This is a genomic window from Pseudomonas sp. 1176_21, assembly GCF_052850635.1.
This window is the reverse complement of sequence record NZ_VXCV01000003.1, coordinates 170487-401172: the sequence shown is the minus strand read 5'-3', so window position 1 is coordinate 401172 and position 230686 is coordinate 170487. Positions and strand designations below refer to the sequence as shown.

At 64.9% G+C, this 230686-nt stretch carries 201 protein-coding genes, 1 tRNA gene and 4 pseudogenes (2 of these 206 only partly in view); 117 read left to right on the top strand and 89 right to left on the bottom strand.

What is annotated here, in order from left to right:
• The 10 genes from FW760_RS09965 to pdeM form a co-directional block, all read left to right on the top strand.
• Positions 1-1330 carry the 3' portion of a c-type cytochrome gene (locus FW760_RS09965; protein WP_446443765.1) on the top strand. 698 nt of this gene lie to the left of the window's left edge, so 1330 of the gene's 2028 nt are visible here — the last part of the coding sequence; the start codon falls outside the window, past its left edge; its stop codon occupies positions 1328-1330.
• A gap of 108 nt (positions 1331-1438) precedes the next feature.
• Entirely contained in the window at positions 1439-2455 is a 1017-nt protein-coding gene (locus FW760_RS09960) for a ligase-associated DNA damage response exonuclease (protein ID WP_043861951.1), read from the top strand.
• Positions 2452-4089, top strand: a complete 1638-nt coding sequence (locus FW760_RS09955; RefSeq protein ID WP_446443764.1) for an ATP-dependent DNA ligase — start codon at positions 2452-2454, stop codon at positions 4087-4089. Before FW760_RS09960 ends, FW760_RS09955 begins: the two co-directional genes overlap by 4 nt.
• A gap of 111 nt (positions 4090-4200) precedes the next feature.
• A complete protein-coding gene (locus FW760_RS09950; protein ID WP_043861953.1) occupies positions 4201-4983 on the top strand; it encodes a transporter substrate-binding domain-containing protein in 783 nt (260 codons plus the stop codon).
• Positions 4984-5086: 103 nt separating this feature from the next.
• On the top strand, positions 5087-5815 hold the full coding sequence (locus FW760_RS09945) for an ABC transporter permease (protein ID WP_043861954.1): 729 nt from the start codon (positions 5087-5089) through the stop codon (positions 5813-5815).
• Entirely contained in the window at positions 5812-6522 is a 711-nt protein-coding gene (locus FW760_RS09940) for an ABC transporter permease (RefSeq protein ID WP_043861955.1), read from the top strand. Before FW760_RS09945 ends, FW760_RS09940 begins: the two co-directional genes overlap by 4 nt.
• Before the next feature lie 8 nt (positions 6523-6530).
• Positions 6531-7646, top strand: coding sequence for a succinylglutamate desuccinylase/aspartoacylase family protein (locus tag FW760_RS09935; protein WP_054914742.1), 1116 nt, complete (start codon positions 6531-6533; stop codon positions 7644-7646).
• 10 nt (positions 7647-7656) lie between these two features.
• Entirely contained in the window at positions 7657-8421 is a 765-nt protein-coding gene (locus FW760_RS09930; RefSeq protein ID WP_054914743.1) for an ABC transporter ATP-binding protein, read from the top strand.
• Positions 8422-8504: 83 nt separating this feature from the next.
• Positions 8505-10964, top strand: coding sequence for a ligase-associated DNA damage response DEXH box helicase (locus FW760_RS09925; RefSeq protein WP_446443763.1), 2460 nt, complete (start codon positions 8505-8507; stop codon positions 10962-10964).
• On the top strand, positions 10965-11624 hold the full coding sequence (gene pdeM / locus FW760_RS09920) for a ligase-associated DNA damage response endonuclease PdeM (protein ID WP_102063802.1): 660 nt from the start codon (positions 10965-10967) through the stop codon (positions 11622-11624). It begins immediately after the preceding gene.
• A 2-nt stretch (positions 11625-11626) separates the two neighbouring features.
• Here pdeM and FW760_RS09915 read toward each other — a convergent pair whose 3' ends face one another.
• Together FW760_RS09915 and dcd are read right to left on the bottom strand one after the other, a co-directional pair.
• Positions 11627-11854, bottom strand: a complete 228-nt coding sequence (locus FW760_RS09915; RefSeq protein ID WP_043861959.1) for a hypothetical protein — start codon at positions 11852-11854, stop codon at positions 11627-11629.
• A 100-nt stretch (positions 11855-11954) separates the two neighbouring features.
• Positions 11955-12521, bottom strand: coding sequence for a dCTP deaminase (dcd, locus tag FW760_RS09910; RefSeq protein ID WP_028943496.1), 567 nt, complete (start codon positions 12519-12521; stop codon positions 11955-11957).
• 350 nt (positions 12522-12871) lie between these two features.
• On the opposite strand from dcd, the gene FW760_RS09905 reads away from it, so the two are divergent.
• The gene (locus FW760_RS09905; protein WP_008365925.1) at positions 12872-13081 is read left to right on the top strand and encodes a cold-shock protein; all 210 of its coding nucleotides are present in this window, start codon (positions 12872-12874) and stop codon (positions 13079-13081) included.
• A 180-nt stretch (positions 13082-13261) separates the two neighbouring features.
• Here the strand turns inward: FW760_RS09905 and apbC are convergent, their stop codons facing one another.
• On the bottom strand, positions 13262-14356 hold the full coding sequence (gene apbC, locus FW760_RS09900) for an iron-sulfur cluster carrier protein ApbC (protein ID WP_446443762.1): 1095 nt from the start codon (positions 14354-14356) through the stop codon (positions 13262-13264).
• A gap of 151 nt (positions 14357-14507) precedes the next feature.
• Here apbC and metG point away from each other — a divergent pair, with 151 nt between their 5' ends.
• The 8 genes and pseudogenes from metG to FW760_RS09860 all read left to right on the top strand — a co-directional run bounded on the left by metG (position 14508) and on the right by FW760_RS09860 (position 21078).
• Positions 14508-16547: a methionine--tRNA ligase gene (gene metG, locus FW760_RS09895; protein WP_078480568.1), complete on the top strand. Its 2040-nt coding sequence runs from the start codon at positions 14508-14510 to the stop codon at positions 16545-16547.
• A gap of 91 nt (positions 16548-16638) precedes the next feature.
• Positions 16639-17214, top strand: a complete 576-nt coding sequence (locus tag FW760_RS09890) for an Rnf-Nqr domain containing protein (protein ID WP_043861962.1) — start codon at positions 16639-16641, stop codon at positions 17212-17214.
• Positions 17211-18026 (top strand): annotated as a pseudogene (locus FW760_RS09885) (RnfABCDGE type electron transport complex subunit B); the annotation flags it as partial. The gene FW760_RS09890 and the pseudogene FW760_RS09885, both read left to right, overlap by 4 nt.
• Positions 18027-18042: 16 nt before the next feature.
• A complete protein-coding gene (locus FW760_RS09880) occupies positions 18043-19026 on the top strand; it encodes an RnfABCDGE type electron transport complex subunit D (protein WP_446443761.1) in 984 nt (327 codons plus the stop codon).
• Entirely contained in the window at positions 19023-19637 is a 615-nt protein-coding gene (locus FW760_RS09875; RefSeq protein ID WP_116052168.1) for an RnfABCDGE type electron transport complex subunit G, read from the top strand. Before FW760_RS09880 ends, FW760_RS09875 begins: the two co-directional genes overlap by 4 nt.
• A complete protein-coding gene (locus tag FW760_RS09870) occupies positions 19630-20151 on the top strand; it encodes an Rnf-Nqr domain containing protein (RefSeq protein ID WP_236176556.1) in 522 nt (173 codons plus the stop codon). Before FW760_RS09875 ends, FW760_RS09870 begins: the two co-directional genes overlap by 8 nt.
• A 4-nt stretch (positions 20152-20155) precedes the next feature.
• Entirely contained in the window at positions 20156-20794 is a 639-nt protein-coding gene (gene nth, locus FW760_RS09865) for an endonuclease III (RefSeq protein ID WP_043861967.1), read from the top strand.
• Between the two features lie 104 nt (positions 20795-20898).
• Positions 20899-21078: a PA3496 family putative envelope integrity protein gene (locus tag FW760_RS09860; protein WP_043861968.1), complete on the top strand. Its 180-nt coding sequence runs from the start codon at positions 20899-20901 to the stop codon at positions 21076-21078.
• Positions 21079-21153: 75 nt separating this feature from the next.
• On the opposite strand, the gene FW760_RS09855 is transcribed toward FW760_RS09860, so the two are convergent.
• Positions 21154-21780: a response regulator transcription factor gene (locus tag FW760_RS09855; protein WP_043861969.1), complete on the bottom strand. Its 627-nt coding sequence runs from the start codon at positions 21778-21780 to the stop codon at positions 21154-21156.
• Between the two features lie 467 nt (positions 21781-22247).
• Here FW760_RS09855 and FW760_RS09850 point away from each other — a divergent pair, with 467 nt between their 5' ends.
• Complete coding sequence (locus FW760_RS09850; protein WP_275728370.1) at positions 22248-22775, top strand: hypothetical protein; 528 nt, start codon at positions 22248-22250, stop codon at positions 22773-22775.
• A gap of 51 nt (positions 22776-22826) precedes the next feature.
• Here the strand turns inward: FW760_RS09850 and FW760_RS09845 are convergent, their stop codons facing one another.
• Together FW760_RS09845 and FW760_RS09840 are read right to left on the bottom strand one after the other, a co-directional pair.
• The gene (locus FW760_RS09845; protein WP_043861971.1) at positions 22827-24044 is read right to left on the bottom strand and encodes an argininosuccinate synthase; all 1218 of its coding nucleotides are present in this window, start codon (positions 24042-24044) and stop codon (positions 22827-22829) included.
• A gap of 134 nt (positions 24045-24178) precedes the next feature.
• Positions 24179-25147, bottom strand: a complete 969-nt coding sequence (locus FW760_RS09840; protein WP_043861972.1) for a flagellar protein MotY — start codon at positions 25145-25147, stop codon at positions 24179-24181.
• A gap of 131 nt (positions 25148-25278) precedes the next feature.
• Between FW760_RS09840 and pyrC the strand changes: the two genes are divergently transcribed.
• Together pyrC and rnt are read left to right on the top strand one after the other, a co-directional pair.
• A complete protein-coding gene (gene pyrC, locus FW760_RS09835; protein ID WP_043861973.1) occupies positions 25279-26325 on the top strand; it encodes a dihydroorotase in 1047 nt (348 codons plus the stop codon).
• A 53-nt stretch (positions 26326-26378) separates the two neighbouring features.
• Positions 26379-26990 carry a ribonuclease T gene (rnt, locus tag FW760_RS09830; RefSeq protein WP_173925077.1) on the top strand — a complete coding sequence of 204 codons (612 nt, stop codon included), beginning with the start codon at positions 26379-26381 and terminating at the stop codon, positions 26988-26990.
• Between the two features lie 110 nt (positions 26991-27100).
• Here the strand turns inward: rnt and FW760_RS09825 are convergent, their stop codons facing one another.
• Complete coding sequence (locus FW760_RS09825) at positions 27101-27703, bottom strand: peroxiredoxin (RefSeq protein ID WP_043861975.1); 603 nt, start codon at positions 27701-27703, stop codon at positions 27101-27103.
• A gap of 236 nt (positions 27704-27939) precedes the next feature.
• On the opposite strand from FW760_RS09825, the gene FW760_RS09820 reads away from it, so the two are divergent.
• On the top strand, positions 27940-28158 hold the full coding sequence (locus FW760_RS09820; RefSeq protein WP_043861976.1) for a bacterioferritin-associated ferredoxin: 219 nt from the start codon (positions 27940-27942) through the stop codon (positions 28156-28158).
• A gap of 201 nt (positions 28159-28359) precedes the next feature.
• Positions 28360-28830, top strand: coding sequence for a bacterioferritin (gene bfr / locus FW760_RS09815; protein WP_043861977.1), 471 nt, complete (start codon positions 28360-28362; stop codon positions 28828-28830).
• Positions 28831-28970: 140 nt separating this feature from the next.
• On the opposite strand, the gene grxD is transcribed toward bfr, so the two are convergent.
• Positions 28971-29306: a Grx4 family monothiol glutaredoxin gene (gene grxD, locus FW760_RS09810; protein ID WP_038999109.1), complete on the bottom strand. Its 336-nt coding sequence runs from the start codon at positions 29304-29306 to the stop codon at positions 28971-28973.
• A 92-nt stretch (positions 29307-29398) separates the two neighbouring features.
• Positions 29399-31507, bottom strand: a complete 2109-nt coding sequence (locus FW760_RS09805) for a molybdopterin oxidoreductase family protein (protein ID WP_446443760.1) — start codon at positions 31505-31507, stop codon at positions 29399-29401.
• 390 nt (positions 31508-31897) lie between these two features.
• On the opposite strand from FW760_RS09805, the gene argF reads away from it, so the two are divergent.
• Both argF and FW760_RS09795 read left to right on the top strand, forming a co-directional pair.
• Positions 31898-32818, top strand: a complete 921-nt coding sequence (argF, locus tag FW760_RS09800; RefSeq protein WP_043861979.1) for an ornithine carbamoyltransferase — start codon at positions 31898-31900, stop codon at positions 32816-32818.
• Complete coding sequence (locus FW760_RS09795) at positions 32815-33924, top strand: ABC transporter ATP-binding protein (RefSeq protein WP_043861980.1); 1110 nt, start codon at positions 32815-32817, stop codon at positions 33922-33924. The genes argF and FW760_RS09795 overlap by 4 nt, the downstream gene beginning before the upstream one ends.
• Positions 33925-34006: 82 nt before the next feature.
• Here FW760_RS09795 and FW760_RS09790 read toward each other — a convergent pair whose 3' ends face one another.
• Together FW760_RS09790 and ybaK are read right to left on the bottom strand one after the other, a co-directional pair.
• A complete protein-coding gene (locus FW760_RS09790; RefSeq protein WP_446443759.1) occupies positions 34007-34786 on the bottom strand; it encodes a PhzF family phenazine biosynthesis protein in 780 nt (259 codons plus the stop codon).
• Positions 34787-34878: 92 nt separating this feature from the next.
• Positions 34879-35349 (bottom strand): Cys-tRNA(Pro) deacylase, encoded by a 471-nt coding sequence (ybaK, locus tag FW760_RS09785; protein WP_043861982.1) that lies wholly within the window; start codon positions 35347-35349, stop codon positions 34879-34881.
• 302 nt (positions 35350-35651) lie between these two features.
• Here ybaK and FW760_RS09780 point away from each other — a divergent pair, with 302 nt between their 5' ends.
• The 11 genes from FW760_RS09780 to FW760_RS09730 all read left to right on the top strand — a co-directional run bounded on the left by FW760_RS09780 (position 35652) and on the right by FW760_RS09730 (position 47843).
• Positions 35652-36503 carry an MIP/aquaporin family protein gene (locus FW760_RS09780; RefSeq protein WP_043861983.1) on the top strand — a complete coding sequence of 284 codons (852 nt, stop codon included), beginning with the start codon at positions 35652-35654 and terminating at the stop codon, positions 36501-36503.
• 66 nt (positions 36504-36569) lie between these two features.
• A complete protein-coding gene (gene glpK, locus FW760_RS09775; RefSeq protein WP_043861984.1) occupies positions 36570-38069 on the top strand; it encodes a glycerol kinase GlpK in 1500 nt (499 codons plus the stop codon).
• A gap of 162 nt (positions 38070-38231) precedes the next feature.
• Positions 38232-38987, top strand: coding sequence for a DeoR/GlpR family transcriptional regulator (locus FW760_RS09770; protein WP_043861985.1), 756 nt, complete (start codon positions 38232-38234; stop codon positions 38985-38987).
• Positions 38988-39159: 172 nt separating this feature from the next.
• Positions 39160-40698: a glycerol-3-phosphate dehydrogenase gene (gene glpD, locus FW760_RS09765; protein WP_043861986.1), complete on the top strand. Its 1539-nt coding sequence runs from the start codon at positions 39160-39162 to the stop codon at positions 40696-40698.
• Positions 40699-41037: 339 nt separating this feature from the next.
• The gene (locus tag FW760_RS09760) at positions 41038-41952 is read left to right on the top strand and encodes a glutamate/aspartate ABC transporter substrate-binding protein (protein ID WP_043861987.1); all 915 of its coding nucleotides are present in this window, start codon (positions 41038-41040) and stop codon (positions 41950-41952) included.
• A 99-nt stretch (positions 41953-42051) separates the two neighbouring features.
• Positions 42052-42798 (top strand): amino acid ABC transporter permease, encoded by a 747-nt coding sequence (locus tag FW760_RS09755; protein WP_043861988.1) that lies wholly within the window; start codon positions 42052-42054, stop codon positions 42796-42798.
• Positions 42798-43469 (top strand): ABC transporter permease subunit, encoded by a 672-nt coding sequence (locus FW760_RS09750; protein ID WP_043861989.1) that lies wholly within the window; start codon positions 42798-42800, stop codon positions 43467-43469. The genes FW760_RS09755 and FW760_RS09750 overlap by 1 nt, the downstream gene beginning before the upstream one ends.
• The gene (locus tag FW760_RS09745; protein WP_043861990.1) at positions 43466-44200 is read left to right on the top strand and encodes an amino acid ABC transporter ATP-binding protein; all 735 of its coding nucleotides are present in this window, start codon (positions 43466-43468) and stop codon (positions 44198-44200) included. Before FW760_RS09750 ends, FW760_RS09745 begins: the two co-directional genes overlap by 4 nt.
• Before the next feature lie 66 nt (positions 44201-44266).
• The gene (locus tag FW760_RS09740; protein WP_043861991.1) at positions 44267-46174 is read left to right on the top strand and encodes a sensor histidine kinase; all 1908 of its coding nucleotides are present in this window, start codon (positions 44267-44269) and stop codon (positions 46172-46174) included.
• Positions 46171-47496 (top strand): sigma-54-dependent transcriptional regulator, encoded by a 1326-nt coding sequence (locus tag FW760_RS09735; RefSeq protein WP_446443758.1) that lies wholly within the window; start codon positions 46171-46173, stop codon positions 47494-47496. Before FW760_RS09740 ends, FW760_RS09735 begins: the two co-directional genes overlap by 4 nt.
• Positions 47497-47516: 20 nt before the next feature.
• The gene (locus FW760_RS09730; protein ID WP_173925076.1) at positions 47517-47843 is read left to right on the top strand and encodes a GlpM family protein; all 327 of its coding nucleotides are present in this window, start codon (positions 47517-47519) and stop codon (positions 47841-47843) included.
• On the opposite strand, the gene FW760_RS09725 is transcribed toward FW760_RS09730, so the two are convergent.
• Entirely contained in the window at positions 47840-48832 is a 993-nt protein-coding gene (locus tag FW760_RS09725; protein WP_104572022.1) for an alpha/beta fold hydrolase, read from the bottom strand. The two genes, FW760_RS09730 and FW760_RS09725, sit on opposite strands and share 4 nt — an antisense overlap.
• A 180-nt stretch (positions 48833-49012) precedes the next feature.
• Here FW760_RS09725 and metR point away from each other — a divergent pair, with 180 nt between their 5' ends.
• Positions 49013-49930 carry a transcriptional regulator MetR gene (metR, locus tag FW760_RS09720; protein WP_043861995.1) on the top strand — a complete coding sequence of 306 codons (918 nt, stop codon included), beginning with the start codon at positions 49013-49015 and terminating at the stop codon, positions 49928-49930.
• An 18-nt stretch (positions 49931-49948) separates the two neighbouring features.
• Here metR and FW760_RS09715 read toward each other — a convergent pair whose 3' ends face one another.
• Positions 49949-50587: a LysE family translocator gene (locus tag FW760_RS09715; protein WP_054914755.1), complete on the bottom strand. Its 639-nt coding sequence runs from the start codon at positions 50585-50587 to the stop codon at positions 49949-49951.
• Positions 50584-50991 (bottom strand): NUDIX hydrolase, encoded by a 408-nt coding sequence (locus tag FW760_RS09710; RefSeq protein ID WP_116052173.1) that lies wholly within the window; start codon positions 50989-50991, stop codon positions 50584-50586. Before FW760_RS09710 ends, FW760_RS09715 begins: the two co-directional genes overlap by 4 nt.
• Before the next feature lie 202 nt (positions 50992-51193).
• Between FW760_RS09710 and FW760_RS09705 the strand changes: the two genes are divergently transcribed.
• A complete protein-coding gene (locus FW760_RS09705) occupies positions 51194-55462 on the top strand; it encodes a DEAD/DEAH box helicase (protein WP_116052174.1) in 4269 nt (1422 codons plus the stop codon).
• A 130-nt stretch (positions 55463-55592) separates the two neighbouring features.
• Entirely contained in the window at positions 55593-57209 is a 1617-nt protein-coding gene (locus FW760_RS09700) for an FMN-binding glutamate synthase family protein (protein WP_054914757.1), read from the top strand.
• A gap of 96 nt (positions 57210-57305) precedes the next feature.
• Here FW760_RS09700 and FW760_RS09695 read toward each other — a convergent pair whose 3' ends face one another.
• A complete protein-coding gene (locus tag FW760_RS09695) occupies positions 57306-58730 on the bottom strand; it encodes an amino acid permease (RefSeq protein ID WP_043862000.1) in 1425 nt (474 codons plus the stop codon).
• A gap of 439 nt (positions 58731-59169) precedes the next feature.
• Between FW760_RS09695 and FW760_RS09690 the strand changes: the two genes are divergently transcribed.
• From FW760_RS09690 to FW760_RS09680, 3 genes are all read left to right on the top strand, one after another.
• Positions 59170-62316: a transglycosylase domain-containing protein gene (locus FW760_RS09690; protein ID WP_088515478.1), complete on the top strand. Its 3147-nt coding sequence runs from the start codon at positions 59170-59172 to the stop codon at positions 62314-62316.
• 166 nt (positions 62317-62482) lie between these two features.
• The gene (locus FW760_RS09685; RefSeq protein WP_054914759.1) at positions 62483-63055 is read left to right on the top strand and encodes a PadR family transcriptional regulator; all 573 of its coding nucleotides are present in this window, start codon (positions 62483-62485) and stop codon (positions 63053-63055) included.
• Positions 63052-63816 (top strand): siderophore-interacting protein, encoded by a 765-nt coding sequence (locus FW760_RS09680; RefSeq protein WP_116052175.1) that lies wholly within the window; start codon positions 63052-63054, stop codon positions 63814-63816. The genes FW760_RS09685 and FW760_RS09680 overlap by 4 nt, the downstream gene beginning before the upstream one ends.
• A 10-nt stretch (positions 63817-63826) precedes the next feature.
• Here FW760_RS09680 and FW760_RS09675 read toward each other — a convergent pair whose 3' ends face one another.
• Positions 63827-64465: a Pr6Pr family membrane protein gene (locus tag FW760_RS09675; protein WP_371920447.1), complete on the bottom strand. Its 639-nt coding sequence runs from the start codon at positions 64463-64465 to the stop codon at positions 63827-63829.
• A 25-nt stretch (positions 64466-64490) separates the two neighbouring features.
• Entirely contained in the window at positions 64491-64712 is a 222-nt protein-coding gene (locus FW760_RS09670) for a VF530 family protein (protein WP_043862005.1), read from the bottom strand.
• A 197-nt stretch (positions 64713-64909) separates the two neighbouring features.
• Here FW760_RS09670 and FW760_RS09665 point away from each other — a divergent pair, with 197 nt between their 5' ends.
• The 5 genes from FW760_RS09665 (at position 64910) to FW760_RS09645 (ending at position 74067) form a co-directional block, all read left to right on the top strand.
• Positions 64910-66958 (top strand): TonB-dependent receptor, encoded by a 2049-nt coding sequence (locus FW760_RS09665; protein WP_116052176.1) that lies wholly within the window; start codon positions 64910-64912, stop codon positions 66956-66958.
• A 200-nt stretch (positions 66959-67158) separates the two neighbouring features.
• Positions 67159-68511, top strand: a complete 1353-nt coding sequence (locus FW760_RS09660; protein WP_116052177.1) for a carbohydrate porin — start codon at positions 67159-67161, stop codon at positions 68509-68511.
• 46 nt (positions 68512-68557) lie between these two features.
• A complete protein-coding gene (locus FW760_RS09655; RefSeq protein ID WP_446443757.1) occupies positions 68558-70966 on the top strand; it encodes a glucose/quinate/shikimate family membrane-bound PQQ-dependent dehydrogenase in 2409 nt (802 codons plus the stop codon).
• Between the two features lie 146 nt (positions 70967-71112).
• Entirely contained in the window at positions 71113-73533 is a 2421-nt protein-coding gene (lon, locus tag FW760_RS09650; RefSeq protein WP_043862009.1) for an endopeptidase La, read from the top strand.
• A 135-nt stretch (positions 73534-73668) separates the two neighbouring features.
• Complete coding sequence (locus FW760_RS09645) at positions 73669-74067, top strand: protease inhibitor I42 family protein (RefSeq protein ID WP_043862010.1); 399 nt, start codon at positions 73669-73671, stop codon at positions 74065-74067.
• A gap of 18 nt (positions 74068-74085) precedes the next feature.
• Here FW760_RS09645 and FW760_RS09640 read toward each other — a convergent pair whose 3' ends face one another.
• The 3 genes from FW760_RS09640 to FW760_RS09630 form a co-directional block, all read right to left on the bottom strand.
• Positions 74086-75000 (bottom strand): hypothetical protein, encoded by a 915-nt coding sequence (locus FW760_RS09640; RefSeq protein ID WP_054914765.1) that lies wholly within the window; start codon positions 74998-75000, stop codon positions 74086-74088.
• A gap of 79 nt (positions 75001-75079) precedes the next feature.
• Positions 75080-76084, bottom strand: coding sequence for an alpha-xenorhabdolysin family binary toxin subunit B (locus tag FW760_RS09635; RefSeq protein WP_058540954.1), 1005 nt, complete (start codon positions 76082-76084; stop codon positions 75080-75082).
• A gap of 10 nt (positions 76085-76094) precedes the next feature.
• Positions 76095-77270 carry an alpha-xenorhabdolysin family binary toxin subunit A gene (locus FW760_RS09630; protein ID WP_446443756.1) on the bottom strand — a complete coding sequence of 392 codons (1176 nt, stop codon included), beginning with the start codon at positions 77268-77270 and terminating at the stop codon, positions 76095-76097.
• Positions 77271-77432: 162 nt separating this feature from the next.
• On the opposite strand from FW760_RS09630, the gene cmoA reads away from it, so the two are divergent.
• Both cmoA and cmoB read left to right on the top strand, forming a co-directional pair.
• Complete coding sequence (gene cmoA, locus FW760_RS09625; RefSeq protein WP_173925038.1) at positions 77433-78212, top strand: carboxy-S-adenosyl-L-methionine synthase CmoA; 780 nt, start codon at positions 77433-77435, stop codon at positions 78210-78212.
• Positions 78209-79165 (top strand): tRNA 5-methoxyuridine(34)/uridine 5-oxyacetic acid(34) synthase CmoB, encoded by a 957-nt coding sequence (cmoB, locus tag FW760_RS09620; protein ID WP_043862015.1) that lies wholly within the window; start codon positions 78209-78211, stop codon positions 79163-79165. Before cmoA ends, cmoB begins: the two co-directional genes overlap by 4 nt.
• A gap of 71 nt (positions 79166-79236) precedes the next feature.
• Here cmoB and FW760_RS09615 read toward each other — a convergent pair whose 3' ends face one another.
• The 4 genes from FW760_RS09615 to FW760_RS09600 form a co-directional block, all read right to left on the bottom strand.
• The gene (locus tag FW760_RS09615) at positions 79237-79431 is read right to left on the bottom strand and encodes a co-regulatory protein PtrA N-terminal domain-containing protein (protein ID WP_058540951.1); all 195 of its coding nucleotides are present in this window, start codon (positions 79429-79431) and stop codon (positions 79237-79239) included.
• 70 nt (positions 79432-79501) lie between these two features.
• Positions 79502-82654 carry a CusA/CzcA family heavy metal efflux RND transporter gene (locus FW760_RS09610; protein WP_058540950.1) on the bottom strand — a complete coding sequence of 1051 codons (3153 nt, stop codon included), beginning with the start codon at positions 82652-82654 and terminating at the stop codon, positions 79502-79504.
• A gap of 19 nt (positions 82655-82673) precedes the next feature.
• Positions 82674-83894 carry an efflux RND transporter periplasmic adaptor subunit gene (locus FW760_RS09605; RefSeq protein WP_058540949.1) on the bottom strand — a complete coding sequence of 407 codons (1221 nt, stop codon included), beginning with the start codon at positions 83892-83894 and terminating at the stop codon, positions 82674-82676.
• A 27-nt stretch (positions 83895-83921) separates the two neighbouring features.
• A complete protein-coding gene (locus tag FW760_RS09600) occupies positions 83922-85172 on the bottom strand; it encodes a TolC family protein (RefSeq protein WP_058540948.1) in 1251 nt (416 codons plus the stop codon).
• Positions 85173-85363: 191 nt separating this feature from the next.
• Here FW760_RS09600 and FW760_RS09595 point away from each other — a divergent pair, with 191 nt between their 5' ends.
• Together FW760_RS09595 and FW760_RS09590 are read left to right on the top strand one after the other, a co-directional pair.
• Positions 85364-86038 carry a heavy metal response regulator transcription factor gene (locus tag FW760_RS09595; RefSeq protein ID WP_043862020.1) on the top strand — a complete coding sequence of 225 codons (675 nt, stop codon included), beginning with the start codon at positions 85364-85366 and terminating at the stop codon, positions 86036-86038.
• Positions 86035-87414 (top strand): heavy metal sensor histidine kinase, encoded by a 1380-nt coding sequence (locus FW760_RS09590; protein WP_104572013.1) that lies wholly within the window; start codon positions 86035-86037, stop codon positions 87412-87414. Before FW760_RS09595 ends, FW760_RS09590 begins: the two co-directional genes overlap by 4 nt.
• A gap of 82 nt (positions 87415-87496) precedes the next feature.
• On the opposite strand, the gene pdxJ is transcribed toward FW760_RS09590, so the two are convergent.
• The 7 genes from pdxJ to lepA form a co-directional block, all read right to left on the bottom strand.
• On the bottom strand, positions 87497-88240 hold the full coding sequence (pdxJ, locus tag FW760_RS09585; protein WP_054914771.1) for a pyridoxine 5'-phosphate synthase: 744 nt from the start codon (positions 88238-88240) through the stop codon (positions 87497-87499).
• A gap of 44 nt (positions 88241-88284) precedes the next feature.
• Positions 88285-88968 carry a DNA repair protein RecO gene (gene recO / locus FW760_RS09580; protein ID WP_043862023.1) on the bottom strand — a complete coding sequence of 228 codons (684 nt, stop codon included), beginning with the start codon at positions 88966-88968 and terminating at the stop codon, positions 88285-88287.
• A gap of 57 nt (positions 88969-89025) precedes the next feature.
• Positions 89026-89928 carry a GTPase Era gene (gene era, locus FW760_RS09575; RefSeq protein WP_043862024.1) on the bottom strand — a complete coding sequence of 301 codons (903 nt, stop codon included), beginning with the start codon at positions 89926-89928 and terminating at the stop codon, positions 89026-89028.
• The gene (gene rnc / locus FW760_RS09570) at positions 89921-90610 is read right to left on the bottom strand and encodes a ribonuclease III (RefSeq protein WP_043862025.1); all 690 of its coding nucleotides are present in this window, start codon (positions 90608-90610) and stop codon (positions 89921-89923) included. Before rnc ends, era begins: the two co-directional genes overlap by 8 nt.
• Positions 90607-90747 (bottom strand): hypothetical protein, encoded by a 141-nt coding sequence (locus FW760_RS09565; RefSeq protein ID WP_156326207.1) that lies wholly within the window; start codon positions 90745-90747, stop codon positions 90607-90609. The genes rnc and FW760_RS09565 overlap by 4 nt, the downstream gene beginning before the upstream one ends.
• Before the next feature lie 96 nt (positions 90748-90843).
• Positions 90844-91698 (bottom strand): signal peptidase I, encoded by an 855-nt coding sequence (gene lepB / locus FW760_RS09560; RefSeq protein ID WP_446443755.1) that lies wholly within the window; start codon positions 91696-91698, stop codon positions 90844-90846.
• A 5-nt stretch (positions 91699-91703) separates the two neighbouring features.
• A complete protein-coding gene (lepA, locus tag FW760_RS09555) occupies positions 91704-93503 on the bottom strand; it encodes a translation elongation factor 4 (protein WP_043862028.1) in 1800 nt (599 codons plus the stop codon).
• 178 nt (positions 93504-93681) lie between these two features.
• Here lepA and FW760_RS09550 point away from each other — a divergent pair, with 178 nt between their 5' ends.
• Complete coding sequence (locus tag FW760_RS09550) at positions 93682-94965, top strand: hypothetical protein (RefSeq protein ID WP_446443754.1); 1284 nt, start codon at positions 93682-93684, stop codon at positions 94963-94965.
• Between the two features lie 71 nt (positions 94966-95036).
• Here FW760_RS09550 and FW760_RS09545 read toward each other — a convergent pair whose 3' ends face one another.
• From FW760_RS09545 to rpoE, 4 genes are all read right to left on the bottom strand, one after another.
• Positions 95037-96416, bottom strand: a complete 1380-nt coding sequence (locus FW760_RS09545; RefSeq protein WP_370409179.1) for a DegQ family serine endoprotease — start codon at positions 96414-96416, stop codon at positions 95037-95039.
• Between the two features lie 300 nt (positions 96417-96716).
• On the bottom strand, positions 96717-97682 hold the full coding sequence (locus FW760_RS09540) for a MucB/RseB C-terminal domain-containing protein (protein ID WP_043862031.1): 966 nt from the start codon (positions 97680-97682) through the stop codon (positions 96717-96719).
• A gap of 12 nt (positions 97683-97694) precedes the next feature.
• Positions 97695-98288 carry a sigma-E factor negative regulatory protein gene (locus FW760_RS09535; RefSeq protein WP_043862032.1) on the bottom strand — a complete coding sequence of 198 codons (594 nt, stop codon included), beginning with the start codon at positions 98286-98288 and terminating at the stop codon, positions 97695-97697.
• A 31-nt stretch (positions 98289-98319) separates the two neighbouring features.
• Positions 98320-98901: an RNA polymerase sigma factor RpoE gene (gene rpoE, locus FW760_RS09530; protein ID WP_010220971.1), complete on the bottom strand. Its 582-nt coding sequence runs from the start codon at positions 98899-98901 to the stop codon at positions 98320-98322.
• Positions 98902-99350: 449 nt separating this feature from the next.
• Between rpoE and nadB the strand changes: the two genes are divergently transcribed.
• Both nadB and FW760_RS09520 read left to right on the top strand, forming a co-directional pair.
• Positions 99351-100955 (top strand): L-aspartate oxidase, encoded by a 1605-nt coding sequence (gene nadB, locus FW760_RS09525; RefSeq protein ID WP_426427114.1) that lies wholly within the window; start codon positions 99351-99353, stop codon positions 100953-100955.
• A 101-nt stretch (positions 100956-101056) separates the two neighbouring features.
• A complete protein-coding gene (locus tag FW760_RS09520; protein WP_426427113.1) occupies positions 101057-101785 on the top strand; it encodes a hypothetical protein in 729 nt (242 codons plus the stop codon).
• Between the two features lie 19 nt (positions 101786-101804).
• On the opposite strand, the gene FW760_RS09515 is transcribed toward FW760_RS09520, so the two are convergent.
• Together FW760_RS09515 and FW760_RS09510 are read right to left on the bottom strand one after the other, a co-directional pair.
• Positions 101805-102257, bottom strand: coding sequence for a protein YgfX (locus FW760_RS09515; RefSeq protein ID WP_446443753.1), 453 nt, complete (start codon positions 102255-102257; stop codon positions 101805-101807).
• Positions 102241-102498, bottom strand: coding sequence for an FAD assembly factor SdhE (locus FW760_RS09510; RefSeq protein ID WP_043862035.1), 258 nt, complete (start codon positions 102496-102498; stop codon positions 102241-102243). The genes FW760_RS09515 and FW760_RS09510 overlap by 17 nt, the downstream gene beginning before the upstream one ends.
• Before the next feature lie 134 nt (positions 102499-102632).
• Between FW760_RS09510 and ygfZ the strand changes: the two genes are divergently transcribed.
• Both ygfZ and FW760_RS09500 read left to right on the top strand, forming a co-directional pair.
• Positions 102633-103574, top strand: coding sequence for a CAF17-like 4Fe-4S cluster assembly/insertion protein YgfZ (gene ygfZ / locus FW760_RS09505; protein WP_446443752.1), 942 nt, complete (start codon positions 102633-102635; stop codon positions 103572-103574).
• 57 nt (positions 103575-103631) lie between these two features.
• Entirely contained in the window at positions 103632-104438 is an 807-nt protein-coding gene (locus tag FW760_RS09500) for an HDOD domain-containing protein (RefSeq protein ID WP_054914777.1), read from the top strand.
• On the opposite strand, the gene FW760_RS09495 is transcribed toward FW760_RS09500, so the two are convergent.
• Positions 104439-105821 carry a sensor histidine kinase gene (locus FW760_RS09495; protein WP_123752815.1) on the bottom strand — a complete coding sequence of 461 codons (1383 nt, stop codon included), beginning with the start codon at positions 105819-105821 and terminating at the stop codon, positions 104439-104441.
• On the bottom strand, positions 105814-106485 hold the full coding sequence (locus FW760_RS09490) for a response regulator (RefSeq protein WP_446443751.1): 672 nt from the start codon (positions 106483-106485) through the stop codon (positions 105814-105816). Before FW760_RS09490 ends, FW760_RS09495 begins: the two co-directional genes overlap by 8 nt.
• Before the next feature lie 202 nt (positions 106486-106687).
• On the opposite strand from FW760_RS09490, the gene FW760_RS09485 reads away from it, so the two are divergent.
• The 5 genes from FW760_RS09485 (at position 106688) to FW760_RS09465 (ending at position 112131) form a co-directional block, all read left to right on the top strand.
• Complete coding sequence (locus tag FW760_RS09485; protein WP_446443750.1) at positions 106688-107977, top strand: OprD family porin; 1290 nt, start codon at positions 106688-106690, stop codon at positions 107975-107977.
• 35 nt (positions 107978-108012) lie between these two features.
• Positions 108013-108993, top strand: coding sequence for a Bug family tripartite tricarboxylate transporter substrate binding protein (locus tag FW760_RS09480; RefSeq protein WP_446443749.1), 981 nt, complete (start codon positions 108013-108015; stop codon positions 108991-108993).
• A 127-nt stretch (positions 108994-109120) separates the two neighbouring features.
• A complete protein-coding gene (locus FW760_RS09475) occupies positions 109121-109579 on the top strand; it encodes a tripartite tricarboxylate transporter TctB family protein (RefSeq protein WP_043860093.1) in 459 nt (152 codons plus the stop codon).
• Position 109580: 1 nt separating this feature from the next.
• A complete protein-coding gene (locus FW760_RS09470; RefSeq protein ID WP_446443748.1) occupies positions 109581-111095 on the top strand; it encodes a tripartite tricarboxylate transporter permease in 1515 nt (504 codons plus the stop codon).
• A complete protein-coding gene (locus tag FW760_RS09465) occupies positions 111088-112131 on the top strand; it encodes an AbrB family transcriptional regulator (RefSeq protein ID WP_446443747.1) in 1044 nt (347 codons plus the stop codon). Before FW760_RS09470 ends, FW760_RS09465 begins: the two co-directional genes overlap by 8 nt.
• Before the next feature lie 50 nt (positions 112132-112181).
• On the opposite strand, the gene FW760_RS09460 is transcribed toward FW760_RS09465, so the two are convergent.
• From FW760_RS09460 to ung, 4 genes are all read right to left on the bottom strand, one after another.
• Entirely contained in the window at positions 112182-113555 is a 1374-nt protein-coding gene (locus tag FW760_RS09460) for an autotransporter outer membrane beta-barrel domain-containing protein (protein WP_058540937.1), read from the bottom strand.
• Positions 113556-114618: 1063 nt separating this feature from the next.
• The gene (locus tag FW760_RS09455) at positions 114619-116745 is read right to left on the bottom strand and encodes a hypothetical protein (protein ID WP_058540935.1); all 2127 of its coding nucleotides are present in this window, start codon (positions 116743-116745) and stop codon (positions 114619-114621) included.
• Positions 116746-116907: 162 nt separating this feature from the next.
• Complete coding sequence (locus tag FW760_RS09450; RefSeq protein ID WP_446443746.1) at positions 116908-118902, bottom strand: hypothetical protein; 1995 nt, start codon at positions 118900-118902, stop codon at positions 116908-116910.
• Between the two features lie 132 nt (positions 118903-119034).
• Complete coding sequence (ung, locus tag FW760_RS09445; RefSeq protein WP_446443745.1) at positions 119035-119727, bottom strand: uracil-DNA glycosylase; 693 nt, start codon at positions 119725-119727, stop codon at positions 119035-119037.
• Positions 119728-119856: 129 nt separating this feature from the next.
• Between ung and FW760_RS09440 the strand changes: the two genes are divergently transcribed.
• A complete protein-coding gene (locus FW760_RS09440; protein ID WP_043860088.1) occupies positions 119857-120963 on the top strand; it encodes an enoyl-CoA hydratase/isomerase family protein in 1107 nt (368 codons plus the stop codon).
• Between the two features lie 18 nt (positions 120964-120981).
• Here FW760_RS09440 and FW760_RS09435 read toward each other — a convergent pair whose 3' ends face one another.
• Positions 120982-121395 carry a hypothetical protein gene (locus FW760_RS09435; protein WP_054914782.1) on the bottom strand — a complete coding sequence of 138 codons (414 nt, stop codon included), beginning with the start codon at positions 121393-121395 and terminating at the stop codon, positions 120982-120984.
• A gap of 213 nt (positions 121396-121608) precedes the next feature.
• Between FW760_RS09435 and FW760_RS09430 the strand changes: the two genes are divergently transcribed.
• From FW760_RS09430 to FW760_RS09405, 6 genes are all read left to right on the top strand, one after another.
• Positions 121609-123078, top strand: coding sequence for a sensor domain-containing diguanylate cyclase (locus FW760_RS09430; RefSeq protein WP_278929054.1), 1470 nt, complete (start codon positions 121609-121611; stop codon positions 123076-123078).
• Between the two features lie 23 nt (positions 123079-123101).
• Entirely contained in the window at positions 123102-123323 is a 222-nt protein-coding gene (locus FW760_RS09425; RefSeq protein ID WP_078480620.1) for a cysteine-rich CWC family protein, read from the top strand.
• Positions 123324-123355: 32 nt separating this feature from the next.
• Positions 123356-124048, top strand: a complete 693-nt coding sequence (locus FW760_RS09420) for a pseudouridine synthase (RefSeq protein ID WP_043860084.1) — start codon at positions 123356-123358, stop codon at positions 124046-124048.
• Positions 124049-124368: 320 nt separating this feature from the next.
• Positions 124369-125253, top strand: a complete 885-nt coding sequence (locus FW760_RS09415) for an alpha/beta fold hydrolase (protein WP_428599310.1) — start codon at positions 124369-124371, stop codon at positions 125251-125253.
• 117 nt (positions 125254-125370) lie between these two features.
• Positions 125371-125444: transfer RNA gene (locus tag FW760_RS09410), tRNA-Gly, on the top strand.
• 136 nt (positions 125445-125580) lie between these two features.
• Positions 125581-126135, top strand: a complete 555-nt coding sequence (locus tag FW760_RS09405; RefSeq protein WP_353227560.1) for a serine acetyltransferase — start codon at positions 125581-125583, stop codon at positions 126133-126135.
• Positions 126136-126139: 4 nt separating this feature from the next.
• On the opposite strand, the gene FW760_RS09400 is transcribed toward FW760_RS09405, so the two are convergent.
• The gene (locus tag FW760_RS09400) at positions 126140-126943 is read right to left on the bottom strand and encodes a lipopolysaccharide biosynthesis protein (RefSeq protein ID WP_353227562.1); all 804 of its coding nucleotides are present in this window, start codon (positions 126941-126943) and stop codon (positions 126140-126142) included.
• Between the two features lie 135 nt (positions 126944-127078).
• Here FW760_RS09400 and FW760_RS09395 point away from each other — a divergent pair, with 135 nt between their 5' ends.
• The gene (locus FW760_RS09395) at positions 127079-128782 is read left to right on the top strand and encodes a SulP family inorganic anion transporter (RefSeq protein ID WP_043860081.1); all 1704 of its coding nucleotides are present in this window, start codon (positions 127079-127081) and stop codon (positions 128780-128782) included.
• 72 nt (positions 128783-128854) lie between these two features.
• Here the strand turns inward: FW760_RS09395 and FW760_RS09390 are convergent, their stop codons facing one another.
• The 4 genes from FW760_RS09390 to FW760_RS09375 all read right to left on the bottom strand — a co-directional run bounded on the left by FW760_RS09390 (position 128855) and on the right by FW760_RS09375 (position 134432).
• A complete protein-coding gene (locus tag FW760_RS09390; RefSeq protein ID WP_254506001.1) occupies positions 128855-130441 on the bottom strand; it encodes an alpha/beta hydrolase-fold protein in 1587 nt (528 codons plus the stop codon).
• 7 nt (positions 130442-130448) lie between these two features.
• The gene (locus FW760_RS09385; RefSeq protein WP_054914783.1) at positions 130449-132863 is read right to left on the bottom strand and encodes a TonB-dependent receptor; all 2415 of its coding nucleotides are present in this window, start codon (positions 132861-132863) and stop codon (positions 130449-130451) included.
• Between the two features lie 68 nt (positions 132864-132931).
• Positions 132932-133900: a FecR family protein gene (locus tag FW760_RS09380; protein ID WP_043859743.1), complete on the bottom strand. Its 969-nt coding sequence runs from the start codon at positions 133898-133900 to the stop codon at positions 132932-132934.
• On the bottom strand, positions 133893-134432 hold the full coding sequence (locus tag FW760_RS09375) for an RNA polymerase sigma factor (protein ID WP_043859744.1): 540 nt from the start codon (positions 134430-134432) through the stop codon (positions 133893-133895). The genes FW760_RS09380 and FW760_RS09375 overlap by 8 nt, the downstream gene beginning before the upstream one ends.
• A gap of 191 nt (positions 134433-134623) precedes the next feature.
• Between FW760_RS09375 and FW760_RS09370 the strand changes: the two genes are divergently transcribed.
• Both FW760_RS09370 and FW760_RS09365 read left to right on the top strand, forming a co-directional pair.
• The gene (locus FW760_RS09370; protein WP_236176537.1) at positions 134624-135652 is read left to right on the top strand and encodes a DUF4917 family protein; all 1029 of its coding nucleotides are present in this window, start codon (positions 134624-134626) and stop codon (positions 135650-135652) included.
• A gap of 163 nt (positions 135653-135815) precedes the next feature.
• Positions 135816-136703 (top strand): DMT family transporter, encoded by an 888-nt coding sequence (locus FW760_RS09365; RefSeq protein WP_253086613.1) that lies wholly within the window; start codon positions 135816-135818, stop codon positions 136701-136703.
• Positions 136704-136791: 88 nt separating this feature from the next.
• Here FW760_RS09365 and FW760_RS09360 read toward each other — a convergent pair whose 3' ends face one another.
• The 4 genes from FW760_RS09360 to FW760_RS09345 all read right to left on the bottom strand — a co-directional run bounded on the left by FW760_RS09360 (position 136792) and on the right by FW760_RS09345 (position 140095).
• Complete coding sequence (locus FW760_RS09360) at positions 136792-138009, bottom strand: class I SAM-dependent methyltransferase (RefSeq protein WP_446443744.1); 1218 nt, start codon at positions 138007-138009, stop codon at positions 136792-136794.
• 108 nt (positions 138010-138117) lie between these two features.
• Positions 138118-138735: a TPM domain-containing protein gene (locus tag FW760_RS09355; protein ID WP_043859748.1), complete on the bottom strand. Its 618-nt coding sequence runs from the start codon at positions 138733-138735 to the stop codon at positions 138118-138120.
• A 26-nt stretch (positions 138736-138761) separates the two neighbouring features.
• Positions 138762-139499, bottom strand: a complete 738-nt coding sequence (locus FW760_RS09350) for a TPM domain-containing protein (protein ID WP_286901319.1) — start codon at positions 139497-139499, stop codon at positions 138762-138764.
• Positions 139499-140095: a LemA family protein gene (locus tag FW760_RS09345; RefSeq protein ID WP_327781293.1), complete on the bottom strand. Its 597-nt coding sequence runs from the start codon at positions 140093-140095 to the stop codon at positions 139499-139501. The genes FW760_RS09350 and FW760_RS09345 overlap by 1 nt, the downstream gene beginning before the upstream one ends.
• Before the next feature lie 184 nt (positions 140096-140279).
• On the opposite strand from FW760_RS09345, the gene bglX reads away from it, so the two are divergent.
• From bglX to FW760_RS09315, 6 genes and pseudogenes are all read left to right on the top strand, one after another.
• Positions 140280-142574, top strand: a complete 2295-nt coding sequence (gene bglX / locus FW760_RS09340; protein ID WP_315405349.1) for a beta-glucosidase BglX — start codon at positions 140280-140282, stop codon at positions 142572-142574.
• A gap of 63 nt (positions 142575-142637) precedes the next feature.
• The gene (locus tag FW760_RS09335; protein WP_043860785.1) at positions 142638-144395 is read left to right on the top strand and encodes a sensor histidine kinase; all 1758 of its coding nucleotides are present in this window, start codon (positions 142638-142640) and stop codon (positions 144393-144395) included.
• A complete protein-coding gene (locus tag FW760_RS09330) occupies positions 144389-145732 on the top strand; it encodes a sigma-54-dependent transcriptional regulator (protein WP_123752826.1) in 1344 nt (447 codons plus the stop codon). The genes FW760_RS09335 and FW760_RS09330 overlap by 7 nt, the downstream gene beginning before the upstream one ends.
• A gap of 163 nt (positions 145733-145895) precedes the next feature.
• Positions 145896-147212 (top strand): MFS transporter, encoded by a 1317-nt coding sequence (locus tag FW760_RS09325; RefSeq protein ID WP_043860783.1) that lies wholly within the window; start codon positions 145896-145898, stop codon positions 147210-147212.
• 319 nt (positions 147213-147531) lie between these two features.
• Positions 147532-147738 (top strand): annotated as a pseudogene (locus FW760_RS09320) (hypothetical protein); the annotation flags it as partial.
• Positions 147739-147844: 106 nt separating this feature from the next.
• Positions 147845-148450, top strand: a complete 606-nt coding sequence (locus FW760_RS09315; protein WP_043860781.1) for a flavin reductase family protein — start codon at positions 147845-147847, stop codon at positions 148448-148450.
• Here FW760_RS09315 and FW760_RS09310 read toward each other — a convergent pair whose 3' ends face one another.
• Both FW760_RS09310 and FW760_RS09305 read right to left on the bottom strand, forming a co-directional pair.
• Positions 148451-148681 carry a hypothetical protein gene (locus tag FW760_RS09310; RefSeq protein ID WP_043860780.1) on the bottom strand — a complete coding sequence of 77 codons (231 nt, stop codon included), beginning with the start codon at positions 148679-148681 and terminating at the stop codon, positions 148451-148453.
• A 40-nt stretch (positions 148682-148721) separates the two neighbouring features.
• Positions 148722-149030, bottom strand: a complete 309-nt coding sequence (locus FW760_RS09305) for a putative quinol monooxygenase (protein ID WP_043860779.1) — start codon at positions 149028-149030, stop codon at positions 148722-148724.
• A 204-nt stretch (positions 149031-149234) separates the two neighbouring features.
• Between FW760_RS09305 and FW760_RS09300 the strand changes: the two genes are divergently transcribed.
• Entirely contained in the window at positions 149235-150161 is a 927-nt protein-coding gene (locus FW760_RS09300) for an AraC family transcriptional regulator (protein WP_043860778.1), read from the top strand.
• Between the two features lie 78 nt (positions 150162-150239).
• Here the strand turns inward: FW760_RS09300 and FW760_RS09295 are convergent, their stop codons facing one another.
• On the bottom strand, positions 150240-151676 hold the full coding sequence (locus tag FW760_RS09295) for an aldehyde dehydrogenase family protein (protein ID WP_446443743.1): 1437 nt from the start codon (positions 151674-151676) through the stop codon (positions 150240-150242).
• On the bottom strand, positions 151670-153310 hold the full coding sequence (locus FW760_RS09290; protein WP_353227585.1) for a 5-guanidino-2-oxopentanoate decarboxylase: 1641 nt from the start codon (positions 153308-153310) through the stop codon (positions 151670-151672). The genes FW760_RS09295 and FW760_RS09290 overlap by 7 nt, the downstream gene beginning before the upstream one ends.
• 113 nt (positions 153311-153423) lie before the next feature.
• Here FW760_RS09290 and FW760_RS09285 point away from each other — a divergent pair, with 113 nt between their 5' ends.
• Positions 153424-154290, top strand: coding sequence for a LysR substrate-binding domain-containing protein (locus tag FW760_RS09285; protein ID WP_058540916.1), 867 nt, complete (start codon positions 153424-153426; stop codon positions 154288-154290).
• Positions 154291-154495: 205 nt separating this feature from the next.
• On the opposite strand, the gene FW760_RS09280 is transcribed toward FW760_RS09285, so the two are convergent.
• Both FW760_RS09280 and FW760_RS09275 read right to left on the bottom strand, forming a co-directional pair.
• Positions 154496-155110, bottom strand: a complete 615-nt coding sequence (locus tag FW760_RS09280; RefSeq protein WP_043860774.1) for an NAD(P)-dependent oxidoreductase — start codon at positions 155108-155110, stop codon at positions 154496-154498.
• A 29-nt stretch (positions 155111-155139) separates the two neighbouring features.
• A complete protein-coding gene (locus FW760_RS09275) occupies positions 155140-156024 on the bottom strand; it encodes an MBL fold metallo-hydrolase (protein ID WP_446443742.1) in 885 nt (294 codons plus the stop codon).
• 105 nt (positions 156025-156129) lie between these two features.
• Between FW760_RS09275 and FW760_RS09270 the strand changes: the two genes are divergently transcribed.
• On the top strand, positions 156130-157038 hold the full coding sequence (locus FW760_RS09270) for a LysR family transcriptional regulator (protein ID WP_054914797.1): 909 nt from the start codon (positions 156130-156132) through the stop codon (positions 157036-157038).
• Positions 157039-157112: 74 nt separating this feature from the next.
• On the top strand, positions 157113-157286 hold the full coding sequence (locus tag FW760_RS09265; RefSeq protein WP_167400210.1) for a hypothetical protein: 174 nt from the start codon (positions 157113-157115) through the stop codon (positions 157284-157286).
• On the opposite strand, the gene FW760_RS09260 is transcribed toward FW760_RS09265, so the two are convergent.
• Complete coding sequence (locus FW760_RS09260) at positions 157279-158157, bottom strand: helix-turn-helix domain-containing protein (RefSeq protein WP_446443741.1); 879 nt, start codon at positions 158155-158157, stop codon at positions 157279-157281. The two genes, FW760_RS09265 and FW760_RS09260, sit on opposite strands and share 8 nt — an antisense overlap.
• A gap of 139 nt (positions 158158-158296) precedes the next feature.
• Here FW760_RS09260 and pobA point away from each other — a divergent pair, with 139 nt between their 5' ends.
• A complete protein-coding gene (gene pobA / locus FW760_RS09255) occupies positions 158297-159487 on the top strand; it encodes a 4-hydroxybenzoate 3-monooxygenase (RefSeq protein WP_446443740.1) in 1191 nt (396 codons plus the stop codon).
• A gap of 108 nt (positions 159488-159595) precedes the next feature.
• On the top strand, positions 159596-160999 hold the full coding sequence (locus FW760_RS09250; RefSeq protein WP_446443786.1) for an MDR family MFS transporter: 1404 nt from the start codon (positions 159596-159598) through the stop codon (positions 160997-160999).
• Here FW760_RS09250 and FW760_RS09245 read toward each other — a convergent pair whose 3' ends face one another.
• Entirely contained in the window at positions 161000-161884 is an 885-nt protein-coding gene (locus FW760_RS09245) for a DMT family transporter (protein ID WP_043860769.1), read from the bottom strand.
• Positions 161885-162035: 151 nt separating this feature from the next.
• Positions 162036-162668 (bottom strand): TetR family transcriptional regulator, encoded by a 633-nt coding sequence (locus FW760_RS09240; RefSeq protein ID WP_043860768.1) that lies wholly within the window; start codon positions 162666-162668, stop codon positions 162036-162038.
• A 261-nt stretch (positions 162669-162929) separates the two neighbouring features.
• Between FW760_RS09240 and FW760_RS09235 the strand changes: the two genes are divergently transcribed.
• The 4 genes from FW760_RS09235 to FW760_RS09220 all read left to right on the top strand — a co-directional run bounded on the left by FW760_RS09235 (position 162930) and on the right by FW760_RS09220 (position 170145).
• Entirely contained in the window at positions 162930-164081 is a 1152-nt protein-coding gene (locus FW760_RS09235; RefSeq protein WP_054914799.1) for an efflux RND transporter periplasmic adaptor subunit, read from the top strand.
• A gap of 3 nt (positions 164082-164084) precedes the next feature.
• A complete protein-coding gene (gene ttgB / locus FW760_RS09230) occupies positions 164085-167240 on the top strand; it encodes a multidrug efflux RND transporter permease subunit TtgB (RefSeq protein ID WP_043860766.1) in 3156 nt (1051 codons plus the stop codon).
• Complete coding sequence (locus FW760_RS09225; protein WP_446443739.1) at positions 167237-168691, top strand: AdeC/AdeK/OprM family multidrug efflux complex outer membrane factor; 1455 nt, start codon at positions 167237-167239, stop codon at positions 168689-168691. Before ttgB ends, FW760_RS09225 begins: the two co-directional genes overlap by 4 nt.
• 200 nt (positions 168692-168891) lie before the next feature.
• Entirely contained in the window at positions 168892-170145 is a 1254-nt protein-coding gene (locus FW760_RS09220) for an OprD family porin (protein ID WP_088515516.1), read from the top strand.
• 102 nt (positions 170146-170247) lie between these two features.
• Here the strand turns inward: FW760_RS09220 and FW760_RS09215 are convergent, their stop codons facing one another.
• Positions 170248-171162, bottom strand: a complete 915-nt coding sequence (locus tag FW760_RS09215) for a TauD/TfdA dioxygenase family protein (protein WP_043860763.1) — start codon at positions 171160-171162, stop codon at positions 170248-170250.
• Positions 171163-171343: 181 nt separating this feature from the next.
• Between FW760_RS09215 and FW760_RS09210 the strand changes: the two genes are divergently transcribed.
• A complete protein-coding gene (locus FW760_RS09210) occupies positions 171344-172270 on the top strand; it encodes a LysR family transcriptional regulator (RefSeq protein ID WP_043860762.1) in 927 nt (308 codons plus the stop codon).
• On the opposite strand, the gene FW760_RS09205 is transcribed toward FW760_RS09210, so the two are convergent.
• Positions 172227-173273, bottom strand: coding sequence for an ABC transporter substrate-binding protein (locus tag FW760_RS09205; protein ID WP_043860761.1), 1047 nt, complete (start codon positions 173271-173273; stop codon positions 172227-172229). The two genes, FW760_RS09210 and FW760_RS09205, sit on opposite strands and share 44 nt — an antisense overlap.
• 268 nt (positions 173274-173541) lie before the next feature.
• Between FW760_RS09205 and FW760_RS09200 the strand changes: the two genes are divergently transcribed.
• The 3 genes and pseudogenes from FW760_RS09200 to FW760_RS09190 all read left to right on the top strand — a co-directional run bounded on the left by FW760_RS09200 (position 173542) and on the right by FW760_RS09190 (position 177559).
• Positions 173542-175128, top strand: a complete 1587-nt coding sequence (locus tag FW760_RS09200; RefSeq protein ID WP_446443738.1) for an ABC transporter permease — start codon at positions 173542-173544, stop codon at positions 175126-175128.
• On the top strand, positions 175125-175949 hold the full coding sequence (locus tag FW760_RS09195) for an ABC transporter ATP-binding protein (protein WP_253086601.1): 825 nt from the start codon (positions 175125-175127) through the stop codon (positions 175947-175949). Before FW760_RS09200 ends, FW760_RS09195 begins: the two co-directional genes overlap by 4 nt.
• Positions 175950-175958: 9 nt before the next feature.
• A pseudogene (locus FW760_RS09190) lies at positions 175959-177559 on the top strand (arylsulfatase).
• Here the strand turns inward: FW760_RS09190 and FW760_RS09185 are convergent.
• A complete protein-coding gene (locus FW760_RS09185; RefSeq protein WP_054914803.1) occupies positions 177531-178223 on the bottom strand; it encodes a Crp/Fnr family transcriptional regulator in 693 nt (230 codons plus the stop codon). The pseudogene FW760_RS09190 and the gene FW760_RS09185 overlap by 29 nt on opposite strands.
• Before the next feature lie 89 nt (positions 178224-178312).
• Here FW760_RS09185 and FW760_RS09180 point away from each other — a divergent pair, with 89 nt between their 5' ends.
• The gene (locus tag FW760_RS09180; protein WP_054914804.1) at positions 178313-178837 is read left to right on the top strand and encodes an Mpo1 family 2-hydroxy fatty acid dioxygenase; all 525 of its coding nucleotides are present in this window, start codon (positions 178313-178315) and stop codon (positions 178835-178837) included.
• Between the two features lie 85 nt (positions 178838-178922).
• Here the strand turns inward: FW760_RS09180 and pcaC are convergent, their stop codons facing one another.
• The 9 genes from pcaC to pcaR form a co-directional block, all read right to left on the bottom strand.
• Positions 178923-179315 carry a 4-carboxymuconolactone decarboxylase gene (gene pcaC, locus FW760_RS09175; protein WP_043860755.1) on the bottom strand — a complete coding sequence of 131 codons (393 nt, stop codon included), beginning with the start codon at positions 179313-179315 and terminating at the stop codon, positions 178923-178925.
• Between the two features lie 10 nt (positions 179316-179325).
• On the bottom strand, positions 179326-180117 hold the full coding sequence (gene pcaD / locus FW760_RS09170; protein ID WP_054914805.1) for a 3-oxoadipate enol-lactonase: 792 nt from the start codon (positions 180115-180117) through the stop codon (positions 179326-179328).
• Positions 180118-180128: 11 nt separating this feature from the next.
• Positions 180129-181493 carry a 3-carboxy-cis,cis-muconate cycloisomerase gene (locus FW760_RS09165; protein WP_043860753.1) on the bottom strand — a complete coding sequence of 455 codons (1365 nt, stop codon included), beginning with the start codon at positions 181491-181493 and terminating at the stop codon, positions 180129-180131.
• Between the two features lie 12 nt (positions 181494-181505).
• Positions 181506-182795, bottom strand: a complete 1290-nt coding sequence (locus tag FW760_RS09160; RefSeq protein ID WP_054914806.1) for an MFS family transporter — start codon at positions 182793-182795, stop codon at positions 181506-181508.
• A gap of 119 nt (positions 182796-182914) precedes the next feature.
• Complete coding sequence (gene pcaF / locus FW760_RS09155) at positions 182915-184120, bottom strand: 3-oxoadipyl-CoA thiolase (RefSeq protein WP_446443785.1); 1206 nt, start codon at positions 184118-184120, stop codon at positions 182915-182917.
• Positions 184117-184896 (bottom strand): CoA-transferase subunit beta, encoded by a 780-nt coding sequence (locus FW760_RS09150; protein WP_043860750.1) that lies wholly within the window; start codon positions 184894-184896, stop codon positions 184117-184119. The genes pcaF and FW760_RS09150 overlap by 4 nt, the downstream gene beginning before the upstream one ends.
• Positions 184893-185753: a CoA transferase subunit A gene (locus FW760_RS09145; RefSeq protein WP_043860749.1), complete on the bottom strand. Its 861-nt coding sequence runs from the start codon at positions 185751-185753 to the stop codon at positions 184893-184895. Before FW760_RS09145 ends, FW760_RS09150 begins: the two co-directional genes overlap by 4 nt.
• A gap of 238 nt (positions 185754-185991) precedes the next feature.
• Positions 185992-187338, bottom strand: coding sequence for an MFS transporter (locus tag FW760_RS09140; protein ID WP_043860748.1), 1347 nt, complete (start codon positions 187336-187338; stop codon positions 185992-185994).
• Between the two features lie 284 nt (positions 187339-187622).
• Positions 187623-188498 (bottom strand): pca regulon transcriptional regulator PcaR, encoded by an 876-nt coding sequence (pcaR, locus tag FW760_RS09135; protein WP_173925037.1) that lies wholly within the window; start codon positions 188496-188498, stop codon positions 187623-187625.
• A 343-nt stretch (positions 188499-188841) separates the two neighbouring features.
• Here pcaR and FW760_RS09130 point away from each other — a divergent pair, with 343 nt between their 5' ends.
• The 3 genes from FW760_RS09130 to FW760_RS09120 all read left to right on the top strand — a co-directional run bounded on the left by FW760_RS09130 (position 188842) and on the right by FW760_RS09120 (position 192175).
• Positions 188842-189042 (top strand): hypothetical protein, encoded by a 201-nt coding sequence (locus tag FW760_RS09130; protein ID WP_043860747.1) that lies wholly within the window; start codon positions 188842-188844, stop codon positions 189040-189042.
• A gap of 327 nt (positions 189043-189369) precedes the next feature.
• Entirely contained in the window at positions 189370-190842 is a 1473-nt protein-coding gene (locus FW760_RS09125; protein ID WP_043862134.1) for an inorganic phosphate transporter, read from the top strand.
• Positions 190843-190987: 145 nt separating this feature from the next.
• Positions 190988-192175 carry a Kelch repeat-containing protein gene (locus FW760_RS09120; RefSeq protein ID WP_446443737.1) on the top strand — a complete coding sequence of 396 codons (1188 nt, stop codon included), beginning with the start codon at positions 190988-190990 and terminating at the stop codon, positions 192173-192175.
• Here FW760_RS09120 and FW760_RS09115 read toward each other — a convergent pair.
• Complete coding sequence (locus FW760_RS09115; RefSeq protein WP_446443736.1) at positions 192146-193618, bottom strand: helicase HerA-like domain-containing protein; 1473 nt, start codon at positions 193616-193618, stop codon at positions 192146-192148. The two genes, FW760_RS09120 and FW760_RS09115, sit on opposite strands and share 30 nt — an antisense overlap.
• Before the next feature lie 169 nt (positions 193619-193787).
• Here FW760_RS09115 and FW760_RS09110 point away from each other — a divergent pair.
• The 5 genes and pseudogenes from FW760_RS09110 to FW760_RS09090 form a co-directional block, all read left to right on the top strand.
• A pseudogene (locus FW760_RS09110) lies at positions 193788-194804 on the top strand (cache domain-containing protein); the annotation flags it as partial.
• 93 nt (positions 194805-194897) lie between these two features.
• A complete protein-coding gene (locus FW760_RS09105; protein ID WP_370409115.1) occupies positions 194898-195662 on the top strand; it encodes a methyl-accepting chemotaxis protein in 765 nt (254 codons plus the stop codon).
• Between the two features lie 135 nt (positions 195663-195797).
• Positions 195798-196922 carry a glycosyltransferase family 4 protein gene (locus FW760_RS09100; protein ID WP_116052210.1) on the top strand — a complete coding sequence of 375 codons (1125 nt, stop codon included), beginning with the start codon at positions 195798-195800 and terminating at the stop codon, positions 196920-196922.
• Positions 196915-197688, top strand: a complete 774-nt coding sequence (locus tag FW760_RS09095; protein WP_446443735.1) for a DUF2334 domain-containing protein — start codon at positions 196915-196917, stop codon at positions 197686-197688. The genes FW760_RS09100 and FW760_RS09095 overlap by 8 nt, the downstream gene beginning before the upstream one ends.
• Entirely contained in the window at positions 197685-198677 is a 993-nt protein-coding gene (locus tag FW760_RS09090; protein ID WP_116052211.1) for a lysylphosphatidylglycerol synthase transmembrane domain-containing protein, read from the top strand. Before FW760_RS09095 ends, FW760_RS09090 begins: the two co-directional genes overlap by 4 nt.
• 50 nt (positions 198678-198727) lie before the next feature.
• On the opposite strand, the gene purU is transcribed toward FW760_RS09090, so the two are convergent.
• The gene (purU, locus tag FW760_RS09085; RefSeq protein WP_043862127.1) at positions 198728-199576 is read right to left on the bottom strand and encodes a formyltetrahydrofolate deformylase; all 849 of its coding nucleotides are present in this window, start codon (positions 199574-199576) and stop codon (positions 198728-198730) included.
• A 300-nt stretch (positions 199577-199876) separates the two neighbouring features.
• On the opposite strand from purU, the gene mvaT reads away from it, so the two are divergent.
• On the top strand, positions 199877-200254 hold the full coding sequence (gene mvaT / locus FW760_RS09080) for a histone-like nucleoid-structuring protein MvaT (RefSeq protein WP_043862126.1): 378 nt from the start codon (positions 199877-199879) through the stop codon (positions 200252-200254).
• 72 nt (positions 200255-200326) lie between these two features.
• Here the strand turns inward: mvaT and sbcB are convergent, their stop codons facing one another.
• The 3 genes from sbcB to FW760_RS09065 form a co-directional block, all read right to left on the bottom strand.
• Positions 200327-201760 carry an exodeoxyribonuclease I gene (sbcB, locus tag FW760_RS09075; RefSeq protein WP_446443734.1) on the bottom strand — a complete coding sequence of 478 codons (1434 nt, stop codon included), beginning with the start codon at positions 201758-201760 and terminating at the stop codon, positions 200327-200329.
• A gap of 38 nt (positions 201761-201798) precedes the next feature.
• Positions 201799-202158 (bottom strand): PilZ domain-containing protein, encoded by a 360-nt coding sequence (locus FW760_RS09070; protein WP_043862124.1) that lies wholly within the window; start codon positions 202156-202158, stop codon positions 201799-201801.
• A gap of 157 nt (positions 202159-202315) precedes the next feature.
• A complete protein-coding gene (locus FW760_RS09065) occupies positions 202316-202705 on the bottom strand; it encodes a tetratricopeptide repeat protein (protein ID WP_043862123.1) in 390 nt (129 codons plus the stop codon).
• 203 nt (positions 202706-202908) lie between these two features.
• Here FW760_RS09065 and pyk point away from each other — a divergent pair, with 203 nt between their 5' ends.
• A complete protein-coding gene (gene pyk, locus FW760_RS09060; protein WP_043862122.1) occupies positions 202909-204360 on the top strand; it encodes a pyruvate kinase in 1452 nt (483 codons plus the stop codon).
• A 789-nt stretch (positions 204361-205149) separates the two neighbouring features.
• On the opposite strand, the gene FW760_RS09055 is transcribed toward pyk, so the two are convergent.
• Together FW760_RS09055 and FW760_RS09050 are read right to left on the bottom strand one after the other, a co-directional pair.
• Positions 205150-206076, bottom strand: coding sequence for an iron-sulfur-binding ferredoxin reductase (locus tag FW760_RS09055; RefSeq protein ID WP_446443733.1), 927 nt, complete (start codon positions 206074-206076; stop codon positions 205150-205152).
• On the bottom strand, positions 206069-207181 hold the full coding sequence (locus FW760_RS09050) for a GGDEF domain-containing protein (protein WP_054914813.1): 1113 nt from the start codon (positions 207179-207181) through the stop codon (positions 206069-206071). The genes FW760_RS09055 and FW760_RS09050 overlap by 8 nt, the downstream gene beginning before the upstream one ends.
• A gap of 283 nt (positions 207182-207464) precedes the next feature.
• Between FW760_RS09050 and FW760_RS09045 the strand changes: the two genes are divergently transcribed.
• The gene (locus tag FW760_RS09045) at positions 207465-208988 is read left to right on the top strand and encodes a fumarate hydratase (protein WP_043862119.1); all 1524 of its coding nucleotides are present in this window, start codon (positions 207465-207467) and stop codon (positions 208986-208988) included.
• Positions 208989-209099: 111 nt separating this feature from the next.
• Here FW760_RS09045 and FW760_RS09040 read toward each other — a convergent pair whose 3' ends face one another.
• The 4 genes from FW760_RS09040 to FW760_RS09025 all read right to left on the bottom strand — a co-directional run bounded on the left by FW760_RS09040 (position 209100) and on the right by FW760_RS09025 (position 212450).
• Complete coding sequence (locus tag FW760_RS09040) at positions 209100-209681, bottom strand: DJ-1/PfpI family protein (RefSeq protein WP_446443732.1); 582 nt, start codon at positions 209679-209681, stop codon at positions 209100-209102.
• A 41-nt stretch (positions 209682-209722) separates the two neighbouring features.
• A complete protein-coding gene (locus tag FW760_RS09035) occupies positions 209723-210880 on the bottom strand; it encodes a phospholipase D-like domain-containing protein (protein WP_054914815.1) in 1158 nt (385 codons plus the stop codon).
• 1 nt (position 210881) lies between these two features.
• A complete protein-coding gene (locus FW760_RS09030; protein ID WP_446443731.1) occupies positions 210882-211463 on the bottom strand; it encodes a YceI family protein in 582 nt (193 codons plus the stop codon).
• Positions 211464-211556: 93 nt separating this feature from the next.
• Entirely contained in the window at positions 211557-212450 is an 894-nt protein-coding gene (locus tag FW760_RS09025) for an acyl-CoA dehydrogenase family protein (protein WP_236176839.1), read from the bottom strand.
• A 133-nt stretch (positions 212451-212583) separates the two neighbouring features.
• Here FW760_RS09025 and olsB point away from each other — a divergent pair, with 133 nt between their 5' ends.
• Positions 212584-213339, top strand: a complete 756-nt coding sequence (gene olsB, locus FW760_RS09020) for an L-ornithine N(alpha)-acyltransferase (RefSeq protein ID WP_043862114.1) — start codon at positions 212584-212586, stop codon at positions 213337-213339.
• Positions 213339-214124: a lysophospholipid acyltransferase family protein gene (locus FW760_RS09015; protein WP_446443730.1), complete on the top strand. Its 786-nt coding sequence runs from the start codon at positions 213339-213341 to the stop codon at positions 214122-214124. The genes olsB and FW760_RS09015 overlap by 1 nt, the downstream gene beginning before the upstream one ends.
• Here the strand turns inward: FW760_RS09015 and FW760_RS09010 are convergent.
• A complete protein-coding gene (locus FW760_RS09010) occupies positions 214100-214690 on the bottom strand; it encodes an acyl carrier protein phosphodiesterase (protein ID WP_043862112.1) in 591 nt (196 codons plus the stop codon). The genes FW760_RS09015 and FW760_RS09010 overlap by 25 nt on opposite strands.
• Positions 214691-214849: 159 nt before the next feature.
• On the opposite strand from FW760_RS09010, the gene FW760_RS09005 reads away from it, so the two are divergent.
• From FW760_RS09005 to FW760_RS08995, 3 genes are read left to right on the top strand one after another with little or no spacing between them, the layout of a single operon-like run.
• The gene (locus FW760_RS09005) at positions 214850-215152 is read left to right on the top strand and encodes an ArsR/SmtB family transcription factor (RefSeq protein WP_043862111.1); all 303 of its coding nucleotides are present in this window, start codon (positions 214850-214852) and stop codon (positions 215150-215152) included.
• Positions 215153-215165: 13 nt separating this feature from the next.
• Positions 215166-216335, top strand: a complete 1170-nt coding sequence (locus FW760_RS09000) for an MFS transporter (RefSeq protein WP_058540895.1) — start codon at positions 215166-215168, stop codon at positions 216333-216335.
• 20 nt (positions 216336-216355) lie between these two features.
• Positions 216356-217405: an alkene reductase gene (locus FW760_RS08995; protein ID WP_058540894.1), complete on the top strand. Its 1050-nt coding sequence runs from the start codon at positions 216356-216358 to the stop codon at positions 217403-217405.
• Positions 217406-217514: 109 nt separating this feature from the next.
• On the opposite strand, the gene FW760_RS08990 is transcribed toward FW760_RS08995, so the two are convergent.
• From FW760_RS08990 to FW760_RS08980, 3 genes are read right to left on the bottom strand one after another with little or no spacing between them, the layout of a single operon-like run.
• Positions 217515-218339: a hypothetical protein gene (locus FW760_RS08990; RefSeq protein ID WP_058540893.1), complete on the bottom strand. Its 825-nt coding sequence runs from the start codon at positions 218337-218339 to the stop codon at positions 217515-217517.
• A gap of 39 nt (positions 218340-218378) precedes the next feature.
• Positions 218379-219374: an NAD-dependent epimerase/dehydratase family protein gene (locus FW760_RS08985; protein ID WP_058540892.1), complete on the bottom strand. Its 996-nt coding sequence runs from the start codon at positions 219372-219374 to the stop codon at positions 218379-218381.
• A gap of 12 nt (positions 219375-219386) precedes the next feature.
• Entirely contained in the window at positions 219387-220313 is a 927-nt protein-coding gene (locus tag FW760_RS08980; RefSeq protein WP_353227630.1) for a LysR family transcriptional regulator ArgP, read from the bottom strand.
• Positions 220314-220435: 122 nt separating this feature from the next.
• On the opposite strand from FW760_RS08980, the gene FW760_RS08975 reads away from it, so the two are divergent.
• The 8 genes from FW760_RS08975 to FW760_RS08940 all read left to right on the top strand — a co-directional run.
• Positions 220436-221035 carry a LysE/ArgO family amino acid transporter gene (locus FW760_RS08975; RefSeq protein ID WP_043862105.1) on the top strand — a complete coding sequence of 200 codons (600 nt, stop codon included), beginning with the start codon at positions 220436-220438 and terminating at the stop codon, positions 221033-221035.
• Between the two features lie 186 nt (positions 221036-221221).
• Positions 221222-221818, top strand: a complete 597-nt coding sequence (locus FW760_RS08970; protein ID WP_054914821.1) for a superoxide dismutase — start codon at positions 221222-221224, stop codon at positions 221816-221818.
• 293 nt (positions 221819-222111) lie between these two features.
• Positions 222112-224163: a putative bifunctional diguanylate cyclase/phosphodiesterase gene (locus FW760_RS08965; RefSeq protein ID WP_054914822.1), complete on the top strand. Its 2052-nt coding sequence runs from the start codon at positions 222112-222114 to the stop codon at positions 224161-224163.
• A 144-nt stretch (positions 224164-224307) separates the two neighbouring features.
• A complete protein-coding gene (locus FW760_RS08960) occupies positions 224308-225639 on the top strand; it encodes an imelysin family protein (protein WP_353227633.1) in 1332 nt (443 codons plus the stop codon).
• A 169-nt stretch (positions 225640-225808) separates the two neighbouring features.
• The gene (locus FW760_RS08955) at positions 225809-227236 is read left to right on the top strand and encodes a di-heme oxidoreductase family protein (RefSeq protein WP_446443729.1); all 1428 of its coding nucleotides are present in this window, start codon (positions 225809-225811) and stop codon (positions 227234-227236) included.
• 14 nt (positions 227237-227250) lie between these two features.
• Positions 227251-228315: an imelysin family protein gene (locus tag FW760_RS08950; protein ID WP_043862100.1), complete on the top strand. Its 1065-nt coding sequence runs from the start codon at positions 227251-227253 to the stop codon at positions 228313-228315.
• 2 nt (positions 228316-228317) lie between these two features.
• A complete protein-coding gene (locus FW760_RS08945) occupies positions 228318-229415 on the top strand; it encodes a DUF1513 domain-containing protein (RefSeq protein ID WP_196932587.1) in 1098 nt (365 codons plus the stop codon).
• 176 nt (positions 229416-229591) lie between these two features.
• A protein-coding gene (locus FW760_RS08940; protein ID WP_043862098.1) for an efflux RND transporter periplasmic adaptor subunit crosses the window boundary here: on the top strand, positions 229592-230686 show its 5' portion. It continues 57 nt past the right edge of the window; only the first 1095 of its 1152 coding nucleotides appear in the window; its start codon is at positions 229592-229594; its stop codon lies beyond the right edge, outside the window.

Here is a 230686-nt window from a genome sequence, read left to right as displayed (position 1 = left end):
CCTGTGGACGGTGGAAGACACCGTGCAGTTGCTCAAGACCGGGCAGAACCGCTTTGCCACGGTGTCGGGCAACATGGCCGAGGTGATCTCCCACAGTACCCAGCACTTCACCGACGCCGACCTCACCGCCATCGCGCGCTACCTCAAGTCGTTGCCGCCGGGCAAGGACGACCTGCCGATGCCGATGGTGGAACGAACCCCTGCCCCAGCGCCGGACAACCTGTTCACCACCCGCGGCGGGCTGGGCTACACGCAGTTCTGCAGCGACTGCCACCGCCCGGACGGCGCCGGCGTGGCGGGCATGTTCCCGCCACTGGCGCACAACCCCAGCGTGGCCTCGGCCAACCCGACCTCGCTGCTGCACATCACGCTGACCGGCTGGCAGACCGCCGAAACCGTCGCCCACCCGCGGGTGTACACCATGCCCGGGTTCTCGCGCCTGACCGACACCGAGATCGCCGAGATCCTCACGTTCGTGCGCAGCAGCTGGGGCAACGACGGCTCGGCGATCAGCGCAGCGCAGGTGGCCAAGTTGCGCCAGCAGCTCAAGCCCCAGGACCGCGACGCCTCGACCTTCGAGACCCCGCGCCTGGCCGACCTGCTGGCGGCCAGCAATGCCGATGAGGTGGTGCGCGGCATGCGCCTGCACCTGCAGACCCGTGACCTGCTGCCCGACAACGTCGGCAACGCGCTCAACTGCACCAGTTGCCACCTGAACGCCGGCACCGTGGCCGACGGTTCGCCGTTCGTCGGGGTATCGGCCTTCTTCCCCGGCTATGCGCCACGGGCGGGCAAGGTGATCACCCTGGAGGAGCGCATCAACGGCTGCTTCCGGCGCTCGATGAGCGGCTCGCCGCTGCCACCGCAAGGGGCCGACATGCAGGCGATGGTGGCGTACTTCGAGTGGATGAAGAACAACACCAAGCCCGAGGACAAGGTGCCAGGGCGCGGTGTAGGCAAGGTCGACCCGTCGATCAAGCCCGACCTGGACAACGGCAAGCAGGTGTATGCCCAGCAGTGCGCGGTGTGCCATGGCAACGACGGCGAAGGCCTGACCCGTGCCGACGGCACCTGGATCTTCCCGCCGCTGTGGGGCGAGCAGTCGTTCAACATCGGTGCCGGCATGGCGCGCACCTACACCGCGGCCGCCTTCGTCAAACGCAACATGCCGATCGGCATGCACGAGAAGTTCCCGCTCGGCCAGGGCGGCCTGTCCGACCAGGACGCGGTGGACGTGGCGGCCTGGTTCTCCAGCCAACCACGCCCGGACTTCCCCGACAAGGTCAAGGACTGGCCCAACGGCGGGCGCCCGGTAGACGCGCGCTACTGAAGCAGCCCCCCTGCAGCGTCGCCGGCAGCACGCCGGCGACGCTTTCGGATCGAACTTCACCGGCCCGGCCGCGCTCCTAGGTTAAACCCCCAGCGCAGCGGCCTTGGCATGGACCTGGTGATTGCACGACCCGAAGGATTGTATTGCCCACCCGGGGATTTCTATATCGACCCGTGGCGCCCCGTTGAACGTGCGGTGATCACCCACGGCCATGGCGACCACGCCCGCAACGGCAACCGCCACTACCTCACCGCCAGCCCCGGCGCGGGCATCCTGCGCAGCCGCCTGGGCGCCGACATCAACCTGCAGACCCTCGACTACGGCCAGCGCCTGGACCACGGCGGGGTGACCCTGAGCTTGCACCCGGCCGGCCATGTGCTGGGCTCGGCCCAGGTGCGCCTGGAGTATCGCGGCGAGGTGTGGGTGGCGTCCGGCGACTACAAGGTCGAACCCGATGGCACCTGCGCACCGTTCGAACCGGTGCGCTGCCACACCTTCATCACCGAGTCGACCTTCGGCCTGCCGATCTACCGCTGGGAGCCCCAGCAGCAGATCTTCGACCAGATCAATGCGTGGTGGCGCGAGAACATCACACTGGGCAAGGCCAGCGTGCTGTTCTGCTATTCGTTCGGCAAGGCGCAGCGCATCCTGCATGGCCTGGACCCGAGCCTGGGGCCGATCCTGGTGCATGGCGCGGTCGAGCCGCTGAACCGGGTATACCGCGAAGCGGGTGTCGCCCTGCCCGCCACGCTGCATGCCAGCGAGATGGACAAGCACGACCCACGCATGCGCCAGGCGCTGATCCTGGCCCCGCCCTCGGCGGCCGGCAGCAGCTGGATGCGCCGCTTCGGCGACTACAGCGACGCCTTCGCCAGCGGCTGGATGCGCCTGCGCGGCACCCGGCGCCGGCGCGGGGTGGACCGCGGCTTCGTGCTCTCCGACCACGCCGACTGGCCCGGCCTGCTATGGGCCATCGAACAGACCGGGGCGCAGCGGGTGATGGTGACCCACGGCTCGGTGGCCGTGCTGGTGCGCTACCTGTGCGAGCGCGGGCTGGATGCCCAGGCGTTCGTCACCGAATACGGTGACGAGGATGAAGGCGCCCCGACCGAGGCCAGCGCATGAAGGCCTTCGCCGAACTCTACGGCCAGCTCGACGCCACCACCTCGAGCAACGCCAAGCGCGATGCACTGGTGCGCTACTTCGCCAGCGCCAGCCCCGCAGACGCCGCCTGGGCGGTGTACTTCCTGGCCGGCGGGCGGCCGCGCCAGCTGGTGCCCACACGGCTGCTGCGCGAACTGGCAATCAGCCTGTCGGGTTTGCCCGACTGGTTGTTCGAGGAGAGCTACCAGGCCGTGGGCGACCTGGCCGAGACCTTTTCGCTGCTGCTGCCCGAAGCCGCCCACAGCAGCGACGCGGGCCTGGCCTACTGGGTCGAGGATTGCCTGCTGCCGCTGCGCGGACTGCCGCCCGAAACCCTGGCGCAGCGCCTGCCGCCCCTGTGGGCACAGCTTGAACGGCAGAGCCTGCTGGTGTGCCTGAAGCTGGTCACCGGCAGCTTTCGCGTCGGCGTGTCGAAGCTGCTGGTCACCCGCGCCCTGGCGCAACTGGCCGACATCGACAGCAAGCGCGTGGCCCAGCGCCTGGTGGGCTACACCGATCTGTCGCATCGCCCCACGGCCCAGGGCTACCTCAAGCTGATCGCGGCCGAGTCCGAAGACGAACATGCCCAGCGCGGTGGCCAGCCGTACCCGTTCTTTCTGGCCCATGCGCTGCAACAGCCGGTGGACCAGTTCGACGCCCTGCTTGGCCCGCCCCAGGCCTGGCAGGCGGAATGGAAGTGGGACGGCATCCGTGCGCAGGTGGTCAAGCGCGAGGGCCAGCTGTGGGTGTGGTCACGCGGCGAGGAGCTGCTGACCGAGCGCTTCCCCGAACTGCAGGCGCTGGCCGCCGTGCTGCCCGATGGCTGCGTGGTGGACGGCGAGATCGTGGTGTGGCGCGACGGCGTGCAACCCTTCGCCCTGCTGCAGCAGCGCATCGGGCGCAAGACCCTGGGCAAGAAGATCCTGGCCGATGCGCCAGTGGTGCTGTTGGGCTACGACCTGCTCGAATGGCAGGGCGCCGACTGGCGCAGCCGCCCGCAGGCCGAGCGCCGGGCGCAGCTGGAGGCGCTGGTTCAGACCACTGCGCACCCGGCGCTGCGCCTGTCGCCGGTGCTGCAGGGCGACACCTGGGCCGAGCTTGCCGCCCAGCGCGAGGCATCGCGCAGCCTGGGGGTCGAGGGCCTGATGCTCAAGGCCCGCGACGCCCTGTACGGGGTGGGCCGCACCAAGGACATGGGGGTGTGGTGGAAGTGGAAAATCGACCCGTTCAGCGTGGACGCGGTGCTGATCTATGCCCAGCGCGGACATGGCCGGCGCGCCAGCCTGTACAGCGACTACACCTTTGCGGTGTGGGACGCCCCCGCCGGCAGCCCGCAGCGTAGCCTTGTGCCCTTTGCCAAGGCGTATTCGGGGCTCAGCGACGAAGAGATGCGCAAGGTTGATGCAATCATCCGCAAGACCACCGTGGAAACCTTCGGGCCGGTACGCAGCGTGACCCCGACGCTGGTGTTCGAACTCGGCTTCGAAGGCATCGCACTGTCCAAGCGCCACAAGAGCGGGATTGCGGTGCGCTTCCCGCGGATGCTGCGCTGGCGCCTGGACAAACCGGTGGACGAAGCGGACGACCTGGCCACGTTGCAGTCGCTGCTGGGGTAAGCGAAACGCAGCAATTGGGACTATGGTGCGGAAATTGCTGTGAGCTTGATGTCGAGCGGCCAGCGGTAACGCTGCGCAGCCACCCATCACTTGCGCTTGAAGGACCACACCATGAAAAAAGCTCTGCTGACGCTGTCTGCTCTGGCGCTGTGCCTGGCTGCGGGCAACACCCTGGCCAAGGACTACAAGGAACTGCGCTTCGGCGTCGATCCCTCCTACGCCCCTTTCGAGTCCAAGGCCGCCGACGGCAGCCTGGTGGGCTTCGATATCGACCTGGGCAACGCGATCTGCGCCGAGCTCAAGGTCAAGTGCAGGTGGGTCGAGAGCGACTTCGACGGCATGGTTCCGGGCCTCAAGGCCAACAAGTTCGACGGCGTGATCTCGTCCATGACGGTGACCCCGGCGCGGGAGAAGGTCATCGACTTCTCTGACGAGCTGTTCTCCGGGCCTACCGCACTGGTGTTCAAAAAAGGTGCTGGCATGAGCGCCGACCCGGCCTCGCTCAAGGGCAAGACCGTCGGCTATGAGCAGGGCACCATCCAGGAAGCCTATGCCAAGGCCGTGCTGGACAAGGCCGGGGTCAAGACCCAGGCCTACCAGAACCAGGACCAGGTGTATGCCGACCTGATTTCGGGACGCCTGGACGCCTCGATCCAGGACATGCTGCAGGCTGAACTGGGCTTTCTGAAATCGCCACAAGGCGCGGGCTACGAAGTGAGCCAACCGGTGGACAGCGAATTGCTGCCGTCGAAGACGGCGGTGGGCATTAAGAAAGGTAACAGCGAGCTGAAGGCCCTGCTGAACAAAGGTATCAAAGCGTTACACGATGATGGCACCTATGCCGACATCCAGAAGAAGCACTTTGGTGATCTGAACCTGTACAGCGGCAAGTAGGGCCGGCCTCTTCGCCGGCAAGTCCGGCTCCTACACGGGTTCGCGGTGCGTGCAAGAGCTGACTCACCGCGTACCCAAGGTCCCACCCGCACAGGCTCGCCCCATGCTTGACGACCTCCTGCAACACCTGGGCCTTGGCGCCTTCAGCCTCAGGGGCTTCGGCCCGCTGCTGCTGCAAGGCACCTGGATGACCCTGCAACTGTCCTTCATGTCGCTGCTGGTCAGCGTCGGCCTGGGCCTGCTCGGCGCCAGCGCCAAGCTCTCCGCGCTGCCGCTGCTACGCATCCCCGCGCAGCTCTACACCACGCTGATCCGCGGGGTGCCCGACCTGGTGCTGATGCTGTTGATCTTCTACAGCCTGCAGACCGGGCTCACCAGCCTGACCGACGCCATGGAGTGGGACTACATCGAGATCAACCCCTTCGCTGCCGGGGTCATCACCCTGGGCTTCATCTACGGTGCCTATTTCACCGAGACCTTTCGCGGCGCGATCCTCGCGGTGCCGCGCGGCCAGGTCGAAGCGGCCACCGCCTATGGCCTCAAGCGCTTTCAGCGGTTTCGCTTCGTGGTGTTCCCGCAGATGATGCGCTTCGCCTTGCCGGGCATCGGCAACAACTGGATGGTGATGCTCAAGGCCACCGCGCTGGTGTCGATCATCGGCCTGGCCGACCTGGTCAAGGCCGCCCAGGATGCCGGCAAGAGCAGCTACCAGCTGTTCTACTTTCTGGTGGTGGCGGCCTTCATCTACCTGCTGATCACCAGCGCCTCGAACGTGGCCCTGCGCTGGCTCGAACGGCGCTACAACGTCGGCACCCGGGAGGCACTGCGATGATCGAGCTGCTGCAGGAATACTGGCGCGCGTTCCTCTATACCGACGGCACCCACATCACCGGGCTGGCGATGACGATGTGGCTGCTCAGCGCCTCGCTGCTGATCGGCTTCGTGGTATCGATCCCGCTGTCGATCGCACGGGTGTCACGGCGCCTGTGGGTGCGCTGGCCAGTGCAGTTCTACACCTACCTGTTTCGCGGCACGCCGCTGTATATCCAGCTGCTGATCTGCTACACCGGCATCTACAGCCTGGAGGTGGTGCGCGGGCAACCGCTGCTCGACAGCTTCTTTCGCGACGCCATGAACTGCACCATCCTGGCCTTTGCCCTGAACACCTGCGCCTACACCACCGAGATCTTCGCCGGCGCCATCCGCAGCATGCACCACGGTGAAGTCGAAGCGGCCAGGGCCTACGGCCTGCGCGGTTGGAAACTTTATGCTTATATCATCATGCCGTCCGCGTTGCGCCGCTCGCTGCCGTACTACAGCAATGAGGTGATCCTGATGCTGCACTCGACCACCGTGGCCTTCACCGCCACCGTGCCGGACATCCTCAAGGTCGCCCGCGACGCCAACTCGGCCACCTTTCTGACCTTTCAGTCGTTCGGTACGGCCGCCATCATCTACCTGTGCGTGACCTTCGCACTGGTGGGCCTGTTCCGCCTGGCCGAACGACGCTGGCTGGCCTTCCTCGGCCCCGCACACTAGGACCGTTCATGCACCACAAGACCCACGACATCCTGGCCCCGGTGCCGGGGATTTGCCGCCAGATCCACAGCTTCCACTTCGGCCCGCGCGGTGCCGGCAAGGTCTATATCCAGGCTTCGCTGCATGCCGACGAGCTGCCCGGCATGCTGGTGGCCTGGCACCTCAAGCAACGCCTGGGCGAATTGCAGAGCCAGGGCCGCCTGCGCCACGAGATCGTGCTGGTGCCCATCGCCAACCCGGTGGGCCTGGAACAGGTGCTGATGGACGTGCCCCTGGGGCGTTTCGAGCTGCAGAGCGGCGAGAACTTCAACCGCCACTTCGTCGACCTGAGCGACACCATCGGTGACCAGATCGAGGCGCACCTGACCCAGGACCCGCGGCACAACGTCGAGCTGATTCGCGAGTGCATGCGCCGGGCGCTGGACGCGCAGCCCGCCGCCACCCCGCTGCAATCCCAGCGCCTGGTACTGCAACGCCTGGCCTGCGATGCCGACATGGTGCTGGACCTGCACTGCGACTTCGAGGCCGTCGCGCACCTGTACACCACCCCGGAAGCCTGGCCCCGGGTCGAGGCGCTGTCGCGCTATCTCGGGGCCCAGGCCAGCCTGCTGGCCACCGATTCGGGCGGGCAGTCGTTCGATGAGTGTTTCACCCTGGTGTGGTGGCAACTGCAGCAACGCTTTGCCAAGCAGTTCCCCATCCCCCAGGGCAGCTTTTCGGTGACGGTGGAGCTGCGCGGTCAGGGCGATGTGAGCCACCCGCTGGCCAGCACCGACTGCGAGGCGATCCTGAACTACCTGACCCGTTTCGGTGCCATCGAAGGCGAAGCCGCCCCCTTGCCGCCCCTGCCCTACCCGGCCACACCGCTGGCGGCGGTCGAACCGGTGGCCACGCCGCTGGGCGGCCTGCTGGTGTTTCATGTCACCCCGGGCCAGCCGGTGCAGGCCGGGCAACTGATCGCCGAGGTGATCGACCCGCTCAGCGACCGCGTGACCCCGGTATACAACCAGCAGGCCGGGCTGCTGTATGCCCGCTCGCTGCGACGCATGGCCACCGCTGGCATGGTGATTGCGCATGTGGCGGGCAACCAGCCGTACCGCAGCGGCTACCTGTTATCGCCATGAGGGGCCGTGCATGTACAAACTGACCATCGAAGGCCTGCACAAGCGCTACGGCGAGCACCATGTGCTCAAGGGCGTTTCACTGCAGGCCAGCACCGGCGACGTGATCAGCCTGATCGGCGCCAGTGGCTCGGGCAAGAGCACCTTTCTGCGCTGCATCAATTTTCTCGAACAGCCCGACGAGGGCAGCATGACCCTGGACGGCCAGCCGGTGCGCATGGTGCACGACCGCCACGGCCTGCGCGTGGCCGATGCCGACGAGCTGCAGCGTATCCGCACGCGCCTGGCCATGGTGTTCCAGCATTTCAACCTGTGGAGCCACCTGAGCGTGCTGGAGAACATCAGCATGGCGCCGCGCCGGGTGCTGGGGGTAAGCCGGCACGAGGCCGAGGAACGGGCACGTGCCTACCTGGACAAGGTAGGCCTGGCGCCCCGGGTGGCAGACCAGTACCCGGCGTTCCTGTCCGGTGGCCAGCAGCAGCGGGTGGCGATCGCGCGGGCGCTGGCAATGGAGCCGGAGGTGATGCTGTTCGACGAGCCGACTTCGGCGCTGGACCCGGAGCTGGTGGGGGAAGTGCTGCGGGTGATCCAGGGGCTGGCCGAGGAAGGCCGCACCATGATCATGGTGACCCACGAAATGAGCTTTGCACGGCAGGTATCGAGCCAGGTGCTGTTCCTGCATCAGGGGCTGGTGGAGGAACAGGGCGCACCGGCCGATGTGCTGGGCAACCCCAGGAGCGAGCGGCTGCGCCAGTTCCTGAGTGGCAACCTCAAATAACCCGACGATTGTCACCCGCTAAAACTAATGCCGGGCATTGATGGTCTGTGAAGACACACCCACTGCCCACAAGCGGCCCCGGCATGCGTAAACCGTCCGACCTTGCTGGCCCCTGGTTTGCCACCCGTGGCTGGAAGCCCTTCGCCTTTCAGAAGCGCGTGTGGGCCGCCGTCGCCCGCGGCGAATCCGGGTTGCTGCATGCCAGCACCGGCGCCGGCAAAACCTACGCCCTGTGGCTGGCCGCGCTGCAACACCTCCATGCCCAGGACACGCCACGCGCCAAGCACCCGGCACCGCTGCAAGTGCTGTGGATCACCCCCATGCGCGCCCTGGCCGCCGATACCGCGCGGGCCTTGCAGGCGCCACTGGACGCGTTGCAGATTCACTGGAGCCTGGGCGTGCGCAGCGGCGACACCTCCAGCGCCGAGCGTGCCCGCCAGAGCCGGCGCCTGCCCAGCGCCCTGATCACCACCCCCGAAAGCCTGACCCTGCTGCTGACCCGCGATGCGGCGCAGAGCGAGTTCGCCAGCCTGCGCCTGGTGGTGGTGGACGAATGGCACGAGCTGCTCGGCAACAAGCGCGGTGTACAACTGCAGTTGGCCCTGGCGCGCCTGCGCCGCTGGCACCCGGGCCTGATCGTATGGGGCATCTCGGCCACCCTGGGCAACCTGGAGCATGCCCGCGACGTGCTGCTGCCCGAGGGCGGTTGCCTGGTGCAAGGCCGCCAGGACAAGCGCATCGAGGTCGATACCCTGCTGCCAGAAGCCATCGAGCGCTTCCCCTGGGCCGGGCACATGGGGCTCAAGATGCTCGCGCAGGTGCGCGATGAGGTGGCGCGCAGCAGCAGTTGCCTGGTGTTCACCAACACCCGCGCCCAGGCCGAGCTGTGGTATCAGGCGCTGCTGGAGGCGCGCCCCGACTGGGCCGGCATCATTGCCCTGCATCACGCCTCGCTGGCCCGCGAAACCCGCAACTGGGTCGAGCAGAGCCTGAAACAGGGCCAGCTCAAGGCAGTGGTATGTACCTCAAGCCTCGACCTGGGGGTGGATTTTCTGCCCGTCGAACGGGTGTTGCAGATCGGCTCGGCCAAGGGCGTGGCGCGTCTGATGCAGCGCGCCGGGCGCTCGGGGCACGCGCCGGGCCGCCCTTCGCGGGTGACCCTGGTGCCAACCCACAGCCTGGAGCTGGTGGAGGCCGCCGCCGCCCGCGAGGCCGTGGCAGCACGTCAGATAGAGGCAAGGCGCTCTCCGGCGCTGTGCATGGATGTGCTGGTGCAGCACCTGGTGAGCATGGCCCTGGGGGCCGGGTTTCGCCCCGCGCAACTGCTCGAGGAAGTGCGCAGCACCTGGGCCTATCGGCACCTGCGCGACGAACAGTGGCAATGGGCGCTGGAATTCGTGCGCAACGGCGGTGCCTCGCTGGGCGCCTACCCTGACTATCACCGGGTCATCGAAGCGCCGGACGGGGTATGGCGGGTGGCCAACGCGCGCCTGGCGCGTCGCCACCGCATGGGCATCGGCACCATCGTCAGCGATGCGAGCATCCAGCTGAAGTTCTGGAGCAAGGGAGGCGGCGGGCGCAACCTGGGCAGTGTCGAGGAGGCCTTCGTTGCCCGCCTGCGCCCGGGCGATGCCTTCCTGTTCGCCGGGCGCACGCTGGAGCTGGTGCGCATCGACAACATGACCGCCTATGTGCGTCGCAGCACCGCACGCAAACCTGCCGTACCACGCTGGAACGGCGGGCGCATGCCGCTTTCCAGCGAGCTGGCCAGGGCCGTGGTCGAGCAGCTCGACAGCGCCGCGCACGGTCGCTACCACGGGCCGGCCATGCAGGCGGTCAAGCCATTGCTGGAGCTGCAGCGGCGCTGGTCGGTGATCCCCACCCACGACATGCTGCTGGCCGAGACCTGGACCTCGCGTCAGGGCTGCCATCTGTTTCTCTATCCATTTGCCGGGCGCACCACCCACCTTGGGCTGGCCAGCCTGCTGGCGTGGCGCTACAGCCGCAGCCAGCCGGCGAGTTTCTCGATTGCGGTGAACGACTATGGCCTGGAACTGCTGTGCCCTGGCGAAGTGCCGTGGGCGGCCATGCTGCCGGACCTGCTGAGCCCCGATGAACTGCTCGAGGACGTGCTGGCCAGCCTGAATGCCGGCGAAATGGTCATGCGCCGTTTTCGCGAAATCGCGCAGATCTCCGGGCTGGTGTTCGGCGGCTATCCCGGCTCGCACAAGAGCACCCGGCAGATCCAGGCGTCCAGCGGCCTGTTCTTCGAGGTGTTCCGCCAGCACGACGCGGGCAACCTGCTGCTGGGCCAGGCCCGTGACGAGGTGCTGAACGCAGAGCTTGAGATCGACCGGCTGGCGCAGGTACTGAGCCGGCTGGGCGGTTTGCGCCTGCATCTGCAGCCGCTTGCGCGCCCGGGCCCGCTGGCCTTTCCGCTGCTGGTGGAAGGCATGCGCGAAACCCTGAGCACGGAAAAGCTCGCCGACCGCATCGCCCGCATGGTCGCCGACCTGGAAAAGGCCGCGAGCCGGGAGCGCTGAATGAGTCACTGCCTGAACATCGACGTACACGGCGAGCAGCTCTGGCTGCTGGGGGACAAGGCGCTGTACTGGCCGGCGCGCAGGGTGATGCTGGTGGCCGATGTGCATATCGGCAAGGCGGCGGCATTTCGCGCCCAGCACCTGCCCGTGCCCCGCGGCACCACGCAATCGACCCTGCAACGCCTGGACCGGCTGCTGACCAGCTACCCGTGCGAAGAGCTGATCGTGCTGGGCGACTTTCTGCACGCACGCACCGGCCGCGCCGCGGCCACGCTGGAACGCGTGCGGCAATGGCGGGAGGAGCACGCCCGGCTGAAGATCACGCTGATACGCGGCAACCACGACCTGCATGCCGGCGACCCGCCCGAAGGGCTGCGCATCGACGTGCTGGACGGCCCGCTGCTGCTGGGGCCGTTCGCCTTGCAGCACGAGCCCGAGCCCCATGCCACGCACCTGGTGCTGGCCGGCCACGTACACCCGGTGTATGTGCTGCGGGGGCGCGCGCGGCAACGCCTGCGCCTGCCCTGCTTCGTGATCGGCGAACGGCTCGGCCTGCTGCCGGCCTTCGGGGACTTCACCGGCGGCTGGGCAGTGCAGCCTCAGCCGGGTGAGCGCGTGTACCTGACGGCAGACGCGCAGGTATGGCCGGTCAAGCCCTAGGCTCAGGCAACCGGTGCCGGTGGCGGTTCATCAGGGAGTGTGGGTTCACCCGGTTCCATCGGCGGGTTATCGCCTGGCTGCGCCGGCGACGGGGTGTCCGGGCCAGGCTGGCCGGGGACGCCACCGGCCTGCATCAGTGGCGGCTGCGCAAGCAATGACCAGGCCACCAGCCCGATCTGATTGGGCTGCAGCACGGCAAGTTTGGCGCTGATTGAAGGGTCGAGTTTCATAGGCGGCTCCTGAGCGAAGTCCGACACGCCTCCTGGCGTGCCGGGACGGTTCATCTGCTTGGAGTGCCTTGCCGGCGAGTAATTCCCTCGCTTCGTCGGCTCAGGTGCGCGGCAGGGTCACACCGCGCTGGCCCTGGTACTTGCCGCCGCGGTCCTTATAGGACACTTCGCACTCTTCGTCGGACTCCAGGAACAGCATCTGCGCCACGCCTTCGTTGGCGTAGATCTTGGCCGGCAGGGTGGTGGTGTTGGAGAACTCCAGGGTCACGTGGCCTTCCCACTCCGGCTCGAGCGGGGTGACGTTGACGATGATGCCGCAACGGGCATAGGTGCTCTTGCCCAGGCAGATGGTCAGCACGTTGCGCGGGATGCGGAAGTACTCGACGGTGCGCGCCAGGGCGAAGGAGTTGGGCGGGATGATGCACACGTCGCTCTTGACGTCGACGAAGCTGCCGGCGTCGAAGTTTTTCGGATCGACGGTGGCCGAATTGATGTTGGTGAACACCTTGAACTCGTCGGCGCAGCGCACGTCGTAGCCGTAGCTGGAGACGCCGAAAGAGATCAGCCGGTTGTCGCTTTCGCCGCGTACCTGACGCTCGACGAAGGGCTCGATCATGCCGTGTTCCTGCGCCATGCGGCGAATCCACTTGTCCGATTTGATGCTCATGGCGGGTGTCCTGAAATAGCGTGGTGAAGAAATTCTGTGGGGCATCTTACCGGGCCCGGCGCCGGGTTCAAAGTTCCGTGCGGTGTTGGCGGCAAGATCCGCGTCATACGGGGCCTGCGCGGGGTATCGCGGCGCCGTCAGTCTTGAATTGCACGAAAGCTGAACAAGACCATTGGCACGTTCTGGAAAAAGGGTTATGGTGACGCCACTGTGCTGCACGTGTCACTGAGAATCTCTACCTGATGCAAGATCTCGATCAACCCATCTTCATGAATTTTCTGCCTCTTTGCACTCAGTCTCGGCCAGGGCGTTTCCTGAGCCGTAATTAACTTTGTCCAAGGAGACAGACCATGTCCAATCGCCAAACCGGTACCGTTAAGTGGTTCAACGATGAAAAAGGCTTCGGCTTCATCACCCCACAATCCGGTGACGACCTGTTCGTACACTTCAAAGCCATTCAAGCTGACGGCTTCAAAAGCCTGAAAGAAGGCCAGCAGGTCTCTTTCGTCGCTACCCGCGGCCAGAAAGGCATGCAAGCTGAAGAAGTACAAGTTATCTAACTTGCGCTTCACTGCTTGAAAAAAGCCCTGCCCTCACCGGCGGGGCTTTTTTTTGCCTTGCCGGTGGGGCTGCCCGTAGGAGCCGGCGTTGCCGGCGAAGGCAACACCGCAGTACCTGCCTGGTGATGCAGTGGGCCCTTCGCCGGCAACGCCGGCTCCTACACAGGCGAGGGTATCGACTCAGTCTTCGCTGATGGTGATATTGGGCATCGCCGGCGCCGCCGCTTCCTGCAGCACGATGCGCGCCCCCACCTGCCGTGCCAGTTCCTGGTACACCATGGCAATCTGGCTTTCAGGCTCGGCAATCGCAGTCGGCTTGCCGCTGTCGGCCTGCTCGCGAATCAGCATCGACAGGGGCAGCGAAGCCAGCAGCTCAACACCGTACTGCGCCGCCAGCTTCTCGCCACCACCTTCACCGAACAGGTGCTCGGCATGCCCGCAGCTCGAGCAGATATGCACGGCCATGTTCTCGACCACGCCCAGCACCGGGATATTCACCTTGCGGAACATCTCCACACCCTTTTTCGCGTCCAGCAGCGCAAGGTCCTGCGGCGTGGTCACGATCACCGAACCGGCCACCGGCACCTTCTGCGCCAGGGTCAGCTGGATGTCGCCGGTACCCGGCGGCATGTCGATCACCAGGTAGTCGAGGTTGTCCCAGGCGGTCTGGGTCACCAGTTGCAGCAACGCACCGGAGACCATCGGGCCACGCCATACCATCGGCGTGTTGTCGTCAGTGAGAAACGCCATCGACATGACTTCCACGCCATGCGCACGCAACGGCACGAACCACTTCTGGTCGCGGATCTGCGGCCGGGTCCCTTCGGCGATACCGAACATCACGCCCTGGCTGGGGCCATAGATGTCGGCATCCAGGATACCCACCCGCGCCCCTTCACGGGCCAGGGCCAGGGCCAGGTTGGCGGCGGTGGTGGACTTGCCCACACCGCCCTTGCCCGAGGCCACGGCCACGATGTTCTTGACGTTGGCCAGGCCCGGAATCTGCGCCTGGGCCTTGTGCGCGGCGATCACACAGGTGATCTCGACCTGTGCCGAGGCCACGCCCTCGATCCCCTCGACGGCGGTCTGCAGCACCTGGGCCCAGCCGTTCTTGAACAGGCCGGCGGCATAGCCCAGCTCCAGGGCCACGCTGACCCGGTCGCCCTGGATATCGATGCTGCGCACACACCCGGCGCTGACCGGGTCCTGGTTCAGGTAAGGGTCGGTGTATTGGCGAAGGACGGTTTCAACCGCTGCGCGAGTGACGGCGCTCATGGAGACTCCCGATAAAAGACTGAATGAAACAGGTCGCTATGCTAACCCGTGAAACAACGGCAGATACGTCCATGGGGTGAAATATATTTCCCATCGTTTTATAGTGGCCGATCACCGTTCATACCCTGTAGCCGAAAGTAGCCGAGCCCCCATGTCCGAGCCACGCCAGATTCTCGTCACCAGCGCCCTGCCCTATGCCAACGGGTCGATCCACCTTGGCCACATGCTCGAGTACGTTCAGACAGACATGTGGGTGCGCTTCCAGAAGTACCGCGGCAACCAGTGCACCTACGTGTGCGCCGACGACGCGCACGGTTCGGCGATCATGCTGCGCGCCGAGAAAGAAGGCATTACCCCCGAGCAACTGATCGCGAACGTGCAGGCCGAGCACTGCGGCGACTTTGCCGACTTTCTGGTGGAGTTCGACAACTACCATTCGACCCACGCCGACGAAAACCGCGAGCTGTCGAGCCAGATCTACCTGAAACTGCGTGACGCCGGGCATATCGCCACGCGCTCGGTCACCCAGTATTTCGACCCCGACAAGCAGATGTTCCTGGCCGACCGCTTCATCAAGGGCACCTGCCCCAAATGCGCGGCCGACGACCAGTATGGCGACAACTGCGAAAAATGCGGCGCCACCTACGCGCCGACCGAACTGAAGAACCCCAAGTCGGCGATCTCCGGCGCCACCCCGGTGCTCAGGGACTCCCAGCACTTCTTCTTCAAGCTGCCCGACTTCCAGGCCATGCTGCAGCAGTGGACCCGCAGCGGCACACTGCAGGACGCCGTGGCCAACAAGTTGGCCGAATGGCTGGATTCCGGCCTGCAGGAATGGGACATCTCCCGTGATGCGCCGTACTTCGGCTTCGAGATCCCGGGCGAGCCGGGCAAGTACTTCTATGTGTGGCTGGACGCGCCGATCGGCTACATGGCCAGCTTCAAGAACCTGTGCGACCGCACGCCGGAACTGGACTTCGACGCCTACTGGAAAAAAGACTCCAGCGCCGAGCTGTACCACTTCATCGGCAAGGACATCGTCAACTTCCACGCGCTGTTCTGGCCGGCCATGCTCGAAGGCGCCGGCTACCGCAAGCCGACCGCAATCAACGTGCACGGCTACCTGACGGTCAACGGCCAGAAGATGTCCAAGTCCCGTGGCACCTTCATCAAGGCGCGCACCTACCTCGACCACCTGTCGCCGGAATACCTGCGCTACTACTACGCGGCCAAGCTGGGCCGTGGCGTGGATGACCTGGACCTGAACCTGGAAGACTTCGTGCAGAAGGTCAACTCGGACCTGATCGGCAAGGTGGTCAACATCGCCAGCCGCTGCGCAGGGTTCATCCACAAGGGTAACGGCGGCGTGATGGTGGCCGGCGACGCCGCACCGGAGCTGACCGAGGCCTTCCTGGCTGCGGCACCGGGTATCGCCGACGCCTACGAAGGCCGCGACTTCGCCCGTGCGATGCGCGAAATCATGGGCCTGGCCGACCGCGCCAACGCCTGGATCGCCGACAAGGCCCCGTGGTCGCTGGCCAAGCAGGAAGGCAAGCAGGACGAAGTGCAGGCCGTGTGCGCCCAGGGCATCAACCTGTTCCGCCAGCTGGTGATCTTCCTCAAGCCGGTGCTGCCGCAACTGGCCAGCGATGCCGAGGCGTTCCTGAACGTCGCGCCGCTGACCTGGAACGACCACCAGAGCCGTCTCGAGAACCACCAGCTGAACCCGTTCAAGGCATTGATGACCCGCATCGACCCGGTCAAGGTGCAAGCCATGGTCGACGCTTCCAAGCAGGACCTGGCCGCCAGCCAGACCAGCGTGGTCACCGGCAACGGCGAACTGACCAAGGACCCATTGGCGGCTGAGATCGACTTCGACACCTTTGCCGCCGTCGACCTGCGGGTAGCGCTGATTCTCAAGGCCGAAGCCGTGGAAGGGGCCGACAAGCTGCTGCGACTGACCCTGGACATCGGTGACGAGCAGCGCAACGTGTTCTCCGGCATCAAGTCCGCCTACCCGGACCCGAGCAAGCTGGAAGGTCGTCTGACCATGATGATCGCCAACCTCAAGCCACGCAAAATGCGCTTTGGCGTGAGCGAGGGGATGGTCATGGCCGCAGGCCCTGGCGGCGAGGAGATCTACCTGCTCAGCCCTGACAGCGGCGCCAAGCCGGGTCAGCGCATCAAGTAAGTGCCACGCCCCGACCCTGACCGGCCGGGGCGTTCTCATTGCACCGTGATTGCCGGATAATGGCGCACAGCCTCTTGCCTGTGGCGCGCCCATGACCGAACTGCTCCTTACCCTTATCAGCGCTGCGCTGGTCAACAACCTCGTGTTGCACCAGGCCCTCGCGCTCGACCCGCTGCTGCAGCCCGTCGAGCCGGCGTCACGTCGCCGGGTGCACGCACTGGGGTTGGCGACGCTGGTGCTGATGGTGCTGGCGGTCGTACCGGGGCAGTTGCTTTACCGCTACGGGTTGCGCCCGCTGCAACTGGAGTACCTGCGCCTGTTCGTGTTCCTGCCGCTGTGCGTTCTGCTGGCAGCGCCGGTGCTGAACCGGTTGCAACGCCAACTGCCACACTGGCCGTTCACCGGCCTCAAACCCTTGCTGCTGGGCAATGCCGCCGTCCTGGGCCTTGCCCTGCAAGCCAGCGATGCCACGCTCGACCCGTTCGCCACCCTGGCCCTGAGCCTGGGCGGCGGCCTGGGCTTCTGGCTGGCGCTGTGCCTGTTCGACGACCTGCGCCAACGCAGCGACGCGGCCCCCGTGGCCTTGCGCGGCCTGCCCATCGAGCTGATCGGCGCAGGGATCATGGCCCTGGCCTTTCTCGGTTTCAACGGACTGTTCACCTCATGAGCCTGATTCAACGCATCGACGCCCTGCTGCCCCAGACCCAATGCGGCAAGTGCGGTCATGCCGGCTGCCAGCCTTACGCCCAGGGGCTGGCGGCGGGCGAGGCGATCAACAAGTGCCCACCCGGCGGCAGCGAGACCATTGCCGCACTGGCCGCACTGCTGCAGGTGCCGGTGATTGCCCTGGATACCGACCGCGGCAGTGCGCCCGCCCAGGTCGCCTTCATTCGCGAGGCCGAATGTATCGGTTGCACCAAATGCATCCAGGCCTGCCCGGTGGACGCCATCGTCGGCGCCGCCAAGCTGATGCACACGGTCATCAGCGCCGAATGCACCGGCTGCGACCTGTGCGTGGCGCCTTGCCCGGTCGACTGCATCGACCTGCTGCCACTGCCTGCCGACAGCCCCATCGTGCCGATCGTCGGCGGCCTGGCGCACACCCGGCCACAGCAGCTCGCCCGCGCCGCCCGGCGCAGCCATGCACGCCATCGCTTCGAGCAGCGTGCCCAGCGCCTGCAACGCGAAGAGGCGCGCAAGCAGGCCGAACGCATCGCGCGCAGCCAGCGGCCCGCCCAGAACGCGGCGGCTGCGGTGCCGGCCGACGACCCGATCAAGGCCGCGATTGCGCGGGTGCAGGCGCAAAAGGCTGCAGCCGCCGATGCGGCGCTGAAAAAGGCCAAGATTGCCGCGGCCATGAGTCGCGCCCAGCTGACCAAGGCGCGCACAGCCTTTGGCGACTCGCCAAGCCCGGCGCAGCAAGCGCAACTGGCTGACCTGCAGCAAGCGCAACAACAGGCCCAGGCTCACCTGGAATCACTGCTGGCGGTAAGCGATGCTGCCCGCGCCTGACCCGGGCGAACGCCTGCGCGCCAGCCTGCACCTGGTGCTGCTGGCGTGCCTGCCCGGCTTGCTGGCACTGACCTGGCTGCACGGTTGGGGCACCCTGCTCAACCTGCTGCTGACCACCACCGCGGCGCTGGCGACCGAAGCGGTGTTGCTGCGCGCCCAGCGCCGCCCGGTGCGTGCTGCACTGGGCGACGGCAGTGCCCTGGTCAGCGCCACGCTGCTGGCCATCGCCCTGCCCGCCTACCTCGCCTGGTGGGTGCCGGTGATTGCCAGCGCAAGCGCCCTGGCCCTGGGCAAGCATGTGTACGGCGGGCTTGGCAAGAATCCGTTCAACCCGGCCATGCTCGGCTATGCCGTGGCCCTGGTCAGCTTTCCGGCCCAGATGACCCAGTGGCCCGGGCCGCAACCGCTGGACCTGGGCACCAGCCTCGAAGCGGTGTTCGGCTTGGCCGTCCGACCCGACGCCTGGGCCCAGGCGACGGTACTGGATGTGGTGCGCCACAACCAGAGCCTGACCATCGACGAACTGTTCGGCCAGCACCCGGCCTTCGGCCGATTCGCCGGCGCGGGCAGCGAGTGGGTCGCCCTGGCCTTCCTGGCCGGTGGCCTGTTGTTGCTGCAGCGCAAGGTGTTCAGCTGGCATGCCCCGGTGGCCATGCTGGGCAGCCTGTTCATCATGAGCCTGCTGGGCTGGAACGGCTCGGGCTCCGACTCCAATGGCTCGCCGCTGTTTCACCTGCTGGCCGGCTCCAGCCTGTTCGTCGCGTTCTTCATCGTCACCGAACCGGTCAGCGGCCCCAGGGCGGCCAGCGCACGCCTGCTGTTCGGCGCCGGGGTGGGCGTGCTGGTCTATCTGATCCGTACCTGGGGCAGCTACCCCGACGGCAGCGCGTTCGCCGTGCTGCTGATGAACCTGTGCGTGCCGGCGCTCGAACGCTGGGCCGTGCGGCTCCAAGGGCAGCCGGCATGACCCCCCGGGCGCGTGCAGTGCTGCTGGTGGCGGCCGTGGCGTGCCTGGCCATCGGCTGCGCCATTGGCTGGGCGCAGTTGAACGCCGCGCGTATCAGCCAGGCTGAACTGCAGCTCAAGGCCAGGAGCCTGCTGAGCGTGCTGCCGGCAGAGCGCTACGACAACCAGCCGCTGCAACGCCCCCTCGCACTGCCAGCACCGACCCTGGCCCATAGCACCCTGCTGGCCGGCTACCGCGCGACCCTGCTCGGCCAGCCCAGCGCCGTGGTGCTGCACAGCCGGGTTCAGGGCTATGCGGGGCCATTGGACCTGCTGATCGCCATCGACAGCCACGGCCGCCTGCTGGCCACCCGGGTGCTGCAGCACCAGGAAACGCCAGGGCTTGGCGGCAAGTTGAGTGAACCGGGCAACACCTGGCTACGCGGGTTCGAGGGCCGCACGCTGGCGGACACCCCCGATCCGGCCTGGGCCCTCAAGCGCGATGCCGGCCAGTTCGACCAGCTGGCCGGCGCCAGCGTGACCTCCCGCGCAGTGATCCAGGCGGTGCACGATGCCCTGCGCTACTTCGACGAACACTCCCTCTATCTGCTGGGTACCGGTGAACATGAATAGCCGCAGCCTGCTCATCCTCAGCCTGGCCCCGATGCTGGGCGCCAGCCAGACCCTGGCCCAGGCCGCAGCGGTGGCGTTGTTCAGCCTGTTGAGCCTGTGCCTGCACCGGTTGTGCATGACGCCCTTGCGCCCGCTGCTGCAAGGGCTGCAGACCACGCTGGTCAGCGTGCTGCTGGCGGCGATGCTGGTGACCTGCCTGGAGCTGAGCCTGCGCGCCTGGGCCCTGGAGGTTCACGCGCAACTGGGCATCTACCCGGCGCTGATCGCACTGCAATGCGTGCTGCTGGAACAGTGCTTCGAGCGCCATCGCGGCGTCGCGCAAGGCCTGCTGGTGGTCATCGGCTTGTGTACAGTGCACCTGCTGCTGGGCCTGTGCCGCGAACTGCTGGGCTCTGCCGGGCTGCGCCTGGCCCAACTGACCCCGGGCGCACTGATCCTGCTGGGCCTGCTACTGGCCATTTTCAACCGGGTGCGGCGCAAGCCGGCCCCCTCTAGCCGTCAAGGAAGCCTCTGAGCCCATGAATGCTGCCAAACGCCTGGAAATCTTTCGCAGGCTGCACGAAGACAACCCGGACCCGAAGACCGAGCTGGCCTACACCACCCCCTTCGAACTGCTGATCGCGGTCATCCTCTCGGCGCAATCCACCGACGTGGGGGTCAACAAGGCCACTGCACGCCTGTACCCGGTGGCCAACACGCCCCAGGCCATCTACGACCTGGGCGTTGAAGGGTTGTCCAGCTACATCAAGACCATCGGCCTGTACAACAGCAAGGCCAAGAACGTCATCGAAACCTGTCGCCTGCTGATCGAGCGCCACGGCGGCGAAGTGCCGCAAACCCGCGAAGCCCTCGAAGCGTTGCCCGGGGTGGGCAGAAAGACGGCCAACGTGGTGCTCAACACCGCATTTCGCCAGCCGACCATGGCGGTGGACACGCATATCTTCCGGGTCAGCAACCGCACCCGTATCGCCCCCGGCAAGACGGTGCTGGAGGTGGAAAAGGCATTGATGAAGTTTGTGCCCAAGGACTATCTGCTGGATGCGCACCATTGGCTGATACTGCATGGGCGCTATGTATGCCAGGCGCGCAAGCCACGCTGTGGAAGCTGCCGTATCGAGGACCTTTGCGAGTACCCGCAAAAAACCTCCGACGATTGAACAAATAGTTGAATCGGTTGCGCACGATTGAAAAAATCTTTTTTACCGGCTCTGAAAATATCGCTATAAGGTGCGCCAATAGCCCTCTTGGCATGGAGTGACTTATGAGCACCGATAACGAAGAGCTGGATATCGACGTCGAGCCGGACACGGCAGACGAACAGGAAACGGAAAGCCCGCCCGAAACGGCGAAGACCAACCTCAGCAAGCGTCGCACCATCGACAACATGCTGGAAGAACGCCGCCTGCAAAAGCAGTTGGCCGATTACGACTTCGATCTTTGACGGCCCACTTCAGGTCGCGGGCGGGCCGTCTCTAGCGCATGCAGGGGCCAGGCAGTCGCCCTGGCAAGGTCTGGTTCACACCAGGCCGTTACGCTGGGCCAGTTCGATAAGGTCCACCAGGGAGCGCGCATTGAGCTTGAGCAACAGGCGCGTCTTGTAGGTACTCACCGTCTTGTTGCTCAGAAACATGCCGTCGGCAATCTCCTTGTTGGTCTTGCCGCGTGCCAGTTGCTGCAGCACCATCATCTCCCGCCCCGACAGACGTTCGACCATATCCGCTTCGCTGGAACCGCCAAGGTTCGAACGCACCGAGTGCAGGGCCTGGTTGGGGAAGTAGCTGTAACCGGAGAGGACCGCCTTGATGGCGCTGAGCAGCTCGGTAAGGTCCTGCTGCTTGCAGACATAACCCGCGGCGCCCGCCTGCATGCACCGCATCGAAAAATGCCCAGGTGCCTGTGAGGTCAGCACCAGTACCTTTATGTTCACGTCATTGGAGGTCAACCTTGCGATGACCTCCAGCCCATCGAGCTTGGGCATGCCGATATCCAGTATCACGATATCGGGCAGGTGTTTCTTGACCAGCTGCAGCGCGTCCACTCCGTTGTCGGTCTCTGCGACAACTTCATAGCCATGCCGCTCCATCAGCATGCGTACAGCCAGGCGAATGACCGGATGATCATCCACGATCAGCACTTTATTCATGGGCAAAATCCAATTTTCGCTGTTCGATTTTTTGAGCCCGCACAATAGCCTAGTCAACCGGCATAGTGCATTGCAGCTTCCTTGACAGTTGCACGACAAGACCAGACCTACCTAAATAGAAGATTATTCCTACAAAACTTCCTGATAGCAGGCGTTAAGCAGAAACAATCATTGGGTCGTTCGAGGCGTGCATGCAGTGCGAACAAACACTAACACCGCACTCTCGCCACGTTCCATATGACAACGCTCGCCCGCACGCAGGAAATATCCGTGATATTTGACTAACCCGGGTATCAATCCTGTCACGGCGTTTTATCGCGTCGAAGTTGCACCGAAGTATTTCCTGAGGACGATCCATAACCCCCTGAACACCGAAGTACCCAGGCCGCATAGTGGTTCCAAAAACAATGCGAACCCTGACCCTTGCGCCCACGAAACAGCGCTCACGCCGAGCAGCAGGCACGTACATGAGCAACGTCGAACCGAAAAGCCCACTGACGATCATTGCTATTTTCGCGGGTATCATCGAAGCCTCTGCGTTGGCCTCACTGCCCTTTCTTGGCGAAGACAGCCAGGGTATCTACACGTGGTTTCTGGTGGGCTTTCCACCCTTTCTGACAATCCTGTTTTTCCTGACGCTCAACTTCAACAGCAAGACGCTGTATTGCCCGGAGTACAACGAGGACACGCCTGAAGTTCAGGATGAACCCAAAGACTGGTCAACTTCAGAACAACGTGAAAGTCACCTGCCGCCTGCCCGTTCTGCCTTTGCACAATTGACCACACAAGCCCCACCCCTGGGTTGCGACGCCATGGCACCCGCTATCTCGACCATCGTCATTTCCGGTGCACAAAGCAAATCGCTGATCGAATACCTTGTCACTCAGGCCATCACGCAACAGCCCAGGCTGGGCACGCTGGTCATCCACAACCTTGAAACCGGCACGCAGACCACACTGACCACCCATGCCCTGGGCGCCGAGCTACCGCAATGAAGGCATAAAAAAACCCGGCCTCAGGCCGGGTTCCTTTCGTTCAAGCGCCCCTCACACCAGTGAGCGGCCCTTGTTCGCGGCAATGCGCAGGCGCAGTGCGTTGAGCTTGATGAAGCCCGCCGCGTCGGCCTGGTTGTAGGCGCCGCCGTCTTCTTCGAAGGTGGCGATGTTGGCATCGAACAGCGAATCGTCAGACTTGCGACCGGTGACGATCACGTTGCCCTTGTACAGCTTCAGGCGAACCACACCGTTCACGTTCAACTGCGAAGCATCGATCATCTGTTGCAGCATCAGACGCTCAGGGCTCCACCAGTAGCCGGTGTAGATCAGGCTGGCGTACTTGGCCATCAGCTCATCCTTGAGGTGAGCCACTTCGCGGTCCAGGGTGATGGACTCGATCGCACGGTGCGCGCGCAGCATGATGGTGCCGCCCGGGGTTTCGTAGCAGCCACGGGACTTCATGCCCACATAGCGGTTCTCGACGATGTCCAGGCGACCGATGCCGTTCTCGCCGCCGATGCGGTTCAGGGTGGCCAGGACGGTGGCCGGAGTCATCTCGACGCCGTCCAGCGCCACGACGTCGCCGTTGCGGTAGGTCAGTTCCAGGTAGGTCGGAACGTCAGGGGCGTTTTCTGGCGACTTGGTCCAGCGCCACATGTCTTCTTCGTGCTCGGTCCAGGTATCCTCCAGCACGCCGCCCTCGTAGGAGATGTGCAGCAGGTTGGCGTCCATCGAGTACGGCGACTTCTTCTTGCCGTGACGCTCGATCGGGATACCGTGCTTTTCGGCGTAGTCCATCAGCTTCTCGCGCGAGAGCAGGTCCCACTCGCGCCATGGGGCGATGACCTTGACGCCTGGCTTGAGCGCGTAGGCACCCAGCTCGAAACGCACCTGGTCGTTGCCCTTGCCGGTGGCGCCATGGGAAATGGCGTCGGCGCCGGTTTCGTTGGCGATCTCGATCAGACGCTTGGCGATCAGCGGACGTGCGATGGAAGTACCCAGCAGGTACTCGCCTTCGTAGACGGTGTTGGCGCGGAACATCGGGAACACGAAATCGCGGACGAATTCTTCTCGCAGGTCATCGATGTAGATCTCTTTGACACCCATGGCCTGAGCCTTGGCGCGGGCCGGTTCGACCTCCTCGCCCTGCCCCAGATCGGCGGTGAACGTCACCACTTCACAGTTGTAGGTATCTTGCAGCCACTTGAGAATCACCGAAGTATCAAGGCCGCCGGAATACGCCAGTACGACCTTTTTTACGTCCGCCATGCCATCACTCCACGGGTTGTACGGAAAGCCGGTGATTCTACCGGCCTTACCGCAGAATTTACAGTGGGGCGACAGCTTGTGACGACAAAGCGACAGAAATTGTCGTCGGCGCGACCGGCGGTCGCACCGTCGAATCAGGCGGCGGGTTTGCCTGCCTGGGCGGCCGGCGTCTGCGTGGGTGCCGGCGCAGGCGGGGTCGCTGCCGGTTCGGCAGGCTTGTGCGGGGCAACCTCTGCGGGCTTCTCGACCGGGGTGACGCGGTCGAGCTGGATGTTCACCCGGCGGTTGCGTGCCCGATTGGCGGCATTGGTATTGGCCGCCAGCGGATAGCGCTCGCCATGAAAGCGCACGGTGATCTGCTCTTCGGGGATGCCATGGGCCTTGAGGTAGTCCTGCACCGCCAGAGCGCGGCGACGCGAGAGGTCACGGTTGGTCAGGCGGTTGCCGCTGTTGTCGGAGTGGCCATCGAGCTCGATGTGGTTGACCGTGGGGTCGGCCTTGAGGAAGTCGATGATCACGTCCAGGCGGGCACGTGCATCGGCATCCAGATCGATACCGCCGCCCGGAAAGCCCACGCGTGCCTGGCGCACCTGGTCATAGTTCATCGGCAGCAGCTTGGCCGCACAGGCCTGGTAGTCACCGTAGGCACGGTTGAACTTCACCGGCAGCACGCGCACTTCCATGCTGCGCCCGGCTTCGCCGGTGTAGTTGCGCACCACGGTGCTGCGCCCGTCCAGCAGGCCATTGATGAGCCGGCTGGCCTGGCCCTGGGAGCTGTTGAACAGCACGCCGCTGCGCGCCATGCGCACCGCGCCCAGGTTGATGTCGCCACGCCCGGGCTGCCACGGTGCGGCGGCGGCCAGCAGGGTCGCGGAGCCGGCGCCCAGCACATTGCTGGTGGAGCGCAGCTGGAAGGTGGCCTGCTCGCCCGCGCGGCGCACGAACTCGCCGCTGCCGAAATCGGCGATCGGCTGGATCAGCCGGCATTCGAACTGATCGCCCTCGACCTTCCACTCGACGTTCTCCACGCGAGTCTGGAAGGTGAGTGCCACGGCCGGCAGGCTGGCAAACATACTGAGCAGGGCTAGGTAACGCTGGCGCACGGGCGGCTCCACAAATTTCTTACGGCATACCTGCAAGCTATCGGACGCCCTGCGCAAAACTTGATAGCGAGTGCTCGGATCGGGCTTTTCCGGTAGCATTCACCGGGAGTTCGAACCGCCTGGAATCCCCAATGTCCGACCGCCTGACCCTCCTGCGTCCCGACGACTGGCACATCCATCTTCGCGATGGCGCTGTATTGCCCCATACCGTCGGCGACGTGGCGCGCACCTTTGCCCGCGCCATCATCATGCCCAACCTGGTACCGCCGGTACGCAACACTGCCGAAGCCGACGCCTATCGCCAGCGCATCCTGGCCGCCCGCCCTGCCGGCAGCCGCTTCGAACCGCTGATGGTGCTGTACCTCACCGACCGCACCCAGCCCGAGGACATTCGCGCGGCCAAGGCCAGCGGATTCGTGCATGCCGCCAAGATGTACCCGGCCGGCGCGACCACCAACTCGGACTCCGGCGTGACCAGCGTCGACAAGATTTTCCCGGTGCTCGAAGCCATGGCCGAGGTGGGCATGCCACTTCTGGTGCACGGCGAAGTGACCCGCCCCGAGATCGACGTGTTCGATCGCGAGAAGCTGTTCATCGACGAGCACCTGCGCCGTGTGGTCGAGCGCTTCCCCACGCTCAAAGTGGTGTTCGAGCACATCACCACTGCCGAAGCCGTGCAGTTCGTCAACGAGGCCCCGGCCAACGTCGGCGCGACCATCACCGCCCAGCACCTGCTGTACAACCGCAACCACATGCTGGTGGGCGGTATTCGCCCGCACTTCTACTGCCTGCCGATCCTCAAGCGCAACACCCACCAGGTGGCTCTGCTCGACGCAGCCACCAGCGGCAGCAGCAAGTTCTTCCTCGGCACCGATTCGGCGCCCCACGCCCAGCATGCCAAGGAAGCCGCCTGCGGCTGTGCCGGCTGCTACACCGCGTTCGCCGCCATCGAGCTGTACGCCGAGGCGTTCGAACAGCGCAACGCGCTGGACAAGCTGGAAGGTTTCGCCAGCCTGCATGGCCCGGCGTTCTACGGCCTGCCGGCGAACACCGACCACATTACCCTGGTCCGCGAAAGCTGGACCGCCCCAGGCAGCCTGCCATTCGGCGAGCAGACTGTCATCCCGCTGCGCGCCGGTGAGCAACTGCGCTGGCGCCTGCTGGAGGAGACTGTGTGAGCGACGATTACGAAGACGACCAGGAAGGTCAAGGCGGCGGTTCGCGCCATCCGATGGCAGAGCGCTTTCGCGGCTACCTGCCGGTGGTGGTGGATGTTGAAACCGGTGGTTTCAACTGCGCCACCGATGCACTGCTGGAAATAGCCGCAGTCACCATCGGCATGGACGAAAAGGGCTTCCTGTTCCCGGAGCACACCTATTTCTTCCGCGTCGAACCCTTCGAGGGCGCCAACATCGAACAGGCGGCCCTGGACTTCACCGGCATCAAGCTCGATCACCCGCTGCGCATGGCGGTCAGCGAAGAGTCGGCGCTGACCGACATCTTCCGCGGCGTGCGCAAGGCCCTCAAGGCCAATGGCTGCAAGCGCGCGATCCTGGTGGGGCACAACAGCAGTTTCGACCTGGGCTTCCTCAACGCGGCCGTGGCGCGCCACGACATGAAGCGCAACCCCTTCCACCCGTTCTCCAGCTTCGACACCGCCACCCTGGCTGGCCTGGCCTATGGTCAGACCGTGCTGGCGCGGGCCTGCCAGAGTGCCGACATCGACTTTGACGGGCGGGAGGCACACTCGGCGCGCTACGACACCGAGAAGACGGCCGAGCTGTTCTGCGGCATCGTCAATCGCTGGAAGGAAATGGGCGGCTGGCAGGACTTTCGCGACTGACCGCTTCGCCGGCCGGCGCCTGCAGACGCTACGCGACGCAGGAGCCAGCCTTGCTGGCGAACAGGCATAAAAAAACCGGCCACCAGGGCCGGTTTTTTCATGCGTGGCGCTTACAGCTTGCCAGCATTCTCGCTCAGGTAGGCAGCAACGCCTTCTGGCGAAGCGGTCATGCCCTTGTCGCCTTTTTTCCAGTTGGCAGGGCAGACTTCGCCGTGCTCTTCGTGGAATTGCAGCGCGTCGACCAGACGGATCAGCTCTTCCATGTTGCGGCCCAGCGGCAGGTCGTTGACGATCTGCGAACGGACAACACCCTTGTCGTCGATCAGGAACGCGCCACGGAAGGCCACGCCGCCTTCGGACTCGACGTCGTAGGCCTGGGCGATTTCGTGCTTGAGGTCGGCAGCCATGATGTATTTGACCGGGCCGATACCGCCGGCGTTGATCGGGGTGTTGCGCCAGGCGTTGTGGGTGAAGTGCGAGTCGATCGAAACGGCGATCACTTCAACGTTGCGCGCCTTGAAGTCGTCCATGCGGTGATCCAGGGCGATCAGCTCGGACGGGCAGACGAAGGTGAAGTCCAGTGGGTAGAAGAACACCAGGCCGTACTTGCCCTTGATAGCCGAAGCCAGGTTGAAGCTGTCGACGATCTCGCCGTTGCCCAGTACTGCAGGTACGGTGAAGTCCGGGGCGTTTTTGCCTACGAGCACGCTCATTCGATATCTCCTGATGGTATTGAATGGTTTGCGCAGCCGACCCGCAGGTCCGCTGGCATGACACAAGAACTGCCCATCATACACCGACCGACGCCGTGCGCCGAGCGAATGCCAGCCCACTGCCAGACTGACCGCCGGTCGCTCTGGAACGGGCCTCTGCACAAGGTACTTTGACAAGCATTCTCATTAGCATTAAGCTCCCCGACATCAAGCCTTTACCAGCGATGGTCTCCCTTATGTATGTGTGTCTTTGTGTTGGTGTTACCGACGGACAGATCCGCGATGCGATTTACGAAGGATGCTGCAGCTACAAGGAAGTCCGTGCCGCCACCAACGTGGGCACCCAGTGCGGCAAATGTGCCTGCCTGGCCAAGGAAGTGGTACGTGAAACCCTGACCAAACTGCAGGTCAGCCAGGCCGCCCTGCCTTATCCGGTAGAATTTACCGCAGCCTGAAAACAGCGAATTTGAAGAACCGGACCTCGTGTCCGGTTTTTTTATGCCTGCAATTCAAGTAGTTAGGCTTAAAACGCGGAACACAAACATTCTTATTCCGATTAATTTTCATTTATTATTCAATAACTTAGGTTTGACACTGGAAGTTGTCGGGCTCAGACTCGTGCTTATCGACACACTTACGCAGGGCAGGACCCCATCATGAAAGGCGACGTTAGCGTCATCCAGCATCTCAACAAGATCCTCGGAAACGAGCTGGTCGCAATCAACCAATACTTCCTGCATGCGCGCATGTACGAAGACTGGGGTCTGGAAAAACTCGGCAAGCACGAATACAAAGAATCCATCGACGAGATGAAACACGCTGACAAACTGATCAAGCGCATTCTGTTTCTAGAAGGTATTCCCAACGTCCAGGACCTGGGCAAGCTGCTGATTGGCGAACACACCAAGGAAATGCTCGAGTGCGACCTGCGCCTGGAGCAGAAAGGCCTGATCGACCTGAAGGCGGCGATTGCGCATTGCGAGACCGTGGGCGACTTCGGCAGCCGCGAACTGCTCGAGGACATCCTCGAGGCCGAGGAAGAGCATATCGACTGGCTGGAAACCCAGTTGAGCCTGATCGACAAGGTCAGCCTGGAAAACTACCTGCAGTCGCAGATGGGCGAGTAATCACGCCCAACCGGCTGCAACCAAAGCCCCGCCTGTGCGGGGCTTTTTTTCGCCTGGGGTAACCGGCCTTGCCGGCCACCGGGCCCAGGCAGGCACAAAAAAGCCCCGCAGATGCGGGGCTCTTCAGTGCAAAACCGGATTCAGGCCTTGGCCGCCTCGGCCTTGGCAGCGGCGTCCTTGATCAGGGTCTGCAGCTCGCCGTTGGCAAACATCTCGGCCATGATATCGCTGCCGCCGACCAGCTCACCGCCCACCCACAGTTGCGGGAAGGTCGGCCAGTTGGCGTACTTGGGCAGGTTGGCGCGGATTTCCGGGTTCTGCAGGATATCCACGTAAGCGAACTTCTCGCCACAACCCATCACGGCTTGCGCCGCCTTGGCCGAAAAGCCGCACTGCGGGGCATTCGGCGAGCCTTTCATGTAAAGCAGAATGGTGTTGTTGGCAATCTGCTCTTTGATTGTTTCGATAATATCCATGAAGCACCTCGCGGCTGAACTTTCCGACCTGGTTGTCGGCACGGTGACGCATTGTATCGGAAAGCCGAGCGTGACGCTCGGCCTTGCCGATATCAGGCCGCAACCACCTCTACCACCACCCCGTTGAGCGCCGCATTGCCCGATACCGCGTCGCGCTGACGCTCGTCGGTCAGATCGTTGGCACTGGCCCCTGCTTGCGCCTGAGCGATGCCCAGGCGCATGCCTGGCCGCCCATGGCCGAAGCCGTGTGGCAGGCTGACCACGCCGGGCATCATATCGGTGCTGGCGAGCACCTCCACCTCGATGCTGCCCACGCGCGAGCTGACACGCACCCGCTGGCCGTCCTGCAACTGCCGGCCGGCCAGGTCGTCGGGATGCATCAGCAGCTGGTGGCGCGGCTTGCCCTTCACCAGGCGATGGTAGTTGTGCATCCAGGAGTTGTTGCTGCGCACATGCCGACGCCCGATCAGCACCAGTTGCGTGGCGTGGGGCAAAGCTTGCGCGGCGAAGCGCTGAAGGTCGGCCAGGATCACCGCGGGCGCGGCCTCGACACACTGGCTGGCAGTTTTCAGCCGTGCACCGAGGTTGGGCTGCAACGGCCCCAGGTCGATACCGTGGGGATAGCGCTCGAGGGTGTGCAGCGACAGGTCGAACGCGCTGCCCTGGCCATGGGGCCCGCCGCGCAAGCCCAGGTCGATCATCTGCGCGGGTGTCAGGGTCGGTTTGAGCGGCTTGTCGGCCAGTGCCGCGAAGGCCTTGGCCAGGCCGACGAAGATCTCCCAGTCGTGCAGCGCGCCTTCGGGCTTGGGCAGGATCGCCCGGTTGAAGCGGCTGACGTTGCGCACCGCCAGCAGGTTGAAGGTGGTGTCGTAGTGATCGTTCTCCAGCGCCGAGGTGGACGGCAGGATCAGGTCGGCATGGCGCGTGGTCTCGTTGATGTACAGGTCGATGCTGAGCATGAACTCCAGCCCTTGCAGCGCCTGCTCCAGCTGCCGTCCATTGGGCGTGGAGAGCACCGGGTTGCCGGCCACGGTGACGAGTGCACGCACCTGCCCTTCGCCCTCGCACAGCATCTCTTCGGCCAGTGCCGCCACCGGCAGCTCGCCTGCGTACTCGGGCAGGCCCGACACACGGCTCTGCCAGGCGTTGAAATGCCCGCCGCTGGTACTGGCCACTAGGTCCACTGCCGGCTGGGTGCACAAGGCGCCGCCGACCCGATCCAGATTGCCACTGACCAGGTTGATCATCTGCACCAGCCAATGGCACAGGGTGCCGAAAGCCTGGGTCGAGATGCCCATGCGCCCATAGCACACGGCCTTGTCGGCGGCGGCGAAGTCACGGGCCAACTGGCGGATCTGCGCGGCCTCGATGCCACAGCGCGGGCCCATGGCTTCGGCTGTGAACGGCGCGATTGCCTCGCGCACCGCGTCCAGCCCGGCCACCGGCAGGTGCGTGGTACGGCTCAGGCCTTCCTCGAACAGGGTGTTGAGCAGCCCGCACAGCAGCGCCGCATCAGTGCCTGGGCGCACGAACAGGTGTCGGTCGGCCATGGCCGCGGTCTCGCTGCGCCGCGGGTCGACCACCACCAGCTTGCCGCCCCGTGCCTGCAGGGCCTTGAGGCGCTTTTCGACATCGGGCACAGTCATGATGCTGCCGTTGGAAGCCAAGGGGTTGCCGCCCAGAATCAGCATGAAGTCGGTATGGTCGATGTCCGCAATCGGCAACAGCAGGCCATGGCCGTACATCAGGTAGCTGGTCAGGTGCTGCGGCAACTGGTCGACCGAGGTCGCGGAAAAGCGGTTGCGCGTCTTGAGCAGGCCCAGGAAATAGTTGCTGTGGGTCATCAGGCCGTAGTTGTGCACGCTGGGGTTGCCCTGGTACACCGCCACCGCGTTCTGACCATGGCGCTGCTGCAGGGCCCAGAGCTTCCGGGCGGCCAGCGCGAACGCCTCGTCCCAGCCGATGGCCTGCCATTGCTCGCCGATGCGGCGCATGGGAGTACGCAGGCGGTCCGGATCGTTCTGGATGTCCTGCAACGCAACGGCCTTGGGACAGATATGGCCACGGCTGAAGGTGTCCAGCGCATCGCCCTTGATCGACGTGATGCGCGGCGCCTGCCCAGGCTCATGGGCCACTTCCAGGGTCAGGCCGCAGATGGCTTCGCACAGATGACAGGCACGGTGATGCACGCTTTTGCTCATGGCCGCCTCTTGTTGTAGGTCTGATTAGCGACCTCGACTATGGCCCTGCCCCGCCCCCCTCGCCAGTGACGTTCGTGGCGTGAATCGCCCGGCATCAGGCAAGGCGATGGTCGCGGCGCGCTGGCACCTGTACCGCGCATGCGTTGCAAAGGCCTCGGCGGGCAGTGTACAAAGCCTGTCCGGCCCAATAAAAAGCGTCACCCAACGGCTTGCAACACATTCGGCAACGTCGAGTTCGCAGCCCCCACTTGGTAAGACGCGACATTTAATTATAGTATTGCGCCTTTCCCTATTTCGTCGCCCCGTGCGGCTTTCGCCGCAGGTCACTTCCGTTGTTTTCGAAAACCGGCTTTTGATGATCTGCGGTCTGTTGCAAAAAGGTAGTCAATGATGAGCGCTAGGCACTTTCTCTCCCTGATGGATTTCACCGCCGAAGAACTGGTCAGTGTGATCCGCCGAGGGATCGAGCTGAAGGACCTGCGTAACCGCGGCGTACTCTTCGAACCCCTGAAAAACCGCGTGCTGGGCATGATTTTCGAAAAGTCGTCCACGCGTACCCGGCTGTCGTTCGAAGCCGGCATGATCCAGCTCGGTGGCCAGGCCATCTTCCTGTCGCCACGCGACACCCAGCTGGGCCGTGGCGAGCCGATCGGTGACTGCGCCATCGTCATGTCGCGCATGCTCGACGCGGTGATGATCCGTACGTTTGCCCACAGCACGCTCACCGAGTTCGCCGCCAATTCGCGGGTACCGGTGATCAACGGCCTGTCCGACGACCTGCACCCGTGCCAGCTGCTGGCCGACATGCAGACTTTCCTCGAACACCGCGGCTCGATCCAGGGCAAGACCGTGGCCTGGGTGGGCGATGGCAACAACATGTGCAACAGCTATATAGAAGCCGCCATCCAGTTCGACTTCCAGCTGCGCATCGCCTGCCCTGAGGGCTATGAGCCCAACCCGGCGTTCGTGGCCCAGGCCGGCGAGCGCGTGCAGATCGTGCGCGACCCCAAGGACGCCGTGCGCGGTGCACACCTGGTGAGCACCGATGTCTGGACTTCCATGGGCCAGGAGGAGGAAACTGCACGGCGCCTGGCGCTGTTTGCGCCTTACCAGGTCAACCGCGAACTGCTCGACCTGGCGGCTGCGGATGCCCTGTTCATGCACTGCCTGCCCGCCCACCGTGGCGAGGAAATCAGCCTGGACCTGCTCGACGACCCCCGTTCGGTCGCCTGGGACCAGGCCGAAAACCGCTTGCATGCACAGAAGGCGCTTCTCGAATATCTTGTCGAACCGGCCTATCACCACGCATGAGTCAACCTCTACTGCTTAACCTGCGCGACCTCGCCTGCGGCTATGGCGAGCAGCGCATCGTCCAGAACCTCAACCTGCACCTCAACGCCGGCGACATCGGTTGCCTGCTGGGTTCCTCGGGGTGCGGCAAGACCACCACGCTGCGCGCCATCGCCGGTTTCGAGCCGGTGCACGAGGGCGAGATCAGCCTGGCGGGCGAAGTCATCTCCAAGGCCGGCTTCACCCTGGCCCCGGAGAAGCGCCGCATCGGCATGGTGTTTCAGGACTACGCGCTGTTCCCGCACCTGACCGTGGCCGAGAACATCGCGTTCGGCATCGGCAAGCACCCGCGCCAGCGCCAGGTGGTCGATGAAATGCTCGAGCTGGTGAAGCTGGACAAGCTTGGCGGGCGCTACCCGCACGAGCTGTCCGGCGGCCAGCAACAGCGTGTGGCCCTGGCCCGTGCCCTGGCACCCGAGCCGCAACTGCTGCTGCTGGACGAGCCGTTCTCCAACCTCGACGTGGAACTGCGCCGACGCCTCAGTCATGAGGTGCGTGACATCCTCAAGAGTCGCGGCACCAGCGCGATCCTGGTCACCCATGACCAGGAAGAGGCCTTTGCCGTCAGCGACCATGTGGGCGTGTTCAAGGAAGGCCGCCTGGAGCAGTGGGACACCCCGTACAACCTCTACCACGAACCGTTCACGCCGTTCGTGGCCAGCTTTATCGGCCAGGGCTATTTCATCCGTGGCCAGCTGACCAGCCCCGAATCGGTGCAGACCGAACTGGGCGAGCTGCGCGGCAATCGGGCCTACACCCTGCCTCAGGGCAGCGCGGTGGATGTGCTGCTGCGCCCGGACGACATCGTGCATGCGCCCCACAGTGCCTTGAAGGCAAGCATCGTCGGCAAGAGCTTCCTCGGTGCGTCCACCCTGTACCGCCTGCAACTGGGTACCGGCAGCCAGCTCGAAGCGATCTTCCCGAGCCATATCGACCATCAGGTCGGCGGCGAGGTGGGCATTGAAGTGGCGGCGGACCACCTGGTGCTGTTCCCGGTGGCCGGCACGGTGCCGGCACAACTGCCGGTGGCGGAGAACGGCGTGCGACGCTACAGCGCGGCGCTCTGATAACGCTTCGCCAGCAAGGCTGGCTCCTACAGGAAATTGCCTGGCCTACTGTAGGAACCAGCCTTGCTGGCGAAAAGGGCCGCTAGAGGAACAACGTCCCGCTCGCCACCCGCGTCGCATACCCGCCAATCTTCACCCGCGCCCCTTCCAGGCGGCAGAACAGCTCCCCACCCCGCGCGGAACACTGCACCGCGTGCAGCTCATCCTTGCCCAGGCGCTGCGCCCAGTAAGGGATCAGCGAGCAGTGCGTGGAGCCGGTCACCGGGTCTTCAGGGATACCGATCCCCGGCGCAAAATAGCGCGACACAAAATCATGCTCGCGCCCTGGCGCCGTGACAATCACGCCCAGCCCCGGCAACGGCACCAGCGCCGCCATGTCAGGGCGACAATCCCGCACCGCCTGTTCGCTTTCGAGCACCACGAACAGTTCATTGGTCTGCCACATCTCGACCACCGGGCACCCCAGCGCCTGCGCCACCGGCGGCAGCTCGGCCAGCGGCTGCGGGTCGTAGCGCGGGAAGTCCAGCACCAGGCGCCCCGCCTCGCGGCTCACGGTCAGCGGCCCCGAACGGCTGTCGAACGCCAGGCACTCGGCATCTTCCCCATACACCTCGAACAGCACATGCGCGCTGGCCAGGGTCGCATGCCCGCACAGCGGCACTTCGGTGGAGGGCGTGAACCAGCGGATGCGCCAGCGCTGCGCCTCGCGCACGACGAATGCGGTTTCGGCCAGGTTGTGCTCGGCCGCAATTTTTTGCATCAGTTCATCGGGCAGCCATTGCTCCAGGCGATACACCATCGCCGGGTTGCCGCTGAAGGGTTGGGAACTGAAGGCATCGACCTGGTGAAATTCAAGCTGCATGGGTTGGCTCCTGCATGGGAAGGCAGCGAGCATGCCTGCCCGGGCGCTCGCGCTTCCATATACAGAATGGCCGGATTTGGAGGATACAGATGCTACTCGCGGCCGATCGCCGCAAAGCTGCCCCGGGTGTGCTCGGCCAGCACCGCCGCCGCCAGTTCCACCTCCAGCCCGCGCCGCCCGGCGCTGACATGAATGGTTTCGAACTGCTGCGCCGAAGCATCGATGAAGGTGCGCAGGCGCTTCTTCTGCCCCAGCGGGCTGATCCCGCCCACCAGGTACCCGGTGGAACGCTGTGCGGCCATCGGGTCGGCCATTTCGCACTTCTTTGCACCCGCCGCATGGGCCAGGGCCTTGAGGTCCAGGCTGCCCACCACCGGCACCACCGCCACCAGCAACTCGCCCTTCTCGGTGCTGGCCAGCAGCGTCTTGAACACCCGCGCTGGCTCCAGGTTGAGCTTCTCGGCGGCTTCCAGGCCGTAGGAAGCCGCCTTGGGGTCGTGTTCATAACTGTGGATGCGGTGTTCGGCGCGGGCTTTCTTGAGCAAATCCAGGGCGGGGGTCATGCAGGGCTCCAGGCAGGGTGATCGGTCTCCAGTCGCTGGCTACTTTAGGGCAAAACGCCGGAGCCAACCATTACCCGCCCGGTTGCCACCGACACCACCTGAGCCACCGGCAGTCAGAATATGAATGGCAGTTCACTTTCGACCTTTGACATCAGCGTTTCTTGTCTATATTTTTTCGATTCTGAATATCGAACTGCCCCAATACCGTGCAGTTCTGCCGTCAACCCGACCAGAATGGGGATTCTGCTCGGGTTTTTGTCGAGCGCACACGCGCCTCACAACAACAAGAACCGAGGTCACGAATGACGACTGCTCTACGACAACCAACGCTGTCTGCCCAATGCATGGCCGAATTCCTCGGCACCGCATTGCTCATCTTTTTCGGTACCGGCTGCGTCGCGGCACTCAAGGTCGCGGGCGCCAGCTTCGGCCTGTGGGAAATCAGCATCATCTGGGGCGTGGGGGTCAGCATGGCGATCTACTTCACCGCCGGGGTGTCGGGTGCACACCTGAACCCGGCCGTGAGCATCGCCCTGAGCCTGTTCAGCGGCTTCGAAAAGCGCAAGCTGCCGTTCTACATCGTCGCCCAGGTGGCCGGTGCCTTCTGCGGCGCGGCGCTGGTATACACCCTGTACAGCAACCTGTTCTTCGATTACGAACAGACCCACGCCATGGTGCGCGGCAGCACCGCCAGCCTGGAGCTGGCCTCGGTGTTCTCCACCTATCCGCACCCGTTGCTGTCCACCGGCCAGGCATTTCTGGTGGAGGCCGTGATCACGGCCATCCTGATGGCGGTGATCATGGCCCTTGCCGACGACAGCAACGGCCTGCCCCGGGGCGCACTGGCACCACTGCTGATCGGCCTGCTGATCGCGGTGATCGGCAGTGCCATGGGCCCGCTGACCGGCTTTGCGATGAACCCGGCGCGCGACTTCGGTCCCAAGCTCATGACCTTCCTGGCCGGCTGGGGCAACGTGGCCTTTACTGGCGCACGTGACATTCCCTATTTCCTGGTTCCCATCATTGCGCCGATCATAGGTGCAAGCGTGGGTGCCGCCCTGTATCGCGGCGTGATCGCGCGCAACCTGCCCACGGCAGACGGCGCGAACGCCCAGACCGACGACAACGCTCGGGGCAAGACCCAGGCCTCCTGATGCCGAACCGGCGAGCCAGGCTCGCCCTGCCCCGACTTCCACCTTTTCGAGTGCAAGGCCCACACCATGACCGACACCCCGAACAAGCACTACATCATTGCCCTGGACCAGGGCACGACCAGTTCACGCGCGATCATCTTCGACCGTGACGCCAACGTGGTCGGCACCTCGCAGCGCGAGTTCGCCCAGCATTACCCCCAGGCCGGCTGGGTCGAGCATGACCCGATGGAGATCTTCGCCACCCAGAGCGCGACCATGGTCGAAGCACTGGCCCAGGCGGGCCTGAGCCACGACCAGGTGGCGGCCATCGGCATCACCAACCAGCGCGAGACCACCGTGGTGTGGGACCGCGAAACCGGTCGCCCGGTGTACAACGCCATCGTCTGGCAGTGCCGACGCAGCACCGAGATCTGCGAGCAGCTCAAGCGTGACGGCCACGCGGACTACATTCGCGAAACCACCGGCCTGGTCACCGACCCGTACTTCTCGGGCACCAAGCTCAAGTGGATCCTGGACAACGTCGACGGCGTGCGTGAGCGCGCCGAACGCGGCGAGCTGCTGTTCGGCACCGTGGATACCTGGCTGATCTGGAAGTTCTCCGGCGGCAAGGTGCATGTCACCGACTACACCAACGCCTCGCGCACCCTGATGTTCAACATCCACACCCTGGAATGGGACGAGAAGATGCTGCAGGTGCTGGGCATCCCGAAGCAGATGCTGCCCCAGGTACGCTCGTCGTCAGAGGTCTACGGCCACACCAAGAGCGGCATCGCCATTGCCGGCATCGCCGGCGACCAGCAGGCTGCGCTGTTCGGCCAGATGTGCGTGGAGCCGGGCCAGGCCAAGAACACCTATGGCACCGGCTGCTTCCTGCTGATGAACACCGGCGACAAGGCCGTGCAGTCGTCCCATGGCCTGCTCACCACCATTGCCTGCGGCCCGCGCGGCGAAGTGGCCTATGCCCTGGAAGGCGCGGTGTTCAACGGCGGTTCAACCGTGCAGTGGCTGCGTGACGAGCTGAAGATCGTCAACGACGCCCACGACACCGAGTACTTCGCCAGCAAGGTCAAGGACAGCAACGGCGTGTACCTGGTGCCGGCATTCACCGGCCTGGGTGCGCCGTACTGGGACCCGTACGCGCGCGGCGCCCTGTTCGGCCTGACCCGCGGGGTCAAGGTCGACCACATCATCCGCGCCGCGCTGGAGTCGATCGCCTATCAGACCCGCGACGTGCTCGACGCCATGCAGCAGGATTGCGGCGAGCGCCTGAGCGCACTGCGCGTGGACGGTGGCGCGGTGGCCAACAACTTCCTGATGCAGTTCCAGGCCGACATTCTCGGCACCTGCGTGGAACGCCCGCAGATGCGCGAAACCACTGCGCTCGGCGCCGCCTACCTGGCCGGCCTGGCATGTGGCTTCTGGAGCGGGCTGGACGAGCTGCGCGGCAAGGCCATCATCGAGCGCGAGTTCACCCCGCAGTTGGAGGAGGCGCAGAAAGAGAAGCTGTACGCCGGCTGGCTGAAGGCGGTGGACCGTACCCGCGACTGGGAACCGCACGAGGAATAGAACCTGCGCAGGCTTCTTCGCCAGCAAGGCTGACTCCTACACTGTAGGCGCCAGCCTTGCTGGCGAGGCGCCCACAGGATCGTTTCAGCCAGCCCCGCGCTGGCCCCCGCCCCCATCCTGCGGCATCATGCAGATTTGCCCGGCAGCCCAAAAGGACCGCCCATGAATCTGCCCCCTCGCCAACAACAAATTCTCGAGCTGGTCCGCGAACGCGGCTATGTCAGTATCGAGGAAATGGCGCAGCTGTTCGTTGTAACCCCGCAAACCATCCGCCGTGACATCAACCAGCTGGCCGAAGTGAACCTGCTGCGCCGCTATCACGGTGGCGCGGCCTATGACTCGAGCATCGAGAACACCGCCTACGCCATGCGTGCCGACCAGATGCGCGACGAAAAGCAGCGTATCGCCGAAGCCATCGCCGCGCAGATCCCCGATCACGCCTCGCTGTTCATCAACATCGGCACCACCACCGAGTCCATCGCCCGCGCTCTGCTCAACCACAACCACCTGAAGATCATCACCAACAACCTGCATGTGGCCTCCATCCTCAGCGCCAAGGACGATTTCGAAGTACTGCTGGCCGGCGGCAACGTGCGCCGCGATGGTGGTGTGGTCGGCCAGGCCAGCGTCGACTTCATCAACCAGTTCAAGGTCGACTTCGCCCTGGTCGGCATCAGCGGCATCGATGAAGACGGCAGCCTGCTCGACTTCGATTACCAGGAAGTGCGCGTGTCCCAGGCCATCATCGCCAATGCGCGCCAGGTGATCCTCGCCGCCGACTCCAGCAAGTTCGGGCGCAACGCCATGGTGCGCCTGGGCTCGATCAGCCTGATCGACTGCCTGGTGACCGACCAGCCTCCCGTCGCCGCCCTCGCCCAGTTGCTCAACCAGCACAAGATCCGCCTGGACGTGGTGTAGCGCCATCGCGGCCCTCGCAACGGGGGCCGCTCGAATGTTCATAATTTTTCATTTATTTGTCATCCGATCAGTATTTTCTATTGAAAGCGACTGGCGGGCGCCATTTTGTTGCGCTACCATTTTCGCAAACGAACATTAATGTTCATATTCGATAGAAACCAGAGGCCGCCTCGTGTCCCAGTCCAGCTCGCCATCGCCCGCCCTTGCCGAAATCTATGACGTTGCCGTGATCGGTGGCGGCATCAACGGCGTCGGTATCGCCACCGATGCAGCCGGGCGCGGCCTGTCGGTACTGCTCTGCGAAAAGGATGACCTGGCCAGCCATACGTCCTCGGCCAGCAGCAAGCTGATCCACGGTGGCCTGCGCTATCTGGAGCACTACGAGTTCCGCCTGGTGCGCGAAGCGCTGGCAGAACGCGAAGTGCTGCTGGCCAAGGCGCCGCATATCGTCAAGCCGATGCGCTTCGTGTTGCCGCACCAGCCGCACCTGCGTCCAGCCTGGATGATCCGCGCCGGCCTGTTCCTGTATGACCATCTGGGCAAGCGCAAGCAGCTGGGCGCCTCGCGCAGCTTGCGCTTCGGCCCGGGCAACCCGCTCAAGCCGGCCATCACCCGCGGTTTCGAATACGCCGACTGCGCAGTGGACGACGCCCGCCTGGTGGTGCTCAACGCCATGGCCGCGCGTGAACTGGGTGCGCACATCCTCACCCGTACCCGCTGCGTCAGCGCACGGCGCGTGGGCAAGCTGTGGAACGTGCAGCTCGAACGCGCCGACGGCAGCCAGCAGACCATCCAGGCCCGCGCCCTGGTGAACGCGGCCGGCCCGTGGGTGGCCAGGTTCATCAAGGACGACCTCAAGCTGGAGGCGCCCTACGGCATTCGCCTGATTCAGGGCAGCCACCTGATCGTGCCCCGGCTGTACGAGGGCGAGCATGCCTACATCCTGCAGAACGAAGACCAGCGCATCGTGTTCGCCATCCCGTACCTGGAGCGCTTCACCCTGATCGGCACCACCGACCGCGAGTACAGCGGCGACCCGGCCCAGGTGAGCATCACCGAGGCCGAGACCGACTACCTGCTCAAGGTTGTGAACGCGCACTTCAACCACCAGCTGGGCCGCGCCGACATCCTCAGCACCTATTCCGGTGTGCGCCCGTTGTGCAACGACGAGTCGGACAACCCCTCGGCGGTCACCCGCGACTACACCCTGGCCCTGTCGGCGTCTGCCGGCGAGGCGCCGCTGCTGTCGGTGTTCGGCGGCAAGCTGACCACCTACCGCAAGCTGGCCGAGTCGGCCATGGCCGAGCTGGCGCCGTACTTCACCCAGATGACCGGTAGCTGGACCGCCACCTCCAGCCTGCCGGGCGGTGAACAGATGACCACGCCGCAGGCGCTGTGCGACGAGATTCTCGCGCGCTTCGGCTGGCTGCCAGCGGATATCGCCAAGCGCTGGGCGCTGACCTACGGCAGCCGCGTATGGCGCCTGCTCGAGGGCGTCCAGGGCCCGGACGACCTGGGCGATGCGATTGGTGGCGGGTTGTTCACCCGCGAGGTGGATTACCTGTGCAGCGAGGAATGGGCGGTCAGCGCCGACGATATCCTGCTGCGGCGCACCAAGCTGGGGCTTTTCACCAGCCCGGCCGAACAACAGGCTCTGCGGGTTTACCTGCAACGGGTAGAACTGAGCCGCGGGCGTATTCAGGCGGCCTGACACCGCAAAATCGCATCGCGGGTCAAGCCTGCTCCCACAAGGTCACCAAACCAGTGGGAGCGGGTTTGACCCGCGATGAGGCCAACAAAGGACTATCTGTTCGGTTTCCCGAACGAGCCATTGGCCCTTAATCGGAAACCCGGACATCCCTCCCCCGCCATACCCCGGCAAAAAATGCCCGCCGCCGCTATTTGCATGGGGTTATGATCAAAATCAGAGTTTGGCATGAGTCATGCTCTACACTCAGTACCCGAATGCGCAACCGCTTCATTGCTGTGTTCGCTGAACGAAAGAGCCCGCCAACGGCTCAATAAGAAAAACAACGTCGAGGAAAATTTGATGCGTATCGTTCCCCATCTGTTGGGCGCCGCCATGGCGACCGCTTTGATCAGCACGCCGGCCCTTGCCGCCGAACTGACCGGCACCCTGAAGAAAATCAACGACTCGGGCACCATTACCCTGGGGCACCGCGACGCTTCCATCCCGTTCTCCTACATCGCCGACGCTTCGGGCAAACCCGTCGGTTACTCCCACGACATCCAGCTGGCTATCGTCGAGGCCCTGAAAAAGGACCTGAACAAGCCGGACCTGAAGGTCAAATACAACCTGGTCACCTCGCAGACCCGCATCCCGCTGGTGCAGAACGGCACCGTTGACGTCGAGTGCGGTTCCACCACCAACAACCTCGAGCGCCAGCAACAGGTCGACTTCTCGGTCGGCATCTTCGAGATCGGTACCCGCCTGCTGTCCAAAAAGGATTCCTCCTACAAGGACTTCCCGGACCTGGCCGGCAAGAACGTGGTGACCACCGCCGGTACCACATCCGAGCGCATCCTCAAGTCGATGAACGCCGACAAGCAGATGAAGATGAACGTCATCTCCGCCAAGGACCACGGCGAGTCGTTCCAGATGCTCGAGTCCGGCCGCGCCGTGGCCTTCATGATGGACGACGCCCTGCTCGCCGGCGAAATGGCCAAGGCCAAGAAGCCGACCGACTGGGCCGTGACCGGTACCCCGCAGTCCTATGAAATCTACGGCTGCATGGTGCGCAAGGGCGATGCCCCGTTCAAGAAAGCGGTCGATGACGCCATCGTCGCCCTGTACAAGTCGGGTGAGATCAACAAGATCTACGACAAGTGGTTCAACCAGCCAATCCCGCCTAAAGGCCTGAACCTGATGTTCCCCATGAGCGACGAGCTCAAGGCGCTGATCGCCAATCCTACCGACAAAGCTGCAGACGAAAAGAAGTCCTGACCCCCAGCTAGTTAGTGTCTAACCTTTCATCCGAGGGCGCCCAGCGCCCCCGGATGCTCGAAGGTGCCCGTGAAACAACCGATCTGAGGGGAGACCCCGATGAATTACAACTGGGACTGGGGCGTTTTTTTCAAGTCCACCGGCGTTGGCAGCGAGACCTACCTGGACTGGTATATCACCGGCCTGGGCTGGACCATCCTGATCGCCGTTGCCGCCTGGATCATTGCGCTGCTGCTGGGCTCGGTGCTCGGCGTCATGCGTACCGTACCGAACCGTCTGGTGTCGGGTATCGCCACGTGCTACGTGGAACTGTTTCGCAATGTGCCGCTGCTGGTGCAGCTGTTCATCTGGTACTTCCTGGTACCCGACCTGCTGCCCGAAGGCCTGCAGGAGTGGTACAAGCAGGACCTCAACCCGACCACCTCGGCGCTGATCAGCGTGGTCATCTGCCTGGGGCTGTTCACCGCTGCACGGGTGTGCGAGCAGGTGCGCACCGGCATCCAGGCGCTGCCCCGTGGCCAGGAAGCCGCTGCCCGCGCCATGGGCTTCAGCCTGCCGCAGATCTACAACAACGTGCTGCTGCCGCAAGCCTACCGGATCATCATTCCGCCGCTTACCTCCGAATTCCTGAACGTGTTCAAGAACTCCTCGGTAGCGTCGCTGATCGGCCTGATGGAGCTGCTGGCACAGACCAAGCAGACCGCCGAGTTCTCGGCCAACCTGTTCGAGGCCTTCACCCTGGCCACGCTGATCTACTTCACCCTGAACATGGGGCTGATGCTGCTGATGCGCCTGGTCGAGAAGAAAGTCGCGGTGCCGGGCCTGATCTCCGTGGGGGGTAAATAATGGACATGGATTTCAGTGGAATCGTGCCAGCCCTGCCGGGCCTGTGGAACGGCATGAAGATGACCCTGCAGCTGATGCTCATGGGCATCATTGGCGGCATCGCGCTGGGTACCGTGCTGGCACTGATGCGGTTGTCGTCGAGCAAGCTGCTGTCGCGCCTGGCCGGCGCCTACGTGAACTACTTTCGCTCCATCCCGCTGCTGCTGGTGATCACCTGGTTCTACCTGGCGGTACCGTTCGTGCTGCGCTGGATCACCGGCGAAGACACCCCGGTGGGTGCATTCACCTCCTGCGTCGTGGCATTCATGATGTTCGAGGCGGCGTACTTCTGCGAAATCGTGCGGGCCGGCGTGCAGTCGATCTCCAAGGGCCAGATGGCGGCTGCCCAGGCACTGGGCATGAACTACGCGCAGACCATGCGCCTGATCATCCTGCCCCAGGCATTTCGCAAGATGACCCCGCTGCTGCTGCAGCAGAGCATCATCCTGTTCCAGGACACCTCGCTGGTCTACACCGTGGGCCTGGTGGACTTCCTCAACTCGGCACGGGCCAGTGGCGACATCATCGGGCGCTCCAACGAGTTCCTGCTGTTTGCCGGCGCCGTGTACTTTGTCATCAGCTTCTCCGCTTCCTTCCTGGTCAAGCGTCTGCAGAAAAGGATAACCGTATGATTTCCATCAAGAACGTCAACAAGTGGTACGGCGATTTCCAGGTTCTGACCGACTGCAGCACCGAGGTCAAGAAAGGCGAAGTGGTGGTGGTGTGCGGGCCGTCTGGCTCGGGCAAGTCCACCCTGATCAAGTGCGTCAACGCGCTGGAACCGTTCCAGAAGGGCGACATCGTGGTCGACGGCACCTCGATCGCCGACCCCAAGACCAACCTGCCCAAGCTGCGCTCGCGGGTCGGCATGGTGTTCCAGCACTTCGAACTGTTCCCGCACCTGACCATCACCGAGAACCTGACCATCGCGCAGATCAAGGTGCTGGGCCGCAGCAAGGAAGAAGCCACCAAGAAGGGCCTGCAACTGCTCGAGCGCGTCGGCCTGTCGGCCCATGCGCACAAGCACCCCGGCCAGCTCTCCGGCGGCCAGCAGCAGCGCGTGGCCATCGCCCGCGCCCTGGCCATGGACCCGATCGTGATGCTGTTCGACGAACCCACCTCGGCCCTGGACCCGGAAATGGTCAGCGAGGTACTCGACGTGATGGTGCAACTGGCCCACGAAGGCATGACCATGATGTGCGTGACCCACGAAATGGGCTTTGCGCGCAAGGTGGCCAACCGGGTGATCTTCATGGACAAGGGCAACATCATCGAAGACTGCACCAAGGAAGAGTTCTTCGGTGACCAGAGCGTGCGCGACGAGCGTACCCAGCACTTCCTCAGCAAGATCCTGCAGCACTGATGCCGCCCGGTGCCCCTGCCCGGCCCACGCCGGGCAGAGGGCGCTGGTCGTGACAAGGCCACTGTGATGAAATGCGATCCCACGCTCTTTCGCCCAGCCAAGCCTGACCTTGCCGTGAAACCTCGCCTGATCCGCCACCTGTTCCTGCCCCCACTGGTCCTGCTGCTGATGATCGGCCTGGGTGTGATCGGCTACCTGATCAGCGAGCACAACGGCATCCGCACCCTGAGCGAGACCGGCGAGCGTCAGCTTGAACTGCATGCCCGCGCGGTCGAGAGCGAGATCAGCAAGTACACCTACCTGCCCAGCCTGCTGGAACTCGAAGACAGCGTCTCCAGCCTGCTGAACTCCACCGATGGCGACCAGCGCCAGGCGGTCAACGAATACCTCGAAGGGCTCAACCGGCGCAGCCGCAGCCGCGCCATCTATGTGCTCGACACCACCGGCCGGGTGCAGGCCACCAGCAACTGGCGCGACGTCGACAGCTACCTGGGCGAAGACCTCTCGTTCCGTGCCTATTTCCAGAATGCCGTGCGCGGCCAGCCCGGGCGCTTCTACGGCATCGGCAGCACCACCGGCGAACCTGGCTACTACCTGGCCCATGGCCTGGAGGAACACGGCAAGATCATCGGCGTGGCGGTGATCAAGGTGCGCCTGGAAGCGCTCGAAGAGCGCTGGCAGCGAGCCCGCCTGGAAGCCTTCGTCAGCGACGAGAACGGCATCATCATCCTCTCCAGCGACCCGGCGCGGCGGCTGAAGTCGGTGCGCCCGCTGACCCCGGAAATCAAGGAGCGCCTGGCGCGCAGCCTGCAGTACTACTGGTTCCCGCTCAACGAACTGCAGCCGCTGGCGCGCGAGAAGCTCGCCGACGGGGTCGAGAAGCTGACCTTTCCGGCCAATGCCGAACTGGGCGACAGCAACCGCAAGGTCACCTACCTGGCCCAGACCCGGCGCCTGAGCGACACGCCCTGGCACTTCACCCTGCTGACCCCGCTGCAGGACCTGCGCCACGAATCGATGATCCAGGGCGTGCTGGTGGCCGTGGCCTTCGCCCTGCTGGCGATCCTGCTGATAGCCTGGAACGAGCGGCGCAAGGTGATCGCCACCCGCCTGGCCGCCCGCGAGGCGCTGGAAGAAGCCAACAACCAGCTCGAACGCAAGATTGCCGAGCGCACCGCCGACCTGCGTGCCAGCAACGAACGCCTCAAGGGCCAGATCCGCGAACGCCGGCACGCCGAGCAGACCCTGCGCCATGCCCAGGACGAACTGGTGCAGGCCGGCAAGCTGGCGGCCATCGGGCAGATGTCGACCAGCATCGCCCATGAGCTGAACCAGCCGCTGGCGGCGCTGCGCACCCTGTCGGGCAACACCGTGCGCTTTCTGCAGCGCGGTGCGCTGGAAACCGCCAGCGCCAACCTGCTGACCATGAACGAACTGATCGACCGCATGGGCCGTATCACCGCCAGCCTGCGCTCGTTCGCCCGGCGCGGCGACGACCGTGGCCAGGCCTCGCTGGAAAAGGCCGTGACCGCCGCCCTGCAACTGCTCAATGCGCGCATCGAGGGCTGTCACCTGAAACTGCACCTCGAGTACGCCGACCAGCAACTGACCATCGACCAGACCCGCCTGGAGCAGATCCTGGTCAACCTGATCGGCAACGCCCTGGATGCCATGGCCGCGGTGCCGCTGCCGCAACTCTGGCTCGAAGGCGAGCTGGTGGGCGACAAGTACCGCCTGCGCGTGCGCGACAACGGCCATGGCATCGACGATGAAGCGCGCAAGCACCTGTTCGAACCGTTTTTCACCACCAAACCGGGCGAGCACGGCCTGGGCCTGGGCCTGACCCTGTCGGCCAGCCTCGCCGCTGCAGCCGGCGGTACCCTGAACGTCGAACACCCCGCCAGCGGCGGTACCGCGTTCGTGCTCAGCCTGCCGCTGGTCGATGCCCCCACTGAACCTGCCGAGTCCCTATGACCCCATCGCCCCTTACCGTCCTGATCGTCGAAGACGATCCGCATGTGTTGCTCGGGTGCCAGCAGGCGCTGGCCCTGGAAGATATCGCCTGCGAAGGCGTCGGCAGTGCCGAACAGGCACTGGAGCGCATCGGCGATGATTTCGCCGGCATCGTGGTCAGCGATATCCGCCTGCCGGGCATCGATGGCCTGGAACTGCTCAGCCGCCTCAAGGCCCGCGACAAGAGCCTGCCGGTGGTGCTGATCACCGGCCACGGCGACATCGACATGGCCGTGGGCGCCATGCGCAACGGCGCCTACGACTTCATGGAAAAGCCCTTCTCGCCGGAGCGCCTGGTGGATGTGGTGCGCCGGGCGCTGGAACAGCGCGGCCTGGCCCGCGAAGTGTTCTCGCTGCGCCGCCAGCTGGCCGAGCGCAGCACTCTGGAGGGGCGCATCATCGGCCGCTCGCCGGCCATGCAGAACCTGCGCGAGCTGATCGCCAACGTCGCCGATACCTCGGCCAACGTGCTGATCGAGGGCGAGACCGGCACCGGCAAGGAGCTGGTCGCGCGCTGCCTGCACGACTTCAGCCGGCGCCAGAGCCAGCCCTTCGTGGCGTTGAACTGCGGCGGCCTGCCGGAGAACCTGTTCGAGACCGAAATCTTCGGCCACGAGGCCAACGCCTTCACGGGTGCCGGCAAGCGCCGCATCGGCAAGATCGAGCACGCCAACGGCGGCACGCTGTTTCTCGACGAAGTCGAGAGCATGCCGCTCAACCTGCAGATCAAGCTGCTGCGCGTGTTGCAGGAGCGCACCCTGGAACGCCTGGGTTCGAACCAGAGCATTGCGGTGGATTGCCGGGTGATCGCCGCCACCAAATCGGACCTGGATGCCCTCGGCCAGACCGGCCAGTTTCGCAGCGACCTGTACTACCGCCTCAACGTGGTGCCCCTGGAACTGCCGCCGCTGCGCGAGCGCCGCGAAGACATCCTGCAACTGTTCGAGCACTTCCTGCAGCAGTCGGCCCTGCGCTTCGACCGCGAGGCACCGCCGCTGGACAGCCAGACCCTGTCGCGCCTGATGGCCCATGACTGGCCGGGCAACGTGCGCGAGCTGCGCAACGTGGCCGAGCGCCACGCCCTGGGCCTGCCGGCGTTCAAGAAGGCCGGCGCCAATGTGGCGCAGAGCCTGGGCTTTGCCGAGGCGGTCGAGGCCTTCGAGCGCAACCTGCTCAGCGACGCCCTGCAGCGCACCGGCGGCAACCTCAGCCAGGCCAGCCAGGAGCTGGGCATGGCCAAGACCACCCTGTTCGACAAAGTCAAAAAATACGGCCTGGCCTGAGCGAGCGTTCGATGGACATGATTCTCAAGGCCTGCCTGGGCGCCGTGGTGGTGCTGATCATCGCGGCCCTGGCCAAGACCCGCAATTACTACGTGGCCGGGCTGGTGCCGCTGTTTCCCACCTTTGCCCTGATTGCCCACTACATCATCGGCAAGGGCCGCTCGCTGGAGGACCTGAAGGCCACCATCGTGTTCGGCATGTGGTCGATCATCCCCTACTTCGTGTACCTGGCCGCGCTGTACGTGCTGGTCGACCGCCTGCGCCTGGAGCTGTCACTGGCGCTGGCGGCAGTGGCCTGGCTGATCGCCGCCACCGTGCTGGTCAGCGTATGGGTGCGCCTGCACTAGCGTTGGGCCAGATGGCCCAGCTCTTCGCGGTGCGCCTTCAGATAAGGCAGTACCGCCGCCAGCAGCGGGGCCTTGAACGGCTCCTGGAAGCGGTGCGCCAGGCCCGGTATCAGGCGTAGCTGGCTGCCCTGGATGTGCGCGGCCAGGTGCACGCCGTGCATCACCGGCAACAGCGGGTCGGCCGTGCCATGCACCACCAGGGCCGGTACCCGCAGGTTGTCGAGCAGCTCGACACGGCTGGGCTCGGCAAGTATGGCCATGACCTGGCGCTGCACGCCTTCGGGGTTGAAGGCCCGGTCGTAGGCGGTGGCGGCCTGCTGCAACAGGGCCTGGCGATCATCCTGCACCTGCGGGCTGCCCAGCGCGGCCAGCAGGTCGGCCTGCTGCTCCAGGGCCACCTGGCGATTCGGCGCACCGCGCCGGGCCAACTGCCGAACCAGCGCCGGCGCAGGCGCCGGCAGCCCCTGCGCCCCCGAACTGGACATGATCAGGGTCAGGCTCTCGACCCGCTCGGGCGCCATCGCCGCCAGGTGCTGGGCAATCATTCCACCCATGCTCACCCCCAGCACATGAAAGCGCTGCGCGTGCAGCGCATCCATCAGCGCCAGACCATCAGCGGCCATGTCGCTCAGGCTGTAGGGCGCCGCCACCGGCAGGCCGAGCCGGTAGCGCAGCGCCTCGACCGTCAGATTGGCCTGGGCGGGGGGCTGGTTCCAGCGCGACAGGCCGACGTCGCGGTTGTCGTAGCGGATCACCCTGAAGCCCTGCTGGCACAGCGCAAGTACCACCTCGTCGGGCCAGTGGATCAACTGGCCGCCCAGGCCCATGACCAGCAGCAGGGCCGGGTCGCTGTCACGCCCGATGCTCTGATAGGCCAGGCTGACCGGCCCCGCCTCGGCGTATCGGATAGCTGAAGTGATGTCGCAGCGAGGCGCCGCGAACGAAGAAAAGGCGCTGCACAGCGCCACCAGAAACAGGATTGCCCGCATGAAAGAAACACCAGAGTGCAGTTCGCCAGTAAAGCGCGAGTCTGATGAAGTTCATGCCGGCGCGCTGCCACAGATCGGTGACCGTTTGATGACAACTGCCGGGCGGTCGACAGCATCGTCAACATGAGACAAACTCAACGAATTGTCTCATCCATCAAATTCTGTTCATGGAGCACCCTGGTGCTGGAAATTCGCCACCTCAAGACCCTGCACGCCCTGCGCGAAGCCGACAGCCTGGTGGAGGCCGCCGAGCGCCTGCACCTGACCCAGTCGGCGTTGTCCCACCAGTTCAAGGAACTCGAAGAACGCCTGGGCATGCAGCTGTTCACCCGCAAGACCAAGCCGATCCGCTTCACCAGCGCCGGCCTGCGCCTGCTGCAACTGGCCGACGCCACCCTGCCGCTGCTGCGCGGCGCCGAACGGGACATTGCGCGCCTGGCCGGCGGCACTGCCGGGCGCCTGCACATGGCCATCGAGTGCCACAGCTGCTTCCAGTGGCTGATGCCCACCATCGACCAGTTCCGCGATGCCTGGCCAGAGGTGGAGCTGGACCTGGCCTCGGGCTTCGCCTTCGCCCCGCTGCCGGCCCTGGCCCGTGGCGACCTGGACCTGGTGGTGACCTCCGACCCGCTGGAGCTGACCGGTATCACCTACGTGCCGCTGTTCACCTACGAGGCGATGCTGGCGGTGGCCAACCAGCACGTACTGGCCTCCAGGCCCTACGTGGTGCCGCAGGACCTGGCCACGGAAACCCTGATCACCTACCCGGTGGAACGCGACCGCCTGGACATCTTCACGCGCTTTCTGGAGCCTGCCGACATCGAGCCCGGGCAGGTGCGCACCGCCGAGCTGACGGTGATGATGATGCAGTTGGTGGCCAGCGGACGCGGGGTGTGCGGCATGCCGCACTGGGCCCTGCACGAGTACAGCTCGCGCGGCTACGTGAAGGGCAAGCGCCTGGGTGAAAAGGGCCTGTTCGCCACGCTGTACGCCGCAGTGCGCAGCGACATGCTCGATGCACCGTACATGCGCGACTTTCTGCTGACCGCCAAGGACACCTCGTTCTCGACCCTGGATGGGGTCAGTGCGGTGCGCTGAAGGTTCAAGCGGCAAGCATCAAGCCAGTTTGCGTTGTTCCTGCACCAGGCGCAGCGCAAGGGCCGCCAGCACAAAGCCCATCACGTAGCGCTGCAACATCAGCCACAGCGGGTAGCGCGCGAACCAGGCCGACAGGCCGGCGGCGAACAGTGCGATCAGCAGGTTCACGGTGAAGCTCACGCCGATCTGGGTCAGGCCCAGGGTCAGGCTCTGCGCCAGCACCGAGCCGTGCTCGGGCGAAATGAACTGCGGCAGCACCGACAGGTAGAACACTGCCACCTTGGGGTTCAGCACGCTGGTCAGAAACCCCATCGTCACCAGCCGCGCCGGTGAATCAGGGGCCAGCTCACGGGGCTCGAACGGCGAGCGCGCACCCGGCTTGACCGCCTGCCAGGCCATCCACAGCAAGTAGCCGGCACCGGCCCAGCGCAGCAGGTCGTAACCCAGCGGCACGGCCATGAACAACGCGGTGAGGCCCACAGCTGCGGCCGTCATGTGCACCAGAAACCCGCCCACCACACCGATCAGCGACGTCACGCCGGCCATGCGGCCCTGGCAGATCGAGCGCGAGATCAGGTAGATCATGTTCGGCCCGGGGGTCAGTACCATCAGCAGCGCGGCGCCGCTGAACAGCAGCCATTCGTGCAGCGGGATCATTGCGCGGCCCGTTGCAGGTGCAGCGGCAGGATCAGGTCGCGGGTCAGCGGCGCCAGTTCGAGCTCATCCACCTGGTGGGCGTCGACCCAGCAGGCTTCCTCGATTTCCGCTGCGGGTTCAAGCGTCAGGTCGGTGTGCAACTGAAACAGCTCGGCCTGCACTTCGAAACCCGGCTCGTTGGCCGCCGGTGCGCTGAACTGGCCCAGGTACTGCGCCTGCTGCGGGTCGATGCGCAGGCCCAGCTCTTCGAACAGCTCGCGGGCCAGGGCATCCACGGGTTGCTCGTGGGGTTCGATCTTGCCGCCAGGCTGCATGAAGGCCAGGGTGCCGCGCTTGCGTACCAACAGGGTACGGCCCTGAGCATCGAGCAACAGGGCAGCGGCGATACGGATGGTTTTGCTCATGGTAGGCGGCTCGTGGCGGGGAAGGCGCGCTAGGATCACATGCTGGCGCAGGGCTTTCAATCTTGCTGAGCGCTTCGCCGGCAAGGCCGGCTCCCACAGGTTCGGCGCATTCCTTGTAAGAGCCGGCCTTGCCGGCGAAGCGGCCGCAGCAGCCTGACGAAAGCCCCTTGCAACCAGGGCGCAACGGCCGCATAAACAGCTGATGAACCTGCCCGCCCGCAATCACCCGGTACTCGACGCCTTCCACCCCGCCGTCCGTGCCTGGTTCCAGCACCGTTTCGCCGCGGTGACCGCCGCCCAGGCCCAGGCGTGGCCGCTGATCCGCAGCGGGCAATCGCTGCTGGTGGCGGCCCCCACCGGCTCCGGCAAGACCCTCACCGCGTTCCTCGCGGTCCTCGACGAACTCTTCACCCAGGCCCTGCACGCCGGCGGCGAGCTGCCCGAACAGACGCTGGTGGTGTACGTCTCGCCGCTCAAGGCGCTGTCCAACGACATCCAGCTCAACCTGCAGGCCCCCCTGGCCGGTATCAGCGCCGAACTGGCCGCCCTCGGGCTGCCCACTCCTACCCTGCGCACCGCAGTGCGCAGCGGCGATACCCCGCAGAAGGAACGCGCGGCCATGCGCCGCCAGCCCCCGCATATCCTGGTGACCACCCCCGAGTCGCTGTACGTGCTGCTCGGCTCGACGTCCGGGCGTCAGGGCCTGGCCTCGGTGCACACGGTAATCGTCGACGAGATCCACGCCGTGGCCGGCAACAAGCGCGGCAGCCACCTGGCGTTGAGCCTGGAACGCTTGCAGGCGCTGTGCCAGCGCCCGCTGCGGCGCATCGGCCTGTCGGCCACCCAGCGTCCGATCGAGCGGGTGGCGCAGTACCTGGTAGGCCATCAGCGCCCCTGCGCCCTGGTGGATATCGGCCATGCGCGCCAGCGCGACCTGGCCATCGAGGTACCGCGCGCGCCACTGGGCGCGGTGATGGCCAACGATGTGTGGGAGCTGGTCTACGATCGCCTCGCGCAACTGGCCCGCGAGCACCGCACCACCCTGGTGTTCGTCAACACCCGGCGCCTGGCCGAGCGCCTGGCGCGCCACCTGAGCGAGCGCCTGGGGCGCGAGGCGGTGGCCGCGCACCATGGCAGCCTGGCCAAGGAATTTCGCCTCGACGCCGAGCAGCGTCTCAAGCGCGGCGAGCTGCAGGTGCTGGTGGCCACCGCCTCGCTGGAGCTGGGCATCGACATCGGCGAGGTCGACCTGGTGTGCCAGATCGGCTCGCCTGGCTCGATTGCCGCGCTGCTGCAGAGGGTTGGCCGCTCCGGCCACCAGGTGGACGGCACCCCCAAGGGTCGTGTGTTCGCCACCACCCGCGACGAGCTGATCGAGTGCGTGGCCCTGCTCGACTGCGTGCGCCGTGGCGAGCTGGACGAGCTGCATATCCCCAACGCACCGCTGGACGTGCTGGCCCAGCAGATCGTCGCCGAGGTCAGTTGCCAGCCCTGGGACGAACAGGCGCTGTTTGCGTGCCTCACCCGCGCGATGCCCTACGCCAATCTCGACCAGGCGCATTACCAGGCCCTGCTGCGCATGCTCGCCGAAGGCTACAGCGGGCGCCAGGGCGTGCGCGGCGCGTACCTGCACCGCGATGCGGTCAGTGCCCAGTTGCGTGGACGGCGCGGCAGCCAGCTGGCTGCCCTGACCAGTGGCGGGGCGATACCGGACAACGCCGACTACCGCGTGCTGCTCGAACCCCAGGCCTTGAACATCGGCAGCGTGAACGAAGACTTCGCGGTGGAGAGCATCGCCGGCGACATCTTCCAGCTGGGCAACGCGTCGTACCGCATCCTGCGCGTGGAGGCCGGCAAGGTACGGGTGGAGGATGCCCACGGGCAACCGCCGACCATCCCCTTCTGGCTGGGCGAGGCGCCGGGGCGCAGCGACGAGCTGTCCTTCGCGGTGGCACGCCTGCAAGCCGAAATCGACCAGCGCCTGGATGCCAGCGGCGGCCAGCTGCAACCGCTGCTGACCTGGCTGCACGCCACGCTCGGGCTGAACGCGGACAGCGCCGAGCAACTGCTCGACTACCTGGCCCGCACCCGCCAGGCCCTCGGCGCCCTGCCCTCGCAGGACACGCTGATCATGGAGCGCTTTTTCGATGAGTCCGGCGGTACCCAGCTGATCATCCACTCGCCCTTCGGCAGCCGCATCAACCGCGCCTGGGGGCTGGCACTGCGCAAACGCTTCTGTCGCACCTTCAATTTCGAGTTGCAGGCGGCAGCCAGCGAGGATGCGCTGATCCTGTCGCTGTCGGCCGGCCACAGTTTTGCCCTGGAAGAGGTGTGGCGCTACATTTCCAGCGCCAGTGCCGAGCACCTGCTGACCCAGGCCGTGCTCGATGCGCCGCTGTTCGGCGTGCGCTGGCGCTGGAACGCCGGGGTGTCGCTGGCACTGCCGCGCTATGCCGGCGGGCGCAAGGTCGCCCCGCAGATCCAGCGCATGAAAAGCGAAGACCTCACCGCTGCCGTGTTCCCCGACCAGCTGGCGTGCCTGGAAAACATCGTCGGCGAGCGCGAGATTCCCGACCACCCGCTGGTGGAGCAGACCCTCGACGACTGCCTGCACGAGGCGATGGATTGCGAGGGCTGGCTGAACCTGCTGCGGCGCATCGAAGACAAGCGCATCCGCCTGATCTGCCGCGACCTGCCGGCGCCTTCGCCCCTGGCGGCGGCGATCCTGAATGCACGTCCATACGCCTTTCTCGATGACGCACCGCTGGAAGAGCGGCGCACCCAGGCCGTGCTCAACCGGCGCTGGAGCGACCCGCAAAGTGCCGACGACCTGGGCGCACTGGATCCGCAGGCGATTGCCGCAGTGCGTGCCGAGGCCTGGCCGTTGCCCGGCGGCACCGACGAAATGCACGAGGCACTGATGAGCCTGGCGGCCGTGTGCGATGCCGAGGTGCAGGCCAACCCGGGCTGGCTGGCATGGCTGCAGCAACTGGCCGCCGGCGCACGCGCCTGCCACCTGAAGTTGCCGCAGGGTGGCGGCCTGTGGCTGGCCCGCGAACGCCTGCCGTGGCTGCTGGCGCTCTACCCGCAAGCGGCGCCCACCCCATTGCCCGGGTTCGATCAGCCCATCGATGCCGACAGTGCTGCCGTGGAACTGCTGCGCGCGCGCCTGAGCGGCTTCGGCCCGCTGACCAGCAGCGAGATCGGCGCGCCGCTGTGCCTTAGCCCCTCACAGGTCGAGCAGGCCATGCTGCGCCTGGAAGCCGAGGGCTATGTGATGCGCGGGCACTTCAGCCCGGGCCACCCCCCTGAACAATGGTGCGAACGCCACCTGCTGGCGCGCATCCACCGCTACACGCTCAAGCGCCTGCGCCGCGAAATCGAGCCGGTCAGCCTGCAGGACTTCATGCGCTTTCTGTTCGACTGGCAGCACCTTTCGCCCGGCACCCGGCTGGAGGGCCCGGCGGCGCTGGGCGAGGCGCTGACCCAACTGGAAGGCTTCGCCGCAGCGGCCTCGGCCTGGGAAAGCGACCTGCTGCCGAGCCGGCTGCGCGACTACAGTGGGCAGTGGCTGGACGATGCCTGCCGGGCCGGCAAGTTCGTGTGGGCTCGCCTGGCCCCTTCGGGCAAGGCTGCGGCCAGTACCCTGCGCAGCACCCCTGTCGTGCTGCTACCACGGGCGCGGCTGGGGTTGTGGCGAGCACTGGCCGCCACCGACGACGCCCCGGCACCGTCGCCCCGCGCGCAACGTGTACTGGCCGCGCTCAGCGAGCACGGCGCACTGTTTTTCGATGAACTGCGCGACGAGGCACGCCTGTTGCCCAGCGAGCTGGAGACAGCCCTGCAGGAACTGGTGGCGGCCGGGCAGATCAGTGCCGACAGCTTTGCCGGCCTGCGTGCACTGATCACCCCGGCCAGCAAGCGCCAGGCACGCAGCCATCGGCGTGGTCGCGGGGCATTCAGTGGCGGCATGGAGGACGCCGGGCGCTGGGCATTGCTGCGCCGCGCCGGCACGCCGGCCGAGGACGCCCTGGAACAGGTGGCCCTGACCTTGCTGCGCCGCTATGGCGTGGTGTGCTGGCGGCTGCTCGAACGCGAGGCCGACTGGCTGCCGAGCTGGCGGGACCTGCTGCGCACGTTGCACCGCCTGGAGGCGCGTGGCGAGATCCGTGGCGGTCGCTTCATCAGCGGGCTGGCCGGCGAACAGTTCGCCTTGCCCGAGGCCATCGGCGTATTGCGCGAAGTACGCAGGCGCCCGCTGGATGGCAGCCTGGTGGCGGTGAGTGCCAGCGACCCGCTGAACCTGGTGGGCACCTTGCTGCCCGGCAGCAAGGTGGCAGCGGTGAGCGGCAACCGGGTGGTGTACCGCGACGGCGTGGCGGTAGCGGCGCGGGTGGCGGGCAAGGCGCAGTACTGGGTGCAGGAGGATGCGGCGCTGCGTGAGCGGGTGGTGCGCGATGTCCATCACTGATCCCGAAGCTTTGCGGTGTGTGCAGGAGCCGGCATTGCCGGCGAAGGCCGCGACGCTGTCTTGATGGGTTCACTGGCATCCAATCCCCCATTCGATATAAGGTCTTGGATTGCCTGCAAAAGGAACCCGCATGAGCCTCTCCCTCCTCAGCCGTTATGCCTTCTTCGCCGCGTGTGTCGTGTTCACCCTCGCCAGCCTGCCGTTCCTGCACCACGACTGGCTGTGGCCCTTCACCCTGGTCACCGGCCTGCTCAGCCTGCTGGGCCTGTTCGACCTGCTGCAGAGCCGCCATGCGGTGCGGCGCAACTACCCGATCCTGGGCAATATCCGCTACCTGGTGGAGGGCATCCGCCCGGAAATCCGCCAGTACCTGCTCGAATCCGACAGCGATGCGCTGCCCTTCTCCCGCGCCCAGCGCTCGCTGGTGTACTCGCGGGCCAAGAACGAAACCGCCGACAAGCCGTTCGGCACCCTGATCGACGTCTACCAGTCGGGCTTCGAGTTCATCGGCCACTCCATGCGCCCGGCACCGCTCAGCGACCCCGAGAGCTTTCGGGTGATCGTCGGCGGCCCGCAGTGCACCCAGCCCTATTCGGCCTCGGTGTTCAACATCTCGGCCATGAGCTTCGGCTCGCTCAGCGCCAACGCCATTCGCGCCCTCAACCAGGGCGCCAAGCTCGGCAACTTCGCACATGACACCGGCGAGGGCAGCATCAGCCCCTACCACCGCGAACATGGCGGCGACCTGACCTGGGAACTGGGCAGCGGCTACTTCGGCTGCCGCACCTCGGACGGTCGCTTCGACCCCGAGCGCTTCGCGCAGCAGGCCAGCAGCCCGCAGGTGCGCATGATCGAAATCAAGATGAGCCAGGGCGCCAAGCCCGGCCACGGCGGCATCCTGCCCAAGCACAAGGTGACCCAGGAAATCGCCGACACCCGCGGCATCATGATGGGCGAAGACTGCATCTCGCCGTCGCGCCACAGCGCGTTCTCCACCCCCATCGAGCTGATGCAGTTCATTGCCCAGCTGCGCGAGCTGTCCGGCGGCAAGCCGGTCGGCTTCAAGTTCTGCCTGGGCCACCCGTGGGAGTTCATGGGCATTGCCAAGGCCATGCTCGAGACCGGCATCCTGCCCGACTTCATCGTGGTCGACGGCAAGGAAGGCGGCACCGGCGCCGCGCCGGTGGAGTTCACCGACCACATCGGCGTGCCGCTGCGCGAAGGGCTGCTGTTCGTGCACAACACCCTGGTGGGGCTGAACCTGCGCGACAAGATCAAGCTGGGCGCCAGCGGCAAGATCGTCAGTGCGTTCGATATCGCCAGCGTGCTGGCCATCGGTGCCGACTGGGCCAACTCGGCGCGCGGCTTCATGTTCGCCATCGGCTGCATCCAGTCGCAAAGCTGCCATACCAACAAGTGCCCGACCGGCGTGGCCACCCAGGACGGCCTGCGCCAGCGGGCGCTGGTGGTGCCGGACAAGGCGCAGCGGGTGTTCAGCTTCCACCGCAACACGCTCAAGGCGCTGGCCGAGATGCTCGCCGCCGCCGGGCTGGATCACCCCTCGCAGCTGGAGGCCAAGCACCTGGTGCGGCGCATGTCGGCCACCGAGATCAAGCTGTTCTCGCAGCTGCACGTGTTCCTCAAGCCGGGTGAACTGCTTACCGGCGAGGTGAACGGCGAGTTCTACTCGCGGATGTGGCAAATGGCGCGGGCAGACAGTTTCGAGCCCAACGCCGAAGCGGCGTAACGACGTCGCCGACTCCTCACCTGCAGGAGCCGGCATTGCCGGCGAAGGGGCAGTACAGCCACATAAAAACCCCGGCCTGGGCCGGGGTTGTGTACATCAGGATGCGCTGGATGCCGCCACTGCTTCACTGTCGCCCTTGGGCGCCAGCTTGAACACGTGGTACAGCACCGTCAGCATTACCAGGAACGCCGGGCCGATGAACAGCGCCACGCGGGTTTCCTCGAAGTAGGCCATCAGGCCGACCACCAGGATCAGGAACGCCAGGGCCAGGTAGGAACTCAGCGGCCACAGCCACATGCGGTACTTGAGCGCGGCCCGTTCGGCCTGGCTCAGCCCGGCGCGAAAGCGCAGTTGCGCCAGCAGGATCATCACCCAGGTCCAGATCGCGCCGAAGGTAGCGATCGAGGTCACCCACACGAAGACCTTTTCAGGTACCAGGTAGTTGGCCAGCACGCCCAGCAGCAGCGCGCCGATCGACAGCAGCAGTGCATTGCGCGGCACGCCGTTGCGCGAGGTGCGCGCAAAGCTGGCCGGGGCCTGGCCGTTCTGCGCCAGGCTGTAGAGCATGCGCCCGGTACTGAAGATACCGCCGTTGCACGACGACAGCGCCGCGGTGATCACCACGAAGTTGATGATGCCGGCTGCGGTCTTGATGCCCAGGCGCTCGAAGGTCATCACGAACGGGCTACCCTGGCTGCCGATCTCGTTCCACGGGTACAGCGACAGGATCACGAACAGCGCGCCGACGTAGAACAGCAGGATGCGCCAGAACACCGAGCCGATGGCCTGCGGGATGGTCTTTTGCGGGTTGCGCGCTTCACCGGCGGTAAGGCCGATCATCTCTACGCCCAGGTAGGCGAACATCACCATCTGCAGCGACATCAGCACGCCGGTCACGCCGTTGGGCATGAAGCCGCCATGACTCCACAGGTTGGAGATGCCCAGCGCCACACCGTCGTTGCCGAAGCCGAAGGCGATCACGCCGATGCCGCCCAGCACCATGGCGATGATGGTCACGATCTTGATCAGGGCGAACCAGAACTCGAACTCGCCGAAGGCCTTCACCGCCACCAGGTTGATCGCGCCCATGCTGCCCAGCGCCGCCAGGGCCCAGATCCAGCGCGGTACGTCCGGGAACCAGATGCCCATGTAGATGGCCACCGCGGTGATCTCGGCGACACAGGTCACCAGCCACAGGAACCAGTAGTTCCAGCCGGTCAGAAAGCCCGCCAGCGGGCCCAGGTAGTCTTGTGCGTAGCGGCTGAAGGACCCGGCCACCGGGTTGTGCACGGCCATCTCGCCCAGCGCGCGCATGATCACCAGGATCGCCAGGCCGCCGATGATGTAGGACAGCATGATCGCCGGCCCGGCCATTTCGATGGCCTTGGCCGAACCGAGGAACAGCCCGACACCGATACAGGCGCCCAGCGCCATCAGGCGAATGTGACGTTCGCCGAGTTCCCGCTTGAGTGGGCCGCCCTGGGCGGTCTCACCATGAGAAGGGTGGTTGCCGACTGGCATAGGAATACAACCTCATTTTGTTATTGGATATAACCCTTCGTGCAGGCTGTACAGCGCCGATAGGCTGCTGTTTCGCCGCGCCGGGCTCACCTTGTGGGCAAGCACGTCGACCGGGGCGCGGAGCACCGGCCGAGCGAAAGGGGCGAGCAGTATAGGAAGGCCGCTACAGGGCTTTTCACTATATAAACCCCGATATTTGGCGAGAACTCTCGGCAATTACCGCTTATTCGGAGTGGCATTACCCGCGCTTGGCCGTGCGGGTGTCAACCGGGCGGCTAACATAGCACCAAAACGGGGCAACACAACCTTGCACCAAAGGCGCATGTTCGCGCCGTGATTGGCGAACCTGCCGCTGGCAACCCACAAATTTTTCATCAATTGCGACCAGCGTCTAAGCTTCAGGCAAGCGAGACGAACATACGCAGCCGGGCTGAACACTATGGGCGCACAGTGGCAAACGGAACCAGACAAGACGCAGGCTGCCGCAGAACAACCGGATACTCCCGCATTGCCCAAACGTCCCCGCCGGCGCTATGGCTGGTGGCTGTTCGGCCTGCTGGTGCTGGGGGCCCTGGTACTGCTGGGCCTGGCGATCGCCCGTGAAATGCACACCTCGCGCCTGCAGGCGCGCGAGTTCAGCCAGTTCGCCGCCACCCTGAGCTATTCGATGCACAAGGGCCCCAGCGATGCCGTCATCTACCCGGGCGAAGGCCCGTTCGACAAGCGCCTGGGCTACAGCGCGCTGGGCGAGTTTCTGCCGCGGCTGTTCAAGCGCGATTACGTGATCGTCGAGCAGGCGCGTTTTTCGCCGGCGCTGATGAACTATGTGCAGCACGGGTTCTTCGTGCCCTATGCCGAGAAGATCCAGGCCGGCCTGTCGATCACCGACTGCAAGGGCGACGCGCTGTACCAGTTCCATTACCCGCAGCACCTGTACCCGGATTTCGCCTCGATCCCGCCGGTGATCGTGCACAGCCTGCTGTTCATCGAGAACCGCGACCTGCTCGACCCCGCCGATCCGCGCAGCAACCCGGCGGTGGACTGGCCGCGCTTCGCCATGGCCGCCTACAGTCAGGTCGCCAAGCACCTGGCCCTGCCCGGCCAGTCGGCCGGCGGCAGCACGCTGGCCACGCAGCTGGAAAAATACCGCCACTCCCCCGATGGCCTCACGGTGTCGGGCAGCGAGAAACTGCGCCAGATGATTTCGGCCAGCGTGCGCGCCTACCAGGACGGGCCGCAGACCCTGGGCGCACGCCAGCGCATCGTGCGCGACTACCTCAACAGCGTGCCGCTGTCGGCGGTGCCCGGCCACGGCGAAGTGCACGGCATGGCCGAGGGCCTGCGGGTGTGGTACGGCGCCGACTTTGCCGAGGTCAACAAGACCCTGGCCAGTACCGACAGCGACCCGGCCAGCCTGGCCGCACGAGGCCTGGCGCTGCGCCAGGTGCTGTCGCTGATGATCGCCCAGCGCCGCCCATCGCACTTTCTGTCCAAGGGTCGCAACGAACTGGCCACCCTCACCGACAGCCACGTGCGCCTGCTGGCCGCCAACAACATCATCGACCGCCCGCTGGCCGATGCCGCGCTGGCAAGCAAGGTGGTGTTTCGCGACTGGGTGGCACAGCCGACCATCGTGCCCATCGTCACCAACAAGGGCATCAGCGTGGCTCGCAGCCGCTTGTCGTCGGCGCTGGGGCGCCCGCTGTACGACCTGGACCGCCTCGACCTGTCGGCCACCAGCACTTTGCAGGCCGACCTGCAGGGGCAGGTCAGCGAGTACCTCAAGAGCCTCGCCGACCCGGCCTTTGCGGCGCAGATGGGGCTGATTGGCGAACGCCTGCTGACCCCCACCAGCACCACCCAGGTGCGCTACAGCTTCACCCTACTGGAACGCACCGCCGACGGCTCGCGGGTACGGGTACAGACCGACAGCACCGACCAGCCGTTCGACATCAACGAGGGCAGCAAGCTTGAGCTGGGCTCCACCGCCAAGTTGCGGGTGCTGACCCAGTACCTGGAAATCATCGCCGAGCTGCACGACAAGTACGTCGACATGACCCCGGCCCAGTTGAGCAAGGTGGAGGTGGCCGACACCGACTTCATCAGCCGCTGGGCCCTGGATTACCTGGCCCGCAACAAGGACCGCAACATCACCGCGATGCTCGACGCGGCGCTGGAGCGCAAGTATTCGGCCAGCCCCGGCGAAGCCTTTTTCACCGGCGGCGGCATGCATGTGTTCAACAACTTTCGCCGCGAGGACAACGGCCGCATGCCGACACTCAAGGATGCCCTGCGCGAGTCGATCAACCTGCCCTTCATTCGCCTGATGCGCGACCTGGTGCGCTACAGCACCTATTCGGCACCGGGCAACAGCGGCAAGTTGCTCAAGGACGATGCCGAGCCGCGGCGCCAGGAATACCTTGCCCGCTTCGCCGACCGCGAGGGCACCGACTTCATGCGCCGGTTCTGGAAGAAGTACCAGCGCAAGACCTCCCAGGAACGCCTGGACACCTTTCTCGACAGCCTGCGGGTCACGCCGATCCGCCTGGCCGCCGTGCACCGCTACCTGTTCCCCGAGGCCGACCAGGCCACCTTCAACGCCTTCGTGCGCGCGCACATGAAGGCCGAGCCAGGGGCGGCCAAGCGGCCACCGCTGAAAAAGGACCAACTGACCGACCAGCGTCTGGAAGGCCTGTATGCCGCCTACGGCCCGGGCACCTACGACCTGCCCGACCAGGGCTACATCGCCCGGGTGCACCCGCTGGACCTGTGGCTGCTGGGCTACCTGCTGAAGAACCCCACCGCAAGCTTTCAGGACGCGGTGCTGGCCAGCCATTTCGAACGCCAGGAAGTCTACAGCTGGCTGTTCAAGAGCCGGCACAAGGGCGCCCGTGACAGCCGTATCCGTACCATGGTCGAGATCGAGGCGTTCCTCGACATTCACCAGCGCTGGAAGCGCGTGGGCTACCCGTTCGATCACCTGGTGCCATCGCTGGCCACCGCCATCGGCAGCTCGGGCGACCGCCCGGCGGCGCTGGCCGAGCTGGTGGGCATCATCCAGAACGACGGCGTGCGCCTGCCGGTGCTGCGTATCGACACCCTGCACTTCGCCGCCGACACGCCCTATGAACTGCGCCTGGCCGGTGACCCGGACCGGGGCCAGCGGGTACTGTCGGTGGAAGTGGCGCGGGCCCTGCGCGGGGCCATGTCGCAGGTGGTGGACGCCGGTACGGCACGACGGGTGTCGGGGAGCTTCAAGCTGCCCGATGGCACCCTGCTGACCATGGGCGGCAAGACCGGCACCGGGGACAACCGCATCGAGAGCTTCGGTGCTGGCGGGCGGCTGATCGGTTCGCGTTCGTTGAACCGCACCGCGACGTTCGTGTTCTTTCTGGGCGACAACCATTTCGGCACCTTGACGGCGTTCGTGCCGGGGCGCGCGGCCGAGGCATTCAAGTTCACCTCGGCGTTGCCGGTGCAGGTGCTCAAGGGCATGGCGCCGATACTGCTGCCATACCTGCAGCCGGGGGGCAACACGTTGTGCACGCCGCCGCTGGTGGCAACGCAAGACCTTTCGAAGCCCTGACGCCATTCGCCCGCCTGCAGCAACCACACGCTTGCGTGCAGGAGCCGGCCTTGCCGGTGAAACAGATCACTGCCAAATGCGAAAAATAATCATCTCCATGTCTTGCGTTAAGATATATCTTGAGTAATATCTTTAGATACATCGCAACGCAGACAGGAGACAGTCCATGCGTGACCATCACCCACCCCACCGCGACAGCGGCGAGCGCCATGACGGCTTCGAGCGCCGGCACGGCCGTGAACGCGGCGACCGTGGCCCCCGCGTGTTCGCCCCCGGCGATCTCAAGTTGCTGCTGCTGGCCATGCTTTCGGAAAAGCCCGGGCACGGCTACGACCTGATCCGCCAGATCGAGGCCGAGTTCGACGGCGGCTACAGCCCCAGCCCCGGCGTGATCTACCCGACCCTGACCTTTCTCGAAGAGAGCGAGCTGATCAGCGGCGAAGTCCACGGCAGCAAGAAGCTCTACAGCGTCACCGACGCCGGGCGCCAGTCGCTGGTCGACCAGGCCATCGCCCTGGACGGCGTGCGCACGCGCATCGAGGTGAGCAAGCGCTCGATGCGCGTGCACGACCGTCCGCCGGAAATCCACGAAGCCGTCCACAACCTGCGCCATGCCCTGCAGATCCATGCCGGGCGCTGGAACCCCGCAGAGATCGAGCGGGTACGCACCCTGCTCAACGACACCGCAAAAGCCATCGTTGCCGGCCCGGCAACCCCCACCCAGGAGACTTCCGAATGACGGACAGCCCCAACCTTTCGATCCATCGCGTCAACCACGAGATCAAGCGCCGCCGCCTCGAGGTACTGCGCGTGACCGAGCTGACCCCGCGCATGCGCCGCATCACCCTCGGCGGCGCCGAGTTGCAGGGCTTTCTCAGCGTCGGCAGCGACGACCACGTCAAACTCATGTTCGCCTGCTCCCCCGAAGAACAGGTGGCCCTGGACAACCCCGGCGCCACCGACGTGCGACCGACCATGCGCGAGTACACCCCGCGGCGCATCGACCTGGCCGCCGGCGAGCTGGACCTGGACTTCGTGCTGCACGGCGATGGCCCCGCCTCCACCTGGGCGGCCCAGGCCGAACCCGGCCATTACCTGCATATCGCCGGGCCACGCGCCTCGCTGGTGGTGCCGGACATCTTCGACAGCTACCTGCTGGTGGGCGATGAAACCGCCATCCCGGCCATCGGCCGCCGGCTCGAAGAGTTGCCAGCCGGACGCAAGGTGCTGGCGGTGATCGAAATCGAGGACGAGCAGGAACGCCAGCCACTGCCCAGCACGGCGCAGGTCGAGGTGATCTGGGTACGGCGCCACCAGCAGGACGTGCTGCAGGTGTTGCGCGACCTGAGCCTGCCGTCGGGCACGCTGTACGCCTGGGTTGCCCTGGAAAAGGCGCTGACGCGCAAGGCCAAGAGCCTGCTGCTGGAAGAGAAAGGCGTGAACGAGGCGTACCTCAAGGCGGCCGCCTACTGGCGACTGGACCCCAACGACGAGGAATAAGCGTCGACCTTCAGGGTTGCGCCTGGGCCCGTGCCAGGCGCCTGCCCTGCCAGCGGTCGAGGAGAATCAGCAGCACGCCGACCAGAATGAAGCCCCCCAGCATGGCCAGCGCATTGAGCAGCACCTGCGCATAGCCCAGGCTCGCCACATCGACGAACGGGTACGGATAGAAACCGATACCGTGACCGCGCGCCAGCACATACCCAAAGTACCCCAGCGGATACACCAGCCAGCCCAGCAGGTGGGTGAAACGCAACTGCCCCTTGGGCACGCACCACCACCAGTACAGCGCATAGGCCGCCGGCATCACGTCGTGCAGCAGCTCATCGGCCAGCCACTGCCAGCCCTGCGGTTGCCACAGGTGACGCAGCAACAGGCTGTAGGCCAGCGCCACGAACACGATGCTCACCGCCACCCCGGAACTCACCCAGGGCGACAGCCACCAGCGCCGCGCCGCCGATTCACGGCCAAAGGCCGCCTGGGTCAGCACCGTGGCCACCAGGGTATTGCTCAACACCGTGAAATAACCGAACAGATTCACCAGCCCGCCCAGCAGGCTGGCCTGATCCTGCCAGCGCGCCAGCAGCACCAGATACAGCTGGATGGTCAACGCCGCCCAGCCAAGGCCCGCCAGCAGGCCGATGCCCATGCGACGGTCAGCCACCGGCATCGGCTCAGCGACCGCGTTGCAGCTTCAGGTACAGGCGCTCGACCTTCTCCCGCGCCCAGGGCGTCTTGCGCAGGAAGGTCAGGCTCGACTTGATGCTCGGGTCACTCTTGAAGCAGCGGATATCGATGCGCTGCGCCAGCCCTTCCCATTGGTAGTGCGCCACCAGCGCGGTGAGGATCTGTTCCAGTGTCACGCCATGCAGCGGGTTGTTGTCAGCGGCAGTCATGCCTGTGCTCCAGCCAAACGAAGGTGCGCACCTTAGCCCAGGTGCGGCGGCGCGTCAGCACCTGGTGCGGCCTTTCTCGATCAAGGGCACCTGAGGTGATTCTAGTGACCGCGAAGGCTCTGGACAGCACCTTGGCATTTATTGTTTTACGGTAATGTTATATTGTAACCAAAACGATAACTGCCAAGGACCCCACCATGCGTCACCTGCCGCTCCACCTCTCCCCCCTTGCCGCCGCACTGTGGCTGGCCTCGCTGCCCAGCCACGCGGTTGAACTGCAACCCCAGGTCATCACCGCCAACCCGTTGGGCACCCCGCTGGCAACCCCCAGCAGCGTGCTCGAAGGCGACACATTGACCCTGCAGCAAAAGGGCAGCCTGGGCGAAACCCTGAACACCCAGCCCGGCGTCGCCTCCACCTGGTTCGGCCCGGGCGCCAGCCGCCCGGTGATCCGCGGCCTGGACGGCGACCGGATCCGTATCCTGCGCAACGGCGTGGGTGCACTGGATGCCTCTTCGCTGTCGTACGACCACGCCGTGCCACTGGACCCGGTGAACGTCGAGCGCGTCGAGATCGTGCGCGGCCCGGCCGCTCTGCTCTACGGTGGCAATGCCATCGGCGGGGTGGTCAACACCTTCGACAACCGCATCCCCGACGCGCCGGTGCAAGGCATTCATGGTGCCGGCGAGCTGCGCTACGGGGGCGCCGACACCACCCGCAGCAGTGCGGGCAAGCTGGAAGCCGGCGATGGCCGCTTCGCCCTGCACCTGGACGCCAACAGCCGCCAGTTCAACGATTTGCGCATCCCCGGCTACGCCCGCAGTTCGAAGGTGCGCGATGCCGACGAACCCGGCGGCAAGCATCGCCTGGAAAACAGCGACGGGCGCCAGGACGGTGGTGCCGTCGGCGGTTCGTACAACTGGGAACACGGTTACGCGGGCCTGTCCTACAGCCGCTACGATGCCAACTACGGTTCGGTGGCCGAGCCCGGCGTGCGTCTGGCCATGGAACAGGACCACTACGCCTTTGCCTCCGAACTGCGCGACCTCGACGGCCCGTTCAGCTCGCTCAAGTTCGACGCCGGCTACACCGACTACAAGCATCAGGAGCTGGAAGGCGGCGAGGTGCATACCACCTTCAAGAACAAGGGCTACGAGGCCCGCGTCGAGGCTCGGCACCAGCCGCTGGGGCCGGTGGAAGGCGTGATCGGCGCCCAGGTCACCCGCAACGAGTTCTCGGCGTTGGGCGAAGAAGCCTTCGTGCCGCAGACCGATACCGACAGCCTGGCGCTGTTCGTGCTCGAACAGTGGAAGGCCACCGACCGCCTCGACCTGAGCCTGGGCGCACGCCTGGAGCACACCCGGGTCGACCCCGACAGCCAGGGCAGCGAACGTTTCGCCCAGGCCGACAGCGCCAGCAGCTTCACCGCCGCCAGCCTGTCCTCGGGTGCGGTGTACCAGTTGACCCCGGTGTGGTCGCTGGCCGCCAGCCTGGGCTACACCGAACGTGCACCGACCTTCTACGAGCTGTATGCCAATGGCGCTCACGTCGCCACCGGCACCTACGAGGTGGGCGACCCGGGGCTTTCGAAGGAGAAGGCGATCTCCAGCGACCTGGCCCTGCGTTTCGACAACGGCACGCACAAGGGCAGCGTGGGCGTGTTCTACAGCCACTTCCGCAACTACATAGGCCTGCTGGCCAGCGGCAACCTGCGCGAAGGGCATGATCACGATCACGGGGATGACGATCACGATCACGACCATGATCACGAGCATGGCGACGTGCCCGAATACCTCTATCACGGCGTGCGCGCCCGCTTCTACGGCATCGAAGCCCAGGACCGCTGGCAACTGCTGGAAAACGCCTACGGCAGCTTCGCCCTGGAACTGTCTGGCGACTACACCCGCGCCAAGAACCTGGATACCGGCGAAGACCTGCCACGCATTGCCCCGCTGCGCCTGAACAGCGGCCTGACCTGGAACCTTGAACGCTGGCAGGCACGGGTCGACGTGCAGCATGCCAGCAGCCAGCATCGCAAGCCGGCCAATGAAACCAGCACCGACGGCTACACCACCCTGGGGGCCAGCGTGGGCTATCGCTTCGAGATCGGCCAGAGTGAATGGCTGGCCTTCGTGCGCGGCGAAAACCTCACCGACCAGACCGTACGCTATGCCAGTTCGATCCTGCGCGACATCGCCCCAGCGCCGGGTCGCAGCGTCCAGGTAGGCCTGCGAACCACCTTCTGAACCCACACCGTTGCCGGATTGTTACCCATCCGGCAACGGTCACTCTTGCTGATCCGGCTTTTTTTCCGGCACGTTCGCCTATATCCTCCCCGCCTCAAGCTGAACCGCTTCACCTATTCCTGATACTGCCTTGCCCTCGACGATGCCTGCATCTCGGGCAATTTGCCGTTCTTCCAACAATCAAAAGACAGCGCTATCTCATGCATCAGTTCAATCATCTGCCCCCCGCCGCCGCGACCTTGCTGGCAGGCCTGGCCGCCAGCACGCTGGCCTGCAGCCTGCAGGCCGCCCCCCTCTTCGACGGCGACTCGCCCTGGATGCTCGGCGACTGGGGCGGCACACGCTCGGCGCTGGCCGAGCGCGGCTACGACTTCACCCTGGGCTACACCGGGGAGATGGGCAGCAACCTGCACGGTGGCCACGACCACAGCAACACCGCCCGCTACAGCGACCAGTTCAGCCTGGGCAGCCACCTGGACCTGCAGAAGATCCTCGGCTGGCAGGGCGCCGAATTCCAGTTGACCGTGACCGAGCGCCACGGCAACAACATCAGCAACGATCGCATCAACGATCCGCGGGTGGGCGGCTTCACCTCGGCCCAGGAAGTCTGGGGCCGTGGCCAGACCTGGCGGCTGACCCAGATGTGGTTCAAGCAGACGTACCTGGACGGCGACCTCGACGTGAAGGTCGGGCGCTTCGGCCAGGGCGAGGACTTCAACAGCTTCCCCTGCGACTTCCAGAACCTGGCCTTCTGCGGCTCGCAGGTGGGCAACTGGGCCGGCAGCATCTGGTACAACTGGCCGGTGAGCCAGTGGGCCCTGCGCGTCAAGTACCACCTTACGCCGGAACTCTACGCCCAGGTCGGTGCCTACGAACAGAACCCCTCCAACCTCGAGCGCCAGAACGGCTTCAAGCTCAGCGGCAGCGGCACCCAGGGCGCGGTACTGCCGGTGGAACTGGTGTGGACGCCGGCCATCGACGGCCTCAAAGGGGAATATCGCGCCGGTTACTACTACAGTAGTGCCAAGGCACAAGATGTTTACAAGGACGGCAACGGCCAACCGGCAGCCCTCAGTGGCCAGGACTATCGCAGCAGCTCGAGCAAGCACGGGTTCTGGCTGGGGGCACAGCAGCAGGTGACGTCGTTGGCCAGCGATCACTCACGTGGCCTGAGCGTTTTTGCCAATGCCACGCTGCACGACAAGAAGACCAATGCCATCGACAACTATGTTCAGGCAGGTGTGGTTTACAAAGGGCTGTTCGATGCCCGCGCCAAGGACGACATCGGCTTCGCCCTCGCTCGCGTGCACGTCAACCCGGCCTATCGCAGGAACGCCGAGGCCCGCAACCGCGCCAATGCCCTCTTCGACTACGACAACCCCGCCTTCCTGCCCGTCCAGGACACCGAGTACAGCGCCGAGCTGTATTACGGCATCCACCTGGCCCAGTGGCTGACCGTGCGCCCGAACCTGCAGTACATCCGCCACCCGGGCGGGGTCGGGCACGTGGACGACGCGCTGATCGGCGGCCTCAAGATCCAGAGCAGCTTCTGAACGGGCCCTGCGGCTCGAACCTTTTCACCTTGATGGAGAACACACGATGAGCACTGATGGTGCCTTGAGTAGAACCCGCTGGCTGCCGAGACTGCTCGGCGTGCTGCTGTTGCTGATGGGGCTGGCGCTGCTGGCCGGCGGTATCAAGCTGAGCCAGCTCGGCGGCTCGCTGTATTACCTGATCGCCGGTATCGGCTTTGCCCTGTCGGGCGTGCTGCTGCTGGCACTGCGCCGCACCGCGCTGGGCCTGTACGGCCTGGTGCTGCTGGGTAGCACCCTGTGGGCATTGTGGGAGGTCGGCCTGGACTGGTGGCAACTGGTACCGCGCCTGTCGCTGTGGTTCGCCCTGGGCGTGGTGTTGCTGCTGCCGTGGGCACGCCGCCCGCTGCTGGGCCAACCCGGCAAGCTCAACACCGGCCTGCTGAGCCTGGCGGTGGTGCTGTCGGGCGCCACCGCAGTGGCAAGCCAGTTCACCTTCCCGGGTGAAATCAAGGGCGAGCTGGGCCGCGACAGCACCGAGCTGAGCAGCACCGCGCCGGCCATGCCCGATGGCGACTGGCAGGCCTACGGGCGCACCGAATTCGGTGACCGCTACTCGCCGCTGCGCCAGATCACCCCGAACAACGTGCACAAGCTCGAAGAGGCCTGGCGCATTCGTACCGGCGACCTGCCGACCAGCGATGACCCGGTCGAGCTGACCAACGAGAACACCCCGCTCAAGGTCAATGGCAAGCTGTATGCCTGCACCGCGCACAGCAAGGTGCTGGCCCTGGACCCGGATACCGGTGCCGAGATCTGGCGCTTCGATCCGCAGATCAAGAGCCCGGTGGGCTTCAAGGGCTTTGCCCACATGACCTGCCGTGGCGTGTCGTACTACGACGAAAACAACTACGTGAACATGGACGGCGCCCCTGCGCCGAAAATCTCCGAAGCCGGCCAGGCCGTGGTGCGCAGCTGCCCGCGTCGCCTGTACCTGCCCACCGCCGATGCGCGCCTGATCGCGATCAACGCCGACACCGGCAAGGTCTGCGAAGGCTTCGGCAACCAGGGCGTGGTCGACCTGACCCAGGGCATCGGCCCGTTCACCGCCGGTGGCTACTACTCCACCTCGCCTGCCGCGATCACTCGCGAGCTGGTGATCATCGGTGGCCACGTCACCGACAACGAGTCCACCAACGAGCCCTCGGGCGTGATCCGTGCCTACGACGTGCATGACGGTCGTCTGGTCTGGAACTGGGACAGCGACAACCCGGACGAGACCGCGCCGCTGGCACCGGGCAAGACCTACAGCCGCAACTCGGCCAACATGTGGTCGCTGGCCAGCGTCGACGAGAAGCTGGGCATCGTGTACCTGCCACTGGGCAACCAGACCCCTGACCAGTGGGGCGCCGACCGCACCCCAGGTGCCGAGAAGTTCAGTGCCGGCATCGTCGCCCTGGACCTGGCCACCGGCAAGGTACGCTGGAACTACCAGTTCACCCACCACGACCTGTGGGACATGGACGTCGGCAGCCAGCCGACCCTGCTCGACCTGAAGACCGCCGACGGCGTCAAACCTGCGCTGATCGCACCGACCAAGCAGGGCAGCCTGTACGTGCTCGACCGTCGTGACGGCAGTGCCATCGTGCCGATCCGCGAGATCCCGGCGCCCCAGGGCGCGGTCAAGGGCGACCACACCGCACCGACCCAGGCCCGCTCGGACCTGAACCTGCTGGGCCCGGACCTGACCGAGGCGGCCATGTGGGGCGCCAGCCCGTTCGATCAGATGCTGTGCCGTATCCAGTTCCGCGAACTGCGCTACGAGGGCCAGTACACCCCGCCGTCGGAGCAGGGCAGCCTGATCTACCCGGGCAACGTGGGCGTGTTCAACTGGGGCGGCGTGTCGGTCGACCCCGTGCGTCAGCTGCTGTTCACCAGCCCCAACTACATGGCCTTCGTGTCGAAGATGGTGCCGCGTGCCGAAGTGGCCGAGGGCAGCAAGCGCGAAAGCGAGACCAGCGGCGTGCAGCCCAACACCGGCGCACCTTACGCGGTGATCATGCACCCGTTCATGTCGCCCCTGGGCGTACCGTGCCAGGCCCCGGCCTGGGGCTATGTGGCCGGTATCGACCTGACCACCAACAAGGTGGTGTGGAAGCACAAGAACGGCACCAGCCGCGACAGCTCGCCGATTCCGATCGGCCTGCCGGTGGGTGTACCGAGCATGGGCGGCTCGATGGTGACGGCCGGCGGCCTGGGCTTTTTGAGCGGCACCCTGGACCAGTACCTGCGTGCGTATGACGTGAACACCGGCAAGGAGCTGTGGAAATCGCGCCTGCCGGCTGGCGGCCAGGCCACGCCGATGACCTACACCGGCAAGGATGGCCAGCAGTACGTGCTGGTGATGGCTGGCGGGCACGGTTCGCTGGGCACAAAGATGGGCGATTACGTGATCGCCTACAAACTGGCGCAGTGATCGACCGCTGAACCTGGGCTGCCGTGCAGCCCTTCGCCGGCCTTGTCGCTGAAGGGGCCGCCCGGCACTGCACATACCTGTCCGCCCATTGAAACCTCCCCCCTCCCGCCCCATCTAAGCACCATAGTCATTCACGCAGGTGCCCCATGAGCGACCAGCAGGATCTCCCCGAACATCCCGACCAAGACGCTGAAGTCGAGCATCTCGACGCCTCCGACCACACCGGTCGCACCCTCGCCATCCCCGGCCAGCAACTGCCGGACAAGGTCTACGTGATCCCGATCCACAACCGCCCGTTCTTCCCCGCGCAGGTACTGCCGGTGATCGTCAACGAAGAACCCTGGGCCGAGACCCTGGACCTGGTGGCCAAGACCCCGCATCACAACCTGGCGCTGTTCTTCATGGACACCCCGCCCGAAGACCATCGCCACTTCGATACCTCGGCCCTGCCGCTGTACGGCACCCTGGTCAAGGTGCACCACGCCAGCCGCGAGAACGGCAAGCTGCAGTTCGTCGCCCAGGGCCTGACCCGCGTGCGGATCCGCACCTGGCTCAAGCACCACCGCCCGCCCTACCTGGTGGAAGTCGAATACCCGCACCAGCCCAGCCAGCCGACCGACGAGGTCAAGGCCTACGGCATGGCCCTGATCAACGCGATCAAGGAGCTGCTGCCGCTCAATCCGCTGTACAGCGAAGAGCTGAAGAACTACCTCAACCGCTTCAGCCCCAACGACCCTTCGCCGCTCACCGACTTTGCCGCCGCCCTGACCTCCGCCACCGGCAACCAGCTGCAGGAAGTACTCGACTGCGTGCCCATGCTCAAGCGCATGGAAAAGGTGCTGCCGATGCTGCGCAAGGAAGTCGAGGTGGCACGCCTGCAGAACGAGATCTCTGCCGAGGTGAACCGCCAGATCGGCGAGCACCAGCGCGAGTTCTTCCTCAAGGAACAGCTCAAGGTCATCCAGCAGGAGCTGGGGCTGACCAAGGACGATCGCAGCGCCGACCTGGAGCAGTTCCAGCAGCGCCTGGCAGGCAAGACCCTGCCCGCTGCGGCGCAAAAGCGCATCGACGAAGAAATGGGCAAGCTGTCGATCCTGGAGACCGGCTCGCCCGAGTACGCCGTCACCCGCAACTACCTGGAATGGGCCACCGCCCTGCCCTGGGGCGTGTACGGCAAGGACAAGCTCGACCTCAGGCATGCACGCAAGGTGCTCGACCAGCACCACGCCGGCCTGGATGACATCAAGGATCGCATCATCGAGTTCCTTGCCGTGGGCGCCTACAAGGGCGAGATCAGCGGTTCGATCGTGCTGCTGGTGGGCCCGCCGGGCGTGGGCAAGACCAGCATCGGCAAGTCCATCGCCGAGTCCCTGGGGCGGCCGTTCTACCGCTTCAGCGTCGGCGGCATGCGCGATGAGGCCGAGATCAAGGGCCACCGGCGCACCTACATCGGTGCCCAGCCGGGCAAGCTGGTGCAGGCGCTCAAGGACGTCGAGGTGATGAACCCGGTGATCATGCTCGACGAGATCGACAAGATGGGCCAGAGCTACCAGGGCGACCCGGCCTCGGCCCTGCTCGAAACCCTGGACCCGGAACAGAACGTCGACTTCCTCGACCATTACCTGGACCTGCGCCTGGACCTGTCCAAGGTGCTGTTCGTGTGCACCGCCAACACCCTCGATGCCATCCCCGGGCCGCTGCTCGACCGCATGGAGGTGATCCGCCTGTCCGGTTACATCACCGAGGAAAAGGTCGCCATCGCCAAGCGTCACCTGTGGCCCAAGCAACTGGCCAAGGCCGGCGTGGCCAAGGCCAGCCTGGGTATCAGCGACAGCGCATTGCGCACGGTTATCGAAGGCTATGCCCGTGAAGCCGGGGTGCGCCAGCTGGAGAAGCAACTGGGCAAGCTGGTGCGCAAGGCCGTGGTGCAGTTGATCGACACACCCGATGCAGTGATAAAGATCGGCCCCAAGGACCTCGAAGCTTCACTCGGCATGCCGGTGTTTCGCAGCGAGCAGGTGCTGTCGGGCAAGGGCGTGATCACCGGCCTGGCCTGGACCAGCATGGGCGGCGCCACGCTGCCGATCGAGGCGACCCGCATCCACACCCTCAACCGTGGCTTCAAGCTCACCGGCCAGCTGGGCGAGGTGATGAAGGAATCCGCCGAGATCGCCTACAGCTACGTCAGCGCCAATCTCAAGCAGTACGGTGGTGAGGTAGGCTACTTCAACGAGTCGTTCATTCACCTGCACGTGCCCGAAGGGGCCACGCCCAAGGACGGCCCGAGCGCCGGGGTGACCATGGCCAGCGCCCTGCTGTCCCTGGCACGCGACCAGGCACCGAAAAAAGGCGTGGCCATGACCGGCGAGCTGACCCTGACCGGGCAGGTACTGCCGATTGGCGGGGTACGCGAGAAGGTGATTGCGGCGCGCCGGCAGAAGATCCACGAGCTGATCCTGCCGGAGGCCAACCGCGGCGACTTCGAAGAACTGCCCGGCTACCTGAAGGCCGGCCTGCAGGTGCATTTTGCCAGGCGCTTCAGCGACGTGGCCAAGGTGCTGTTCTGAAACAGCGGTAACAGAAACAGCGCGGGCTGCAGGCAGCCCGCGCGGGCACCCGGCAGCGAAGCGTGAGAATCTTCCCAACGCAGCACACTTTCCCTATTATCGGCTGCCCGGACCCTCCCCGAGCCAGGAGTCATGATGACCGCATCCCGTGTGTTACTGAGTTCGAGCCTGATACTCCTGGCCAGCTGTGCCAGCCAGCCCACACCTCCACAGCCGCTGCTGGTGGAAAAACAGAGCCAGTGCCCGGTCACGCTCGATGTCGGCCAGGCCATCACCCTGGCGTTGCCCAGCAACCCCAGTACCGGTTATCGCTGGCTGCTGCAGAATCCGGCCAACGGCGTACTTGCGGCGCTGGGCCCCGAGGTCTACAGCAACCCCGAAGACACCGGCCTGGTGGGCAGTGCCGGCCGATCGCTGTGGCGCTTCAAGGCCAGCGCCAGCGGCAGCGGCCACCTGCTGCTGGTGTATCAGCAACCCTGGGCACCGGAGGTCAAGCCGGCGATGAGCTTCGACTGCGACATCCAGGTACGCTGAGGCTGCGCCGCGGAGCATTTACTCGAGGCGTTTCTGAAGACGCCTGGCGCACTCTTCGATGAATGACCACTGCGCCAGGAAATTCTTGAAGTGAATGACGAATCTGGCCAGTTGCTGACTGTCCTGCATGCTGTGCAACTTGCCGATCGAGGCGTCCAGATAGGTCTCGATGAACTGCCAGGCGGTCTGCAGGTGCGACGCAGCAGTGGTGACGTCTTCCAGGCGTACCACCAGATTTCGCATGCGCTGCGCCAGTAGCCCCAGGTTCCCTTCCTTTGTGCCGGATGCCACCAGGCGCTCGATCTTGCGCCCCAGTGCCGGCCTCAATTCGAACCGGGCGTCATCACGAAACCTGTCGGTCTCCTTGCGTACTTCGCCGACCTGGAACTGGAAGACGCCCGCCGAGTTCTTGAGGTTGGCCACCCACCGTGCCATCTCCAGCACAAGGGTTCGGTCTGGTGCATCCAGTTGCACGGGCACCTCGAACTGCACGCCTTGCCAAGCCTCCCTGCGCCCGCCCAACGCCTTGGTACGTTCACAGGCCAGCAGCGCACGCTCGCCTGACAGGCTGATGGAGCTGGCGCAGTTGATCAGCGCGATGGGCAACTGAATGCTTTTCTGCTTCAACCGCCCCCATGAGTCGGCGTGGAGGTTGATGCGATGGAACAACACCTGCATCGGGTAGAAGTCGAGCTCGGGGTCCGGGTGACGGTAGTATCCCAACCACTGCAGAAAGGCCTCCCGTCGGGTCGGAATCGCCATCACATGGTCCATGTAGGCATCCAGCACGGCAACGTGTTCGCGGGTGAACGTCAGGTCGATTCGCCCCTCCTCCTCCAGATCCTGCACCAATTGCAGCGGAATCAGGGCTATCTGGGTATCCAGCTCATCCTGAGGCAGTGGATGCCTCAGTCTTTGAATAATGTTGTTCATTGTGGGTCATCACCAGAGCAATCCAGAAGCCGCAAGGCGCTGCTGGCCAGCACAGCCTGCAGCGCCTTGCGCCCTTCACTCAAAGGCCGGCAACATACTCGGCCTTGATCTTTTTCTTGTAGGCTTTCAACGCCTCGACCAGCTCGCTGACCGCTCTCAACGCCTGCACATCGTCGATGCTGCAGGCGATGAGCCGATCCCAAACCGGCTTCAGTTGCACGGCGATGCGCCTGATGCCGGCCAGCCATTGCTCGCGTGACGTGACCAGCTCGGCATAAGCCTCAAGGTGCTGGCACTGGGCCTGGAGGCGCGTCTTGTCCCGTGCCATCGCGGTCAGTTGCAGTTGCAGTTCATCGTGCTGCTTCTGCATCCCTCGGCGCTGCTCGAGCATCGTTGCATAGCGCATGCCTTCCATTGCCGCACCGATGATTTCGCCAATTTTCTTCAGCGCGCCTTGCACTGCCTCGACCGACAGTCCGCCCGTGGCGATGACATCCGCCGCCGCCTTGAGCTGCTCGGTGGTCGGCAACAGGCCGCCGAAGGTGGATTCCACCTTGGCCGCCTCAAGTACCTTGATCGCCTCGTCAAGACTGGCCAGGGCCTCGCGCCGCACGGCCAGTTCGTCTTCGCAGGCCTTGCTATTGGCCGCCAGCCTGTCGAGCTCGCCCTGATAGCGAGCCTTGTCGGCACTGGAGTCATAGACCGGGATGGCCGTGATCTGAGCCGTGGCCGTGCGCAACTGCCCCAACTGATCGTTGAGCTTGACGGCAATCTCGCCGATGGCGTCCTGTGCCACCTCCAGATACTGCGCAATGTCCTCGGGATCATCGTTCGGGTCGATGTCCTTTTCGAGGCCGCCCAGGTCATTGCTCTTGATCGCGACGATGATGCGATCGGCATGGCGCATCAGTTGCTGGAGATTGTCGTCAAGACAGCGTGCATTGCGCTCCACACGCTCGTGCAACAGGGGCAGGAAGGCATAGCGGCTGTCCTGGGCGGCCTTCAGGTAGGCGGCACCGGCACGCAGGACCCTGTCGAACTGCGGATCATCCCAGCCCAGCGGAAATTGAAGAATGTTGCTCATGGGTAGCTCCTTATTGGGCCCACAGCGTGTCGTCGAAGACCCGGCTCATGGTGATGGAGCAGGCTTCGATAAACGCCCACTGCGAGAGAAAGTTTCTGAAATGGATGATGAAAATGCCCAGCTGCCGGCTGTCGTTCATCTTTTCGAGCTTTTCGATGGACGCTTCGATGTAGGTGCCGATGGTCTGCCAGGCCGTCTGCAGGTGCGAGGAAGCGGTCACCACCTCCTGCAGGCGGGTGGCCAGTTCATCCATATGGGTCGTGAGTACCTGCAGGCGTCCCTCCAGGTTGACCGCCGCCGTCAGGCGCGCCCCGACAGCCTTGCGTTCCTTCTGCACCCGGTTGCGGGTCTTGCGCACCTTTTCGGCCTTGGAGCCGTAGATCGAGCCTGAGATGACCGCCCCCAGCGGGCCGGCCGCCAGCCCGGACAGGGCCGCCTTGACGTACTCGTCGTACTGCTTGTTGAGGTTGTCGATTTCCTTGTCCAGCTGCGCCAGCTCATCGCGCAGGGCCTGGGTGGCACCGCTGGCCTGGTGACGCTCGATGGCGTCGGTCTTGAGGGCGACCTCGTTCATCAGCTCGAAACGCGCGGTGTCGCGAAAGGTTTCGGTGTGGCTGCGCACACTGCTTACACGCGCGTGAAAATGCTCGACTTCATCCTTGAGCACCTCCATGTAGTCCACCAGCGACGAGACGATCTCCCGGTCGCCGAAGCTCAACGCAACCGGCGCTGCGAACTGCACGGACTCCCACGTATCACGCCGCCCGCCAAGGGCCTTGGTCTTCTCGCATTCCTGCATCACCCCCTCGCCGGTGGTGTTGATGCCACGGGCACACACCCCCAGCTCGGCGGACAGCTTCTTGCACTCGTCGGACAGCGTGCCCCAGGCGCGGGCATGCTTGTGCAGGTTGAGAAAGGTCGTGCGCATGGCACTGACCGACAGTACCGGCTCCTTGATGTCGGTGTAGCCAAGCCAGGGCACCAGCGACGCGGTTTCGGTCGGCAGGCCGGTGACATACTTCACATACTGATTGAGCGTGACGATATGTTCGCGGGAAAGCGTCAGCCCTCCCTCGTTTTCGCCATCACGCTGGTTCATGCCTTCGATCAGGTTTCTGGGCAGCAGGGCCGCTTCCTTTTCCAGTTCACCGGTATCGTACGAGCGCGCGCCAGGTTCGAGTTTCATTTCACATTCCTTGTGAGTGAGCCAATAGGGTCAAGCCACTTCACTCTAAGGACCCGCCGGCAAGACAAATAGCCGGCAGGCTTTCCTCGAAGCCGGCATTGGAATGCAGCGGCCAGCCGCGCCGGTCAGTCGGCCATGCATCCTGTTGCAACATTGGCTAAAATGCCGGCCCTTTACCGCCGAACGCCTGGATTGCCCGTGAGCAAAGAGCCCGATCGCCTGTTCGCCACCCCGCTGGCGCAGGTCCCCGATTTCACCTTCAACGAAGATGTCGTGCGGGTTTTCCCCGACATGATCAAGCGCTCGGTGCCCGGCTACCCGACGATCGTCGAGAACATCGGCGTGCTGGCTGCCCAGTTCGCCCAGCCCGATACCCTGCTGTACGACCTGGGCAGCTCGCTCGGTGCGGTGACCCAGGCGATGCGCCGACATGTACGCAGCGAGGGCTGCAAGGTGCTGGCGGTAGACAACTCCCCGGCCATGGTCGAGCGCTGCCGCGAATACCTCAGCCACCAGGACGCGATGCACCAGGAGTTGCTGCCGGTGCAGGTGATCGAGGCCGACATCACCGCGCTGGACCTGCAGCCGGCGTCGGTGGTGGCGCTGAACTTCACCCTGCAGTTCATCGAGCCGCAGGCACGCCTGGCCCTGCTTGGCCGCATTCGCCAGTGCCTGGTGCCTGGCGGCGCACTGATCCTGTCGGAGAAGCTGCGCTTTGCCGACCCGCAGCAGCAGGCCCTGCTCACCGATCTGCACGTGGCCTTCAAACGCGCCAACGGCTACAGCGAACTGGAAATTGCCCAGAAGCGCAGTGCCATCGAAAACGTGATGAAACCCGACAGCCTCGAGGAACACCGTCAGCGCCTGCTGGCAGCCGGTTTCTCGCAGGTGGTGCCGTGGTTCCAGTGCCTGAACTTCGCCTCGCTGATTGCCCTGCCATGATCGATCTGACTCCCCTGGTCCGCCGCATGGCGGGCACCCCATTGGCGCACTGGGCTCAAGGCCTGCAGGCGCAACTCGATGCCAAGCTGGAAAAGGGCCATGGCGACCTGGAGCGCTGGCAAAGCGCACTGGATGCGCTGCCGGCCCTGGAGCCCAGCCAGGTCGACCTGCTGCACGGCCTGCGCCTGGACAGCGACTGCGACGACGCCACCCGCGCACAGGTGCGCACCGCGCTGATGGGCCTGTCGCCCTGGCGCAAGGGCCCGTTCGACCTGTTCGGCGTGCACGTGGACACCGAATGGCGTTCGGACTGGAAGTGGTCACGGGTCGCGCCGCACCTGGACCTGCGCGGCAAACGCGTGCTGGATGTGGGCTGTGGCAACGGCTACTACCAATGGCGCATGCTCGGCGCCGGCGCCGACAGCGTGATCGGCGTAGACCCCAACTGGTTGTTCTTCTGCCAGTTCCAGGCCGTGCAGCGTTACCTGCCGGACCTTCCCGCCTGGCACTTGCCGTTCGCCCTGGAAGACCTGCCGGCCAACCTGGAAGGTTTCGACACGGTGTTCTCGATGGGGGTGTTCTACCACCGCCGCTCGCCGATCGAGCATTTGCTGGCGCTCAAGGACTGCCTGGTCAAGGGGGGCGAACTGGTGTTGGAAACCCTGGTGGTCGAGGGTGACGAGCATCAGGTGCTGGTGCCTGAAGACCGCTATGCGCAGATGCGCAATGTATGGTTTCTGCCCTCGGTGCCGGCACTGGAGCGCTGGTTGCGTCGCGCCGGCTTCAGCGATGTGCGCTGCGTGGATGTGAGCGTGACCAGCGTCGAGGAACAACGCAGCACCGACTGGATGCGCTACCAGTCGCTGAGCGACTTCCTCGACCCTACCGACCCGACCCGAACCGTCGAAGGCCTGCCGGCACCCAGGCGGGCGGTGCTGGTGGCGCGCAAGTAATCAGAAGGGGGCCTCTTCGCCTGCAGGAGCCGGCCTTGCCGGCGCAGAGGCCCTTGCGAACACGGCGTGCGTCAGTCCTTCACCACCTGCTGCTGCACCTGCTCCTTCTTCTGCGCTACCTCCTTCCTGCCCTCCCCATGCACCCGCTCCTGGCTCTTGCGAAACTCGGCCCAGAACGCCTTGGTGCGCTCGGCGCCGCCTTCGGCCATTGCCGCGCTGCTGCCCAGCAGCAACGCGGCGATCAGTGCGTACTTGCTCAGGTTCATCGACCTTCCCTCATGATTGGATTCGAACCGATCATAAGCAGCCCAAGCTAACGCCAAGGTGAGCCGCACATTACAGTGCTGCAAGATTGTGCTCCTCCTCCTTGCGGTGCGCCCAGTGGTACAGCGCCGGCAGCACCAGCAGGGTCAACGCGGTGGACGAGAGGATGCCGCCGATCACCACGGTGGCCAGTGGGCGCTGCACCTCGGCACCGGTGCCAGTGGCCAGGGCCATCGGAATGAACCCCAGCGACGCCACCAACGCGGTCATCAGCACCGGCCGCAGACGCGTCAGCGCACCTTCGTCGATGGCCACGCGCAGCGGCCGACCCTGCTCGCGCAAGCTGCGGATGAAGGCGATCATCACCAGCCCGTTGAGCACCGCCACCCCCGACAGGGCGATGAAGCCCACCCCCGCCGAAATCGACAATGGAATGTCGCGCAGCCACAGCGCCACCACCCCGCCGGTCAGCGCGAACGGGATGCCGGTGAACACCAGCAGGCCGTCCCTGACGCTGTTGAACATCATGAACAGCAACCCGAACACCAGCAGCAATGCCACCGGCACCACCACCTGCAGGCGCTTGGCCGCCGATTGCAGCTGCTCGAACTGACCGCCCCAACGCGTCCAGTAGCCAGGCGGCACTTCCACCTGCGTATCGATGCGCTCGCCGGCCTCGGCCACGAACGAACCAATGTCGCGGCCACGCACGTTGGCGCTGACCACCACCAGGCGCTTGCCGTCTTCGCGGCTCACCTGGTTGGGCCCCTGCACCAGCGCCAGGCTGGCCACCTCGGCCAGGCTGATGAAGCCGATACCGCCGTCGCTGCCCGCACTGGCCGGTACCGGAATCAGCAGCTGCGACAAGCCTTCGATATCGGTACGCACGTCGTCCGAGAGGCGCACCACCATGTCGAAACGCCGGTCGCCCTCGTACAGCGTGCCGGCCTGGCGGCCGCCCACGGCCACGGCGATGGTGTCCTGCACATCGCCGACGTTGAGCCCGTAGCGTGCAGCCTTGTCGCGGTCGACCTCGATGGTCAGCACCGGCAGGCCCGAGGTCTGCTCGACCTTGACCTCCGATGCCCCCGGCACCGCCTGCAAGGTTGCGGCAATCTGTGCTGCCGTGCGGTTGAGCACCGTCATGTCGTCGCCGAAGACCTTGACCGCCACATCGCTGCGCACCCCGGAAATCAGTTCGTTGAAGCGCAGTTGAATCGGCTGCGACAGCTCGTAGTTGCTACCCGGCACCCGCGCCGCCGCGCGCTGGATATCGGCGATCAGTTGCTCGCGCGACTTGCCGGGGTCGGGCCACTGCGCCTGCGGCTTGAGCATCACGTAACTGTCGGAGATGTTCGGCGGCATCGGGTCGGCGGCGATCTCGGCGGTGCCGGTGCGCGCAAATACGCGCTGCACCTCCGGCACCTGGCTGACCACACTCTCCTCCAGGCGCTGCTGCAATTGCACCGACTGGCTCAGGCTGGTGCCCGGCACCCGCAGCGCCTGCAGGGCGAAATCGCCTTCGCTGAGGCTGGGCACGAACTCGCTGCCCATGCGCCCGGCCAGCACCGCGCACAGCAGCACCGACGCCCCGGCCAGGGTAAACGCCAGCCCACGGTGCCCCATCACCCAGCGCAATAGCGGCGCATAGCCGGCCTTGGCGCTGCGCATCAGCAGGTTTTCCTCTTCCTTGACCTTGCCGGTGACGAACAGCGCGATGGCCGCCGGCACGAAGGTCACCGAGAGCAGCATCGCTCCCAGCAGGGCGATCACCACGGTGAAGGCCATGGGGTGGAACATCTTGCCCTCCACCCCGCTCAGGGCAAAGATCGGCAGGTACACCACCATGATGATCAACTGGCCGAAGATCAGCGGGCGGCGCGCCTCGCGGGCGGCATTGAACACTTCGTGCAGGCGCTCGGAGCGGGTCAGCAGGCGGCCATGGTGCTGCTGGGCGTGGGCCAGGCGGCGGATCGCGTTCTCCACGATCACCACCGCGCCATCGACGATGATGCCGAAGTCCAGCGCACCCAGGCTCATCAGGTTGGCACTGACCTTGTTGCCGAACATGCCGGTGAAGGTGAACAGCATCGACAGCGGAATCACCATGGCGGTGATCAGCGCGGCGCGGATGTTGCCCAGAAACAGGAACAGCACCGCGATCACCAGGATCGCACCTTCCACCAGGTTCTTCTTCACCGTGGCGATGGCCTTGTCGACCAGGTCGGTGCGGTCGTACACCGTGACCGCGCTGACACCTGCCGGCAGCGTGCGGTTGATCTGCGCCAGCTTGTCGGCCACTGCCCGCGACACGGTGCGGCTGTTCTCGCCGACCAGCATGAACACGGTGCCCAGCACCACCTCACGGCCATTTTCGGTAGCCGCGCCGCTGCGCAGTTCGCGGCCGATGCCCACCTGGGCGACATCGCGCACGCGAATCGAGGTGCCGTCGACAGTGGCCAGCACGATGTTGGCAATGTCGTCGATACCTGCCAGTTGCCCCGGCGCGCGAATCAGCAGTTGCTCGCCACGGCGCTCGATGTAGCCGGCACCGACGTTGGCGTTGTTGCGCTCCAGGGCCGTCAGCAGGTCGCCCAGGGTCAGCTTGTAGGCGGCCAGGCGCCTGAGGTCGGGGGCAATCTGGTACTCCTTGGCGTAGCCGCCGATGCTGTTGATCTCGGCCACACCGCGCACGTTGCGCAACTGCGGCTTGATGATCCAGTCCTGGATCTCGCGCAGGTCGGTGGGCGTGTACTCGCTGCCGTCGGCCTTGCGCGCATCCGGCGCGGCTTCCACGGTCCACAGGAAGATCTCGCCCAGGCCGGTGGAGATCGGCCCCATGGCCGCCTCGACGCCGTCGGGCAACTGCCCGCGCGCCTGTTGCAGGCGCTCGTTGACCAGTTGCCGGGCGAAGAACAGGTCGGTGCCCTCGTCGAAGATCACCGTCACCTGCGACAGCCCCGAGCGCGACAGCGAACGGGTCTGCTCCAGGCCCGGCAGGCCGGCCATGGCGGTCTCGATGGCGAAAGTGATGCGCTGCTCGGTTTCCAGCGGTGAAAAGCCCGCCGCCGAGGTGTTGATCTGCACCTGCACGTTGGTGATGTCGGGCACCGCATCGATCGGCAGCTTCTGGTAGCTGGCCAGCCCCAGCCCGGCCATCAGCAGCACCGCGAGCATCACGATCAGGCGCTGCTCGATGGCAAATTGAATGATCCGTTCGAACATGAGGAGTACTCGTGGGGGCTCAGTGGGAATGCTCGGCGCTGGCTTTGCCCAGCTCCGACTTGAGGATGAAGCTGCCCTGTGCCGCCACCTGCTGGCCGGCCTGCAAGCCCGCCTTGATCTGCACAAAGCCGTCGGCCACCACACCCGGGGTCACCACCTGGGCGGTGAAGCCCTCTGCACTGCGCACGAACACGGTGGGCTGCTCTTCGAGGGTCTGCAGCGCGGCCTCCGGTACCGCCAGCGCCTCGTCCAGGCGCTCGGTAGGCACCCGCACCGCCACGAACAGGCCGGGGCGCCAGGCGCCGCGAGGGTTGTCCAGGGTGACCCGCACGGTGGCGGTGCGGGTCTGCTCGCCGAGCAGGCTGCCCACATGGCTGACCGTGCCGCTGGCCTGCTCGCCCAGTTCACTGGCCAGCACCGTCACCGGCATGCCGACGCGCAGCCTGGCCAGGTCACGCGGGGCCACGCCAAAGGTTGCCCACACCCGCGACAGGTCGGACAAGGTGAAGGCCGCACTGCTCTCGCTGACCACTTCGCCCGGCACCAGGTGCTTTTCCACCACCTGCCCGTCAAACGGTGCACGCAGCTCATAGCGGTTGCCGCCCGCCAGCACCACGCTGCCACTCAGCGCGCTGATCTTCTGCCGGGCATTGGTGGCGGCGATCTCGGCTTCCTGCAGGGCCTGGCGCGCCTGCAGGTAGTCCTGTTCGGCAGAGATGCCCTCCTGCCACAGGTCTTTCTCGCGGGCGAAGGTGCCGCGCGCCAGTTCCAGTCGCCGCTGGCTGGCCGCCAGCTCGCTGCGCTGCTCGGAGATCTGCGGGCTGGCGATCACCGCCAGCAGTTGCCCGGCCTTGACCTGCTGGCCGAGCACCACGGCCACCGATTCCACCACCCCGGCCGCACGCGGCACCAGGTGCGCGGTACGGTCCTCGTCGAAGCGGATCTCGCCCGGCAGGCCGAGGCTGCGGCTCAAGGTGCGCGGGGCCACGGTGGCCAGCTCGATACCGGCCACCTGGATCTGCTCGTCGCTCAGGGTCAGGTGGCCCTCCTGCTGTTCTTCGCCGTGGCCTTCCTCGCCATGGGCGTCGTCGCCATGGCCCTTTTCCTCATCGCCATGGCCCGCCTCGGCATGCGCCGCGTGGGAGGCCTGCGGCGCATTCATCTGGTGACCCAGCACAACCCCCAGGCCAACGCCCAGGGTCAGGGTGACGGCCACCAGCGTGATGGTTTTGCTGTTCATGCACATTCCTCGGCAAATCGTCGGGGGTCAGCGGCTGGCCGTGGCCAGGTCGCCGAAAAGTCGTTCCAGGCGGACTCGCGCATCGCTGCCCTGGGCCTGCGCCGCCAGGTATTGGGTGCGCGCCGCCACCAGCGTGCGCTGGGCGTCGAGCACCTCGAGAAAGCTGAACTTGCCGCGCTCGAAACCCCGCGTGGCGGCGTCCACCGCCTGCTGCGCCGCCGGCAGTATCGAGCGGTCGAAGGCCTGTACCTCGCCCGCAGCCACCTGCCACTGCGCCAGCGCCTGCACCACTTCGCTGCGCACCCGCAGCTCGGCGCCGTTGCGCAGGTCGCGGGCCTGATCGGCACGCCGCGCCGCCGCCAGCACATTGCCCTGGTTGCGATCGAACAAGGGCAGCGGTATCGACACCCCGACCACATTGATGCGCTCGCGGTCGGCCTCGCTGTACTGGCTACCCAGGCTGACGGTGAGGTCGGGGATGCGCTGGCTGCGGGCCAGCCCCAGGTCAGCCTCGCGCTGCTCGATCTGCAGGCGGGCCAGGCGCAGCTCGGCCGTGCGCTCGAGGCGGGCAAGCAGCGTGTCGCCCTCGGCTGGGGTAAGGGCGTCGGACGGCATGCCTGCCACCCGCTCGAACCCCGCCTGCGGCGCCCCCGTCACGCTGGCCAGTTGCTGATAGGCCACGACCACGGCCTGCTGCGCACGGCCTCGTTCCAGGCGCATCTCGGACACCTGCACCTGCGCGCGGGTGGTTTCGATGGGGGAAGCGCTGCCGGCCCGCACCCGCCCCTGCACCACCTGCAGGCCACGCTCAGTCAGGCGCAGCGACTGCTCGGCCAGTTGCAGCCGTTCCTGGGCCTGCACGGCGGCATGAAACGCAGCCAGCACCTCGGCGCGCAAGGCATTGCCCTGGCGTTCCAGTTCCAGCGCCGCCAGGGCCTGCTCGCGCTGGGCCACCTCCACCCGCGCACCGCGCTTGCCGCCCAGTTCCAGGCGCTGGCTGAGGCTGACGGTGGTGGTCTGCGAGCCGCGGCGGGTATCTTCCTGCTCCCAGCTCAACTCCGGGTTGGGCAGCAGGCCGGCCTGGTTGCGTTCGCCCAGGGCGATCTCGGTGCCCCAGCGCGCCGCGGCAAGCTCGGGGTTGTTGTCCTGCGCGGTGCGCAAGGCGGCATCAAGCGTCAGCACGCTCGCCTGCAGCGCTGTCGAAAGCCCCAGCAGCACCCCGGCCAGCGCCGCCAGCCGCGCCACGCGCTGTGGATGAAGCCTGTGCCTGCACGTCATGCGTGAATCCCCCGCGCCCATTTCGAAGCGGGCACTTTAGGGAGCGGGCTTTATCGTCAACATGACCCCAGGATTACAAATCTGTTATCCAGCGCCGCTCAGGACCGGCTTGGCTTACCATGCGCGACACGCCTTGACCCTGAAGTGACTCAAGGGTTGAGAATTGCCGTTTTGCACGCCGCGAGTACCCCATGCGCCTATTGATCATCGAAGACGAAGTCCGTACCGCCGAGTACCTGCAGCAGGGCCTGAGCGAGAACGGCTACATTGTCGACTGCGCCGCCACCGGCATTGACGGCCTGCACCTGGCCCGCCAGCACGCCTACGACCTGGTCATCCTCGACGTCAACCTGCCGCAGCTCGACGGCTGGAGCGTGCTGCAACGCCTGCGGGCGGAGTCCTCGACCCGTATCATGATGCTGACCGCCCACGGCCGGCTCTCGGATCGGGTCAAGGGCCTGGACCTGGGCGCCGACGATTACCTGCTCAAGCCGTTCGAGTTTCCCGAACTGCTGGCACGCATTCGCAGCCTGTTGCGGCGCAGCGAGCAGAACCTGGCGCCGGCCACGCTCAGGGTCGCCGACCTTGAGCTGGACCCCAGCCGCCACCGCGCCTACCGGCGCAACCAGCGTATCGACCTGACGGCCAAGGAGTTCGCCCTGCTGCACCTGCTGATGCGCCAGAGCGGCGAGGTGCTGTCGCGCACGCAGATCATCTCGCTGGTGTGGGACATGAACTTCGACTGCGACACCAACGTGGTGGAGGTGTCGATCCGGCGCCTGCGGGCCAAGATCGACGACCCCTTCGAGGACAAGCTGATCCACACCCTGCGCGGCGTGGGCTATGTGCTGGAAGCGCGCGAATGAAACCGGCACGACTGTCGTTGCGCCTGGGCCTGAGCGTCAGCCTGATGGGCGCGGCGCTGGTGCTGCTGCTGGCGAGCCTGGCGGTACTGGCGCTGGACCACGAACTGGACAACCGCGCCCGCAAGGTGCTGGCACGCAAGATGGAGCAGATCGAGCACAGCCTGGGGGTGGACCTGAAGGCCAGCGACCTGGGCTCGCGCGCCCACCCCCTGCTCGACCTGGTGATGGGCCACGACGATCTGAGCCTGAACATCATCGCCCAGACCGGACGCCACCCGGCCCTGTTGAGCCTGGGGCCTGCAGTGGAGGCCGAGCCGCTGCGGCGTATCGCGGCCGGGACAGCGCTGGGCTACAGCGAATGGCAGGACAGCGCCGAGGCCCGCCTGATGACCGCCGCGCGCCTGATGACCCTGCGTGACGGCACCCCGGTGCGGGTACTGCTGACGCTGAACCGGGCCGACGACCTCGGCCTGCTGCAGGCCTACCTGCGGTCGACGTTGCTGGCGTTGCCACTGCTGTTGCTGCTGATCGGCATTGCCGCCTGGAAGCTGGTGCAGCGTGGTCTGCTGCCGCTGCGCAGGTTCCGGCGGATTGCCGCCCAGGTGTCGGCGCAGGAGCTGAGCCACCGCCTGCCCGAGGACAAGCTGCCCCAGGAACTGAGTGCCCTGGCGCGCGGCATCAACGTGATGCTCGACCGGCTGGATGGCGGCGTGCAGCGTCTGTCGCAGTTTTCCGATGACCTGGCGCACGAACTGCGCACGCCGATCAGCAACCTGATGGGCAGGGCCCAGGTGACCTTGTCACGGGTGCGCTCGGCCGAGGATTACCGGGTGGCGCTGGAGGACAGCATCGAGGAGCTGACGCGCCTGAACCGGATCATCACCGACATGCTGTTCCTGGCCCAGGTGGACGCGCCGCGTCAGCAACTGGCGTTGAAGCCGGTGGCGCTGGCCGACGAGGCGCAACGGGTGGTGGAGCTGTTCGCGCTGAGCGCCGAATGCAAGGCGATCACCCTGAAGGTCAGCGGCTGGGGCACGGTGCAGGGCGACCGGCTGATGCTGCAGCGGGCGCTGTCGAACCTGTTGAGCAATGCAATTCGCCACAGCCCCGAGGGCCGCCTGGTGGAAATCGGCATCGAGCAGAGCGCACGGGGCGTGCAATGCTGGGTGCGCAACGAGGGGCCGGGGATCGAGGCGGTGCACTGGCCGCACCTGTTCGAGCGGTTCTACCGGGTGGGCTGCGGGCGCTCGCGGGTAGAGGGCGGCACGGGGCTGGGGCTGGCCATCGTGCAGTCGATCATGCAGGTACATGGTGGGCAGGTGGAGGTGACCAGCGCGGCGCAGGGGCCTACGCGCTTCAGTCTGATATTTGGCTAGGCGGCTTCGCCGGCAAGGCCGGCTCCTACAGGAATCGCAGCGCCTGTAGGAGCCGGCCTTGCCGGCGAAGGTCACGACGCATTCAGCGGTTGCTGGCTGCCAGAATCAGCTGTTTCATCTCGCTGACCGCACCCTTGAAGCCCACGAACAACGCATGGGCCACCAGTGCATGGCCGATGTTCAGTTCGTTGATGCCCTTGATCGCCGCCACCGGCTCGACGTTGTGGTAGTGCAGGCCATGCCCGGCATTCACGATCAGCCCCTGGGCCAGGCCGAAGGCCACGCCATCGGCCACGCGCTGGAGCTCTTCGGCCACCTCCGCCGGGGTCTGCGCATCGGCGTAACGCCCGGTGTGCAGTTCGATCGCCGGCGCGCCGACGCGGCGCGAGGCCTCGATCTGGCGCTCGTCGGCATCGATGAACAACGACACCTCCGACCCCAGGCGCGACAGGCGCTCCACCGCCGCCTTGATCCGCGCCTCCTGCCCCGCCACGTCCAGGCCACCTTCGGTGGTCAGTTCCTGGCGTGTCTCGGGCACCAGGCAGATGTGCGCCGGGCGAATGCGCTCGGCAAACTGCATCATCTCTTCGGTGACGCCCATCTCGAAGTTCATGCGCGTCTGCAGCACCTCGCTCAGTACCAGCACGTCACGGTCCTGGATATGCCGGCGGTCTTCGCGCAAGTGCACGGTGATGCCGTCGGCACCCGCCTCTTCGGCGTCCAGCGCGGCCTTGACCGGGTCCGGATATCGCGTGCCACGGGCCTGGCGCAGGGTCGCCACGTGGTCGATGTTCACGCCAAGGAGGATGCGGTTGCTGGTGGTCACGAAGAGACTCTCCTGAAAATTGAGCCTCACAGCATACGTCGTGATCAAGGCTTGCGAAACAGTTCCCGGCTGACCAGCGGACGCCCGCCCAGGTGCACCGCCAGCGCCTGGCGCATCAGGCGCTTGGCCGCGCCCAGCGCGCCCGGCATCGACCACTCGGCCTCGGCCATGGCCAGCAGGTGCGCGCCACTGAACAAGCCTGGCTGCACCAGGTACACCCGCTCCAGGCCCGCGTCCACCTGCAGGCGGTACAGGCCATCGGCCACCAGCGGATCGCCATTGATGTCGTGCTCAAGCGCAAAGCCATACCCCAGCTCGTCCAGCAGGCGCCATTCGAAGGCACGCAGCAACGGCTCCAGCGGGCGCCCCGCGCCCAGTGCCTGCAAGGTGGCAGCGTACTGCTCGAACATCACCGGGTGCGGGTCTTCGGCCTGAAGCAGGCGAATCAGCAGCTCATTGAGGTACAGCCCGCTGAACAGCGCGTCGCCGTTGAGCCAGACCGCCACGCCTGCGCTGTCCATGCGACCGACATTCTTGAGCTCGCCGCGCCCATGGAACTGCACCTCCAGCGGCACGAACGGACGCGCCAGGCTGCCGGCCTTGCCGCGCGCACGACGCAGCACGGCGCGCAGGCGCCCCTGGGGGGTAAGGAAGTCGACCAGCGCACTGGTTTCACGGTACGCCCGGCTGTGCAGCACGAAGGCCGGTTGGCCGTCTGGCATGTCCATGATTCAGCACTTCACGAAGAGGTGGGCCCGACACCGGCCGGTGTCGGGCCAGGGCAATCAGAGGTCGCCGTAGCCCAGCGAACGCAGGGCGCGCTCGTCGTCGGACCAGCCACCCTTGACCTTGACCCACAGGTTCAGCATGACCTTGGCGTCGAACAGCAGCTCCATGTCCTTGCGCGCCTCGGTGCCGATGCGCTTGATGCGCTCGCCCTTGTCGCCAATGATGATCTTCTTCTGGCCGTCACGCTCGACCAGGATCAGTGCATGGATATGCAGCACGTTGCCCTGCTGCTTGAATTCCTCGATTTCGACGGTGATCTGGTACGGCAGCTCGGCGCCGAGCTGGCGCATGATCTTCTCGCGTACCAGTTCGGCAGCCAGGAAGCGGCTGCTGCGGTCGGTGATCTGGTCTTCTGGGAAGAAGTGCTCGTTTTCCGGCAGGTGCTTGGCAATCAGTGCTTCGAGGGCATCGAGGTTGTGCCCGTGCTGCGCCGAGACCGGCACGATCTCGGCGTTGGGCAGTTGCTCCTGCAGCCATTGCAGGTGCGGCATCAGCTCGGCCTTGTCCTCGATGCGGTCGGTCTTGTTGATGGCCAGGATCACCGGGCCCTGCACGTACTGCACGCGCTCGAGCACCAGTTGGTCCTCGTCGGTCCACTTGGTGCGATCGACCACGAAGATCACCACGTCGACGTCTTTCAACGCCGCCGAGGCGGTACGGTTCATGTAGCGGTTGAGCGCCTTCTCGTTGCCCTTGTGCATGCCGGGGGTATCGACGTACACCGCCTGCACATCACCTTCGGTCTTGATACCGAGCATGTTGTGGCGGGTGGTCTGCGGCTTGCGCGAGGTGATCGCGAGCTTCTGCCCGAGGATGTGGTTGAGCAGCGTCGACTTGCCCACGTTGGGGCGGCCGACGATGGCGACGTAGCCGCAACGGGTAGTGTTCTGTTCAGTCATTGCCATTCTCCACGCCCAGGGCGATCAGTGCTGCGGCGGCCGCGACCTGCTCGGCGATACGCCGGCTCACGCCCTGCCCTCGGCTTTTTTCAGTCAACAGGGTCACTTCGCATTCGACGAAAAACGTCCGGCAATGGGGTTCACCCTGGATATCCACCACTTCGTAGCGGGGCAGTTCGCAGGCCCGCGACTGCAGAAACTCCTGCAGGCGGGTTTTCGGGTCCTTGTTGGTGTCGACCAGGGTCAGGCTCTCGAACTCACCGGCCAGCCATGCCAGCACGCGATCGCGAGCGGTGTGCATGTCCGAGTCCAGGTAGATCGCACCGATCAGCGCCTCGAGGGCATCGGCCAGGATCGACTCGCGCCGGAACCCGCCGCTTTTCAGCTCGCCCGAGCCCAGGCGCAGGTACTCGCCCAGGTCGAAACCGCGGGCCAGCACGGCCAGGGTTTCACCCTTGACCAGGCGGGCGCGCAGGCGCGACAGCTGGCCCTCGCGGGCCTGGGGGAAGCGCTCGAACAGGGCCTCGCCGGCGACGAAGTTGAGGATCGCATCACCAAGGAACTCCAGCCGTTCGTTGTTGCGGCCGGCAAAGCTGCGATGCGTGAGGGCCAGCAGCATCAGCTCCTGGTTCTTGAAGGTGTAGCCGAGCTGGCGCTCGAGGCGGCTCAAGGAAACGCTCACAGTGTACCCACGCGCTGTTCGTGGTCGATTTTCAGCAGCGGCGCCAGGGCGCCGGGCTCACACAGTTCTGTCCGGCTCGAAGCCGACGGGGTTAACGCGTTGTTCAAATGCAAATCCTGAAAGACGGTTTTGTTCATGCCTGACGTCCGGCCGGGGCGCGTCTTGTGGACGCCCTTGTACAGCCTATGCCAGAAAAGCATTCGGCGCTGTCGAAGGACAGCGCCGTTAGGGTGTTACTTGATCAGGCCAACCCGCGAAAGGCTCGGGAAGTGGCTGAGCTTGGGCTCTGGCCAGCTCATCCAGATGGCGAAGGCCTTGCCGACGATGTTCTTGTCGGGAACCATGCCCAGCAGTTCCTTGGGAATGTTGGGGTCATCCCAGTAGCGACTGTCGTTGGAGTTGTCGCGGTTGTCGCCCATCATGAAGTAGTGCCCGGCAGGCACCACCCACTGCTGGTCCGGCGGCATGCGATAGCGGCTCATCTCCTTGCGGATCAGGTGCTCGGCCTCGCCCAGCTTCTCCTTGTACAGCTCGGCGCTGCCCAGGGTGCCCGGCTCGCTGCCGACCAGTTGCTCGGCAATCGACTGGCCGTTGACGAACAGACGCTTGTCGCTGGTGTAGCGCACCTGGTCGCCCGGCAGGCCGACCACACGCTTGATGTAGTTGACGTTCGGGTCGCTCGGGTAGCGGAATACCATCACATCGCCGCGCTGCGGATCACCGACCTCGATGACCTTCTTGTCGATCACCGGCAGGCGGATGCCATAGGAGAACTTGTTCACCAGGATGAAGTCGCCCACTTCCAGGGTCGGCTTCATCGACCCCGAAGGGATCTGGAACGGCTCGACCAGAAACGAGCGCAGCACCAGCACGATGAACAGCACCGGGAAGAACGATTTGCCGTACTCGACCAGCAACGGCTCCTTGTTCAACTGCTCGACCACCGCCATCTCGGGCTGGCTGACGCTGCCCTGATAGGTGTTGATCGCCGTGCGCCGGCGCGGGGCCAGGAACAGCAGATCGATCAGGGCCAGCAGTCCACACACGGCAACGGCGATGACTAGCAACAGCGGGAAATTTAGTGACATAGGACCTAGCTATCCAACCTGAGCACGGCGAGGAAGGCTTCCTGTGGAATTTCCACGTTGCCCACCTGTTTCATGCGTTTCTTACCGGCTTTCTGCTTTTCCAACAGCTTGCGCTTACGGCTAACGTCGCCACCGTAGCATTTGGCCAGTACGTTCTTTCTGAGCGCCTTGACAGTGGTACGCGCCACAATCTGCCCGCCAATGGCGGCCTGGATTGCCACATCGAACATCTGCCGCGGGATCAGTTCCTTCATCTTCTCGGTCAACGCGCGGCCTTTGTAGTGCGCATTGTCACGGTGCACGATCAATGCCAGGGCATCGACCTTGTCGCCGTTGATCAGTACATCGAGCTTGACCAGGTTGGCCGACTGATACCGGTCGAAATGGTAGTCCAGCGAAGCATAGCCGCGGCTGGTGGATTTGAGGCGGTCGAAGAAGTCCAGTACCACTTCGTTCATCGGCAGGTCGTAGCGCACCTGCACCTGGGAACCGAGGAACTGCATGTCGCGCTGTACGCCACGCTTCTCGATGCACAGGGTGATGACGTTGCCCAGGTGTTCCTGCGGCACGAGGATGGTGGCGGCCACGATCGGCTCGCGGAAGTCTTCCACCGACGACACGTCTGGCAGCTTGGACGGGTTGTCGACGTAGATGGTTTCACCGGTCTTGAGCTTGACCTCGAAGATCACGCTCGGCGCGGTGGTGATCAGGTCCAGGTCGTACTCGCGCTCCAGGCGCTCCTGGATGATCTCCATGTGCAGCATGCCGAGGAAGCCGCAACGGAAGCCGAAGCCCAGTGCGTCGGAGCTTTCGGGCAGGTACTGCAGCGACGAGTCGTTCAGGGTCAGCTTTTGCAGCGCGTCACGAAAATCTTCGAAATCTTCGGAACTGACCGGGAACAGGCCGGCATATACCTGGGGCTGGATACGTTTGAAGCCTGGCAGCACTTCCACGTCGGGCGTGGAGCTGAGGGTCAGGGTGTCACCGACCGGTGCACCGTGAATGTCCTTGATGCTGGCGATGATGAAGCCCACTTCGCCGGCCTTGAGGTCGGCGGTGGCGGTGTGCTTGGGGTTGAACACGCCCACGCTGTCGACCAGGTGCACCTTGCCGGTGGACTTGACCAGAATCTTGTCGCCCTTCTTGACCCGGCCATGGCGCACGCGCACCAGGGACACGACGCCCAGGTAGTTGTCGAACCAGGAGTCGATGATCAGCGCCTGCAGCGGTGCATCGATGTCGCCGGTAGGGGCCGGAATGGTCTGCACCAGGCGCTCGAGCACCTCGTCCACGCCCATGCCGCTCTTGGCACTGCAGGCCACGGCGTCGGTGGCGTCGATGCCGATGATCTTCTCGATCTCGTCCTTGACGCGGTCCGGATCGGCCTGGGGCAGGTCCATTTTGTTCAGTACCGGCATGACCTCCAGGCCCTGCTCGATGGCGGTGTAGCAGTTGGCGACCGACTGGGCCTCCACGCCCTGGCCGGCATCGACCACCAGCAGCGCGCCTTCGCAGGCGGCCAGCGAACGGCTGACTTCATAGGTGAAGTCGACGTGGCCGGGGGTGTCGATGAAGTTCAGCTGGTAGGTGATGCCGTCGTTCGCCTTGTAATACAGGGTAACGCTATGGGCTTTGATGGTGATCCCGCGCTCGCGCTCGAGGTCCATGGAGTCAAGTACCTGCGCTTCCATCTCGCGCGCGGTGAGGCCACCGCACATCTGGATGAAACGGTCGGCCAGGGTCGACTTGCCATGGTCAATGTGGGCGATGATGGAGAAATTGCGGATATGACTCAAATCACTCACGGGTCAACACTCAAAAAGGCTGCGGGGCGAACGCCCGCCGAAAAATAGCCGGGAATTGTACCTTATGAAGGGGCCAGCCGCCACGCCCGCCCCTCCAGTTTCATGGTGCCTGATATTTCTGTCAGTAGATGGCCGCTCGCGCAGACCCGAATATAGGGCACCAGACGGAGAAATGGCCATGGCACATGTTCAACCAGCAGTCCCCGGAAGCCCCGATACGAGCTTTGGTGACAACGGCGAGCGCTCCCTACCGCAAATTGCGGACACCGATCGTTTCATCACTGATGTGGCAATACACGATGACACAATCACCGTGTGTGGCCTGACCGGGGACCACGAGCAGTCCCGCTATACCTTGCTTCGCTTCGATGATAAAGGTGATCTGGACCCGACGTTCGGCGACGACGGGATAGTGTTCGGAACATTCGACCCGGTGGCCGAATCGGGCGCGGAAGCCATCGTCGTCGATGCCAACGCGAAGATATGGATGCTGGGATGGGTGAACAGCGCCGGCAAGCCCCACAGACTGGTGGTGGCACGTTTCGACGCGCAGGGCGCGCTGGACACCAGCTATGCCTCCCCCTACGGTTACCTTGCCCTGGATCAGGACAACAGCCTTCATCTGAAGCTGCATTCCACGTCACTCCAGCTGCGGGCCGGACACCTGCTCGCCAGTGCTACGCTGGAGTCGGATTGGCTGGCTACCCATGCTTGCGTCTATCGACTGGATCTTGCCGGCAATGCCGGTTTCCCGAGCGGTCAGTTCATCGAGATCACACACCCTTCCGGGACGGTGCAGATCGCCAATGTCATTGCGCAGGAAAGTACATTTCTCGTTGCCGGAACCTTGCGCAACGGGCCTGAGACCCGAGGCTTCATCGCACGCTTCAGAAACGACGGCACACCCGACCCGTCCTTTGGCGACCGATACGGTTTCAAGCTGTATGAATCCCCGCTGTCGCGCTGGCTGCGCTGGTTGCCGCGCTGGCTCCGCTGGCTTGCTCCGCGTCGAAACGCCAACATCCGCTTCAACACGCTGATTCAACGCCCCGATGGCCAACTGATCGTCGCGGGGAACCTGCCCGGCGAGCGCCCCGAAGACACGAACGCCATGACTTGGCAATTCGATGCCGAAGGTGTGAGGGACGCGACCTATAACCACGGCAACCCGACGGTGCTGACCTTCAACACGCACACCGAAGACGAATGGGAAGCCGCAGCGCTGCACCAGGACGGCAAGCTGGTGGTGTTTGGCCTGGGCGGTCAGCGCATCTACCGTGCCCGCTATACAGTCCATGGCCGACTGGATACTGCCTTTGGCAACCAAGGTATCGCCTTCCAGGACTACCCCAAGGACAGAAAGATGATCGCCGTCGCAATGACGCCCGCCGCCACACTGATTGGCTTGAACAGCCAGCACGCATGGGGTTTCTCCGGTCTTCTGGCACGCTTTCGCAATTGACTGCGCGCCCATGAAAAAGCCCGACGCATCGGCGTCGGGCTTTTTCTTACCGCGACCTTCTCGGTCAGGCCTTACTCGGCCAGCTTGAAGGTGATGAAACTGGCACGGCCCTGACGCAGCACGCGCATCGACACCGAACGGTTCTTCGGCAGTTCCTTGGCGATTTCGGTGAAGTTCTTCGCCGAAAGGATGGCCTGGTTGTTCAAGTGGCTGATGACGTCACCGGGACGCAGGCCGATCATCGCGGCCGGACCATCCTGCACTTCCTTGATGACCACGCCGCCCTTGAGCTCCAGAGTCTTTTTCTGCTCTGCGGTCAGGTCGGCTACCGATACGCCCAGGCGGTTGCTGCTGCGCTCGACGCCGCCATTGGCACCGGTGGTCACGTCCTGATCTTCATCGGGCAGTGCACCGATGGTCACGTCCAGGTTCTGGCGCTTGCCGTTGCGGATGATCTCCAGCTTGGCCTTGGCGCCATCTTTCAGGCCACCGACCAGGTGCGGCAGGTCAGCCGACATGACGATCGGCTGACCGTTCATGCTCAGGATCACGTCGCCCACCTGCAGGCCGCCCTTGGCTGCCGGACCATCTTCCAGCACCTGGGCCACCAATGCGCCGGCCGGTTTGTCCAGGCCGAAGGATTCGGCCAGGTCCTTGTTGACCTCCTGGATCACCACGCCCAGCCAGCCACGGCTGACCTTGCCGTCCTTTTTCAGCTGGTTGGAAACATCCAGTGCAACATCGATCGGGATAGCGAACGACAGGCCCATGAAGCCACCCGAGCGGGTGAAGATCTGCGAGTTGATGCCGACCACTTCGCCATTCATGTTGAACAGCGGGCCACCGGAGTTACCCGGGTTGATCGCAACGTCGGTCTGGATGAACGGCACGTAGGTGTCGTTGGGCAGGGTGCGGCCCTTGGCGCTGACGATACCCTTGGTCACCGAGTGATCGAAGCCGAACGGCGAACCGATGGCCAGCACCCACTCGCCCACCTTGAGTTTCTCGGAGTCGCCCAGCTTGACCGTGGGCAGGTTCTTGCCATCGACCTTCAGCAATGCCACGTCGGTACGCGGGTCGGTGCCGACCAGCTTGGCCTGCAGTTCGCTGCGGTCGGACAGGCGCACGATGATTTCATCGGCATCGGCCACCACGTGGTTGTTGGTGAGGATGTAGCCGTCGGCCGAAATGATGAAGCCCGAACCCAGCGACTGGGCCTCGCGCTGACGATCGCCACGGGGTGAGCGCGGGGCTTGCGGCATGTTGCGCTCGAAGAACTCGCGGAACATCGGCGGCAGGCCTTCGAGGTCTGGCATCTGGCCCGCAGCATACTTGCGATCAGGCAGCTTCTGCTTGGTACTGATGTTGACCACCGCCGGCGAGGCCTGCTCGACCAGGGTGGTGAAATCAGGCAGGGCTTCGGCCTGGGCGTTGAGCACCTGCCCGAGCATGAGCACGGCGGCGAACAGCGACAGATAGGATTTCAAGCGAGGTATTGACATACGGCTCCCGTCACAACGAGCGTGGTTAAGCAGTAGGGACCAGCCAACGCACAAAGCCCGGCAACATCCTCGAAAGGCTGCGACCAGGCTCGGTGGATCGGCATTGTTGATGCTGCAACAGCAGTAAAGGCCAGCCCCCGAAAGAACTGACCTATAGATAAATCTGGAGAATTTTGCAAATTCGAAGGCTTACGAATCATGTCAACGCCTTGGCGGCCCATCGATCATCAACGCATTACCTGTGGCTCGTCATTGGCTGGCGTGGGCGTCTTGGGCACGCATCGACAAGGCGACCCGCTCGGCCGTACCGATGGGGATCTCCCCTACCACGGTGACCACCACATCACCCTTGGGCGTGGTCAGCCGGCGTGAAACCGCGACCGTCGGGCCAAGCTGGGTACGGGCGTCGATGCCCGAATTGCCTGCAACCGGCTCCAGAAACACCGAGAAGCGTGCCAGGCCATCATCGTACATCAGGCTGCTGACGATGCTCTTGTGCTCCGGATCCTTGCGTACCGCGCTGTTGACCAGCTCGAAGCCGGGTGGCAACCAATCGGAACGCCATCCCGATGCGGCCTCGGCAACCTGCTGAGTGGCCTGTGCCACCGGCTTGCAGTTGCTGCTGGGCTGCAGTTGGGCATCGTCCGGCGCCTTGTCGGTCTCCAACCGGGTGAACTGGAAGCGCTCCAGCAGTTGCTCCTTGTCGTTGAGCAGCAACGACTTGAGGGGCAAACCCGACTGTCGATCCAGGTGCAGCTCGAAGGCATAACGATGCTGATCGCGCGGCCTGAGGGTGATGATCTCGACCTCGCGACCGGCCACCCGGGAGCGCCCTGCCACACTCAGGTCGTACCAGTTCATCAGCTTCAAGGGGTCCAGGACACGGGGCGAAGACTGCGCCGCATTGCCCACTCCTCGGGCCAGGGCGCCGCTCACGCACTGGGTACGTCCATCTACCCGCACAACCTCAAGGGCTGGGCCATCGAGTTGCAACAAGCGTTCACGAACCTTGCCTTCCTGCACCCGATGCCAGATGTCATGGGTGGAAAAGCTGCCGTTACGCTCGTAGACGAAAGTACCCTGATAACTCTGCTGCTGCTCGGCCTTGGCCAGACGGTTGAGCCAGTCTGCGGCATCAGTGGAGGAGTTGGCGGCCAGGGCCGGCACCGACAGACATCCTCCGAGCAAGAGCGGTAGTAGAGTTGGCGCGCGCATGATCCTCCTTACTCAGCGATTTTCCAGGCTGGCCGCACGGGCATAAGGCAGAGCACTTTCAGTCCCTTCCACGGCGGCTTCCTGAGCATGCTGGCGCAGGTAGCCCGGCAGACGTTCGTCCTGCCAGCCGCTTTGACCTTGCAGCACGCCATTGGCCATCGGGCCGGTCGGCTGTTCGGCACTCTCGGTGTAGCCTGCCAGTACTGCCGGGCCTTGTACCTGAGGTACGGTCACGCCTTGCTGCACAGGCTGCTGGGCAGCCAGTTGGGCACCGCTGATGTCGTCCTGGTTGTACAGGCGCACACCTGCCAGTACTGCAACGGTCACCGAAGCTGCAACAGCCAGACGACCCAGGCTGCGCCATGGACCACGGGCAACCTTGACCGGCGTGGCTTCGTCAGCCAGTGCGGCACTGACCGCGGCGGCGATATCCAGTTTTGGCAGCAGCAGTTCCTTGTGCATCGCTGCTCGGGCAACCTGGTAACGCGACCAGGTGGCACGGGTTTCATTGTCGTCGACGGCATTCAATACCCGACGCAACTCCAGTTCGTCCGCTTCGTTATCCATCACCGCGGACAGCGATTCCTGCAAAGCTTCACGACTCATGGCGGTTCCTCTCTTGGCTGTCGCCGCTGTCTCAGGTTTCCTGCAACAACGGCTGCAGGGCTTTATCTATGGCCTCCCGAGCGCGGAAAATTCGAGAGCGCACGGTACCCACCGGACACTGCATGACGCTCGCAATGTCCTCGTAACTCAGACCATCGAATTCACGTAAAGTTAACGCCGTACGCAAATCTTCTGGCAGCTGCTGGATGGTTCGGTGGACGGTGCCCTCGATTTCATCTCGTAACAGCGCGCGCTCTGGTGACTCGAGATCCTTGAGGCCATGATCGCCATCGTAAAATTCCGCATCCTCGGAACTGACATCACTGTCTGGCGGCCGTCGACCGCGGGATACCAGATAGTTTTTCGCCGTGTTGATCGCAATGCGGTACAGCCAGGTATAAAACGCACTGTCGCCACGGAAATTGCCAAGCGCACGGTAAGCCTTGATGAACGCTTCCTGTGCCACATCCTGGGCTTCATGGGTGTCGTGCACAAAACGCACGATCAACCCGAGAATCTTGTGCTGATACTTCAGCACCAACAGATCAAACGCTCGCCTGTCGCCACGCTGCACGCGCTCGACAAGCTGCTGATCCTCTTCCTGGGTTAGCATGAACACTCCTCGGTGGACCTGGAGGAGTGCTGCAGCGGCCATCGTTCAGGCTTGCAACCATAGACTCGGGCTTTTCGCAAAAGTTCTCCCCTCCAAGCAAGTTTCCTGCGGCCCTTGAACGGCTCGCACGAAAAACGCAGCACGGTCACGGCCGGCTGCGTCAATATTCTGGTCTCGTGTACGCAGGCAGAGCCGATATCAGCCCCAGGCCTCCCGTCGCCGCCGCGTCCTGGCATGCAGGCAACCTTCTATGGATAGGCAGGGTTCCAGGAAAGTTCCCACATGCAAGCATCAGGTCGCACCGCACGTCATGGAAATCAGGCCCTCGAGGCTGTTATAAAGGCAACCCAGCCCGTTTCACGATAGTTTCACAATGCCATAAACACCTGACTATTGTGCCGATACCCCCGTCCTTATACTAGTGGTCGCCTCGCTCGGATATCCCTGACATGAGCCAACAATTCCAACATGACGTTCTGGTGATCGGCAGCGGTGCCGCCGGCCTGAGCCTGGCCCTGAACCTCCCGGCGCACCTGCGCATCGCCGTACTGAGCAAAGGCGAGCTGGCCAACGGCTCGACCTTCTGGGCACAGGGCGGTGTTGCCGCCGTGCTCGACGACACCGACACGGTACAGTCCCACGTGGAGGATACGCTCAATGCCGGCGGCGGGCTGTGTCATGAAGACGCGGTGCGCTATACGGTCGAGCACAGTCGCGAGGCGATCCAGTGGCTGATCGACCAGGGCGTGCCGTTTACCCGTGACGAACAGGCCGGCGTCGATGAACGCGGCTTCGAGTTCCACCTGACCCGCGAGGGCGGCCACAGCCACCGGCGCATCATCCACGCGGCCGACGCCACTGGCGCGGCGATTTTCACCACGTTGCTGGAGCAGGCCCGCCAGCGCCCGAACATCGAGCTTCTGGAACAGCGCGTGGCGGTCGACCTGATCACCGAACGGCGCCTGGGCCAGGCCGGCGAGCGCTGCCTGGGAGCCTATGTGCTCAACCGTGCCAGCGGCGAGGTCGACACCTTTGGCGCCCGCTTCACCGCGCTGGCCACCGGCGGGGCGGCCAAGGTCTACCTCTATACCAGCAACCCGGACGGCGCCTGCGGCGACGGGATCGCCATGGCCTGGCGCGCCGGCTGCCGGGTGGCGAACCTGGAGTTCAACCAGTTCCACCCCACCTGCCTGTACCACCCGCAGGCCAAGAGCTTCCTGATCACCGAAGCACTGCGCGGCGAAGGCGCCCTGCTCAAGCTGCCCAACGGCGAGCGCTTCATGCCGCGCTTCGACCCGCGCGCCGAACTCGCCCCGCGCGACATCGTGGCCCGCGCCATCGACCATGAGATGAAGCGCCTGGGCGTCGACTGCGTGTACCTGGACATCAGCCACAAGCCTGCGGAGTTCGTCAAAAGCCACTTCCCGACCGTGTACGAACGCTGCCTCACCTTCGGTATCGACATCACCACCCAGCCGATCCCGGTGGTACCGGCGGCGCACTACACCTGTGGCGGCGTGATGGTCGACGACCACGGCCAGACCGACGTACCGGGGCTCTATGCCATTGGCGAAACCAGCTTCACCGGCCTGCACGGTGCCAACCGCATGGCCAGCAACTCGCTGCTCGAATGTTTCGTCTACGGCCGCTCGGCGGCAGCCGACATCCTCGCCAGGCTCGACAGCGTGGCCATGCCCCAGGCCCTGCCCTGCTGGGATGCCAGCCAGGTCACCGATTCGGACGAAGATGTGATCATTGCGCACAACTGGGACGAGCTGCGCCGGTTCATGTGGGACTACGTCGGCATCGTGCGCACCAGCAAGCGCCTGCAGCGCGCCCAGCACCGGGTACGTCTGCTGCTGGACGAAATCGACGAGTTCTACAGCAACTACAAGGTCAGCCGCGACCTGATCGAGCTGAGGAACCTTGCCCAGGTAGCGGAGCTGATGATCAGGTCTGCCATGCAACGTAAGGAATCTCGGGGTCTGCACTACACGCTGGACTATCCAGACATGCTGGCAGAGGCAATAGACACGATCCTTGTCCCAAGATGACTGCGCGGGGGCTCACTCCAACAGTTCGCCCTTCCCCCAACGCATGTCAACCCGCAAATCCCGGCTTCATCCACTTCATTCATGAGTAAAGTTCACCCGTGATGTCAAACAGCAGACACCTTGCTTTCAGCCTCACTGCGATCATGGCTTCCTTGACGCTGACCGGATGCACCCAATATGCCCCCGGCTATGACGGCTGGACTTCAGATACCGTTGAAAAAGTTAAACATAATGCCAGGGCAAGGTTTTCGGATCTCAAGCATGAAGACGGCAAGCTTCTCGGCGTCGATTACCTCAAGTTCGACACTGCTGCCTATCAGGTCTCAGTCCAGGGCAGCGACCTGAAAACCGCGACGCAGTGCGAAAGTCCTCCCTACGTAAAGTTTCGAATGATCGGTACTGTCGCGCTGAAGACCTCCGTATGCCTGAACACACAGGGCGAAGTCAGTCGATTGATTTTCGACTACGTCGGCAGCAATCATTCCGACGTTCAGGAGGTAGCCAACCTGGCTCAAGAAGAATTAAAGAGCAGGTATGGGAGTTCGATACCCGCGGCAACTGAAAAAGCGTTCATCACGAAAGGTGAGTACCACTCGATCTATTTCGCCCCTTCCCCTTCGCAAGAAGCGCTTTTGCAGTACAGCTCGTTACTTGTGAGCGACTACATCACCAGCGCAAGCGCTGATTGGACTTACAACGCAAGCCATCAACCACGCAAGGATGTTCGCTTCGTCCTGGACATGAAGCTCAGGGATTACTCATCCATTCAAAAACAGGCTGCCGCCCGTCGAACCGAGCGATTGAAAGCCCTGCTGAACGCCAGTGAGTGAGTACTGCTATCGGTGATCACTACTCAACGGCCGCCCACCTACGCCGACTGAACTTCAACCGCAAGCGCAGGCGCCGGTGCAGCACCGGTTCCAGCGCATCGGGGGCGATGCACTGGCTCTGGCCGAACAGCCGCCCCGGCCGGCGATAACGCAGCACTACCAGGGCGGGCAAGGCGAGGCTGTCGCGGCGCAGTTGCACCTGCTGCCAGCCCGTGGCCGCGCTGAACAGGTGCCAGCCAGAAGGATCACGGCGCAGGCCGGTGACGGCACGCGGGTGGGTAAGCAGGATATGCCGGGGCACGACCCAGGCTGCGTGTGCCAGGCAAAGCGCCAGGCCAAGCAGGGTCATGTATAGCGAAATGGCCAGCAGGCACAGCGCGATCAGCGCCAGCAACTGGCATGCGAGGTAGGCCGCCAGCAGGGCCCGCGAGCCCTGCCAGCGACACTCGAAGCGGTCACTTGGGCTGGACACGGTCCAGGATCATGCGCACCATGCGCTGCAGCTCAGGGTCGTCGGACTCGCTGCGTTCCATGAACCAGCCGAACATGTCCTGGTCTTCACAGGTCAGCAGCCGGACATAGAGCGCGCGGTCGACGTCGTTCAAGGTGCTGTACACCTCCTGGGTAAACGGCACCAGCAGCACGTCCAGCTCCAGCATGCCGCGGCGGCTATGCCAGAAGAGCCGGTTGAGTTCAGATTGTTCGACGACCATGGAGCCCTCCTCAAATTGGCCGCCAGTATACAGGCCGAGCCTGTGAACGGCACAAGGCGTTGGTCTAGGTCGGCTACCTATTTTGCCGACAGCACTCTATGATGACCCCCAGTCCTGATTACCTGCGAAGACCCATGGCCGACTCCGCTTTTTTCTGCCCCCTGTCCCACGAGGGCGTCCTCGCCGTCCGCGGCTCTGACGCCGGCAAGTTTCTGCAAGGTCAACTGACCTGCAACATCAATTACCTCGACGAGCACACCTCCAGCCTCGGCGCGCGCTGCATGGTCAAAGGGCGCATGCAGTCGAGCTTTCGCATCGTGCCCCACGCCGACGGCTTCGTGCTGGCAATGACCCACGAACTGCTCGAGCCGCAACTGGCCGACCTGAAGAAGTACGCCGTGTTCTCCAAGGCCAAGCTCACCGACGAGAGCAGTGCCTGGGCGCGCTTCGGCCTGCAGCATGGCGACAAGGCGTTGCAGGCGCTGGGCATCGAGCCGCCGACGCAAGATGGCGCCATCAGCCGGCACGCCCCCCTGTTCGCAATTGCTGTATCGCCGGGCCGCACCGAACTGTGGATACCGGCCGAACAGGCCACAGCCGTACGCGAGCAACTGGCCCAGCACCTCGACGAAGGCCCGCTGGACGCCTGGCTGCTGGGGCAGATCCGCGCCGGTATCGGCCAGGTGATGGCCCAGACCCGCGAGCTGTTCATCCCGCAGATGATCAACCTGCAGGCCGTGGGTGGCGTCAGCTTCAAGAAGGGTTGCTATACCGGGCAGGAAATCGTCGCGCGCATGCAGTACCTGGGCAAGCTCAAGCGTCGCCTGTATCGCCTGGCCCTGGCCGAGGGTACTGCTCCGGCCCCTGGCACCGAGGTGTTCTCCCCTACCCATGCCTCATCGGTGGGTGAGGTGGTGCTGGCCGCCACGAGCGCGCAGGGCAGCGAGCTGCTGGCGGTGCTGACTGCCGATGCGGTAGCAGACGACAACCTGCACCTGGGCAGCCCCGAGGGCCCGCGCCTGGAACTGCTGAGCCTGCCTTACGAACTGGACCGCGATCGCGAAATCCAGCGCTGAGCCCACCTGCCCCGCCGCGTGTGGCGTGGGGCCCCTGAATGCGCTAGAGAATCCACGATGAACACGCTGGCCCAGATCGTTGAAGCACAATTGCTCAGCGCCATCGACAACGATGACCTGGTGCTGCCGACCTTGCCGGAAGTGGCCCTGAGCATCCGCGAAGCGGCTGAAGACAGCGAGATCAGCGTCAGCACCCTGAGCAAGGTGATCGGCCGCGACGCCGCGTTGTCGGCACGCCTGATCAAGGTGGTCAACAGCCCCCTGTTGCGTGCGGCCACCGAAGTCACCGACCTGCAGACCGCCATCACCCGCATGGGTATCAACTACAGCTGCAACCTGGCCATCGGCCTGGTGATCGAGCAGATCTTCCATGCGCGCTCACCAGTGGTCGAACAGAAAATGCGTGAAATATGGGCCAAGAGCCTGGAAGTGGCCGGCATCAGCTATGAGCTGTGCCTGCGCTTCACCCAGCTCAAGCCCGACCAGGGCGCCCTCGCCGGGCTGGTCCACCAGATCGGCGCATTGCCGATCCTGACCTATGCCGAAGAACACAACGAACTGCTCTCCGACCCGGTCTGCCTGAACCATGTGATCGACCTGATCCACCCGGTACTGGGCGACAAGATCCTCAGCGTGTGGGAATTTCCCGAGCAACTGGCCGGGCTGCCGAGCCTGTCGCAGAACCTGGAGCGCAGCACCGACAAGCTCGACTATGTCGACATCGTGCAGATCGCGCGCACCCTCAGCGATGGCAACGAACATGCCCTGGCGCGCCTGCCGGCGATGCGTCACCTGAAGCTGCCACCCAACAGCCACCTGCAGGTCAGCGAGCTGATCGGCGCCAAGCACATGTTTCGCGCCTGATCAGTCGCCCGGGTTGAAGCTGACCCGAACCTTGAGCCCGCCGCGCTCGCCATCGTGCAGGCTGATCTGCGCCAGGTGTGCGCGGCAGATCTCACCGACAATGGCCAGCCCCAGGCCGGTGCCCTGCGCACTGCGCCGATAGAAGCGTTCGAACACCCGCTCGCGCTCCTGCGGGGGAATCCCCGGCCCGTCGTCCTCCACCTCCAGCACCGCAGGGGCCGTCACCCGCAGAATCACGTTGCCATTGGTCGGGGTGTGCGCCAGGGCGTTGTCCACCAGGTTGCTCAGCAATTCGTTGAGCAGCGTCGGCTCGCCGCGTATCCACACCGGCGCCTGTGCTTCCAGTGCCAATGCCACACCCCGTGCATGCGCCAGCGGCGCCATGGCCATGCCCAGCTCGCGGGCCAGCTGGCTGAGGTCGAGCAACTGTGCACCGCCCTCGGCAATGGCGCGCGCACCGTTCTCCACCCGTGCCAGGGACAGCAGCTGGTTGGCCAGGTGGGTCAGCTTGTCGGTGCCCTGGGCCGCCAGTTCGAGCGTGGTGCGCCATTCCTGCGGGTCCTTGGCGCGCAGGCCCAGTTCCACCCGCGCCTTGAGTGCCGCCAGGGGGGTGCGCAACTCGTGCGCGGCGTCGGCGATGAACTGTGCCTGGCGCTCGAACTGGCCCCGCAGGCGCTCGGTGAAGTGATTCAGTGCACGCACCAGCGGCCCCAGCTCGCGTTGAACCTGAACCACCGGCAGGGCGCGCAGGTCGTCGGGCTGGCGTTCTTCCACGGCGCTGCGCAGGCGCTCCAGCGGGCGCAATGCGGCGCTGACCGCAAACCACACCAGCAGCAACGCCCCCATCGCCAGCATGCCCAGGCGCAGCAGGGTATCGGCCATCAGGCTGCGGGCCATGCTCACCCGCGCCTCTTCTGTTTCGGCCACGCGGATCTCCGCCATGCCGTTCATGTTCGGCTCGCTCACCGCCTTGAGCAGGCTGACCACCCGCACGTCCTGGCCCAGGTAGCGCGCATCGTAGAAGCGCGCCAGGGCCGGATAGTCATCGGTACGCGGGGTATCGGGCGGCGGTGCGGGCAGGTTTTCGTAGCCGGAAATCAGGCGTTGATGGATGTCGTTGACCTGGTAGTAGATCCGCCCCGCGCTGTCGTAGGCAAAGGTGTCCAATGCCACGTAGGGCACATCGGCGCTGAGGGTGCCGTCGCGTTGCGAGAGCCCTGCGGCGATGGTGCGCGCCGAGGCCAGCAGGGTACGGTCATAGGCAGTGTCGGCGGCCTCGCGACCGTTCCAGTAGGCACTCAGCCCGCTGGCCACCATCAGCACCACCAGCAGCAGGGCGAGGTTCCACAGCAGGCGCCCGCGCAGGCTGCCGGCGTCACGCATCACGGTGCTCGAGCAGATAGCCCAGCCCACGGAAGGTGACGATCGCCACGGCATGCCCGTCGAGCTTCTTGCGCAGGCGGTGCACGTAGATCTCGATGGCGTCGGGGCTGGCCTCCTCGTCCAGGCCGAACACCTGCGCCGCCAGTTGCTCCTTGCTCATCACCCTGCCAGGGCGGGCGATCAGTGCCTCGAGCACGGCCTGTTCGCGGGAGGTCAGGGCCAACAGCTCGCCCCCCAGGGTGAAGCGCCGGGTATCCAGGTCGTACACCAGCGGGCCGCAGGTCTGCTGGCGCTCGCCACCGAGCACGCTGCGGCGCAGCAGGGCCTTGACCCGCGCCTCCAGCTCGGTCAGTTCGAACGGCTTGGCCAGGTAGTCGTCAGCCCCCAGGTTCAGGCCGTGCACGCGGTCCTTGACGTCGCTGCGGGCGGTCAGCATCAGCACCGGCACGGTCTTGCCGCGGGCCCGCAGGCGCGCCAGCACCTCGAAGCCGTCCATGCGCGGCAGGCCCACATCGAGCACCGCCACGGCATATTCCTCGCTGGCCAGGGCCAGGTCGGCAGCAACTCCATCGTGCAGCACATCCACCGTCAGGCCTCTGCTCTTGAGGGCCTGGGCCACGCTCTCAGCCAGTTGCAGATGGTCTTCGACGAGCAGTACACGCATCGATTTCTCCTGGTCGTGTCGCGTTCAATGGCGCGGAGTTTACAGCGCGGCGGGCGCCTGTGAAGCCATCGAAACATTGAAAGGCCACTGAAAGGTTAGCGAAAGGTTGAGCCCCTAGCATCGCCTGACGGCCCGTTGTACAGGCCGTAGATCGAACCGAAGCGTTCGACCCGAATAAGAACAATAACGGAGTCACCCCACGATGCTGTCCACCCAGCCTCAGGCGCCTGCGCCTGCCCGTCGCCTGCACCCTCGTCCCTCTGCCATCGCCAGTGCCCTCGCCTTTGTCGGCGTCGCCCCGCTGAGCCAAGCCGCGTTCATCGAAGACAGCACCGCCACCTTCGAAACACGCACCATGTACTTCAACCGCGATTTCCACAACGAGCCCAGCACCACGCAATCCAAGCGCGAGGAATGGGCCCAGGGCTTCATGCTCAACCTGGAATCGGGCTACACCGAAGGCACCGTCGGCGTCGGCGTCGACGCCCTGGGCATGCTCGGGGTCAAGCTCGACTCCGGCAAGGGCCGCACCGGCACCGGCCTGCTGCCGACCCATGACGACGGGCGCGCCGCCGACGAGTACTCCAAGCTCGGCCTGACCGGCAAGGTCAAGGTGTCGGCCACCGAGCTGAAGGTCGGTACGCTGATCCCGCAAACGCCCACCCTGCGCCCCAACGACGGGCGCATCCTGCCGCAGACCTTCGAGGGCGGGCTGCTGACCTCCCAGGAAATCAGGCACCTGACCTTCACCGGTGGCCGCCTTGAAAAGGTCAAGGACCGCAACGACACCAACAAGGAAGACATCGCCCTCAACAACAAGAACGGTCGCTTCCTGGGCACGGCCGAGGGCAACCATTTCGACATGGCCGGAGTGGACTACAAGCTCACCGACCGCATCACCGGCAGCTATCACTTCGCCCAGCTCGACGACGTGTACCGCCAGCACTTCGTCGGCCTGCTCGCGACCCAGCCGTTCGGCCCGGGCACCTTCGGCGCCGATGTGCGTGTGGCGTTCAGCGGCGACCAGGGCCAGGCCCGCGGCGGCAGGATCGACAACACCGCCTTTGGCAGCCTGTTCAGCTATGCCCTCGGCGGCCACAAGCTGAGCACCGGCTACCAGCGCCTGTCGGGCGACAGCGCCTTCCCCTACGTCGATGGCGCCGACCCCTACCTGGTCAACTTCGTGCAGATCAACGACTTCGCCCAGGCCAACGAGCGCTCCTGGCAAGTGCGCTACGACTACGACTTCGCCAAGCTCGGCGTACCCGGCCTGAGCTTCATGAGCCGCTACCTCAGTGGCGACAACGTCAGCCGCGCCGGCGGTGGCGAAGGCAAGGAGTGGGAGCGCAATACCGAATTCAAGTACGTGGTACAGAGCGGCGCCCTGAAGAACGTCGCCGTGCGCCTGCGTAACGCCACCTTCCGTTCCAACTTCTCCCGCGACGCCGACGAAGTGCGGCTGCTGGTGAGCTACAGCGTGGCGCTTTGGTAATCCGCCCATAACAACAATGTTCACGGAGACTGACGATGACTTTTTCACTGCGCAAGATCGCCCTGGCCACCGGCTGCCTGCTGCTGGCCGGCAACGTGCTGGCCGCCGAACCCAAACGCCCCGAGTGCATTGCCCCGGCCTCGCCCGGCGGCGGCTTTGACCTGACCTGCAAGCTGGTGCAGAGCGCGCTGCTCAACGAGAAGATCCTGAGCAAGCCGATGCGCGTCACCTACATGCCCGGCGGAGTCGGCGCGGTGGCCTACAACGCGGTGGTGGCCCAGCGCCCGGCCGACGCCGGCACGCTGGTGGCGTGGTCCAGCGGCTCGCTGCTGAACCTGGCCCAGGGCAAGTTCGGCCGCTTCGACGAGAACGCAGTGCGCTGGCTGGCAGCGGTAGGCACCAGCTACGGCGCCATCGCGGTGAAAAAGGACTCGCCCTACAAGACCCTCGATGACCTGGTGGCGGCACTGAAAAAAGACCCTGGCAAGGTGGTGATCGGCTCGGGCGGTACCGTTGGCAGCCAGGACTGGATGCAGACCGCACTGATTGCCAAGGCCGCCGGCATCAACCCGCGCGACCTGCGCTATGTGGCACTGGAAGGCGGCGGCGAGATTGCCACCGCATTGCTGGGCGGGCACATCCAGGTGGGCAGCACGGACATCTCCGACTCGATGCCGCACATCCAGAGCGACGACATGCGCCTGCTGGCGGTGTTCTCCCCCGAACGCCTGGACGAGCCCGAGATGAAGGACATCCCTACCGCCAAGGAACAGGGCTACGACATCGTCTGGCCAGTGGTACGCGGGTTCTACCTGGGGCCGAAGGTGAGCGACGAAGACTACGCCTGGTGGAAGGCATCGTTCGACACGCTGCTGGCCTCGGATGAATTCGACAAGCTGCGTGACCAGCGCGAGCTGTTCCCGTTCGCCATGACCGGTGAAGCGCTGGACGTGTATGTGAAGCAGCAGGTAGCGGACTACAAGGCACTGGCCCAGGAATTCGGACTGATCCAGTAATCCATCGCTTCACCTGTAGGAGCCGGCCTTGCCGGCGGATCACCGCGGTCCCGCCAGGTCGGTGGCGCGTCATTCGCCGGCAAGGCCGGCTCCTACGGGTGCAGGTTTGCCCTTCGAGGATTCCCCCATGATCCTGCAACGCCTTTTCGCCCTGACCCTGCTGGCCGCCTGCGCCGCACTGGCCGTCATGGCCTGGCCCTACCAGGCCGCCTTCTCCTACGAACCGGTCGGCCCGCGCGCCTATCCGTTGCTGATGCTCGGCCTGATGGCCATCGCCCTGCTCTACCTGGCGATCCGTCCCACGCCCATCGTGCGCAAGGACGACGAACCAGAGCTGGACCGCGCCAGCCTGATCAAGATCGGCCTGTGCACCGGCCTGCTGCTGGTGTTCGCCGCCACCTTCGAATCCCTGGGCTTCATCCTCAGCAGCACGCTGATCGGCATCCCCATGGCGCGCCTGTACGGCGGACGCTGGCTGCCCAGTGCGGTCATCGTCGGATTGATGAGCATCGCCCTGTACCTGCTGTTCGACCGCGCCATGGATGTGCCCCTGCCCCTGGGCCTGCTCGACGTTCTGGAGAATTGACATGGATACTTTCAGCTACCTCGGCCAGGGCTTCGGCGTCGCCCTGAGCCCCTACAACCTGGTGACTGCACTGTGCGGCACCCTGATCGGTACGGTGGTCGGCCTGCTGCCGGGCCTGGGCCCGATCAACGGCGTGGCGCTGCTGATCCCCATCGCGTTCGCCCTGGGCCTGCCGCCGGAATCGGCGCTGATCCTGCTGGCCGCGGTGTACCTGGGCTGCGAATACGGCGGGCGCATCAGCTCGATCCTGCTCAACATCCCCGGTGAAGCCTCCACCGTGATGACCACCCTGGACGGCTACCCCATGGCTCGCCAGGGCCTGGCCGGGGTGGCGCTGTCGCTGTCGGCCTGGAGCTCGTTCGTCGGTGCGTTCATCGCCACCTGCGGCATGGTGCTGTTCGCCCCGCTGCTGGCCAAGTGGGCGATCGCCTTCGGCCCGGCGGAGTATTTCGTGCTGATGGTGTTCGCCATCGTGGCGCTGGGCGGCATGGCCGGCGACAAGCCGCTCAAGACCTTCATCGCCGCCCTGATCGGGCTGTTCCTTTCGGCCGTGGGCATCGACGCCAACAGCGGTGTGTACCGCTTCACCGGCGACAGCATCCACCTCACCGACGGCATCCAGTTCGTGGTGCTGGTGCTGGGCCTGTTCTCCATCAGCGAGATCCTGTTGCTGCTGGAAAAGACTCACCACGGGCACAAGGCCGTGGAAGCCACCGGACGCATGCTGTTCAACCTCAAGGAAGCCGCTTCGGTGTTCGTGGTGAACATCCGCTGCGGCCTGCTCGGCTTCTTCATGGGCGTGCTGCCCGGGGCCGGTGCGACCCTGGCCAGTGCCGTGGCGTACATGACCGAAAAACGCCTGGCCGGTGCCAGCGGCACCTTCGGCAAGGGTGACAAGCGCGGCCTGGCCGCTCCGGAAACCGCCATCGGCGCCTCCTGCTGCGGCGCCCTGGTGCCGATGCTGACCCTGGGCGTACCGGGCTCGGGTACCACGGCGGTGATGATCGGTGCCTTGAGCCTGTACAACATCACCCCCGGCCCGCTGCTGTTCGAACAGCAGCCGGACATCGTCTGGGGCCTGATCGCCTCGCTGTTCATCGCCAACATCATGCTGGTGATCCTCAATATCCCCATGGTGCGCCTGTTCACCCGCATCCTGTCGGTGCCCAACTGGGCGCTGGTGCCGGTGATCGCGATCATCACCGCGATCGGCGTGTATGCGGTGCATGCCACCACCTTCGACCTGTTCCTGATGATCGGCATCGGCATCTTCGGCTACATCCTGCGCAAGCTGGATTTCCCGCTGTCGCCGCTGCTGCTGGGCTTCATTCTCGGCGGGCTGATGGAGCAGAACCTGCGCCGGGCGCTGTCGATCTCCAACGGTGAACTGGAGATTCTGTGGGCCAGCCCGATCAGCCTGGGGGTGTGGGCGATGGTCGCGTTGATGCTGACCCTGCCGCTGCTGCGTATATGGCGCCGCCGCAGCGCCCAGCGTCGTGCCCTGGCCGATGTCTGAATCCACCTTGCGCACCTGGTGGGCCACTCCACTGGTCGGCCTGGCCGGCGGATATCTCGCCAGCCTGGTCGGCTGGCCGCTGCCATGGATGGTCGGCTCGCTGCTGGCGGTGATTCTGGTGCGCTGCCTGACGCGCTGGCAGATCGGTGAAATACCCAACGGGCGCAAGTGCGGCCAGTGGGTCATCGGCGTCGGCATCGGCCTGCACTTCACCCCCCAGGTGGTCGAACAGGTGGCCAGCCATTTCGGCTTGATCTTCTTCGGCGCGCTGATCACCAGCGTATCCAGCCTGATCGGCGTATGGCTGTTGCTGCGCACCGGTGAAGACCGGGCCACGGCGTTCTTTTCCAGCATGCCGGGCGGCTCGGGCGAGATGGTCAACCTGGGTGCACGCAACGGCGCAGTGCTCAGCCGCGTCGCCGCCGGGCAGAGCCTGCGGGTACTGGCGGTCGTGCTGTGCGTGCCCGCAGCGTTCAAGTTCCTGCTCGGCGACGGCGTACCGTTGAGCCATGCCGGTACGGTGGATGGTTACTGGCTGGCGTTGATCGCGCCGCTCGGGGTGCTGGCCGCACTGCTCTGGCAGCGCCTGCGCCAGCCCAACCCGTGGCTGTTCGGCCCGCTGCTGGTGGCCTCGAGCATCAGCATCGGCGCCAACCTGCACACCGGCCTGCCCGACGGCGCCAGCCAGCTCGGCCAGTGGCTGATCGGCAGCGGCCTGGGCTGTCACTTCAACCGCGCGTTCTTTCGTCGCGCGCCGTCATTTCTGGGCCGTACCCTGGTCGCCACGGCGCTGACCATGCTGCTGGCGGGCCTCGCGGCCTGGGCCTTGAGCGCGTTGACGGCGCTGGACCTGCGCTCGCTGACCCTGGGCATGATGCCCGGCGGCATCGCCGAAATGAGCCTGACCGCCGAAACCCTGCAACTGTCGGTACCGCTGGTGACCGCGCTGCAGGTGATGCGCCTGCTGTTCGTGCTGTTTCTGGCCGAGCCGTTGTTCCGGCACTGGGCGGGCGAACGAACATCCGCCAACCCCTGAAACGAGAAAAGGAAGCCGAGGCTTCCTTTTCTTTTCTACTGTTCGCCTGATCAGAAGCGATAGCTTGCGCCGAGGCTGAAGCTGTACGGCATCTCGATGTTCTTGCCGTTCATGTAGCCAGCCTCGCCGTACACCTGGAAGTCCTTGGCGACGGTCCAGGCAACCCCTGCGCCCAGCTCGGCGCGCGAACCGGACAGGTCGTTGTTGAACACGTTGTTGTTCACCTGCACCTGGTTGCGCTGTGCGAACTCATGGGCAAACGCGGCCTTCACATAGGGCTGGATCATGCTGTCGCCGCCCAGCGAGATGGTCTTGCCGAGCGTGGTACCGACCTTGCCCAGCAGCGAGCGGCTGACATCGCCATTGGCGTCGAAGCCGTTGTCCAGAGTGAAGTCCTTGCCGGCCACCGCCGCAGCGGCCACCTGGGCGAAGGGTTCGATGAAGTAGCCATCGTCGAGCTTGATGTGCTTGCCGACTTCGACCGAGGCGCTCATGCCGTGGGTGTCGTAGTCGCCCTTGGTGCGGGTGCCATCGCTCAGGCCGACCTTGGCGTCATTCTGGTAGCGGTTGTACTTGAGCACGCTGTCGACGTAATAGCCGCTCTCAGGGTCCATCCAGGTGGCGTAGCCGCCCACATAGTAGCTGTCGATGCTGCCCGAACTGCCGTAGCTCAGGTTCAGGTCCGAGCGGCTGTGGCCGGCCAGCAGGCCCAGGGTCCAGTTGCTTTCGCCCAGTTGCGCATCGGCCCCGAAGGTCAGCCCGCGCTGGTTCTGCTGGTACCCTACGCCCGACGAGGCGTCGGCAATGTTGTGCTGGTTGCCGTAGGCACGCATCCACACCCCGGCGTTCTTGCCCTGGTTGTAACGCAGCTCCCCCATGCGGCTGCGCAGCGAGGTCATTTCGCCGTAGGCGATGGTGATCGGGGTGTTGAACAGGGCCATGACCGTGCGGGTCATCGGGCTGATGGTGCGGGTTTCCCTGTCCAGGTACCAATCCTGGCCGTCCTTCACCAGCTTGTAGGAGTAGGCACCCAAGTCTACTTCCTGGCGATCGTTGAGCAGGCTGAACTGCGCATCGCCCGAGCCCGTATGAACCAGCTGCAGGCGCTCCACGCTGGCGGGGTCGGTACCGCTGGTGCCGACCATCAGCCCATGGGTGCCGCTGGCGTTGCCGGTGACGTTCAGGAAATCGGTGGCGCCGCTGGCGAAGTTGGACGCCATGTAGAACTCGCCATTGCCCGACAGGCTCTGCACATTCAGTTCATAGAACGAGTTTTCGTCGCCGAAGGTGATGCGGCCCCCGGTCATGGCCAGGTCGCCGATGGTGTTGTTGGCGTTCAGGGTCCAGTTGGAGTTGCTGTTGATGTTTACCTGCTGCACACCGTTCAAGTTGCCGGTGAGTTGCGAGCGGTTGTCAAGCGCCAACGACGCGTTGGCACCAGGTGTAACAACTACATCCCCCACCAGAGACGCCTGATCAAGTTTCAGGTTAGCGGTGGCGGTATCAGCAATTTGCACATTGCCGCGCAACGAAGAAGCTGCCACGTTCAGGTTGGCCGTGGCAGGGCCCTGGACCTCAAGAATGACGCCGTTACCACCGTTCAAGGTCGAACCATTTCTAACATTGATTTCAGCGACCGTATCAGTGCGCACCAGAACTGCAGGGCCCGTACCGCCAGTGGCACTGGAGTTATCCAAGGTGAGTGTCGGCGCTTGCGAATTGATGGCTGACTCGCGCCCGATGCGAACTCCGGCCGCTGTACCGTTGAATTGCGTACCGGAAGTAGCGGTGACAGTGCCGCCAAGGATCGCTAGGCCGATGCCGTCGGCATTGCTGCCAGTGACCGTGGTCCCGCTGATGTTCAATGTGCTCCTGGCGGACACCTGGGCCCCCAGCCTAGCGCCGGTAATAGTGCTGTTGCTGACAGTGGCGGTGGACGGTGCGGCCCCTACCCGTGCTATGGCCATCCCGACAGCGCCCGTTGAGGAAACAACTGCCCCATTCACGGTCGCGTTGCTGCCAAACAGGTGCAAGCCGTTGGAACTGCCGCCCGAGATAGTGCCGCCATTGAGCTGCACGGTCGACGCGGTAACACGAATGGCCAACGTGGAAGCATCCTGGGTAGTCAGCACTGCACCATTGACGAGATCATAAGTATCCGGTGCATCTGCAGCGGTAAGTGTCAGCGTCTGGTTATCAACTAGAATGGCCAATGCCTGCTCACTTGCAAGCGCCCATGGCAATAGCATCAACATATTCACAAATACAAATAGCGGCTTTTTTGCGCTTGTTTTATCGATTGTAGTTCGCATGCATGGACCCCTTGAAAAATAATCAGTTGAATTGAGGCGACTGCCTCGACTCGTAACTTCAAAGGTACATAGCCTAGGGGTATTTAATAGTGAGATATGTAGGAAATTTCCTAGGTAGCTTGCATTTAATTCCTCACCAACGCAGCGTGCTGGGGTTTCCCCCAGCACGCGACTGTCAGCTCTGAGGCAGACACAAACCGCCACCTGGCTTACGCAGGGCATAACGCACGGCCGATGCCTGAGAGCTACCCGGAATATTACCGGCCTTTACGATCCGCCAACTGGCGCGGAACGACCCCAATTCATAGTACTTGCCAGGCTGGTCAGCGATTTCGAAGTAAGACTTGAGCAGTGGCAACACACGCTCGATTCGATTTGAAGTAGCCTCTTGATCACTGACAACCACCGGTATTTCCCGCGTCCTGTCAGTGACAACTATTGAACCGGCCTTATCGCTGCACACGCTGAGTGTAATAAATACAAGATCATCTTTGGATAACACTCCCGCACGCTCTGCGATCGCCAACCTGATACCGTCTGGCAAAGGACGAGGACGTTCACAATTCAATATACCCAAAGCGGTCACTGGCGTTGTACCCGGTACATCGCTGCTACCGCCAATGCGATCCGGGAATGTCACTTTTGCAGTTACCGTCACGGTGGCAATACTGACCTCTACGCTGCCATCGACCGCCTGTTGCGGGTTGCCGGTGGTTTCGGTTTCCTGGATTTCGTAACCGATCGCGATGGTGCCATTGCCCAGGCTCTCGACGAAATTCCAGGGAATCGGGATAGAGATGACAGTCCCCGGTGTTTCGCCTGCGGCGATGGTGTGTGTAACTGCATTGTCTTTTCGACCATAGAACAACCGGACGAACTCACCCACTTTCGCATTCTCGTACACGGTAAAGAGCAGAACCGCACCTGAGCCGACATCCGCTGGGCGAATAAAACCAGGTTGTTTCGAACTGTTGCCTTGAGCGCGAACCGGTACCAGCGTGGCGTTGATCGGTCCAGGCCCGACAGGGTCGGGGCCTATGGTGGTCAAGTCAACCGCCACCTCGGTGTCGGGCGATGTCCAGGTGTTCTTGCCACGAATGACGTCATACCATACCCGTACCGCTGGGTCTTTCACCTGGTCATTGGGCAAAGCAATCTCATCCCAGTTAAAGGTGACCCGATCATTCGGCCAGATAATGACTTTTACAGTGTCCTCATCACGGTAATACACCCGAATTTCATCGCCTGCCTGAGCGTTTTTAAAAGCCGGCACGATAGCTTCCACGCCAGTGCGGGCGTCCTCCCGACTAATCGGTGCAGCGGGTACCAGCGGCTTCAGCAGGTCCTCGGGTTCGGGGGTCAGACGCACCGTCAGGTGAACCGGGATGGAAAAGTCCGAGCGATTCCCAGCCCGGTCCTCAAGCTTGTACTGGAGCACCGAAACACCTTCGCCAATCGCTTTGATAGTGTCCTCATCGAGTTCGATGTCGAAGCCATCGTCCTCTGCCTCTGGGGGAACGTCGCCACTGCGAACAGGTACCGGGTTACCAGCGATGTACAACTGATATTTGTCGCCCGGGTAATAATCAAAATAAGGAGGAACATGAAGCGTCAATGTACCGCTGTGCTCAGCAAGGTATTTCAGGGTAACGACGCCATCAGTCACGTCGGCAGGGTACTCGATTGGCGCGGGGTTATCGTTCAACGCGGGGTCCAGCAAATCCAGTGTCAGCAGTTGAATTTCAGATTCTTCTTTGTTGCCCGTCTCATTACTATATACCGAGTACCCAATCAATTTGATACCATCCCCGCCCACTTTCAAACTGTTGAAAGGGATGACGAAACGACCAGGAAGATCGGTGGCAGCAACAGGCACTTCAAACTTGTAGGTATACTGCACACCGTCTTCTACGCCGTTGACAACCGGAACACCATTTACATGCAGAGTTACATAATCGAAACTGCCATCATCCCCCCCCGAAGGCACCCACAATGGAATCTCCAACATTAGCCCCGACTTGAACTGGTCTCGGTGAAAAAGATTGACCTTACCATCGTCTGCAGCAGGCAATACATTATCCATCACAAAATCTTCAACTGCATTCACCCCGCCGACGCTCATCACCCCGAACCCCGTGGGCGCCTTGGCGGCTTTAAGTTCATTACTGTGCGTAACAACTGCTTGAAGACCCTCTTCCAATGCAGTTTTATTATCCTGATCACGCTTGGCCCGGTACTCTGCAATCGCGGGATTTTTTGCCTTGGCGGCTTCACCGGTATTTGCCTTTTCTAAAATAGTCATCTTGACTCTCCATTTCAGGTAGATTTGCTAAACACACAACAGGCACGTGACGCTTCCTCAATCAGCCTGTGCGCCGCTGATTGCTTCATACGTTCGATACTTGCTAATGCCGCTACCACGTTCCTACGTCAGGTGCGAAGTACCTGGCCGATTTAACCGCGGCTAAACGTTGCTACCATCACATACCGAGCCATTCGGAAGTTGTAGCGATATGAAAGTCATCTCTCGATCGGATTCACCACCCTGTCCATCCGCTCTGGCCACTCTGTAATTCACTACTGCAACCCCCTCGACATCCTTGCCATCTGCCTCATTGGCACGCTTAAGGGGTTGTAGGACCAAATCGGCAAAGCGTGTCATCGTAAACATAAAGCCGTTATTAACCTGCGCCGGGGTAGACAGCTTGATGGGATCGAAATAAACAACATCAGTCAGTGATCCCGTGGGGGGCGTTGATGAAGCCCCCTCAAGAGTGCGAAACAGTTGCCAGGACACTTCGACGTTGTCCCCTACGCCCCACAATCCAGGGTTGCCTGGCACGCTGATACGTATACCGTTCCAGGGTTTTTTCTGGCAGTTGATCCACCCCCAGAGCGTGACATCAGGAAATTTTACCGGTTTGAAGCCAACGATTGGCTGGACAGCAACCCGCACATGCGTATCACGGGCACGATGGCGGTTGACGCCATTGAACGTCCAGTAGAACACCGCAATCGCGGGCCCATCTCCCGCAGCCAGCACTGCGGCATAGGGCACGGGGGAAAACCTGACGACGCTGCCTGCGGTATCGCCTGCCTTCACGGTGTAGGTAGCGACCACGTCGGCGTTATTACCCCAATACAATTCAAGTATTTCGCCTGGCTCAGGCACTGTATACAGCGTCACCTCGACAGTGACTGGCAGGTTCATGTCCTGGCGGGTCAGGATGTTGTCACCTGTTCTGCCTTTCACCACTACCGGCTTTAGCAATCGGTGAATAGGATCGGGGCCTTCAGGGTCGGGGCCTGCGACACTCAGGTCTACCTCGAATGCAACTGTTGAGGAGGTTGAGGTGATTTCCCGAGTCAGCGTGTAGTACACCTTGCAAGCAGTGCGCCCCGAAAAGCCATCGGCGGCCAGGATTTCCCACGCCACAGGCAACCTAACGGGCCAGGTGGCGGTGGACGGTACGGTGTAAGGTGCCAATGTGCGTCCATTCCAATAGGCTTGCAGGGTGTCCCCAGTACGCGCGTCTACGATACGTGGAATATGCACCTGCACACCGCGACGGGCGTCCTCAAGGTCGACCAAACCATCTTCAGCCAGCGGCACCTGAGGCGCAGGCAGCACAATTGGCTGCGCCACATTAACGGTCAGGGGCAAGGACAAGGAGATGGCTCCCCGATTGCTAGCGCGATCCATCAGCCAGTAGTAGAGCACTCGCGAACCGTTGGCTTTCCTGCGAACATCGTCGCCCCTGATCGTCAACTCGACAAAGCCCTGATCCTTGTGCGACTGCTGGATCTGCAGCCTCGCCAGGGGGTCGAACAGGGGGCCTTTCGACGGTTCAAGGAAGACTTCGATCACATCCTCCAACCGCACGTCCGGCCACAGCTCGACCCTGACGATAACCCTGTCGTTGTTGCGTACCAGGTAAGCTTGATCGATGGTGCGCGTGTTTTCATTCAATGCGGGGGGATTACCGGCCTGGCCGTTGTTGGGGGCGGTCTTGTCAAGAAACACTGCGGCGGGCTGGGAGGTCTCCGGGTTGAGTACCTCTGTGATCCATACCCGGTAGGAAACGTAGAAGATTCCTTGAGTGCGCAGATAGGGTTCAGGTATAGCCGCATCCAGCGGAAAAAGGTCTGCGGGATCGGCCGTCATTGGCACTTCCCAGCTTCCAACCACTACACCGATTTCAGCCCCACTCGATACGGCGCTGCCCCATATCAGATCAAAATGCAGTATTGCGCCATCAAAATAGTCTTGTTCGTAACCTGGCCAGGCACTCTCGATGAGAACTGCCAGCGGCCGGGTCTGATTGGCCAGTGGAATTGTATACACCCCTGCCTCGTCGGCCAGCAGAGGCAGTGCAGCAGGAACCCGCAATGTAGGCAGAATCAAAATACCGATCGATTGGCCGCTGCGGCCTGACCCCATCATGCTCAGTTTGGTCATCTGCGTATTCCTCGGGCCTGGTGGTCAAAACCATTTCAGGGCGCTGCTCGGCTCTCACCTCTCACAGCCATGGCGCAAATGTAATGGCGGAATACGCTTCGCGAAACTGACAGAAATACCAGGTAGGTGCGCTTACAACGCCGGTAGCGCCCACTGCACCGGCGCCAGCCCGTGCAGTTCCAGAAACTTGTTGGCCCGGCTGAAATGCCCGCAGCCGATGAAGCCACGGTAGGCCGACAACGGTGAAGGATGCACCGACTTGAGCACCAGATGCTTGGTACCGTCGATCAGCACAGACTTGCTCTGGGCATGCTTGCCCCACAACAGGAACACGGTGGCGGGCTGGCGCTCACTGACCAGCTGGATGATGCGGTCGGTGAACGACTCCCAGCCTTTTTTGGCATGCGACGCGGCAATCGAGCGCTCCACGGTCATGGTGGTATTGAGCAGCAGCACGCCCTGTTCGGCCCAGCTCTGCAGGTAGCCGTGGTTCGGGATCGGGATGTTCAGGTCGCGCTGCAACTCCTTGTAGATGTTCACCAGCGACGGCGGCGCGGGCACCCCAGGCTGCACCGAGAAGCACAGGCCGTGTGCCTGGCCCGGGCCGTGGTAGGGGTCCTGCCCCAGAATCACCACTTTGACCTGGTCCAGCGGTGTGGAGTTGAGCGCATTGAAGATCAGCGGCCCCGGGGGATAGATCTCCTTGCCGGCCGCATATTCCTGACGCAGGAACTCACGCAGTTGCTGCATGTAGGGCTGTTCGAATTCGCCGCGCAGAGCGTCTTTCCAGCTCGGTTCGAGTTTGATGCGGTCATCGTTGGTCATGGGCACTCCCGTAGGCAATGGGGGCGGACACTAGGAAAGCTGCCAGCGCTTGTCAATCGATCCGACCGGCGACCGGCATGATCGCTGACAGTAGCCATACTTGTCGGGATAACCGCAGTGAGGTGGCCCATGGCCGTAGCGTTCGAAGTACTCACCGGCGTCGATGGCGCCCGCATCGGCGTTGCCAGCCTGGATGCGCCCCAGTCGCTCAACGCCCTGTCGTTGCCGATGATCGAGCAGTTGAGCACCCACCTGCAAAGCTGGGCCAAGGATGACGGCATCGTCTGCGTGCTGCTGCGCGGGCTGGGTGACCGAGCGTTCTGCGCGGGGGGCGATGTGCGCAGTCTTGTGGAGGCGTGCCGCGCACAGCCTGGTGAAGTACCGCCGCTGGCGGCGCGTTTCTTCGCCGCCGAGTACCGGCTCGACTATGACCTGCACCATTACCCCAAGCCTCTGCTGTGCTGGGGGCACGGGCATGTGCTGGGCGGCGGCATGGGCCTGCTGCAGGCCAGCACGGTACGCATCGTGACCCCGAGCAGCCGCCTGGCGATGCCGGAAATCAGTATCGGCCTGTACCCGGACGTGGGCGCCAGCTGGTTTCTGAACCGGCTGCCAGGGCGTCTTGGCCTGTTCCTTGGGCTGACTGGCGCGCCGATCAATGCACGCGATGCACTGGACCTGGGCCTGGCGGACCGCTTCATGGGCGAAAACCAGCAGGACGAGCTGATTGAAGGGCTGTTGCAACTGAACTGGCAGGAGCAGACCGCGATGCAGCTCAACAGCCTGCTCAAGGCGTTGCAGCAGCAGGCGCTGGCCGAGTTGCCGCCGGCCCGATGGCTGCCACGCCGGGCGCAGATCGACGCGCTGCTCGATGTCAGCGACCCGGCCTGTGCCTGGCGGGCGATCGCACAGTGGCGCATGCACGACGACGAGGTCCTGGCCAAGGCGGCACGCACCCTCACCGAAGGCTGCCCGCTGACCGCGCACCTGGTGTGGCAGCAGATCGCGCGGGCGCGCTACCTGTCGCTGGGGCAGGTGCTGCAGATGGAATATGCGATGAGCCTGAACTGCTGCCGGCATCCGGAGTTCAGCGAAGGGGTACGCGCGCGCCTGGTGGACAAGGACCAGACGCCGCATTGGCATTGGCAGGAAGTTGCTCAGGTCCCCCAGGCAGTGGTACAGGCGCACTTCAGCAAGGCATGGGAGGGGCGGCATCCGCTGGCTGACCTTGTGTGAAGCCAGCGAATGCGATGTTCACCGGTGCGAGTTGCGATCGCCCCAGCCGTTGTCGCTGCGACCCCGGTCACGCCCATGATCGCGCCCATGGTCATTGTCCCGCCCCTGATGCCACTGCTGCCCCTGACCATAGCGCGGGTTCTGGTAGTAACGCCCTGGGGCGGGGCGCACATTGTAGTAGCCATGCCCCGGTACCGGGCGGTACTGAGGCACGGGCGCCGGGCGGTAGTAACGCGGCGCGGGGGCGTAATAGCGAGGCTGCGGCACCACGTAGTACCCCCTGTTATAGGGATAACCACGGTCGTAACCACGGTATTCATAGCGGTCCACGGTGTACACATCACTGCGGTAGTAGCCCTGGCCACCGTAATACGGAGCACAGGCGGTGGTCAGCACACCCAGCACAACAATCAGCAAAAGTCGGCGATACATGGCGGCCTCCCGGACCGCTGAACTGCACATCCCAGCGGCGCTGGTCGGCGTCGATCGGCAAGCGTTCATCGACATAGGCTAAGACCACCGAATCGACGTGCCGTGCGTTTTTCGAAATAAATTGTGACAAGGCCGATACCCCTGAAAATCGTCCAGTTATTTTCTGCGCGCCCCTCTAGAATAAGACGCATCGGTACCCGCCACGGATCTGCCATGCCGCTTCGTTACGCCCTGTTCTCGCAACGCTCGTTGATGCTGGCATTGCTGTTGTTGCTTGGCTGCGGCTTTCTGGCCACGTCGCTGCTCAGCTACTTTGCCTCGCGCAGCGAGATCCGTGACAACATCATCAACACCGAGCTGCCGCTGACCTCCGATACCGTCTACTCCGAAATCCAGCGGGACCTGGTGCGCCCGGTGGTGATCGCCTCGATGATGGCCCAGAACACCTTCCTGCGTGACTGGGCCCTGGCCGGCGAACAGGACCCGATGCCCATCACCCGCTACCTCAATGAAGTGATGGCGCATCAGAATGCCTACACGGCGTTTTTTGTCTCCGAGGCCAGCGGCATCTACTACCAGGCCAAGGGCGTACTCAAGCATGTCGACCCGCGCACCGAGCGTGACCGCTGGTACGCGCGCGTCAAGGCGATGGACACGCCCTACGAGATCAACGTCGACCTGGACATGGCCAACCAGGACAAGCCCACCGTCTTCATCAACTACAAGGTGTTCGACTACCAGGGCAGGTTCATCGGCGCGGCTGGCGTCGGCCTGACGGTCGAAGCGGTGATCAGGCGCCTGAGCGACTACCAGTTGCGCTATCAGCGTACGGTGTATTTCGTCGATGCCAGCGGTCGCATCGTGCTCACCGGGTCTGCCGGCGGCCCCGAAGGCGTACACAGCGGGCTCACGCTGCGCGAGGTGCCAGCGCTGGCCGACCTGCAGCAGAAAATGCCCGTGCCGGTGGAGGGCAACCGCGAATACAACCATGATGGGCACAGCCACTTTCTCAATGTGCGCCTGATCCCCGAACTCGACTGGTACCTGTTCGTCGACAAACGCGACGGCACGGCCCTGGACAGTGCACGCCAGTCGCTGTACATGAACCTGGTGATCTGCGCGATGATCACCCTGGTGGTGCTGTCGCTGCTCAATGCGATGATCCGTCGCCATCAGGACAACATCCAGACCCTGGCAACACTCGACAGCCTGACCGGCCTGCCCAACCGACGCGCCTTCGACCTGCTGGCGGCACAGGCCCTGCGCGACACCGAGCGCGAGCCCATGCCACTGGTGGCACTGCTGCTCGACCTGGACCACTTCAAGGTCCTCAACGATACCCACGGCCATCTGGCCGGCGACGAAGTGCTGCGTCAGTTCGCGCGCATCCTGGAAAGCTGCCTGCGCCATACCGACATCATCTGTCGTTGGGGCGGCGAGGAGTTTCTCGTGCTGCTCAAGAACACCGACGCCGACGCCGCACGGGCGGTTGCCGAAAAGATTCGCCTGCGCACCGAGCAACTGGCCTTCGGCTATGCCGACAAGGTGCTCGACCTGACCGTGAGCATCGGCTTGAGCGCCCATCGGTCCGACGATACCTTGCACACCCTGATCGCCCGCGCCGATGATGCGCTGTACCGCGCCAAACAGGGTGGACGCAATCGCGTCTGCTCGGAACTGTAACGTCGCCCCCGGTAGCCACCACCATGAACGATACCCGCCTGTGCCCCGCCTGTGGCGCCAGCAACCAGTGCAGCCTCGCCGACCCGCGTAGCGCCACCCAGGCCTGCTGGTGCTACAGCGTGCAGATCGATCCCCGCGTGCTCGAAGCGCTGCCGGCGCATTTGCGCAACAGTGCCTGCCTGTGCCCGCGATGCGCCCAGGTCGATGCCCGATTGCAGGCAGCCAAGCCTGCGCCGAACCGTTAGACTGCGCGCCCACCTCTGTACGCCCAACCGCCATGCGCCTCGACCGTTTTCTCAGCAACTTGCCATGTTTCAACCGCCAGCAGGTGCGCCTGCTGCTGGTGCAACGACGGGTGCGGGTGGATGGCGTGGCCATCGCCGACCCGCACCATGAGGTACGCGAGTTCAGCCGCGTCGAGGTCGACCAGCAGGTGCTGCAAGCCGGGCGTGCACCGCGCTACCTGATGCTGCACAAGCCGATGGGTTGCGTCAGCGCCACCGTCGACCCGCAGCACCGCACCGTGCTCGACCTGCTCGACGAACCCGACCGGAACGACCTGCACATCGCCGGGCGCCTGGACTTCAACACCACCGGGTTGCTGCTGCTGACCAACGATGGCCAGTGGTCACGTCGCCTGACCCAGCCCAAGACAGGGCTGGCGAAAACCTACTACGTCGAGACCGAGCAGCCGATCACCGACGCCTATGCGCCAACCTTTGGCCAGGGCATCTACTTCGCCTTCGAAAACCTCACCACCCTCCCCGCCGAGCTCACCCTGCTGGGCAGCCACAGCGCGCGCCTGAGCATCGTCGAGGGGCGCTATCACCAGGTCAAACGCATGTTCGGCTTCTTCGACAACAAGGTCACGCGCCTGCACCGCGAGCGCATGGGCCCGCTGCACCTGGACCCGCAGCTGGCCCCGGGGCAATACCGTGCGCTGAGCCAGGATGAAATCCTGGCCATCTGACGCCACGACCGCTCGGCAAAAAAATCATCGATTGCGCCAACGGCACTTGCGGGTTGGCCGGGCGCCTGCTTGAATCCAACCGTCAGTCTGCATGTGACCAATCGGTCACGAACGCAGTCCAAGGCACCTTTCTGCAGGTGACCGGCGCCCCGAAGCGCTGGCGTCCGGCAGATTGCCCACCTAACAACAATACCCGTCGACCAGCCGGCAACGGATCGACACAGGGCCCCTCGTTTCATTTCAAGGCGTATGCCTACCTGTCATGAAGACCGGGCAAGCTTGCTTGCACGGATACCCTTTTTGCGCCAGGAGTCGATGACATGAGGCCAGAAATTGCTGTGCTGGATATACAGGGTCAGTACCGGGTTTACACGGAGTTCTATCGCGCGGACGCCGCAGAGAAGACGATCATCCTGATCAACGGCTCGCTCGCCACCACAGCGTCTTTCGCCCAGACGGTGCGCAACCTGCATCCGCAGTTCAACGTCGTGCTGTACGACCAGCCCTACTCGGGCAAGTCCCGGGCACACAACCGCAACGACCACCTGCTGACCAAGGAAACCGAAGGCCGGATCCTGCTGGAGCTGATCGACCACTTCGCCGTCGACCACCTGATGTCGTTTTCATGGGGCGGTGCCTGCACCCTGCTGGCACTGGCCAGCAAGCCGCGGCGCATTCGCAAGGCCGTGGTCAGCTCGTTCTCGCCGGTGATCAACGAACCGATGCGCGACTACCTGGAGCGCGGCTCGCACTACCTGCGCACCTGCGACCGCCAGCAGATGGGCAAACTGGTCAACGACACCATCGGCAAGCACCTGCCCTCGCTGTTCAAGCGTTTCAATCATCGCCACGTCAGCAGCCTGGCCGAGCATGAGTATGCGCAGATGCACTTCCACATCCATCAGGTGCTGGATCACGACCTTGGGCGGGCCCTGCGGGCCGCACAGGCCATCGACATTCCGGTGCTGTTCATGAACGGTGAATGGGACGAATACACCACTGCCCACGACGCCCGGCAATTTTCCCGGCACGTGCGCCACAGCCACTTCAGGCCGATTCGCAGCGCCGGCCATTTCCTGGACATGGAACACAAGGCGGCCTGCCGCGACACCCGCGAGGTGCTGCTGGAGTTTCTAGGCCCGCAACCGCGTGAAACGCGCTCCCCGTATCACTTCGTGCACGGCCAGCATGCGCAGGCCATCTGAGTGGTCGCGGCCAGTGTAGCGCCGGTGTGCAGCAGACCGGCGCTACGGCTCGCGAGCCGCCGATTGCAATAAGGGCTTCAAATCGTCTCGCAGTTCTGGTACAAAGTGCGCCTGAAAGCGGGTGTCGTATAATGGCATTACTCCAGCTTCCCAAGCTGATAACGAGGGTTCGATTCCCTTCACCCGCTCCAGCTTCCCCGCACCATCCTCTTGCCTCCAGGCATACCTCCAGATTCGTCATAGACTTGATACGCAGTTTTACTTGCGCTTCGGCTTCGCCATCGAATCGCATCGACATTCCATTTGCTAACTCCAGAGGATCCCAGCTTGACCCTTGACCAGTTGTTCGAATGTTGGCGCAGGGAGGTCTCCAACAAGAAAAACCCAGGGAGTCGCATCAGTCTGATTTCAAACGTCCTCAAACGGGCTCGCAAGGACAACAAGCTTCGGTACCTTTTCAACTTCCGTCTCGCTCAGTACCTGTACGGCAAGGGCGGGGTGTGGCAGCGCCATGCTCGCGGCATGCAGCAGCGGCTGAATCGCAGGTATGCGATAGACATCGACCTGAACGCAGTTATAGGGCCGGGTTTCAGGATTGCGCATCTGCCTGGCGTAGTCATAAGTGGCCACGCTCGTATCGGACGCAACTGCTTCATTCGACAGAACACGACCATCGGCATCAAGACGCTAGGATTGGAGCACTATGAGCTGAGCATCGGAGACAATGTCAGTATCGGTGCCAACAGTTGCATCATTGCAGACAGGCTGACCATTGGCGACAACGCCACGATCGGCGCCATGTCACTGGTGAACAAGTGCGTTCCCGCCAACTGTGTTTTCTACAACAAACGTGTGGTGTCTCAGCAGTTCAGCCAGAACTGATTACTCAAGAAAAGCTTTCGGCGGCCACCATCCCCAGTACTTGTTCGATGCCCAACTTGGGGATCACGTCCCGGGGAATTCGGGAGTTTTCCGAAAGGTTGTAGACCTCAAAGTTTTCATCAACCACTCTCTTGGCCATGAGTCTCAACGAGGGCAGGATTCTGCCCTCGAAATGCGTATCCAGACCGCAAGGTGATTTGGTCGAGGCATCATTCTCATAGAAACGCCCACTGGCCTGATTCAGATCAACACCCACCATGAATACCTTGGTAAAACCCACGTGGTAGGCCAACTGCAGTGCGGCGTAGGCGACAGTGCGCGCGTCGAAGAAGCCATGCCGCATGTCCTTGCTAAAGCCAATCGAGCGCGCACGCCGATTCCATAGCACTCGGCTTCTGGCGTGGTGGGGCTCACGCTTGAGCACCGACCCCAAGAGTGAGAGATCCTTGGCCTTGCTTAGCGCATACAGCTCACCTGCAGGTATTTCAGCCAAGCGAGCGACTTCGGATTTCCACAATGCAATGCGTTGGCTGCGCTGCAGGGCCAAGGTGTAAAGCTCGGGTTGCTGGAGACGAAAGCTTGTGTCTGAACATACGTAGAAGAACGGCCTTATATCGGTATCGATAAACATCGAGATGGCGCCGTTCAAGGTGATCATAGGAACATCGGCGAATTGCTCGATGGGAAAATCTTTCGCAGAAGCACCCGAGGCGATAATAAACACCGGTCCGCTGGCAATACCGCGACATGATTCGAAGTTGTTGACCTTCGCCTCAAGGGCCAGGCCTTCAGAAAGAACAGAGTCCATCGGCTTCCATAGATTAAAAAACGACCAGCCCTGATTATACACAGGCTGATAGCACTGCTTCAGAAACCAAGCCGTTCAATTGACCGTAAAATCCATTCAACCACCGTTACCTCGAAACATAACAAGGAACAGTCCATGTTTCTCTCCCGCTGGCTCCCCGGCCTCGCCAACCTGCTGCGTTACCGTGCCGAATGGTTTCGCCCTGACCTCCAGGCCGGCCTGTCGGTTGCCGCCATCCAGATCCCCATCGCCATCGCTTACGCGCAGATCGTCGGCCTGCCGCCGCAGGTCGGGCTGTACGCGTGCATCCTGCCCATGATGGTGTACGCCCTGGTGGGCAGCTCGCGCCAGTTGATGGTCGGGCCCGACGCTGCCACCTGCGCCATGGTCGCCGGTGCCGTGGCGCCGCTGGCCATGGGCGACCCGGCGCGCGTGGCACAGTTGTCGGTGATCGTCACGGTGCTGGTGGGGCTGATGCTGATCGCCGCAGGCCTGGCACGGGCCGGCTTCATTGCCAGTTTCTTCTCCCGACCGATTCTGATCGGCTACCTCAACGGTATCGGCCTGAGCCTGCTGGCCGGCCAGCTGGGCAAGGTGCTGGGGTTCAAGATCGAGGGCAACGGCTTCGTGCTCAGCCTGATCAACCTGCTCGAGCGCCTGAACGAAATCCATTGGCTGACGCTGTTCATCGGCCTGGCCGGCCTGGCTCTGCTGATCTGGCTGCCCCGGCGCTACCCCAAGCTGCCGGCAGCGCTGGTGACCGTGGCCATCGCCACCCTGGTGGCCGGCCTGTTCGGCCTGGACCGCTTCGGCGTGGCAGTCCTCGGTCACGTGCCCTCGGGCATGCCCACCCTCGCCTGGCCGCAGACCAACCTCGAAGAGATGAAAAGCCTGCTGCGTGACGCCCTGGGTATCGCTACGGTCAGTTTCTGCAGCGCCATGCTGACCGCACGCAGCTTTGCCGCACGCCATGGCTATGCGATCAACGCCAACCATGAATTCCTCGCCCTGGGCGTGTCGAACCTGGCCGCCGGCGCCTCGCAGGGGTTTGCCATCAGCGGCGCCGACTCGCGTACCGCAGTCAACGACATGGTGGGCGGCAAGAGCCAGCTGGTGGGCATCATCGCGGCGCTGGTGATCGCGCTGTGCCTGCTGCTGTTCACCGTGCCCATGGCGTGGATCCCGCAGGCAGCCCTGGGCGCCGTGCTGCTGATGGCCGGCTGGGGCCTGATCGACGTCAAGTCGCTGAGCAAGATCTACACCCTCAGCCGCTTCGAGTTCTGGCTGTGCATCCTGACCACGGTCGGCGTGCTGGGCGTGGGCGTGCTGCCGGGCATCATCATCGCGGTGACCCTGGCGATCCTGCGCCTGCTCTACACCATCTACCAGCCCACCGATGCAGTGCTGGGCTGGGCGCCCGGCATCGAGGGCCAGGTGGACATCCGCCGCCACAAGGACGCGCGCACGGTGCCAGGGCTGGTGGTGTACCGCTTCGACGACGCGATCCTGTTCTTCAACGCCGACTACTTCAAGATGCGCCTGCTCGACGCGGTGCAGAAGGAGGTCGAAGCCCGTGCCGTGCTGTTCGACGCCGAGGCGGTCAGCTCGATCGACGTGAGCGGCATCGCGGCGCTGCGCGAAGTGCGTGAAACCCTGATGGCCCAGGGCATCGTGATGGGCATCGCCCGGGCCCGCGGCAGCTTCCTGCGGATGCTGGTGCGCTCGGGGCTGGCGCGGGAGATGGGCAGCGAGCTGCTGTACGGCTCGGTGCGGGCAGGCATTCGCGCCTACCGACTGTGGCGCAACAAGGTCAGGCGCGAGGCGGCTGTCGCGCAGTAAACCTTTCGCCGGCAAGGCCGGCTCCTGGCGATGTTGCAGGAGCCCGCCTTGCCGGCGAAGCGGCCAGCAGGGTCAACGCGGCTCACAGGCCTGCGGCGTCCCCTGCCCGCTACCGATCAGGGCGATCAACCCACACGGCAATGACCCACGCCATTGCAGGTAGTCATGCCCGGCCGGGTATTCCACCTGCACCACCGGATACCCCTTGGCCTGCAGCACGTCGCGCAACTGGCGATTGGTGTCGAGAATCTTCGGCCCCTCGAACAACCCCGACTGCAGGTAGAAGCGCAGCGGCACACGCGGTGCACGCACGTACTCGCGGGTCAGCCAGCCAGGCTCCATTCCTTCCGGCGCCCACCAGTACGACCCCGACAGGCTCAGCACATTGCCGAACAGCTCCGGATGCTGCAGCCCCAGGTAGGCCGAGGCCAGCCCGCCGTAGCTGGAACCTGCCACCACCGTGCGGTCGGCCGGGGCCGACAGCCCGCGCGCCTTCGCCCAGGGCATCAGTTCCTCGGCCATGAACCGCGCAAACTGCGGGTTGGGTGGCAACTCGACCTGGCGTGACAGGTCGGTCGGGTTGGCGATGATCAGCGCAGCAGTGGGGCCGATCAGGCCATCGGCGAGCAGGTTGTCGAGCAGCGTCGGGGTGGGCACCTGCCGGGTGTAGGCATGCGCATCGAACAGCACCAGCAGCCCCTGCCCCGCCGCCCCCGGTGTCCAGCCCGGCGGCCGGTACAGGTACACGTCACGCTGGTTGCCCAGCACCTTGCTGGTCAGCACCTGGCGCTCCAGCGTGCCCCGGGCTACCCCGGGGCGCTGCGCCACCCAGGGCTGCGCCGGCGCGTCGGCAAGCTCCAGGCGCGAGCGCGACAGCCAGCGATCGCCACTGCCATCGGCAAAGCCGTTGGGGTTGAGCGGGTCTTGCCGTGAGCTGGCCAGAATCACCCGGCGGTCAGTGGAGGGCGGTACGTCCGGTGCCATCTGGTAGCTCATCCGGGTGCTGGAAGGCACCACGTAGCTGCGAAACCACACATCGCTGTCGCCCAGGCGCTGCAGCTCATCATGGTTGCCCGACGGTGCGCCGAACACCCGAACGTTGTGCCGGGCACCTCGCCACAGGAAGGTCACCAGCGATTGCCCGGGCTGCTCCGCCAGCGCTTCGACCAGGGGCGTACCCTGCTGCTCGCGGGCCTTCCAGAAGGCCTGGGTATCGCCCCCCTTGGCCACATGTGCCGCCAGCTCGCGCATCACCGGGCTTTGCAGGCGCGTCTGCTGGGCCTGCTGCTCGGCCACGCTGGTGACACCGGTCAGCTTGAGCGAATAGGCAGCCTGCGGGCGGGTGGCGATGGCTTCTGCGCGCACGCCATACAGGCCGTCGTGGGGGGCGATGAACATGAAGTCGCGCACCATGTCCAGCCCGTCCACCAGCAACCGCACCGGCTGGCCGTCGGCATCGAGCAGGCGCACGCTGACGTCGCCCTCCACGCGCCCCTGCACGAAGTCACCGGCCTTGAGCGGCACGGTCCATACCGGCTGCCGGCCCTGGCCGATGGCGCCGCTGACGCTGTGCCCGGGCACCAGCGAGGCCGCCATTGCGGCGCCTCCGGTCAGGCTGGCCAGCGCAAGGCCGGCGCAAAATGTCTTGAGTCGTTGCATGTACACCTCAGAAGTCGATGCTGGCCGAAAGTTTCAGCGTGCGCGGCTCGCTGACCGTGGCGTAGCCGTCGTTGAACACACCGGCCCAGTAGGCACGGTTCTCGACGTTCTCCAGGCTGGCGCGCAGCACCACGTCCTTGCTCAGGATGCGCGTGCTGTAGCGACCGCCCAGGTCATAACGGGTCCACTGCGGAATCTTCAGTTCGTTGGCCGAATCCAGGTACTGCGAGCTGCTGTGGATGGCCAGCGCGGTCAGGGTCAGGCCCTCGACCCAGGGCGTGTCCCACTCGCCGCCCAGGTTGGCCGACCACTGCGGCACCCCGCGCGCGGCGTTGCCATCAAGCTTGCCGCCAGCGGTCTTGGTCAGCTCGGCACGGGTATAGGTCACCCCACCCAGCAGGCGTACGCTCGGCGTCAGCGAACCGAACAGGTTCCACTCCACCCCGCGATTGCGCTGCTGACCATCGTCGGTGTAACGGTTGCTGGCGGTGTCGAGCATCATGCTCGGCTTCTCGATCTGGAACACGCTGACGGTGTGGGTGAAGTCGCCCAGGTCCCACTTGACCCCGGCTTCCACCTGCTTGGACTTGTACGGGGCGAACTGCTCGCCATAGTTGGCAGCCGACAGGTCGCTGACCATGCCGCCCTGGGTCAGGCCCTCGATGTAGTTGGCGTACAGCGAGACATCCGCCTCCCACGGCCTGAGCACCACGCCCAGTGCCGGGGTCAGCGCATGCTCGTCATACGAAGGCGAACTCATCTTCTGGCGCACCCGCTGCGAGCGCACGCCCAGGGTCAGCAACAGCTTGTCGTCGACGAAGCCCAGGGTATCGGCCACGGCAAAGCTCGACAGGGTGTTGTCGCCGGTCTTGTCGCTGGAGCCGATGTTGCCGGCAATGATCGGCTTGCCGGGGTGATAGATGTTGGTCGTGTACTTTGCCCCGGTGACGGTGGCGGCGCGACCGATGTCCTGGTGCAGCAGGGTGGTGCTGAGCACCAGCTGGTGGGTCACCGGACCGGTACTGAAGTTGCCGCGCACACCCGCTTCGGTGGACAGGCTATGGGTATAGCCGCCCTGGTTGTAGGTTTCGGCGGTGGCGTCGCCGTTGCCGGAGGTGATGATCGAGCGCGTGCCGTTGAGGAAGCCCTTGTAGCGGGTACGCGCACCGCCGACGCTGGCGTAGGCCGTCCAGTCGTCCGACAGCTCGTATTCGCCGCGCAGGATCACCGCCTTGCTGATCTGCTTGGCCGAAATACCGTCGAGGATGTTGGAATCCGGCTTGGGCGCCTTGGTCACGTAGCCCAGTTTGCTGAAGCCGGCCATCATCGGGCTGCCGTTCTGCATCTTTTCGTGGCTTTCGTAGGCATCGAGTTCCAGCTTCCAGCCATCGCCACGGTAGTCCATGCCCAGGGACGCCAGGGTGCGGTCCTTGGACTGGTCGTCGACCCCGGTGTCACCGCTGCCGTACACGCCGTTGAAGCGGATGCCCAGGCGGTTCTCCTCGCCCAGGCGCCGGCTCAGGTCCAGGTGCTCGGCCCAGTAGCCGTCGGATACGTAGCTGGTGGTCAGGCGTGTCAGTGGCGCATCCCCGGCCCGCTTGGGCACCAGGTTGATCACCCCGCCCACACCGCCGTTGGGGGCCATGCCGGTGAGCAGTGCGCCAGGGCCCTTGAGCACCTCGACGCGCTCCAGGAACTCGGTGGGCACATGCCCATCGGGCGCCAGGCCATACAGACCGTTGACCGCAAGCTCGGTGGAGTCGATGGAGTAGCCGCGGATCATGAAGTTTTCGTAAGTGTGGCCTTCACCGGTGCTGAAGCGCACCGACGGGTCGTTGCGCAGCACCGCGCCCACCGTGCCGCTCTGCTGGTTTTCCATGTGCTGGGCGGTGTAGGCGGTGATGTTGAAAGGGGTTTCCATGATGTCGCGATTGCCCAGCATGCCCACCTTCGCACCGCGTGCCACCTGGCCACCGCTGTAGAGCTCGGGCGGGTTGCTGCTGTTGCCCACCTGCGCATTGACCGTGGTGGCACCCAGGGTCAGCGCGCCGTCGCTCTCGGGGCGACGCAGGATGATCACGCCGTTTTCTTCGCTGGCCACCAGGCCGCTGTTGTCCAGCAGGCGTTGCAGCGCCTGTTGCAGGGTGAAGCGGCCCTGCAGCGCCGGGGCATCGCGCCCGGCCAGCCACTGGCTGTCGGCGGCAATCGCCACCCCCGCCTCGCGGGACAGCGCCTGCACCGCGCTATCCAGCGGCTGGCTGGGCAGGTCGAGCGCCAGCACGCGGGTGCCTGCGCTCAGCTCGGCCGACACGGCCGACAGGCTGGCCGCGCCAAGAGCACAGGCCAGCACCAGGTGGCGAAGGGTGCTGGGGATAACCGAAGAAGGCGACGAACGCGTGGTCCGGGCGAGGAAAAACGACATGATCTGTCCTTTGAGCTAGGGAGTTGCCAGGAAGACGCGCTAGCTGGCCACTACCCCTCAAAAAAATTTCAACGTAGCTGCAGCCAGGTGTACTCACCCTTCTGCATCAGGCTCAGCGGCAGCACCCTGGGCAAGGCGTTCAGCAATATGTCGGGGCGGTCGCTGGGGAAGCTGCCGGTCAGGCGCAGCCCGGCTGCTCCCTCGCCAAGCCGCACCTGACGGTTGCTGTAGGCATTGAATTCGTCGATCACCTCGGCCAGCGGTGCATCGGTGAACGACCACCAGCCTTGGCGCCAGTGCTCGGCGTTCGGGGCCGCCTGCGGGTGATGCTCCACCGGCCCCGGCACACCGGGTTCGCCCAGGCGCACCCGGTCGCCGGCCAGCAGTTCGCGGGTCTCGCCATCCAGGCCGCGCACCTTCACATGACCGCGGGTCACCGCCACCTGGATATCGCCGCCACGATCGCTGACGCTGAAGGCGGTGCCCAGCACCTGCACCTGCCCCAGCCGGGTGCTGACCAGGAAGCTGCGCAGGCGCTCGTGGGCCACGTCGAAAAACACATTGCCGTGGGCCAGCATGACCTCGCGCTGGCCGTTGCTGTACTTCACCTGCACGTTGCTTTCGGCCGCCAGCACCATCTGGCTGCCGTCGGGCAGCAGTACATTGCGTGCGGGCGCTGCATGTTCGGTCAGCAGTACCTGGTCGAACTGTGGCCGGCGCTGCCACAGCCAACCCAGCCATGCACTGCACCCGACCACCGCCAGCAGGCCGGCACCCTGGCGCAGCAGGCGACGCCGGCCGAGGTTGACCGGCTCGGGGGCCAGCGAGCCGCGCAACTGCGGGGTCAGCCGATGGATCATCTGCCAACGCTGCTCGGCCTCCAGCCAGGCACGCTCATGCTCGCTGCTTTTGTTGCGCCAGCGCTGCAACTGCCCGCTCACCTCGCGCACACGGGAGGGGTCGTCACTGTGCAGCCCCGCCAGGTAGCCCAGCGCCTGCTGTACCTTGCGTGGCGAAACCGGCCGCGCCTCAGACATGACGGCAGGCCTGGCTCAGTTCGGACAGGTCGAACACCGCGCGGCCGATGTGCAGCTCCACGGCCTTGGCCGACAGCTGCAGCTCGTCACACACCTGGCGATGGCTCTGGCCATGCAGGCGCACGCGCACGAACACCTCGCGGCGCAGGCGCGGCATGCGCTCGATACGCGCAATCAGTTGCTGCAACTGCTCGCGGGCAATCAGGATCTCTTCCACGCTGGGGGTGAGCCCATCGGCCCGTGTCAGCCAGTCCTCCAGCGCCGCCAGCTCGCGACTGCGCCGGCGAAACTGGTCGATGCACAGGTTGCGCGCCGCCTGGAACAGCAGCGCACGGGCATTGATCACCGGGGCATTGAGGGCATGCGCGTAGGCCTGGGCAAAGCTCGACTGGGCAATATCGGCCGCATCATCGGGGTTGCGCAGTCGGCTGCCGAGGTAGCGACGCAGGTCGGTGTAGTGCGCGAGCAGCTCGTCGGCGACAGCCGCAAACGACGGCGCGCCGGCCGTCCAGGGGGTTGAAAGCGAGGTCATGGGCGTCCGGCGCGTGATAAGGCAGACAAAACATTAATGGGAATTCGTATCATTCTCACACACTCCCTCTGCCTTCGGCCAGCCCTCAGTACCCGGTGGCAGACACCGCAGGTTCCGGAGCGCTGATGACAACGCGCCGGCGTGCTACAGTCGCGCCCTGCCAACGTGCAACAAATCCCTACGAGATCCACATGCCCCTCGCCGACGTCGACGCAACCCTGGCGGCCTGGCCGCACCTCAATACCGCCCACCCGTGCACCAGCCTGCTGCTGGGCAACGGTACCAGCCGCGCCATCTGGCGCCCGTTCGCCTACTTTTCGCTGTTCGAGCTGGCCCAGCGCGTGCGCCACAAGCCCCTCGGCCTCACCGACCAGGCACTGTTCAAATCGATGAACAGCGAGCTGTTCGCGCCGGTGCTCAGTGCCCTGAACACCACCGTGCAGGTCAATGCCGCGCTGGCGATCAGTTCGTCGGCACCGCTCAACCGCTACTACGCGATCAAGGAGGCGCTGATCCACGCGGTGCGCAGCGTGCACATTCCCTGGAAGCTGCTGCCCACTGCCCACCTGGCCGCGATCAACGCCGAGCTGCGCACCTACCAGCGCGTGTTTTCCAGCAACTACGACCTGCTCTGTCACTGGGCCGTGAACCAGGCGCCGCACGGCTTTGCCGAGCTGTTCGACGAGGAAGGCGATTTCGACGTCAGCCGGGCTCAGGGGCCGGGCACGCGGATGCACTACCTGCATGGCGGCCTGCACCTGCTGCGCACCCTGCACGGCACCACGCGCCAGCGGGCGGCCAGCGGCAGCCAGTTGCTCGACGGCTTTGCCATCAACACCCCGGGCGATGTGCCGCTGTTCGTGAATGAAGACAGCAGTGACAACAAGCTGCGGGCGATTCGCGGGTCCGATTACCTGACCTGGTGCTACGCCGCGCTGGCGACGCAGCGCGAGGGGCTGTGCGTGTTCGGGCATCACCTGGACCGTGCCGATCGGCACCTGGTTGAGGCGATCAGGCAGGCGCAGCCGACACACCTGGCCATTTCGATCCTGCCGGTGAACGAGGCGGCCATCGTGAGCCAGAAGCAGCATTACGCGCGGGTGTTCGAAGCGTGCCCGGGCATCGAACTGCATTTTTTCGATGCCACCACGCACCCGCTGGGCGCGCTGGCGAATGTGCCCGCGCCGCCGCCCAAGGCAGTGGGGCGGCGACGGCGCTAGGCCGGCCCCCACAGGAGGGCGCGAAGCCTGTAGGAGCCGGCCTAGCCGGCGAAAAGGCCGGCGCGACGCCCAACTGTACGGACACCTTTGTTGCCAACTGTAACCAGATTCCCCACCCCACCTGTGGCTCAATGAGCTGCCCCTCCAGCCCTCAGGCGCGCTCATGTCTACCCGCGAAAACACCGGCCTGGCCCTCGGCCTGCTCGGCGTCATCATCTTCAGCCTGACCCTGCCCATGACCCGCATCGTGGTGCAGGAGATGCACCCGCTGCTCAACGGCCTGGGCCGGGCCCTGGTGGCCGCGATCCCGGCAGCGGCGCTGTTGCTGTGGCGCCGTGAAAAGTGGCCCACCTGGCAGCAGGTCAAGGGCCTGAGCCTGGTGGCGCTGGGGGTGATTCTCGGTTTCCCGGTGCTGTCGGCCTGGGCCATGCAGAGCGTGCCGGCCTCCCACGGCGCACTGGTCAACGGCCTGCAACCCTTGTGCGTGGTGGTGTATGCGGCGTGGCTGTCCCACGAGCGACCTTCCACGGCGTTCTGGGCATGGGCGGCGCTGGGCAGCGCACTGGTGGTGGCCTACGCGATGATCATGGGCGCCGGACACATCCAGGCCGGTGACCTGCTGATGCTGGCGGCGATTGCGGTGGGCGGGCTGGGCTATGCCGAAGGCGGCCGCCTGGCGCGGGAGATGGGCGGTTGGCAGGTGATCTGCTGGGCGCTGGTGCTGTCCAGCCCGCTGCTGCTGGGGCCGGTGGTGTACCTGGCGCTGCAGCATGAGGGCGCGATCAGCCCGCGGGCCTGGTGGGCGTTCGGCTATGTGTCGCTGTTTTCGCAGTTCATCGGCTTTTTTGCCTGGTACGCCGGGCTGGCGCTGGGCGGAATCTCACGGGTGAGCCAGGTGCAGCTGCTGCAGATCTTCTTCACCATCGCGCTGTCGGCGCTGTTCTTTGGCGAGCAGGTGGCGCCGATCACCTGGGTGTTTGCCGGCGGGGTGATTCTGACGGTAGTGCTGGGGCGCAAGGCGCGGGTGCATCCGGCACCGGTCAAGGCCTGAGGTGCCGCCATCGCGGGTCAAGCCCGCTCCCACAGGTAAGGGTGATCCTTGTGGGAGCGGGCTTGACCCGCGATGACGGTGGTGAGGTTCAGACAGGAATCAAGCCATCTGCCCGCAGCAGCGTCTCCAGACAATGCTCCTTGACCCCATAGAACGCCTTGAGCGCCTGGATCTTCTCCAGCAACGCCTGCGCCGCCACCGGCTCGCGCCGCCGGGTGGCCAGGATCATCTTGTTCTTGTTGGTGTGCTCCAGCGAGATGAACTCGAACACCTTGGTCTCGTAGCCACAGGCCTCCAGGTACAACGCACGCAGGCTGTCGGTGAGCATCTCGGCCTGCTGCCCCAGGTGCAGGCCGTACTGCAGCATCGGCTTGAGCAACCCCGGGCTGTGCATCTGCGGGCGAATCTGCTTGTGGCAGCACGGCGAGCACATGATGATCGCCGCGCCACAGCGAATACCGGTATGAATCGCGTAGTCGGTGGCAATGTCACAGGCATGCAGGGCGATCATCACCTCGATGGCGCTGGGCACCACGCTGCGCACATCGCCACACTCGAACTTCAGCCCCGGATGCTCCAGGCGTGCGGCGGCGGCATTGCACAGCTCGACCATGTCCGGGCGCAACTCCACGCCCGTCACCTGCGCCTCGCGCTGCAGGGTGTTGCGCAGGTAGTCGTGGATCGCGAAGGTCAGGTAGCCCTTGCCCGAGCCGAAGTCCGCCACCCGCACCGGCTGCTCTGCCGCCAGTGGCGCGCTGCTCAGCGCATGGGAGAACACCTCGATGAACTTGTTGATCTGCTTCCATTTGCGCGACATCGCCGGAATCAGCGCCTGCTGCTTGTCGGTCACGCCCAGATCGTGCAGAAACGGCCGGCTCAGCTCCAGGTAGCGCTTCTTCTCGCGATCATGCTCGCCGGTCACCACCTCGCGCGCCTGTTGCACGGCGTTGCGATGCAGCATCGGCTTGCCCTTCTTGGTGAACTCCAGCTGCACCTCGTCGTTCAGGCTGAGCAGGTGCGCGTTGCGAAACGAAGCCGGCAACAGTTCACCGATCAACGTCAGCGCCTCGTCCAGCGCCAGGTTGCGGGTGATGTCGCGGGTCTTGTAGCGGTACACGAACGACAGGCTGGCCTGCCCCTTGATCGTCAGCGGCTTGGCCGTTACCCGCTGCAGGTCGACCTCGGCGCCGACATGGCGCGCCAGCACCAGTTTGATGAAGGTGTGCTGGTGCAGGCTGGTGGCGAGCAGCGCCAGAAACTGCGCACGCGCATCCGGCGCGGCCTGGACGGTGGGGGTTGCGGACATGGGGAGTGGGTGCCTCGGGTTGCGGGGGGCGCCCGCAGGCGCGCAATGGCGCGCATTTTACGTGGATGACCGCCCCAGGCACAGCATTTGTCGATCAGCGCGCATGCCTCAGCCCAGCAGCACCAGCCGGTTGGGCAGCTCGTTGCGCGCCTGGGTCACCGGCACATGGGCCGCCAGCAGCTCGCCACAGGCCTCGATGCAGGTGACAAAGCCCTGCAGGGTCTGGCCCTGCTGCACCTGGGCGGTGAAGGTGCGCACGATGGCGTCCCAGGCCTGGTTGTCGAGGCGACTGGAGATGCCCTCGTCCACCAGGATCTCCACATACCGCTCGGCCTCGCTGACGAAGATCAGCACCCCGGTGCGGCCCACGGTGTGATGCAGGTTCTGCTCCAGAAACTGGCGCCGCGCCAGGTTCGACGCACGCCAGTGGCGCACCCTGCGCGGCACCAGCCAACTGGTCAGGCGCGGCAGGCGGAACACCAGGCACAGCACGATGAAGGTCAGCCACTGCGCCAGCAGCAGGCCATGCACGCTCAGCCAGCCGCTCAGGTAATAGAGGACGCCCGGCACCACCAGCGCCAGCAGGCTGGCCCACAGCAACGGGATATAGGCATAGTCGTCGGCACGCGCCGCCAGCACCGTCACCAGCTCGGCATCGGTACGCTGTTCTACCTGGGCGATGGCCTGGGCCACCTGACGCTGTTCGTATTCACTGAGCAATGCCATGTACGTGTGTGTCTCTTGTCGTGTAGTTACCAGCCGCCGGAGGACCCGCCCCCGCCGAAACTGCCGCCGCCGCCACTGAAGCCACCGCCGCCACCGCCCAGGCCGCCCCCGAAACCGCCGCCAAGACCACCGCCAAAGCCCCCGCGCCCACCGCGGCCACCCCCGCCAAGGCCCTGCAGGGCGAACACGATGATGATCATCAGGATGAACAGGCCCACCGCCCAGACCGGCGCACCTTGCTGCTGCGCCTCGTCTGCCAGAGGCCGCGCCGGCTCGTCCAGCGGTGCGCCGCCCAGCACCTGAAGGATGGCCGCCGTGCCAAGCACGATGCCCTGGCTGAAGTCGCCACGGCGAAACGCCGGGGTGATCACGCTGTTGATGATGACCGAGGCCTGGGCATCGGTCAGGCGGCCCTCCAGGCCATAGCCGACTTCGATGCGCAGCTTGCGCTCCTGGGGGGCGACGATCAACAGCGCACCGTTGTCCTTGCCCTGCTGGCCGATGCCCCAGTGGCGCCCCAGCTGGTAGCCATAGTCCTCGATGGCCTGCCCCTGCAGGCTGGCCAGGGTCACCACCACGACCTGCTCGCCGGTGGCCTGCTCGTGGGCCTTGAGCATCTGCTCAAGCTGGCTGCGGGTGGCGCCGTCGAGCAGCCCGGCCTGGTCCACCACCCGTGCACTGAGCGCCGGGAACTGGGGCGCGGCCCACAGCCAGCCGCTCGCCGCCAGCAGCACCAGCAGCAGCGCCGCCTTGAGCACACGCATCAGAATTTCACTTCAGGCGCTTTGTCGGCATCGGCGCTGGTGGCCTCGAAGTTCTCGCGCAGCGGCATGTCGCTGTACATCACGCTGTGCCACAGGCGCCCGGGGAAGGTACGGATCTCGGTGTTGTAGCGCTGCACGGCGGCGATGAAGTCCTTGCGCGCCACCGCGATACGGTTTTCCGTACCCTCGAGCTGGGACTGCAGGGCCAGGAAGTTCTGGTTCGACTTCAGGTCCGGGTAACGCTCCGAGACCACCATCAGGCGCCCCAGCGCACCGCCCAGCTGGGCCTGTGCGGCCTGGAACTGGCGCAGCTTTTCAGGATCGTCCAGGGTGCTGGCATCGACCTTGATCGAGGTGGCCTTGGCCCGCGCTTCGATGACCGCGGTCAAGGTGGCCTGCTCCTGCCTGGCGTAGCCTTTGACCGTTTCGACCAGGTTGGGAATCAGGTCGGCACGGCGCTGGTACTGGTTCTGCACCTGGGCCCAGGCCGCCTTGACCTGTTCGTCGTATTGGGGAATGTTGTTGATGCCGCAACCGGCCAGCAGGCTGGCCAGTGCCAGCACCAGCCACAACCGTGCTCTGTTCGTTACCTGCATTGTCGCTACGCTCCGTGAGTGCTCGAAATGCGCCGGACTTGAGGCATAATCCGACGCCGCCGCTGGATCGTGATGGCCCAATCGGCTAAAAGATGCCCCAGCAAACTACAACAATAGCCGCTTCCCCAACTTCGGCTTGCCAGTCTGCACCGTGACGACTGCCGCAGCCTTGAGAACAGAATTCATGAACAAGCTGTGTTTGCTGGGCCTGCTCGTCAGCCTGGCCAGCCAGTCGGCCTTCGCTGACTCGCCTGCCGCCGCGCCATTGCAAGACAAACAGGCGTTCATCGCCAACCTGCTCAAGCAGATGAGCGTCGAGGAAAAGATCGGCCAGTTGCGCCTGATCAGCATCGGCCCGGAAATGCCGCGCGAGAAAATCCGCGAGGAAATCGCCGCCGGACGCATCGGCGGCACCTTCAACTCGATCACCCGTGACGAGAACCGGCCCATGCAGGACGCCGCCATGCGCGGGCGCCTGAAGATCCCGATGTTCTTCGCCTATGACGTGATCCACGGCCACCGCACCATCTTCCCGATCAGCCTGGGCCTGGCCGCCAGCTGGGACATGCAGGCCATCGCCCAGGTCGGCCGTACCTCGGCCCTGGAAGCGGCCGCCGACGGCATCGACATGACCTTCGCGCCCATGGTCGACATTGCCCGCGACCCGCGCTGGGGCCGTACCAGCGAAGGCTTTGGCGAAGACACCTACCTGGTGTCGCGTATCTCCAGGGTGATGGTCGAATCGTTCCAGGGCCGCAGCCCGGCCAACGCCGACAGCATCATGGCCAGCGTCAAGCACTTTGCCCTGTACGGCGCGGTGGAAGGCGGGCGCGACTACAACACGGTCGATATGAGTCCCACGCGCATGTACAACGAGTACCTGCCGCCCTACCGCGCCGCCATCGATGCCGGTGCCGGCGGCGTGATGGTGGCGCTGAACTCGATCAACGGTGTGCCCGCCACCTCCAACACCTGGCTGATGAACGACCTGCTGCGCCGCGACTGGGGCTTCAAGGGCGTGACCGTCAGCGACCATGGGGCGATCACCGAGCTGGTGCGCCACGGCGTGGCCGCCGATGGCAAGCAGGCGGCGCAGCTGGCGATCAAGGCCGGCATCGACATGAGCATGAACGACACGCTGTATGGCCAGGAACTGCCGGGGCTGCTCAAGTCCGGCGCGGTCAGCCCGGCCGAGCTGGACAACGCGGTGCGCGAGATTCTCGGCGCCAAGTACGACATGGGCCTGTTCGCCGACCCGTACCGGCGCATCGGCCAGGCCAAGGACGACCCGGCCGACACCTATGCCGACAGCCGCCTGCACCGCGACATCGCACGGGACGTGGCGCGCCGCAGCCTGGTGCTGCTGGAGAACCGCCAGCAGACCCTGCCGCTGAAAAAGTCCGGCACCATCGCCCTGGTCGGCCCGCTGGCCGATGCCCCGATCGACATGATGGGCAGCTGGGCCGCCGCCGGTCGCCCGCACCAGTCGGTGACCGTGCGCGAGGGCCTGCGCCGTGCCCTGGGCGACAAGGCCAGGGTGCTCTACGCCAAAGGCTCGAACGTGACCGGCGACAAGGCCGTGCTCGACTACCTCAATTTCCTCAACTTCGACGCCCCGGAAATCGTCGATGACCCGCGCCCGGCTGTCGTGCTGATCGACGAAGCGGTCAAGGCCGCCAGGCAGTCGGACGTGGTGGTGGCCGTGGTCGGCGAATCGCGGGGCATGTCCCACGAATCGTCCAGCCGCACCACCCTGGAGATCCCGGCGGTGCAGCGCGAGCTGATCAAGGCCCTCAAGGCCACCGGCAAACCGCTGGTGCTGGTGCTGATGAACGGTCGCCCGCTGTCGCTGGCGTGGGAGCGCGAGCAGGCCGACGCCATCCTGGAAACCTGGTTCAGCGGCACCGAGGGCGGCAACGCCATCGCCGACGTGCTGCTGGGCGACTACAACCCCTCGGGCAAGCTGGCCATCACCTTCCCGCGCTCGGTGGGGCAGATCCCGATGTACTACAACCACCTGCGCATCGGCCGCCCGTTCACCCCCGGCAAGCCCGGCAACTACACCTCGCAGTACTTCGAGGAGCCCAACGGCCCGCTGTACCCCTTCGGCTACGGCCTGAGTTACAGCACCTTCAGTGTGTCGGCGCCGAGCCTGTCGAGCACGACACTGAAACAGGGCCAGAGCCTGGAGGTCAGTGTGCGCGTGAAGAACACCGGCCAGCGTGACGGCGAAACCGTGGTGCAACTGTACCTGCAGGATGTGGCCGCCTCGATGAGCCGCCCGGTCAAGGAACTGAAGAACTTCCAGAAGCTCATGCTCAAGGCCGGCGAGGAGCGCACCCTGCACTTCACCGTGCAGCCGGACGACCTGAAGTTCTACAACAGCCAGTTGCAGTGGGTTGCCGAACCTGGCGAGTTCAACGTCCAGGTCGGCCTGGACTCCGAAACCGTGCAACAGCAACGCTTCGAGCTGCTGTAAGTCGCTGTGACGTTCACGGGGAAGTGCCTGGCAGCCTTCCCCCCTGCCAGGGTACTGCTTGCCATGCCGTTCACTTACCGCGCCGTGCGACTGGGCCTGATTCTGCTGCTGATCACCGCCGGCACCCTGCTGGCCGCCGGCTGGGCGATGAATCAGGCCAAGCGTCAAGCCATGCTCGACGATACCCAGCGGGCCAGCCAGCAACTGGCGCTGTACGCCAACTCGCTGCACACCCTGATCGAACGCTACCGCGCCCTGCCCGCTGTGCTGGCGCTGGACTCCGAACTCATCGCAGCCCTCGGCGGCCCGGTGGGCGAAGCGACCCAGGACGCGTTGAACCGCAAGCTCGAACGCATCAACGGCGCCGCCAGGTCGTCCACCCTCGAACTGCTCGACCACACCGGCCTGGCCGTGGCGGCCAGCAACTGGCGCCTGCCTACCACCTACGTGGGGCAGAACTACGGCTTTCGACCGTACTTCAAGCAGACCCGCACCCAGGGCAGCGGGCGCTTCTATGCGGTGGGGGTGACCAGCGGCATTCCCGGCTACTTTCTGTCCAGCGCGGTGCTGGGCGACCAGGGGCGGTTTCTCGGGGCCATGGTGGTCAAGCTGGAGTTTCCCGAGCTTGAGCGCGAATGGCGCCAGGGCAGCGACGTGCTGCTGGTCAGCGACGCCCGCGGGATCATCTTCCTGGCCAACCAGGACGGCTGGCGCTACCGCGAGCTGAACCCGCTATCGGCGGCCGATTTCAATGAGCTGGACGCCACCCGCCAGTACGACAAGAAGTCGCTCTTGCCCCTGCAGCGCCAGGTGCTGACCCGCTTTGACGACAACAGCCACCTGGTGCGCGTGCAGCGCCCCGAAGGCGACACCGACTACCTGTGGGAAAGCCTGCCGCTGGAAGCCGAGGGCTGGACCCTGCACCTGCTGCGCACACCGCGCACCGGGGATGACGAGCGCAACGCCGGGCTGACAGCCGCCGCCGTCTGGCTGACCCTGGTGTTCGCGGTGCTGTTCATCAGCCAGCGCCTGCGCCTGGCCCGCCTGCGCCAGCGCAGCCGCGACGAGCTCAAGCGCCTGGTGGAGGAACGCACCCATGAACTGCGCATGGCTCAGGAGGGCCTGGTGCAGTCGACCAAGCTGGCGGCGCTGGGGCAGATGTCCGCCGCGCTGGCCCACGAGCTCAACCAGCCGCTGACCACCCAGCGCATGCAGCTGGCCACCCTGCGCCTGCTGCTCGACAGCGAGCGCCTGGACGAAGCACGCCAGGCCCTGCAGCCGCTGGACCAGATGCTCACGCGCATGGCGGCCCTTACCGGACACCTGAAAACCTTTGCCCGCAACAGCCCCAGCGGCCTGCGCGAACGTCTGGACCTGGCCACCGTGGTCGACCAGGCGCTACAGTTGCTCGACCCGCGCATCCGCGCCGAGGGCGTCAGCACCGCGCTGTACCTGGCGCGTCCGGCCTGGGTACGCGGCGACGCCATCCGCCTGGAACAGGTGCTGATCAACCTGTTGCGCAACGCCCTGGACGCCATGGCCGACAAAACCTGGAAACACCTGGAGATCCGTATCGAAAAGCAGCATGACCACTGGCACCTGAGCGTGCTCGACAGCGGCGGCGGCATCAAGCAGGAGCACCTGGGCTGCGTGTTCGACCCATTCTTCACCACCAAACCGGTGGGCGAAGGGCTGGGCCTTGGGCTGGCGATTTCCTACGGCATCATCCATGAAGCCGGCGGACGCCTGCAGGTCGACAACCAGCCAGGCGGTGCGCGTTTCAGCCTGACCCTGCCCTGCGACCCGGAGCCTGCATGCTGAATGCGGTGATTGTCGTCGACGACGAGGCCAGCATCCGTACCGCGGTGCAGCAGTGGCTGAGCCTGGCCGGCTTCGAGGTGCAGCTGTTCGAACGTGCCGAGGCGTGTCTGGCACAGCTGCCCGAGCACTTTCCCGGGGTGATCCTGAGCGATGTGCGCATGCCCGGCATGGGCGGCCTGCAACTGCTGGAGCAACTGCAGGGGCGTGATGCCGACCTGCCGGTGATTCTGCTTACCGGGCATGGCGACGTGCCGATGGCGGTCGAAGCCATGCGCAATGGCGCCTACGATTTTCTGGAAAAGCCCTTCAGCCCCGACAGCCTGCTCGGCAGCCTGCGCCGCGCCCTGGAGAAACGCCAGCTGGTGCTGGAGAACCGCCGACTGCATGAACAGGCCGACCTCAAGGTGCGCCTGGAAAACACCCTGCTGGGCATGTCGCCTGGCCTGCAGCAACTGCGTCGCCAGGTGCTGGACCTGGCCGGGCTGCCGGTCAATGTGCTGATACGCGGCGAAACCGGCAGCGGCAAGGAGCGCGTCGCGCGGTGCCTGCATGATTTCGGCCCGCGGGCCGACAAGCCGTTCGTGGCGCTCAACTGTGCGGCGATCCCCGAGCAATTGTTCGAGGCCGAGCTGTTCGGACACGAGAGCGGCGCCTTCACCGGCGCCCAGGGCAAGCGCATCGGCAAGCTCGAATATGCCAACGGTGGCACGCTGTTCCTCGACGAGATCGAGAGCATGCCGCTGGCCCAGCAGGCCAAGCTGCTGCGGGTGATCCAGGAGCACAAGCTCGAGCGCCTGGGCGCCAACCAGAGCATCAGCGTGGACCTGCGCATCATTGCCGCCACCAAGCCCGACCTGCTGCTCGAAGCCCGCGCCGGGCGCTTTCGCGAAGACCTGGCGTACCGTCTGAACGTGGCCGAACTGCGCCTGGCGCCGTTGCGCGAGCGGCGCGAAGACATCCCCCTGCTGTTTGCCCATTTTGCCCGCGCCGCCGCCGAGCGCCTGGGCCGCAGCGCCGCCGACCCCAGTGGCGCACAGCTGGGCCGGCTGCTCAGCCACGACTGGCCGGGCAACGTGCGCGAACTGGCCAACGCCGCCGAGCGCCACGCCCTGGGCCTGGACGATGCGCAATCGGCGGCAGTGGCGCATACCGGGCAATCGCTGGCCGCCCAGCAGGAAGCCTTCGAGGCCCAGTGCCTGCGCGCCGCCCTGAGCCGTCATCAGGGCGACATCAAGGCGGTGCTCGAGGAGCTGCAACTGCCCCGACGTACCCTGAACGAGAAGATGCAACGCCACGCACTGGTGCGCGAAGACTTCCTCGAACGCCCCGGCCAATAGGCGGATTCTTGCCTATCGCTGCACCGCCAATGAGCGGATTTCCGCTCATTCGACCTGCAAAACCCTTCTAAACCGGGCCTTCGCTGGCTGGCACGGGTCCTGCTATGGCCCTGTCAGGCCGCGTTTACACGCGCACCACAAAAACAACTAGAAGGTTGCTTCAATGGATAACTCCACCTCTCTGCCTGCTGGGGCAGCGGCCGCACCCGCTGAAAAAACCACCTCCAGCCGCCTCAAGTCGATTTTCTCCGGCTCCATCGGCAACATGGTCGAATGGTACGACTGGTACGTCTACGCGGCGTTCTCGCTGTACTTCGCCAAGGCCTTCTTCCCGGCCGGCAACACCACCACCCAACTGCTCAACACCGCCGCGATCTTCGCCGTGGGCTTCCTGATGCGCCCGATCGGTGGCTGGCTGATGGGTATCTATGCCGACCGCAAGGGCCGCAAGGCCGCGCTGATGGCCTCGGTACTGCTGATGTGCGCCGGCTCCCTGGTCATCGCCCTGACACCCAGCTACGAAACCATCGGCGTCGCCGCGCCGGTGCTGCTGGTGATCGCACGCCTGATGCAGGGCCTGTCGGTGGGGGGTGAATACGGCACCTCGGCCACCTACCTCAGCGAGATGGCAACCAAGGAGCGTCGCGGTTTCTTCTCCAGCTTCCAGTACGTCACGCTGATCTCCGGCCAGCTCATCGCGCTGGCGGTGCTGATCATCCTGCAGCAGACCCTGACCACCGAGCAGCTGTACTCGTGGGGCTGGCGCGTACCCTTCGTGATCGGCGCGCTGTGCGCGGTGGTGGCGTTGTACCTGCGTCGCGGCATGGAAGAGACGGCCTCGTTCACCAAGAAGGAAAAGGCCAAGGAAAGCTCGATGCGCACCCTGCTGCGCCACCCCAAGGAACTGGCGACCGTGGTCGGCCTGACCATGGGCGGCACCCTGGCGTTCTACACCTACACCACCTACATGCAGAAGTACCTGGTGAACACGGTGGGCATGAGCATCAGTGACTCGACCATGATCTCGGCGGCCACCCTGTTCCTGTTCATGTGCCTGCAGCCGGTGATCGGCGGCCTGTCGGACAAGATCGGCCGTCGCCCGATCCTGATCGCCTTCGGTGTGTTGGGCACCCTTTTCACCGTGCCGATCCTGACCACACTGCACACCATCGAGACCTGGTGGGGTGCGTTCTTCCTGATCATGGCAGCACTGATCATCGTCAGCGGCTACACCTCGATCAACGCGGTGGTTAAGGCAGAGCTGTTCCCCACCGAGATCCGTGCGCTGGGCGTGGGCCTGCCGTATGCGCTGACCGTGTCGATCTTCGGTGGCACGGCCGAGTACGTGGCACTGTGGTTCAAGAGCATCAACATGGAGACCGGCTACTACTGGTACGTCACGGCGTGCATTGCCGTCTCGCTGCTGGTGTATGTGTTCATGAAGGACACCCGCAACAACTCGCGGATCGAGACCGACTGATCAGCTTGCTGCGGTAGACAAGGGGCCTCCAGCGATGGAGGCCCCTTTTTTGTGGGCTTAATTCGGCATTAATGCGGGTGCGCGATGCTGGGTTCACTCAGAACCGAGTCGTCCTCTTCGCTGTCAAGCCAGCTCCCACAGAATGCTTCGGCGCTCGCAAAACACTGTGGGCACTGGCTTGCCAGCAGAGGCCAACCGCTTTCTGATGCATCGATTTAATAGATTTATATAGGCAATATTTTGCGCTTTTTAATCAAATTAACGGGCGTAAAATCAAACCCATAGCAACAGACAACCCCTCACCACCGGAGTTACCCCCATGAAAACCAAACTGATGCTGGCCCTCACCTTCTCTGTCCTGGCCGCCAACGCTTTCGCCGAAGACGGCTTCGACCGCACCAACGCGCACAACTTCGCCGTGGAACACGCCCAGCCCGCCACCGTGGCAGAAGACGGTTTCGATCACACCAACGCGCATCGCTTCGTCGAAGATGGCTTCGACCGCACCCAGGCCCACCGCATCAGCTGACAGCCGATGCAGCGCCACAGCCCGGCTTCGGCCGGGCTTAGTCATTTTCAGGGCCGGCAACTGTTGGCACACTAGGCGCACCCTCCGCCCACAAGGCCCGATGATGTACTACTACGAACCCGCAAAAGGCCACGGCCTGCCCCACGACCCGTTCAACGCCATCGTCGGCCCGCGCCCGATCGGCTGGATCTCCTCCCAGGACCGCGACGGCCGCCTGAACCTTGCGCCCTACAGTTTTTTCAACGCCTTCAACTACATTCCGCCGATCATCGGGTTCTGCAGCGTCGGGCGCAAAGACAGCCTGAACAACATCGAACAGACCGGCGAGTTCGCCTGGAACCTGGCCACACGCCCGCTGGCCGAGGCCATGAACCAGAGCTGCGCCGCCGTGGCGCCAGAGGTCGACGAGTTCGCCCTGAGCCAGCTGACCCCGGCAGCCTCCAGGGTGATTGCGGTACCCCGGGTGCAGGAAAGCCCGGTGTCGTTCGAATGCAAGGTGACCCAGATCGTGCAACTGCAACGTGCCGACCAGGCGCTGGTGCCAAGCTGGCTGATTCTGGGCGAAGTGGTAGCGGTGCACATTGCCGAGCACCTGCTCAAGGAAGGGATCTACGACACCGCGGCCGCCGAGCCGATTCTGCGCGGCGGCGGCCCGGCGGATTACTTCGAGCTGGGCAACCTGTTCAAGATGGCCCGCCCGCAGGCCTGATCACCAGATCAGTTCGGCGTCGTCACTGACGCCGTTCAGGCGCTCCAGTTCGACCACTGCAGCGTCATCGGCCTCCAGTGCGGTCTTGAATACCTGCCCTGGCAGCACCTTGTGAAAACGCGGTGCGCCGCCAGCGCCCAGGGCCTTGACCGCGATCGCGGCGCTGTAGCCACCCTCGCCCGGCACCACCGCCGAAACAGCCTCGAATACGTCGAATTCTTTACGTGCCATTGCCTCTCACATCCACATCGGTTGCCGGAAAGGCGCCATTCTAACTCGCCGGCTGCTCGGTGAACGTCTGCAGGTCGAGGCTGTCCACCACCCGCGCCTGCACCAGTTCACCAAACAGCTGCAGGCTGGGCGAGGCAAAGTAGTCGTGCAGCGCCGAAGTATCGGCCCACACCCCGTTGAGCAACCACAGGTCGGCATCGCAGGTGGAACGCTGCACGCTGAAATGCAGACACCCCGGGGTTTGCCGCGACGGTTCGAGCAGTTGCTGCAGGCGCACGCCCAGCTCGGCCGAACGGCCGACGCTGGCGCGCACGAAGGAAAGATGGCTGACCGGTTGTGATGACGTCATGTGCGGTGCTCCTTGAAGCGGCCAGGGAAGAAAACCCAGGCTGCCAAGGCTACGGCCCAGGCCACGCGCGGCGTTAGGCGATTCCTGTCGACGGCTTGCCTGATTCTGCACCCGTCGCAGGATCAGGCAAGAACCGCGCAGCATTCGGCTAGCGCCCCGGCGTGCGCGAACCTATGCTGCGCCCATCGGCAGAGGAACCCGCACATGTCAGCCCCAGAACCCACCCCACCGTTGCTGGACCCGGCCCTGGAGCTTCTGCGCCAGGAACTGGCCGGGCTGGTCGTTCGCCACTGCCCCAGCGGCACGGTGCCTTCGGCCATCGCCGACCTGCACCTGAGCCGCTACGAGCAGAGCACCCGCTCGATGCCGACCCTGGCGCAGCCGGCGCTGTGCATCCTGGCCCAGGGCCGCAAGGAGATCTGCCTGGGCGACGAGACCTATGTGTACGACCCGCTGCACTACATGGTGGTGTCGGTGGCGATGCCGATCAGCGGTGCACTGCTGGAGGCCAGCCCGCAGAACCCCAGCCTGGGCATTCGCCTGGACATCGACCCGGCCGAGATCAACAGCCTGATCGCCGAGGCCGGGCCGATGGGCGTGCCGTCGCAGCCGTCGTCGCGGGGGGTGTTCATCGAACGCCTGGACACCCAGATGCTCGATGCATTGCTGCGCCTGATCCGCCTGCTGGATACGCCCAAGGACATTGCCGTGCTGGCGCCGCTGATCCGTCGCGAGATTCTCTATCGGCTGCTGCGTGGGCAGCAGGGTGCGCGGCTGTACGAGATCGCCATGGCCAACACCCAGACCCACCGCGTGTGCCAGGCCATCCAGTGGCTCAATGATCATTTTCAGCGCCCGCTGCGCATCGACGACCTGGCACGGGAGGTAAACCTGAGTGCCTCGACCCTGCACCACCGGTTCAAGGCGGTGACCTCGATGAGCCCGTTGCAGTATCAGAAGCAACTGCGCTTGCAGGAAGCCCGGCGGCTGATGCTCAACGATGGGTTGGAGGCGTCGGTGGCGGGGTATCGGGTAGGCTATGAGAGCCCGTCGCAGTTCAGCCGCGAGTACAGCCGGCTGTATGGCGCGCCACCGCTGCGGGACATGGCAAGGTTGCGTAGCGCGCTCTAGATCGCTTTCGCCGGCAAGGCCGGCTCCTACAGGCAGTACGCGGTCGCCTGTAGGAGCCGGCCTTGCCGGCGAAGAACGCTACACCGCCCTCACCACATGCTTGATCTCCTGAAACGCCGCCAGCCCCCAGGGCCCCAGCTCGCGCCCCAGGCTGCTCTGCTTGTAGCCACCCCACGCTGCCTGCGGGAAGATCACCTGCGGTGCGTTGATCCACACCAGCCCGGCCTGCAGCTGGTCGGCCACCCGTTCGGCGGCCGTCTGGTCTGCACCTACCACGCTGGCCACCAGCCCGAACTCGCTGTCGTTGGCCAACGCCACCGCTTCGGCTTCGCTGGCCACCCGACGCACGCACAGCACCGGGCCGAAGATTTCCTCGCGCCACAGCGCACTGTCCAGCGGTACCTCGGCAAACACCGTGGGCTCGATGAAGTACCCAGCGGCGTGTTCGAGCGGCTTGCCACCGCACAGCAAGCGCGCGCCGCTGTGCATGCCACGCTCGATGTGCCCCAGCACGCGCTGGTACTGGGCCTGGTTGACCAGCGGCCCCATGTCGCTGTCGCCGGCAAACGGGTCACCCACCCGGATCGCCGCAGCCCGTGCCTTCACCCCGTCGACAAAGGCGTCGTACAGCGCATCGGCCACCAGCACGCGGCTGGTGGCCGAGCACATCTGCCCGGCATTGAAGAAGCCGCCGGCGCAGGCCAGCTCGAGCGCAAGCTCCAGCTCGGCCGACTCCAGCACCAGCAATGACGACTTGCCGCCCAGCTCCAGGCTCACCCCCTTGACCGTCTCGGCCGCGCGCTGCATCACCTGCACGCCGACCGCATTGCTGCCGGTGAACGACACCTTGGCGATACGCGGGTCGCTCGTCAGCGGCGCCCCCACCGCCAGCCCGGTGCCGCACACCAGATTGAACACCCCATCCGGCAGGCCGCAGTCGGCGATGATCCGGGCCAGTTCCAGCTCGGCCAGGGGCGTGACCTCCGACGGCTTGAGCACCACGCAGCACCCTGCCGCCAACGCCGGGGCCAGCTTCCAGGCGGTGGTCACCATCGGGAAGTTCCACGGCACGATCAGGCCGACCACACCGCACGGCTCGCGACGCAGGCGGGCGCTGAAATCCTCGCTGGGCAAGGCCAGCGGCTGGTCCTGCTGCCTGTCCAGGGCCTGCGCCAGGCCCGCGTAGTACTCGAACGTTGCCACCACATCGTCGACGTCCATCGCCGACTCGGCCAGGGGCTTGCCGTTGTTGCGCGATTGCAGTTCGATCAGCCGCTCGCGGCGGGCCTCCACACCCCGCGCGATCCTGTGCAGCAGCTCGCCACGGTGCGCCCCGGTGGTACGCGACCAGCCGGCAAAAGCGGCCTGCGCCGCCGTGGCGGCACAGGCCACTGCATCGCCATCGCCCCCGGCCACCTCGGCCAGGGACTGCCCTGTGCTCGGGTTGATGACCGTGAGCGGCTGCGCGCCGTGATGCCACGCGCCCTCGATGTAGATACCGGGCAGGTTCAGCATGGTTGCACCGCCTGCATCCACGCTGCCTGGTCGACCTCGATCAGGCTCGGGCCACTGCGTTGGCGGGCACGCAACAACGCCTCGCGCAGTTGCGCCACCCCGCTCGCCGCTTCGGCGGCGCAACCGAGGGCCTTGGCCACGCCAATGAAATCGGGGGTGTGGATATCCACGCCCACCGGTTCGATGGCGCGGTTGACCATGTACTTCTTGATCTCCTCGTACCCCTGGTTGTTCCACAGCAACACGATCAGCGGCACCTGCGCCTCCACCGCACTGGCCAGCTCCGGCAGGGTGAACTGCAAGCCGCCGTCGCCGATCAGGCACACCGCAGGCAAGCGTCGATCCGCCTGCTCCGCACTGCCCAGCCACGCGCCCATGGCCGCCGGCAAGGCGTAGCCGAGGGTGCCGTAGCCGGTCGAGGCGTTAAACCAGCGGCGCGGCTGGTCGAGGTCCAGGGTCAGGTTGCCGGTGTACACCGGCTGGGTCGAATCACCGACCAGCACGGCATCGGGCAACGTCTGCAGCACGCTGTCGAGGAACAGCGTCTGCGCCCGCGTGGCCGCATCCCATTCGCTGGCCAGGGTATCGCGCAGGCGCGCTGCCCGCGCCGCGCCCCACTCGCCTTCGCGCGGTGGCGCCGGCTGCTCGGCCAGGGCCAGCAACAGGGCCTGCGCCGCCTGCTCTGCATCGGCTACCAGTGCCACCCTGGGCGGGTAGTTGCGCACGCACTGGTCCGGGTCGATGTCGATGCGCAGCAGGGTGCCGGGGATCTCGAAGCCGCCCTTGAAGGTGACGTCATAGTCGGTTTCGGCCAGCTCGGTGCCGATCGCCAGCACCACGTCGGCCTCGCGCACCAGTGCACGGGTCGCCACCAGCGACTGGGTCGAGCCGATCAGCAGCGGGTGCCCGGAGGCCAGCACGCCCTTGGCATTGATGGTGAGTGCAACGGGCGCCTGCAGGTGCTCGGCCAACCGGGCGAGTGCGGCGCCTGCGTCGATGGCACCGCCACCGGCCAGGATCAACGGGCGGCGGGCAGCGGCCAGCAGCGCCGCCATGCTCGCCACCGGCCCTGGCGCGGCACCGGCGCGGGCGATGTGTACCGGCTCGCAGCCAAGCAGGTGATCGGCGTCTTCGACCAGCACGTCCAGCGGGATCTCGATATGCACCGGGCGCGGGCGCGCGCCCTCGAATACCGCAAAGGCGCGGGCCAGCACGGCCGGCAGGTCATCGGCGCTCATCAGTGTGTGCGAGAACGCCGCCACACCGCTGACCAGCGCGCCCTGGTTGGGCAGCTCGTGCAGCTTGCCGCGACCGCCGCCCAGGGCATTGCGCGACTGCACGCTGGAGATCACCAGCATCGGGATCGAGTCGGCATAGGCCTGGCCCATGGCGGTGGTGATGTTGGTCATGCCCGGGCCGGTGATGATGAAGCACACCCCAGGCTTGCCACGGGTACGGGCAAAGCCGTCAGCCATGAAGCCTGCGCCTTGCTCGTGGCGCGGGGTGATATGACGGATGGTCGAGCCGGCAAGGCCGCGGTACAGCTCGACCGTGTGCACGCCGGGAATGCCGAAAACATGGTCGACGCCATAGTTTTCGAGGAGTTTTACCAATACTTCGCCGCAAGTCGCCATGGTGGTCTACCTGGAATCATTCTGGAACAAGGCCTGATTGGACCCGCCAGGCGCTACCGGCACAATGCAAAAATCCTCATACTAGCCATGTCTACAGCTCATGGCTTACCCCGATGAAACGCCTGCCTCCCTTGCCTGCCCTGCACACCTTCCTGATCACTGCGCAATGCTGCAACTTCACCCGTGCGGCGCAGCAACTGCACCTGACCCAGGGCGCGGTGAGCCGCCAGATCGCCGGCCTGGAAGCACACCTGGGCTACGCGCTGTTCGTGCGCCAGGCACGCGGCCTGAGCCTGACCCGCGAGGGCCAGGACTGGCTGCCGCGGGTGCAGCAGGTATTCGGGCTGATCGAGGAAGGCGTGCAGCAGGTGGGAGCGCAGCGCACCACCCTGCAACTGAAGGCGCCGACCTGCGTGATGCGCTGGTTGCTGCCGCGCCTGATGGAATGGCAGGCGCTGCACCCCGAAGTACCGGTGGAGCTGACCACCACCGTGCAGCACGGGGTGGATTTTCGCCGGGAAGCGTTCGATGCGGCGGTGGTGTATGGCGCCGAGCCTGATCCGGCCCTGCAGGTGCTGAAGCTGTTCGATGAACAACTGACACCGGTGTGCGCGCCGCAGTTGCCGTTGCGCACGCTGGATGATCTGCAGCAGCACATGCTGCTGCACCCGGCGCGGGACGAGAAGGACTGGGCGACCTGGCTTGGCGCAGCCGGCGTGCAACTGCCCAGGCAAGGCCGGCGCCAGCATTTCGAAACGTTGGACATGGCCATGTCGATGGCGTCCCAGGGCACCGGGGTGGCGATAGGGGATTGGGCGTTGATCGGCGATGACCTGGCCAGCGGACGGCTGGTGATGCCGTTCGACCTGCGGGTCAAGACCGGCAAGGGCTATTACCTGGTACGGCCCGCGCAGGTGGCGGCGCCGGGGTTGATGGCCTTGCTGGAGTGGTTGGGCGGGCAGGCAGGGGCACCGCGTTGATGCATTCGCCGGCAAGGCCGGCTCCTATACCTGTAGGAGCCGGCCTTGCCGGCGAATGCTTTCTAGGCTCTGTACGAAAAGCCTTGATACTCGGTGATGCTGCGTTGAAAACAGCCTCGGAATGCTCATTTACAACCCGTAAACTCCGCTTCCTCGGCTGTTTTCGCCTTGCCTGACCTTCGTCTCAAGACTTTTCATACAGCCCCTAGTACCCCACAGTAAAGCGCTGACGCGAATGCGCTGGCTTCTCTACCTCATCGAGCAACGCAATCGCATAGTCGGCAAAGGTGATCCAGCTCCTGCCCTTCGCGTCGACCAGCAGGTGATCCTTGCCCACCCTGTAGCTACCGGTGCGCTCGCCTTCGACGAACTCCGCCGACGGCGACAGGAAGGTCCAGTCCAGTTGCTGCTCCTGACGCAAGGCCTGCAGAAAATCGCCACCTGCGCTCGCCTCGGCCTTGTAGGCCTCGGGGAAGTCCGGCGCGTCGATCACGCGCTCCCCTGACGGCAGCAGCAAGCTGCCCGCCCCGCCCACCACCAGCAGGCGCTTGACCCCGGCCTTCTTGACCGGCCCGATGATCGCCTGCGCCGGCACCGTGGCAAAGTGCGCGGCGCTGAGCACCACGTCATGCCCGGCAACGGCCTGCTCCAGCCCCTCGCCCCGGGTCACGTCCAGGGCTACCGTGCTCACCCCTTCGCGCCCCTGCAGGCGCGACGGGTCGCGGGCAATGGCGGTGACGCTGTGGCCACGGCGCAGGGCCTCTTCCAGCAACTGGCTGCCGGCACGTCCGGTAGCACCGATGATTGCGATCTTGCTCATGGAAACCTCCGATCAGGATTGAACGACACTTACCACTTCATTTCGCCCTTGGCGACCTTGGCGCCGAGCTCCAGCGAGCTCTCCTCGCCCAGGCCGGGGTAACGTTTTTTCATTGCAGCGACCAGCTCGGCCGAGTTGGCCGCCCTGGCGGTTTCGGCATCGAAGGCGCGGATGTAATCGGCGGTGAAGCGCACCGCCTCGAGCGACCCCTTGCTCTGCCCCAGGTAATGCCCCGGCACCACCGTCTGCGGCGCCAACTGCTCGATGCGCGCCAGGGTCGCGAGCCAGTCCTTGTGCGACTGCGCCGACTGGGTGTCGGCCATCCACACGTGCAGGTTCTCGGCCACCACTACCCCGCCGACCACCGCCTTGATCGACGGGACCCATACAAAGCTGCGGTCGGGCTGCGGGCCGTCCAGGCCGATCACTTCAAGACGCTGCCCTTCAAGGGTGAGCACGTTGCCGGGCAGCACGTCAGGCACGATGAGCCGGGCGGGCTTGTCGGCCGCCATCTGCGGGCCCCAGTAGGCAAGCTTGGCAGCCATGGTCTGCTTGATGTGCGCGACCGTCGCCTGCGACGCCAGCACCTTGGCCTTGGGGTAGGCACGGGTCAGGGTGTCGAGGCCGAAGTAATAGTCCGGGTCGCCATGGCTGATGTAGATGGTGGTGAGTTGCTTGCCGCTATCGCGAAGCTTCTTCAGCACCTGCTCGGCCTGGCCCTTGCCGAACTGTGCATCCACCAGAATCGCCTCGTGCTGGCCACTGACGATCACCGAGCTGACCGGAAACAGCGCCTCGCTGCCGGGGTTGTACACGTCCAGTTTCAGCGGTGCGTCGCCGGCAACGGCCTGGGTGATCGCACCGAAAGCGGCACACGCCAGCAGCAGGCGACGCAGGGAAAAGAAAGCAGCCATCAAGCAATACCTGTTCAAGTCATCGATGAGGCACAGCTTAGTTGCACGAACCATCACAAAAAATGCGATGCTCCAACATAGTTTGTTTCTGAAATCGGGCAGATCATGGACCGTCTCACCGCAATGAAAGTGTTCGTCAGCGTAGTCGACTTGGGCAGCCAGTCGGCCGCCGCCGACCAACTGGACCTGTCGCGCCCGGTGGTTTCGCGTTACCTGGCCGAACTTGAAGACTGGGTGGGGGCGCGCCTGATGCAGCGCACCACGCGCAAGCTGAGCCTGACTGCCGCCGGTCTGGAAACCCTGCCGCGCTGCCGGCAGATGCTGGAACTGGTGGGCGACCTGCACGCTGCAGTGGGCGCCCCGGATGACGCGCCGCGGGGTGAACTGCGTATCAGCGTCAGTACCTCGTTCGGGCATGCGCAACTGGTGGAAGCGGTGGCGGACTACGTCAAGCGCTACCCGCTGGTGAAGGTCGACCTGCAGATGCTCGACCGCACGGTCAACCTGGTGGACGAACGCATCGACCTGGCCATCCGCGTCAGCAACGACCTGGACCCCAACCTCATCGCCCGCCGCCTGAGTGTGTGCCGCTCGGTGGTGTGCGCCTCGCCAGCCTACCTGCGCGAGCACCCCGTACCGCGCCAGGTGCAGGACCTGAGCCAGCACAACTGCCTGACCCATTCGTATTTCGGCCACAGCCTCTGGCATTTCGAGGTCGACGGCGAACAGGTGTCGGTGCCGGTGCAAGGCAACATCAGCGCCAACGAGGCCCTGACCCTGGAGCGCGCCACCCTGGCCGGCACCGGTATCGCCATGCTGCCCACCTACCTGGTATGGCAAGCCCTGCGCAGCGGCACGCTGGTACGCCTGCTGCCCGAGGCCAGGCCCCGCGAACTGGGCCTGAACGCGGTGTACACCTCGCGCAAGCACATGCCCGCAACCCTGCGCAGCATGCTCGACTTTCTGGCGGCACGCTTCACCGACCCGCCCCACTGGGACCACGGCCTGGACTGACCGGCAGGCACCTGGCGCAATGCTGGCCTATGCTTGTAGAAGCATCTGTGTGCGGGATACAGGAGGTTGGTGCCATGACCCTGAAATCCAGAAAATGCGCTGCCCTGTTGGCCATCACTGCCGTGCTCGGGGTGTACGGGGCAGCGGCGTATCGGGTCGAGCTGCTGCGCCAGCAACCCTATGCGGCGTCCAGCTGCAGCTCCGCCCACTGCCTGCCCCATGCCGGCACGCTGAGCGTGGTCAGGTAGCCAGCAAAGGTTCACGACGACGAAAGTCGCGGGGCGAGAGGCCGGTCATGCGCCGGAAGAAGCGCGAGAAGTACGCCGGGTCGGCAAAACCCAGGCTGTCGGCCAGCTGGTTGATCGTGAGGCTGGTGTAGATCAGGTCGCGCTTGGCTTCCAGCACGATGCGCTGGTGCACGATCTGCAGCGCCGACTGCCCGGCCAATGCCCGGCACAAGGTATTGAGCGTTGCCACCGACACCCCCACCTGATGCGCCAGCTGCTCCACGCTCGGCTGCTGGCGAAACTGCTGCTCCACCAGCCCGTTGAAACGCTGCAGATACTCGCGCCCACGTTCCGGCACCTGGGCACCGGCACTGCGGCGCAACTGTTGGCGGCTGATCCACACCACCATCAGGTTGATCAGCGAATGCAGCTGCAACTCGCGCCCGGGCAGGTCCTGCTGGTACTCGGCCTGCAGGGTGCTGAACAGGCTGTTGAGGTAATCGGCGTCGGCCCCGGCCAGGTAACTGGCGCCGCGCTGCAGGGCGGCTGGCACGCCCGTCAATTGCCGCTGCAGCACCTCCACCAGCGGCGCCGCCAGGGTCACCACATAACCGTCGACGTCTTCGGAAAAGCGAAAGCCGTGCACGCACAGCGCCGGCACCACCTGGATCGCCGCCTGCTCCAGGCGACACACCTGCCCCTCCAGCTCGATCTCGGCCTGGCCCCTGTACAGGAACAGCAACTGCCACAGGTCGGCATGCCGGTGCGGCTCGATCTCCCACTGGTGCAGGCGGCTGCGCGCCGGGATCGACTCGCTGTGCAGCAGGTCGGGCGTCGGCCAGCCCAGCGTCTCGCCGTACAGCTTGAATACCGGAATCGACACCCTGCTCATCACACCCTCGCTTCCCGACCACTGTCCGATAAACGCACCTATTAGCGAAAAGTACCGCTTTGTGCTCGGTTTGTCCCTTCAGAAGGCCAGCCGGCAAGCGAAAAATGCAGGTACTCCAATCATAAAAAGTCCAACAATCATGAAAACCCAAGTCGCGATCATCGGTGCGGGCCCGTCCGGCCTGCTGCTCGGCCAGTTGCTGCACAACGCCGGCATCTCCAACGTCATCCTCGAACGCCAGGGCCCCGACTATGTACTCGGGCGTATCCGCGCCGGCGTGCTCGAACAGGGCATGGTCGAGCTGCTGCGCGAAGCCGGGGTCGGTCAGCGCATGGACGCCGAAGGGCTGCCCCATGCCGGCTTCGAACTGGCCTTCGACGGGCGCCGCGAGCACATCGACCTCAAGGGCCTGACCGGCGGCCAGGGCGTGATGATCTACGGCCAGACCGAAGTCACCCGCGACCTGATGGCCGCCCGCGCCGACAGCGGTGCGACCACGGTCTACCACGCCGAGAACGTGCGCCCGCACGACATGAAGACTGGGCAGCCCTACGTCACCTACGAAAAGGACGGCCAGCAGCATCGCCTGGACTGCGACTACATTGCCGGCTGCGACGGTTATCACGGGGTGGCACGCCAGTCGATTCCAAGCGAGGCGCTGCAGGTGTTCGAGCGGGTCTACCCGTTCGGCTGGCTGGGCATCCTGGCCGATACCCCGCCGGTCAGCGACGAGCTGGTGTACGCGCGCCACGAACGCGGCTTCGCCCTGTGCAGCATGCGCTCGCCCACCCGCACCCGCTACTACGTGCAGGTGCCGGCCGAAGAGAAGGTCGAGGACTGGCCGGATGAGCGCTTCTGGGAGGAACTCAAGTCGCGCCTGCCCGACGAGCTGGCCGAGCGCCTGGTCACCGGCCCGTCGATCGAGAAAAGCATCGCCCCGCTGCGCAGCTTCGTGGTGGAGCCGATGCAGTACGGGCGCCTGTTCCTGGTCGGCGACGCCGCGCACATCGTGCCACCCACCGGGGCCAAGGGCCTGAACCTGGCCGCCAGCGACGTCAGCACGCTGTACAACATCCTGCGCAAGGTCTACGCCGAAGGCCGCACCGACCTGCTGGAACGCTACTCGGCGATCTGTCTGCGGCGCATCTGGAAGGCCGAACGCTTCTCGTGGTGGATGACCTCGATGCTGCACCGCTTCCCCAACAGCGACGCCTTCAGCCAGCGTATCCAGCACACCGAGCTGGACTACTTCGTGGGCTCCGAGGCCGGGCGCAGGACACTGGCAGAAAACTACGTGGGCCTGCCCTACGAGCCCATCGAAGACGCTTAGCAGGCTATCGAGTACACTGGGCAGCACCCGGTCCCACTTGCCCAGAGCTGCCCCGTGACGCAATTGAACACTCCGCAACCCGCCCTGCGCAGCGTGCTCGTCGCGCTGATGCTGGCGATCTTCCTCGGCGCGCTGGACCAGACCATCGTCGCGGTCTCGATGCCGGCGATCTCCGCGCAATTCAACGACGTGACCCTGCTGGCCTGGGTGATTTCCGGCTACATGGTGGCCATGACCGTGGCGGTGCCGATCTACGGCAAGCTCGGCGACCTGTACGGCCGACGGCGCATGATCCTGACCGGTACCGGGCTTTTCACCCTGGCCTCGCTGTTCTGCGCGCTGGCACAGAACATGGAGCAACTGGTGCTGGCGCGGGTACTGCAGGGCATCGGCGCGGGCGGCATGGTGTCGGTCAGCCAGGCGATCATCGGCGACTTCGTGCCGCCCCGCGAGCGCGGTCGCTACCAGGGTTATTTCAGCAGCATGTATGCCCTGGCCAGCGTCGCCGGCCCGGTGCTGGGCGGGCTGCTGACCGAGTACCTGTCGTGGCGCTGGGTGTTCTGGCTGAACCTGCCGCTGGGGCTGACCGCCTGGTGGGTCACCGAGCGTACCCTGCGCGGGCTGGCCACGCCGCAACGCAAGGCGCAGGTGGACTACCCCGGCGCGGTGCTGTTGATCTTGGGCCTGACGGCCCTGCTGCTGGGCATCACCCTGATCGGCCAGGGCCAGCCCGTCGGGTCCGGCCCGGTTGCCGGCCTGCTGCTGGCAGCCCTGTTCGGGCTGGGCGTATTCGTGCTGCACGAACGCCGCGCCGTCGAGCCACTGCTGCCGTTGCAGCTGTTCGGCAACCGGGTGGCGGTGCTGTGCTGGTGCACGATCTTCTTCACCAGTTTCCAGGCCATCTCGCTGACCATGCTGATGCCGCTGCGCTTTCAGAGCATCACCGGGGCGGGCGCCGACAGCGCCGCCCTGCACCTGCTGCCCCTGGCCATGGGCCTGCCGATCGGCGCCTATTGCGGCGGCCGCCTGACCAGCCTGACCGGGCGCTACAAGCCGCAGATTCTGGGCGGTGCACTGTTGATGCCGGTGGCGATCATCGGCATGGCCCTGAGCCCGATCGACGGCGTGCTGCTCAGTGGCGCGTTCATGCTGCTGACCGGGATCGCCTCGGGCCTGCAGTTCCCCACCTCGCTGGTGGCAACCCAGAGCGCAGTGGAGCCGCGGGACATCGGCGTGGCGACCAGCACCACCAACCTGTTCCGCTCGCTGGGCGGGGCGATGGGCGTGGCCTGCATGTCGGCACTGCTGCTCAGCCTGCTGCACGGCAGCGGCTTCAGCCTGGCCGGCGAGGCGTTGATCGGCAGCCTCAAGGACGGCCAGGCCAGTGCGGCGGTGCAGGCGCAGTTGCTGCAGACCTTTCGCAACCTGTTGCTGGGTAGCGCCGCCGTCTCCCTGCTGGGATTGTCGGCGGCGCTGGCATTGCCCAACCGCGAGCTGCGCGGCCGGCAGTAGTCAGTTGCGCCGCTGCGCCCAGGCCACCGCCAGGCCGCTCAGGCAAATGACCGCAATGCCGACCACGCCGTAGGCGTCCGGGGTGTGATTGAAAATGAGGTAGCCGTACAGGCCGGCGAACAGGATCTGCCCGTAGCTGAAGGGCGCCAGCATGGCCGGCGCGGCATGCCGGAAGGCCTGGGTCAGCAGCATGTGCCCGAGCATCCCGCAGGTGCCCAGGCCGATCATGAACAGGCCATGCCCCAGGGTCGGCATGCTCCAGAAGAATGGCACCAGCGCGGTCATGATCAGGCTGTTGAAGATGCCGGTGAGAAAGTTGCTGGTGGTCGGGCTGTCGATGCCGCTGAGCTTGCGCGTGAGCAACTGGTAGCAGCCGAAGCAGAAGGCCGAACACAACGGTAGCAGGATTGCGGGGGTGAACAGCGCCCCGCCCGGGCGCACCACGATCAGCACGCCGACAAACCCGGCCAGCACCGCCAGCCACTGGGCGCGGCTGACCCGCTCACCCAGCAGCGGTACCGACAATGCGGTTACCAGCAGGGGCGCGAGGAAGTTCACGGCGGTGGCTTCGGCCAGGGGGATGTAACGCAGGCCGGTGGTGAAGAACAGGCTGGTGCCGATCAGGCACAGCGCCCTGGCCAGTTGCAGGCCGGGGCGGCGTGTACGCACCACCGCCGAGAAGCCGCTGCGCGGCACGAACACCACCAGCATCAGCAGGGTGTGCACCACATAGCGTGCCCACACCACCATGACGATGGCATAGAAGCCGGAAAGGTATTTGGACAGGGCATCGTGGCTGGCGAACAACAGCACCGCCATGCACATCAGGGCGATTGCCTTGAGCGGCTGCTCGGCACCTTTGAGGGTCGGGTTGTGCGCACTCATGCCAGGGCTCTACGAAAAGTTGATGGTCCTTGGAGGCAGACTACCCGGTCACCGACTACCGTTCCAAGCAGCGCGGGTGTTTTTTGTTGACCGGGCACGGGGCACGACAGGGAAACGTCCTATGCCAACCTTCACAAATGCTCACAAATGCTCAATTGCGCAGCGACGGGCTCAAGCGCAGCATATCCAGCCCGGTATCCACCCACCGCTCGGCATCCCCGGCAATATCGAAACTGTCCGGCAGCAGCAGCCAGCTGCCAATGATGCCGTCGATGTAAGCGAATATTGCAATAGCGGCACGCTGCGGGTCCATGTCCGCAGGCAATTGCCCACGCCTGACTGCATTGGTCAACGTCAGCGCTATACGCTCGTAGCAGTCGCGGGTCGTGGCCTGGCGCTGCTGACGGATCTCACACATGTCATCGGTGAATTCACACTTATGATGCAGGATCTCATTGATGCGCCGGGTACGCGGCTCGTGCAGCATCTGCTGCATCAGTTGAATCAGCAACTTGCGCATGCAGCCCAGCGGGTCCGGCTCGTCTTCGCTCTCGCCGGCCTGGGCCAGCGCCTCGATCGGCTCACGCAGGCTGTCGAGCAGGGCCTGCACCAGTTCGCCCTTGTCCTGAAAGTGCCAGTAGATGGCACCCCGGGTCACCCCGGCCAGCTTGGCGATATCCGCCAGGGTGGTACGCGCCACCCCACGGGCATGGAAAGCTTTTTCGGCGGCCTCGAGTATCTGTTGGCGGGTTTCCTGAGCTTCCTCTTTGGTGCGACGGACCATGGCAGTACAACCTCATCAAGGAGCCGGACGCGCGCTGCGGGCGTCCGGGTTCTGAGCCGGCATGGCCACTGTCGGGCCCTCTACCGGGTGTCTTAATCAAGCCTGTGGTCACCTCGACAAGGTGCACCACGGGTATTTACAAACAAGCATGAATGTAAGTATATTCCTTAGCATCCTACTTATCCACCCGGAATTAATTTTCCCTTCATCCCGTTTCCATTACTCTTGAGCGTCTTCAGCTCTTTCGACCCGAGGATCTTCATGCAATTCAAGCCAGCTGTTTCCGCTCTGGTTTCCGCCGTCGCCCTGGCAACACTGCTCAGCGGCTGTAAAAAGGAAGAAGCGGCGCCTGCGGCGCAAGCTCCTCAGGTCGGCGTCGTGACCCTTCAATCCCAGGCCTATACCCTGACTTCCGACCTGCCGGGGCGCACCATCGCCTACCGCGTGGCCGAAGTGCGTCCACAGGTCAACGGCATCATTCTCAAGCGTCTGTTCAAGGAAGGCAGCGAGGTCAAGGAAGGCCAGCAGCTGTACCAGATCGACCCGTCGGTGTACGAGGCGACCCTGGCCAGCGCCCAGGCCAACCTGCAATCGACCCGCTCGCTGTCGGACCGCTACAAGCAACTGGTGGCCGAGCAGGCGGTGAGCCGTCAGGAATACGACGACGCACAAGCCAAACGTTTGCAGGCTGAAGCCTCGCTGCGCAGCGCACAGATCGACCTGCGCTACACCAAGGTGCTGGCGCCACTGAGCGGCCGTATCGGACGCTCGATGTTCACCGAAGGTGCGCTGGTCAACAACGGCCAGGCCGATGCCATGGCGGTGATCCAGCAGCTGGACCCGATCTACGTCGACGTCACCCAGTCTTCGGCCGAGCTGCTCAAGCTGCGCCGCGAGCTCGAAAGCGGGCAACTGCAGAAGGCCGGGGCCAACGCCGCCAAGGTCTCGCTGAACCTGGAAGACGGCACCACCTACACCCACGAAGGCCGCCTGGAGTTCTCCGAAGTCTCGGTCGACCAGACCACCGGCTCGGTAACCCTGCGCGCCGTGTTCCCCAACCCCGAGCACAACTTGCTGCCAGGGATGTTCGTGCATGCACGCCTGGCCGCCGGCGTGAACGCCAACGCGATCCTCGCCCCGCAACAAGGCGTGACCCGTGACCTCAAGGGCCAGCCCACCGCGTTGATCGTGGACAAGGACAACAAGGTCGAACTGCGCCAGCTCAAGGCCAGCCGTACCGTTGGCAGCGACTGGCTGATCGAGGAAGGCCTGAAGCCGGGCGACCGTCTGATCACCGAAGGCCTGCAGTTCGTCAAGCCGGGCGTCGAGGTCAAGGTCAGCGAAGCCACCAACGTCAAGCCTGCCCAACCGTCCCAGGCCAATGCAGCGTCAGCAGGGGCCAAAGGGGAATAAACCATGTCGAGATTCTTTATCGATCGCCCCATCTTTGCCTGGGTAATCGCCCTGGTGATCATGCTGGTCGGGGCCTTGTCGATCGTCAAGTTGCCGATCAACCAGTACCCGAGCATCGCGCCGCCGGCCATCGCCATCGCCGTGACCTACCCGGGCGCCTCGGCGCAGACCGTGCAGGACACCGTGGTCCAGGTGATCGAGCAGCAGCTCAACGGTATCGACAACCTGCGTTATGTGCAGTCCGAGAGCAACTCGGACGGCAGCATGACCATTACCGCCACCTTCGAGCAGGGTACCAACCCTGATACCGCGCAGGTCCAGGTGCAGAACAAGCTGAACCTGGCCACCCCGCTGTTGCCGCAAGAAGTGCAGCAGCAGGGTATCCGCGTGACCAAGGCAGTGAAGAACTTCCTGCTGGTGATCGGCCTGGTGTCCGAAGACGGCAGCATGACCAAGGACGACCTGTCGAACTACATCGTCTCCAACATGCAGGACCCGATCTCGCGTACCGCCGGTGTGGGTGACTTCCAGGTGTTCGGTGCCCAGTACGCCATGCGTATCTGGCTCGATCCGGCCAAGCTGAACAAGTTCCAGCTGACCCCGGTGGACGTCAAGACCGCCGTGGCCGCGCAGAACGTGCAGGTGTCCTCCGGCCAGCTGGGCGGCCTGCCTGCCCTGCCCGGCACGCAGCTCAACGCCACCATCATCGGCAAGACCCGCCTGCAGACCGCCGAGCAGTTCGAGAAGATCCTGCTCAAGGTCAACCGTGACGGTTCCCAGGTCCGCCTGGGCGATGTCGCCGACGTCAGCCTGGGGGGCGAGAACTACAGCGTCAGCGCACAGTTCAATGGCAAGCCGGCCTCCGGCCTTGCGATCAAGCTGGCAACCGGGGCCAACGCCCTGGACACCGCCAAGGCACTGCGCAACACCATCGCCGAGCTGGAGCCGTTCTTCCCGCCTGGCATGAAGGCGGTGTTCCCGTACGACACCACGCCTGTGGTAACCGAATCGATCAGTGGGGTGATCCACACCCTGATCGAGGCGATCGTGCTGGTGTTCCTGGTGATGTACCTGTTCCTGCAGAACTTCCGCGCCACCGTGATCACCACCATGACCGTACCGGTGGTATTGCTCGGCACCTTCGGCATCCTTGCCGCAGCAGGCTTCAGCATCAACACCCTGACCATGTTCGCCATGGTCCTGGCCATCGGCCTGCTGGTGGACGACGCCATCGTGGTGGTGGAAAACGTCGAGCGGGTGATGTCCGAAGAGGGGTTGTCACCCAAGGAGGCGACCAAGAAGTCCATGGGCCAGATCCAGGGTGCCCTGGTCGGTATCGCCCTGGTACTGTCGGCGGTACTGCTGCCGATGGCGTTCTTCGGCGGCTCCACGGGCGTGATCTACCGGCAGTTCTCGATCACCATCGTGTCGGCCATGGGCCTGTCGGTGCTGGTCGCGCTGATCTTCACCCCGGCGCTGTGCGCCACCATGCTCAAGCCGGTCAAGAAAGGCGAGCACCATACCGCCAAGCGTGGCTTCTTCGGCTGGTTCAACCGCAACTTCGACCGCAGCGTGCAGAGCTACGAGCGCGGCGTGGGCAACATCCTGCGTCACAAGGCCCCGTACTTCCTGGCCTACATCCTGATCGTGGTGGGCATGGTGTGGCTGTTCATGCGTATCCCTACCGCGTTCCTGCCCGAGGAAGACCAGGGCGTACTGTTCGCCCAGGTGCAGACCCCGGCCGGTTCCAGTGCCGAGCGCACCCAGGCGGTGGTCGACGAAATGCGCGCCTACCTGCTGGACAAGGAGTCCGACACAGTGGCCTCGGTGTTCACCGTGAACGGCTTCAACTTCGCCGGCCGCGGCCAGAGCTCGGGCATGGCCTTCATCATGCTCAAGCCGTGGGGTGAACGTTCTGCCGAAAACAGCGTGTTCAACCTGGCAACCCGTGCCCAACAGCACTTCTTCAGCTTCCGCGACGCGATGGTGTTCGCCTTCGCCCCGCCGGCCGTACTGGAGCTGGGTAACGCCACCGGTTTCGACGTGTTCCTGCAGGACCGCGCCGGCGTCGGCCACGACAAGCTGATGGAAGCGCGCAACCAGTTCCTGGGCATGGCCGCGCAGAGCAAGATCCTCACCCAGGTACGTCCGAACGGCCTGAACGATGAGCCGCAATACCAGCTGACCATCGACGACGAACGCGCCAGTGCCCTGGGCGTGACCATCGCCGATATCAACAACACCCTGTCGATCGCCCTGGGTGCCAGCTATGTGAACGACTTCATCGACCGTGGTCGGGTCAAGAAGGTCTACCTGCAAGGCACTGCCGATTCGCGCATGAGCCCTGAAGACCTGCAGAAGTGGTACGTGCGCAACGCCGCCGGCGAGATGGTGCCGTTCTCTTCCTTCGCCAGCGGCGAGTGGAGCTACGGTGCACCCAAGCTGTCGCGTTACAACGGTGTCGAGGCAATGGAAGTACTCGGTGCGCCAGCCCCTGGCTACAGTACCGGTGAGGCCATGGCCGAGGTCGAGCGCCTGGCGGCGCAACTGCCAGCCGGTGTCGGCTTCGCCTGGACCGGCATGTCGTACGAAGAGAAGCTGTCGGGCTCGCAGATGCCGGCACTGTTCGCGCTGTCGCTGCTGATGGTGTTCCTGTGCCTGGCGGCACTGTACGAGAGCTGGTCGATCCCGATCGCGGTGGTGCTGGTGGTGCCGCTGGGTATCATCGGTGCGCTGATGGCGGCCAGCATGCGCGGGCTGTCCAACGACGTGTACTTCCTGGTGGGGCTGCTGACCACCATCGGCCTGGCGGCGAAGAACGCGATCCTGATCGTCGAGTTCGCCAAGGAACTGCACGAGCAGGGCCGCAGCCTGGTCGATGCGGCGATCGAGGCGTGCCGCATGCGTCTGCGTCCGATCATCATGACCTCGCTGGCGTTCATCCTGGGCGTGGTGCCGCTGACCATCGCCACGGGTGCAGGCTCCGGCAGCCAGCACGCCATCGGTACCGGTGTGATCGGCGGCATGATCACCGCAACGGTACTGGCGATCTTCTGGGTACCACTGTTCTTCGTAAGCGTGTCGTCGCTGTTCGGTAGCAAGAAGCCCGAAGAAGAGGACGCCAAACCTGAAACCCCACGCTATGAGGCCGGGCAATGAGTAAGTCCCTGTTGTCCCTGGCAGTCACCGCCTTCATTCTCGGTGGCTGCTCGCTGATCCCTGATTACCAGACCCCCGAGTCGCCGGTGGCGGCCCAGTGGCCGCAAGGGCCGGCCTACTCGCCGACCCAGTCGGCCGACGTGGCTGCGGCCGAACAGGGCTGGCGCCAGTTCTTCCATGACCCGGCGCTGCAGCAACTGATCCAGACCTCGCTGGTCAACAACCGCGACCTGCGGGTCGCCGCGCTGAACATCGATGCCTACCGGGCGCAGTACCGCATCCAGCGGGCCGACCTGTTCCCGGCGGTCTCGGCCACCGGCAGCGGCAGCCGCCAGCGGGTGCCGGCCAACGTTTCGCAGACCGGCGAGTCGAGCATCAACAGCCAGTACTCGGCCACCCTGGGCGTGAGTGCCTACGAACTCGACCTGTTCGGTCGGGTGCGCAGCCTCAGCGAGCAGGCCCTGGAAACCTACCTGTCGAGTGAACAGGCGCGTCGTTCCACGCAGATCAGCCTGGTGGCCAGCGTGGCCAACGCCTACTTCACCTGGCAGGCCGACAAGGAGCTGCTGACGCTCACCGAAGACACGCTCAAGACCTACGAGCAGAGCTATGCCCTGACCCGTCGCAGCAGCGAAGTCGGCGTGGCCTCGGCCCTGGACCTGAGCCAGGCGCGCACCTCGGTCGAGGGCGCACGGGTCAAGCTGGCCCAGTACCAGCGCCTGGTGGCGCAGGACCTGAACAGCCTGGCCGTGCTGGTCGGCACCGGCGTGCCGGCGAACCTGCCCAACGGCATGAAACTCGACAGCGACCTGCTGGCCGACGTGCCGGCCGGCCTGCCATCGGACGTGCTGCAGCGTCGTCCCGACATCCAGGAGGCCGAGCACCTGCTCAAGGCCGCCAACGCCAACATCGGCGCGGCGCGCGCAGCGTTCTTCCCGAGCATCAGCCTGACCGCCAACGCCGGGACCCTGAGCCCCGACATGGGCGGGCTGTTCAAGGGCGGCTCGGGCACCTGGCTGTTCCAGCCGCAGATCAACCTGCCGATCTTCAACGCCGGCAGCCTGCGTGCGAGCCTGGACTACTCGAAGATCCAGAAGGACATCAACGTCGCCAAGTACGAAAAGACCATCCAGACTGCCTTCCAGGAAGTCTCCGATGGGCTGGCGGCGCGCCAGACCTTCAACGAGCAGTTGCAGGCCCAGCGTGATCTGGTCGAAGCCAACCAGGACTACTACCGCCTGGCCGAGCGTCGCTACCGTATCGGTATCGACAGCAACCTGACGTTCCTGGATGCCCAGCGCAACCTGTTCAGTGCCCAACAGGCCCTGATCAGCGACCGGCTGTCGCAGCTGGTCAGCGAGGTCAACCTGTACAAGGCCCTGGGTGGCGGCTGGTACGAGCGCACCGGTGATGCCCGCCAGCACGCGTCGATCGAGTCGCCCAAGGGTTGATTCGATAGCGTGGCGACACAACAGCCCACCCTTCGCGGTGGGCTTTTTTGTGCCTGCAAGCCTGCCCCCACCAAAAGTAACCAGACAGTTAGTGTTCGGTTATCGCCCAATTCCGCCTGTAACGAATTGATTCCCCCCTGCCTGCCACAGCACCATCCATCCGCCATCGCCCCAACATAAAAACAAGAGACGCCCTAACGATGAACACTTTCCAGCCCGCACGTCACCTGTTCCCCGGCCTGCTTGCCATAAGCTGCGCCCTGCCCGCCCTGGCCGACGAAGGGGGCTTTGTCGAAGACGCCAAGGTAGGCCTCAACCTGCGCAACTTCTACATCAACCGCAATTTCGTCGACCCGGCCAACCCCCAGGGCAAGGGCGAGGAATGGACCCAGAGTTTCATCCTCGACGCCAAGTCCGGCTTCACCCAGGGCACCGTCGGCTTCGGCGTCGACGTGCTGGGCCTGTACTCGGTCAAGCTCGACGGCGGCAAGGGTACCGCCGGCACGCACCTGTTGCCGGTACACGATGACGGCCGCCCGGCCGATGACTTCGGACGCCTGGGCGTGGCGCTCAAGGCCAAGGTGTCCAAGACCGAGCTGAAGGTCGGCGAATGGATGCCGGTACTGCCGATCCTGCGTTCGGACGACGGCCGCTCGCTGCCGCAGACCTTTCGCGGCGGCCAGCTGACCTCCCAGGAAATCGACGGCCTGACCCTGTATGCCGGGCAATTTCGCGGCAACAGCCCGCGCAACGACGCGAGCATGGACGACATGTCCATGAACGGCCGCGCCGGTATCACCTCCGACCGCTTCAACTTTGCCGGTGGCGAGTACACCTTCAACGACAAACGCACCCTGGTCGGGGTGTGGAACGCCCAGCTCAAGGACATCTACAACCAGCAATACATCAACCTGGTGCACAGCCAGCCGCTGGGCGACTGGACCCTGGGCGCCAACCTGGGCTACTTCATCGGCAAGGAAGACGGCGCCGAGCGTGCCGGCAAGCTCGACAACCGCACCGCCTCGGCGCTGCTTTCGGCACGCTATGGCAGCAACACCTTCTACGTGGGGCTGCAGAAAGTCAGCGGCGACGACCTGTGGATGCGGGTCAACGGCACCAGTGGCGGCACCCTGGCCAACGACAGCTACAACGCCAGCTTCGACAATGCCAAGGAGCGCTCCTGGCAGCTGCGTCACGACTTCAACTTCGCCGGGCTTGGCGTGCCGGGGCTGACCCTGATGAACCGCTACATCAAGGGCGACAACGTGCACACCGCCGTGGTCAGCGACGGCAAGGAATGGGCGCGGGAATCGGAGCTGGCGTACGTGATCCAGTCCGGCAGCCTGAAGAACCTGTCGTTCAAATGGCGCAACTCGACCATGCGCCGCGACTTCAGCACCAATGCATTCGACGAGAACCGCCTGATCGTCAGCTACCCGATCAGCTTTCTCTGACCTTCGGGCCTGCGTTGCAGCCCATCGCGGGTCAAGCCCGCTCCCACAAGGATCACCGAACTCCTGTGGGAGCGGGCTTGACCCGCGATGAGGCCAGCCCCATCAGCCCACATCCTGCCCCTTGATGGTGCGGCTACGCTGCCCCTGCACCCCCACCGGCACATCCCCCTGCAGCGTCACCCGGCGCACCACGCGCCCCTGGGTACCGTAGTCATCCACCGCATAATGCTGGGTCGCGCGGTTGTCCCAGATCGCCACGTCCCCGGCCTGCCAGCGCCAGCGCACGGTGTTCTCCAGGCGCGTCACATGGCTCTGCAGCAGGTTGAACAGGTGATCCGAATCGGCCTTCGAATAGCCCTTGATGCGCTTCACGAAATGCCCCAGCAGCAGGTGCTTCTCACCGCTCACCGGGTGCACCCGCACCACCGGATGCTCGGTCTCGTACACCGTCGAAGTGAACACCTTGCGGTAGTTCTCCAACTGCTCGAGGCTCACGTTCGGCTTGGTCGCGGCATAGTCGTACTCGTTGCTGTGCACCGCCCACAACTGCTCGGCCAGCGCCTGCAAGGCCGGTGACAGGTCGTCGTACGCGCTGGCGGTATTGGCCCACACCGTATCGCCCCCCGACGCCGGCGCCACCACCGAACGCAGGATCGACGCCTTGGGGTACGCCTCGACGAAGGTCACGTCGGTGTGCCAGGAGTTGGCCCGACGCCCTTGCCCGCCATCGAGTTCCAGCAGGTAGCGGGTGCCGTCGCGCACCGGCACGGTCGGGTGCGCGATGGGCTCGCCCAGCAGGTGCGCGAAGGCTTCCTGGGTCTGGTCGTCCAGCTGCGTCTGGCCCCTGAAGAAGATCACCTTGTGCTGCACCAGCGCGGCCTGGATCGCCTCCACCACCGCCGGGGCCAGGTCGGCGCCCAGTGTCACCCCACGAATTTCGGCACCGATGCGCCCGGCCACCGGATGAATCTCCAGCGCATGGCTGACAGGTGCTGCGGCAAATGCGGCGTTGCTCATGGTTCGTCCCTCATCGGTTGCGTCACGGTAAGTGCCGATGAAACTCTGGCGCTATCTATATGCATATAAGCTCTAACAGATATGCAAGTGCTTCATTGACGGAATAAGAGCTTGCATTTAAAACCCAGACTCCCGGGGCGGCAAATACCTTCGCCCTATTTTTGGAATGCCGGAAAAGCATATGGATCTTCGCCAACTGCGCTACTTCATCGCCCTCACCGAACACCGCAGTTTCGTGCGCGCCGCCGACGCCATGGGCATCACCCAGCCCGCCTTCAGCCGCAGTATCCAGGGCCTGGAGCAGGAGTTCGGCTGTGTGCTGGTGGACCGCGCCAACAAGGATCTGCGCCCCACGCCCGAAGGCCAGGTGGTGCTGCAGCACGCTCTGCGCCTGGTGCAGGGCGCGGCGCAGTTGAGCAGCGAGGTGCAGCAGATGACCAAGCTCGATGCCGGCGAGCTGCGCTTTGGCTGCGGCCCTGCACCGGCGGTGAACCTGGTGCCGCAGGCGGTGGCGCAGTTCATCAACGCCCACCCCAAGGTGCGCACGCATTTCGAGGTTTCAAACTGGGAAAAGCTCAGCCGGGCGCTGAGCCGCGAAGAGATCGAGTTCTTCGTCGCCGACATCCGCCACTTCGAAGCCGACCCCAACTTCCAGACCCTGGCCCTGACCCCGCGCCGCGGCCTGTTCTTCTGCCGCCCCGGGCACCCGCTGCTGGCCAAGGACAGCCTGTCGACCAACGACATGTTCGACTACCCGCTGGCCTGTTCGCTGATTCCGCCGGGGGTGCGCAAGCTGCTGGCCAACCTCAGCGGCAAGACCGACTTTTCGCCGCAGATCCAGAGCGAGCACCAACCCACCCTGCTCAAGATCGTGCTCGGCACCAATGCCATCGGCATCGGCAGCGAAGAGGCCTACGGCGCGGCGGTGCAGGCCGGCGAACTGGTGCGCCTGCACTGGCGCAACCTGCCGGCCAACCTCGACAGCTTCAATGCCCGCTGCGGCATCGTCAGCCGCAGCGGCTACCGCCTGTCCCCTGCGGCGCGGGCGATGATCGAGACCCTGATCAACCTTGACCGCCAGCCTGCGCCACAGGCGCTGGTCGGGTAGCCTGCGGCGCCAGCCACTGGTCGACCTTGAACGGTTTGCGAATCAGGCGCTGCTGCGCGGCGAGGTCCACCGAGGCTTGCAGGCGGGCGAGAAAGTCGGGGTCCAGGGTCGAGTCGAACACCGCGCTCAGGCGCTCCTGGCTGAGGTCACGCTGCAGGATCGCCGGTGGGTAGCTGGCACGCTCCGACACCAGCTGGATGTAGGCGTCCTTGTTGGCATCGTCGGTCAGCCATTGCACCGCCGGCTGCTGCGCGGCGACGAACTTCTCGACCACTGCCGGGTACGCATCGACGAAGGCACCGGCGGCCACCAGCACCGCCTGCACATTGCCCGCCCCGCCCAGATCGCGGGTATTGAGCGGCAGTTCAGCCAGGCCGCGATCGGCCAGCGCACTGATGCCGGTGGAACCCCAGGTGGCGTCGATCTGCCTGGCCGCCAGGGCGGCGATGGCCGCGCTGAAATCCAGGTTGATGACCTTGAGGTCCTTCTCGCTCAGGCCCTGGCTGGCCAGCGCGGCATCGAACGAAAGCTGCGTGGCGGTGCCACGGAACACGGCCACGCGCTTGCCCTTGAGGTCCTGCAGGGTCTTGATGCCGCTGCCCGGCACCACCCCAAGGTAGTGTTTGACCCCGCGCGCGGTGGCGGCCACCAGGCGGGTGTCGACGCCATTGGCCTTGCCGATGATCGCCGCCAGGTCGCCCAGGTAGGCGAAGTCCACCTGGCCATTGGCGAACGCCTCGTTGATGACCGGCCCCGCACCCTTGAAGTAGTTCCACTGGATGCTGATGCCGTCGGCGGCGAAGGCTTTCTCCAGCAGCTGTTGCTGTTGCAGCACGTCGGTGATGCCACCGCCCGAATGCTGGGTGCCGGCACTCAGGTCGGGCACCGCGATGCGGATCTGCTTGAGCTCGGCGCCCTGCGCCAGTGTCGGCATCCAGCCGATCACGGCGGCCAGTGCGGGGGTGGCGAACAGGCTGAAAACACGATTGATCGACAGGTTCATGGCACACAGCTCCTTGTAATGGTGCGGCCACGCTACCCATAGCGAATGCCAATCTTTAAATACTATTAAATTACATTTTAATAACCAGATTACATATAAGCCCTGTCAGGCCCGGCCCTGCGGGGTATGCATTGCACACAACCAAAATATGCTTCGAATGCATTGGCTGCGCGGCGAGTCAGCGGCTTTAAATGCAGTTCTTATCGCTCAATCGAATGTAATTTCTTCTGCATATACCCATAAGAAATATACAAATAGCGAGGCCTGCATGACCCGTACCGCCCTTTCCTCACTGGCCCCCGCCCCTGGCCTGCCGCGTCTGCGCAGCCTGCCCTGGCAGCGCCTGCAAGCCTGGTATCTGCCCCTGCTGCTGGCGGCGGTGTGGTGGCTGGCCAGCCGCAACCACTGGATGAGCGAGCAGATACTGCCACCGCCTGCGCTGGTATGGGACAGCGCCGTGGAACTGGGTCGCGGCGAGGTGTGGGCGCACCTGGCCATCAGCCTGCAACGCCTGCTGCTGGGGCTGGTGGCCGGGGTCGGGGCCGGCGCGGTGCTCGGCGCCTGGCTGGGCTTCAGCCAGCGCGCCGAACGCCTGGTACTGCCGACTTTCAACGCCCTGGCGCAGATCCCCACGCTGGCCTGGGTGCCGCTGTTCATGGTGCTGTTCGGCATCGGCGAAGTGCTCAAGCTGGTGGTGCTGGTCAAGGCGGTGATCGTGCCGGTGACCCTGCACACCCTGGTGGGCGTGCGCGATGCCCAACCGCGCCTGCGCGAAGCGGCGGCGGTACTGCGCCTGCCCACGCACCTGCTGGTTCGCCGGCTGATCCTGCCCGCTGCGTTGCCGGCGTTTCTGGCCGGTGTGCGCCTGGCCCTGGCGGCCGGCTGGACCTCGCTGCTGGCGGTCGAGCTGCTGGCCTCCAGCGAAGGCCTGGGCTACCTGATGGTGTGGGCACGGCAACTGTTCATGCTCGACATCGTGTTCGTGTGCATCGCCGTGATCGGCGTGCTCGGGCTGCTGATGGACCGCGGCCTGGGCTGGCTCGACCGGCGCCTGCTGCACTGGCCGCACCCGGCCACCGCACAACTGCGGGTGCGCCCGCTGCTTGGCTGGCAGCGCCTGCATGCCCTGGGCCTGCCGCTGGCGCTGCTGGTGCTGTGGCAACTGGCAAGCCAGTACGGTTGGGTCGATGCGAACATTCTGGTGGCGCCGCTGGAGGTGGTGCACAGCACCTGGGCCGGCGTGCTCGACGGCACCTTGAGCGGCGCGCTGGCCGTCAGCGTCGGGCGAGCGCTGGGCGGCCTGCTGCTGGGCGGCAGCCTGGGCTTTGCCTTCGGCCTGCTGCTGGGCCTGTCGCGCCGCGCCGAGCGCCTGCTGGGCCCGAGCCTGGCCGGACTGCGTCAGATCGCGATCTTCGCCTGGGTACCGCTGCTGACCGCCTGGTTCGGCCTGGGCGAGCTGGCCAAATGGGTATTCGTCGGCCTGGCGGCATTCTTCCCGCTGTTCATCGCCACCCAGCGCGCGGTTGCCAGCCTGCCTGCGCAGCTCGACGAAGCCGCCCGCGTGCTGCGCCTGAGCGGTGCCCAGCGCCTGCGCAGGCTGGTGCTGCCGGGCGCCGCGCCGGGCATCTTCGCCGGGTTGCGGGTCGGCCTGATCTACGCCTGGCTGGGCACCATCGGCGCCGAGTACTTCATGCCGTCCGGCGGCGGCATCGGCAGCCTGATGATCGGCGCCCAGCAACTGCTGCGCATGGACCTGATCATGGCCGGCATGCTGCTGGTCGGCCTCACCGGCGCCCTGCTCGGCGCCGTCGGACAACACATCGAACTGCGCGCCACGCGCTGGAGACGGGCATGAACGCACTCGCTCACCCACGGGTCAGCTTCAACCAGGTCGGCAAGCGCTTCAGCGTGGCCGACGGCGAACTGGAAGCGATCCGCGATTTCAACCTGCAGATCGCCGACGGCGAATTCGTCGCCATCGTCGGCGCCAGCGGCTGCGGCAAGTCCACCCTGCTGCGCCTGCTGGTGGGCCTGGACGCCGAGTACCAGGGGCAGATCCTGATCGACGGCCAGCCGGTGCACGGCATCGGCAGCGAGCGCGGCATCGTGTTCCAGGAGCACCGCCTGTTCCCCTGGCTGACGGTGGCCGAGAACATCGACCTGGGCCTGGTCAACGAGGGCCTGGAGCGCACCCGGCGCGCCCGGCGGGTGGCCGACTTCATCAGCCTGGTGGGCCTCGAAGACTTTGCCCAGGCCTACCCGCACCAGCTCTCGGGCGGCATGGCCCAGCGCGTGGCGATTGCCCGCGGGCTGGTGGCCAGCCCGCGCATCCTGCTGCTGGACGAACCCTTCGGCGCCCTCGACGCCCTTACCCGCCAGCAGATGCAGGACGAACTGCTGGCCATTCGCGAACGGGCGCGCATCACCACCCTGCTGGTGACCCACGATGTCGAGGAAGCGATATTCCTGGCCGACCGCGTGGTGGTGCTCGAACCGCGCCCGGGGCGGATCAAGCGCATCGTCGAGGTCGACCTGCCGCACCCGCGCCAGCGCGCCAGCCTGGCGTTCCACCGCCTGCGCGAAACCCTGCTGCACGAACTGACCCACGATAAGCGCTACCTGCCGCCCGCCGTGGAGCAGATCCGCGACCTGCCCCTGACCTACCTTGCCTGCTGAGTGCCGACCATGAGCCAACGCCCCAACTTCCTGATCATCGTTGCCGACGACCTGGGCTTTTCCGACCTGGGTGCCTTCGGCGGCGAAATTGCCACGCCGCACCTGGATGCCCTGGCCACTGCCGGCCTGCGCCTGACCGACTTCCATACCGCGCCCACCTGCTCGCCGACCCGCTCGATGCTGCTGACCGGCACCGACCACCACATCGCCGGCATCGGCACCATGGCCGAGGCGCTGACCCCGGAGCTGATCGGCAAGCCGGGCTACGAGGGCTACCTCAATGACCGCGTGGTGGCGCTGCCCGAGCTGCTGCGCGAGGCCGGCTACCAGACGCTGATGAGCGGCAAGTGGCACCTGGGCCTGAAGGCCGAGCTGGCGCCACATGCGCGTGGCTTCGAACGTTCGTTCGCGCTGCTGCCGGGCGCGGCCAACCACTATGGCTTCGAACCCACCTACGACGAACACACCCCCGGCCTGCTCAAGTCGACCCCGGCGCTGTACATCGAGGACGACACCTTCGTCGAAGCGCTACCCGAAGGCTTCTATTCCTCCGACGCCTTTGGCGACAAGTTGCTGCAGTACCTCAAGGAGCGCGACCAGAGCCGGCCGTTCTTCGCCTACCTGCCGTTCTCCGCGCCGCACTGGCCGTTGCAGGCGCCGGCCGAGGTGGTGGCGCGCTACAAGGGGCGCTACGACGCCGGGCCCGAGGTGCTGCGCCAGGAGCGCCTGGAAAAACTGCGCGCCCTGGGCCTGATCGGCGCCGAGGTGCAGGCGCACCCGGTGGATGAACAATGGCAGGCGCTGAGCGACGAACAGCGCCAGCGCTCGGCACGCGCCATGGAGGTGTACGCGGCGATGGTCGAGCGCATGGACTGGAACATCGGCCGGGTGCTCGGCTACCTGCGCAACCAGGCCTGCTGGACAACACCCTGGTGCTGTTCATGTCCGACAACGGTGCCGAGGGCGCGCTGCTCGAAGCCTTCCCCAAGTTCGGCCCGCACCTGGCCAGCTACCTGGACCAGCACTACGACAACAGCCTGGACAACATCGGCCGCGCCAACTCCTACGTGTGGTACGGCCCGCACTGGGCCCAGGCGGCCACCGCACCGTCGCGGCTGTTCAAGGCCTTCACCACCGAGGGCGGCATTCGCGTGCCGGCCCTGCTGCACTACCCGGCACTGGCGCGCCAGGGGCAGATCAGCCATCAGTTCAGCACCGTGATGGACATCACCCCGACCCTGCTGGACCTGGCCGGCATCCGCCACCCGGGCAAACGCTGGCGCGGGCGCGACGTGGCGCCGCTGCGCGGCAAGTCGTGGCTGGGCTACCTGTCGGGCGAGACCGAGCAGGTACACGACGAGCACACCGTCACCGGCTGGGAGCTGTTCGGGCGCCGGGCGATTCGCCAGGGGCACTGGAAGGCGGTGTACATTCCGGGCCCGGTGGGGCCGGCCACCTGGCAGCTGTACGACCTGAGCATCGACCCCGGCGAGGTCCACGACCTGGCGCAGGCGCAGCCGGCAAAGCTGCAGGCCCTGCTCGGCGAATGGCAGAAGTACGTCGAGGAAACCGGGGTGATCCTCAGCCAGTCGCCGTTCCAGCCGGATTAGCCATCAGTGCCAGGCGCGCGGGGTCGAGAATCTCGATCTCGCCGTAGCTCAGGCGCAGCACGCCATCCTGCTCCAGCGCCTTGAGAATCTGGTTGGTGGTCTGGCGCGACAGCGCGAGCATCAGCGCCAGTTGCTCCTGGGACAATTGCAACACCCTCCTGGCCCCCTCCACTTCGCCGTAACCGGCGGCGATCTGCAGCAGCCGATAGGCCACCCGCGGCGCGGCACTCATCAGGCTCTGCTGCTCCAGCGCGACAAAGGCCAGGCGCAGCTTGTGGCTCATCAGCAAGGCGAATTCACGCCAGTAATGCGGTTGCGCATCCAGCAATTTCACCAGCGCGCCCTGGGGCACCCGCAGCAGGTGGGTGGCACCTTCGGCATAGGCGTCGTGGGTACGTGGCTGGTCGTCGAACAGGCAGATCTCGCCGAACCAGTGCGGGGCCTCGATCAGGGTCAGCACCGCCTCCTTGCCCTGGGCGCTGACCGCACCGATGCGGATGGCGCCATCGAGCACCGCGTACAGTCCGCAAGGCGGGTCGCCGCGCTGGAACAGGCAGGCGCCGGCCTCCAGGCTCACGGGCCGGGCCAGGTGCAGCAGGCTATCCTGCAGGGTAGCGGGCAACTGTTTGAACCAGTGACCCTGGCGCAAGGTTGAAGCGTTCATCGGGGGCCTCGCGGTGACACTGTCGGCTAGCCGACAGACGACGGTGCCTGCGCAGGGCAAGCTCGGGCAATCCTACAGGAGGAACAACAATGAAAAGCCTCGTCGAGCACCTGAGTCAATACGCGGCCTACCACCGCGACCCACGCAACATCGCCACGCACTTCGTGGGTATCCCGCTGATCGTGGTGGCGGTCACGGTGCTGCTGTCGCGTCCGGGCATGGCATTGGCCGGGGTGTGGCTGTCGCCTGCATTGCTGGTGGCGCTGTGGTCGGCGTGGTTCTACCTGCGCCTGGACACCCGCTTCGGGTTGCTGATGAGCGTGTTGCTGGGCTTGTGCCTGTGGGCCGGGCAGGTACTGGCGGTTCAGAGCACGCTGGTGTGGCTGGGTGCGGGGCTGGGGCTGTTCGTGGTGGGCTGGGTGATCCAGTTCGTCGGCCACTATTACGAGGGGCGCAAGCCGGCGTTTGTGGACGACATCAGCGGGCTGATCGTGGGGCCGTTGTTCGTGGTGGCGGAGATGGCGTTCGTGCTGGGGTTGCGCGGGGAGTTGAAGCGGTCGATCGAGGCGAATGCGGGGCCGGTGGGTAGTCGCTCGAAAAAGGCGGCAATCTGAAGGCCCATTCGCCGGCAAGGCCGGCTCCTACAACGGCACGCACACACTGTAGGAGCCAGCCTTGCTGGCGAAGAGGCCCTGAAGATCAGGCGCGGGATTCGACGCCCAGTTCATCCCACACCGACTCCGCCAGGTGGAACGTGGCATTGGCCGCCGGGATCCCGCAATAGATCGCGCTCTGCATCAGCACTTCCTTGATCTCTTCGCGGGTCACGCCATTGTTCGCCGCCGCCCGCAAGTGCAGCTTCAGCTCTTCATTGCGGTTCATGCCGATCAGCATCGCGATGGTGATCAGGCTGCGGGTATGGCGTGGCAACCCCGGCCGCGTCCAGATATCGCCCCACGCGTGCCGGGTGATCATTTCCTGGAACTCGCCGTTGAACTCGGTGAGGTTGCTCAGGCTGCGGTCCACATGGGCATCGCCCAGTACCGCACGCCGCACCTGCATGCCGGCCTCGTAACGTTCTTTTTCGTCCACAACCTACTCCTCAGCGGGCCAGCAGAAAATCGATCACGCGGCGGCTGAACGGCGCGCCGACTTCAACGTTGGACAGGTGCGCCGCCTGGAACTCGGCATACTCGGCACCCACCACATGCTCCTGGATGAAGCGCCCGCCAGCCGGCGGCGTGACCGCATCGGCACTGCCGGAAATCACCAGCAGCGGCACCTTGATCTCACCCAGCTGGTCCCGGAAGTCCGCATCGCGCACCGCGCCGCAGTTGGCCGCATAGCCATCGGGCGATGTGCCCGCCAGCATGTCGGTGATGCGCTTGGCCTGGTCCGGGTTGGCCTGCGCATAGGCCTTGGTGAACCAGCGCTCGATGGAGGCGTCGCGCAGCCCCACCATCGCCGCCTCGCGGTCGCGCAGCACCATGTCGATGCGCGGGTTCCACACCTCGTCGTTGCCGATCTTGGCTGCGGTGTTGCACACGATCAGGCGGTTCAGGCGCTCGCCGGCATGGATGCCCAGCCACTGCCCGATCAGCCCGCCCATGGACAGGCCGCAGAAATGCGCCCGCTCGATCTTCAGCGCGTCCAGCAGTGCCAGCACGTCACGCCCCAGTTGCTCGATGCTGTACGGCCCCTCGGTCACCAGCGACTGGCCATGCCCGCGGGTGTCGTAGCGCAGTACCCGAAAATGCGCGGCAAATGCCGGCAGTTGCGGGTCCCACATGGTGTGGTCGGTGCCCAGCGAGTTGGACAGCACCAGCACCGGTGCGCCCTCGGGCCCGTCGAGCCGGTAGTTCAGTACGCCATCAGCGAGTTGTACGCTAGCCACAACGGCCTCCTTCAACGCTTGAATTGTTGGTGTTCAGCCACCGCCCGCGCCACCCACACGCGGGCCTGGCCCAGGTAATGAGCAGGGTCGAGCAGGCGGTCGAGTTCGTCCGCCGACAGCTCGGCAGTCACCTGCGGATCGTCGCCCAGCACGTCGCGCAGCTGACGCTGTTCGGCCACCGCACGCTTGCAGCAGGTTTCCAGCAGGTGGTGCGCGGTGTCCCGGCCCAGTCGCTGGGCCAGCACGATGCTGACCGCCTCGGCCAGCACCAGGCCCTGGGTCAGGTCGAGGTTGCGGCGCATGCGCGCAGCATCCACCTCCAGGCCCTCGGCAATCACCTGGGCCTGGCGCAGGGCGCCGGACACCAGGCAGCAGATCTCGGGCAGGGTTTCCCATTCGGCATGCCACAGGCCCAGGCTGCGCTCGTGCTCCTGGGGCATGGCCGCGAACAGCGTGGACACCAGCCCCGGTACACGGGTAGCGGCGCCGATCAGCACCGCCGCGCCCACCGGGTTGCGCTTGTGCGGCATGGTCGACGAGCCGCCCTTGCCCGGCGCAGCAGGCTCGAACACCTCCGCCGCCTCGGTCTGCATCAGCAGGCTCACATCGCGTCCCAGCTTGCCCAGGCTGCCGGCGATCATGCCCAGCACCGAGGCGAACTCCACCAGGCGGTCACGCTGGGTATGCCAGGGCTGCTCGGGCAGGCTCAGCCTGAGCTGCCCGGCCAGCGCCTCGGCCACCGGCAATGCCTTGTTGCCCAGCGCCGCCAGGGTGCCGGAGGCGCCGCCGAACTGCAGGCTCAGCAGGCGCGGCTTGAGCTCCTGCAGGCGCTGACGGTGACGGGTGAGTGCACCGAGCCAGCCGGCGATCTTCATGCCCAGGGTCACGGGCGTTGCATGTTGCAGCCAGGTGCGCCCGGCCAGCGGCGTGTCGGCATGCTGCAGCGCCTGGTGCGCCAGGCTGTCGGCCAGGCGCGCCAGGTCGGCTTCGATCAGGCCCAGGGCATCGCGCAATTGCAGCACCAGCCCGGTGTCCATCGCATCCTGGCTGGTAGCGCCCAGGTGCACGAAGCGCTCGGCTTCGGGCACGCCGCTGGCAATCACCTTGCCCAGCGCCTTGACCAGCGGGATGGCCGAGTTGCCGGCCACCGCGATGGCCTCGGCCAGGGCCGCGAAGTCATAGCGCTCGGCCTGGCAGGCCGCTTCGATCGGTGCCACCGCCACCTGCGGGATCAGCCCCACCGCCGCCTCGGCGCGGGCCAACGCGGCTTCGAAATCGAGCATGCCCTGCACCCGGCCACGGTCGGAAAACACGGCGCGCATGGCCGGCGCGGTGAAGTAGGCATCGAACAGCTGATTGCCCGGACGTTGGTTCATCGGTGGTCCTTCTCAATGATCGTGGTGCAGGTACGCCGCCTGCTTGGGCAGGCGCAGGCTGAACAGGAAGGCAATCGCCATCATCACCGTAACGTACCAGTAAAAGGCGTTTTCCATGTTCAGCGACTTGAGCCCCAGTGCCACATATTCGGCCGAGCCGCCGAAGATCGCGTTGGCCACCGCGTAGGCCAGGCCCACGCCCAGCGCACGTACCTGCGGCGGGAACATCTCGGCTTTGACCAGCCCGCTGATCGAGGTGTAGAAGCTCACGATGGCCAGCGCCAGGGTGATCAGCACAAAGGCCAGGAACGGGCTGGTGACGGTTTTCAGGGTAAGCAGGATCGGCACCGTGCACAGGGTGCCCAGGGCGCCGAACCAGAGCATCGAGGTGCGCCGGCCGATGCGGTCCGAGAGCATGCCGAACAGCGGCTGCATGCACATGTACAGGAACAGTGCACCGGTCATGATGAAGCTGGCGGTCTTGGCGCTCATGCCCGCAGTGTTCACCAGGTACTTCTGCATGTAGGTGGTAAAGGTGTAGAAGATCAGCGAGCCGCCGGCGGTGTAGCCAAGCACGGTGATGAACGCCGCCTTGTGGTTGCGGAACAGGCCGCCGAGGCTGCCGGCGTCCTTGTCGTTGCGGGTTTCGGCGCTGCTGGTCTCTTCCAGCGAGCGACGCAGGAACAGCGAGATCACCGCCGCGATGGCACCCACCACGAACGGGATGCGCCAGCCCCAGGCGCGCAGCTCATCTTCGGTGAGCAGTTGCTGCAGGATCACCACCACCAGCACCGCCAGCAGTTGCCCGCCGATCAGGGTCACGTACTGGAACGAAGCAAAGAAGCCGCGTTGGCCGCGCAGGGCCACCTCGCTCATGTAGGTGGCGGTGGTGCCGTATTCGCCGCCCACCGACAGGCCCTGGAACAGCCGCGCCAGCAACAGCAGCGCCGGTGCCCAGGCACCGATGCTGGCGTAGGTCGGCAGGCAGGCGATCACCAGCGAGCCGGCGCACATCATCAGCACCGAGATCATCATCGAATTCTTGCGCCCGTGGCGGTCGGCCACACGGCCGAACAGCCAGCCGCCGATGGGCCGCATCAGGAACCCGGCGGCGAACACGCCGGCGGTGTTGAGCAGCTGCACCGTCGGGTCGTCGGAGGGGAAGAAAGCCGGGGCAAAGTAGATCGCGCAGAAGGCATAGACGTAGAAGTCGAACCATTCCACGAGGTTGCCCGAGGAGGCACCGACGATGGCGAAAATGCGTTTGCTGCGTTCTTCGCCGGTGTAATGGATTGAAGTCATGGCAATTCACTCTGGGAGGATGTCTGAAGTCTAGACACACTCGGTAACACTCACGTTCCACAGAACAATCACCCCGCTGCCCCGACCTTGCGTGGAGGTCGCAGCAGCGGGGTCATTGATTACACGCGCTCGATGGCCAGGGCCAGGCCCTGCCCGACACCCACGCACATGGTCGCCAGGCCTTTGCGCCCGCCGGATTTCTCCAGCTGGTGCAGCGCTGTCAGCACCAGGCGTGCGCCGCTCATGCCCAACGGGTGCCCCAGGGCAATGGCGCCGCCGTTGGGGTTGACCTGCGGCGCGTCGTCGGCAATGCCGAGTTCGCGCAGCACGGCCAGGCCTTGGCTGGCGAACGCTTCGTTGAGCTCGATCACGTCGAAATCGGTGACCGCCACGCCCAGGCGCTCGATCAGCTTGCGCACCGCCGGCACCGGGCCGATACCCATTACCCGGGGGGCAACGCCGGCACTGGCCATGCCGAGCACGCGCGCGCGCGGGGTCAGGCCATGCTTTTGCACCGCCTCGGCCGACGCCAGTATCAGCGCCGCGGCGCCGTCGTTGACGCCCGAAGCGTTGCCGGCGGTGACCGTCTTGTCCGCGCCGTTGACCGGCTTGAGCCTGGCCAGGGCTTCGAGGGTGGTGTCGGCGCGCGGGTGTTCGTCGTGCTCGACCACGGTCTCGCCCTTCTTGTGCGCGATGCGCACCGGCACGATCTCTTCGGCGAAGTAGCCGGCGGCCTGGGCCTTGGCGGTGCGCTGCTGGCTGCGCAGGGCGAAGGCATCCTGGTCGGCGCGCGATACCTGATAGTCGTCGGCCACGTTGTCGGCGGTCTGCGGCATCGCGTCCACGCCGTACTGGGCCTTCATCAGCGGGTTGATGAAGCGCCAGCCGATGGTGGTGTCTTCCAGCTTCATGTTGCGCGAGTAGGCGCTTTCGGCCTTGCCCATCACGAACGGTGCACGGGACATCGACTCGACGCCGCCGGCAATCGTCAGCTCCATCTCGCCGCTGGCAATGGCGCGAAACGCCGTGCCGATGGCGTCCATGCCCGAGGCGCACAGGCGGTTGAGGGTCACACCTGGCACGCTGTCGGGCAGCCCGGCCAGCAGCAGGGCCATGCGCGCCACGTTGCGGTTGTCTTCACCGGCCTGGTTGGCGCAGCCGAAGAACACTTCGTCGAGCTGGTCCCATTGCACGGTGGGGTTGCGCTCGATCAGCGCCTTGAGCGGTACCGCCGCCAGGTCGTCGGCGCGCACGCCGGCCAGGGCGCCGCCGAAGCGGCCGATGGGGGTGCGAATCGCGTCGCAGATGAATACGTCACGCATCAGGCTTCTCCCGGCGCTTGGCCGTGGGCGGCCGCGGTGCGCGCTTCGAGGTCGCGCAGCGCAGTCAGCTCGACTTCGCTCGGCGCCACGGTGGTTTCGACGCTGTCGGCAAAGCGGATCGCCCAGCCGGTGGCGGCGACGATCTGCTCGCGGGTCACACCCGGGTGAATCGAGGTGACCACGAATTCGTTGCTGCCGGCTTCAGGTTCCATGATGCACAGGTCGGTGATGATGCCCACCGGGCCAGCACCGGGCAGGCCCAGGCGTTTGCGCGAGTCACCGCCTTCGCCATGGCCGACCGAGGTGATGAAGTCGAGCTTGTCGACGAAGGCGCGCGAGGACTGCTTGAGGATGATCAGCACGGTCTTGGCGGAGCCGGCGATTTCCGGTGCGCCACCGGCACCCGGCAGGCGTACCTTGGGCTGGTGGTAGTCGCCGACCACGGTGGTGTTGATGTTGCCGAAACGGTCGACCTGGGCGGCGCCCAGAAAGCCCACGTCGATGCGCCCGCCCTGCAGCCAATAGCGGAAGATCTCGCCGGTGGGCACCACGGTATCGGCGGTTTCGGCCAGCTCGCCGTCACCGATGGACAGCGGCAGTACCGTTGGCTTGGCGCCGATAGGGCCCGATTCGTAGATCAGCACCACGTCGGGCGAAGAGGTCAGGCGTGCCAGGTTGGCGGCCTTGGACGGCAGGCCGATGCCGACGAAGCACACGGCGCCGTTGCGCAGGCGGCGGGCAGCGGCAACGGTCATCATTTCATTGGTGGAGTAGCTCATTGTGCAGCCTCCGAAGCGCTGGCCAGTTTTGCCTTGAAGGCAGGGAAGTCGGCGGTGCCGCGAATGTATTCGTCGATCCAGGCGGTGAAGGTCTCACGGCTGCGGGCAATCGGGTCCCAGGCCTGGTAGAAGCGGTTGTCACGCTCGGAGTAGCCGTGCGCGTAGGACGGGTGCGCCCCGCCCGGTACCAGGCACACGGCCGACAGTGCCCAGGTGGGCAGCACGCAGGCATTCATTGGCGCGTTGAGGTCGTCGACGATCTCTTCCACGGTGACGATGCAGCGCTTGGCGGCCAGGGCGGCCTCCTTCTGCACACCCAGGATGCCCCACAGCAGCACGTTGCCCTTGCGGTCGGCCTTCTGCGCGTGGATCACGGTGACATCCGGGCGAACCGACGGCACGGCGGCCAGCACCTCACCGGTGAACGGGCAGGTCACGCTCTTGATCAGCGGGTTGACCTTGGGCAGGTCGGAGCCGGCGTAGGCGCGCAGCACCGCGAACGGCAGGCCCGAGGCACCGGCAACGTAGGCGTTGGCGAGGTCGGCGTGGCTGTGTTCTTCGATTTCCATGGCGTGCGGCCACTGCTTCTCGACCGCGTCACGCAGGCGGTGCAGCGACCCGACACCCGGGTTGCCGCCCCACGAGAAGATCAGCTTGCGGGCGCAGCCGGCGCCGATCAGCTGGTCGTAGATCAGGTCGGGGGTCATGCGCACCAGGGTCAGATCCTTCTTGCCCTGACGAATGATTTCGTGCCCGGCGGCGGTCGGGATCAAATGCGTGAAGCCTTCGAGGGCGACGCTGTCGCCGTCGTTGACGAACTGCTTCACGGCGTCGTGGAGCGAGAGGATTTCAGCCATTGCAGACTCCTGGAGAGCGGTTTCAGAGGTGCCTCTGAGCGGCACCGGCATGAGCTCAGATTAAGGCGGCGCATTGGGCCGTACAATCCGATAATCGCCATAGCGTTCGATTATCGAACGTATTGTTGTTGTGCTAAGGATCCACAAACCATCGCGGGTCAAGCCCGCTCCCACAGGTACGGTGGAGATCCATGTGGGAGCGGGCTTGACCCGCGATAGGGGCGCTACTGCCAGCCGGTCAGGTCGCGTCAGCGTGGCTCACCACACCCTTGATCACCACCGCCACCGTCGCGATCGCGGCCGGGATCACCAGGGCCGTCAGCACCTGTTCGAAGTTCCAGCCCAGGCCCAGCAACGTGGCGCCCATCCAGGCCCCGAGAATCGCGCCAAACCGGCCGATGCCCAGCATCCACGACACGCCGGTGGCGCGGCCCTGGGTGGGGTAGAAGCGCGCCGCCAGCGACGGCATCGCCGACTGCGCCCCGTTCACGCACATGCCGGCAATCAGCACCAGGGTCGCCAACAGCGTGATGTTGCCCAGGCTCTGGCCCACCGCGTAGGCGAACACCCCGGCCAGCAGGTAGAAGGTGCCGATCACCTTGTGCGGGTTGTAGCGGTCCATCGCCCAGCCTACCGCCACCGCACTGAGCACGCCGCCGAACTGGAACAGCGCACCGATGAACGCCGCCTGCTCCATGCTCGCGCCGCTGTCACGCATCAGCGTGGGCAGCCAGCTGGTCAGCAGGTAGACGATCACCAGGCCCATGAAATAGGTCAGCCACAACAGCAGCGTGCCGACGCTGTAGGTGCCCGAGAAGATCACCGCGAACACGTTGCGCGCCTTGACCGTCTTCTGTTCCGGCACGCTGAAGCTGGCAGCCTGGTTGACGATGCCCGGTTCGATCGGCGCCAATGTGCGGCGTACCCGGTCGGTGCCCTTGTTGCGCACCACCAGGTAACGCGCCGACTCCGGCAGCCACACCATCAGTACCACCACCAGCAGCAGCGGCAGGATGCCGCCGATCAGCAGCAGGCTGTGCCAGCCGAACATCGGGATCAGCTTGGCGGAAATGAACCCGCCACCGGCCATGCCCAGGTTGAAGCCGCAGAACATGCTGGTGACCAGCAACGACTTGTGCCGCTCGGGGGTGTATTCGGACAGCAGCGTGGTGGCGTTCGGCATGCCGGCGCCCAGGCCCAGGCCGGTCAGAAAGCGCAGCACCAGCAACTGGTCGACGTTGGTGGCATAGGCCGAGGCCAGGCTGAACGCGCCGAACAGCAACACCGCGCCCACCAGCACCACCTTGCGCCCGAAACGGTCGGCCAGCGGCCCCGAGCCCAGCGCACCGAACACCATGCCGATCAGCGCGGCGCTCATCACCGGGCCCAGGCTGGCGCGGTCGATGCCCCAGTCCTGGGACAGTGCCGGGGCAATGAAGCCCATTGCGGCGGTGTCCAGGCCGTCGAGGAACACGATCAGAAAGCACAGGATGACCACCCGCCATTGGTAACGCGACAACGGCTGGGCATTGATGAACGACTGCACATCCAGGCAGTTTCCAACAGCAGCTTGGGGACTATTCATTGTTTTTATCCAGAAGATGCGCGCGAGTGTGCGGGTGCGCGCGTGAACGGCACAGACGGTCGGGTACGGGTCTTTTGGAAAGGGTCAGCTACCGTGCAGCCGGCAGGCGGGCAGGTACAGGCTGAAGCAGGACAGGGTGCAGGTCATGGGGTGTTCTCTCGCTCATTATTATTGGAGGCCGTCAGGGGCCACTTGATGCGAGGGACATTAATAAGGCGCGCGACTCGGCGCAATTCGATAAACGCAAGACTGTGCGTTTATCGAACAGGAACCGCTCGACGCATTCAACTGAACAGCTGGGTACTCAGGTCGCGGCTGGCCGCCACCATGATCGGCAGGAACTTCTGTTCCAGCTCGCTGCGACTCACCCGCCCGGCGTGGGTGCTGATGTTCAGCGCCGCCAGCACCTGGCCGGAGGCGTCGTACACCGGCACCGCGATCGAACGCAGGCCCTGCTCCAGCTCCTGGTCGACCACGCACCAGCCCTGCTCGCGCACCTGCTGGAGGATTTCCAGCAAGGCTGCCGGGTCGTGCACGGTACGGCTGGTCTTGGCCTGCAGGTCGGCGTGCTCCAGGTATTCGTGCAGGGTGGCGTCGTCCAGCGCCGCCAGCAGGATGCGCCCCATCGAGGTGCAATAGGCCGGCAGGCGCCCGCCCACCGACAGGTCCACCGAAATAAGGCGCTGCACCGTCGCCGAGCGGGCGATGTAGAGAATGTCGTCACCTTCGAGGGTGGCCATGTTGCAGGCCTCGTGCAGCTGGTCGCTCATGCGGTCCAGGTACGGCTGCGCCGATACCGCCAATGGCGTCGAGGACAGGTAGGCATGACCCAGGGTCAGCACCTTGGGCAGCAATGAATAGGTGCGCCCGTCGGTGGTGGCATAGCCGAGCTTGATCAGGGTGTGCAGGCAACGGCGAACCGCCGCCCGCGGGATCTCGGTGCGGTGGCTGATCTGGGCGATGGTCAGGTGCCGCTTGCGCTCCTGGAACGCCTGCACCACCGCCAGGCCCCGCGCCAGCGACGTCATGAAATCCGGGTCGCCGGTGAACGCCTGGATGCGCTTGGCCGGCGAGGCCACGATGGGCGGCGCCAACGAAGCGAAAGAGCTGCGCACGTTGTCGTTCAGGCCTGGGCCCTTGCCCCCTGTTTCTTCACTCATGACTCACCTCGGCAAACTTCACTTGGGCGATTATCGAACCATCGGCCGATAATCGCAATTGACCGATGCCTACAATTGCTTATACCTTTCGCCTGCCACATGTGGCTTCTTGGAGAGACTGGTCAGGTACCCACCGTAGAAGTCCCAGGCACGGCCTTGCCCACCAGCAAGGCCGTTTTTGCTTCTGCCGGGCTGACAGGCCCCGACAGAAGGTGTAAAACAGCCATTCAACTGCAATCACCCTCGTCTTATATAGACGCTCGACACAATGGCCTGTGCCGCTGTCGTCGGGTTAAACGTGCTTGTGTTGAAATCGGCATCAACTCCAACTTCAGGAAACACTGTGACGAAAGATGAACTGCGCGCTGAACTCGAGCGCCAGGAACAACGTTACAAGGACGTTTATGGCGGAGAAGTCACCACATACGCCGCCCAACCAGACCCCGAACGCAAACCCTGGCGCAAACGTGCCAGCCTGCTGGACCAGGCATTTGCCGTGGAACTGCAAAAGATCGAAAAGGAGCTCAGCCCACAGGAGCCCTGACCCTCGGACAAAGCGCCCGCCCCTGGGCACGGCACCGGCACGAAGACGGTGCCTTGGGCGACCCTTGCGGCGTCGAAGATGAAACCGTTACGTAATCTCACAAATTTAATACGGTCGTTTGAATTATTCAGCCGTGGAAAACATCGGTTTTTTCTTGACCGTTCGCGTTATTTTTTCTGATTTTTGCCGATCTTTCTCGATTACCCTCCCCTCCTGCAGTGCCCTGCCCCCCCGCAAAAGCGCCCCGACCGGTCAGCACCTAGTGCATCGATTACCCAGGATTTCTGGCATAATCGCGCCCCCTTATGACCGGGTCAGAATTCCTTCATGATCGATTTATTCAGCGGACTTGATGCCTGGGTACTGGTGAGCCTGTTGCTCGCCTTGACCTTCGTGCTCGCCTTCGAGTTCATCAATGGCTTTCATGACACCGCCAATGCGGTAGCGACTGTCATCTATACCAAAGCCATGCCGCCGCACCTGGCCGTGTTCTTTTCCGGCGTGTTCAATTTCCTTGGCGTCCTGCTGGGCGGAGTCGGGGTGGCGTATGCCATCGTGCACCTGCTGCCGGTGGAGCTGCTGATCAATGTGAACACCGGGCATGGCCTGGCCATGGTCTTCTCGCTGCTGGCCGCGGCCATCGCGTGGAACCTGGGTACCTGGTACTTCGGCATCCCGGCGTCCAGCTCGCACACCCTGATCGGCTCGATCCTGGGCGTGGGCCTGGCCAACGCGCTGCTCAACGACATTCCACTGGGTGACGGGGTCAACTGGCAGAAGGCAATCGACATCGGCATGTCGCTGGTGCTCTCGCCCATGGCCGGCTTTGCCGTGGCCGCGCTGGTGCTGATCGGCCTGAAGTGGTGGCGTCCGCTGTCGAAGATGCACAAGACGCCTGAACAGCGCCGCAAGCTCGACGACAAGAAGCACCCGCCGTTCTGGAACCGCCTGGTACTGGTCATTTCGGCCATGGCCGTCAGCTTCGTGCACGGTTCCAACGATGGTCAGAAAGGTATCGGCCTGATCATGCTGGTGCTGATCGGCATCGTGCCGGCGCAGTTCGTGCTGGACCTGAACAGCACCACCTACCAGATCGAGCGTACCCGTGACGCGACCCTGCACCTGAGCCAGTTCTACCAGCGCAACAGCGAAACCCTGGGCGAATTCCTGGCACTGGGCAAGGCCAAGGCCGGTGACCTGCCGGAGCAGTTCAGCTGCAATCCGCAACAGACCGAGCCAACCATCACCGCGCTGCAGCAGTCGCTCAACGGCGTGGCGGACTACCATTCGCTGACTGCCGAGAAGCGCGTGGAAGTGCGGCGTTACCTGCTGTGCCTGGATGACACGGCGAAAAAGGTCAGCAAGTTGCCAGGCCTGGAAGCACGTGAAAAGGCCGACCTGGACAAACTGCGTCGTGACCTGACCGCGACCACCGAGTACGCGCCGTTCTGGGTGATCCTGGCGGTGGCCCTGGCCCTGGGCCTGGGGACCATGGTGGGCTGGAAGCGTGTGGTACTGACCATTGGCGAGAAGATCGGCAAGCAGGGCATGACCTATGCCCAGGGCATGTCGGCGCAGATCACCGCAGCCTGCGCGATTGGCGCGGCCAACATCTTCAGCCTGCCGGTGTCGACCACCCACGTGCTGTCGTCGGGTGTGGCCGGGACCATGGTGGCGAACAAGAGCGGCCTGCAAGGCGGCACCGTGCGCACCATTCTGCTGGCCTGGGTGCTGACCCTGCCGGCGACCATCGCCTTGTCGGCGGGGTTGTTCTGGTTGGCGTCCAAAGCCATCGGTTGAAGTAACGCTGCACCGCAGAAGGGTCAGCCATTCATTTGGCTGGCCCTTTTTTCATGGCCCTGCGCAAACGCACTGTCATTTATGTCAGTAGACGATGGGCCACCTGCAGCGCACCCTCCTTTTCACGCCGACAAGGAGAATGCACATGTCGAAGGACGGCCATATCCACGCTTGCGCTGGCGCCATGCACATCGCCCGGGCCCTGCACAGCGCCATGCGTTTGCCCAATGGCGATGTGCTGATTGCCGGCGGCATCACCAATGGCGGGCATGCCACCGACAGCGTGGAACGCTTCAGCCTTGACCAGCGCGAATGGAAGCAACAACATCCCAAGCAGAAGGCGGCATTCTCGCAACTCACGGTCATTCTCGACGACGGGTCCTTTCTGCTGGTGGGCGGCTCGCAAACCGGAGAAGCCAGCGACCACGTCGAGCGTTTCGACCCCATCCGCTCATGCTGGACAACGCTGCGCAGCCTCCAGGTTGCCCGCTTCAGCCACACCGCTACGTCATTGTGGGGCGGCACGAACAAGGTGCTTGTCATCGGCGGCAACCACCTCAAGGGCGATACCGGTAAAGTGCTCGACATCGTCGAGCTGTACGACGTCGCCAGCGACGAGTGGCATCAGCTCGGTGAGCGCAGTCAGGCACGCATGAACCACAGCGCCACGTTGCTCGATTCCGGCAAGGTGCTGATTATCGGCGGCTATGCCCCCGACCAGGCACTGGCCCACTGCGAACTCTTCGACCCGCAGACCGGGCGGTTCGAGCCGACCACGCCACTGCCTGCCCCCCGCATGCAACATACGGCCACGCTGCTGAACAATGGCCAGGTGATGGTGGCGGGTGGCACCTGCATGCCGTTTGGTGAAAATGCACTGGAATCGTTTTTGTACGATCCGCTAACCAATACCTGGCGAAGTGGCCCGCCCATGCAGCGTGGACACCAGGGGCATACCGCCACGCTGCTGCCCGATGGTCGGCTGCTGCTGGCCGGCCATACCAGACTGCCCTACCGCCCCAGCACCGAGCTGTACGACCCACGCCAGGATGCATGGGTGCTGGGCAGCGAGCTGAACGAACCGCGTTTCTCCCACAGCGCCACGTTACTGCCCGACGGTCAGGGCGTGCTGCTGTGCGCAGGCCAACTGCTCACAGCCGACACGGCCTATACACGAAGCTGCGAGCTCTGCTGCGGCCCCTTGGCACAACCTGCCGAGCCTGCGCAGGGCACCGGCTCGATGCCTTCGGGCCCGCTTGAGAACCTGCCGGCGAACCGGCAACTCCACTGCCTCGACGCCTTGTCAGCGGCGCTTGCTGCCCCCCAGCAGTGAGCCCATCAAGCCCCGCACCAGTTGCCGTCCGAACTGATTGGCCGCCTGGCGCACCGCCGACTTGATCGCCTGCCCCGCCGCGCTCTGCAAGAACTCCCCGGCCTTGTCGGCCAGGCTTTCCTCGGCCGGCGCCTGCTGCGCCGATGGCACCTGCCCCTTGCGCGCCATCAATATCTCGTACGCCGACTCCCGATCGATCGGCTTGTCATAGCGCCCCTGCAACGGCGACGCCGCAATCAGCGCCGCCCGCTCGGCCTCGCTCAACGGCCCGATGCGCGATTGCGGCGGCGCGATCAGTACCCGCTCGACCATGCCCGGCGTGCCCTTGTCCTGCAGGGTGCCCACCAACGCCTCGCCAATGCCAAGCTCGGTCAGCACCGCCAGGGTGTCGAACGCCGGGTTCGGCCGAAACCCATCGGCCACCGCCCGCAGCGACTTCTGCTCCTTGGCCGTGAACGCACGCAAGCCATGCTGGATGCGCAGGCCGAGCTGGGCGAGCACATCGTCCGGCAGGTCGCCCGGCGACTGAGTCACGAAATACACCCCCACCCCCTTGGAACGAATCAACCGCACCACCTGTTCCAGACGATCCTGCAAGGCCTTGGGCGTGCCGCTGAACAACAGGTGCGCCTCATCGAAAAACAGCGCCAGCAGAGGCTTGTCCGCATCGCCACGCTCGGGCAACTGCTCGAACAGCTCCGCCAGCAACCACAGCAGGAAGGTCGCATACACCTTCGGCGCCTCGTGCACCAGGCGGCTGGCATCGAGCAGGTGGATGCGCCCGCGCCCGTCGGCAGCAGGCTGCAGCAGGTCTGGCAACTGCAACGCCGGCTCACCGAACAGAGCCTCGGCCCCTTGCTGCTCCAGGGTCGCCAGGCGCCGCAACAGGGCCTGGCTGGAACCGCTGGTCATCAGCGCACTGTCTTCGCCGAGCACCTGCGGGTTGTCCTTGAGGTGGCCGAGCAGCGCCTTGAGGTCCTTGATGTCCAGCAGCAACAGGCCCTCGCGATCGGCCACCTTGAACGCCGCATACAACGCCGCCTGCTGGCTGTCGTTGAGTTCGAGCAGGTTGCCCAGCAGCAACGGGCCCATTTCGCTCAAGGTCGTGCGCAACGGATGCCCGGACTTGCCGTGCACATCCCACAGGATCACCGGATACGCCTGCGGCCGATGCTGGAGCCAGGGCATGCCGGCAATCCGCTCGGCCACCTTGCCCTGCGGGTTGCCCACCGCACCCAGGCCGCACAGGTCGCCTTTGACGTCGGCAGCGAACACCGCCACGCCGGCATCGCTGAAGGCCTCGGCCAGGTGCTGCAAGGTCACGGTCTTGCCGGTGCCGGTGGCCCCGGCAACCAGTCCGTGACGGTTGGCCAGACGCATGGCCTGGCACACCGGCTGCCCCGCCAGGTCCGCACCGAGAATGAACTGCGAAGAGTCAGGCATGTTTTTTCACCCTCTGTTCAAGCTTTAGTAGTACTCGGCCGATACCAAGTGTTGATGTTTCACCCAGAAAGTCAGGAAAAGCCCGACAAGGACATGGGAACTGCACTGCTTTCAAGATGCCTTTGTGCGAATGACCCGGATATAAAGACCTTAGCGGACCCAATACGCCATGAATAAAAGCTTCCGTTTCAGCCATAAGATCTTGCTGGCTGCTTCCCTGATCGTCCTTGTGGCCTTCACCCTCTTTACTCTCTACAACGATTACCTGCAGCGTAATGCGATTCACGAAGATCTGGAAAACTATGTCGGCGAAATGGGCGATGCCGCCTCGACCAACATCAAGAACCTCTTCGAAGGACGCCTGCTGCTGGTAGAGAACCTGGCACAGAACATCGCGGCAGCTCCCGGCAACCTCGATTCGCTGCTGGACCAGAAGGTGCTGGCGTCGAGCTTCATCACGGTGTACATGGGCAAGACCGACGGCGGCTTCACCGTGCGCCCGGTGATCCAGATGCCTGACGGCTACGATCCGCGCATCCGCGACTGGTACAAGGACAGCATGGCGGCCAACGGCCCGACCCTGACCGAACCCTACCTGGACATCAGTACCGGCAAGATGGTGATCGGCATGAACGCCACAGTGTCGCGCGAACTGGGCGTGGTCGGTGGCGACATGGAGCTGGACGCCCTGGTCAAGATCATCAACTCCCTGAATTTCGGCGGCATGGGCTACGCGTTCCTGGTGAACGACCAAGGCAAGATCCTGGTGCACCCGGACAAGGACCTGGTGATGAAGTCGCTGTCGGACCTGTACCCGAACAACACCCCGCGCCTGACCAAGGAACTGACCGAAGTCGAGAACAACGGCCAGACCCGTATCCTCAGTTTCGCACCGGTCAAAGGCCTGCCATCGGCCAACTGGCACATCGGTCTCTCGATCGATAAAGAAAAAGCCTACGCGATGCTGAGCAAGTTCCGCACCTCGGCGGTGATAGTCACCGTGATTGCGGTGGCCATCATCATCGCCCTGCTCGGCATGCTCATCCGCGTGCTGCTGCAACCGCTGCACATCATGACCCGCGCCATGGAAGACATCGCCCAGGGCGAAGGCGACCTGACCAAGCGGCTGAGCATCCACAGCAACGACGAGTTCGGCACCCTGGGCCGCGCCTTCAACCACTTCGTCGAGCGTATCCACAGCTCGATCCGCGAAGTGTCCTCGGCCACCCAGCAGGTCAACGAAGTGGCACTGCGCGTGGTCAGCGCCTCCAACTCCTCGATGGTCAACTCCGACGAGCAGGCCAACCGCACCAACAGCGTGGCCGCCGCCATCAACGAGCTGGGCGCCGCTGCCCAGGAAATCGCCCATAACGCCGCGCAAGCCTCGCAGCAGGCCAGCTCTGCACGCCACCTGGCCGAAGAGGGCCAGCAGGTGGTAGACCGCAGCATCCAGGCGATGAACCGTCTGTCGGACCTTATCTCCACCTCCAGCTCGCACATCGAGACGCTCAACAGCAAGACCGTGAACATCGGTCAGATCCTCGAAGTGATCACCAGCATCTCGCAACAGACCAACCTGCTGGCCCTCAACGCGGCCATCGAGGCGGCCCGTGCCGGTGAAGCCGGGCGCGGGTTTGCCGTGGTGGCCGATGAAGTGCGCAACCTGGCCCACCGTACCCAGGAGTCGGCACAACAGGTGCAGAGCATGATCGAAGAGCTGCAGGTCGGCGCCCGCGAGTCGGTCGACACAATGAGCCAGAGCCAGCGCCACAGCCAGGACAGCGTCTCGATCGCCAACCAGGCCGGCGAACGCCTGGGCAGCGTGACCCTGCGTATCGGCGAGATCGACGGCATGAACCAGTCGGTGGCCACCGCCACCGAAGAGCAGACCTCGGTGGTCGAGTCGATCAACATGGACATCAACGAAATCAACATGCTCAACCAGGAAGGCGTGGAGAACCTGCAGGCCACCCTGCGTGCCTGTTCCGACCTGGAACAGCAGGCCGGCCGCCTCAAGCACCTGGTCGGTACCTTCCGCATCTGACCGCGCGCGCCCGGCGGCTTGCTCGCCGGGCGCGCAACATGATCGAACAAACTATCCTTCACTGAGGTCCACCCTAGGGCGCGTCATCCACCGCATATCCATGCGCGATGACAACCTGAAGACGGTCTCGGAGGGATGCTGATCGTGCACATCGCTGACATCACCATGTTCTACGCCCCCGCCAGTGGCGGTGTGCGTACCTATCTTGATGCCAAACACCGCCGCCTGGGCCTGAACCCCGGCGTTCGCCACAGCCTGCTGATCCCCGGCGCCAGCGCCAGCCATGCCAATGGTATCTATCAGGTGCCTGCCCCCGCCCTGCCCTTCGGCAACGGCTACCGCTTCCCGCTGCGTCTGGCGCCCTGGCGCAACGTGCTGCACGACCTGCAACCGGACCTGATCGAAGTGGGCGACCCCTACCTCACCGCGTGGGCCGCGCTCGATGCACGGCGCCAGCTCGATGTACCGGTGATCGGGTTCTATCATTCCGACCTGCCGCTGCTGGTCGGCAACCGCATGGGCCACTGGTTCACGCCCAATGTCGAAGCCTATGTCAGCAAGCTGTACGGCAACTTCGACCGGGTGCTGGCGCCCAGCCAGGTGATGGCCGACAAGCTGCGCGGGCTGGGCATCGGCAATGTGCATGTACAGCGCCTCGGGGTGGACCTGCAGACCTTCCACCCCGATCACCGCGACCCCGGCCTGCGCGCCGAGCTGGGGCTGGCCGACACCACGCGCCTGCTGGTGTTCGCCGGGCGCGGCTCCCGGGAGAAGAACCTGCCCGTGCTGCTGGACTGCATGAAACGCCTGGGCAAGCACTACCACCTGCTGCTGGTGGGTTCGCACATGCCCAGCAACGTGCCGGCCAACGTCACCATCATCAACCACTTCTGCCCGGCCACCCAGGTCGCCCGCCTGCTGGCCAGTGCCGATGCGCTGCTGCACGCCGGCGACCAGGAGACCTTCGGGCTGGTGATACTCGAGGCCATGGCCAGCGGCATCCCGGTGGTGGCGGTAGCGGCCGGGGCCTTTACCGAAATCGTCGAACCGAGCTACGGCCGGCTGTGCACGCCCAACGACGGCCAGGCGATGGCCGCCGCCGTGCGCGAGCTGTTCGAGGCCGGCGCACCGCAACTGGGGCAGCAGGCACGCCGGCATGCCGAACAGCACTACGCCTGGGACACAGTGGTCGGCGGCCTGCTCGAACACTATCGGGCCGTGCTGGGCCATCACGAGCAACCGGTGCGCGCCCATGCCTGAACAGTCTGACCTGCACAACCAGCACCCCAGCGTACTGCTGGTGCTGCACGACGTGGCCCCGGAAACCTGGCCCGACTACCAGCCCTTCGTCGAAGCCGTCGACGCCCTGGGCGACATCCCCATGACCCTGCTGGTGGTACCCGACTTCCACCGGCGCAACCCTGTGCAGCAGGCCCCGGCCTTTCGCCAGGTGCTGGAGCGGCGACTGAGCCGGGGCGACGAACTGGCCCTGCATGGCTACTACCATGCCGACGACGGCCCGCCGCCACGTTCGCCGCGCGAGTACTTCATGCGCCGCATCTATACCTGGGAGGGTGAGTTCTACGCCCTGGGCCAGGCCCAGGCGCTGCATCGCCTGAATGCCGGGATCGAGCTGTTCCAGGCCTGCGATTGGCCGCTGACCGGCTTCGTTGCCCCGGCCTGGCTGATGAGCGAAGGCACTCGCCAGGCCCTGCGCGAAACCCCGCTGCACTACACCAGCGACCCGCAGCACCTGTTCCGCCTGCCCGACTTCAGCCGCATCGACGCCCCGGGGCTGGTGTGGAGCGCCCGCAGTGCCTGGCGCCGCGGGCTGTCGAAAGTGCTCAGCGAGGCGCGCCGGGCACGCCTGCAGCAGGCGGCCACGATCCGCCTCGGGCTGCACCCGGTGGACATGCGCCATGCCTATTCGCGCCGCTACTGGCTCGACACCCTGCAGCAACTGCTGCAGCAGGGCCGTACCCCCATGACCAAGATGGCCTGGCTGGCCAGCAGGCCCGGCGCATGACTCGCCTGGGCTGGCTCACGCTGGCCCTGCTGCTGGCGCTGCTGGTACCGACGCTGCTGGGCGGCAGCGACCTGCTGCCGCGCCTGCAGCGGTTCCCGCTGGCGCTGCTGATGGGGTTGTTCGGCATGATCGTGCTGTGCTGGTGCATCAACGCCCTGCGCCTGCGTCTGCTGCTCGGCACCCAGGGGGCGGCGCTGGGGCGGGTGCGCAGCCTGGGGGTGATCATGGCCACCGAGTTCGCCATCTGCTCCACCCCCGGCGGCAGCGGCGGGCTATTGGCGCTGGTGGCCCTGCTGGCCAGGCACCGGGTGCGCCCGGCCCAGAGCAGCGCGGTGTTCGCCATGGACCAGCTCAATGACCTGGTGTTCTTCCTGTGCGCTATGTTCGGGATTGTCATCTACATGCTGTTCCACCGCTTCAGCGCAAGCATGCAGGGCATGCTGCTGGCCAGTGCGCTGATGATGTTCGCCGCCCTGCTGGCGGGGCTGGCGATACTGCGCTGGCGCCGCGGGTTGATGCGTGCGATGGGCCGGCTGCTGCGGCGGTTGAAGGTGCGTGACGCCACGTGCCGACGCTGGGCGCGCAAGGTGCTGCACTTCTTTCGCGCGTTTGCCGCCACCTGGCGCCTGCCCAAGCGGGTACTGGCGCTGGTGTTCGGGCTCACCTGCCTGCACTGGGCGCTGCGCTACAGCGTGCTGTACCTGGTGTTGCGCGGGCTGGGGACAGACCTGCAGTGGGTGTCGAGCTTTCTGGTGCAGATGCTCGCCCTGAGTGCCGGCCAGTTCAGCCTGTTGCCCGGCGGGGCTGGCGCGGCGGAGTTGACCTCGGCGACGCTGCTGACGCCCATGGTGGGCAAGTCGACCGCGGCAGCGGCGATTCTGATATGGCGGGTGGTGACGTACTACTTCTATCTGGTGGTGGGCGGCCCGGTGTTCGTCTGCCTGCTGGGCAAGCCGCTGCTGGAGCGGTTGCGCCTGGCACGGCGGTAGACACGCGTTGTGCCCTTCGCCAGCAAGGCTGGCGAGGGGCCGGTGCGGTCCTAGAACACCACCGTCTTGTTGCCGTGCACCAGCACGCGGTCTTCCAGGTGATAGCGCAGGCCGCGGGCCAGCACCATCTTCTCGACGTCGCGACCGAAACGCACCATGTCCTCGATGCTGTCGCTGTGGCTCACACGCACCACGTCCTGCTCGATGATCGGGCCGGCATCCAGCTCTTCGGTCACGTAGTGGCAGGTGGCACCGATCAGCTTCACGCCACGCATCGACGCCTGGTGATACGGCTTGGCCCCCACGAACGACGGCAGGAAGCTGTGGTGAATGTTGATCACCTGCTGGGCGTATTCCTGGCACAGCTGCGGCGGCAGGATCTGCATGTAGCGCGCCAGCACCACCACGTCGGCGGCATGCTCCTTGACCAGGCGCGACACCTCGGCAAATGCCGGCTGCTTGTTCTGCGGGTCGACCGGTACGTGGTAGAACGGAATGCCGTGCCACTCGACCATGCTACGCAGGTCGTTGTGGTTGGAGATCACGCACGGGATATCGCAGTCCAGCTCATTGCTGTGCCAGCGGTGCAGCAGGTCGGCCAGGCAATGGGACTCGCGGCTGGCCATCAGCACCACGCGTTTCTTCTGGTCGGTGTCGGTAATGCGCCACACCATCGAAAACTCTTCGGCAATCGGCGCGAACGCTTCGCGCAGCGCCTCGATGCCGAAAGGCAGGGTATCGGCACGGATTTCGTGACGCATGAAGAACCAGCCGCTCAGGTCATCGGAATGATGGCTCGCTTCGGTGATCCAGCCGTTATGGGACGCCAGAAAATTACTGACTTTGGCGACGATGCCGACACGGTCGGGGCAAGCGATCACCAGCCGATAGGTGCGCATGAGAGGGGCTCCAGAGTTCGCAAAGGCGCGTATTCTAACGACTGCCCGGAAAAACTGCAGTAGTGATTGCATACCGTGTATCACAACCTCACACCGCAGCCAGCCTGGGCTTGCACCTCGTCAAGGGCACATTAAAGTTATTTAACAATTGAAGCGGATAATTGGGAGTATCTCGTCACAATACCCTTTCAATTATGAAGGTATTCCGCAATGACGGCGGTTTAATGTTTACTTGTATAAAGTGTCTGACTATTATTGCTGCACCGCTGTCCTGCGTCCCTTCCCTCCAAGGAATACCTCATGTCCCTGATCAACGAATACCGCGCTACCGAAGAAGCCATCAAAGAACTGCAAGCCCGCCTGAAGAACCTGTCCGAAGACAACAAGCTGAAAACCGAGCTGGAGTTTGAAGCCAAACTGCGCGAGCTGATGGGCGAGTACTCCAAGTCGCTGCGCGACATTATTGCTCTGCTGGACCCTGAGGCCAAACTGAACAAGGCCCCTCGCGGCCCGGTTAAAACCACCGGCACCAAGCGTGCACGCAAGGTCAAGCAATACAAGAACCCGCACAATGGCGAAGTCATCGAAACCAAAGGTGGCAACCACAAGACACTCAAAGAGTGGAAAGCCAAGTGGGGTGGTGACGTAGTAGAAGGCTGGGCGACCCTGCTCGGTTAATCGCTGGACACTGTAACCCGGTTACAGGTCAGCCCAAAACGCCAGCATGCTGGCGTTTTTTATTGCCTGCAATTACTGCAGGGCAAACCGTTCGCGCAAGTTAATGGCATGGGCTCGCCATTGCGCCAGCAACTCGCGCTGCGTGGCATCGGCATCCAGCCAGGCGCTCTGCAATGCCTGCTCGAAGCCTTCAAGGGTATTCGGAGCGCCCATTGCCGGGTCGCTCAGGCGCTGCTGGCAGAACCCGAGCCAACGCTGGCGCTCCTGTGCATCCAAGGTCTGCGGAAAATTGCGCGCACGGTAGCGAAACAGCAACTCCGGCAATCGTGCATCGTCGAACATCCACTGACCCGTGGCTAATTGCTCGGGCTCCACGGTTCTTACTTGTTCACACAGGCGTCGGTCGCGATCACCGATAAATCCGTCATACAGCTGTTGCTCGGGGTCTTCGCTCGGGGCGAATTCCTGACTGTCATAAATAGCGCTCAACTTGTTCTGCCACACGGCCTGGGCGGCACTCAACTGCTCGGCGCGCTGTTGATACAACGTCATATCCAGGCCAAGGCGTTGCTGATCTTCACCGCGCAATACACTCAAGGGCGCGACCACCGGGCAGCGATTGATCTGAATTAATTTCAACGGTACCGGCAATTGTCCCTCGGACATTTCCTCGCGTCGGGTGTACAGACGCTGACGCAACACTTCGGCATCTTCCGTCAGCAATGGTGCGATATCCTGATGCAAGTCGCACACAATCAGCGCATTGCGATTGCGTGGATGCCAGGCCAGGGGCAGCACCACGCCAAGATAATTACGTGCCGCAGAAAAGCGTCCGGAAATATGCACAAGCGGTTGCAACAAACGCACTTGATCGAGGACTTTCTGCTTGCTGCGCAACTGGAACAACCATGCATACAGCCTGGGTTGCTTCTCGCGAATCAAGCGCGCCATTGCCAACGTGGCACGCACATCCGCAAGCGCCTCGTGCGCCTGCCCGTGATCGATGCCATTGGCCGCCGTCAGCAGCTCCAGCTTCAGGCTCACCTGGCCGTCGCGCTGCGGCCACTGGATGCCATCGGGGCGCAAGGCGTAGGCAGTGCGCACCACATCGATAAGGTCCCAGCGGCTGTTGCCGCCCTGCCACTCGCGGGCATAGGGGTCGAAAAAGTTGCGATACAGGCTGTAACGCGTCACTTCGTCGTCGAAACGCAGCGAGTTGTAGCCAGCCCCGCAAGTACCCGGGCGCGCCAGCTCGGCGTGCACCCGGGTCATGAACTCGGCTTCGCACAGGCCCTGGGTGGCCAGCTGCGCCGGGGTAATGCCGGTTATCAGGCACGCCGCAGGGTGCGGCAGAATATCGTCGGCGGGTTGGCAGAAGAGGTTGACCGGCGGCTCGATCTCGTTGAGGTCCAGATCGGTGCGCACCCCTGCCACCTGCAGGGGCCGGTCGCTGCGCGGGTTGACACCGGTGGTTTCATAGTCGTGCCAGAAAATGCTGGAGCTCACGGCGTCGTCCTGAACAGAAAATCTGCCGGGAGTCTACCTCAGGCCGACGCACTCAACGGGTGGAAGCTGAAATAGTTGCGCAGCGACGACACCAGCTCGTCGTATTCGCGAGGGGCCTGCAGCAGCATGAAGCCGGAATCGTAGTGCCCCGGGTTCTCGTCTTCGTGGCACCACAGGCAGCTGGCGGTGAGGTTGATCACGTGCAGCGCACCGGCGCGCCCGGGCACCTTGAGCTGCAGTTCGAAATCGGGGCCCACCAGCAGTGGCAGGTCGCTGATCAGCATCAGGCCGTCTTCGGACACATTGCCCAGATAACCGATGGGCAACCCGGTAAACCGGTTGAAGACCTTGAGGTAATACGGGAGCAGGTGACGCTCGATTCGACGTTCGGTAAACATGATAGGAGTCGCTGTCGAAGACCCTTGAGCAGGGTCGCGCTGGATCGTTCTGGTGTACCGCATGTACCTCACAAGCCTAGCGCAACCTGACTGCCCCGTCACATTCGGACCCGCGCACTTTAGTATTAACGTCAGTATCGACGTCGTTGCGCGGCCATCAACGCCAGGGGGTGCTGCTGGCCGGACGGGCGATGGCCGGCTCGCCATTGGGGCGATAGTGGCCAAGCTGCTCGAGGGTCTGCAGGCGGGCGCGGGCACGGTAGGCGTACTCGTTGCGCGGGTACTGGGTGATGATGTACTGGTAGGTCTGCGCCGCATCCACATAGAGCTTCTGGCGCTCCAGGCACTGACCGCGCAGCATCGACGCCTCGGGGTGGATGAACGGGCGCGCACGGCTGGTGCGGTCGACCTGCGACAGCTCGAGCATGACCTGCTCGCAGTTGCCGCGATCATAGGCGCGGTAGGCATTGTTCAGGTGATGGTCCATCGACCAGCGGGTGCAACCGACGACACTGGTCGCCAGGGCTAAAACGATCAAGGCTCGCATGGGGGGTCTCCTCTACTGAGCAGTGTATCGGCGCTTTCCTTGAAAGCTATAGGAGGAACAGCGGCAAGCGGACTGCATTGCGCTTGCCGCTTGCCACTCGTTCAACCGCCCCTCCTCCTCCCACCAAGGTAGTGCAAAGGAACAATGACTACAGCGATTTTCCGGAGTAGCCTTTCGCTGCGCTTCACTACAGGAGTCTGTGCATGACCATCCGCCGCACCAAAATTGTCGCCACCCTTGGCCCCGCCAGCAACTCGCCGGAAGTTATCGAGCAACTGATCCTTGCGGGTCTGGACGTCGCTCGCTTGAACTTCTCGCACGGCACCCCGGACGAGCACAAGGCTCGCGCCCGCATGATCCGTGACATCGCCGCCAAGCATGGCCGCCACGTCGCGCTGCTGGGCGACCTGCAAGGGCCGAAGATCCGCATTGCCAAGTTTGCCAACAAGCGAATCGAACTCAAGGTCGGCGACCGCTTCACCTTCTCCACGGCTCACCCGCTCACCGAAGGCACCCAGGATATCGTCGGCATCGACTACCCGGACCTGGTCAAGGACTGCGGCGTGGGTGACGAACTGCTGCTCGACGACGGCCGCGTGGTCATGCGCGTCGAAACCGCCAGCGCCGACGCCCTGCACTGCGTGGTGCTGATCGGCGGCCCGCTGTCGGACCACAAGGGCATCAACCGTCGCGGCGGCGGCCTGACCGCCCCGGCCCTGACCGAGAAAGACAAGGCCGACATCAAGCTGGCGGCCGAGATGGACCTGGACTACCTGGCCGTGTCGTTCCCGCGTGATGCCAGCGACATGGAATACGCCCGTCGCCTGCGTGACGAGTCCGGTGGTACGGCCTGGCTGGTGGCCAAGATCGAACGTGCCGAAGCCGTGGCCGACGACGAGACCCTCGACGGCCTGATTCGCGCCAGTGATGCAGTGATGGTGGCCCGTGGTGACCTGGGTGTGGAAATCGGCGACGCCGAGCTGGTGGGCATCCAGAAGAAGATCATTCTGCATGCACGCCGCCACAACAAGGCGGTGATCACCGCGACCCAGATGATGGAGTCGATGATCCAGAACCCGATGCCGACCCGTGCCGAAGTGTCCGACGTGGCCAACGCCGTGCTCGACTACACCGACGCGGTAATGCTGTCGGCCGAGAGTGCTGCCGGTGCCTACCCGCTCGAGGCGGTACAGGCCATGGCGCGGATCTGCCTGGGCGCCGAGAAGCACCCTACCAGCAAGACCTCCAGCCACCGCATGGGCACGCAGTTCAGCCGTTGCGATGAGAGCATCGCGCTGGCGGCCATGTACACCGCCAACCACTTCCCGGGTGTGAAGGCGATCATTGCCTTGACCGAGAGTGGCTACACCCCGCTGATCATGTCGCGTATTCGTTCGTCGATCCCGATCTTCGCCTTCTCGCCGCACCGCGAGACCCAGGCGCGGGTTGCGATGTTCCGTGGCGTGTACACCGTACCGTTCGACCCTGCGGCGCTGGCGCCGGAGCAAGTCAGCCAGGCGGCGGTGGACGAGCTGCTCAAGCGTGGCGTGGTCGAGCAAGGTGACTGGGTCATCCTGACCAAGGGTGACAGCTACCACACCATCGGTGGCACCAATGGCATGAAGATTCTGCATGTCGGTGATCCACTGGTCTGAAGCTGACCGGTTGTCACTAGAGCCCCGCCTTGATGGCGGGGCTTTTTTATGGGTGCCGATACGCCGGTGCCGGTGATCTTGATCTGGCTTTTGATCTGCCGGCCCTTCAGAAGGCCGAGTGGAGGTGTCGTGCGGGGGGCGGGGCGAAGCCCCTTCGGCGTTAGCCGAAGCGAGCGGCTGTTAGAGTTGCTTGCAACTCGGGTCGCGTGCCCCCTGGACGGCGCCGGAGGGAGGGGACCCGGAGCGAAGCGTAGGGCCGGATGCTGGGCCAAGAATTTTTTGCTTACTTTTTTTTCGATTGAAAAAAAGTAAGCCGCCGTAAGGGCGGAAGGGGCCCTAGGCGTCTTTATCCATGCTGGATAAGCTCGGTGTGTCAGGACCACCGTTTCGGGGATCTCAGTTTTAAGGGTATATCCAGCATGAAGGGTGATTCGAAGGGCCCCTTCCGCTCTTACAGCGGCTTACTTTTTTCTTGGAAAAAGTAAGCAAAACCGCTCCGTCCATCATCAGGCCCTACGCTTCGCTACGGGTCCCCTCCCTCCGGCGCCGCTCCGGGGGCACGCGACCCGAGTTGCAAGCAACTCTAACAGTCGCTCGCTTCGGCTAACGCCGAAGGGGCTTCGCCCCGCCCCCTGCACGACACCTCCACTCGGCCTTCTGGGGGACGGAAGATCAAAATCAAAAGCAGATCAAGATCAAGATCAAGAGCCAGAGCCAGAGCCAGAGCCAGAGCCAAGGCCAGCGCAAACGCCGCAGGAGCCTGCAGTACCTCCTTATGGGAACAGGAGCTCAGGCATGCCCCACGAATACATCCGCAAACAGCTGATTACGCGGCAACCCCGCCAGAAACATCCCACGCGCAAACCGCTCCACACTCGACGCAGAGCCACAAGCCAGCGCAATCGTCTGACGCGATGCCAGACGCATCGGCCCCAACGCCCCCGGCGTCAGCAACTGCACCTCCACCTGCGGGTACCGCCGCGCCAGTTCATCCAGCTCCCGCTGCAGGTAATGCCCACCCGCCTCGCTCGCCACATGCACCACCCTGATCGCCCCCTGATGCTCCTGACGCAGCGCCTCGCGCACAATCCCCCACAGTGGCGCCAGCCCGGAACCCGCCGCCAGCAGCCACAACGGCCGGGCCTGCCAGTCCGGATCGTAATGCAGCGCGCCACCGCGCAACTCCCCCAGGCGCACCAGGTCGCCCACCTGCAAACCCCGCGCCGCGCTGCAGAACGCCCCGGCATGCCGGCAATCCAGGTGAAATTCGAGCCATTCATCCTCGCCCGGCACGCTGGCCAGCGAATACGGTCGCGCAACACCTTGCGCGCTCCACAGCACCAGATGCTGCCCCGCCTGATACCGCAACGGCCTGTCCGGTTGCAGGCGCAAGCGCAGCACCTGCGCACCCAGCCAGTCCAGCGCGCCGACCCGCGCCGGCGCCCCATCGCGCACCGGGTCGAACACCGCTACCTGCAGGTCACTCTCGACCCGACACTGGCAGGCCAGCCGCCAGCCCTCCAGGCGCTTGCCTTCACTCAGCGCATCGGGCCTGGCATCACCCGGCACACCCGCCAGACAACGCACCAGGCAAGCATGGCAGCTCCCCGCCCGGCAGCTGTAGGGCACGCCCACGCCAGCCTCGTTCAGCGCATCCAGCAGGTTGCTGCCCTCGGCCACCTGCCAGCTGCGCTCACCTACGCACAACTCAGGCATCCACCACCTCCCAGGCCGGCACACAGCGATTTCGGCCGCTGCGCTTGGCGCGGTACAGCGCCTGGTCGGCACGGTGCAATGCATTGTCCAGGTCATCCTCGGCTGTCAGCAAGGTCATGCCGACCGACAGGCTCAAGGGCCCCACCTGCCCCTGCATCGCCGCCGAGGGCAACGCACCAAAGGCCTGACGCAGACGCTCGCAGCAATGTTCCAGGGCCTGGGCCGTGCAATCGGGCAATAGCAGCACGAACTCCTCGCCGCCATAGCGGGCCAGCACCGCGGCGTCGCACAGGTGCTCGCTGGCAACCTGGGCAAAGGCCTGCAGTACCCGGTCGCCGACCGCATGCCCGTGGGCGTCGTTGATGCGCTTGAAATGGTCCAGGTCGATCAGCGCCAGACCATGCCGGCTCCCCATGGGCATGCTGGCCAGGGCATCGCTGGCCAGGCGCAGAAAATGCCGGCGGTTGAACAGGCCGGTCAGCTCGTCGGTGGCCACCAGTTCCTCCAGTTGCCCCATCATGCCGCGCAGGGTGTCCTGGTGCGCCTGCAGGGCGATGCGGCGCTGGCGCATGCGCTGGCGCGAGGCCTGCACGTAGCGGGCATACAGGCACAACCAGCACAGCACCACGAACAGCGTGCATACCTGCAACGCCGCCAGCGCCGGGTCCGACAGGCGCCCGTTGCCCCACTCCCACAGGTTCAGGCCGAGAAAGCTGCACAGCACCACCAGCGCGCAGCGGGTGAACGAACGGCCGTTGAGGTGGAACAGGCCGAACATCAGGATCAACGGGTACAGCACCAGAAAGGTGCCACGGGCCTGGTCCAGGTTGGCCAGCAGCCAGGTTTGCCAGGCCGCCGCCAGCAGCACCTGGAACTCCGTGAGGCTGGGGTCGCGCCAGCGCAGGTTGACGCCACTGGCAAACACCCAGCCCAGCCACGCCAGGTTGAGCACCAGCAGCACACTGCTCGCGCCGATGACCGGCACCGGCGCCTGCACATGCCCGCCCAGCACGGCGACCCAGGCCAGCAGCAGCACCAGCAGGTAACTGCCGGCAGCCAGCAGGAAACGCTTGAGAAGAAGCTTTTGCAGAGCGGTTTCGGTCACGGGTGACTCACCAGGCAGCCGAGCGGCAGCGGTTGTGACGGGGGGCAGTCGGTACTGTAGGACGTGTTCGAAATAATTGCCACGCAAAAACAGTGCCTGGCAGCAGGCGACCATGGTTGGCCGCACTGGCGCGTGTACCGGCAGGCGATGCGCGCTATACTGCCGCGCCTTTTTGCGTCGGCCACTGCGTGTCGGCGCGCCTTGAAAGGTCATTGCGACGCCTCGGCCCGTGAACGTCGCGATACCTTAATGAATGTTCCCGTCTTTAAGAGGAGCGCGCTGCATGACCGTGATCAAGCAAGACGACCTGATTCAGAGCGTTGCCGACGCCCTGCAGTTCATTTCGTACTACCACCCCGTCGATTTCATCCAGGCCATGCACGAGGCCTACCTGCGTGAAGAGTCGCCGGCTGCGCGCGACTCCATCGCGCAGATCCTGATCAACTCGCGCATGTGCGCCACCGGCCACCGGCCGATCTGCCAGGACACCGGTATCGTCACCGTGTTCGTGCGCGTCGGCATGGACGTGCGCTGGGATGGCGCGACCATGAGCCTGGACGACATGATCAACGAAGGCGTGCGTCGCGCCTACAACCTGCCCGAGAACGTGCTGCGCGCCTCGATCCTGGCCGACCCGGCAGGTGCCCGCAAGAACACCAAGGACAACACCCCGGCCGTGATCCACTACTCGATCGTCCCTGGCGACAAGGTCGAGGTGGATGTCGCGGCCAAGGGCGGCGGTTCGGAAAACAAGTCGAAGATGGCCATGCTCAACCCGTCCGACTCGATCGTCGACTGGGTGCTCAAGACCGTTCCGACCATGGGCGCCGGCTGGTGCCCGCCGGGCATGCTCGGCATCGGTATCGGCGGTACTGCCGAGAAGGCCGCGGTGATGGCAAAGGAAGTGTTGATGGAGTCCATCGACATCCACGAGCTCAAGGCCCGTGGCCCGCAGAACCGCATCGAAGAGATCCGCCTGGAACTGTTCGAGAAGGTCAACCAGCTGGGCATCGGCGCCCAGGGCCTGGGCGGCCTGACCACCGTGCTCGACGTCAAGATCATGGACTACCCGACCCACGCGGCCTCGTTGCCGGTGTGCATGATCCCCAACTGCGCAGCCACCCGTCACGCGCACTTCGTGCTCGATGGTTCCGGCCCTGCAGAGCTGGAAGCACCGTCGCTGGACGCCTACCCGGAAATCGTCTGGGAAGCCGGCCCGTCGGCCCGTCGCGTCAACCTCGACACCCTGACCCCGGAAGACGTGCAGAGCTGGAAGCCGGGCGAGACCATCCTGCTCAACGGCAAGATGCTGACCGGCCGCGACGCCGCGCACAAGCGCATGGTCGAGATGCTCAACCGTGGCGAAGAGCTGCCGGTGGACCTCAAGGGCCGCTTCATCTACTACGTCGGCCCGGTTGATCCGGTGCGCGAAGAAGTGGTTGGCCCGGCAGGCCCGACCACCGCAACGCGGATGGACAAGTTCACCCGTCAGATCCTGGAGCAGACCGGCCTGCTGGGCATGATCGGCAAGTCCGAGCGCGGCCCGACCGCCATCGACGCGATCAAGGACAACAAGGCCGTGTACCTGATGGCCGTGGGTGGCGCTGCCTACCTGGTGGCTCAGGCGATCAAGAAATCCAAGGTGCTGGCATTTGCCGAACTGGGGATGGAAGCGATCTACGAGTTCGACGTGAAAGACATGCCGGTGACCGTTGCGGTCGACAGCAATGGCGAGTCGGTGCACATCACCGGGCCTGCACTGTGGCAGAGCAAGATCGCGCAAAGCCTGGCAGTGGAAGTGAAGTAAGCGCCAGCGCTACAAGCTGAAAGCTGAAAGCTGAAAGCGGCAAGGGAGTGATCCCTTGCCGCTTTTTTGTTGCCTGTACCGGCCTCTTCGCCGGCACGCCAGCGAAGGCGCTCAGAGGGTAATGCGCGTACCCAGCAACCCCAGGAACCCCGCCAGCCACGCCGGGTGCGCAGGCCAGGCCGGCGCACTGGCCAGGTTGCCCTGCACATGCGCCGCCGTCACCTCGATCTCGACGTAACGCCCACCCGCCAGGCGCACCTCCGGCGCACACGCCGGGTACGCACTGCACTCGCGCCCCTCCAGCACCCCGGCCGCCGCCAGCAGTTGCGCCCCATGGCACACCGCCGCAATCGGCTTGTCCGCCTGGTCAATGGCGCGCACCAGTTGCAGCACCTCTTCATTCAGGCGCAGGTACTCCGGCGCACGCCCGCCCGGGATCACCAGCGCGTCGTAGTCTTCGGCACGCACCTGGGCGAAATCGAAGTTCAGGCCAAAGTTGTGCCCCGGCTTCTCGCTGTAGGTCTGGTCGCCCTCGAAGTCATGGATGGCGGTACGCACCGACTGCCCGGCCGACTTGCCCGGGCACACCGCATGCACCGTGTGGCCAACCATCTGCAGCGCCTGGAACGGCACCATCACTTCATAGTCTTCGACGTAATCGCCGACCAGCATGAGAATCTTTTTCGCTGCCATTTCGTCAACTCCTTCTGATGCGGGGGAAAATCGAAAGAACCTCAGTCGCGCCGGTCCAGCAGGTTGACCACCACCCGGTCCAGCCAGCCCCAGATACGCTGTTTCACACGCCGCCACAGCGGCCGCGCCTGCCAGTCGTCCAGGTCGACCTGGCGGCTCAGGGCAAAGTCGCGCTCGAAGCTCGCCACCACGTCGGCGGTCAGTTGCGGGTCGATGGCCTCGACGTTGGCCTCAAGGTTGAAACGCAGGTTCCAGTGGTCGAAATTGCATGAGCCAATGCTCACCCAGTCGTCCACCAGCACCATCTTCAGGTGCAGGAAGCATGGCTGGTATTCGAATATCTTCACCCCTGCCCGCAGCAGGCGCGGGTAATAGCGATGACCGGCATAGCGTACCGAAGGATGGTCGGTACGCGGGCCGGTCAGCAGCAGGCGCACATCGATGCCCAGCGCGGCCGCGCGGCGCAAAGCCCGGCGCACCTTCCAGGTGGGCAGAAAATACGGCGTGGCCAGCCAGATACGACGCTTGCCGCTGATCAGCGCGCGCACCAGCGACTGCAGGATGTCGCGGTGCTGGCGGGCGTCGGCATAGGCCACCCGGCCCAGGCCCGGGCCTGCAACCGGCACCCGCGGCAGGTGCGCCAGGCCGAAATGGGTGGGTGGGCGCCACGCGGTGCGGCGCAGGTTGGAACGCCACTGGCGATCGAACAGCATCTGCCAGTCGGCCACCAGCGGCCCCTGCATCTGCACCATCACCTCGTGCCATTCGCTGACCGGCTCGCCCGGTGTCCAGAACTGGTCGGTGACCCCGGTGCCGCCGACCACCGCCCAGGCCTGGTCCACCAGCAGCAGCTTGCGGTGGTCGCGGTACAGGTTGCGCAGCCCCCGGCGCCAACGCAGGCGGTTGTACCAGCGCAACTCAACGCCGGCGCCCAGCAGGCGCTGACGCAGGCTCAAGGTAAAGGCCAGCGAGCCGTAGTCATCGAACAGGCAGCGTACCCGCACGCCGCGCTCGGCGGCCTGCACCAGCGCCTGCACCATGGCCTCGGCACACGCCCCGGCCTCGACCAGGTACAGCTCCAGGTCGACCTGGTGCTCGGCACCCATGATCGTCTGCAGCATGCGCGGGAAGAACTGCGGGCCGTCGATCAGCAGTTCGAACTGGTTGCCGGCACGCCATGGAAACACCGGCCCGGCCATTTCAGCGCGCCGTGAAGATCAGTACCGCACCCACCGGCACCGACAGGTTGATCGACTGCAGCCCGGCGAGCTTCTGCAACGTCTTGAGGCCGGGCAGCAGGTCGAAGTGATCGGCGCTCAGTACCAGCGGCTCCAGGGTCACCACCTGGAAACGCCGCTCGTCGAGCCGGGTGGCGAGCAGCTGCGCGTTGTAGCTGTGGGTCTTGCCGTGCAGGTTGACGGTCACCGGCAGGCGCAGTTCGACCTGGGCACCGTTGGCCAGGTCGTTGATCGGACGCAGGTCGATCTGCGCCTGGATGGTCGCGTCGGGGTACTTGGCCACCTCGAACAGGTCGTTGCGCATGCGCTCGTCACGCAGCGGGATGCCGCTGCTGACCGAGTCCATCTCGATCTGCAGCTCGGCCGCACCCTTGCGATCGACCTTGCCATGCAGCACCAGAAAGCGGTGCACCTCGGACACGTTGCCGTTCTTGCTGGTGATGAACGACAGGCGCGACGATTCGCCGTCCAGGTGCCAGTTGGCCTGGGCAGGCAGGCTCGCCAGGGCCAGCAGGGCGAGAGCGACTCGGGGCAGGCTGAACATGCAGGTTCCTGAAAGCGTAAAGCCGCCAACATTACCCGCCTGCCCGCACGGCAGCAAGCGACAGCCTGTGGCCATGCGGGCAGCCCGGCAACCTCAGGCCAGCCCGCTGCCGGCCCATGCCTTGGCCAGGCGCCTGGCCCGCGCCGCGCTGGCGATCTGCAGGATGCCCTGGTCGCGCTGCCACAGCTCGGCCCAGGGTCCCGGCGTGCTCGTCAGCGCCTGGTCGAGCTCGCCGCTCAGTTGCGAGAACTGCGCGAACAGGCCGCCCAGCAACAGGTGGAACGCCGCCGAATCGGCGCATTGCCGGCTGCCTTCGGCACACCCGGCCAGCAGCCCGATCAGGCGCAGCAAAAGCCCCTGCGGCCAGGCATTGGCGCGGCCTACCCCGTACAGCCAGGCGCTCAGGGCGCTGAGCACGTACAGGTCTTCCAGCGAGCGGAACGGCTTGACGTAGGCGTCCCAGCCGTCACCGGCCAGGCGTTCGCACAGGGCCTGTTCAAGGTGCAGGCGGGCATGCCCGACCTCAGGCATCAACGGCAGGCTCGGCAAAGGCTCCACGCGCACACCGGGCTCCCCCGGGTACACCACTGCCAGGCTCAGCCGAGGCGCCTGGCCCGGTGCTTCGCAGCGCGCCGCCACCAGCAGCCAGTCGGCGTCCGGCCCGGCGGTGACAAAGTCCTTGCTGCCGCTCAGGCGCAGCGTGTCGAGCGCCAGGCGCATGCTCATGTCGGCGGCGCGCACGCTGCGCCGCTCACTCGCACACAGGGCGCCGAGGCCCGCCGGGGCGCTGGGCCACAGCACGCGCAAGGCGGCTTGGTAGCCCACCAGAAACGCCAGCCCCGGGGTCGGCATGGCTTGCCCGCCCAGCACTGCCAGCTCGAACGGGCTGACCGTGCCCAGCTGCTCCAGCAGGCTGGCGTAGGTGTCACCCAGGTTACCGGTTGCCAAGGGCGGAATGGGGTCGTTGAGTCGCTGCAGCCAGGCCATCGGCGTGCTCCTTGAGGGCTGTCATACAAGCATCACCAAAGCTTCATGGTGGTGACACCGCGTCTACCTAGGCTGAGCTTGCACAACATAGTCGACCGGCCGCAACCCCATGGCTGGCTTATGGAGACTCGCAATGACCCTGACTGCATGCCCTGGCGACACCCGTAACGAACGCCGTCTGCAGGCCGAGCGCCTAGTCGGCCCCGCCGCGCTGCACGAAGCCCAGGCATTGCGCTTTCGCGTGTTCAGCAGCGAATTCAAGGCCAGGCTCAAAGGCGCCGAACACGGGCTGGACATGGACGACTACGACATCCACTGCCAGCACATCGGCGTACGCGACCTCAACAGCGGGCACCTGGTGGCCACCACCCGCCTGCTCGACCACCAGGCCGCCAGCAGCCTGGGGCGCTTCTACAGCGAAGAGGAGTTCAGCCTGCATGGCCTGGGCCATCTGCAGGGCCCCATCCTTGAACTGGGGCGCACCTGCGTCGACCCGGCCTACCGCAACGGCGGCACCATCGCGGTGCTGTGGGGCGAGCTTGCCGAGGTACTCAACGAGGGCCGCTACAGCTACCTGATGGGGTGCGCCAGCATCCCCATGCAGGACGGCGGCGTGCAGGCCCACGCGATCATGCAACGCCTGCGCGAGCGCTACCTGTGCACCGAGCACCTGCGCGCCGAACCGAAGAACCCGCTGCCCAGCCTGGCACTGCCCGGCAACGTCATCGCCGAGATGCCGCCGCTGCTCAAGGCCTACATGCGCCTGGGCGCCAAGATCTGCGGCGAGCCGTGCTGGGACGAAGACTTCCAGGTGGCCGACGTGTTCATCCTGCTCAAGCGCGACGAGCTGTGCCCACGCTACGCCCGCCACTTCAAGGCGGCGGTGTGATGCAACGCCTGCGCGTGTATGCGCGAATCGTCCGGGTGCTGCTGGTGGTGCTGTTCGGGCTGGGCATGGCCAGCCTGTTCAGCCTGTACGAGCGCCTGCACCTGAGTACTCACGACGACCGCCGCCAGCGCTGGTCGCAACTGTTCATGGCCCGGCTTGCCCGGGCCTTGCCGTTCAAGGTCACGGTGATCGGCAACCGCCCGCAGCAACCGATGCTGTGGGTCAGCAACCACGTGTCGTGGACCGACATCCCGCTGCTGGGCATGCTCGCGCCGATGTCGTTCCTGTCCAAGGCCGAGGTGCGCCAGTGGCCGGTAGCCGGCTGGCTCGCGCTCAAGGCCGGCACCCTGTTCATCCGCCGCGGTGGCGGCGACAGCCAGTTGCTGCGCCAGCAGATCGCGCGGCACCTGCAACAGGCCTGCCCGGTGCTGATCTTCCCCGAAGGCACCACCACCGACGGGCGCAGCCTGCGCACCTTCCACGGGCGCCTGCTGGCCAGCGCGATCGACACCGCCACGCCCGTGCAACCGGTGGCCGTACGCTACCTGCGGAGCGGCAAGCTCGACCCCATCGCGCCGTTCGTGGGCGATGACGACCTGCTCTCGCACCTGCTGCGCCTGTTTGCCCACGACTGTGGCGAGGTGCAGATCCACCTGCTGGCGCCCATCCAGAGCGCCGGCCAGGAACGTGCAGCACTGGCGTTCAATGCCCAGCTGGCGATCCACACGGCGCTGTTCGGCGCCCAGCCGGTGGCCCAGCCTCAGCGCCGCGCCAAGGCGGCCTGAGCGTCGGCCGCAAAGCCCTGCAGTTCGGGGTAGAAGTGGCGAAAGTCTTCCATCAGCGGGCCGTACAGCGCCTGTACCTCCTGCATCGCGCCTGCCATACCCTCGGGGCGTGACAGGCGCCGGGCGATACCGTTGAACACCTGTTCAAGCACCGCGAACTCGCGGTACGAGCCCAACCAGTCGTCCGCCGCCATGTACGGCGCAATCTGCGCCAGGCGCCCGGGCAGCTCGGGCTCGGCCGCCAGCACCTGGTACACGCGCCCGGTGAACTGGCTCAGCGGCTGCCGGGCATAGTCGTGCCAGTGCAGCGCCAGGCAGTGGTCGAAAAACACATCGAGGATGATCCCGGCATAACGGCGCCGCTCACGCGGAAAACGCGCCAGCGCCGCCAGTACCCGCGGGTGGCTGTCGGTGTACACGTCGATCTGGCGGTGCAGGCGGATGGCGGCTTCCAGCGGCTGGGCAAAGCGCCCCTGCAACGGCCCCTTGACGAAGTCGCCGTACAGGCTGCCGAGCAGTTGTTCGGGCTGCTGGCCGCCCAGGTGAAGGTGTGCGAGGTAGTTCATAGGCCGCAGTCTAGCACCGCTTGCCCGCTTGAATATCGTTATAACCCGATATAGCGATTCATGCGCACGACAGAACCAAATCATATTTGTATATCGCGAAATACCGATTTATATTTCGCCCCATCGCGATATAACGCTATACCCACCACGAGCCCACCCATGCCTCTTGATCTCGACGAAATAATAAAAGCCCTGGCCCACCCAGTACGGCGAGAAATCCTGAACTGGTTGAAAGACCCGCAAGCCTGCTTCCCTGACCAGCACCACAGCACCGAACACGGTGTGTGCGCCGGGCAGATCGACCAACGCTGCGGCCTGTCGCAGTCCACGGTCTCGGCCCACCTGGCCACCTTGCAGCGCGCGGGGCTGATCAGCAGCCAGAAGATTGGCCAGTGGCACTTCTTCAAACGCAACGAGGAAACCATCCAGGCCTTCCTCCAGCAGATGAGCCAAGAGCTCTGACAAGGACCTTGCAATGCCCCTTTCGCTGTTGATCCTGGCGCTGAGCGCCTTCGCCATCGGTACCACCGAGTTCGTCATCATGGGCCTGCTGCCGGATGTGGCAAGCGACCTGGGTGTGTCGATCCCCGGTGCCGGCTGGCTGGTGACCGGCTACGCGCTGGGCGTGGCCATCGGCGCGCCGTTCATGGCCCTGGCCACCGCCCGGCTGCCGCGCAAGGCCGCACTGGTGGCGCTGATGGGGGTATTCATCATCGGCAACCTGCTGTGCGCCCTGGCCACCGACTACAACGTGCTGATGTTTGCCCGCGTGGTCACCGCGCTGTGCCACGGCGCCTTCTTCGGCATCGGTTCGGTGGTGGCGGCCAACCTGGTTCCGGCCAACCGCCGCGCCTCGGCCGTGGCGCTGATGTTCACCGGCCTGACCCTGGCCAACGTGCTGGGCGTGCCACTGGGTACCGCGCTGGGCCAGGTGTACGGCTGGCGCTCGACGTTCTGGGCAGTGACCGTGATCGGCGTGATCGCGCTGATCGGCCTGATCCGCTTCCTGCCGATCAAGCGCGACGAAGAGAAACTCGACATGCGTGCCGAGCTGGCTGCGCTCAAGGGCGCAGGCATCTGGCTATCGCTGTCGATGACCGTGCTGTTCTCGGCCTCGATGTTCGCCCTGTTCACCTATGTGGCGCCGTTGCTGGGTGATGTCACCGGCGTGTCGCCGCGCGGCGTGACCTGGACCCTGCTGTTGATCGGCCTGGGCCTGACCCTGGGCAACATCCTGGGCGGCAAGCTGGCCGATCGTCGCCTGGCCGCCACGCTGATGGGCGTGTTCGCCGCCATGGCGGTCATCTCCACCGCCCTGAGCTGGACCAGTACCGCGCTGATTCCGGCCGAGATCACCCTGTTCCTCTGGGCCACCGCCGCGTTCGCCGCCGTGCCGGCCCTGCAGGTCAACGTGGTGAGCTTCGGCAGGGCGGCACCGAACCTGGTGTCGACCCTGAACATCGGTGCCTTCAACCTGGGCAATGCGCTGGGCGCCTGGGTCGGCGGCACCGTGATCGACCAGGGCCTGGGCCTGACCCGCGTGCCCCTGGCGGCAGCGGCGCTGGCCGTGCTGGCCCTGATCGTCACCCTTATCACATTCAGCCAGGGCGGCAACAACGCCGACCTGGCACCTGCCACTCACTGATTGCCACGAGGTTCACGCACATGACAACGCTATTCGACCCGATCACCCTTGGCGACCTCGAGTTGCCCAACCGCATCATCATGGCCCCGCTGACCCGCTGCCGGGCCGACGAAGGCCGCGTACCCAACGCGCTGATGGCCGAGTACTACGTGCAGCGCGCCAGCGCCGGGCTGATTCTCAGCGAGGCCACCTCGGTGACCCCGCTGGGCGTGGGCTACCCCGACACACCGGGCATCTGGAGCAACGACCAGGTGCGTGGCTGGACCAACGTGACCAAGGCGCTGCACGGTGCTGGCGGGCGCATCTTCCTGCAACTGTGGCACGTGGGGCGCATCTCGCACCCGCTGTACCTGAACGGCGAAACGCCGGTTGCGCCGAGCGCGGTGCAGCCCAAGGGGCATGTGAGCCTGGTGCGCCCGATCACCGAATTCGTCACCCCGCGCGCGCTGGAAACCGAGGAAATCGCCGACATCATCGAGGCCTACCGCATCGGTGCCGAGAACGCCAAGGCGGCCGGCTTCGACGGTGTGGAGCTGCATGCGGCCAACGGCTACCTGATCGATCAGTTCCTGCAGAGCAGCACCAACCAGCGCACCGACGAGTACGGTGGCTCGCTGGAGAACCGTGCACGGCTGCTGCTGGAAGCGACCGATGCGCTCATCGACGTGTGGGGCGCGCAGCGCGTGGGCGTGCACCTGTCGCCACGGGCCGACCTGCACGACATGGGCGATGCCAACCTGACCGAGACGTTCACCTACGTGGCGCGGGAGCTCGGCAAACGTGGCATCGCCTTCATCTGTGCGCGTGAGCGAGTGGCCGAAGACAGCATCGGGCCGTTGCTCAAAGAGGCGTTTGGCGGGCCGTACATCGCCAACGAACGCTTCGACAAGGCCAGTGCGAATGCTGCCATTGCCAACGGCACGGCCGATGCGGTGGCCTTCGGCGTGCCGTTCATTGCCAACCCCGACCTGCCGGCACGGCTGCAAGCGGATGCACCGCTGAACGAGCCACGGCCTGACACGTTCTACTCCAAGGGCCCGGTCGGGTACATCGATTACCCGGTGATGTAAGCGTCGGCTCTTTCGCGGGTCAAGCCCGCTCCCACAAGGGTATCGGTGGTGTGCAGACAGCCACTGTACCGGTGGGAGCGGGCTTGACCCGCGATAGCTTCACAGCGGATCAGGGCTTGGCGTTGATCTGCCGTTGCAGGTTCTGCACCTGGCTCTGCAAGGTGGTGATGTTGCGGGTCACCTGCCCGCGAAACGCATCGAACTCCGCCGTCGAGGCACCCGCCCCGGCAGCCGCCGCCGGGCGATTCTCCTGCTCGCTCTTGAGCACGATCAGGTCCTGTTCCAGGCGCTGGATCGCCGCCCCCGGATCCCCCTGCTTCTTCAATGCGGCAATCTCCGTCGACAGGCTCTTGAGCTGCGCATCGACCTTGCCGGTATCAGCCTGCGCCGCCTTCACCGCCGCCAGCTCCGTGGCCACGGCCTTGAGTTGCGCCTGCAACTGGGCATTGGTCGCCTGCTGCTCGCCAACCTGCGCCAGGGCCTGCTCCAGCCGCTTGCCCAGGTCACCCTGCTGCCCGGCTACGCCCTGCTGCTGCTTGCTCTGCTCGGCGAGGCTGGCCTGCAACTGCTTTATCTGCAGCTTCAGTGCCTCGCTGCCGGTGCTGACGCTCGACTCGCTGGCCGCCACCTTGCCGCTGATGTCCTGCAGGCGCCCGGCAGCTTCTTCACTGATGCGCGCAAAGCTTTCCTGGGTGGCCACCAGTTGCTGCTCCATCAGCGAAATCTGCTGGAAGCTCCACCAGCCAAGCCCGGCCAGGGCGATGAACGAAGCGCCCACCAGCGCCCACAACGGCCCGGTGGCCGCCGGCTTGCGCGGTTTGCCGCGCACGGCGGCCACCCGTGCACCTGGCGCCGGGGCAAAGTCGTCATCATCGCGACCGCCGGCCTTGAGGCTGGGTACATCATCGAAATCGTCGTGAGCATCGTTGCGCATGGATCAACCGCCGTGAGTGCAAATGAGCGCCAGTATAAGTCAGTGGCCGCCGTGCTGGGCCTTCCACCAGCCGCAGAATTCATCCAGCGCCGCCCACAGGCTGACCTGCGGGCGGTAGTCCAGTTGCTGGCGGGCGCGGCTGATGTCCAGGGTGAAATCCTTGTTCATCACCTGCACCGCCAGGCGCGACAGGGTCGGTTGCGGACGGCCCGGCCACAGCAGGCAGGCCCCCTCGTTCAGCGCGCCCAGGCTGTAGGCCAGGCCACTGGAGCGGTAGCGCGTGACCTGGGGCAGGTCCATGCGCCGCATCACGTAATTGATCACGTCCCACAGCGGCAGCGGGTGGCCGTTGCTGATGTTGTAGGCCTGCCCGAGCGCGTCGTTGCCGGCCAGCACCGCGTTGATCAGCGCCTCGTTGAGGTTCTGCACGCTGGTGAAGTCGACCTTGTTCAAGCCGTTGCCGATGATCGCCAGACGGCGTTTCTGCTGCATCTTCAGCAGGCGCGGGAAGATGCTCACATCCCCTGCCCCGGTGACGAAGCGCGGGCGCAGGGCCAGCACTTCCAGGCCGAACTCCTGGGCACCGAAAACCTTCTGCTCGGCCAGGTACTTGGTGGTCGCGTAGGCATCGTGCAGGCGCCGCGGCACCTGCTCTTCGGTCACCCCCAGGCGCGAGCGCCCGTTCCAGTAGATCGACGGCGAGGACAGGTGCACCAGGCGACGAACGTGTTCCTTCAGGCACGCCTCCACCACGTTCTCGGTGACCACCACGTTGCCCTGGTGAAAGTCCTGGTAGCGTCCCCAGTTGCCCACCGCACCGGCGCAGTGCACCACGGTTTCGACGCCCTGGCAGACCCGCCGGGCCAACTCCGGGTCGCCCAGGTCCCCCGGAATGAACTGGGCGCCGCGGCGCACCAGGTGCTCGACGCCTTCGGCCCGCCGGCCATTGACCCGTACCTCCATGCCCTGCTCCAGGGCAAAGCGTGCAAAGCGCCCGCCAATGAAGCCGCTTGCGCCGGTGACCAGAATTCGCATGAAGCACTCCGCCTACTTGTTTGCAGATGATGCAGACGCCGGCAAACCCGACCACGGCACCAACCAACTGCTGGCGCTGCGCCGCAGGTGGTCGGTGAGTTGGCCGAGCAATTGCCCGCCATTGCGCCAATGATGCCAGTACAGCGGCACATCGATCGGCTTATCCGCCAGAATTTCCACCAGTTGCCCGCTGGCCAGTTGCGCCTGGGCCTGCAATTCGGGCACCAGGCCCCAACCCACGCCGGCCTCGGTCATGCGCAGAAAGCCCTCCGAAGACGGGCACAGGTGATGCAGGAATGCACCATCGATACCCAGCGACGCCAGGTAGCGATGCTGCAGAAAATCGTCCGGGCCGAACACCACGGCCGGGGTGCGGGCCAGGCGCGCCACCTCTACCCCCTGGGGAAAGTGGCGCGCCATGAAGTCGGGGCTGGCCACCGCACGGTAGCGCATGGCGCCGAGCAGCTCGCTGCGCGCCCCGGCAACCGGTCGCTCGCTGGCGCACAGGCAGGCCGCCACTTCGCCAGCGCGCATGCGCTTGAGGCCCACCTCCTGGTCTTCCACCACCAGCTCCAGCAGCACCCGCTCCTGCGCACAGAACGCCCCGACCGCCGCCGCCCACCAGGTGGCCAGGCTGTCGGCGTTGAGCGCTACCCGCAGACGCTCGGGCTGACCGCCATCGTCCAGCGCCGGCACCTGATGCTGCAGGTCGCGCTCGAGCAGGCGCACCTGCTGTACATGGTTGAGCAGGCGCTTGCCGATCTCGGTGGGCGCTGGTGGCGCGGCGCGTACCAGCACCGGCTGGCCGACGCGCGCCTCCAGCAGCTTGATACGTTGCGAAATGGCCGATTGCGACAGCCCGAGCAACTGTGCGCCCCGCTCGAAACCGCCCTGCTCGATCACCGCCGCCAGGGCGGAAAGCAACTTGTAGTCGAACATCAGTTTCCCTAATGCCGGATGAGGTTTATTGGTTTTTCTTATACGCCCACTGCCCGCACAATAGCCAGCGATCCCCCCTGTATTTTCGGCAGCCCGTGTGGCTGCTTCGCGGAGCACCTCCCATGTGGCAAAGCTACCTCAACGGCCTGCTGGTCGCCTTCGGGCTGATCATGGCCATCGGCACCCAGAACGCCTTCGTGCTGGCGCAGAGCCTGCGCCGTGAGCACCACCTGCCGGTCGCGGCACTGTGCGTGTTCTGTGATGCGGTGCTGGTGGCGCTTGGCGTGTTCGGTCTGGCCACGGTGCTGGCGCAGAACCCGACCCTGCTGGCGGTCGCGCGCTGGGGTGGGGTGGTGTTTCTGCTGTGGTATGGCAGCAAGGCGCTGATCCGCGCCTGCTCCAGCCAGAGCCTGGAGCAGGGCGAGGGCCTGGGTCAGCGTTCGCGTCGCGCGGTGTTGCTCAGTGCCCTGGCGGTGACCCTGCTCAACCCCCACGTGTACCTGGATACCGTGTTGCTGATCGGCTCGCTGGGTGCGCAGCAAAGCGTGCCGGGTGCCTACGTGGCGGGTGCGGCCAGTGCCTCGCTGCTGTGGTTCTTCACCCTGGCGCTGGGTGCGGCCTGGTTGGCGCCGTGGCTGGCCCGGCCTGGCACCTGGCGCCTGCTGGACCTGATGGTGGCGGTGATGATGTTTGCGGTGGCGTTGCAACTGGCGCTGGGCTGACCCGTTCGTCAGGTGTCGGCAAAGGCTCTGGAACCTCTATTCCATACACTTGTTGCGTGGTTTAGGTCAGGGCCCGGTGCTATGATCCCGAATCTGCGTCGCAAAGAGTAAAAACTCGCCGATGCATTCCGGCCGCCCGTGATCGGCCTTGCGCTCACCGCAACAGACCTGATTAGGAGAATCACCATGGCTTTTGAATTGCCGCCGCTGCCTTACGCACACGATGCCCTGCAGCCGCACATTTCCAAGGAAACCCTGGAATACCACCACGACAAGCACCACAACACCTACGTCGTGAACCTGAACAACCTGGTGCCAGGCACCGAGTTCGAAGGCAAGACCCTGGAAGAGATCGTCAAGACTTCTTCGGGCGGTATCTTCAACAACGCCGCTCAGGTCTGGAACCACACCTTCTACTGGAACTGCCTGGCGCCAAACGCTGGTGGCCAGCCTACCGGTTCGCTGGCTGAAGCCATCAACGCCGCGTTCGGTTCGTTCGACAAGTTCAAGGAAGAGTTCACCAAGACGTCGGTTGGCACCTTCGGTTCCGGTTGGGGCTGGCTGGTCAAGAAAGCTGACGGCTCCCTGGCGCTGGCCAGCACCATCGGTGCCGGCAACCCGCTGACCAGCGGTGACACCCCGCTGCTGACCTGCGACGTGTGGGAGCATGCCTACTACATCGACTACCGTAACGTGCGTCCGAAGTATGTCGAGGCGTTCTGGAACCTGGTCAACTGGAAGTTCGTGGCTGAGCAGTTCGAAGGCAAGACCTTCACTGCATAAGTGCTGCTTCTGAAAAAACCCGGCTCAGGCCGGGTTTTTTTATGCCGAAAAAGCGGCAAAGAGCAAAACCCCACCCACCAACCTTTTTTAACCAATTTCACCAACACCCTCTCTTGCTGCCCCCCATACCGCGCTAACATCAATCGTTGGGAAACTTGTCGTACATCGCTCAAGTCGCAAGGCCGGGCAACCGATACAGTGACCGCTGGATCATGAATCCTGCCAACGGCCGATAGTGGATTGCCACAGATGATGGCAAAATGATGCCATGCGCATGGATTAAGGAAACCCCATTGAAGCTGGAACTCAAAAACAGCTTGTCGGTCAAGTTGCTCAGAGTGGTCCTGCTCTCGGCACTGGCCGTGGGCGTGGTACTCAGCTGTGCGCAGATCGTCTTTGATGCCTACAAGACCCGCCAGGCTGTCGCCAACGACGCCCAGCGAATCCTCGACATGTTCCGCGACCCTTCCACCCAGGCCGTATACAGCCTGGACCGCGAAATGGGCATGCAGGTCATCGAGGGGCTGTTCCAGGATGAGTCCGTGCGCATGGCCTCCATCGGCCACCCCAACGAAACCATGCTGGCAGAAAAGTCGCGCCCTCTGCAGGAACTGCCGACCCGCTGGCTCACCGACCTGATCCTCGGCCAGGAACGCACCTACACCACCCAGCTCGTCGGCCGCGCGCCCTACAGCGAATACTACGGCGACCTGAGCATCACCCTCGATACCGGCGCCTACGGCCAGGGCTTCGTGGTCAATTCGGTGATCATCTTCATTGCCGGCGTGCTCCGCGCCCTGGCCATGGGGCTGGTGCTGTACCTGGTCTACCACTGGCTGCTGACCAAGCCACTGTCCAAGCTCATCGAGAACCTCACCCAGATCAACCCCGACCGCCCCAGCCAGCATCAGCTGCCGCTGCTCAAGGGCCACGAGAAGAACGAACTGGGCCTGTGGGTGAACACCGCCAACCAACTGCTGGCGTCCATCGAACGCAATACCCACCTGCGCCACGAGGCCGAGAACAGCCTGCTGCGCATGGCCCAGTACGACTTTCTCACCGGCCTGCCCAACCGCCAGCAACTGCAACAGCAACTGGACAAGATCCTGGTCGATGCCGGGCGCCTCCAGCGCCGGGTTGCGGTGCTGTGCGTAGGCCTGGACGACTTCAAGGGCATCAACGAACAATTCAGCTACCAGGCCGGCGACCAGTTGCTGCTGGCCCTGGCCGACCGCCTGCGTGCCCACAGCGGTCGCCTGGGTGCCCTCGCCCGCCTGGGCGGCGACCAGTTCGCGCTGGTGCAGGCCGACATCGAACAACCCTACGAGGCCGCCGAGCTGGCCCAGAGCATTCTCGATGACCTGGAAGCGCCATTCGCCCTGGACCATCAGGAGATCCGACTGCGCGCCACCATCGGCATCACCCTGTTCCCCGAAGACGGCGACAGCACCGAGAAGCTGCTGCAAAAGGCCGAACAGACCATGACTCTGGCCAAGAGCCGTTCGCGCAACCGCTATCAGTTCTACATCGCCAGCGTCGACAGCGAGATGCGCCGGCGCCGCGAGCTGGAAAAGGACCTGCGCGAAGCCCTGCCGCGCAATCAGCTGTACCTGGTTTACCAACCGCAGATCAGCTACCGCGACCACCGCGTGGTGGGCGTCGAGGCGCTGCTGCGCTGGCAGCACCCGGAGCTGGGCATGGTTCCGCCCGATCAGTTCATACCGCTGGCCGAACAGAACGGCAACATCATCGTGATCGGCGAATGGGTGCTCGACCAGGCCTGCCGGCAACTGCGCGAATGGCACGACCAGGGCTTCAGCGACCTGCGCATGGCAGTCAACCTGTCGACCGTGCAGTTGCACCACAGCGAGCTGCCCCGGGTGGTCAACAACCTGCTGCAGATCTACCGCCTGCCGCCGCGCAGCCTGGAACTGGAAGTGACCGAGACCGGCCTGATGGAAGACATCAGCACTGCCGCCCAGCACCTGCTGAGCCTGCGCCGCTCCGGTGCGCTGATCGCGATCGACGACTTCGGCACCGGCTACTCCTCGCTCAGCTACCTCAAGTCGCTGCCGCTGGACAAGATCAAGATCGACAAGAGCTTCGTGCAGGACCTGCTCGACGATGACGACGACGCCACCATCGTTCGCGCGATCATCCAGCTGGGCAAGAGCCTGGGCATGCAGGTGATCGCCGAGGGCGTGGAAACCGCCGAGCAGGAAGCCTACATCATTGCCCAGGGCTGTCATGAAGGTCAGGGCTACCACTACAGCAAGCCGCTGCCAGCACGCGAGCTGACCGCCTTCCTCAAAGCAGCGCAACGCAACCAGGTATCGATTCTGTGAGTGACGCTGCCGCCAAGGGCAGCGTGAACACCATTTGAATTTTTACGTGGCAACCTCTTTACAGAAAATGCATATCTTTCGCATTATGTTGCACCTTTGCGTGCGGCTGCACGCCTGTTCAACCTCTCGACGCAGGAATAGCCCATGATTCGTATGCCTCTGGCCACCGCCAGTCTGCTGGCCATTGCCATCTCCCTCGCCGGCTGCGGCGATGACAAGGACAAGGCCGCCGCACCACAGGCCGCCGCACCTGCTGCCGCCAGCACCACCCAGGCGTCCGGGGCCGTCGACGAAGCCGCCGCCCAGGCGGTGGTCAAGCACTACGCCGAGATGGTGTATGCCGTGTACAGCGACTCGCTGAGCACCGCCAAGACCCTGCAGACCGCAGTCGATGCCTTCCTTGCCAAGCCCGACGCCGACACCCTGGCCGCCGCCAGGTCTGCCTGGGTAGCCGCCCGTGTACCGTACCTGCAGAGCGAAGTGTTCCGCTTCGGCAACACCATCATCGACGACTGGGAAGGTCAGGTGAACGCCTGGCCGCTGGACGAAGGCCTGATCGACTACGTCGACAAGAGCTATGAACACGCCCTGGGCAACCCGGCCGCCACCGCCAACATCATCGCCAACACCGAGATACAGGTGGGCGAAGACAAGGTCGACGTCAAGGACCTGACCCCCGAGAAGCTGGCCAGCCTGAACGAGCTGGGCGGTTCGGAAGCAAACGTCGCCACCGGCTACCACGCCATCGAATTCCTGCTGTGGGGCCAGGACCTCAACGGCACCGGCCCGGGCGCCGGCAACCGCCCTGCCTCGGACTACCTGCAAGGCGAAGGCGCCACGGGCGGCCACAACGAGCGTCGTCGTGCCTACCTCAAGGCCGTGACCCAGCTGCTGGTCAACGACCTGGAAGAAATGGTCGGCAACTGGAAGCCGGCAGTGGCCGACAACTATCGCGCCACCCTGGAGGCAGAACCTGTCGCCAACGGCCTGCGCAAGATGCTGTTCGGCATGGGCAGCCTGTCGCTGGGCGAACTGGCGGGCGAGCGCATGAAGGTCTCGCTGGAAGCCAACTCGCCTGAGGACGAGCAGGACTGCTTCAGCGACAACACCCACTACTCGCACTTCTACGACGCCAAGGGTATCCGCAACGTCTACCTGGGCGAGTACACCCGCACCGACGGCACCAAGCTGAGCGGCCCGAGCCTGTCGTCGCTGGTGGCCAAGGTCGATCCGGCCACCGACAACACCCTGAAGGCCGATCTGGAAGCCACCGAGGCGAAGATCCAGGTGATGGTCGACCACGCCCTCAAGGGTGAGCACTACGACCAGTTGATCGCTGCCGACAACGCTGCGGGCAACCAGATCGTGCGTGACGCCATCGCCGCGCTGGTCAAGCAGACCGGTGCCATCGAACAGGCTGCGGGCAAACTGGGCATCACCGACCTGAACCCGGACACCGCTGACCACGAGTTCTGAGTGGTAGCGTGCTGAAACAGAGGCGGCCTTCGGGTCGCCTTTTTTTGTGGGACCTCTTCGCTGGAAGCTGAAGCAGATTTCATCCAGCAAACGCAAATCCCTCTTATTCATATCCCCCGCGCCTGCTAAGCTTGCACGCCGGTTTTACGCTAGCCATTCAGGATTCTCGATGCCCGCTCCGCTTCACCGCGCCCTTCCGCTGCTACTGGCCCTGGCCCTGAGCGCCTGTGACGACGCCCCGCGTTTCACCAAGGCCGAACCTGGCGAGGCGCGTGCCGGTGGCAGCACCACCGTGAACAAGCGCTACCGCAACGCCTACTCCATGCCCTCGGCCAACCTCACCCCGAGCCAGCGCCTGGACTTCAGCGTGGGCAACAGCTTCTTCCGCAGCCCGTGGGTGATCGCCCCGTCCACCACCACCGCACGCGATGGCCTGGGCCCGCTGTTCAACACCAACGCCTGCCAGAACTGCCATATTCGCGACGGGCGCGGGCACCCGCCCGCAGAGGGCGCCAAAAACGCGGTATCGATGCTGGTGCGCCTGTCGATCCCCGACCAGCCCGAATACGCCAAGGTCATCGAGCAACTGGGCATCGTGCCCGAGCCGGTCTATGGCGGGCAGTTGCAGGACATGGCCGTGCCCGGCGTGGCCCCCGAGGGCAAGGTGCGGGTCAGCTACACCCCGGTGAACGTCACCTTCAAGGACGGCACCCAGGTCGAACTGCGCAAGCCGCAGCTGCAGATCACCCAGCTTGGCTACGGCCCGATGCACCCCGACACACGCTTCTCGGCACGCGTCGCGCCGCCGATGATCGGCCTGGGCCTGCTCGAGGCCATCCCTGATGAGGCAATCCTGGCCAACGCCGACCCCGAGGGGCGCAACGGCACCGGCATTCGTGGCCGGCCCAACCTGGTATGGGACGACGCCCAGGGCAAGCAGGTACTTGGCCGCTTCGGCTGGAAGGCCGGGCAACCCAACCTCAACCAGCAGAACGCCCATGCGTTCTCCAGCGACATGGGCCTGACCAGCAGCCTGGTGCCACGCGACGACTGCACCCCGGCGCAGCTCGATTGCCTGGCCCAGCCCAATGGCAACGGCGCCGATGGCGAGCAGGAGGTCAGCGACAACATCCTGCGCCTGGTGCTGTTCTACACCCGCAACCTGGCGGTGCCGGTACGCAAGGACGTCGATTCGCCCCAGGTGCTGGCTGGCAAGAACCTGTTCTTCCAGGCCGGCTGCCAGGGCTGCCACACCCCCACATTCACCACCTCGGCCAATGCCGCCGAGCCGGAGCTGGCCAACCAGACCATCCGCCCCTACAGCGACCTGTTGCTGCACGACATGGGCCCGGGGCTGGCCGACAACCGCAGCGAATTCGCCGCCGGTGGCCAGGATTGGCGCACCGCGCCGCTGTGGGGCATCGGCCTGAACCAGACCGTCAGTGGTCATACCCAGTTTCTGCATGACGGGCGCGCCCGCAACCTGCTCGAGGCCGTGCTCTGGCACGGCGGCGAAGCCGAGCCTGCGCGCCAGCACGTCTTGACCTTCAATGCCGAGCAACGCGCCGCGTTGCTGGCGTTCCTGAACTCACTCTAGAGAAGGAGCCGGACATGTTCCGTCCCAAGCTGTTGTTCACCAGCCTCGCCGCCATCGCCCTGGGCGCCTGCTCGCCGCAGGACCCGCAGGCCGTGACCTCTGCCGCGATCGCCAAGCAGGTGATCCTGCCGACCTACAGCCGCTGGGTCGAAGCCGACCGCCAGCTGGCCGTCAGCGCCCTGGCCTTCTGCGAAGGCAAGGCCGACCTGGCCACCGCACGCGCCGACTTCCTGCACGCACAAAAAGCCTGGGCCGAGTTGCAACCGCTGCTGATCGGCCCGCTGGCCGAGGGCAACCGCGCCTGGCAGGTGCAGTTCTGGCCCGACAAGAAGAACCTGGTGGGCCGTCAGGTCGAGCAACTGGTCAATGGCGACAAGCCGGTGGATGCCGAGACCGTGGCCAAGTCCAGCGTCGTGGTGCGCGGCCTGTCGGCCTACGAGTACATCCTGTTCGACAGCAAGCCGGACGTCGCCACCGCCGAACAGAAGGCCCGTTATTGCCCGCTGCTGGTGGCCATCGGCGAACACCAGAAGAACCTCGCCGAAGAGATCCTCAAGGGCTGGAACAGCACCGACGGCATGCTGGCGCAGATGACCAAATTCCCCAACCAGCGCTACGCCGACTCCCATGAGGCGATCGCCGACCTGCTGCGCGCCCAGGTCACCGCGCTGGACACCCTGAAGAAGAAGCTCGGCACGCCGATGGGGCGCCTGAGCAAGGGCATCCCGCAGCCGCTGCAGGCTGAAGCCTGGCGCAGCCACTCCTCGCTCAAGAGCCTGGAAGCCAGCCTGATCGCCGCCCAGACCGTGTGGGTCGGGGTCGACAACCAGGGCCTGCGTGGCCTGCTGGGCAAGGACCAGAAGGCCCTGGCCGACAAGATAGACGCGGCCTATGCTGATGCCCTCAAGCAACTGAAGGCGATCGACCGGCCCCTGGGCGAAATGCTCCAGGACGATGCCGGCCGCGAGCAACTGAACGCCTTCTACGACAGCCTGAACGTGGTTCACCGCCTGCATGAAGGTGAACTGGCCAAGGCGCTGAACATCCAGCTGGGCTTCAATGCCAACGACGGTGACTGATCATGTTGCGACGCCAGGCCCTCAAACTCGGTAGCGTGCTGCTCAGCGCCCTGACCCTGGGCGGCTGGACCCTGTGGCGCAGCAAGGGCCAGCAGCCACTGCTGCTGTCGGCCCGTGACGATGCCGACGGCAAGCACTATGCCGTGGGCTATCGCCTGGACGGCACCCAGGTGTTCGCCACCCAGGTCGGCCTGCGCTGCCACGACATCATCAACCACCCCGAGCGGCCGATCGCGCTGTTCGTGGCGCGCCGCCCCGGCACCGAGAGCTACCTGATCGACCTGCGCGACGGGCGCCTGCTGCAGACCCTGGCCTCGCAGCCGAACCGGCACTTCTATGGCCACGCGGTGATCCACAAGGGCGGCGAATGGCTGTACGCCACCGAGAACGACACCACCGATCCGGGCCGTGGCGTGCTGGGTGTGTACCGCTTCGAAGGCGAACGCCTGGCCCATCATTCGGAAATCCCGACCCACGGCATCGGCCCGCACCAGGTGTCGTGGCTGCCTGACGGCGAGACCCTGGTGGTGGCCAATGGCGGTATCCGCACCGAAGCCGAGAGCCGGGTGGAGATGAACCTGGATGCGATGCAGCCCAGCCTGGTGCTGATGCAGCGCGACGGCACCCTGCTGAGCAAGGAAACCCTGAGCCAGCAGATGAACAGCGTGCGCCACCTGGCGATTGCCGACGACGGCACCGTGCTGGCGTGCCAGCAGTTCATGGGCGGCTCGGACGAAACCGCCGAATTGCTGGCGATCAAGCGTCCGGGGCAGCCGTTCGTGGCCTTCCCGGTGCCGGAGCGCCAGTTGCAGTCCATGGCCCAGTACACCGCCAGCGTGGCGGTGCACAGCGAGCTGCGACTGGTGGCGATGACCGCGCCACGGGCCAACCGCCTGTTCATCTGGGACCTGGACAGCGCCGAGGTGAAGCTGGATGCGCCGATGCCGGACTGCGCGGGCGTGGGCGCAGTGGCCGATGGCTTTGTGGTGACCTCCGGGCAAGGGCGTTGCCGGCTGTACGACTGCCGCAAGACAGCGCTGGTGGGGCAACCGCTGCAACTGCCTTCGGGGTTGTGGGACAACCATCTGCACCTGATCTGATATCCGGTCGCCCCTTTCGCCGGCAAGGCCGGCTCCTACGGGTTGGGCGCCGTCTGTAGGAGCCGGCCTTGCCGGCGAAGGGGCCGGTACTGGCAGCAAATATCCCCAAGCAACACCCGGCCCCCTGCGCCGCGACCGACTAGACTTGCGCAACAACGCTTCCAGGGAGCTGGTCCATGCTGCGCCGTCGCATGCTCATCATGCTGGGTATCGTCCTGCTGCTGGTGCTGGCCCTGGGCGGCTACAAGGGCTTGTCCATCTACCGCCAGATCCAGCAGTTCTCCGCGCCCAAGCCGCCGGTCAGCGTTGCCGCCGCCGAGGCGCGCGAGCAGCCCTGGCAAAGCCGCCTGCCCGCCGTGGGCAGCCTCAAGGCCCTGCAAGGGGTGGACCTGAGCCTGGAGATCGCCGGCACGGTCAAGGCCCTGCACTTCGAATCCGGCCAGCAGGTCAAGGCCGGGCAACTGCTGCTGCAGCTGGACAGCGACGTGGAGACGGCCCTGCTCGGCACCGCCCAGGCCGACCTCGGGCTGGCCCAGGTGGATTATCAGCGAGGCAGCCAGCTGGTCGGCAGCCAGGCCATCTCCAAGGGCGAATTCGACCGCCTGCGCGCCCAACTGCTGCGCAACCAGGCGGTAGTGGCGCAACTCAAGGCATCCCTGGCGAAAAAGAGCATCAACGCGCCGTTCACCGGCACCATCGGTATCCGCCAGGTCGACCTGGGCAGCTACCTGGCCAGCGGCACGGTGATCGCCACCCTGCAGGACCTGAGCAGCCTGTATGTCGACTTCTTCGTGCCGGAACAGGCGCTGCCCAACCTCAGCCTCGGCCAGCAGGCGCTGGTCTCGGTGGCCGCCTACCCGCACCGCAGCTTCACCGCCACCCTCAGCGCGATCAACCCCAAGGTCGACGACACCACCCGCAACCTGCAGGTGCGCGCCACCCTGGCCAACCCCGACGGCACGTTGCTGCCGGGCATGTTCGCCAGCCTGCAGGTGTTGCTGCCCAACCCGCGCAACGCGGTGGTGGTGCCGCAGAGCGCCGTCACCTACACCCTCTATGGCAACTCGGTGTATGTCGCCGTGCCGCAAAAGTCCGAAGACGGCAAGGTGCAGACCACGGCCGATGGCCAGCCGCAACTGATCGCCGAGCGGCGCTTCGTCGAGACCGGCGAGCGCCGCGACGGCCTGGTGGTGATCGCCAAGGGCCTCACGCCCGGCGAAACGGTGGTCACCGCCGGCCAGTTGAAGCTGACCCAGGGCGCTGCCGTCACC

Excerpts from the sequence above, each read along its gene's own strand:
- FW760_RS09960 (WP_043861951.1), top strand. The coding sequence starts at position 1,439 with ATGGACCTGGTGATTGCACGACCCGAAGGATTGTATTGCCCACCCGGG.
- FW760_RS09955 (WP_446443764.1), top strand. The coding sequence starts at position 2,452 with ATGAAGGCCTTCGCCGAACTCTACGGCCAGCTCGACGCCACCACCTCG.
- FW760_RS09950 (WP_043861953.1), top strand. The coding sequence starts at position 4,201 with ATGAAAAAAGCTCTGCTGACGCTGTCTGCTCTGGCGCTGTGCCTGGCT.
- FW760_RS09945 (WP_043861954.1), top strand. The coding sequence starts at position 5,087 with ATGCTTGACGACCTCCTGCAACACCTGGGCCTTGGCGCCTTCAGCCTC.
- FW760_RS09940 (WP_043861955.1), top strand. The coding sequence starts at position 5,812 with ATGATCGAGCTGCTGCAGGAATACTGGCGCGCGTTCCTCTATACCGAC.
- FW760_RS09935 (WP_054914742.1), top strand. The coding sequence starts at position 6,531 with ATGCACCACAAGACCCACGACATCCTGGCCCCGGTGCCGGGGATTTGC.
- FW760_RS09930 (WP_054914743.1), top strand. The coding sequence starts at position 7,657 with ATGTACAAACTGACCATCGAAGGCCTGCACAAGCGCTACGGCGAGCAC.
- FW760_RS09925 (WP_446443763.1), top strand. The coding sequence starts at position 8,505 with ATGCGTAAACCGTCCGACCTTGCTGGCCCCTGGTTTGCCACCCGTGGC.
- pdeM (WP_102063802.1), top strand. The coding sequence starts at position 10,965 with ATGAGTCACTGCCTGAACATCGACGTACACGGCGAGCAGCTCTGGCTG.
- FW760_RS09915 (WP_043861959.1), bottom strand. The coding sequence starts at position 11,854 with ATGAAACTCGACCCTTCAATCAGCGCCAAACTTGCCGTGCTGCAGCCC.
- dcd (WP_028943496.1), bottom strand. The coding sequence starts at position 12,521 with ATGAGCATCAAATCGGACAAGTGGATTCGCCGCATGGCGCAGGAACAC.
- FW760_RS09905 (WP_008365925.1), top strand. The coding sequence starts at position 12,872 with ATGTCCAATCGCCAAACCGGTACCGTTAAGTGGTTCAACGATGAAAAA.
- apbC (WP_446443762.1), bottom strand. The coding sequence starts at position 14,356 with ATGAGCGCCGTCACTCGCGCAGCGGTTGAAACCGTCCTTCGCCAATAC.
- metG (WP_078480568.1), top strand. The coding sequence starts at position 14,508 with ATGTCCGAGCCACGCCAGATTCTCGTCACCAGCGCCCTGCCCTATGCC.
- FW760_RS09890 (WP_043861962.1), top strand. The coding sequence starts at position 16,639 with ATGACCGAACTGCTCCTTACCCTTATCAGCGCTGCGCTGGTCAACAAC.
- FW760_RS09880 (WP_446443761.1), top strand. The coding sequence starts at position 18,043 with ATGCTGCCCGCGCCTGACCCGGGCGAACGCCTGCGCGCCAGCCTGCAC.
- FW760_RS09875 (WP_116052168.1), top strand. The coding sequence starts at position 19,023 with ATGACCCCCCGGGCGCGTGCAGTGCTGCTGGTGGCGGCCGTGGCGTGC.
- FW760_RS09870 (WP_236176556.1), top strand. The coding sequence starts at position 19,630 with ATGAATAGCCGCAGCCTGCTCATCCTCAGCCTGGCCCCGATGCTGGGC.
- nth (WP_043861967.1), top strand. The coding sequence starts at position 20,156 with ATGAATGCTGCCAAACGCCTGGAAATCTTTCGCAGGCTGCACGAAGAC.
- FW760_RS09860 (WP_043861968.1), top strand. The coding sequence starts at position 20,899 with ATGAGCACCGATAACGAAGAGCTGGATATCGACGTCGAGCCGGACACG.
- FW760_RS09855 (WP_043861969.1), bottom strand. The coding sequence starts at position 21,780 with ATGAATAAAGTGCTGATCGTGGATGATCATCCGGTCATTCGCCTGGCT.
- FW760_RS09850 (WP_275728370.1), top strand. The coding sequence starts at position 22,248 with ATGAGCAACGTCGAACCGAAAAGCCCACTGACGATCATTGCTATTTTC.
- FW760_RS09845 (WP_043861971.1), bottom strand. The coding sequence starts at position 24,044 with ATGGCGGACGTAAAAAAGGTCGTACTGGCGTATTCCGGCGGCCTTGAT.
- pyrC (WP_043861973.1), top strand. The coding sequence starts at position 25,279 with ATGTCCGACCGCCTGACCCTCCTGCGTCCCGACGACTGGCACATCCAT.
- rnt (WP_173925077.1), top strand. The coding sequence starts at position 26,379 with ATGGCAGAGCGCTTTCGCGGCTACCTGCCGGTGGTGGTGGATGTTGAA.
- FW760_RS09825 (WP_043861975.1), bottom strand. The coding sequence starts at position 27,703 with ATGAGCGTGCTCGTAGGCAAAAACGCCCCGGACTTCACCGTACCTGCA.
- FW760_RS09820 (WP_043861976.1), top strand. The coding sequence starts at position 27,940 with ATGTATGTGTGTCTTTGTGTTGGTGTTACCGACGGACAGATCCGCGAT.
- bfr (WP_043861977.1), top strand. The coding sequence starts at position 28,360 with ATGAAAGGCGACGTTAGCGTCATCCAGCATCTCAACAAGATCCTCGGA.
- grxD (WP_038999109.1), bottom strand. The coding sequence starts at position 29,306 with ATGGATATTATCGAAACAATCAAAGAGCAGATTGCCAACAACACCATT.
- FW760_RS09805 (WP_446443760.1), bottom strand. The coding sequence starts at position 31,507 with ATGAGCAAAAGCGTGCATCACCGTGCCTGTCATCTGTGCGAAGCCATC.
- argF (WP_043861979.1), top strand. The coding sequence starts at position 31,898 with ATGAGCGCTAGGCACTTTCTCTCCCTGATGGATTTCACCGCCGAAGAA.
- FW760_RS09795 (WP_043861980.1), top strand. The coding sequence starts at position 32,815 with ATGAGTCAACCTCTACTGCTTAACCTGCGCGACCTCGCCTGCGGCTAT.
- FW760_RS09790 (WP_446443759.1), bottom strand. The coding sequence starts at position 34,786 with ATGCAGCTTGAATTTCACCAGGTCGATGCCTTCAGTTCCCAACCCTTC.
- ybaK (WP_043861982.1), bottom strand. The coding sequence starts at position 35,349 with ATGACCCCCGCCCTGGATTTGCTCAAGAAAGCCCGCGCCGAACACCGC.
- FW760_RS09780 (WP_043861983.1), top strand. The coding sequence starts at position 35,652 with ATGACGACTGCTCTACGACAACCAACGCTGTCTGCCCAATGCATGGCC.
- glpK (WP_043861984.1), top strand. The coding sequence starts at position 36,570 with ATGACCGACACCCCGAACAAGCACTACATCATTGCCCTGGACCAGGGC.
- FW760_RS09770 (WP_043861985.1), top strand. The coding sequence starts at position 38,232 with ATGAATCTGCCCCCTCGCCAACAACAAATTCTCGAGCTGGTCCGCGAA.
- FW760_RS09760 (WP_043861987.1), top strand. The coding sequence starts at position 41,038 with ATGCGTATCGTTCCCCATCTGTTGGGCGCCGCCATGGCGACCGCTTTG.
- FW760_RS09755 (WP_043861988.1), top strand. The coding sequence starts at position 42,052 with ATGAATTACAACTGGGACTGGGGCGTTTTTTTCAAGTCCACCGGCGTT.
- FW760_RS09750 (WP_043861989.1), top strand. The coding sequence starts at position 42,798 with ATGGACATGGATTTCAGTGGAATCGTGCCAGCCCTGCCGGGCCTGTGG.
- FW760_RS09745 (WP_043861990.1), top strand. The coding sequence starts at position 43,466 with ATGATTTCCATCAAGAACGTCAACAAGTGGTACGGCGATTTCCAGGTT.
- FW760_RS09740 (WP_043861991.1), top strand. The coding sequence starts at position 44,267 with ATGAAATGCGATCCCACGCTCTTTCGCCCAGCCAAGCCTGACCTTGCC.
- FW760_RS09735 (WP_446443758.1), top strand. The coding sequence starts at position 46,171 with ATGACCCCATCGCCCCTTACCGTCCTGATCGTCGAAGACGATCCGCAT.
- FW760_RS09725 (WP_104572022.1), bottom strand. The coding sequence starts at position 48,832 with ATGCGGGCAATCCTGTTTCTGGTGGCGCTGTGCAGCGCCTTTTCTTCG.
- FW760_RS09715 (WP_054914755.1), bottom strand. The coding sequence starts at position 50,587 with ATGATCCCGCTGCACGAATGGCTGCTGTTCAGCGGCGCCGCGCTGCTG.
- FW760_RS09710 (WP_116052173.1), bottom strand. The coding sequence starts at position 50,991 with ATGAGCAAAACCATCCGTATCGCCGCTGCCCTGTTGCTCGATGCTCAG.
- FW760_RS09705 (WP_116052174.1), top strand. The coding sequence starts at position 51,194 with ATGAACCTGCCCGCCCGCAATCACCCGGTACTCGACGCCTTCCACCCC.
- FW760_RS09700 (WP_054914757.1), top strand. The coding sequence starts at position 55,593 with ATGAGCCTCTCCCTCCTCAGCCGTTATGCCTTCTTCGCCGCGTGTGTC.
- FW760_RS09695 (WP_043862000.1), bottom strand. The coding sequence starts at position 58,730 with ATGCCAGTCGGCAACCACCCTTCTCATGGTGAGACCGCCCAGGGCGGC.
- FW760_RS09690 (WP_088515478.1), top strand. The coding sequence starts at position 59,170 with ATGGGCGCACAGTGGCAAACGGAACCAGACAAGACGCAGGCTGCCGCA.
- FW760_RS09685 (WP_054914759.1), top strand. The coding sequence starts at position 62,483 with ATGCGTGACCATCACCCACCCCACCGCGACAGCGGCGAGCGCCATGAC.
- FW760_RS09680 (WP_116052175.1), top strand. The coding sequence starts at position 63,052 with ATGACGGACAGCCCCAACCTTTCGATCCATCGCGTCAACCACGAGATC.
- FW760_RS09675 (WP_371920447.1), bottom strand. The coding sequence starts at position 64,465 with ATGGGCATCGGCCTGCTGGCGGGCCTTGGCTGGGCGGCGTTGACCATC.
- FW760_RS09670 (WP_043862005.1), bottom strand. The coding sequence starts at position 64,712 with ATGACTGCCGCTGACAACAACCCGCTGCATGGCGTGACACTGGAACAG.
- FW760_RS09665 (WP_116052176.1), top strand. The coding sequence starts at position 64,910 with ATGCGTCACCTGCCGCTCCACCTCTCCCCCCTTGCCGCCGCACTGTGG.
- FW760_RS09660 (WP_116052177.1), top strand. The coding sequence starts at position 67,159 with ATGCATCAGTTCAATCATCTGCCCCCCGCCGCCGCGACCTTGCTGGCA.
- FW760_RS09655 (WP_446443757.1), top strand. The coding sequence starts at position 68,558 with ATGAGCACTGATGGTGCCTTGAGTAGAACCCGCTGGCTGCCGAGACTG.
- lon (WP_043862009.1), top strand. The coding sequence starts at position 71,113 with ATGAGCGACCAGCAGGATCTCCCCGAACATCCCGACCAAGACGCTGAA.
- FW760_RS09645 (WP_043862010.1), top strand. The coding sequence starts at position 73,669 with ATGACCGCATCCCGTGTGTTACTGAGTTCGAGCCTGATACTCCTGGCC.
- FW760_RS09640 (WP_054914765.1), bottom strand. The coding sequence starts at position 75,000 with ATGAACAACATTATTCAAAGACTGAGGCATCCACTGCCTCAGGATGAG.
- FW760_RS09635 (WP_058540954.1), bottom strand. The coding sequence starts at position 76,084 with ATGAGCAACATTCTTCAATTTCCGCTGGGCTGGGATGATCCGCAGTTC.
- FW760_RS09630 (WP_446443756.1), bottom strand. The coding sequence starts at position 77,270 with ATGAAACTCGAACCTGGCGCGCGCTCGTACGATACCGGTGAACTGGAA.
- cmoA (WP_173925038.1), top strand. The coding sequence starts at position 77,433 with ATGCCGGCCCTTTACCGCCGAACGCCTGGATTGCCCGTGAGCAAAGAG.
- cmoB (WP_043862015.1), top strand. The coding sequence starts at position 78,209 with ATGATCGATCTGACTCCCCTGGTCCGCCGCATGGCGGGCACCCCATTG.
- FW760_RS09615 (WP_058540951.1), bottom strand. The coding sequence starts at position 79,431 with ATGAACCTGAGCAAGTACGCACTGATCGCCGCGTTGCTGCTGGGCAGC.
- FW760_RS09610 (WP_058540950.1), bottom strand. The coding sequence starts at position 82,654 with ATGTTCGAACGGATCATTCAATTTGCCATCGAGCAGCGCCTGATCGTG.
- FW760_RS09605 (WP_058540949.1), bottom strand. The coding sequence starts at position 83,894 with ATGAACAGCAAAACCATCACGCTGGTGGCCGTCACCCTGACCCTGGGC.
- FW760_RS09600 (WP_058540948.1), bottom strand. The coding sequence starts at position 85,172 with ATGACGTGCAGGCACAGGCTTCATCCACAGCGCGTGGCGCGGCTGGCG.
- FW760_RS09595 (WP_043862020.1), top strand. The coding sequence starts at position 85,364 with ATGCGCCTATTGATCATCGAAGACGAAGTCCGTACCGCCGAGTACCTG.
- FW760_RS09590 (WP_104572013.1), top strand. The coding sequence starts at position 86,035 with ATGAAACCGGCACGACTGTCGTTGCGCCTGGGCCTGAGCGTCAGCCTG.
- recO (WP_043862023.1), bottom strand. The coding sequence starts at position 88,968 with ATGGACATGCCAGACGGCCAACCGGCCTTCGTGCTGCACAGCCGGGCG.
- era (WP_043862024.1), bottom strand. The coding sequence starts at position 89,928 with ATGACTGAACAGAACACTACCCGTTGCGGCTACGTCGCCATCGTCGGC.
- FW760_RS09565 (WP_156326207.1), bottom strand. The coding sequence starts at position 90,747 with ATGAACAAAACCGTCTTTCAGGATTTGCATTTGAACAACGCGTTAACC.
- lepB (WP_446443755.1), bottom strand. The coding sequence starts at position 91,698 with ATGTCACTAAATTTCCCGCTGTTGCTAGTCATCGCCGTTGCCGTGTGT.
- FW760_RS09550 (WP_446443754.1), top strand. The coding sequence starts at position 93,682 with ATGGCACATGTTCAACCAGCAGTCCCCGGAAGCCCCGATACGAGCTTT.
- FW760_RS09545 (WP_370409179.1), bottom strand. The coding sequence starts at position 96,416 with ATGCTCGGGCAGGTGCTCAACGCCCAGGCCGAAGCCCTGCCTGATTTC.
- FW760_RS09540 (WP_043862031.1), bottom strand. The coding sequence starts at position 97,682 with ATGCGCGCGCCAACTCTACTACCGCTCTTGCTCGGAGGATGTCTGTCG.
- FW760_RS09535 (WP_043862032.1), bottom strand. The coding sequence starts at position 98,288 with ATGAGTCGTGAAGCTTTGCAGGAATCGCTGTCCGCGGTGATGGATAAC.
- rpoE (WP_010220971.1), bottom strand. The coding sequence starts at position 98,901 with ATGCTAACCCAGGAAGAGGATCAGCAGCTTGTCGAGCGCGTGCAGCGT.
- nadB (WP_426427114.1), top strand. The coding sequence starts at position 99,351 with ATGAGCCAACAATTCCAACATGACGTTCTGGTGATCGGCAGCGGTGCC.
- FW760_RS09520 (WP_426427113.1), top strand. The coding sequence starts at position 101,057 with ATGTCAAACAGCAGACACCTTGCTTTCAGCCTCACTGCGATCATGGCT.
- FW760_RS09510 (WP_043862035.1), bottom strand. The coding sequence starts at position 102,498 with ATGGTCGTCGAACAATCTGAACTCAACCGGCTCTTCTGGCATAGCCGC.
- ygfZ (WP_446443752.1), top strand. The coding sequence starts at position 102,633 with ATGGCCGACTCCGCTTTTTTCTGCCCCCTGTCCCACGAGGGCGTCCTC.
- FW760_RS09500 (WP_054914777.1), top strand. The coding sequence starts at position 103,632 with ATGAACACGCTGGCCCAGATCGTTGAAGCACAATTGCTCAGCGCCATC.
- FW760_RS09495 (WP_123752815.1), bottom strand. The coding sequence starts at position 105,821 with ATGCGTGACGCCGGCAGCCTGCGCGGGCGCCTGCTGTGGAACCTCGCC.
- FW760_RS09490 (WP_446443751.1), bottom strand. The coding sequence starts at position 106,485 with ATGCGTGTACTGCTCGTCGAAGACCATCTGCAACTGGCTGAGAGCGTG.
- FW760_RS09485 (WP_446443750.1), top strand. The coding sequence starts at position 106,688 with ATGCTGTCCACCCAGCCTCAGGCGCCTGCGCCTGCCCGTCGCCTGCAC.
- FW760_RS09480 (WP_446443749.1), top strand. The coding sequence starts at position 108,013 with ATGACTTTTTCACTGCGCAAGATCGCCCTGGCCACCGGCTGCCTGCTG.
- FW760_RS09475 (WP_043860093.1), top strand. The coding sequence starts at position 109,121 with ATGATCCTGCAACGCCTTTTCGCCCTGACCCTGCTGGCCGCCTGCGCC.
- FW760_RS09470 (WP_446443748.1), top strand. The coding sequence starts at position 109,581 with ATGGATACTTTCAGCTACCTCGGCCAGGGCTTCGGCGTCGCCCTGAGC.
- FW760_RS09465 (WP_446443747.1), top strand. The coding sequence starts at position 111,088 with ATGTCTGAATCCACCTTGCGCACCTGGTGGGCCACTCCACTGGTCGGC.
- FW760_RS09455 (WP_058540935.1), bottom strand. The coding sequence starts at position 116,745 with ATGACTATTTTAGAAAAGGCAAATACCGGTGAAGCCGCCAAGGCAAAA.
- FW760_RS09450 (WP_446443746.1), bottom strand. The coding sequence starts at position 118,902 with ATGACCAAACTGAGCATGATGGGGTCAGGCCGCAGCGGCCAATCGATC.
- ung (WP_446443745.1), bottom strand. The coding sequence starts at position 119,727 with ATGACCAACGATGACCGCATCAAACTCGAACCGAGCTGGAAAGACGCT.
- FW760_RS09440 (WP_043860088.1), top strand. The coding sequence starts at position 119,857 with ATGGCCGTAGCGTTCGAAGTACTCACCGGCGTCGATGGCGCCCGCATC.
- FW760_RS09435 (WP_054914782.1), bottom strand. The coding sequence starts at position 121,395 with ATGTATCGCCGACTTTTGCTGATTGTTGTGCTGGGTGTGCTGACCACC.
- FW760_RS09430 (WP_278929054.1), top strand. The coding sequence starts at position 121,609 with ATGCCGCTTCGTTACGCCCTGTTCTCGCAACGCTCGTTGATGCTGGCA.
- FW760_RS09425 (WP_078480620.1), top strand. The coding sequence starts at position 123,102 with ATGAACGATACCCGCCTGTGCCCCGCCTGTGGCGCCAGCAACCAGTGC.
- FW760_RS09420 (WP_043860084.1), top strand. The coding sequence starts at position 123,356 with ATGCGCCTCGACCGTTTTCTCAGCAACTTGCCATGTTTCAACCGCCAG.
- FW760_RS09415 (WP_428599310.1), top strand. The coding sequence starts at position 124,369 with ATGAGGCCAGAAATTGCTGTGCTGGATATACAGGGTCAGTACCGGGTT.
- FW760_RS09400 (WP_353227562.1), bottom strand. The coding sequence starts at position 126,943 with ATGGACTCTGTTCTTTCTGAAGGCCTGGCCCTTGAGGCGAAGGTCAAC.
- FW760_RS09395 (WP_043860081.1), top strand. The coding sequence starts at position 127,079 with ATGTTTCTCTCCCGCTGGCTCCCCGGCCTCGCCAACCTGCTGCGTTAC.
- FW760_RS09390 (WP_254506001.1), bottom strand. The coding sequence starts at position 130,441 with ATGCAACGACTCAAGACATTTTGCGCCGGCCTTGCGCTGGCCAGCCTG.
- FW760_RS09385 (WP_054914783.1), bottom strand. The coding sequence starts at position 132,863 with ATGTCGTTTTTCCTCGCCCGGACCACGCGTTCGTCGCCTTCTTCGGTT.
- FW760_RS09380 (WP_043859743.1), bottom strand. The coding sequence starts at position 133,900 with ATGTCTGAGGCGCGGCCGGTTTCGCCACGCAAGGTACAGCAGGCGCTG.
- FW760_RS09375 (WP_043859744.1), bottom strand. The coding sequence starts at position 134,432 with ATGACCTCGCTTTCAACCCCCTGGACGGCCGGCGCGCCGTCGTTTGCG.
- FW760_RS09370 (WP_236176537.1), top strand. The coding sequence starts at position 134,624 with ATGCCCCTCGCCGACGTCGACGCAACCCTGGCGGCCTGGCCGCACCTC.
- FW760_RS09365 (WP_253086613.1), top strand. The coding sequence starts at position 135,816 with ATGTCTACCCGCGAAAACACCGGCCTGGCCCTCGGCCTGCTCGGCGTC.
- FW760_RS09360 (WP_446443744.1), bottom strand. The coding sequence starts at position 138,009 with ATGTCCGCAACCCCCACCGTCCAGGCCGCGCCGGATGCGCGTGCGCAG.
- FW760_RS09355 (WP_043859748.1), bottom strand. The coding sequence starts at position 138,735 with ATGGCATTGCTCAGTGAATACGAACAGCGTCAGGTGGCCCAGGCCATC.
- FW760_RS09350 (WP_286901319.1), bottom strand. The coding sequence starts at position 139,499 with ATGCGTGTGCTCAAGGCGGCGCTGCTGCTGGTGCTGCTGGCGGCGAGC.
- FW760_RS09345 (WP_327781293.1), bottom strand. The coding sequence starts at position 140,095 with ATGCAGGTAACGAACAGAGCACGGTTGTGGCTGGTGCTGGCACTGGCC.
- bglX (WP_315405349.1), top strand. The coding sequence starts at position 140,280 with ATGAACAAGCTGTGTTTGCTGGGCCTGCTCGTCAGCCTGGCCAGCCAG.
- FW760_RS09335 (WP_043860785.1), top strand. The coding sequence starts at position 142,638 with ATGCCGTTCACTTACCGCGCCGTGCGACTGGGCCTGATTCTGCTGCTG.
- FW760_RS09330 (WP_123752826.1), top strand. The coding sequence starts at position 144,389 with ATGCTGAATGCGGTGATTGTCGTCGACGACGAGGCCAGCATCCGTACC.
- FW760_RS09325 (WP_043860783.1), top strand. The coding sequence starts at position 145,896 with ATGGATAACTCCACCTCTCTGCCTGCTGGGGCAGCGGCCGCACCCGCT.
- FW760_RS09315 (WP_043860781.1), top strand. The coding sequence starts at position 147,845 with ATGTACTACTACGAACCCGCAAAAGGCCACGGCCTGCCCCACGACCCG.
- FW760_RS09310 (WP_043860780.1), bottom strand. The coding sequence starts at position 148,681 with ATGGCACGTAAAGAATTCGACGTATTCGAGGCTGTTTCGGCGGTGGTG.
- FW760_RS09305 (WP_043860779.1), bottom strand. The coding sequence starts at position 149,030 with ATGACGTCATCACAACCGGTCAGCCATCTTTCCTTCGTGCGCGCCAGC.
- FW760_RS09300 (WP_043860778.1), top strand. The coding sequence starts at position 149,235 with ATGTCAGCCCCAGAACCCACCCCACCGTTGCTGGACCCGGCCCTGGAG.
- FW760_RS09295 (WP_446443743.1), bottom strand. The coding sequence starts at position 151,676 with ATGCTGAACCTGCCCGGTATCTACATCGAGGGCGCGTGGCATCACGGC.
- FW760_RS09290 (WP_353227585.1), bottom strand. The coding sequence starts at position 153,310 with ATGGCGACTTGCGGCGAAGTATTGGTAAAACTCCTCGAAAACTATGGC.
- FW760_RS09285 (WP_058540916.1), top strand. The coding sequence starts at position 153,424 with ATGAAACGCCTGCCTCCCTTGCCTGCCCTGCACACCTTCCTGATCACT.
- FW760_RS09280 (WP_043860774.1), bottom strand. The coding sequence starts at position 155,110 with ATGAGCAAGATCGCAATCATCGGTGCTACCGGACGTGCCGGCAGCCAG.
- FW760_RS09275 (WP_446443742.1), bottom strand. The coding sequence starts at position 156,024 with ATGGCTGCTTTCTTTTCCCTGCGTCGCCTGCTGCTGGCGTGTGCCGCT.
- FW760_RS09270 (WP_054914797.1), top strand. The coding sequence starts at position 156,130 with ATGGACCGTCTCACCGCAATGAAAGTGTTCGTCAGCGTAGTCGACTTG.
- FW760_RS09265 (WP_167400210.1), top strand. The coding sequence starts at position 157,113 with ATGACCCTGAAATCCAGAAAATGCGCTGCCCTGTTGGCCATCACTGCC.
- FW760_RS09260 (WP_446443741.1), bottom strand. The coding sequence starts at position 158,157 with ATGAGCAGGGTGTCGATTCCGGTATTCAAGCTGTACGGCGAGACGCTG.
- pobA (WP_446443740.1), top strand. The coding sequence starts at position 158,297 with ATGAAAACCCAAGTCGCGATCATCGGTGCGGGCCCGTCCGGCCTGCTG.
- FW760_RS09250 (WP_446443786.1), top strand. The coding sequence starts at position 159,596 with ATGCTGGCGATCTTCCTCGGCGCGCTGGACCAGACCATCGTCGCGGTC.
- FW760_RS09245 (WP_043860769.1), bottom strand. The coding sequence starts at position 161,884 with ATGAGTGCGCACAACCCGACCCTCAAAGGTGCCGAGCAGCCGCTCAAG.
- FW760_RS09240 (WP_043860768.1), bottom strand. The coding sequence starts at position 162,668 with ATGGTCCGTCGCACCAAAGAGGAAGCTCAGGAAACCCGCCAACAGATA.
- FW760_RS09235 (WP_054914799.1), top strand. The coding sequence starts at position 162,930 with ATGCAATTCAAGCCAGCTGTTTCCGCTCTGGTTTCCGCCGTCGCCCTG.
- ttgB (WP_043860766.1), top strand. The coding sequence starts at position 164,085 with ATGTCGAGATTCTTTATCGATCGCCCCATCTTTGCCTGGGTAATCGCC.
- FW760_RS09225 (WP_446443739.1), top strand. The coding sequence starts at position 167,237 with ATGAGTAAGTCCCTGTTGTCCCTGGCAGTCACCGCCTTCATTCTCGGT.
- FW760_RS09220 (WP_088515516.1), top strand. The coding sequence starts at position 168,892 with ATGAACACTTTCCAGCCCGCACGTCACCTGTTCCCCGGCCTGCTTGCC.
- FW760_RS09215 (WP_043860763.1), bottom strand. The coding sequence starts at position 171,162 with ATGAGCAACGCCGCATTTGCCGCAGCACCTGTCAGCCATGCGCTGGAG.
- FW760_RS09210 (WP_043860762.1), top strand. The coding sequence starts at position 171,344 with ATGGATCTTCGCCAACTGCGCTACTTCATCGCCCTCACCGAACACCGC.
- FW760_RS09205 (WP_043860761.1), bottom strand. The coding sequence starts at position 173,273 with ATGAACCTGTCGATCAATCGTGTTTTCAGCCTGTTCGCCACCCCCGCA.
- FW760_RS09200 (WP_446443738.1), top strand. The coding sequence starts at position 173,542 with ATGACCCGTACCGCCCTTTCCTCACTGGCCCCCGCCCCTGGCCTGCCG.
- FW760_RS09195 (WP_253086601.1), top strand. The coding sequence starts at position 175,125 with ATGAACGCACTCGCTCACCCACGGGTCAGCTTCAACCAGGTCGGCAAG.
- FW760_RS09185 (WP_054914803.1), bottom strand. The coding sequence starts at position 178,223 with ATGAACGCTTCAACCTTGCGCCAGGGTCACTGGTTCAAACAGTTGCCC.
- FW760_RS09180 (WP_054914804.1), top strand. The coding sequence starts at position 178,313 with ATGAAAAGCCTCGTCGAGCACCTGAGTCAATACGCGGCCTACCACCGC.
- FW760_RS09165 (WP_043860753.1), bottom strand. The coding sequence starts at position 181,493 with ATGAACCAACGTCCGGGCAATCAGCTGTTCGATGCCTACTTCACCGCG.
- FW760_RS09160 (WP_054914806.1), bottom strand. The coding sequence starts at position 182,795 with ATGACTTCAATCCATTACACCGGCGAAGAACGCAGCAAACGCATTTTC.
- FW760_RS09150 (WP_043860750.1), bottom strand. The coding sequence starts at position 184,896 with ATGAGCTACTCCACCAATGAAATGATGACCGTTGCCGCTGCCCGCCGC.
- FW760_RS09145 (WP_043860749.1), bottom strand. The coding sequence starts at position 185,753 with ATGGCTGAAATCCTCTCGCTCCACGACGCCGTGAAGCAGTTCGTCAAC.
- FW760_RS09140 (WP_043860748.1), bottom strand. The coding sequence starts at position 187,338 with ATGAATAGTCCCCAAGCTGCTGTTGGAAACTGCCTGGATGTGCAGTCG.
- pcaR (WP_173925037.1), bottom strand. The coding sequence starts at position 188,498 with ATGAGTGAAGAAACAGGGGGCAAGGGCCCAGGCCTGAACGACAACGTG.
- FW760_RS09125 (WP_043862134.1), top strand. The coding sequence starts at position 189,370 with ATGATCGATTTATTCAGCGGACTTGATGCCTGGGTACTGGTGAGCCTG.
- FW760_RS09120 (WP_446443737.1), top strand. The coding sequence starts at position 190,988 with ATGTCGAAGGACGGCCATATCCACGCTTGCGCTGGCGCCATGCACATC.
- FW760_RS09115 (WP_446443736.1), bottom strand. The coding sequence starts at position 193,618 with ATGCCTGACTCTTCGCAGTTCATTCTCGGTGCGGACCTGGCGGGGCAG.
- FW760_RS09105 (WP_370409115.1), top strand. The coding sequence starts at position 194,898 with ATGGTCAACTCCGACGAGCAGGCCAACCGCACCAACAGCGTGGCCGCC.
- FW760_RS09100 (WP_116052210.1), top strand. The coding sequence starts at position 195,798 with ATGCTGATCGTGCACATCGCTGACATCACCATGTTCTACGCCCCCGCC.
- FW760_RS09095 (WP_446443735.1), top strand. The coding sequence starts at position 196,915 with ATGCCTGAACAGTCTGACCTGCACAACCAGCACCCCAGCGTACTGCTG.
- FW760_RS09090 (WP_116052211.1), top strand. The coding sequence starts at position 197,685 with ATGACTCGCCTGGGCTGGCTCACGCTGGCCCTGCTGCTGGCGCTGCTG.
- purU (WP_043862127.1), bottom strand. The coding sequence starts at position 199,576 with ATGCGCACCTATCGGCTGGTGATCGCTTGCCCCGACCGTGTCGGCATC.
- mvaT (WP_043862126.1), top strand. The coding sequence starts at position 199,877 with ATGTCCCTGATCAACGAATACCGCGCTACCGAAGAAGCCATCAAAGAA.
- FW760_RS09070 (WP_043862124.1), bottom strand. The coding sequence starts at position 202,158 with ATGTTTACCGAACGTCGAATCGAGCGTCACCTGCTCCCGTATTACCTC.
- FW760_RS09065 (WP_043862123.1), bottom strand. The coding sequence starts at position 202,705 with ATGCGAGCCTTGATCGTTTTAGCCCTGGCGACCAGTGTCGTCGGTTGC.
- pyk (WP_043862122.1), top strand. The coding sequence starts at position 202,909 with ATGACCATCCGCCGCACCAAAATTGTCGCCACCCTTGGCCCCGCCAGC.
- FW760_RS09055 (WP_446443733.1), bottom strand. The coding sequence starts at position 206,076 with ATGCCTGAGTTGTGCGTAGGTGAGCGCAGCTGGCAGGTGGCCGAGGGC.
- FW760_RS09045 (WP_043862119.1), top strand. The coding sequence starts at position 207,465 with ATGACCGTGATCAAGCAAGACGACCTGATTCAGAGCGTTGCCGACGCC.
- FW760_RS09040 (WP_446443732.1), bottom strand. The coding sequence starts at position 209,681 with ATGGCAGCGAAAAAGATTCTCATGCTGGTCGGCGATTACGTCGAAGAC.
- FW760_RS09035 (WP_054914815.1), bottom strand. The coding sequence starts at position 210,880 with ATGGCCGGGCCGGTGTTTCCATGGCGTGCCGGCAACCAGTTCGAACTG.
- FW760_RS09030 (WP_446443731.1), bottom strand. The coding sequence starts at position 211,463 with ATGTTCAGCCTGCCCCGAGTCGCTCTCGCCCTGCTGGCCCTGGCGAGC.
- FW760_RS09025 (WP_236176839.1), bottom strand. The coding sequence starts at position 212,450 with ATGGCCTGGCTGCAGCGACTCAACGACCCCATTCCGCCCTTGGCAACC.
- olsB (WP_043862114.1), top strand. The coding sequence starts at position 212,584 with ATGACCCTGACTGCATGCCCTGGCGACACCCGTAACGAACGCCGTCTG.
- FW760_RS09015 (WP_446443730.1), top strand. The coding sequence starts at position 213,339 with ATGCAACGCCTGCGCGTGTATGCGCGAATCGTCCGGGTGCTGCTGGTG.
- FW760_RS09010 (WP_043862112.1), bottom strand. The coding sequence starts at position 214,690 with ATGAACTACCTCGCACACCTTCACCTGGGCGGCCAGCAGCCCGAACAA.
- FW760_RS09005 (WP_043862111.1), top strand. The coding sequence starts at position 214,850 with ATGCCTCTTGATCTCGACGAAATAATAAAAGCCCTGGCCCACCCAGTA.
- FW760_RS09000 (WP_058540895.1), top strand. The coding sequence starts at position 215,166 with ATGCCCCTTTCGCTGTTGATCCTGGCGCTGAGCGCCTTCGCCATCGGT.
- FW760_RS08995 (WP_058540894.1), top strand. The coding sequence starts at position 216,356 with ATGACAACGCTATTCGACCCGATCACCCTTGGCGACCTCGAGTTGCCC.
- FW760_RS08990 (WP_058540893.1), bottom strand. The coding sequence starts at position 218,339 with ATGCGCAACGATGCTCACGACGATTTCGATGATGTACCCAGCCTCAAG.
- FW760_RS08985 (WP_058540892.1), bottom strand. The coding sequence starts at position 219,374 with ATGCGAATTCTGGTCACCGGCGCAAGCGGCTTCATTGGCGGGCGCTTT.
- FW760_RS08980 (WP_353227630.1), bottom strand. The coding sequence starts at position 220,313 with ATGTTCGACTACAAGTTGCTTTCCGCCCTGGCGGCGGTGATCGAGCAG.
- FW760_RS08975 (WP_043862105.1), top strand. The coding sequence starts at position 220,436 with ATGTGGCAAAGCTACCTCAACGGCCTGCTGGTCGCCTTCGGGCTGATC.
- FW760_RS08970 (WP_054914821.1), top strand. The coding sequence starts at position 221,222 with ATGGCTTTTGAATTGCCGCCGCTGCCTTACGCACACGATGCCCTGCAG.
- FW760_RS08960 (WP_353227633.1), top strand. The coding sequence starts at position 224,308 with ATGATTCGTATGCCTCTGGCCACCGCCAGTCTGCTGGCCATTGCCATC.
- FW760_RS08955 (WP_446443729.1), top strand. The coding sequence starts at position 225,809 with ATGCCCGCTCCGCTTCACCGCGCCCTTCCGCTGCTACTGGCCCTGGCC.
- FW760_RS08950 (WP_043862100.1), top strand. The coding sequence starts at position 227,251 with ATGTTCCGTCCCAAGCTGTTGTTCACCAGCCTCGCCGCCATCGCCCTG.
- FW760_RS08945 (WP_196932587.1), top strand. The coding sequence starts at position 228,318 with ATGTTGCGACGCCAGGCCCTCAAACTCGGTAGCGTGCTGCTCAGCGCC.